Source organism: Chryseobacterium sp. GW821-FHT04C04, assembly GCF_059420365.1.
Genome location: NZ_JBWKTO010000001.1, coordinates 288,358 through 519,043, shown reverse-complemented (window position 1 = coordinate 519,043; position 230,686 = coordinate 288,358). Strand labels below are relative to the sequence as shown.

Sequence of the window (230,686 nt, the reverse complement as noted above, 5' to 3'; positions counted from 1 at the left end):
CGTTCATCATTTTTAAAGGAAATAAAAACGGCGGCGAAGTAAAAAGATCATTTGCCGAACAGATTGCTTATGATCCCAAAGCACTGGATTTTGCCACCTTACGTGCTAACGCATTGGGATTACAGAAAGTGTTTATCCTTACCTCCAACAGTACAGCATCCGCAGCAGAAATTGTTGTCAACAACCTGAAACCTTATATGCAGGTGATTCAGATCGGAGATACTACGCTGGGGAAAGATATGGCCGGATTTGTAGTGGAAGACAAGCGCAAGCCGAGAAAAATTTCCTGGCAGATTCATCCGGTCATTTATAAAGTACTTAATGCCAATGGAGCCGGAGAATACAATAATGGAATTTCACCACAAGTCATGGTCAATGAATACGCCGGGCTGCCATTATTACCTTTGGGGGATCCTAATGAAACCCTTATTTATTCAGCTCTTAACGGAGGGTATTTCAAATCTTCTGAGCAAGAAAAGATAAATGGGAATGTTAAGATTTTATACCAGAGTGATGTACCTTCAGCGGTGCTAGGAAAATAGTATTAAGGGGAAAAGCACAGGGTAAAAAGGTGAATTTGCTCATTATCCCAACTCATTTACTGTAATAATAAATAAAAAAGACAGAGAATCGTAAAAGTAAAATCTATAAAGTCTCTTTACTCTTTACTTACTCAAGAACTCAATAAAAATCATAAAATCATGCAGGGAATAGAACCAAAACTTCACATGAACCTGACCAGCCGAGTTGAATATTACCGTCTGCTGATAGAAGCTGCAGAAGACCCCGAAAGCCAGCCTTCAGATGTCATTACACAGATTTCGGAACTGGGTAATCTGTATGAAGAATATCTTCTTAATAAAAAGAACCTGGAAAACAGCATCAAAAATTACCGTGAATATCATAATGATTTAAGGAAAAAACTGACGTCAAGACTTCGTGAGCTGAGAAGAAAAGCAAGACAGAAATAGCTTCTGAAATCTGCTTTATCCGCTGATTATATTGAGAAATTCTTACCTTTATAGCATCAAGTTGAAGGATGACAGACTTATGAATTTTAATCAGACAGAACTTTCCGGTTATTTGTATACATTTTGGCAGTTTTCCTGGTCAGAGTGGATCATATTCAGTCTGATCATTAATGTTTTTCTGTATATGTTTTCTATTGGCTTATATCTTTTTATCGAAAAGACCTGCCGGAAAAGCCAGTTACAGGAGAAAAATCACCCTGTTACCAGATCCGATTTTTACCTCAGCCTGATGACTGTCATATGTAACAGTTTTGTACTGCTGCTTGGGGTTTTCTTATGGAAAAACGGATGGATTGTGATGGGACAAACTCAATCTGTGATTGGAATAATAGGGGAAGTCATTGCCCTGCTTCTTTTGATGGATCTTCTGATGTATTTCTTTCATTTTGCAGCGCATTTACCCTTTATCTACAAAATACTGCATGGAAAACATCACGAGCATGTAAGCACCAATTTTCTAAGTCTTTTTGTTTTGCATCCTTTCGAAACCATAGGATTTGGATTGATGATGCTGGCTTTGCTCATCGGTTATGATTTCTCTGTAATTTCCATTTCAATATATCTTTTGCTCAACCTCATCTGGGGAACCATTGGACATCTGAACAGAGAGTTTTTTCCAGTTTCATTTGATCGTTTTTTTGTGGGAACAACAAGGTTTCATAACCAACACCATTTGGATGAAAGTAAAAATTTTGGATTTTATACTTCTGTCTGGGATAGATTATTCGGGACGTATAAGTAACCGTGGAGTTTTACAATTTTATATAATTCAGCATCTTGCCTAGCAGATAATTAAAATTTTCCAATTCTTTAGAAGTGAATATAGAAGCGGCCTGACGGGTGATATTCTGACGGAAAGTTTCCGAATTTTCTATAACAAATCTTCCTTTATCCGTTACTGAAAGATTAAATTTCCTGTGATCTGTTTCCACCTGTTTCCGGATAATGAAATCATTACTGATCAGAAATTTCAACTGTTTTGAGACGGCAGCCTGGCTGATGTTAAACGCTGTTGATATCTCTTTTCCCGTTGCGATCTCTTTCCTCATGATAAACTCAATGATATTATAATGAGCTGCGGTAACACCGTTAATATCCCCCCGGTTCATATGAGCCAGAATAAGACATTGAAAATCAGTAAATGTGTTAAAAAACTCTTTTTCAATGGGTTTCATAATAAATATACTTAACTTAGTTAATGATTAACAAAGTTAAGTATTTTAAAAATGGAAAATATAGAAATTACGAACGCCCGTCAAAATAATCTCAAAAGTATTTCCATAAAAGTTCCTAAGTATAAGATTGTGGTTTTTACGGGAGTATCAGGATCCGGGAAATCTTCCTTGGTTTTTGAAACCATAGGAGCCGAAGCTCAGCGGCAGATCAATGAGACGCAGAACAGTTTTATCAGAAACCGTCTGCAGCATTATGGTTTACCGGATGTAGACAAAATTGAAAATCTGAATGTTCCTATCATCATCAATCAAAAAAGATTAGGAGGAAATGCCCGGTCTACGGTGGGAACAGCTGCTGATGTATCTGCTTCTTTAAGGCTGTTGTTTTCCAGAATGGGAGAGCCGTTTGTAGGGTATTCTAATGTTTTTTCATTTAATCATCCACAGGGAATGTGCCCTGAATGTGAAGGGCTTGGCTTTATTCAGACTCTGGACGTGAATGCTTTAATTGATCGTGAAAAATCTTTGCATGAAGGAGCTGTCCGGTTTCCGACTTTCCAGCCAGGCGGATGGCGTTTAACGAGATATACACTATCCGGTTATTTTGATAATGATAAAAAGCTGAAAGATTTTAGCACTAAAGAATGGGAAATTTTGTTGTATGCGCCGGAACATAAACCCAGGCATCCACACAAAGACTGGGGGAAAACTGTAAAATATGAAGGAATTGTTCCAAGGATTGAAAAAGCATTTCTGAAAAAAGATTCCAAAGAAAATATTACCAGAAAAGATGCCCTGAAGCATATTGTAATCACGAAAACCTGCCCGTTATGCGAGGGAAAACGACTGAATGAAAAGATATTATCCTGCAAGATTAAAGGAAAAAATATAGCAGACTGTATGGCACTTTCAGTAGACGAGCTGCTGGAATTTATCACTTCTTTGGATTCAAAGGCATATGAAGTGGTTCTAAAGGAAGTTTCCGCAAAACTGCAGAATATTATTACCATTGGGCTTCAGTATCTGACCTTGGACAGAAGCACCAATACACTTTCCGGAGGAGAATCTCAGCGTATAAAAATGGTACGGAGCCTGGGAAACAGCCTAATAGATCTGTTATACATTTTTGATGAACCCAGTATTGGCCTTCATCCGAAAGATCTGCAGAATATTGTAACCATTATAGGACAGATCAGGGATAAAGGAAATTCTGTTTTAATTGTAGAGCACGATCCTGATCTGATAAAAATGGGAGACTGGGTTATTGATATAGGTCCCGGTTCAGGAAGAAACGGTGGAGAGGTAGTATATGAAGGTACATTTAAAAACTTAAAGACATCATCTGGAAAAACAGGTTCTTATTTTGCTGAGAAAGCATCTGTAAAACAAAAATTCAGAAAGCCTGATGGTTATCTTGAGATTAAAAATGCCAATAAATATAATCTTAAAGATGTAACGGTAAATATTCCAACCGGGATAATGACGGTGGTAACCGGGGTAGCGGGGTCAGGGAAAAGTACGCTGATAAACCGTGTTTTACCGGATCTCTATCCTGACGTAACCATTATAGATCAATCTTTGTTTGCTGCAAGTGCCCGCTCCAATCTGCTTACTTATCTGGGAATATCGGATAAGGTACGTAATCTTTTTGCCCAGTTTAATCATGTTTCAGATAAACTGTTTAGCAGAAATAGCGATGGTGCCTGCACAAACTGTAAAGGATTGGGAATAGAAAAGATTGATCTTGCTTTTATGGATGATATAGAGCAGCCTTGTGAAGTTTGCGGAGGTTCGGGGTTTGATCCTGATGTGCTGGAATATACATACAACGGAAAAACAATTGTGCAGGTCATGAATATGACGGTTTCTGAGGCCGTTTCTTTTTTTGAAGAAGAATCTGTTCTCAAAAATTTTGATCTGCTGATACAGTTAGGCCTCGATTATCTGACGTTGGGGCAAAGACTGGATAGCTTTTCAGGGGGTGAAAGGCAACGTCTGAAGTTGACAAGAGAACTGAAAAACACCCATCAAATTATTATTCTGGATGAACCGAGCACAGGGCTGCATCCAAGTGATACCCAAAAACTCTTGAATTTTTTTAATGGCCTGGTAGATCAGAATAATACACTGATTGTCATAGAGCACAACCTTGATATTATTGCACAGGCAGACTGGATTATTGATATGGGCCCTGGTGCAGGGAAATTTGGCGGTAAAGTTTTGTTTGAAGGAACTCCACTGGAGCTGTTAGAAAATAAAATATCGTTTACAGCAGAGTTTTTAAAGAAACATGTTCAGTAAAATGAAACCATTAAGATTAAAAAAATAATGTTGACAATTTAGTTATGTTGACTAATACCTGAAAAATATTCTTGAAGGTCATTTAAATAATTTTATCACAACATTTTTATCCATTTGCATATTTTCTGCTTTGAATATGTCAGAATATTTGTAAAGACTAAGGATATATAAGCAGTCCTCGCTTCCTTACCCTCCACAATGGAAGGATATTCAAAGACTGATTGCTGGCTGTGATACGGAAAGGTCAATAGATATTCGAGATAAAGCTATTCTTATGTTACTATCTATCTATCTATCTATCTATCTATCTATCTATCTATGGCATGAGACGTAGCGAAATTATTAAACTTCAATTGGATGATATTGATTGGGAAAATGACAGAACTTATATAAGAAGATCAAAAAATAGTCCAAACCACAAATATTTCCGCTCTCACCGAATGTTGGAAGTGCCATAATTCATTACCTGCAAAAAGTAAGACCAAACAATATTCCCCAAAAAGAAGTTTTTCTAACTACTCTGGCACCTTATAAAGAGCTATCAGTTCATACGGTATACAAGATTGTTGAAAAGCGGGGGTTAAGACCAATGCAATTAGGAATTGCACATCATAGTCCTCATGCTCTACGCCACGGATGTGCTACCCATTTAATAAACACGGAGATATGTTTGAATGAAGTCCGCGATCATTTGGGGCAATTAAGCATGTATGCTGCCCGAATATATGCAAAGGTCAACCTTGTCAGCCTTCGTAAAATATCTGAATTTAATTTATCAACAGGAAAATACCAATCCTATATTCAAAAAAAGAAGACCACCAGGATATCCTGGCGGATAGCGAAACTTATTTCCTGTAACCATTTCAGATCACAAAGGAAAATAAATTAGAAAAGATGTATTTTCCGTATTTTTTTAACTAAAAAGAGTTAAAATTTAAAATTCCATTAAAAAAAATAATTTATATCAAAAAATAATTTAATTTAGAAGTAGAAATTAATACCACAAAATATTAATTACCAAATCATTGAATATGAAAATATAATCATTAGAAATCATCCAAGTTTTTTAATTTTCTAATAAATATTCATAAGTCATTTAGCTCTCCTGGATCCTGTACCGTTATTTTATATCAATCGATCAATAAAAATGTACCACTCTCTAATAGATGATTTGGGATAGAAATTGTTGACCTGTCTCTGCTCTATATGATTGATCCCAATCTTAAAAAAGCTAAAGTGATGGATTGCATTTAGATTTTTAGAGATTACTCTATTAATGAAACTTGATCATGCCATCAGCATTATTTTTGATCAATCAATAAATTTTCCTATGAAAAATTAATAAATAATACAACCATGAACACCCTATCACTACTTAATAATCATTTTAAGTATCCATTCCCAACATTAAAAACCCCTAACGCAGATCTTCTTCAGGGGATTACCGAAAATGACTGGATCGACGGAGAATATCTGTGGCTTTACGAGCAAAATCCAGACCTGCGCAAGAAGTACAAGAAAACCCAAACAGCTCATATCGCTGCTCAGTGGTTCCCTACTGCGCCGGTTGAACGTTTTAAGCCTATTTGCCGGCTGATGCTTTGGACGCTTTACAATGATGATATCTATGAAGAAAGCGAGCCGGAGGATATTGAAGCTGTTCGAAGCCAATCTATTGCCATACTGAATGGTGAAATTAATGCCGAAGAATCAACCATTCCTTTGGGAGCCATGCTATTTTCACTGAGACAGGAGCTTCTGCAATTTATCCCGGAGGAATCAATCTCCAGATTTGCTCAAATGATTAACAGATATTTTATCGGATTAGAAAAAGAAGTGCAGTATAAAAAAAATAAAAAATTCCCGACAATAACGGAATGTATTGCCCTGCGGGAAGATTCAATCTGCTTATATCCTTTTTTGCAGATGACAGAAGTGGAAACCGGTGTTATTCTCCCTAAGGAAATTCATGAACACCCTGTGATACGTCGTTTACAGGCATTAGCCTGCCATTTGGTAACCTATTTTAATGAAGTGCAGTCTGTAGTGAAGGATGAAGCTACAGGAAGCATTTATTATAATATTGTAAAAGTAATCCAAAACGAGCGGCAGCTTTCCCTGGAAGAAGCCTGCCTGGAAGATCTGCGCCTTCACAATGAAGATCTTAGGGAATTTGTGGAATTACAATCCTCACTTCCCGATTTTGGTATCTGGCAGGATGCTGTTGTCAACTGGATACACTATATGAGCATGGTTTTAAGCGGATGGAAGAATATCTCCACAAAGCTGACCCGTTATAATGCTATGGACTTTCCGGATGCAGAAGAGCTGAAAAGCAAGCTGAATCAGATATAAAAAAGACAACTAATAATTTACTATAAAATTATCTAAATAAAATGAAACCAGAAGAATATAAATCAAAAAACTACCTGCCACGCGGCTTTTACCCCTGGCCCGATCTTATCAGCCCACATGCAGAACAGATGGGGAAAGATATGGATGGATGGATTGATAATGACTATACTTTCCTTACCGAAAAGCAACGGGAAAAATACAAGAAAATGAGGTTACATATGTGTACTGCTCGGATGTGGCCTGATCTAACCTATGAACAAAGTATTCCCTGCAACAGATTCATGCTTCAGTATGTTGCACTGGATGACCAGATGGAACATTCACCCCCGGAAGAAATGGAATATCTTCGGAACCGTTGTACAGAAATTCTCAGAGGAGATCAGCCAAAGCAAGAAGAAAATGCACTCTGCCAGCATATAGCGCTGATAAGAGATGAATTCCGTGCTTTTATGCCGGACATCTGGATGGAACGTTTTATTAATTATTTCTATCAATCCTTCCGATATGGTATTGAATTGGAATATCCATACAAGACAGCTCAGCGCCCACCCTCACTTACGCTTTTCAAAACCATCCGGGAATATTCTGTTCTTATGCGTCCGTATTTAATCTTCGGCGAAATAGAATCCGGACTTGTTTTACCCGAGCATATTTTTGAGCATATTGTCGTTCAAAAAATGATATCTCATATGACTTTGACCGTGGCATGGCAAAACGACATCCACTCTCTGCCAAAAGAAATGGCGAAAGGGACAGAAGTTTTTAACCTGGTATTTGTATTGCAGCAAGAATATAATCTTTCGCTGGAAGATGCCTGTAAAGAGACACTCCGTATTCATCATGAGGAAATGCAGGCATTCATGACCTTACACAAAGAATATCGTGAATTTGGTGAATATCAGGAACATGTAGATAAATTTGTTTATTACGCCGGAATCGGACTTCAGGGAGTAAATACTTTCTATCTGGAAACTGAAAGGTATCAGCATGGCGGGACGGGTTTTGCCTGGCCGGAAATTAGCAATATATAAGAATTAAAAAAAATTAACGAGACATTATACTGCACTGCAGAGAATTACCCTCTCTAGTTATTACCATTCAAAATAATTTAACCTCTAAAGAGATTGAAATAGAAAAAGAATGTTTAAATATGAGCACAAGGCTTCTATTGTTCTGTAATATGCCAGAGAAGGAGATATACATATTCCGTATAATATTTTCGTAAAAAAATAATTTCATAAGAGCTAATAGCAATACAGGAAAATGAATTTACATTCAATATTTCTGTTTAATTTTCAGAGCTGAGAAATATAATAATGTTGAAAATATTGAATGGATGGGGTTCCATAGTGCAGATATTCTTAAGACGGAATCATTGCAAAATATCTTTTTATATTCAAAATATGATCAGATAATTTTGGAACTCTCTTAAAAGAAAGAATAGCTATTGACTTAAAATTAATCAGTTACATAGCTATTCTTGTATTTTCAATATTACTAACAATGAATGACTAAACATGAAAACTGATATTATAAAAGACAGGCTTGCAGAAGAATTAAGCATTGATTATGATACATGGCATACTATACTAAACAATACACAGCCAAAGGATTATGTTTGTAACCACTGGCTAGTAGAAATTAATCCAGCAGATATTGAGATTGATGTTCCTAATGGAATCTTTTTGGTTAATGATGGTTTTTTTTCTACAAATGGAACATTAGGGTTAGATAGCGAAGATATATTTTACAATAAAGCTTTTATTGCAAAAGGTAAATTTAAGTTAGACAATCCATACAATCTAAAAATAGAGGAAATTAAAATTGAATTTGAAACATATATTTTTTAGACTACTTTTTTTATTAAAAAAGAACCCTCATAAAACTTAATGGAGTGTCCTACAATAATGTTGACAAGATTAATAAATATAACAATACAAAATATAGAATATTCCTTTATAGATTGCATAGAGGTAACTATTCTTTAGTGCTAAAATGGATTATTTAAAACATACTTTTTTCTGATTAGCTATAAGTTGACAAAGTCTTTGAAACACTACATAATAGATTACGCAACATAATGGGAATAAAGAGTATTAAGATGAACCATGTTGTCATTGCGAACCGCAGGTGAAGCAATCCCAGAACTTTAACTCAACTTAATACTCTTACAATCTTATCAACCTTAATGGTTTAAAGATTATTTTTATTACCAGCTTTCACCGCTGACTTTATTGCTTTCTCAACAATTCTCCAATCGTAAAAGTGAAATACCCTGCCGTTACTCATTGCAACGAAAATTCCTTTAGGAAATTTCGGACCTAAATTAACATTAGTCACCTCAGAACCATCACTTTCCAGTGTAGAAACAGGGATTTCTGCAATTCTTCCTTTGGACTGATCTTGTCTTAGATAGACATTGAATGTATCATTCTGCTGATTTGAAACCAAAATATATCCTTTTCCTTGAGAAGTAGGGTAGATCGAAATTCCTTCTACGTCAGATTTAAAATCTCCTTTCCCGAAAACTGATAATTCCTCATTGCCTTTCGCAGGATCTGCGTAATATTTGTGAACTCCGAACTGCTCATCAGAATAATAGATGTAACCCATTTCATCATCTACAGCAATGCTTTCAATCTCTTTCAGGCCGCTGTATTTTCCAAATTTACGCACAACTTCTCCTGTGATGGAACCTTTTTTTTCAGAAAGTTTATATTGCCAGAGATACCCGTCACTTGGACCTGATTTTCTTCCCACAATAACAAATATATCTCCTGTTTCAGGATTTTTATACATGGAAACTCCCATTGGGCCACGTTCTGATTCTCCGTCAAATACAGAAATCTCTCCGATTTCTTTCAGCTCAGGAAGCGTATATAATTTTACTTTATTGGTTTCTCTTTCGGTTACTGCTGCGATATCTGTTTTTTTACCGTTGATGATAAAACCATATTCAATATCAACGTTATTGGGACGTTTCAATCCCAGCGCCTTATTGATGATTTTTCCGTTAAGGTCAAAGGCATACAACCCGCCATCAGTATCTTTATCTGTTCCGATGATGATACTTTTTGAAGCATCCTGAGGATTGATCCAAATGGCAGGATCATCGGTATCATGAGCGACAGTTTCCGTAATAACGGTAGGTTTTAATTTTTCTGTTACTTCTTTCTGCCCAGTACAGTTGATCACAAAAGGAAGAACTGAAAGAGCTAATATATAATGTATGTTTTTCATGCGTATTTTAAAAATCAAATTTCACCCCCATTGTAAATCTTGGTCTGTAATATTCAGCCTGGGCGGTTCTGCTTTGAATTCCCTGGTAATATCTTAACGGCTGATTGGTCAGATTATTTGCTTCTGCGAAAACTCTAAGCTGGCTTGTAATCTTGTAAGAAGCATTGGCATCAAGGAAAAACTGCTTATCGTAATAACGGTCATCAAACGCCTTGCCGCCCAGTTCGTCAATATAATGAGAAGCATAATTCATAGAAATTCTTGCTGAAAAACGTTTGTTTTCCCATGAAAGAGATCCATTGAACATATGAGGAGCCGCTCCCGGAAGACCTACATCTGTCCTTTCAACACCATCTTCATTGGTAATTCCTTTTGCTTTAGATTTGGTATAGGTATAGTTTACATAGACTCCAAGTCCCTTCCAGAAAGCTCCCGGAATAAAATCAAGCTGTCTTTGCAAAGCGACTTCAAAACCATAAATATCTACATTGTCACCGTTACGCTGCTGGGTAAATTTCCAGTTGCTTTCTCCGGCAGGAATAGGATTGGTTTGTCCTGCAAAGTCATTCGCAAAATCGTTGGCGGTATAATTTCTTTTGGAATAGGTGTAAATAAAGTCATTCAGGTTTTTATAAAAAATTCCCCCTGAAAGAATTCCCACAGACTTAAAATACTTTTCTGCCATGAAATCAAAATTATAAGCATACGTTGCCTTTAAATTTGGGTTTCCGGCGGCAACGATCTCATCCTCCGAAATAACGTTAAGATAAGGAACCAGTGAGTAGTAGTTCGGGCGGGCAATTGCCGTAGTAAAAGCTGCACGAAGCACGAGATCCTGTACCGGAACATATTTGAAGGAAATATTCGGAAGTACGTTCGTATACGTATTGGTATTATTGATTTGTCCTACCAGATCCTTTTCATTCATCACATAGTTTCCGGTATAATCAATCTGCGTGGTTTCAATACGTGCTCCGACAATCATGGATAGTTTATCATTAAAATCCTGATCCCAACGGATATATCCCGCATAGATCTGTTCCTTTGCACTGTAGTTGCTTGAAAGATATTTTTCAGGTTTCAGGGTACCCTTGAACAAATTTGGATTAAATAAATCCAGACCTCCAAGATAAGAAGGATCTACGAAGGTCCCCGGGACATAGTTTCCTGGTTGAAAGTTCTGACCATCAAGAGATACTGTTGGCACAGACAAAAGGCTTCCCATAGGGTTGATGGGTGTGAACGCATAGAAATCATTATCTCTTTCCTTTTTCTTCAAACGCATACGCAAACCAGTACGAAGACGTCCTTTCTGACCATCAATCACTGAAAATGGAAAACGAACATTCACTTTTGCTCCTAACTCTTTTTCCTGCGTAAAACTGTTGGCATCCGAAAGATCACTTAACTTATAACTGCCTAAATTATCCGCAGCAAGGAGATTGAACATCGGTTTTTCAGGATTGCTAAGGTCAGGAGAGAAATTCATCTTGCTGTTTTCAAACTCTATATAACGCTGATGAGGTTTGTCCTCACTTGCTGTTGCATAATTTACTGACCAGTCGAGATCCACTTTGGAACCTAATAAATGCTCTCCTCTTAAAGCATAATTCTGAACTTTTTGTTTTTCCAGACGCGTATTGTCATTATTGGCATCACCTCCTTTATTTTGTCTTGTGATACTTCCTTTCCAGTCTGTAATTTCTGTTTCGTCAGCATTGTAAACCGGTTTTATTTTATATCCTAATGCAAACCTGTTTTCTTTATCATTTCTGAAATTATACATTGCAGAAGCATAGATCTTGTTTTTGGAATTGAATTCATAATCCATATTAAGATCAAAACTATGTCTGATACGATGTTCATTATAATAACGAACTCCCATTTTACTTACATACACTGTTTGTGCAATATCATTAGCCTGGCTCCACACAGGTTCTATATTATCCGAACCAAAATTGTTGTTATTATAAGAAAAACTGAATACAGCACCCAATTTTTTATCTAAAAATCGGTTTCCATATACAAATCCGGCAGTATAATTTCCTTTTTCACGGATCGGGTTGTATCCACCGGCAACGGTTGCAGAAATTCTTTGTCCGTTCGGGGAAGCTCTGGTAATCAGGTTTACAGAACCTCCGATGGCATCAGCATCCATATCAGGAGTTAGCGTTTTGTTGACTTCAATGGTGGAAATCATATCCGAAGGAATCAGGTCCATCTGTACATTACGGTTATCTCCTTCGGCAGACGGAATTCTGTCACCGTTTAAGGTAACTGAATTAAGATTGGGGGCAAGTCCTCTGATGATAAGGTTTCTGGCCTCACCCTGGTCGTTCTGTATGGTAATTCCCGGAACACGTTTCAAAGCATCCCCGATATTGGCATCAGGAAAACGCCCGATCTGATCTGAAGAAATTACATTGGTAATATTGGCATTGCTTTTTTGCTTATTTAAGGCTCTTGCCTGGTTTTTTAAAGTAGATCCTGAAACGACAACTTCTGCAATAGATGTTTCTTTTTTGTCGAAAACGATATTTTGCCGGGTGTTTTTTTCAGGTTCAACAGTGATGTTGTATTCATGAACACCATAGCCGAGATAATCAATTTTCATAGTATAACTTCCTGGAGGAACATTCAGGAAAACAAAGTTTCCGTGTTCATCTGAGGTCGTATAAATATTTCCCGGACTTAGGGAGATTTTAGCTCCCGGCAGGGCTATTTTCGAGTCGTCATTAATGTTTCCGGAAAGAGAACCGGTCTGTGCATAGAAAAAAATAGAGGCACAAAATAAAACAGAGGTAAAAATTTTCTTCACTTTTCCTTTTTTAGATAAAAATCATAACGAAATTAAACATCTGTTTGGAAAAGGAGTTGAAGAGAAAATTAAGTTTTTCTTAAGAATTGTTAATATAGAAGCCCGGATTTCCGGGCTTCTATATTAAATTTTCAAAAAGTATTATTTAAACTGTGTTTGGAATTCCCGGAAAGTTTTGCCAAACTCTTCTGCGAATTCATAATTACTGAACTCATATTCTTCAAGCACTCCTGTTCGGGTAGAAAATCGAATATTTCCATAACGTACTACAGGAATTTGATAATTACTTTTAAACCTTTTGTCACGACTACCGTTTTTATTAACCTTTGCCCAAGTTTGCCCAATGATTTTGGAATCTCTGGGAACCGTTGATGTTTCTGTAAATCTGGTATGGGTTTGCTGAAAATTCAGTTCATCAATCCCTATAATTGCAAAGTTATTTTCATTGTTATACATGACAATAAATGTTGGATAAATATAAAAATCTGCTCCATTTGCATTTTTCAGATACAATGCCTGATAATCTGACTTTATATAAGGAATTGATTTCAATGCAAAATGAACTTCACGTCTGCTTACCAGCGTACCTGCAGAGGATCGAGTTGCCACTCTGTCTTGGAAATGTGAACTTGTAATATCCCATATCTTATGAGAAGTCGTAAGTTTCTTGAAAGCTTCATACAGCATTTCAAATTTTCTTTTAATCTCCTGATCGAAATCAATTTCAAGGTTAACGTAACATTTTTCGATCATCATTTTTATCTGATCTATAGCTTGTTGTTGAGCCTGGATATCTCTATCAGAATTTTTGGGAATACTTTTATTGATCAAACCATAAAGAAATAGAAAGCTCAAAAGTTTTTTTGTCCTTGTTACAAAGAGCGTTCTTGAAGTTTTTTTAAGGTCAATAATTAATTCCTTTTTTTGTTGATGGGCTAAAATAATTGATTCTTTGATTCCCTGCATATTTTGGCTTGTTACTTCATGAATGTCAGCACTGAAAATATTTTCGTCATAATATGAATGATTAATAGGATTCTCCGGATACAGTGAAGCAGGTGAAGGTTTAAGTTTTGGACCGGAATTAGACACTGATTGAGGGCTGGTTAATTGATGCCGGCCAGAAAAACCAAGAATAGTAGTATTTAATACCGTACCGGATTTACTAAAATTAATACTGGCTCCTTTTACACCTATTGTAGTAGATATTCCTCTTTTACTGAAATTAAGATGTACTCCGGGAATCACTTTGATCCTTTTTCTGTAGCTCCAGGCCATGATTATTGTTTTATGGGTTACAGGTCAAAATTAAACAGTAACACGGTCGTTTTTTTACGGTTTCCCGTAACAGCCTATGATCAACTAAAGAAATCCTATCTTTCAGAACCCAGATTTTTTTCAGTATGATTTCCTTCCACCAGCAAAGTCAGTTCATCACATCGTATAATTTTATGATCCTGTATGGTAAATTCTGCCAATACTTTATGAGAAACAAAACTTCCGTCTTTTAATACGGATCTTGCCATATGATTGGTAAAGATGATCTTCCCATTTTCAGCATGGTTGATGATCTCGATCTTCTGTTCAGCCACTTTTTCTTTCAGTTTTTTAATATGAAGAACAAATTCTTCGTAATTTAATTGCTGGTGATCAACCGATTGAATGTAGTCTTTTGAAAAATATTTTTCAATTAATAATTCGTCAAACGAAGGGTTTTCCAGAACTTCGCTGAAAACCTTTTGGATAAAATGTTTCATAATTTTTTATTTGAAACAAAATTACCTCAGGGATGGATGATCAAACGATAACAATTGTAAAGAAATCATCTGCGGTTCCGGATTCTGCTCAGTGAGACACTGGTAATTCCAAGATAGGAAGCGATATAGTGTTGTGGGAAGCGCAGCAGAAGCTCGGGTCTGTCTTTTAAAAGCTGTTCATATCTTTTCTGTGGAGAATCTTTAATAAAGGAGATCAGCCGTTGGTTGATTTCACTGAAACGTTTGTAAAAAAGTGGATGAAAAGTTTGCTGAAATTCCTGATTTTCCATAAGCTTATGAAAAACATCTACGTGCATTTCATAGAGTGTAGAAACTTCCAGCGTTTCAATGATAAATTCACTCCGGGTACCATTCAGAAAGCTGTCAAACGAAGATACAGCCTGATTTTCTGTTATAAATTCCAAAGTAAGTTCTTTGCCGTCCTGATAGAAAAACTCTCTTAAGGCTCCGCTTTTTACAAAGAACATTCTATCTGAAACTTTTCCTTCATCAAGAAGTATCGTTTTGGCAGGATAAGTAACTTCGGCTAATACATGAAGCTCCGTTTTTAAAAAAGAATGAATATCCGGAATGTTCATATCTGGTCTGGATTAATGTAAAGTACTCAATATATTTTGCATGATCATTTTAAATGAATCCTCGTGCATAATAAAGCTGAACAGCAAAGAAAAGTACGGTGAAAAACCACACGACATAAGGATGGTAACTGAAATTATTCTTCAAAATGTAGTGTAGTGCTTTGAAAAGTTTAAAGATACCGACAATACCAACAATCATAAAAACAAGAAAGACCAGAAAAAACAAATAGTCTCTTGTCCCATATTCACTCACCTTCCCGAGACGATCCAGATAAGACTCTACATTCAAAGTTTGTCCCAAAAACATAGCTGAACTGATTAATATAAAAAATGGAGTAGAGGTATACACAGTAGTATAAATGAAAGAAAACAGCAAAGTCCGGAAAGTGACTGTATTTACTTTTTCCTTTTTGTACCATAATAAAACAACACTGAATACTACTGCGGTAATATTATTCATCAGGAATATAAACAGTGCCTTTTCCATCATACTTAGTCCCTTGATCTTCGAAATAATATTATGTTCACCACCATAATCCATTAAAAGAACAGAGATTATGACAGAGGTATACACGGAAAGTTTGATGGGAGAAAGGTAATCCTGAAAGCGTTCCGTTTCTTCTTTTTCCATCTCGTGTATAGAAAGATCATAGCAGCGGCGGGGATCCTGAAACAATTTGAAAACGGTTACTGGAACCAATAATATTTCAATAATAATCTGAAGGCAGAGCTTCTCAAAGCTATCGATCAACTTTTCAAACATATACACGGGTATTAGGGAACGCCTACGCAATTTAAATAAATTTTGAATTATATATCAAAAATAAAATAGGCGAACAAAAAAAGAATGGACGGTTCAACCAGAACCATCCATTTTTTTTTGTATAAAAGGCTTTCTTACTTATTTAGGAAGTCCTCTTTTTAATGCGTTATTCGCTATTTCTACTGCTTTTCTTTCTTTCCAGTCCATATACCTTTTTTTGTATCGTCCTTTCATGAAGTTGTCGAAATTACGCTGTACAGTAAGATTCCATAGAGAATGTGCTTTTACAGCCCAGCTTTTATCCCATGCACGCAGGGAGATAGAGAAAGAGCCATCCAGATATTTCATCCAGTGCCACCAGCCGGTAGGCATGAATAAAGTATCTCCATGTTCCAGAAAGCATTCGATTCCTTCAATACCATCAAGGGCAGGGAATTTTTCAAAATCAGGATTTGAAATATCATAATCTTCCAGTGCATAAGTGGCATATGGAAGCTTATACAGACGTGATTTCCATTTGTATTCAAACAGAAGGACGTGCTTTCTTCCATTGAAGTGAGTATGGAAAATATGAGGCATGTCGATATCATAGTGAAGGAACGTTACAGAACCTTTACCTCCGAAAAACATACTTGGATATTTATCTAAAAATCCTCCCATCAGATTCTTTGGCGGAACATAATCGTTCAATAGCTTTGGAGCAAATTTTATAGGATCAAAAAAGAAGATTCTAAGATCAGTAGGCTCCCTTTGAATCAGGTCTACATACTCGCTAAAAGGCATTTTTGTCGTTGGAGTATTGATAGGTGCTGCAGGATCAGCCTTGGAACTGTCATATAAAGGAACTTCAACATCGCCTACTACTTCCTTTACGTAATCCATCGTCCACTTTTGATAAGCAGGCCAATTTCTAGCCATATTCTTGATTACCACTGGCTTACATGGCTTTAGATATTTTTCACGAAATTCTTCTTGTGAAATGTCATCTACAATATCAATCGGTTTAAGGATTATTCCCATTCGTTCAAATTATTAAGCTAAAGTATTAAATATTTATGAAAATAAAAGTAAAGAATTGAAATTATTTGGAACTAATATAAATAGAATTTGATACAAGTCTATAGACACGCTTTGACGCATTTATAGCCAAATGATTAACACTATTTTTCAGCATTAAAATACGGGCTTTTTTGATTATAAAATACGCTTTGAAGACAATATTATTATCTGTATAATTGTCATTGGTAAAAAACAATCATGAAACAGATTTCCGTCATTTTTTTTTCACTTGTATTTTCGAGTGCTTTTTCACAAAAATCAACTAAGATTTTTACGTCAGATATCGATAATTTTTGGGTGGCTTATGACAGCATTCAAAAGACAGATAATCATTCCAAAAAAATGGATCTGATTAAAAGGCTTTATACTGATAAAGGAACAGAAGGATTGAAAACATTCATGAAAGTAAGAGACTATAATGATACTGTTTTTGTAAATATCATTGACAAATACCCTACATTCTGGAACTCAATCAGACCCAATACTCTGGCGATAAAAACCAAAACCCATGAGCTGGAAACCAGTGTTGTCCGACTGAAACAGCTCTATCCTGAATTGAAAGAAGCCGAAATGTATTTTACAATTGGCGGACTCAATTCCGGGGGAACAGTAAGTGGAAACAAAGTATTGGTAGGTGCTGAAATTGCCACAGGGCTTCCGTCTACAAATGTTTCGGAATTTCAGGATGATTGGCTGAAAGGTGTTTTTGCAGAACAGTCTTTAGATAATATTGTCTCTTTAAATGTTCATGAATATATCCATACTCAACAGACGGGAAGCCGCCGAAGAGTTTTAAGCCAGTCCATAAAGGAAGGAGCTTGTGATTTTATTGCCGAATTGGTGATGAATACCACTCTGGAAAGGAAATACCTGTCTTATGGAAAGGCTCATTCAGCAGAAGTTAAAGACCTTTTTAAAAAAGAAATGTTTACCGGTAATTTTAGAAATTGGCTCTATAATGGAAGGCAAAAAGGAGAGAGTGCAGATCTGGGATATTATGTGGGGTATGAGATCTGTAAATTGTATTATCAGAATGCAAAAGATAAAAAACAAGCAGTCAAAGATATTATTGAACTGAATTACGATGATGATAAAGCTGTTGAAGATTTTCTGATCAAATCAAAATTTTTCAAAGACAAGATTGATAAACAAAAACTGATCAAAGAATATGAAAAGAACTTACCATACGTTGTAAAAATAGACCCTTCCAATGGTTCTGTACATGTAAGTGCTGACACAAAAGAAATAAGAGTTACTTTTTCAAAAGAAATGATTGCTGGAAGCTACTCTTTCAATCTTTCCGATAAGGGAAGAGACTATTACCCAATTTCCAAAATTGTGGGAATGGAAAATAATAACAAAACATTGGTAATGCTTGTCAACCTAAAACCTAATAAAGAGTATGAATTTGTACTGACCAACAAAAGTTTTATTTCTAAAGATGGCTATCCCCTGAAAGAGGAGAAATTTCTTATAAAGTTTAAAACGGACAATAAATAATTTAACCATCAATGAATCAACTTTTGTACCTGGCCTCAATAGTTTGTTTCTTACTTATATGGCAACCTTCAGGCACAACCGGAAGTTCGGTGGTGCCAACATGATATTTTTGTGTTTAATAATACAATAGATTGTAGGTTTTATCATTCTCATACGCTGAAAAATATTTATCTTTAGACTCTGTAAAATTAAATACATAAAGCATCAGAAGATCGCTGTAAAAACCCTTGAAAAGACTATTTAACCATTTTAAATTCAGATTTCATCAAAGCTTCAGACTATTAAATCTTAATCCAAGAGCAAGTGTTCCTGTTCTGATTATTCTGGGAGTTCTGATCATCATGAAATTACCTGAAAGCTATTATTATCCCTTTTTATTTTTTATACTGACACTGCTTTTTCATTACGAAAGAAAAGACATTCCTTTTCTGAAAAAAGTCTTTGTTAAAAGCTGGCGGTTGATTATTGTATTGGAAGCGGCCATTATTTACGGGATTCTGCTATGCGGAAACATCCATTATCAATTGGAGAAAACGGCATTATTATCTCTGCCCATGTTGCTTTTGTTGGCTTTTGTGGCTCCAGGATCGAAGCCATGGTTTGCCTTACAATGGAATTTTATTCCGGACGATTTGTTTGAATGGAAAAGTTTTCTGAGAAAAAATACATGGTTGGCAGCCCTGGGGCTTATCCTGATCTGGGGTTCATCTTACCATCCGATAGTTTTGATCCTGGCAGGAACTTTTGTATTGGATTATATTTCACATATTTACGAGCCCAATGAAAATAAAGAGATTCTCGAAATGTATTTCAAAAAATATACTTTAAAAGAGAAGCTCAGGAGAAATTCTCTGTTTTTCAACACTTTGCTTTTGCCCACGTACTGCTCATTTCTGATTTTCAATACGGCACACAGTTTATATGTTCTCTATTATTTTGTCTTTATGAATTTGTATGTAATGCTGATTCTGACCCGGAAATATAAACAGTATCATTATAAAGAAAAGAATAATTACTATAATATTGGAGTATTTATTGAGTATACTTTATGCTGTATGACCATTATTCCGGCCTTATTCCTATTGAAAAACAATATAAAAGAAGCTTCTCAAAATATCAAGACCTATGTTGGAGATTAAAAATATAAATGTTCATTTTAAAAATCAGAAAGTTTTGAACTATCTGAATATATCAATAGAAGAAGGATGCATATTGGGACTGCTTGGAAAAAACGGCGCAGGAAAAACCACGCTGTTTGAATCATTGTACCGAAGTGTGCCGTTTTCAGGAAATATTACCTGGAAGAATGAACGGCTGAAACGGGAAATGATTTCCTACCTGGAAACTGAAAACTATTTTTACCCTTACATCACCGGAGAAGAATATCTGGCTTATTTTACCTCAAAAAAAGAAGCTGAAATCAAAGACATTATTGAGAAATTCAACCTTCCTCTGAAAAAATATGTACAATATTATTCCAGCGGGATGAAGAAAAAGCTGGCCCTCACCGGAATGCTGATGCTTGATAAACCGATTAACATCCTGGATGAACCATTTAATGGAGTAGATTTTGAAGGCGTCCATATTCTTTATGATATTATCAGACAGCTGAAGTCAGAAAATAAAGTAGTGATTGTGAGCTCCCATATCATTGAGACCCTCTTTCATACCTGTGATAAAATTGCCCTTCTGCAAGAGGGAAAAATTGAAAAAATCTACGGAAAGGAAGAATTTAGCCAGTTGAATACATTTACATTCTAAAACAGATTGTAAAATTTAGCACTATTTAACAATCGAGATCAAACCTGTTGATTGATTTTTTTATTAAATTACCTTTTCAAACTAATAACTTATTTATTATGAAAAATTTAAAAAAAATCGCGAGAAAGAGTTTAAAATCTATCACAGGAGGTCGCCCGCCAGCGGAGAGTGAATGTATGGCGTGTAACTGTCCTACATCAACATGTTATTACAAAAATGGAAACGGCGGCGGTGGCGGTTGTGGTGAGATCAGATGTGCATAAAACTTTTATAAACAAACCTTCCGGTTAACGGAAGGTTTTATTTTTTCTGTATTAAAGCATAAGTTTTGCATATCTCTTTCTTACGATCAGTATAATAAGTGCTGACATCATACTTATAATACTGCACCCTATTATGTTCTCAACGCCATAACGGGAAATCCAAAACCCTCCGAACAAAGTCCCTGCCGTTACTGCAAAATTTCCGCAGGAAGTAAAAATACTATTGATGAATTCAGAAGAACATGCAGTAGAGGAGGTTATATTGATATTGCTGATCAGAAAACCTCCGGAATGAACCAGTCCCCAGCATCCGATAATCCATACCATAGGTGAAATGAAAGTCCCGTAATGTCCGATCAACAGATGAATCCCGGATAATAAAATCAAAAATAAGAGAGTGGTTTGAAACGGATACCGACTCATATATTTTCCTGCTATTTTATTTCCTGCAATCCCTACAATGCCAAATAAAAACAGCATCAGACTGATTTGTTTTCCATTCATCTTAGTCACATACTGCAGAAAGTCAGCCATATAGCCATACGTAGAATACATGCCTGCAATGATGAAAAATGCAAGAAAAAGACTGATCCACAAAAGCTTACTGTGAAAGATCTCAGTAGGAAATCTCTTTGATACGTTTTTTGTCGTTTGAATAGAAGGTAAATAAAACCAAACCCCTATCAAAGCGACTCCATTAATAAAAGCGGTCAAGACAAAAGAAGACTGCCAGGAAAACAGATCAGACATAAAAGTTGCCAAGGGAACTCCCAGTACGGTTGCCAGAGTAAGCCCGGAGAAAATAATACTCACCGCTTTTGACTTCTCGTTGGGATCCGAACTTGCTCCGGCAGCAGATAAAGCAATAGACCAATATACCGGATGGAAAAATGCAGGAATCATTCTGACAGCAAGTAACACATAAAAATTGGTCATACAGGCAGACAGAATATTGGTCACAACAAAAATAAATAAAGAAAAAACCAGCAGACTTTTCTTTTTGAAAGAGGATAATGCAAGCAGCATAAATGGGCCAAAAACAGCAACGATCAAGGCAAAAGCACTCAGCAGCCATCCTGCTTTTTCAATAGAGACGCGGAATGCAGATGCTATTTCGGGGAGGACACCAATGACTCCAAATTCAGTGGTCGTAATTCCGAAAACACCTAAAGCCAGTACATAAAGATTTCTGTTCATTTTCATTATTTTTTTTGCAAATTTGCAGAATAGACTATCGGAAAGCTATATACTTACCTTTTAGTTCTATACTTACCTTTTTGAAAGTGTACCTGTAAAAACGATTATTATGCCCGAGTTTTTCCATGATAAAAGACTGTATTATACCCCCATTGAATTTGCATTAAACCATATCGGAGGAACCTGGAAAATGCCTATTTTGTGGAGGTTACAGGAGAAGCCGCTTCGTTTCAGTGAGCTTAAAAAGGATATTCTTTATATCACGGACAAAATGCTGACCAGCCAGCTGCGTGAGCTGGAAGCTAAAGACATGATTCATCGTGAAGTATATCCCGTAGTTCCTCCAAAGGTAGAATACAGCCTTACAGAGAAAGGAAAAAAAGCCATTCCGGTCATTGAAACCATTATGAAATATGGCTACGATCTGATTAAAGATGAAGGAATTGTCTTTCCGCCTAAAGAATGAAAAGCACCTGTTTTTTCCATTAAATAATAGCTTTTTTCATACCTTCACATAAAATCTATTTCAATACAATGAAGCTGAAATTAGGGATCTTAGACCAGTCACCTGCAACAATGGGGGGGACTGCCGCATCTGCATTGACCAACAGTATTAATCTTGCCTTGTTGGCCGAAGAGACAGGGTTTCACAGCATCATGTATTCCGAGCATCATGGTGTAGAAGCCTATGGAAGTTCCAGTCCGGAACTTTTAGCAGCTATTATCCTGAGCAAAACACACCGGATCAAAATAGGAACAGCCGGAATTATGATGAGAAACTATTCGGCTTATAAAATTGCAGAATGGGCCAAGTTGCTATCAACTGTATATCCCGAACGTTTTATTCTCGGATTAGGAAAAGCTCCCGGTGGATTAAAAGATGCTGTCATGGCTTTGAATAATCATAAACCCGTCGTACTGTCCAATATGGAAACGAAACTGGAAGAAATCATTCAGTTCATCAGGGATGAAAAAGGAGTATATGAAGGTCTTATTGCACAGCCTACACATGTACAGCATATCCCGGAAATCATGTGGCTGGGATCAGGAATGACTTCTGCAAAAGAAGCAGCAAAACATGGGATAGGATATTCTTTTGCCGCCTTTATGAACAGTGAAAACGGAATGGAAAATACGGAGGCTTATCTCAGAGAATTCGACGGAAATCAGTACTTTCCCAAGCCTTCTTTGCAGGTTGCAGTGGCTGTATCGGTAGCAGACAGCATTGAAGAAGCTAGAAGGAATGCTTATGGGATGGCCTATCAGTTTTTACAATCCCGCCAGTTAGCCAGTCCGAATGCCGTTCTTTCTTCTGAAGCTATAGAACAAAAGATATTGGGAACTGAAGATGAAGAAGAGTTTTTTACAATTTTAGACAGAATTATAATAGAAACCCCGGAGTCTGTTGATCAGAGATTACAGGAGGTTTCAGAGAAATACAATACGGATGATCTCCTGATATTGTGCAATATGCACCGGGAGAAAGATCGTATCTACACCTATAAAAGTATCATTAAAAATAATAAATAATCCTGCAGAATATCTTAAGTTGCTGTTGTACTCAGGGTTATTTTAAGAAATAAATTAGCCTTATGAAGCAGGAAAATTCAATGTTATATATCATTACAGGCGGTCCCGGAGCGGGAAAAACGACCTTACTGGATGAATTCAATAGAAACGGGCTGACCGCTGTTCCCGAAGAAGGCAGGAAAATCATAAAAGAACAGATCCATTCCGGTGGAGAAGGACTTCCATGGCTGGATAAGGAGCTTTTTGCTCATCTGATGTTTGAAGAGGCCGTAAAAAATTACCAAAAAATAACTCAGATCACCCATCTGAAACCTGTTTTCTTTGATCGTGGGATATTGGATACACTGGGATACATGAGGCTTGAAAATATTCCCATTCCGGAATCAATGGAATCAAAAGCAAGAGAAATCGTTTATAATAGCACTGTATTCATTCTTCCCCCATGGAAAGAGATTTATGAAAATGATCCCGAAAGAAAACAAACCTTTGAAAAAGCAATACTTACCTTTGAATATATGAAAGAAATTTATCAGGAATATGATTACAGTCTCATAGAAGTCCCGAAAACTACAGCTGAAAACAGAGCACGCTTCATCCTTGATACTATTTCATATAATAATTAGATTAATTGCCTCATCATCTATCAATTATCATTCATCATTTATAACATGAAGAAACATCTTCCTTTTGAAAAAGAGCTGATTGAACTCGCTGACAAAGACCTGTCCGTTAGAGAAAAGCTGTTAAAAGCAGGAGAATTATCCGGCGGGTATCATCCTGAAATGGAAAATATTCATAAAGCCAATGCGCAACGGCTTAGGGAAATTATAACCGAAATCGGTTATCCCACCCTCTCAAAAGTAGGCAAAGAGGCAAGTGATGCAGCCTGGCTGATCATCCAGCATGCTATTGGTGAGCCGGAATTTATGAAAGAATGCTATACCATGATAGAGGATGAGAGCAGTGATATTAATCCAGCCCATAAGGCGTATCTATACGACCGGATTCAGTTTTTTCAAAGTAAGCCGCAAAGATACGGGACACAATTGACGGCTGAAGGAATGATCTATCCTGTAGAAAATAAAGAAGACTTAAATAAAGAACGCAAAAAGGTAAATCTGCCGGAATTATCTCAAGAAGAAATCAATAAAATTCCGGAAGTTCAGAACATTCCGGAAATAGAGAGTAAAGATGCTGATTATACAGCTTGGAGAAAAAAAACTGGATGGATTTAGAATCTTTTCCAGTCTTCCTAATTAATTTTTAAAACTTCACGCACTTCAATATTTCCCCCGATTTTAAAGATAGGATTTCCTTTAGCCATCTCTACTGCTTCATCAATAGATTCTGCCCGTACAATAATATACCCGCTGATGAACTCCTTGATCTCGGTATAAGGACCATCTGTTACGATATTATCCGGTTTTACTGTTTTTGCAGTTCCCGGTGCAGGTAAAAGGGTATTCCCCTTATCTACCAGTTTGTTTTGAGCAGCGATACTTCCCAGCCAGTTCATACGCTCCTGGATCTGTTCCGGGGAAGGTTTAAAATCAGAAATATCTTTCAGTCTGAAGATCAATGCAAATTCTTTCATGTTTAAATTCTTTTTATAATGACGATTAAGACTGCACGATAGGGACAGTACTTTTTTATTTTATTTTAAATCTGTCCTTCAGCTGATAGAGTACAATCCCATTCTTTAATTCTTTTAGTTGTTTAATAAAGATCTGGGATCAAACAAAACTTTCAATGAATGAATCTTTCCCTCTTTTATATGATACCATCCGGAAGCTTCTACCGTTTTTTCTCCCATATCAATAGAATACCAAAGACATGTGTCTTCTCCGGCTGTAAAAGTTTTAAGAATTTCATACTTAAACTTCATCTGCTTCATATCTGTGATATAAACAGAAGCACCTTCTCTTTTTCCCAATACTCCAATAAATTTAAAATCAGGGTCCAGACAGCTTTCTGCCATGTCAAAATTTTCCTCATTTAAATATTGGATAAACTGTTCTGCTGTATTGTTCATAAGTCTTATTTTTATTATTAAATACAAATTTAGCTGGTCACATATTATTTCATCTGTGATTGTAATCACAAAATGATTCGTAATTTTTACTATTTTAAGTTTGGAATTCTGCCTTTAGCATAAGCGATCTGCTCTTTTTCCTTTTCCTGATCCGGATTGTTTTTAAGGTACATCTGATAATAGGTCATGGCATTCTTGGGCTGTTTTAGATTGAGATCATACAAAAGCCCCAGGCGGTAATAAATAATATTGCTGGTACCAAAGGTCAACCCTCTTTTATAAGCAGTTACAGCATCATTATACTGATTTTTTGCTTCATAAATACCCGCCAGTGCTGCATAATAAAGAGTCGTATGATCCGAAATAGCTTCCTCAATGGTCTTTTGGGCATAGATTGCGGCATTGTTATAATCTTCCAGTTCCCGGTAGCTTAATGCCATATAATATAAGGTGCCTTCATTTTGCACCCCCATTTCCTCAAGTATTTTATAAAGACTGATGCACTTTTGATAATCCTTTAGATAAAAGTAAGCTTGTCCCATATCGTTCATCACATTTACATCTGCATGATTTTTCAATAGCTTTTCCCCTGTTTCAATTACCTCTGTATATTTACCAAGCCTATTAGCGATGGATAACTGAGCTTGCTGCAAAGTAAAATTTTCTGTGTCGGAAGCAATGGCTGTTTTCAATACATCATAAGCTGACTGATATTGTTTGAGTCCATTGTAAACCATGGAAAGATCATAGGACACATCAGGGTCTATAGAATTTATAACATTGGCTTTTTTAAGGTAACTTAGCTTTGTATTTGGAGTTTCTGCATAGGCTGCAAGCTGTTTATAAGCGTTAAAGTTAAGACTGTCCAGCTGAATGATCTGCTGAAGATAGGTCTTAGCATTGGAAACATTGCCCCGTCTGGAATTGATCCCGGCCAAACTGAATAGAGTAGCCATATTGTTAGGTTGAATTGTATTGATTTTCAGGTAATTTTTTTCAGCTTCAGGAAGTTTTCCTGCCATCATATTACAATAGGCTATTTGTGAAAGAACTTTCATATCCTGAGTGTCTTCCGGATATATGCTTTGCAGATATCGGGCAGCATCGGCATAACGTTGTGTTTCATAATATTCAAGAAGCTTTTCACTATCAATTTTTGAAGATTGAGCTGTGATTTTGTTAAAGCCTAATACAAATAGACACAAACAAATTCCTGTTTTCATCATGGTTATTTTTTAACTAAAATATTGGATATTTAATAAGATTCCAAATTTTATCCTTACTTATTGGGAATTTTTTAATTTTATGAATAGTTTATAATTGAAATAAAAAACTTTTCTCATTAGATTTCTTATATTCATTCTATAGAAAAAGGATCAGACAAAGTTTAATAGATATGGAAATAAAAACTGTAGAATCATTCCTGGATTATTATAAAAAGATAAGAGAAAGAACCCATCGTATTATTGAAGTGGTTCCTCCAGAGTATATTGATTTTTCCTATAAACCCGGGAAATTTACGATTGGCGACCAGATCAGACATATTGCTGCTATTGAGCGGTATATGTATGGAGAAACCATTTCCGGAAGGAAAAGTGCCTATCCGGGATGTGGAAAAGATCTGGCAGATGGCTATGAAAATAGTGTTATATTTTTCAATGAGATGCACAGACAGACATTGGAAATTATCAACGGACTATCTGATGAAGATCTTACCCGTAAATGCTTAACTCCGGCTAATAACGAAATTTCAATATGGAAGTGGCTTCGTGCCATGATAGAACATGAAATTCATCACAGAGCAGAATTGTATATCTATCTCAACCTTTTGGATGTAAAAACACCCCAGATCTATGGCTTTTCTGCGGAAGAAGTTCAGGAAATGAGTGTGAAATTATAGGACAAAAGGAATCACTGAAGGCTATTCAATCGGGTGGGGTTAATTTGTATATTAGCCTATTCAAAAAATAGTAATGACCAGACCTTTCATCATTCCTCTAGTGCTGTTACTAAACAGTGCTTATGCACAGACGCATTCAGAACTGAAACCGGGAGATACTTTAAAATATGCTCCTCAGTCTCATAAACCTTCATGGATTTCGGTACAATCCGTAGATGCGAATTTGGGGGTTGCATTGTTCATGGATGGCAAGAAATTGAAAGAACAGGATGATTCCAGAGGAATAAAAAGTGTTGAACGTTTATACTTTACCCCAGAAAAAGGAAGAAAATATGAGCTTAAAATCTGGGCTAAATCTTATGCTGAGAAAAGTAAAACGGCTAAAGTTTCCATTACTGAATCTAAAAATGTAGCTATATTACATGGGCAGTTCAGCCCTGATCAGTTTGTGGAAGATCTTAGAACATTCCGCTCTATCAGAGAAAAAGCCAACTCAGGGTTGTATGTTTACAGAACGAGAGAACAGATTGACAGCATTTATCAACAGGCTGAGATTGAAGCCCGAAACAGCAAAAATATTTTCGATTTTTATAAAGTTATTGCCAATGTTACCGGATTTGAAGGAAGTTGCCATAACTATACAGATCTGCCCAACCACGCTTCTTATTACCTCACCCAAAAACCGGAATATTTACCCATTACACTGAAGAATATGGATGGCCGTCTGCTTCAGGATTCAAAAGACGTGGCATTGCCTTTAGGTGCCGAAATCCTTTCTATTAATGGAGTTCCTGCGAAAGAAATGATTAGCCGTTTTTCAAAATATTATTTTTCTGACGGATATTCAATGCCTTACAAAGAAGTGGCGGGTTTTGAGAGAGGGATGCTGGACAAGTTTTACATAGAATTCGGTACTCACAAAAATTATGTCATCAGCTATCAATGGAATGGAAATGTAAAAGAAGTTTTATTACCGGGAATCTCATTAGAAAACTTTAAAAAGCTTCAGGATTCAAGACATTCATTAGTTTTTGACAAAAAGCTACTCTCCGAAAAATACAGTTTTACGAAAGAAGGTGAGGGAATATATCGGTTATCTTTGAGGGGATTTGATTTTGCAACCGGAAAAGAAGATCCTGCTTATAAAAAATTCAGTGTTTTCCTTGACCAGATGATGGATACCCTGGAACGTGAGAAAATAAATAACCTTATTATTGATCTTAGAGGAAATACCGGAGGTACAGGAGCTTTGTATGAAAAAGTATTCTCTTATCTTACAGAAAGACCTTTCCGTGACAGCCACTATGCTTATACTAAGTTCAATGAGGTGCCTATGGAAGAGAAACTGATCATCACTTCTCTTTTTCTTTCCAATGGAGTGCAGGATAAACATGGGCTGAATGCCTATCTGAAACAGCTTTATCCTAAAGAGGTTCAAGGAAAATATTACTGGGCAGATGATAAAAATCCTTTAATTATGCCTAATGGCAGGACATTTAAAGGGCAGCTTTATCTGCTGGTAGATCAGCGTGTGGCTTCTGCGGCTTCACATCTTGCCTCATTGATTAAATCCTACACCAATGCAGTAGTAATTGGAAAAGAAACAGTAGGTGGGTATTACGAACATAACGGGCATCTTCCATTAGTATATGAACTTCCCAATACCGGCATCCAGACGGGATTTTCTATTGTTCATGTGATTCAGGATGCACAGAATCTTCCGGATCAGAAAAGAGGACAGGGGATTATACCTCATATAAAAATTCAGCAGACCGATCAGGAGTTTCTGGATCAGACAGATGTTTATCTCAAAAAAGTCTCAGAGCTTAGAAAGCAGTAAAAATCAATCATTGAAGTATTATATATAAACCCCTCTGAAAATTCATTATTTCAGAGGGGTTTATTGTTGCTGAAATGTAGAGTAACTTTATGTTATTTCCATTTTAAGTGATAAATATGATGTTTTTATTTATTAAAAATTGTTAAATATTAATCTGATATAGAGCTATTTAATTGTTTTTTTTAATCATTTGCTTTAGAGTTATTAATAAAAAGTCGTAGAACTACTACAAATTTTCAGATTAGCTTCTGAAAATTTTTTGGATAGCAATTACCACTCTATCTTTGTAATACCACCAATCCAATTACAAAAGAAATTAATAATGATTAAAATTTGCACCTCATGACAGCAGTATCAAGAAGAATTATACAATTCAGCAGGGACATAAAGTAGACTTACTGTTCTGCTTTTCCTTTTTACGATTACTATATACCCCTGTTTGACCTCAATATACGGATTTCATAGAATGGAATTCGGATAACGAAAGTGTATCTGATTTTTTTCAGATAGATTTTGCCTTAAAAAAAATTTGACACCCAATCAATCAAAATATTACAATTATGTTTCAGGATGATCATTCACCCAAAATGCCTGTTTCCAAAGATAAAATTCCAGCTGTAAATAATCTGAAAGAAACTCTGACAGATCAGGCGGCCGGCAAGGCTGCTCAGGAAGTACAGAAAAAATCAAATGGAGCCATAAAGAAAGCTACAGAAAAAATGGTTCAGGCTCAAGCCTATACAGGAATGGTTCAAAACGGTTCACAAATGTTTATGAACCAGGTCAAACAGCCTAACCCTCCCACGCTGGTAGAAGATAAAGTATGGTCCAAACAACCGACTTCAGGGATCTATAATGCGAATACAATTCCTGGCAATCAGATGGCAGGAATCAACCGTGTCGTAAAACTTGAAATTGTGATTGACGGAAAAGTGATCAAACATTTCAAGCATTTTCAACTCAAGCAGAGTGCTGTAAAGCATCATGAATTTGATCTGATGCTGGCTCACGATATTCTGGGGAACTCAGAAAACCATAATCTGGAAGAAGCTCAGAACTTTTTAGGAAAAAGAATTACCGTAATTTTCAGATATAAAGATGTAGAAGACGGGCCCGAAAGAAACTTTGTAGGAGTGATTACCGAAGTAGGTTTCAGCCAGGAAAAAGGCAGTCTTGGAAATATTGTCCTTACGGGGTCAAGTCCTACGGTCCTGTTGGATGCAGCTCCACACATTCAAAGTTTTGGAGGAGCACAGGAAATTAGTCTGAACAGCATTGCAGATCAGGTCATCAAAGAAGGTCTGGGGCAGAATAACTTTGATTTTAGAGTAGATGCAGCACACGGAAATATTTCGTACACCTCCCAATATGAAGAAACCCATTACAATTATCTGGCAAGAATTGCAGAAGCCTATGGGGAACAGTTTTATTATGATGGTGAAGTTCTTCATTTCGGAAAACTCCCTCCTCAGGAAAAACCTGTAAAACTGACTTATGGAAGCAGTGTAAGCGATATCAAAATAAAGATGAAAGCGCAGCACGTAAACCCATCATTTTATGGATATAACAGCAGTAAAAATGAAAAATTAACCGCTGGAAATTCAAAGATTAATCATACTTCGGATATTGCAAAACGAGCCTACGAAATTTCAGAAAAAACCTTTACAACCCCTTCGTTAAGAGTGGCTCCTATAAAAGCTGTGTCTTTTATGGATGTGGAAAATTCCCAGAAAGGAACGGCAGGAAGCAAAGCTTCTGAAGTATTTGTTATTTCAGGAATTACCACAGTACCATTCCTTTATCCTGGCTGTATTGCTGATATTGAAATGCGGAAAGCCGAAAGCAGTGAAACCACCTATTTCACTAAACTTATGATTACGGATATGTATCATGAGGTAGATGCCAGAGGATATTACACCGGAACATTTGAGGCGATAGCTTCTGATACAGGATTTATTCCCCGCCCGGAGTTTCACACCCCGAAAGCAGATGCTCAGTTTGCAAAAGTAATCTCCAATACCGATCCTTTAAATCAGGGAAGAGTGAAAGTTCAATTTGATTGGCAAAATGGCTCTACCACAAGCGAATATATCCGGGTAATGACTCCCGATGGTGGTGGAAGCGAAAAAGTGAGCAAAAATAGAGGGTTCATGGCAATTCCGGAAGTGGGAGATCAGGTAGTGGTCAACTTTGCCCACCAGAATCCTGACCGTCCGTTTGTGATGGGAGGAATGTTCCATGGTGGAGTTGGCGGCGGTGGCGGAACCGGAAATAACATCAAAAGTCTAAGCAGCAAAAGTGGACATACCATGAGCTTAGACGATGCCGGAGGGATTACCGTGAGAGATAAAGATCAAAACTCTGTTTTTCTTGATGGAGCCGGAAATATAACCATAGACAGTAAAATTTCCATTACTCTGAATTGTGGAAGCAGTTCTCTTTATATGGATAAAGATGGAAATATTCAGATCAAAGGCAAAGAAATATTTGTGCAGGGAATCAATATCGGAGTGGGAGGAACATCGAGCATTGGAGTGGGGGTGGGACCTGAAGATGGTGATCCTACTTCAGGAATCGGAATCAAATCAGAGACATTGGATATCGGAACCAAAACACTTTCCATGAGAGGAGATACAGAAGCCAATCTCAGCAGCGGGGGCAAAATCAATGTAGGTGGCGGAAGTGAGACAAATATTGTAAGTGGAACTGTAAAACTGAATTAAAAGAAAATGAATCCTGTAGACCTGGAGTTGGTGAAATTAAAAAGACAATGGCAGAAAGTAGTTTCAAAGAACGAGGAAAGACCTATGCTGATTTGTATAGGAGAAAAACATGAAACCGATCTTTTTGACGGATTTATTAAATCGAGACTTTCTGAAGATGAAGAAAGTGATGATGTTTTTTTGCTCCATTATCAGGAATTTAACGGGATGAAATCCTTTGGACAAGCATTGCTGGATGAATGGACTGAGTTCTATGAAATGTTGAAGAAAAGTGAAGAAAATATTCCACAATGGGAACTCAAAGATCCGGAGGAGGATTTTAAAACAGATGCTTATAAAGCATTTTATCCTTTGCTGGAACTCAAGAAAAACTTCCCCAATATTCAGCATTCCAAAATCTATCTTTACATCGCTCCGCTGAGGATCAGTGATACTGAAGAATTGTCTTTGTGGGTAAAAGAGTGGTGTAGGATCTGTGAAACATCAGAAAATAAAGATATTAAAATGGTTTGGGCAGAGCATCACACGTACAGAACATTATCACCAATTTCTTCTGCGCACAGTTTTAGAGTAGAAGTAGATATTCATCAGTTAATGCAGAATACCGCAGCTCATACCAACCGGAAGAAAAACAGCCCGGATACAGATTTTCAGCAGCAGATTCTTATAGCGAGTAATCATTTAAGCAAAGAAAGATTCAAAGAAGCAGAATATGCGTTGAAAACAGCGGTGAAGCTGGCTAAAGAACAGAAAAATAAACAGGGGGAGATTTCTGCCTATTTTATGCTTACTCAGGCTTATACTGCAGATAAGAAAAAAGACAGAGCAGAAGATACTTACCGGATAATATTTGAAGAAGTAGAGCCCGACTCGCCTTTGGAAGTTCAGATGTATATGAATTATGGAAGTCATCTGTTAGGAAATTCCAAAAAATCCAAGGCTGAAAAAATATTTGAAAAAGCTGCAGAAACAGCACAAAAGATAGGAGAATATGCGATGGCTATTGAATGTTACAGAATCATCGGAACATTGAATGATACTGTGCTGACAAAAGATAAAATGATCAGGTATTTTGAAAAATGCCTCGATATAGCAAAATTAATGGATCCTTCGGTACGAGACCAGAGCAGCCTGCGGTTTGTAGCCTCAATGCTGATTCTCAAATACGAAGGCGATGGTGAAAAAAAAACAATACTGGACAATGAAATGAAGACTTATTTTGGTGATGACTGGAGGGTGAGTGTAGAAAAACCAAAAGCAGGGTAATCTCAAATTAAAACAATCATGGCAGATCTGAATAAAAAAACAGTAAAACCGATCAAAGTTGAAAAACCTAATATGAATCCTGACCGATCTCTGAAGGTGAATGCGGACGTTACTTCGGGAAGCTGGGACAAAACCACACAGGGCTGGAAGAATGGAATGAAAAATAATGTCGACTCCCTGAATCCGGTTTCTATGGTGAAATCTATAGCTGGAGGAGACAGCGCACAGCCTGCAAAAAGTAGTGGCGGAGGAGGTGGAGATAGTGCTGTAACAGCAGAAAAAGCCGCTCCGGAAAGTAAAATAAAGCTGATAAAAGTCAATACTCCGGCAATGCCTTCTACTGCGATTCAGCATACGAGTAAACATTTTGATATTGTGCTGGCCATTGATATCCACTGGACATTGATTCCGCCGCCACCATCATTTATGCTGATTCCTCTGCCTTTGCCACATCCTTTTATCGGGATTGTGTTTGATATTATGGATTACATAACCATCACCATTCCGATTCCTCAGTTTGCAAGGAATCTGATGCCGTCACTTCCGGAAAGCATTCCGATGGGAGGTTCCATATACGTTCACGGAAGACACAAGGCAACCACTACTACAAGTGTAATGGGGGTAGTAATTCCGTTCAGGCATATCACCTCATTGATTCCCGTGTACCTCATTCCTTTTCCGCAGGAAGCTCCCCATGAAGGAGAAGTCTATTACGGCTCACAGACCGTTCTGGCCCAAGGAAGCAAAATGAGCGGAAACCAGCCTCAGCAGGTACTTACCTGTATGGGATTCCCTTTCGGAATGACCATGCTGCCAGCGATGCCGGATAAACCAAAGAAAAATCCATTGGCTTACTTTGCCTTCTATAATAATTTTTCAAGCATGTATATCCAGATCAATACGGGTGGACCTGTATTGGTGGGAGGAGCTTTTGTTCCGCATGTCTATACACCAGGAGAAATGCTGATGCGTCTTGCAGGGATGTTTTTAATGAGAAGTCTGACTAAGAAAATAGGGAAACTGGGAGCGAATGGATTGAAAAAATTGAATAACAGTGTCCTTAAAAAAGCTCCATTCAATAAATTCAAATTTGCCAATGCCCTTTCTAAGAAATTATGCCACTGGGGATTGGAACCTGTTAATTTTGCTACAGGTGCCATGGTTTTTGAATGGGATGATTTTGAAATTCAGGGAAGCACTCCTTTAAAATGGAGAAATATGTGGCACAGTGACAGACCTTATGATTTTGGGCCTTTAGGAAACGGGGTCTTTAATAATCATGATCTGTTTATCCTTCCTGAAGAAAATAATAAGTTTGCCGGATGGATGCATCCTTATGAGAATACTGCCATGCTAATCCCTGCACCGGAAATTGGCGAAGAAATGACCTATTTCAGAGATCAGAAGATATGGCAGTACAGACCAAGCAGCAGCATTTGGGTTATTCGCAAAGGAACCGATATCTACACATATAAACGTTTTCATCATATTACAGAAGGAACCATCTACAAAGTAGTTCGTATTGAATATGGTGATGGCACAATCCGTGAATACGAATATGAAGACCGCAATATTGTCCTGAAAAGTATCAAAGATGTAAATAGTGGGTTCAGTATAGAAACGGTTATTCATCCGGAGTATAAAAAAGTAACGGAAGTATATTACTGTTATAAAAAACAGAGAAATCTGCAGGTTCGTTATGATTATGATGATCTTGGAAATCTTACCCATGTCTGGGATATTCACAAAAAGGCGATTGCCTTTGAATATGACGGGAAAAACCAGGTGGTGAAAAGAACCAACAGAAACGGAATGAGCTATCAGTGGGAATATGATGCAGAAGGAAGAGTAGTTCATACCAAAGGAGTGGATGGGTACATGGAAGGCAGGCTTTTTTATAATGATGACGAAGGTTTTACAGAAGTACTATATCCAAAACAGAACAATAAAACAGAACGCTATTATTACGATGAAAACTTTCTTGTTTACAAAAAAGTAAATGGAGAGGGTGGGGAAACATGGTATGACTTTACAGCGCACAACGAGTTGAAAATGATAGGAAGCCCGGAAGGGCGGGTTCAGGGATATACCTATGATGAAATGGGAAATATTAAGATTTTCCATAGTTTTGATGGGGAAGAGTATCATTATCAGTACAATGAATTTGGACAGGTTATTGCGCGCTTTTCACCATCCGGAAGTTCTGAAACATGGAGTTATGATGAAAATGGAAGATTGATTAGTCATACAAACGCAACAGAAGAAAGTGTCTATTATGAGTATGTCGAAGAGGAAAGACTTCCCGAAAGAAGCATAAGAGAAAATATTACAACATCTTACGAATATAACAAAAGAGGCCAGCTTATTCAGCTGACCAATGCAATGGGAACTGAGCAATATTGGAAATATGATGAGTATGGAAGATTATTGGTTTTCAGTCCGAAACCTCTAAACAGAGTCCTTTGGAACAGAGATAAAATGGGAAGGGTTGTAGAAGTGAATGAACAGGGGCAGCTGCCTTTAAAGCTTCGTTACGATGCCTATGATCTTCCGGTTTATGCTACAGATGGCCGGGCAGAATGGCTGATGAGCTATACTCCTATGGGAAGCCTCAAAAGACAGGTTCGCCGGAATGCGCTTACCAGTAAAAAAGAAGAAACCTTAGCTTTTGGATACGATGCTTACGAGAACTTAATGAGCATCACCAATGAAAAAGGAGAGATCTACTCTTTTGAAAGAAATAATAACAATGAAATCATAGGAGAAACAAGCTTTGAAGGGCAGAAAAAATTCTTTGTTCGTGATAAAGACGGATTGGTTACCCAAAGAAGAACCCCTCACGGGAAGAATATTTTTTATGAATATGATTTAGCAGGAAGAATAACGCAAACCCATTATCCGGACGGAACCTGGGAAGCCTACCAATATGACACTTCAGGATTATTAGTTAATGCAGATAATGAAAATAGCAGTGTTGCCTTCCAAAGAAATAAATTAGGACTGGTTACCAGTGAAAAACAAGGCGAACATTCCATTGAATATGAATATGACAATCAAGGGAATTTGGTGGGTTTAAAGAGCAGTTTGGGAGCCGAAATTGACTATAGCTACAATGATTTTGGACAGCTTAGAACAGTTACTGCTACCAACCGGATTATTGAAGTTCCGTGGCAGATGAGTCTTCAGGTCAGTCGGAACGGGCAGATGTATTCCCGTGAAATGACTGGCGGTGTAGAAAGTACTTTTGAATTCGATCATCTCGGAATACCAGTAAGCCAGAAAGTAATGGTGAATAAAAACAATACCAGTTTCCATAAAGATTACGATTGGGGAGCGGGAAACCGTTTGCTGCATACCCTGGATAGAGTGACTGGCGGAAGGACAAGGTTTGATTATGATGCTTTCGGAAGCTTGATGGCGGCTGAGTATTCCAGCGGAGAAGTACAGTACAAAAATCCGGATGCCACAGGATGTTTATATGAAAGTGCCAAACGTACGGACCGTATTTATAACAAAGGAGGGCAGCTGATGCGGGATAAAAACTGGTTTTATCATTATGATGATGAAGGTTATTTGCTGTTAAAAAGTAAACGACCGATCAATAATGTGAAGCCGGAGCGTACAGAAGATTCCAATAATACGCATCCTTACTATAAAACCATTGCTTCAGACTGGTTAAGTAATCCGAAAATGCCGGATGGAGCTGATTTACCTAATGTAAATGAGGAGGTTTCAACAGGAGCCCAAAACCAGGAATGGTTTTCAGGAGATTGGGCTTATTCCTGGACTGCCAGCGGAATGCTTGCTAAAGTAAAACGCCCTGATGGTAAGGAAATAAGCTTTGAATATGATGCGTTGGGAAGAAGAACTTCAAAAATTGGACTCAAGAAAATAACTCGTTATATTTGGGATGGTAATGTCCTTCTGCATGAATGGAATTACGCTACAGAGGAAGATCCTATTACGGTTGTAGATGATGAAGGAAATGTTATTGCAGGCAAAGAACCTATGGAGAATGTGGTGACCTGGGTATATGAAAGAGGAAATCATGTGCCGAGTGCCAAAATAGAAGATGGTAGAAAAGCATCCATTATTTTAGATTATATAGGGAGGCCTGTACAGGCTTATGATGAAGATGGGGGTCTAATATGGAGCGCAGAATATGATATCTTTGGAAAGTTTAGAGTCTTTAAAGGAAATCAGCATTTTATTCCATTCAGACAGCTTGGACAATATGAAGATTCAGAGCTCGCCGGCCTTTATTATAATAGGTTTAGATACTATGATTCTGAGAGTGGGAGATATATCAGCAAAGACCCTATAGGTTTTGCGAGTGGTGAGCCTAACTTCTATGGGTATGTAGATGATAGTAACAGAAAGGTGGATATTTTAGGATTAATGCCATTTGATCCCAAGCCTATTACCTCTGGTAGCGTTTTTAGAGGCGTAAAATCTGGGCAGGCTCCTTTTTTTCCTAGCTCAGGAGATATTGCACACTTTAAAAATACTGGAACAATGCCGGGACTTTCTACAAAACCTAAGTTAAATAGTCAGGCAACTAAGTTTTTTGAAAAAATTGGTGTTAAAGATATTTTAGAAATTGACACAGAGAAATTGAGTAACTTGGAAGTAATTCAGGATGGAAAGGAACACGCAAGTGTTAAACCAACTGATGATTATCTGGCAAGAAATAATATGAGCATGGCAGAAGCTTTAGACGATTGGAATGCGAAAGGAGAATCACATCCACTTAGTATAGAACTTTCCAAAGCGGCAAACTATAAATAAAATCCAATGAATTTAAAATCATTCATCAGTAATGAAATTTTACGAACAGAAAACGAGATCAATACTTTTTTACTTAAAAACGATGTAGAATCATTAATAAAAAAAGAAGTAGTTTATGGAAAAAGAAACAACTTTATCCTTCATTCGCTTGAAGGAGGTAAAAAAGAAATATTTACATTTTCTATATCATATACATTTAAAGAGGACATAGAAGACGAGAGTGGTCAAAGACCTAATGATATCACTTTAAGCATCATATTACAAATCAATGATAATAAGAATTATAAAGTTAATCAGGAGATCACTTTTGGGACTGAGCTAGATGATATTGAATTCGAAGTAATAGATATAGATGATATAGCCAATGTAAACTTTGAACAAAAATTCAATTTTGATGAACTTAGAAAAGTTTTTGAAGTAAGTATTATGAACTTTATTAAATTATTATGATAATATCTTTGGGTGGTCGTGTTCTTTACATGCATGGAGTTGTGATGTTCTGTAAAGGTTATAGAGGATGAAGGAAATGTCAACCGATTTCAGAGGAATTGGGTTTAAAAAAGTCGGTCAATCTTTATATGAAGTTATAGAAAACTTAACAGGGAGTAACTTCAAAGAATTTTTACGATTTTCAAGTCAACCTCTGGCAAGAATTTTTAAATGTTTAAAAAAAATTTAATGCCAGAATAACATTTCCTCCAATAATAATTAATATGCTCAGTATAAGAAAAATACAGAGCCGTTTTAATGGTCATCTCAAAATTTTAAAAAATTCAATGATAACATAAAATTCATATCGCTTATTCCTTTATAAAATATTTAATCCAAATCCAATTCATATATGAAGAAAATATTCTCTGAACTTAAAGGTTTTGTGGTATTCAGTCCACAGCTTTTAGCAAAATACCTGGAAGAAAATCATCTTCAGGGTAATAATATTTTAAAATATTTTGTAGAAAACGAACATGGGGATGAAATAACGAAATCAGGAATCGCTATTCCAATAATAGGTGTTGAAGAAGACTATTATGCATTCCGGGTTTCAGTGAATGACGAAAAGATTTTGAATGATGATGAGGTAGAAGTGGAGTCGCGAGGCTGGATATTTCAGACCGCTAATAATGAAGTGAAAATTGTCGGCATTGGATATTTAAAAGATATTGCTTCTATTAATGAGGGTAATAGCATAACTCTTTCCTTAGAAAACGGATGGTATTCTTTAAAAATACGGGGTGGAAATAAAAATGGTGAAAGAGTATTTGAGCTGAACATGCAGAAACAGGACATGCATCCGGCCTTTAGCGGGGATGTCAACACAGAATATTACTACGGATAAAATATGTGTTGAAAAATAATATTAAAGACAAAACATTCCCTGTTTATTATTAACAGGTTGATGTTGAGTAATTAATGTTCTTGTTTTTGAAATCCGGGAAAATGGAGTTTTCTGTAAAATTGCAGAAATTCAATTTTTTTTGAAAAAATATTTTGTCAGTAATAAAAAACTTTCTATATTTGCACCACTGAAAACAACGGTATAACCGGAGTTTAGGGAGAGATGGCAGAGTGGTCGATTGCGATAGTCTTGAAAACTATTGACTGTAACAGGTCCGGGGGTTCGAATCCCTCTCTCTCCGCAAGAAAAAACCTTAGAATAATTTATTCTAAGGTTTTTTTATTTACATGAATTGCTGAAATTTTGCTTTTCAAACAGGTCTTAATTTATTTTTTGAGTTTGAATAGATCAAAAGAATTATACTGGGGATCGTAACCTGTTAGAAGTTTGGTCTTCTGAATATCAAGTCGCTTATATGTATTAGAAACACCATATAAATTACCGGGTTTTATAGGCATCTCGGTGTTAAGCTGAATGTCTTTTGGATAACCTTCTATTGTTTGTGCACTACTTGCATAAATAATTTTTTTACAACCCGCTGCAATGGCTGCATCAATGATATTCTTTGTTCCAATGATATTAGCGTCCAGTAAATCATCAAATGTAGCATCCGGATTGGCAATACCACCCAGATGAATAACAATGTCCACATTTTCACAAGCCTTTAGGAGGTATTCCTTATCCGTAAGATTTCCCTGAAAATATTCAATGGATGCATCTTGCATCTTAGGGGGATGCAGATCAAAAACTCTAAATTCATATTGATCTGAAAAAGATTTGATAAAGTGGCTTCCAATTTTTCCAGAGCCACCAGTAATTAATACTTTGTTACGCATAAGTATTTTTATGAAATTATATAAGAAGTGTAAGCTGTTGGAATAGTTGAAATTCCACTGTCATTGCTTGGATCAGGCAAAGGTTACCAGTGGAAGAACTATAAAAGCACTAGCTATGCTCACATGCAGATGCTACATGTTTCAATTGTTTTGCCTCTTCATTTTCTGTAATATTTTTCGGAAAGGTCACAAAGCTCAGAATAAATGTTACTGTCAAAAGCAAAACACTCACCCATAAAACATACTGGACTCCGTAATAGGCACTTACTATCCCACCGAGAAATGCACCTAAGGAGATTCCAATGTTAAAAGATGAAGTCAATAAACTGTTAACAAATTCCAGTGAATGATGCGGAACAGATTGTGTGGTTCTGATATTTGAAACCAGAAATCCTCCGGTATGGATCATTCCCCATAGAGAGACGATGAGGACCATGGGTATAAAGATTTCTCCAAGGTAATAAGCTAGAATCTGTACTGTCACTAAGAGGATTAAAAACAATCTTGCAGTCACAAGTACATTGCGATTCAAAGCTAATCCCATAAGCCAATTTCCCAGAGTTCCCATGCCACCGAAAAGAAGCAGCATCATACTAATCTGGGCACCATCCATCTTTGTAATCTGTTCAAGAAAAGCAGTAAGATAGGTATAGCTGGCAAACATTGCTGCCAGCGTGGCAATGCTAGAAATAAGATTGAGCCACAAAAGAGGGCTTTTCAATACGGCTAGCTGATTCTGTGCTGATTTTGTGTGATCTGCAGGAATAGAGGGGATGAAAAGCAACAGGCCGATAAAGGCAATTAAACTTATTGCACTGCTAAGAAAAAATGATGCCTGCCAATGATGGAAGAGGTCTACGGCATAGGTTGTTAAAGGAATACCGAGCACCGTAGCTAAGCTTAATCCCAACATTACTGTAGATACTCCCTTTGCTCCTTTTTCCTTGAATGCAATAGCAATAGAAATATTCCAGAACAGAGGATGCAATATCGCCGGTAAAATTCGGGCGATCATGAGCATCGTAAAATTGGTGGAAAATGCAGAGATTAAGTTAGAAAGGACAAATATGCTCATGACCAGGCACAGCAAGAACTTACGGTTTATTTTGGTCGTAAATGAAGTGATAAAAGGGGAGGAAACAGCTACAGTGATCGCAAAGGCACTAAGCAGCCATCCTGCAGTATCGATGGATACACCGAATTGCCGGCTAATAGTAGGGAGGATACCGACTATCCCAAATTCGGTGGTAATAATGCCAAAAGCTCCCAGTGCCAGGATGTAGATTGATGTTTTCATGAATGCTTACAATTTTGATGTAGCAAATTTGAACAGAAAAATTGTAAAAAATCAGTATATTTTAATGATAAATGGGTATTTTTATCCTATGAAAAGAGAGAATATAGATCAATTGGTAAAGGTAGAATACCATCAGGCCGCAAACTGTCCCTTAAAAGACAGCCAATTCTCCTTTTTCCAGATTGTATATGTCATTTCAGGAAAAGGTTTCCTTAAAATCAATAATAATATTGCTTCTTACAATGAAGGAAGCCTGATTCTCCTGACACCTAATGACGAACATTATCTGGAAATTGTTGAAAAAACAGATCTTTTGCTCGTGAAGTTCAGTGAACGGTATGTAAAGGAATACAAGTGGAATAGTATTAATTCGATGGAGTGTTTATTGTATGGTGCTTCCTTTTTGTCTGGATGTATTTTACAAAATAAGCCGGACATCGTTTTGGTTGATTCAATCGTAACTTCGCTGCTCCATGGTCTGAATCATCCTGACCTCTACCATGAGGAACTGACTCTACACTACGTAAATGCATTGATCGTGATAGCAGCCAGAAATATTTCAAAGATGAGAGCGGAGAATGTGGCTTCCAATACTGATAAAAGAGTACTGGATATCATTAATTATATCCAGGGAAATATCCATGATCCGGAATTGTTGAAGGTCTCTGCGATATCTCAGAAATTTGGGTTTTCTGAAAGCTACCTTGGGAGTTACTTTAAAAAGCAATGTGGAGAAACCATACAGCATTTTATATTGAATTATAAAATGAGATTAATCGAGCATCGACTTCTTTTCAGCGATATGCGGGTCAATGAAATTGTTACCGAATTTGGTTTTTCAGATGAAAGCCATCTGAATAAGTTTTTTAAAAAGCAGCATAATATGAGCTTGACGGAATTTAAAAAGACAAAGGGTCTTAAATCAATGGTTTAAAATCATAGTTTATCCCTAAATATTTGTCCACTTATTGTTCTTGTTATGAAGGTAAATAAATACATTGTTACTTTTGTCTTTTCTAACACCAATTGATCCTGCAGCAAAATCATTACGGTACTTTAGCCATTTTATTGGGATCGCCTTTCCGCGGATTGGGTATAAAAATCTTCTGCAGTTTTATATTGATTATCTAATTCATTAATTGTTATAAATATAGAAACAAGAATTCCATCTTCAAACCTTAAAGATAAATGGGGGAACTATTAGCCAGTTCTATTTCAGTATTGCTAAACTATACCTAAAACGGTGCTGGTTCCGCTGCAGTGAAGTATTCCGGTAATTCTGTGATCTTGGTTTGCTGGTAATCGTAAAGTCATATTAATGATATACGTGAAAACGACACTGTAACATTCGATTTTGAATTAACGCAGTGAATGTTCGAGTAGTATAAATTCAGTAGAAAGCCTCAAAACTTTCTTGATTTACCCGAAGAATGTCAAAAGTGGAATGAGCTATTCCACTGTAGCTTCCGACCTTTACAAATAAGCCTTAGAATCCAAGATCCTAAGGCTTATTTATTTTTGAATAAGGTGATTAATACCTTTAAGTTGTTAACTTAATATCTCACAGGGTGCTATGCAAATCACCCAAGGACATCTTTTGATTCCCGGAGGTGGGCAGCATGCTTCAGAACAGCTTACTGCTCCGCCGTTAATACTCTTTAACTGGTCTCTTGAAATTTTTTTGGAATTTTTCATAGTCAAGTAATTAAATTAAAAATTTAAGGCTGATTTCCACCCCCGCATCCGTCATAAGGCATGCATTGCCATTTTCCGCTGATTAAACATAATTGACCACCTCTGCAATCAATACCACCTTTAATTGTTTTCAATTCCTGTCTTTCGATTTTTTTTAAATTTTTCATAATATTTAGGTTTAGTACGATTCGAAATTAATCAATTTTTGGCAACTAAAATGAAAATGTATTGAAAATATTTATCGTTAATTCATTTATTTGTGTGATGTTTTATTGTAATTCTTCTGAAATCAGGTAAGAATATAATCTGTACAAAGGGTGGAATACCTGTTTAAACAGAATCTATAAAGAATGGGTCTCATCCAGATAAAATCTTGTCCTGTGACAAGTGGGTTTTCATCATGACTTGGTAATTTTGATTAAAAGTTTTTAACTAACCTCAAATCTCAATAATAGTATGAAAAATGTATTCAAATTCTACAACCTGTTGAAAACAATACTGATCATTGCAATCATTATGTGTACAACATCACAGTTATATGGACAGAAAATAAAACCTTCTGAAAGTGGCTATGCACCAGTTAATGGCATTAAAGTGTATTATGAAGTGTATGGACAAGGAGCACCCATTGTATTATTGCATGGTGCCTTTATGACAATCGATATGAATTGGGGAGAATTGATTCCTGAGCTCTCAAAAAACCGGAAAGTAATCGCTATTGAACTGCAGGGACATGGGCACACTCCTTTTTCAGAAAGAAAATTATCGCATGCCACCTTAGCAAGTGATGTAGCAGGGGTAATGGATTATCTGAAGGTTGATAAAGCAGATGTCGTAGGATATAGTTTTGGTGGAGCTATTGCTTACCAGTTTGCTATACAGAATGCCAAAAGATTAAATAAACTAGTGATTATTTCAGCAACGTATAAAAGCAGTGGCTGGATACCTGAAGTAAGTAATGCTTTTAAAACAATGAAACCTGCCTTTTTTATGAATAGTCCTTTACAAACCGGATATGAGGCAGTAGCCCCTGATAAGACAAAATGGACAAAATTCTTAGAGCAGATGATCGCTGCTGCCGGACAGCCATTTGATCTGGGAGATGCTAATATTTCTAAAATTTCAGCACCTGTTTTAATGATAGCAGGGGACAATGACGGACTGGATAAAATTGAGCTTGCAAAAACCTATAAATTATTAGGCGGTGGTATTGCTGCTGATATGGGCGCTATGCCTAAATCTCAATTGGCAGTTGTTCCCGGTCAAAGTCATGTCAGCCTGATGATGCAGACCACAACGATTCTGAATTATCTGAATGGTTTTTTAAAATAGACTGATAAATAAATAGTATTATGAATACAAAATTTGAAGCGGGAATTAATATCGCCTTAAAAATTCCCAAAAATAAATATGAAAAAACAGTTGCTTTTTACAGAGATGTTTTAAAATTTGAAGTTGAGGAAAAACCGATTAATAATCCCACGATTTCCAGAACACATGAAGTGAAATTCGGGAATAACGTCCTTTGGTTAGACTGTGTGGACAACTACACCCATTCCGAAACCTGGTTACAGCTTACAGTTCCTGATATAGAAGAAGCAACACAATATTTGCAGTCAAATGGCATAGAAACCTGTGACGAAATTGAAAAACTTCCTGAAAATATGCATTGGATTACAGATCCGGCAGGTACGGTATTCAATGTACAAGAAAGGGAATAAGAATTAGATCTTCAATGGTAGGAATTTATGTATTGAATTATATTTTTTGAAACAACAAAAGTATTAGTAGAAAGCTGAAACTTATTGTGGTTCTGCAAAAATGAAAAAGATTAATGAAAATTTTATTGAGGCAAATAATGTAATTTTAATACCTTTAGTCATCCAATCATTAAAATTTTAAAATAGTCCTATGCAGACAAAACCATTCACTTTAATTCTGACAATCTTTTTTCAACTAGTAAGTATAGCCGCTTTTTCACAGAAAACAGCTGCTTTAAACTCTTTATTAGACAAAAATTCTGAATTTATTTTCCCGCAGACCACTGATAAAATTTCAAAGGCATTGAATGTAAAAACGGTGTTTTATGAAGATGCCAATGAAGAAAAGTATGCAAAATGGCCTACAAAAACAGGATTGGAACTTTATTGCAGCCTGGGAAAAGATAATATGGTGAATGAAATGTTTTTTACGATTTCAGACAATAAGTATTTGATCGTAGAAGGATTGCCTTTTGGTCTTACCATGAACAAAAGTACATTGCAGGATAGTAAAGTTAAATTGAGTAAATACAATCCGAAGACTCAGAAGCTTGATGCCGGAAGTGAATTTCCTGGCGGTTCAAAACTGATTTTTAAGAAAGGAAAACATTATGCAACTTTACTGTTCGACAGTAAAAATCTCTTAAAGTCATTAGGGCTTACCACAGAGCTTATTAATCAGGCTGTGAATTAATGAGTCTAAAAGAACTTAAATATAATAGAAAATCCGTCATAATGGCGGATTTTTTTATTGGGTGAATGAATCCTGGTTACAGAAATAGAGTCGCTGTATATTCATCTGTAAAAATCTCCCATTTATTTTTTTATTTCCTTAGTTCATTGTTTTAGGTTTGAATAAGAGGCGTGGTTCTAATAGTTTTGACCTATCAAAATAGAAACAACAGTTAATACTATAATAGATGAACAGGGAATTAATTTTTTTAAGAACATTTGCTTTTGCAGCAGTCATTGGAATTGTCTTTTTAACAGCTTCTGCATTCAAAACGGACGGACATCAGAAATTTACTGAAATAGATGTCGAAAGAATCAATATCGTTGAAAAAGACGGTACTGTAAAAATGATTATTACCAATGTCGGGAAATTTCCTAACGGAGAAGATAAGATCAATGGAAATCCTACCAATAAAACAAGAAAGAAACGATCAGGGATGCTTTTCTTCAATGAAGATGGGATTGAATGTGGTGGTTTTATCTATGACGGACAAAAAAATAAGAACGGCCACAGTTCCGGATTATCGCTCACCTATGATCAGTACGACGGGGATCAGGTGATGCAGCTGCTGACTCAGGATTACAGAAAAGGAGATAAAAGAATAGTATCCAGCGGGCTTTATTTCAATGATCGTCCATCAAAAGAATCACAAATCAAAACGGGAGAGATTATGGCAGAGCTGGATCTGCTGAAAGACCAGGAAGCGGTACAGAAAAAATATAAAGAATATGAACAACAGGGACTGATTGGAGGGGCTCCGCGAATGTTGCTTGGGAAAACTAAAGATGAAAATAATGGGCTGTTTTTATTTGACAGCAAAGGACAGCCAAGAGCCAGGTTTTGTGTGGATAAAAATAATGAAGCCAAGCTGGATTTCTTAGATGATAAAGGAAATGTTACTGCCTCGTTTCCCGAAAAGAAAAAATAATAATACAAAGAAATAGCTCTGTAAAAATATAGGGCTATTTTTGTGAAACAATGACCACTCATAAAGCTGATGAAAACTATTTTAAAACAGATTAATCAGAACAGATATTTCCTTCTGTTTATACTTTTGTTTGCCTATCTGCAATCTATTCATATCCGTATAATTATAAGAAGGACATTAGATGCATATGTCTTTACTCCGGAAGCTGCTGTTGCCACTTTTATCAGTGCCTGTATTCTTTTTTTTGTAATGGATTTTTTTATTAAGAATTGGAAAAAATCATCAACATTCAGTATTGCGGATATTCTTAAAATATTCAGTTCTTCACTTTTGACCTACCTTTTGGTTATAAAAATAATAGGCTTTATGATTTCATTGGCCTTCGGGACCATTGAGAAAAATTTCAACAAGGAAGTTGTCACCCTCTCTACTTTTTCGGACCTCATTGGTGGCTTTATATATGGGAGTTTTTTCCTGGCTTACCGTTATTATAAAAAGAATACAGCCTATCAGAAACAGCTGGCTCTTTATCATCAGGCACTGTCTGACAGTAAAATTAATCAACTGAAAGCACAGCTTAATCCTCATTTTTTGTTCAATAATCTCAATATTCTGGATCAGCTTATTGAAGAAGATAAACAAAAAGCTTCTGACTTTTTGAACGAATTTGCTGAAATATACCGCTATGTTCTGGATGTTTCTGATAAAAAAATAATTTCAGTGGAAGAAGAATTGGCTTTTGCAGAAAAATATTTTAAATTGATACAGTACAAATATGGAAATGTTTATTCTTTGAAAGTGAATCATAGTGGGGGGGCAGGGAATATTATTCCGCTTTCACTGCAGTTGCTGCTGGAAAATGCAGTTCAACATAATATTGGGACCTTTGCCAGTCCTGTTTTGATTGTAATAGATCTGAATCATAAAATAACAGTTTCTAATAACAGGCTTCCCAAGCGAAACAGTAAAAAAACTTCCGGAAGAGCATTGAATAATCTTATCGAGCAGTATGCGCTGCTAACAGATCAGCAGGTAGAGATTTTAAAAACAGAAAATGAATTTTCAGTAATCATTCCTATAATTCCATCATAACAAGTATGATAAAAGTGGTAATCATCGAAGACGAAATCCCGGCCAGAAACAAATTGAAACGTTTCATCAGTGAACTCGACGAATCGGTTGAAATTGTTGCAGAAATTGACAAAGTAGAAGAAGCCATCGCTTTTTTTAAAAATTCAAATGTTGATCTGGTCTTTTCTGATATTGAATTATTGGATGGAAATGCCTTTGAAATCTATAATCAAGTGGATATTTCCAGCCCGATTATCTTTACTACGGCCTATGATCAGTTCTTGATGAATGCCTTTGAGAGTAATGGAATAGAATATCTTTTAAAACCATTTTCACAGGATCGTTTCCAAAAAGCCTGGAACAAATTTCTCTTACTGAAAAGCGCTGTATCTGAGCAGCAGGATGTGTTCGTAAAACTTCAGCAAATGCTTAATAACAATCATCCCGGGAAAAACTATAAAAAGAGATTTACAATCAGTTCACATCAGGGAATTTATTTTATAAATACTGAAGATATTGCTTTTTTTGAAGCAGAAGAAGGAATTGTTTTTGCCGTTGACACTGCTGGAAAGAAAAACCTGCTGAATGAGTCAACGTTAAAAGAAATTGAAAAACAGCTGGATCCTTTAGCCTTTTTCAGGATCAACAGAAGTGAACTTGTTCAAAAAAAGCATATTGAAAGAATAGAACGCTACAACAAAAACACCCTCTCCATCAAAATAAAAGGATACAAAGACCGTCTTATTACCAGCCAGAGTATTACCTCTTCCTTCAGAAAGTGGATAGAAGAATAAGGGATGAAATATTTTTTAGAGTCAATAATTTTTAATTCCTAATCAAATCATATGGTCAGTCCATGATTGTTTTTCACCTCAGCCATGACAAAAGTACTGTGGGTACTTCCGATGGAATCTACAGAGCCTAACTTATTAAATACAAAATCCTGATAATGTTTCATATCTCTGACCTGTACTTTCAGAAGAAAGTCAAAATCTCCGGAAATATTATAGCACTCAGCAACTTCTTCAATTTCTAAAATTTCTTTTACAAAATCATAGCCTACAGACCTGTCGTGAATTTTTAGTTTGATCTGACAGAAAACGGTAAACCCACGGTTGAGCTTTTCAGCATCAAGAACAGCAGCATATCTTTTTACAAATCCGTCCTGTTCGAGCCTTTTTACCCTTTCAAAAACCGGCGAAGTAGAAAGGTTTACTTCTTTTGCAAGTTCTTTTACGGTCAGTTTTGCATTTTTCTGGAGCAGCCTGAGCAGCTGTACATCCTTATCATCGAGTTGTTCCACAGAATATTATTCTTTTATAGTATTAAAACAATCAAATTTACAGAATTATATGCTTTAATTTTATTTTTTAAAAGATTAATTTGCTTAATTAATTTACTTTTATTGTGCTTTTGTTCTGTATTATTAATTTTACACAAAATTAAAAACTTTTAATGATGACAATTGTTATCAATAAAAGTACAGTTCTTTAAAGATACTTCATCAAACAGGAAAGGTTTTACTTAAGGTAAATTAATAGGGAATCGTGTGAGAATCACGAGCTGTCGCGCAACTGTAAGTAATACACCAAAGGTTTCTGTCCTTGCATATCCACTGCCAAAGCGGGAAGGATGACGGAAACTGTTACAAGTCAGGAGACCTGCCTTTACTGAATTGACAATGCTTTCGCGGTCTGAAGCTTTTGGGTCATACAGATGATATATCGGATAATGCATTTTTTCGTGTGAGAAAAAATGTACCGTTCGTTATATTACTATTTTCCAAAAACTCTTTATCCAAAGCATTATGAAACATTTTAAAGGGCTTTATCATTAAGTTTAATTAAAAAGTTTAAAAAATGCAAACTCACATTCTGGGCTATCCGCGTATTGGTAGCAAAAGAGAACTCAAAAAAGCCTGCGAGCAATATTGGTCAGGTAAAATTCTTCTGGAAGAACTTCTGAATACAGGCAGGAATATCTGTAACCAAAACTGGAATATTCAGAAAGAAGCAGGTATTGATCTTATTCCGTGCAATGATTTCTCATATTATGATCAGGTGTTGGATATGAGCCTTGTAGTGGGAGCAATCCCGGCACGTTATCATGAAGTGGTGCTGAAAAAGAATAATTCTGAACAGGATCTTTATTTTGCTATGGCAAGAGGATATCAGAAAGAAGGATTGGATATCACAGCGATGGAAATGACCAAATGGTTTGACACCAATTATCACTATATCGTTCCCGAATTTTATAAAAACCAACAGTTTAAGCTGAGTTCAGATAAAATTTTCAATGAATTTGCAGGAGCAAAGCAGGCGGGAATCAACGCAAAGCCGGTTATTATCGGACTTGTTTCTTATCTTCTTTTAGGAAAAGAAAAAGAAGAAGGATTTGATAAACTGGATCTGGCCGGAAATCTTCTTCCCGTATACACAGAGATTTTAACCAAACTTCAGGAGCAGGGCGCTGAATGGATTCAGTTTGACGAACCTTTTCTGGCGTTGGATTTAACGGAAAAAGCGAAAGAAACTTATCATTTTGTTTATTCTGAGATAAGAAAACGCTTCCCGAAACTGAAATTTATTGTTGCTGCGTATTTTGACGGATTGAAAGATAATGTATTGCTTGCTGCTTCACTTCCTGTGGATGTACTGCATATTGATCTTGTAAGAAATCCTGAGCAGCTGGATGATATTCTGAGTGCTATTCCGGAAAGCTTAAGCCTTTCATTAGGAGTAGTTGATGGAAGAAATATCTGGAAAAATGACTATGAAAAGTCATTGTCCTTTATCAAAAAAGCTGTTGAAAAATTAGGACCTGAAAGGATTTTAATTGCTCCATCTTGTTCATTGCTTCATTCACCTTGCGATCTGGATTTTGAAACCCATCTTAATGCTGAGATTAAAAGCTGGCTGGCTTTCGCCAAACAGAAAGTGGAAGAAGTAGTAACGCTTAAAGAACTGGCTTCCGGAACAGAAGATGAACAGATTCTTACAATATTTGAAGACAATAAAAAAGCAATTGCAAGCAGAAGAACATCCTCTCTTATTCATAATGATAAAGTGAAACAAAGAGCCCATGCTGTAACTGAAAAAGATGCGCAAAGAATAAATACATTCAAAATCCGTAAAGAAGAACAGCAAAAAGAATTACAGCTTCCTTTATTCCCAACCACAACGATCGGATCATTCCCTCAGACAACAGAAGTAAGAAGCTGGAGAGCAAAGTTCAAGAAAGGAGAGCTGACGGCAGAACAATATGATGCTCTACTGAAAGAAGAAACCCAAAGAACGATTCGCTGGCAGGAAGAAATTGGAATTGATGTGCTGGTACACGGAGAATTTGAGCGCAATGATATGGTTGAATATTTCGGAGAACAGCTGGAAGGATTTGTATTTACTAAAAACGGATGGGTACAGAGCTACGGAAGCCGTTGTGTAAAGCCTCCTGTAATTTTTGGAGATGTTTCCCGTCCGACTCCTATGACGGTATATTGGTCTCAATATGCGCAATCTCAGACTGAAAAATGGGTGAAAGGAATGCTGACTGGTCCTGTTACGATTTTACAATGGTCATTTGTACGTGATGATCAGCCTCGTTCAGAAACGTGTAAACAAATTGCTTTGGCGATCCGTGATGAGGTGGTAGATCTTGAAAAAGCAGGAATCAGAATTATCCAGATTGATGAACCTGCCATAAGAGAAGGACTTCCATTAAGAAAAACCGACTGGCAAGACTATCTGAAATGGGCTGTGGAAGCTTTCAGGATTTCAGCAAGCGGAGTAGAAGATGCCACACAGATCCATACCCATATGTGCTATTCTGAATTCAATGATATTATTGAAAACATTGCCGATATGGATGCTGACGTGATTACCATAGAATGCTCCCGTTCTCAGATGGAACTGCTGAATGCCTTTGCAGACTTCAAATATCCAAACGAAATTGGTCCTGGTGTTTATGATATTCACTCACCAAGAGTTCCTTCAAAAGAAGAAATGATTGAGCTATTAAGAAAAGCCCAGAATGTAATTCCTGCCAATCAGCTTTGGGTAAATCCGGACTGCGGACTGAAGACCAGACATTGGGAAGAAACAGAAAAAGCTTTAATAGCAATGGTAGCAGCAGCTAAAGAAGCATCAGTGGAATATGCACTTTAAAAAACTTTCAAATAATTAGATTCAGCAATTCAGATCGTGTTATGATTTTCATAGCACGATTTGTCTTTTTTAGTCCCTAAAATATTGATGAATTCTAGTATTGGTTATTCATTTATATAGTATATTTTTGCACTTCGACATTTTTAAAATATTTTTTTTTATTTAAAAATTGTTGACAATTGATAACCAGTTAACTATAAATAAATCCATGAAAGAATCATTTCCTGAAATGAGATCGGAAACCTACAGCCCTGAATATATTGCCAGACTGAGGTGGAGCATTGTCATTCTTTTTGCAGTAATCGCTGTTATTTTGCTCATATTTTTTATTGAGGCCGTTTCAGCATCTTCTCCAGATACTTCTGCTACGACGATCTTTCTTTTTCTCTTTCTTATTACAGGAGCGTTATCAGGTTGGCTGGCTTATGAAATCACCAGAAATAAAGATAAGAAGATCAGTGGTATGCTGATCAATCATCAGGGAATTCTGTTTCTTAACAGAAATGATAAAGTTCTTTCAGAAATTAGATATCAGGATTTGGTCAAAAGCCAGGATCCTTATACAAAAGATATCTATTCTGAGGCTGCTTCCAACGGAAAATACAGCAACTTCAGAAAGAATCTGTATGTTCATGAAAAAGATGAAAACAGAAAATCCAGAAAGAAGCTTATCAATCTGGATATAGTCACCCTTAAAAACCGATATGATCTTATCGGGCATTTTCTGAAAGGCATACAAACTTTCCGTCCTGATCTGAAAATTGATACAGAGGTTTACACAGATTTTTATCTTGATAAGAAAACATTGCGTTATGCTCCTGAAAATCTTAAAAGCGATATGAAAGTGAAAATCATTACCATAGCAGTTATAATCCTGATCATTCTCGCTTTCAGGTATGTTTTTTTAGATGAAGTTTAAGTTATTTTGCCTGTAATGAGCTTGGAGAAAATCCAAACTGTTTTTTAAAGGCAAAAGAAAAGTGAGATAAATTTTCAAATCCAAGATCAAGATAGATCTCAGAAACCGATTTTCCTTTTTGGGTAAGTAGAAAATGGGCCTCCCGTAATCTTCTGAGCTGCAGCCATTGCCTTGGTGGAATCCCAAATATTTTTTGAAAATCTCTTTTAAAGGAAGATAAACTTCTCCCTGTTAAGTAAGCAAAACGCTCTACATTAACATTGAAATGAAAATTCTTGTTCATAAAAGCTTCAATGTCAATTTTATAAGGTTCCGAAAAATCAAATAAAATATCCTTAAGACCTGGATCATAGTTCAGCAGAAGCAGTAAAGCTTCTTTTTGTTTGAGACGCAGAATTTCTTCGGAAGCAGTAAGATCTTCATATGCCAATAATGAGTACATAAAAGAAGTTAATGCCTTTTGATCCGGTTTTATAAAGGCTGGAACATTGTCTTTCTTCTCTGCCTGATATCCATATTCACGGCTGAATTCATGGAGTATAGCATCGTCAAAATAGATAGAAACAGTTTTGATTTCACCATTTTTAGGCGGATATTTTGCAAATTTCAGTAAACTGTTTTTCCTCGCAGAATAAAGTTCACCTTCCTTGAACAGGGTTTTGTTAATGCCGTCATTCAATTCCATTTCTCCGGAAAGAACCAGCCCAAGACTGTGAATCTGCGCAAACTGTTCTCCTTCTCTGAATTCTGAAAAGTAGCAGGAATAGTTGATAGGAAAGGGAATGTTATTTTCACTCATGGCTCAGAGGATTATTTTTTGATCGATTCTTTTTCAAACTTACAAAACTTTTTTAGCATCATAGAATCTTCACAGCAGAATGATCCTGGGAACATTTTGCTGTGAAGGATATCATATTACGCCAGAATGGCTTTTGGTTCCAGATAGGCTTCCAACCCGAACACCCCAAACTCACGTCCGATACCGCTTTGTTTAAAACCACCAAAAGGCGCAAAAGGATCATGTGAGAATCCATTTATACAGATTCTTCCGGCGTCAATCTGTGCTGCAACATTTTCTGCATGTTCTTTATCCGCAGAGCTGATGTAAGCGGCCAGACCATAAGTGGTATCATTGGCAATCGCAATCGCTTCCTCTTCATTGGCATAAGGAATAATAGACAATACAGGTCCGAAAATCTCCTCCTGTGCAATACGCATATCATTACGGACATTAGTAAAAATGGTAGCCTTTACAAAATTTCCACTTTCAAGGCCTTCCGGTTTGCCTTCTCCTCCCGCAAGCAGAGTAGCCCCTTCTTCCTGCCCCAGGCGGATATAACTTTGTACTCTTTCAAATTGCTTGGCACTTACCATAGGCCCGACAAGAGTGTCTTCTTCATTAGGATTCCCTACTTTTACCTGTCCTGCAGCTTTTTTAGCCAGTTCATTCACTTCATCCAGTCTGTTTTGAGGAACAAGCAGACGGGTAGGGGCGATACATGCCTGCCCGTTGTTCATATAAGCTCCGAAAACAGCCATAGGAATAGCTTTATCAAGATCAGCATCTTCCAGGATGATATTAGGAGATTTTCCGCCAAGTTCTAATGTTACTCTTTTCATCGTATCTACAGCACCTTTAGCAATCGCTTTTCCTGTTAATGTAGATCCGGTGAAAGAGATTTTAGCGATGTCCGGATGCTGGGTAATTTCAGCTCCTACTATATTTCCTAATCCATTTACGATATTGAATACGCCTTCCGGTAAACCTGCTTCATGAAAACATTCCGTAATAAGCTGGGTTTGTGCTGCACTCATTTCACTTGGTTTGATTACAGTTGTACATCCTGCAGCAATAGCAGTGGCAAGCTTGCTGCAAATGAAACTGTTGCTGGCATTCCATGGCGTAATGATTCCCACTACTCCCAGAGATTCAAAACGGACTTTAGAATGTCCGACTGTTTTTTCAAAGTCATAAGATTCCAGAGTAGTAATGGTGGTTGTGAAGGCTGAAATCGCATTTTGAACGCTCATCCTGCAGAACTGCAATGTTCCTCCATATTCATTCACCATTGCAGAAACCAGTTCATGCTCCCGTTTGCTTACAGCTTCATGAAGCTTTTTAAGAATACTGATGCGTTCTTCTTTTGTTGTTTTTGAAAATGTTTTGAACGCTTTCTTCGCTGCAGCGATGGCCATTCGGGTATCTTCTTCATTTCCCAGAACTACTTCTCCGGTTTTTTGATTGGTAGTAGGATTTATAAGGTCAAATGTTTCTGTTCCGTTCGGTGTAACAAATTCACCGTTGATATACATTGTATTAATCTGTTTCATTTTGATGATTTTACTACCACAAAGTTCGTCAGAAACAGAAAATACAGGTTTGTTGTATGGTTCAAATTTTATTTGTTGTATGGTTCATTTTAGAGTATTAATTGGGTTGAAAACATAGCCTGATAATTTCGTTTTTTTAATAAAAATTTAATAACATGTTATTCTTCGATAAAATTGACTATTTTTATCATAACCAAGTAAATAACTCGTTTTGAGAACAACTCTTAAACTTATTATCGCTTAGTATCAGTCTCAGTAACCACAGGCTGATCGTTCTTTCGTTTGGGTAATTCTACCCGAACAGGTTTTCATTTCATCATATTATGTATTGCATTGCCTGTAAAGGGCAGCTGTATCTGCTGTTTCAGTTTTAACAATTACTATTGATAAAAAACTGAAATATATGGCAAACTATACCTTAAGAAATACTCTTTGGGGTAAGAGCCAGGTGCATACCGACTTTCTTGTAATGCTTGAATAGTATGGAAAAAATCCAACAAAGAATACGAAGCACAATTATAAGTAATGAGTACACACTATATATGGGAGGTACAAGCTAAAAATACTCCCTTACTCAAAAAGAAATGCAGCCATTGTAACAGCGAAAGATTTTATTGCAGCGATAAATTCAGATTAAATGCTCAAAAAAAGAATATTGATATATGGCTAATTTACAGATGTGTAAAATGCAGCAATACCTACAACCTGACTGTATTTTCAAGAATAAGAACAGAATCCATCAGTAAAGAGATATTCAACAAATTTTCAGAAAATAGTACGGAAATCGCCTGGGAATATGCTTTCTCACAGGAAATAAGAAGGAAAAATAATGTGGAAGCAGATTTGGAAAGTGTAGAATATAAAATTCTACATCAAACCCTTCCAGTAGAGGATATTATCAATATGGACAATGAAATGATTTCGTTTCAAATACAATGTCCTTTTGATTTTAACATAAGAGCTTCAACGGTTATCAGAATATGCTTAGGCCTTTCATCATCTACATTGAATCTGCTGCTTGACACAGATGCAGTTTATTGTAATGAAAAACCTTTACAAAAGAAATATAAGATTAAAAGGGGTGACATTGTTACGATCAACAGACAAAAGCTGATCAATATTTATCTTATTGAGAAAGAAATTGTGAATATTATCAATGACAAATAATTGAAATAAAGCCTCCAAATCAATGATCTGGGGGCTTTTTATTTACATCTTACTTTGATTGCTTTAAAATATTGATCTGTTTCTGCAAAGTCTGTTTTTCCGATTTTGATAGGGTAAGACGGATGGCTTCTTCAAAATGATGAATGGCTTTATCTGTATCGAGCTCAGCATACAAATATCCCAATAATCCATGATAATATTCATTGTCTGTGAGAGTAAGTTTTTCCGCTTCAGTGATTGCTGTCTTATTTCCATAGACTTTGGAAAAAGCAAAAGCTCTGTTTAAAGCAGTAATGGGAGAATATTCAAAAATAATAAGCTGATTGTACAGGTTTAAAATATGCTGCCATTTATTTTTACCAGCCGGAGAAGTATGCCAATAAGCGATACCTGCTTCCAGATGATATTTAGAAATGGAGGTATTGCTAGTCTGACAGGCTTCTATCAGGTAATAATTGCCTTTTTCAATCAAAGCTTTATCCCATAATGTTTCGTCCTGCTCATCAAAGAGAACCGTTTCACCTTTATCATTCGTTCTGGCATCGAGCCTTGAACTCTGAAAACACATCAATGCCAGTAATGCATTAGTTGTAGGGGTATTCGTAAATGGATGATCAGTAAGAATCAGGGTGAGTCTTATCGCTTCCAGACACAGATCTTTACGGATTAAAAGGTTATTTGTTCTGGAGAAATAGCCTTCATTAAACAGTAAATATAAAGCAGTCAATACCACTTCCAAACGTTGGTGAATATCCTGTTCACTTAAAGATTCTATTGTAAAATGATGGGTTCTGAGCTTTTCCCGTCCCCGTTGCAAACGTTTTTTGATGGTTTCCGTTTTGGAAAGAAAGGCATTAGCAATTTCTTCTATACTAAAACCACAGAGAATCTGAAGAGCCAGACCTATTTGGGTTTCCTGGGAATTGACAGGATTACAGATCATAAAAATCATTTCCAGCTGGCTGTCAGATATATTTTTGGTGTCAAAGTCTATTGTATAATTTTCATTTTCAAATATTTTTACCCCTTCCTGTTTGTTTTTTTCAATAATGGAAAGATGCTTGAAATAATCTTTTGCTTTATTTTTAGCCACTGTATAAAGCCATGCCGCAGGATTATCCGGGAGTCCGTTTACAGCCCAATATTCTGAAGCTTTCAGAAAGGTTTCGCTGGCAATATCTTCTGCAATTTCGATATGTTTAATATCAAAACTTTTACAAAGTACTGCAACGATTTTGCTGTATTCGGTTCTGAATAAATGTGGCGTTATTTCATTCGGATTGACCATGGTATATCAAAAAAGCTCTATCAAATGTAATTATATTTGCTTTGGATACGCAGAAGCGCAATAAAAATAGTATCTCCTTCACTTCCCAATTTTTTGATTCGTATCAGTGACGATTGATTTTCTCTAACGGGGACAACTTTGGTAAATATAATGGGTGGAATTATTTCAGAACCATAGTTGTTCTGAAAACCCCTACTGCATTTCCGGTAATACTTATGATGTCGGGTTGATTGTCTTTGACAGTTACCCGTACCTTTACTTTACCAATTCTGTTGAGGGTTTCACCCTGTTTTCCTGTGAATTCAAAAATCCCATCAGCAGCCTCCCTTATTTTGTTTTGAATAAGATAACCTCCCAAAGGTCCGTTCGCATTTCCGGTAACCGGATCTTCAGAAATGCCGATGGCTGGAGCAAACATTCTTCCATTGGTTAAAATATCTTTTTCATCCGTATCAAAAGTAAATACAAAATACCCATTACAGCCGATTTCTTTACTAAGTTTTTCCAAAGCGATAAGATCAGGAGTAAGTTGATTTAAAGTTGTACTGCTTTTAATGCCGATCATGACTTTTGAATGTCCTGTTGAAGCAATTTGTACCGGACATTTTTCATCAAGATCATCCATGGTCAACTCCAGAGCCAGCACAATTTTCTGAATGGTTGAAGCATCAAAAACAGGGCTCAGTTCAAAGTTTCCCTGTGTCATGGTGATAAGATAATCATTGCTTTTCCTGTCAATATAAATCGGCAATATTCCGATTTGGGTATTTATTGTAATGGTACAGGAACCCAGCTGGTCTTCCTGAGCTTTTGCATAGAGTGCGGCAATAGTAGCATGCCCGCAGGAAGGAACTTCTGTGGTGGGAGTGAAGTAACGAACATGATAGTCAAAATTTTCTTCCCGGGTATCAGGTTTGAAAACAAATGCGGTTTCAGAATTGTTAAGTTCCCGGGCAATCAGCTGCATTTCTTCAGACGTAAGATTTTCAGCATTTAATACCACTCCTGCGGGATTTCCTTTGAATTTTTCTTTGGTAAAAGAATCTATTTGATAGATGATTACTTCTTTCATGACGGATGATTAAGTTTACTGTAAAAATAAGGAATGAACACGGAGATTAAGCATTTTATTTAATCATCATTCAGCCATTCCAGGAAATTCTGAACCCGTACTCTGCTTACAATAATTTCGTGGGGGCATTCTGGTTCAAATTCGATATTCAGCCTACTATTTTCCACCTTTTTAATTCCTTTGATCGCTTTAATATTGGCAATGCAATTGCGGGAAACCCTGAAAAACAGATCTTCAGTGAGCTGATCTTCCAATTGGTCCAGAGTATAATTGATGATATACCTCTTATTGTCAAAAGTATGCAGCATCACTACTTTTTCTTCACTATAGAAATAGGCGATGTTTTTGGATTCCACATACAGATATCCTTCACGGGAATGTACCAAATATCTGTTTTTTACTTTTTTCATCAATGATGATTCCACCATACGAATGCCTGTTTCTTTTTGTTCTCTGTCAAAATGCAGGTCTTCCAGCTTTATAAGTGCCCGTTCCAGATCCTCTTCAGAGATAGGTTTCAGTAAATAATCTATACTATTGACTTTAAAAGCCTGGATTGCATATTCATCATAGGCCGTCGTAAAAATAATAGGAACTTCCACTTTGATGTGATTGAATATTTCGAAGCAGCTTCCGTCCGAAAGGCTAATATCCATCAGGATAAAATCAGGGTTATTTTCCTGAAGAAATTCCACAGACTCCAGCACACTTTGAGCTCTTGCCAACAATATATCATTCGGACGGAGTTTATCCATCATTCGTTTAAGTTCGGAAAAAGCCAGACGCTCATCTTCAATGATCAGGTATTTTTTCATTCTACGAAAGGTATTTTAACAATAAACTCATCCTTTTCTTCTATTATTTCAAGTTTTTTATGATAGCGGTCGTATTGTGCAATCAGAAAAGACAGACCTATTCCTTCTCCTTTGATGGCATCATTTCGCAAAGATATTTTGTTTCGGAAAGATATGCCGTTCTCATCGGCAGAAATATGAATCAGCAGTGGAGTTGCGGCTGAACTTATATTGTGCTTGAAGGCATTTTCCAACAGGAGCTGAAAGCTGAAAGCCACAATTTTCTGGTGTTGCCATTGATCCATTGTTTTGATATCAATGATAAAGCCTTTCTCAAATCTTATTTCCATTAAAAACTGGTATTGGCGAAAGAAATGCATCTCTTCCTGTAAAGTATTCAGTGGTTTTTTACTTACAGAAAGTACCTGTCTGTATACCTGCGACAGAGCTTTGGTGTATTTGTTGGCCTGTTCCTGATTTTCATATATCAGGGAAGACAGTACATTCAGAGAATTGAACAGAAAATGTGGATTTACCTGTGCCCGCAATGCATTATACTGATACATCAGCATATTGTGTTTTGCTTTTTCAGAAGCTTTAATGGCTTTGCGCTCTGCCTGAAAGTAAAATAATAAATCGAGTACCAGCAGAATGGGCAGATTGGCAGTTATATTAAGAATAAGACCTGTTTTATAAGAAAGAGACTGCTTTATTCCTAGATCAAATATCTCTGTAACAATAAAATTGAATGCAAAATACAGCAAAATACAGAGCAGAATATTACTTACAAATAATGAAGAAGCATGTCTATACATACTGGTATGCATGGGAGTAATTCCATTGATTAATTTGATCAACAGATAATCCAGAAAAGTCATTACCAGTACAATAGGGTATATAAGCACAAACTGCAGCGGAAAATTATCCCACAGGCTGATTTTAGACAGAATACTGCTCTGCATAATGGTATTGAAGAAAAAGATCTGGTATACGGTGTAGATGGAAGTGACAATGAAATAATAAAGAGCAATCACATATTTCCTGTTCTTTGTCTCCTGATCTTTGAAAATTTCAGCAAAATCCATATTCAATATTGTGTTGGTGATAAAAGGTATAATAAAGCCGTTCTGTTCATTTTTGTGATACAAGAATAAGTTATTTTCGTTTTCCTGCAAAGTTATATTTAATCCCTGCAGAAATATAAACTGAAGGATCAAAAGTAGCATTTCCCCATTTCAAAAATTGGGAAGGTTCCCGGTCTCTGTATCGGTCTGTACGTCCGAAGTTTGCTCCAAATGTGCCACTGAACGTCCAGTTGTTGATTCGATACTCAGGTTCTATGCCAAGACTTACGAAATGATGATCAAAATATTTCTTCTGTCCGTCAATTTTGGCAAGAGAAAAGAAAAATTTCGGACGGTTTACAATGCGCAAAGCCAGAGTTTCATTAAATCTGTAGCCCACAGAGAATTTGGGAGTATAACTAAACTCAGCATGGTATTCCATTCCCCGTTTTTTTTCACTATGGTATTGAAAATAAGGCATGGGAATAAGCATCGGCTTATCAAAAGCATTATTTGCGATGAGGGCAACGCCAAGTTTTATCTTAGGACGGATCTGCCATATCAATGAAGAATAGGCGTTTATTACAACCTGATCTATTTCGAGTTTTTGAAGATCGGTATGGGTAGAATATACCCCTGCTGAAACTCCTCCGACAAACATCAGTTTCTCATGTATCGGAGTCATATACAGTACTCCAAGGTCTGTAGATGCCATTTCTTTAGGCAAGGCTTCTGTGGCAGCGCCCTCATTGCTGAACGAAGTGTATGAAGCATTAAGCGTTGCTGCCCATATTTTAGGTTGTTGATAAGCAGTTGGCTTTACACTTACCGGAGCGGTTACTGTAAGGGTGGTGGTAAAAGCAGAGCTTTTTCCGTCGGTTTTTTCCCGGTTATCATCAATGTATTTTTGCTGTGGCAGATATTCAGATCTGATTTCTATCTGAGCAAAAGCTTGAACTGCCTGTGTGAAAGCAGCCATTATAATCCATTTCTTTCTCATATATTTCTTTTTTGAAAGCACAAAGAAACTTTAATATTTGTTTAGTTTATTGTTTGTCAGATTGTTAAATGATGGATTAAAGAAAAGGAAGGATAGAATGAATTATTCTGATGATGAATTTCTGTATACGATTTTTTACAATCCTGATTATGTGATAAAAAATAAACCAGAATCCTGAGATTCTGATTTATTAATTAATGAATAGAAAGTTTATTGGGAATTTTAATCCCATTTATTTTGGGTAGAAACAGCATATTTTCCGGCACCGGTAAAGAAAAAACTGAGACTTACCAGCATATAGATTACCAGAAGTTCCAGAGCCCAGCCTCCAAATTCATTAAGCTTGAAAATATTAGCCTTTTGGGCAAGAATAGTAGCGGTGAAGCAATTGGCGGCAAAGATCAATCCTGCCAGACGTGTCCGGAATCCAATAATCAATAGGATGGGAGCTATAATTTCTCCTGCAAATACCCCATAAGCAAAGAATGATGGTAAACCGTGCATCGTCATCATATCTTCAATAAACCCAATCCCGTGGATTAATTTATTGATTCCATAAACCGACATGGGAAATCCGATTGCTATTCTGGTGATAAGTAGTCCTAAATCAATGTTCTTTTTCATTTCTTATAATTATTTAAAAGTTATATTTCACAAATGCCCCGATATTTTCCAGGGTCTTTTTTCCATTATTAAACTGGTCGAAATTGGAAGCCAGTCCGTACATCATTTTATCCTGTTTTACGCCCAGTCTGATAAACTGCAGTCCTCTGGGATATCCGCTGTCATCAATATTCCCAATAGAGAGTACACTGAAATATCCCTTGAAATTTTCTGTCAGACAGGGGGTGTATTCAAATGATACAGACTGTTCCAGAGAAAATCCTTTCTGATAGGTAGCTCCTATAGAGTAGGAAAGAGAATAAGAGGAGTGAATGATTTTATATTGGAGATAAGTACTGAAAAATGCTCCCGGGTTTTTCATTCCAAATGCTGCATTGGCGCTCAGTCTTTTGGTAATATTATAGGAGAGAGTATTTCTGATGAAGAAAATATTTTCTTTGTCTTTGGTATATTCTGTATCAAATAGGGTAAGATTGTTCAATTTCAACCGTTCATTCAGCTGATAATTGACATTGTGCATATAAGTATAGGAGCGATGTCCTAAAACAAGATCCGGGGTATAGGAAAGTTTCTGTGCATTCAGACTCAGCGAAGCTGATGCAAGAGCTATTATAGCGATAATTTTTGCCTTCATATTTCACTCATTAAATTTCTGTGAGCAAAATTATTAGGGCTGGAGGGGAATAAACTTAAGAAATCTTAAGAAACGTCAGACAGGTGCTTTTTTCTCAGATAGCTCAGATATTCGACGGTTATTCCAAGATGAGAAGCGATCATGTATTGAGGAAAACGCTGTTCGATATTACGGTAAGTAGTGACAAATGTTCTGTATTTGGTGTAGGCATCAACACGTGAATGTTCAAAGGTTCTTTCCTGTAAAGTAACATAGGCAGACTGCATTTTCAGCCGCCAGAATTCGGAAATGGCCGGAACTTCTTTGTATAATAGCTCCAAATTGTTTTTACTGATCTGTACAATTGTGGTATTTTCATTAGCCTGAATAAACATCCTTGAAGGCAATTCACTCAGGTAGCTGTAAAGATCATTCACCCACCAGTTTTCAATACCCAGCTGAGTGGTGTTTTCTTTTCCCTTTTCATCAATATGATAAGCATACAGACTTCCCTTTGCAATGAAGCGCATGTGTCTGGAAACCTGTCCTTCACGAAGCAGAAAGTCTTTCTTTTTAAGTTGTATGATTTCTAATCTGGGAGCGATACAGTCAATATCTTTATCTTCTAAAGAGACTATTTCCTTAAAGTGTTCTATCAGCTGTAAAAGTATTGTATCGTTATCCATGATAAAATATTGTAGCTTACCGTAATGAATCTAAGGTATTGCCTACAGTACAAATTTACACAAATATTAAAAATTTCAGGAATAACAAAGGCTGAACCTCAGTTGAAAGAATGATTAGTATTGAAAAAAGTAATCTCATTGAAAGCTAAAATACTCAACAAGAAACTATTATTTGTAGTTTTGTGAATATCATGAAAATAGAGAATATGTCATTCATCAACGATTTAGGCAAAATTATTTTTTTCCTGTTTCTGCTGTTAAGCGCTTTTTTGATTACAGCAAAATCAGAAAGGAAATTACCCAATTATCTATTTGCAGCCTTTCTGTTGATTTCTGTGATTGATCTTTCTGGCTTCTTTCTGGCACCGTCTGATAATACAATGATTAAAGGGTTCAAATTAGGCAGTGTTCTGCTCCAGATGCCTCTCTATTTTCTGTACGTCAATGCTGCCTGTTATTATAATTTTACCCTTCGTACAAAACATCTCCTGCATGCATTACCGTTTTTGTTCTTTTTGTTGTGGTTTAGCATAACAGGAATTTCTGAGCAAAATAATCAGATATTTGATATTGTTTCTACGGTTCAGTATTACTGTTATATCGTTGCTGTATTTCTTGTACTCAGGACATTCCGGAAGCTGTATAAGGAAAATTACTCAAGCAATCATCATCTTACGTATAAATGGCTGATGCAGACCACTATTCTCTTTTTGATCGGGAATTTTTTTGTATTGCTGAGAGGTTTTATGAAGGTTGATTCTTCTGCTTTTATGTATTTATATGCATTTTCATCACTGTTTGTTTTATTTATCATCAGCTGGTTTGTATTAAATGCTTTATACCGTCCCAATCTTTTGGCTGGGATCAATAAGGATCTGACTCCTATACAAAAAATTGAAGAGCCTCAAAAAGAGGAACCGGAACAGTTGAAAAATCTCCTGAAATTTATGGAAACTGAAAAACCATATCTGGACGATAAGCTTACTTTGCAGAAACTGGCGAAACAGATCGATATTCCGGAAAAGCAATTGTCGGGATTAATCAACCAGCATACGGGTAAACATTTTTTTGACTTTATTAATGAGTTCAGAATTAATAAAGCGAAAGCGATTCTTAAAAATCAGCCTCAGCTTACCGTGCTTGAAGTTCTGTATGAAGTGGGTTTCAATTCCAAATCTTCATTTTATACAGCATTCAAAAAAGAAACAGGGGTTACTCCTACAGATTACAGAAAATCAATTGTTTAGATAGTGTCCGACTTTAAATCGCACTGATTTTTTAGATAAAAATAGTCCGATTTCCGGTAGTCGGATATTTAAATCATTGCAAAATATCAGATTTGCTTCATCATTAAAATTTAAAACAGATGAAACCACAAATCAGATTGGCATTGTTTCTTTTTATAATTCTGAACACCGGATTTTATTTCGGACAATTGACGCAGCAGGATAAAATCCGAAAAGCAGATTCCATAGTGAGCAGTTATTCTAAATCCAATACACCCGGAATGGCTGTTGGTATTATAAAAGACGGAAAAGTAATCTATAAAAAAACATACGGACTTGCAAATCTTGAAGACCGGATTCCCGTGACCGATTCTACGGCTTTTAATATTGCTTCCGTTTCCAAACAGTTTACCGCATTTGTAGCACTTTTGGCCGAAAAAGAAGGGCGATTGTCTTTTGAAGATGATATCAGAACTTACCTTCCGGAGTTGAAACATTTGCCTCATAAAATTACCATCAGGCAGCTTACTAATCATACCCACGGACTACCGGATTATACAACTATCAAAGACTTGCAAGGAATTGGAATTGAAGTGAGGGTGACTAGTGCGGATGCCGTAAAAACAGTTTTGGCTATTAAAAGTATCAACTTTAAACCTGGTGATGAATACAGATATAACAATACCGGTTTTCTGATGCTTGCAGAAATTCTCCACAGAATTTACAAAAAAGATTTTGCACAGATACTTAAAGAATATATTTTCAAGCCATTGCATATGGATCATACAATGGTATTGGAGGATGCGGTAAACATTACTCCGAATAGAGCAGAATCTTATCAGGAAAACAGTTCCGGTTTTATAAAAACACCTCTGGGGCAAATGGGAAATGGAGCTTCCAATATTTTCACTACACTAAACGATCTGTGTACATGGGCAATTAATTTCCAGAAACCATCCATTGGAAGCCGCGAGATTTATAATAAGATGCAGCAAAATACCTTTTTAAATAATGGGGAAAAAGTAGAGTATGGATTAGGCCTGCAAACCGGAAAGTATAAAGGTCTGGATATTGTTTTTCATGGTGGAGGTACGGCCAGCTACAGATCTTATATCCTGCATATTCCCGCCTATAATCTGTCTATTGTTCTTGCCGGAAATAAAAGAGCCTTTGACGGATTGCTGATTGCCTATAGAGTAGTAGATGTATTTCTTAAAGATCAGCAGATTCTTCCGCCGCCTCCCCAAAAAATAACGTATACCGCTGCCGAGCTGAAATCATTTGAAGGGACTTATGAAATCAATCCTGGAAACTATCTGGATATCACAACAGATGGCAGGAATTTGTATCCTAAAGGGAGTAAAACTTCTTTGGAGACAGTGGGAGATAACCAATTTAATATCCCTTCTATTCCGACAGGAAGCCTTACATTTCATCCGGGATCGGTAACATTCAGGATCGGTGATTTTACATTTATCTGTAAAAAAGTAATCTTAAAGCCTTTGAAAGAAGATAAAATAGATCTTACCAAGTTTGTTGGGTTTTATAGGAATGAAGAATTCAACACCATTTATCAGTTGGTTGTAGAAAATAATAAACTGATTGCCAGACATCCTTTGAATCCCGATATTCCGTTGTATTTCCTAAGCGATTCAAAGCTGTATTCTTCTCAGTCATTCTTCGGACGGCTTGATATTAAATATGACAAAAATAAAACAGTATCCGGATTCCTGTTGTCGGGAGGAAATCTCTCTAATATTGAGTTCAAAAGAATACAATAGTCTTCTCAAAAGTGTCATTCGGATGTTCTTACATGGAAAACAAGAATGACACTTTTTAGGTAGAGATAGAATTTATTTGTTCTGTCCGATATCCAGCCTTTCAAATTTGCCTTCAGCATTTTTATGAAATCTGAAAGATACAGGAAATGTTCCCCATTTTCCAGCCTGAAAGCTGCCATAAATATCTTTTCCATCGTTTTCTACACGGTCTATGCTGAGAAATTTCTCCTTACCCAGAGCGTTAGAGAAAAACGATTTAAAGTCTACATGCTGGCCGTCATCTGTCATCGTTGGGTTTTCTGTGAAGAAGCTGTACCAGCTTTTATTGCCGTTCTGCAATGCTTCGATCGCTTGTTTTACCGAAGGGTCTGTTATTTTTGATAAGTCCATTATGGGTTGTTTTTTTGAAGACTGGTATTTCTCTTTGTTCGTATTTTGTCCACAGGCTATGCAGAAGAAGCTTATTAGAAATAGGGTTATCACCTTATAGGCTCTCATCCGTTTTTAGCTTTTAAAAGGATGTTGAAGATAGACGATCAGAAGATTCAAACAAAGAAAAGGAAGCTCTATCATAGCGCCTTTCAGATCTTTGTTCAAAAGCTGGAAACAGATGATCAATAGGATACCGGCTGCCATCAGAAAGTTTCCCCAGACAAATGTTTTCGGAAATAGCATCATGACAGAAGCCAGCATAGTGAATGTTCCATTGATGATAAGTCCCGTTTTGTCAAACCCCCATTTTCCAAACATTGCTGCCATCTCGGGTTTACCTGAAATCATGGCAATTCCTTGTTTGAAGCCCATAAAGGCTGCAAATAGAATCATGGCAGAATTGATAATCTTTAGAATCATTGATGTGTTTTTTATATTATTAATACAAATATCAACGAAATTAATGAGGTATCAATGGTGAATTTTTCGGAAATTAATGTTGAATGGTGACAAAATCATAAATGCTGTTTGTTGGATTCCAAAAGAAGACCACAATCTATGGAATAAATTGTGGTCTTCTTTCACTAAGAATTATTTAACTACGACTCTGTTTTCAAATAGCCATAATGTAAAGCTGTTTCTTTTCCGAATAAGCTTGAGAAAATATTCTGAAACTCATGGATGTATCTGCATTTTATAGCGTTGCCATATATTTTCAGACCTTCCAGTATTTTTCTGGAACTCAGGTCTATATCATATTTTATAAAAGCTTCCGGTCTTTCATACCGTATGCTCTGATCCGAACTGTAAGTTCTTGAAAATCCTAACTTTTCAAGCCATTCTTCGGTTATTTTAATAGGCTTGATAGATGCTGCCGGGACTGAAATACTTTGAATGTCATTTTCAATTTTAACAAAATAAGCCTGTTCAACATTGTGAAAGATCTCAGTGATTGTATAAATTTCGTTTTTGTACTCAACTAAGTTCTTGATTTTTAAATCTGCTACATTCATAATATTTTGAGTTTTTAGGTTGATGATAAAGTCTCAAATAAATAGCAAATAGTATGCCCTGCATCATATTGTTAAGCGCTGTTTTAGTGAAGATTAGGTTAAATTTTTACTATAAAAAATTAATGATATGTTAAAATAGCACACCCATGCGGGAATAATAGCATTTTGAAAAAAAATAGATGTGGTATGTGTGTGGTACTAGTTTTTTGTTCTTTCTTTTGGAACTCCATTCGCAGTGGTCAACAGAAGTGCTGCAATCACCGATATAATAAGTACAGCTATGAAGATATTCCAGGAATAAGCATGAAGAAGATATCCTGTACCACTTCCCAGAATGCTTGAACCAAAATAATAAAACAGCCAGTAAATAGAAGTGGCTGAAGATTTTCCACGTTTGGCATATAATGCAGTCATCTGACTGGCCATCGTGTGGGCTGCAAAAAATGAAAGGGTAAAAAGGCCAAGTCCGAAAATAAGGATATAAATATTTTCTGATAATAATAATGAAGCTCCGGTAAGCATAAATAAAATAGCACCTTTCAGAATATCATTCATACCCAATCTTTTGGAAAGCCGGCCTGCAATCATAGTTCCGAAAACCCCAAAAATATACATCAGGAAGATAAAAGCAATGATAAAATGACTCAATGAAAAAGGTTTTGCCTCTAGTCTGAATGTCAGGTAATTGTATACACTCACGAAAGCTCCCATCAGCAAAGCTGCTGTGCAATATAAACGAAGCATATAAGGATTTGTCAGGAAAAACTTCATCTGCTTTACTTTAAGATGATAATCCGTTTTCTGAGGATTGAAAAATCTCGATTCCGGAAATAGTTTCCAGAATACAATACCCAGAATAAAGCTTTCTATCCCGATGAGAAGCACGGCATTTCGCCATCCGAATTCTCCTGCCATAAGAGTTGCCAGTATTCTTCCGCTCATCCCGCCAATTGTATTGCCGCTGAGATACATACTGATTGCCGCAGGTACCGCCAATGCGTTCACTTCCTCTGTAAGATAGGCAAGAGCAACTGCAGAAACACCAGAAACGACAAAGCCTTTCAATACTCCGATAGCAATTAACAGGCTTAAGCTTGGGATCCAGGTCGAAATAATGGTAAGGAGGGCAGACGAAATCAGCGAAAAGACCATCAGGCTTTTTCTGGAATAACTGTCGGCTTTAAAAGCAAAAAACAATAATCCTAAAGCCATTCCTATCGTAGATGACGACACGAGTAGGGAAGTATCACCTACAGACACCCCAAATTGTTCTGCAGCCATTGGCAGCATAGGCTGGAAAAGATAAAGCTGGGCAAAAACAGAAAGTCCTGAAAAGAAAATACAAAGTTTAATATATCGGAAACGTTGGCTTCCCTGATTGGTTTTTTCAGATGAATTCATGATTTTTTGCAATTAAAATGCAGAGGTTTGACAGAAAATTAAGTCTTGTAAATTTCCTGATTATTTTCCGAATTAAAAAATCATTATCTCAATGGTATTGATTGGTGAAACAAATCAGTGTAGGTGTAAACTGCTGATGTATTCTGAAGGAGTGATGTTTTCCATCTGCTTGAACACCCTGTTGAAGGTAGACTGGTTTGAATACCCGGCTTCCGTATAGATATACTTAAGGGTTACCTTCTCAAGATCATTTTCATTAAGCAGTCTTTTGACACACTCAATTCTGTACATATTCAAGTAGTTATTGAAATTGGGATATCCCTTTACCTGAATTGATTTTGAAATATAGTTGCTGTTGATTTCCATTTCTGTAGAAAGCTTTGAAATATTAAAATTAACATCTTTATACAGTTTTTTCCCTCATTACAAGTTCAATTTTATCGAATAGTCCTTCTGCAAAAAGTGTTTTCTACTCAGAGTCTTCTTTTCAATTTCACGGTAGATTTCAACTCTTTTTATTAAAGGCTTGTTTTTTTCTGGGGCGGGAATAGTACGAAATTCCTGCCCCGTTTTTTTAATGCATCATTTCGTACACCTTGATCAGTTCTGCAATATTGGTGACATCAAGCTTTTGAAAGATTCTTTTTTTGTAAGTGCTTACTGTAGACATCTGGATATTCAGCCTGTTGGCAATTTCCAGGTTTCCGTTTCCGTCAGCAAGGAGTTTGAAAATTTCATATTCTCTGGAAGATAACTTTTCTACAGGATTGTTTCTTTTGTTTTGAATAATAAGACCGATGAGTTCAGCAGGATAGAAATACCCTTTTTCAATTACAGTTTTCACGGCATTTTTAATTTCTTCTTCACTGCTTTGTTTGTTCAGGTAGCCTTCAGCGCCTTCTCTGATATATTGGATGGCAACATCTTTATCATACCCTGAAAATATGAGAATCTTGAGGTCATTTTGTATGTTTTTAAGCTCAGGAACCATTTTTTTATACTGTGTTCCGGGCATATCAATATCTAAAATAAGAAGATCATAACGTTGATCGCCCAGCTTTTTTTTAACCTGTTCATAGTTTTCTGCAAAATCTATTTTTAGTCTCGGATAAGCAGTTTCAAGAACCATAGAAGTCCCTGCCCTTACTACATAGTGATCGTCAGCGATTAAAATACTTTCATTCATAGAGATTAGTTTTTATTGAGCGTTATCTCCACAATAGTTCCTTTGGGCTGGTTTTTTTCGAAATTGATCTCAGCGTTGATCTTTTTTACCAGATGGATAACCATATGCAGACCAAGCCCTTTTCCTTTGAAGCTGGGAGTTTCCAGCTTAGGGTTTCTGAACAGATTCATATAAGTAGCAATCTGCTCTTCAGACATTCCTGTTCCGGTATCAGCAATGATTATTGTGGATTGTTGTTGTTTTTCTGTCATAGTAAGAGTGATTTCTCCCTCAAATGTATTTTTCACAGCATTATCAAGGATGTTGTGGATAATAGCGGTTAAAATACTTTCATTCACTTTAGAATAAACCTGATGATCAGCAAGATTGGTGATGGTAGTTCCTTTTTCCTTTGCAATTTCACAGAATAATCTGCTTTTGATCTCCAGGATTCTATTCATAGGATATTCCTTTTCTTCAAAAATATTTTCAGCCTTATAAAGCTCAGTATATTCTTTTAAGTTGAGAGTAAACTGATACAGCTGCTCTGAAGACTTATAAATACTGTCGAAATACTTCTTCTGAAGTTCCACATCATCAGACTCATGAAGTTTTTGAGAAAGCATAGCAATGAACCGGATAGGAGTGGTAATGTCGTGGCTGATGGTCTCTACCAGCTTTTTCTGATATTCTGTTTCTTTTTGCAGGTTGCTTTTTACTACTTCAAGGTGAAGAGAAGTCTCTTTCAGTTCAGAATTTTTATTATGAACAATCTGTTTTAAGGCTTTGTTTTTTATTCTTAAAAAATTGGTTGTCAACTGAACAATGATGATAATAATAATCAGGATGATGATAGAAGCTGACACCCTGAACAGTAATGTCTGATAAAAAAGAGGCTGAATTTTGAAATGGATTGACCTTTCTTCATACTTCCCATCAGGAGATACCAATATTCTTACACTCAGCGTATATTCACCCGGAGAAAGATTACTAATGGTATATTTTAATTCCTTTCCGGTTGCGATCTTTTCCCATGCGGAGTTTTCCTTTCCTGATATCCTGGCTTCGATATAAAGATTTTCCAGATTGGAAAAATAAGGAATGTCAATAAAAACGTCAGCGGTTTTATAATCATTCTTTAAATCAAGTGTTTGATGAAAATACTGAGGTTCAGAATTTCCGATTTTCACCCTTTCAATATAGATTTTTTTCCTGTCCGGATAATACGTCCGAATGCTGTCCGGATTGAAAAATACAAAACCGTCCATTGATGGGAATACAAAATCTCCGCTCTCAAGAGCATGGGCGTTGGGCTCCGAACTGCCATTGAATTCATTGGTCAGAAAACCATCTTTCTTGGTGAAGCGGTAATAGAAAACCGGAGTTTTTCTGTCTTCCGCATATTGAAGCAACTGTTTTTTGAGAACTTTAAACAATCCGTTGTTCGAAGAAATCCAATAATATCCTTTTTGATCTTCAAGGATATAATGTGCCGACTGCAGGTAATCGTTCCTGTCGTTTGGCATCTTGGTAAGTTTGCGGTTTTTGAAAAGATAGAACCCGTTTTTATTCGTAGTGATCCAGATTAGATTATCTTTTGTCCTGATGATGCTTTTTACATAGATATTTTTAAGTAAAGGGGTTATTGTATTGCTTCCCAGCAGTACTGAATACAGTCCATCACTGTTACCTGTCAGAATTTCATTTTCGCGATACTGATGAAAAATATTGACAGAACTTTTAAAATGATAGGTGAAGTCCGGTTTTGTAAACTGGTCCTTTTTGTAAAGATTAAGCTGGGTGCCGGAAGGGCCAGTACATGTGGTCCCATAAAGATTCCCGCTTTTCATAAAACTTTCAAGTCCTTTATTGATAAAAGTAGAATCCTTCTTTTTATACCCTGAATTTTTATAAAACCTGACAATGCTGTTTCTCTTTCTGATCAGAATATTTCCGGAATTGTCATACATCATAAGGTAGTTTTCATTACTGCCAAACAGGTGTTTTTTGACAATGCCGTTTTTTCCGAATTCTGTTCCGTCTTCAGCGATGATTGTGCTTTTGCTGAAAGGAAGAGAAGCGTAATATACATTATTGGAAAAATCTGCTTCTTTCTTCGAAACATAAAAATGAGAAAGATTAAGCACATTCAGTCCGTTATTGAGCGTTCCCAAATAAAGTTTGTGGAATTCTTTACCATAAAACATAGAATAGTAGGAATGATTTCCGATTTCTTCAAATTTTACAAGAAATTTCAATCGAAGGTCATTTTCGCTGCCCTCTACAATATAAATGTTATCATGATTGATAATAAAAGTCTGATTGGTGATCTGCTGCCAATAGATTTTAGTGTCCGGATGATTAAAGAGAGTAGGCTTTTCGGAAACAGAAAGATGTCCTTTATAGAGGGAATAGGTTTTTCTTCTTTTCAGATCATTGATAAAAAGAATATCATTCAATACGAAAGCATAGTTCAGGTCCTTATTGGTAAAAGGGATTACTATTTTGATTTTCTTTTTCCCTTCCTTATAGATGATGGTGTTCTTTTCTGTAAAATGATAAACCGAATTTTTAAGTTGAATAAAATACTGGACATCGTTATAAAAATTTGAGGATATGATATTATTGGCAATTCTATGCACAAGCCCGGTACCGTTGAAAAATGCCATTTTATCATTGCTGGTAAGATTAGAGAGTTTCGGAAACCTGTTTTTAATGATAATCTTATTTTCCTGAGAATTATTGAGGACCGTAATGCTGTCCTGAAGCGGGTCACCAATAAACTCTCCGAAACGCAGATTATTTACTTTGAAATTATTAAAAGTAATAAAGGAACTCCCGTCATACCGTACAAGTCCGTTTTCTGTAGAGATCCAGATAAAGCCATACTTATCTTTAACAATGGCCTTTGCACTACTTTGAGGAAGCCCATTGTCTATATTGTACCACGTGGAAGTATGGTGCTGACCATAAATGTTTAAATATACGCAAGCAAAAACAAATGCCCAAATTCTCATATATGTGCAAATCTGATCTATGTCTGCTGCTAATGCAAGAGACGGTTAATATTAGTATTTGTACAAGTCGAAGTTTTTTTAATGGGTAGGAACGATTGAAAATAAATTTTTATCATTGAAGTTTTCTGGTCTTTTGTGTTTTATTTTTTTGATCGTGTAAAAATAGTGAAATTATGGAGATAAATCAGTATGGCACGATCTGTTTTATATAAGTTTTATCCGGGTTTACCGATAGTATAGCATATGAAATTTTACATATTTCAAAAATAAGTGATAAATTTATATGGGATTTCTTTTGAAACATTTTCTATTAATCTCAATGCTGTACTATGATTGTGATTTCTTTTAGGATTTTATAAATGAAAAATATTGATGCTTCTGTATTTTTTTTAAATTTATTGATTAACGGTTTGAGTTTTATTTAATTGCTTTTTGTAGTAAAAGTTTGACAAAAATCTGAGGTTAATTCTACATGGTATCTTTGCTAAAGCTTATGAATATTCATATTTTTGCAAAAATATTCTCAGAACAATTAAAGAAACCCATCGTTTAAATAATGATTCTAAGAACACAAACGGTTTTATCTCAAAAATAAAAGAGACTGTCTCCATTTAAAGCAGTCTCTTTTTGTTTTTTTATTCTCAGAATTTACCATTTTATGCTATAAAAAACCTCCCGGAAATGATGGGAGGTTAAATTAAACTGATTGTATATTGAAGTGTAATTCAATCATTATTGATGAGTTTCGAGCCACATTAGCCTGCGTTGATCCGGTAAATGTTTTACAGTAAAGTTTTCAAAAACAGCATTGAATCCGGTTCCGTCAGGGCAGGCTGCCATTAATCCTACCATCACAGGGGTGTTGTCCTGCAAAGGTGCATTTCGCATGAGGATATAGTTCTTGTCATCAAAAGAATAAAATATTTCTACAGCATCCAGTCTTCTTACTGCTTTTATCCATACTGCAGGTGGCGTTTTTTCTAATGTAATGACACTCCAGTCACTTTTGTTGTTAGTGACAACAGTGCTGAGGTTATATTTACCGTCTACAAACTCCACTCCGGCTTTGATGTAATGCTCTTTGTCTGTTCTCAGCATAAGGCCCATCTGATCAAATCTTGCTTTATAGCTGCCGGTTATTTTTACTTTTGCTTCAAATTCACCTCCGTAAGTAGTGTAATAGAAGGGAGCATCATCCACAGTAAATCCATAATGTGAAATCCTCCAGTAATCACTCTGCGGGGTTACAAACATCGACAGGCTGTTGTTTTTGATTTCCCATTTTTCAGGTTCATTAAACCAGATCATTTTCTCCAGAGTCTGGGCAGAAAACTTTTGAATCAGGAACAAGGCACAAAAGCCTAAAATCAATTTCTTCATTCTCTTTTGGATAAGTTCTAAGGGTAAATTATTATTTTAGCAAAAGTATTATTAAACCCACATTGTGTCAATACTGATAAATAACCATTATGGAAATCCGGGAACAACTTAGTCATCAATTATTGAATAACACTTCCAAAAAATGCATGCTTGATATTGACGTCTATAAGCAGAGGGCTCATGCATATTCAGAAATGGAAGGTGCTGTATGTGTATTAAGTGATGTGCAGGCAAATAAAAGTTATATTTATAAATCTGCTGCAGCATTAGAGCTTGGGTTGAGTAGGGGTGAAAATCCCACAGAAATAGATACAATCTGGGAAGAAGAGATGCTGAAAAAGATACATCCCGATGATCAGCTGAAGAAGTATATCCATGAACTCCGTTTTTTCAAATTACTGGATGCTATGGAAATGGAACAGCGTGCAGAGTATAGTGTCGTGTCAAAGATCAGAATGAAAGATAAAAATGAGGAGTACCGATGGGTAAAACACCGAATGTTTTATGTATATTCACCCTATAACGGCAGGCTGAGGCTGGCGCTCTGCCTTTATAATATTTCCCTGACCACGTCTGCAGTCCCTGATTTTATGATTATTAATACAATAAAGGGAGAAGTTGTGGTTAAAGATAAGCTTGATTATAAAAATATTCTGAGCCCAAGGGAGCTGGAAGTTCTAAAATTTGTAGGAGAGGGATACGCCAGTAAAGAAATTGCCGACCGGCTTTCCATAAGTATCAATACGGTAAGCAGACACCGTCAGAATATCCTGGAGAAGCTGAAAGTGAAAAACTCTACCCAGGCCTTCAAAGATAGTTTCTATTAGATATTCAACTCGAATATCCGAAAAGTTCACCATCTTGTTTTGTATCTTATCATTAAATTTATACCTTGAATACCAATTAGCTAGAACAACACAAGATGAAAAGAAGCGAAGAGATTACACATCAATATTTTGCCTTTTTGGAAAAACACATTCAGGATGTTATTTCAGGGTCGGTTTCCGAATTTATGGAACTGAATAAAATTGCCAGAGAACTTGCTGTTTCTCATGCACATCTTACCGATACGATAAAAAAAGAAGCAGGACAGCATCCCTGTTTTTTTTATGACGAAAAAATTATTGAACAGGCAAAACAGATGCTTATTATTTCCGATAAATCCATAGCAGAAATTGCCCGTATTTTTACTTACGATCCATCCAACTTTTCAAAATTTTTCAAAAAAATGACCGGTCTTACTCCTGGAGAATTCAGAAAATCCAATATATTCTAAACTGACTATTTTATTTCTTTAAAATTGCTGTATCAGGCTGTTTATGGTGATTTCTGTCTCGGAATAGGGATTTAATTATACTGGAATTTCAGCATCAAAAGTGGATTTAGTGAATTATAATGTTAAAATTGCCGAAAAATAATCTTTTATAAATGAGATGGTTGTAAAGAAATAATCGTCTTTTTTTATTATTTATCTATTAATATTTCTTTATTGTTTACTTTTTTTATTAAATTTAGGTAAGAAAAAACTAATTAATTCAATAGAATAAAATGTTAAAAGATCCAGATATATACAATGAGTTTGGTTTCCAGAGAGTAAGAATAAATTATTGTGTCTTTAATAATATTTAATCTTAATTAGGGAGCTTAAGCCCTTTAAATAGTTATATATTTGTTTTTTTAAACCACAACAAACAAGATTAAGGATGAGCATCAATTTCACAACAGCAACTATTAAAGACTTTGAGAATATACCAGATAATAATATGGCTCAAAGGGCTGAAATATTTTATGAATATTTAGACTATGTAAAGTCTAATGGTCATATGAACTACAGACTGAAGAATACTTCAGGAACCAATGCAATACTGAATGTAAATATTGCAAACCAAAACAGAGAGTTTGTTAGTTTTGTATCAAGTGATTATTTGGGATTTACACAGCACCCAAAAGTAAAACAAGCTGCAATTGAAGGGATAGAGAAATATGGTACAGGTACAGGAGCGACTCCTCTTATCGGTGGCTATTTTGATTATCACAATGCTTTAGAAAAGAAAATTTCAAGTTTTTTTAAACGAACAGAAGACGAAGCCGTAGTATTTACTACCGGTTATACAGCTAATAGCGCGAGTTTACAATGCTTAATGCAGAAGGAAGATCTCGCTATTTTAGACATGGCAGTGCATGCCAGTGTACACGAAGGATGTGCTTTTACCAATAAAAAAACATTTCCGCACAATAATTTGGAATCTTTGGAACACATTTTGAAGGTATCTGAAAATCTGTACCGTACGAAACTCGTTATTGTTGATGGAGTGTATTCCCAGGATGGTGATACCTCTCATATTAATGAGATCTATAATCTTGTGAAAAAGTACAATGCCTTTCTGATGGTAGACGACGTACACGGTGTCGGCATCCTTGGAGAAACCGGAAGAGGTACTTTGGAACAAGCTGGATTATTGGATAAAGTGGATATCATCACTGGAACATTCAGTAAAACGTTTGGTAACCTTGGAGGATATGTTATAGCCGACAAAAAATTGGCAGCATTCATGAGATTCCATTCCCGCCAGCAGATCTTCTCAGCTACAGCCCCACCATCATCCGCAGGAATCGTTAAAGCCATTGATTTAATAGATGAAGAACCCATCTGGAGAGAGAAACTCTGGAACAATATCAACTATTTCAAAAAAGGACTTGATGATTTAGGATTGGATACTGGAGTTACCTGTTCCGCAATCATACCCGTAAAAATTGGAGATCCTTATGTAACAGGAGAAGCCGGAAAACTACTTATAGAAAAAGGAATCTATACCAACCCAATTCTATACCCGGCTGTACCAAGAAAAGATGCGCGTATAAGGATGAGCGTAACGGCAAGACACGAAAAAGAACATCTGGACAAAACGCTTAACGCGTTTGACGATATTAATAAAAAATTGCATATTGCAAAAAAATAATAAATTATGCCTAGAAAAGTAGTGCAGGGCCCCATTAGGGACAAAGAAAAAACAAAACAAAAACTGCTTGCTGCAGTTGGTAAAATTTTAAGAGTAAAAGGATACTCCGGATTAAAAGTAAGTAAGATTGCCGCAGTGGCCGGATTTGATAAAAAATTGATCTATGAGTACTTTGGAAGTACTGATAAGCTGATCGACGAATATATCAAATCTCAGGATTACTGGAGCCAGGTAAATCAGGACGTCAATATTGATTTTTCTGACGGAGGGCAAGAGCTTACCAAAATGGTTGTTCTGAACCAGTTTGAGAATCTGAAGAAAAATAAAGAACTTCAGAAGATTATTCTTTGGGAACTTTCAGAAAGCAAACCTATCCTTAGAAAATTAGTAGACCAACGTGAAGAAGTAGGAGAAGTGCTGTTTGGAAATATATCAGACCCTTTCTTTGGAGAAGGAGCAACAAGACACAGAGCAATTATGGCCCTAATTGTTTCGGGAGCTTACTATCTCAACCTTTATACAGCTTATAACGCAAGTAAATTTTGTGGTATAGATCTGAAAACAGAGGACGGAAGAAAAGAAATAGAAAAAGCTATTGTTGAATTGATTGGATTTGCATACGATAAGAAATAATCATTAAAAGTTTTCCGATTTGAGCAGAAATACGTTTTTGTTGATATTTGAAAACTTTTAATTTTCAAATTAAAACTATATTTCTTATTTTTGGCCAATGGAAAATTTTATAGTATCTGCAAGAAAATATCGTCCTCAGGAGTTTGATACTGTTGTGGGACAATCCCATATTACGGATACTTTAGAACATGCAATTGAAGAAAGCCAATTAGCTCAGGCATTGCTTTTTTGTGGTCCTCGTGGTGTGGGTAAAACTACTTGTGCCAGAATTCTTGCAAGAAAGATCAATGAGAAAGATGGCTCGGTTTCAGAAGACGGTTTTGCCTATAATATCTATGAGTTGGATGCTGCATCCAATAACTCTGTAGATGATATCAGGGAGCTGATAGATCAGGTAAGATTTGCACCTCAGGTTGGTAAATACAAAGTATATATCATTGATGAGGTTCATATGCTGTCTTCTGCCGCTTTCAACGCTTTCCTTAAAACGCTTGAAGAGCCGCCTGCTCATGCTATTTTCATTTTGGCAACCACGGAGAAACATAAAATTATTCCAACCATTTTATCCCGTTGTCAGATCTATGACTTCAAAAGAATTGTCATTGAAGATATCCAGAATCATCTGAGAACGATTGCCCAGAAAGAAAATATCCAGTACGAAGACGATGCATTGTACCTGATTGCTCAAAAAGCTGATGGTGCATTAAGAGATGCACTTTCTATCTTCGACAGACTCTCCACATTTTCTCAGAAAAATATTACGCTGGCTAAAGCTGCCGAAGTCTTAAATATTCTGGATTATGACCAATATCTGAATATTGTAGATCTCGCTAAGGAAAACAAAATTCCTGAAGTGCTTTCTGCGTTCAATGAGATTGTAAAAAAAGGATTTGACTCTCATATTTTCATTGCCGGACTAGGAAATCATTTCAGAGACCTGATGATGGCACAGAATACTTCTACTATTGATCTCATCGAAGTAGGAGAGAAGACAAAAACCAAATTTATAGAACAGGGACAGAAGTGGGCCGCCCAGCAGCTGATCGATGGTATTGAGATCTGCAATCATGCGGATATTAATTATAAGAACTCCAAAAACCCAAGACTTACGGTTGAAATTGCATTAATGCAGCTGGCTTCACTGACAGCTAATTTAGGCGATACTAAAAAAAAAAGTTCCTGATTCTAGCCCCGTTTCTTAGTGAGAAACAGAAGTTGAGGATGCCGGAAAAAACTCCGGAGAAAAAAGAAGCTAAAGCAGAACAAAAGTCTGCAGCTCCTGAAAAAACAGAGGAAACTTCTCTAACCAAAACAACCAAGCCATTATCAAGACCGGGAATCTCTTCCGGATTCAGCATCAATTCCTTTTTGAATAAAGAAGATAAAGTGGAAACAGCAGAAAATGTTGTTGTGAAAACTGAAAATCTTCCTCAGCATCATTTTACAGATACAGATCTGCAGATGGAATGGAAAATTATGCTCCAACATCTTCAGGTAAAAAATAACATTGTATTCAATGCTGTAAAAACCTTCAAACTGATAAAATCTGAAGAAAATAAAATCAGAGTTTTATTCCCCTCAGATTCTGCTAAAGTAGAATTCGATAAAATAAGTGGAGAATTTTTCAATCATTTTAAAAGAAAAATTCAGAACCATGCTATCGAGGTAGAATACGTCAGAGACGTTGAAAACCTGAAGATTGAAGTCGTTACCAAGAGGAAAATGTTTGAAAAATTTATAGAAAAAAATCCACTTTTGAAAGATCTTGATGATTTAATGAAGTTTGATTTGACATAATTTTTATATATTTGTAAAATATTTCTGTTGAAAATACGTTTTCAACAAGAACAAATTGCAACCAGAAACGCTAAAACAAAGACATTTCCAGAATAAAATGGAAAAATTGACTAACACATATCAGTCTTTTTTTGCACCCGCTAATTACTTTTTTAGCGGTTATTTTAGTTTTTCTGCTTCTTATTATAGAAATTTCAGAACCTATTACCGATTTTATTGGTATTGTTAACTGAATTTCTTTCCAAAAAATACAGGAGAAGTAGAGCCCTATTATTTTCCTGATTCCTTTAAACAATTTTTGAACGGCATTTTTTGAAAAGAATTATAAATTAATTTTATAATCCAAAGGGCTATTGCTGTCAACTAAAAAATTATACAAAAACAATAAAATTTAGAATATGAATTTAAATGATTTAAAAAACGAGTGGATCGATGGGCTTACACAGCCTTTAATGATTGCAGGACCATGTAGCGCAGAAAGTGAAACTCAAATGCTTGAAACGGCTAGGAGAATTAAAGAATCCAATGCGAATGTATCGGTTTTCCGCGCAGGAATCTGGAAACCCCGTACCAAACCAAATGGTTTCGAAGGAGTAGGGGTGATCGGTTTGAACTGGCTAAAAAAAGTAAAAGAAGAGTACGGTTTCAAAACAGCTACTGAAGTAGCGAATGCACACCACGTTTTTGCAGCTTTAGAAGCAGATGTGGATGTTCTTTGGATCGGAGCGCGTTCTACAGTGAACCCGTTTACTGTACAGGAAATCGCAATGGCTTTAAGAGGAACCAATAAGCCGGTATTCGTAAAAAACCCTGTTAATCCGGATCTTGCATTATGGATCGGAGCGTTGGAAAGACTTTTAGGACAGGATATTAAAAACCTGGGGGTAATTCACAGAGGATTTTCAACCTACCAGAAAACAAAATACAGAAACAATCCAAACTGGCAGATTGCCCTTGATTTCAAGAGCCAGTTTCCAAATATTCCAATGCTGATCGACCCGTCACACATCTGTGGAAACAGAACAGGTCTTGCAGATATTACGCAGGAAGCTCTTAACGTAGGATACCAGGGTGCTATTATTGAGTCGCACTGCAATCCTGATGAAGCTTGGAGTGATGCTTCACAGCAGATTACTCCGGAGGTTCTTGCAGATCTTATTGGTAATCTGAAAGTAAGAAGCACCAATCTTGCAGGTTTTGAAGGTGAGATGGGAAGACACAGAACTTTGATCTCAGATCTTGACTTCCAGTTAATTGAACTTCTTTCTCAAAGGATGAAAATTTCTGAAAAGATTGGTAAGCTTAAAAAGGAAAATGATATTGCAATCTTCCAGCCGGAACGTTGGAAAGTAATTACAGAATACGCTACACAAAAAGCAAAAGAAACCGGAATGTCTCAGGAATTTATAGAAAAAGTCTTCAAAGCGATTCACGAGGAGTCTATTGAAGTTCAGAATAATATTATGATCGATAAGAGATAAATTGCAGATAATAGGTAAGAGAGATTGAAAACTTTTACCAGATTTCCGGCAAGAAATACTGATTAGGGCTTAGACATCAGGACTTAGGAGAATTGAAACATGTGTTTTTAACCTATTTCCTGAATTCTAAGCCCTAATTCCTTATATTTGCACCAGCATTATCTATGAAAGGAAAAATCATTAAATCTACAGGCAGTTGGTACCAGGTTTTGGAATTGGAAACAAATAAAATTTTCGAGGCCAGAATCAGGGGGAAATTCAAATTAATAAAAACCAGACTTACCAATCCACTTGCTGTAGGAGATTTTGTTGAGTTTCAACTGGAACAGGATGATATCGCCTGGATCACAAAAATTGAACCCCGTTTCAATTATCTGATCAGAAAATCCGTAAACCTTTCGAAAGAAGCCCATATCATTGCTTCTAATATTGATACGGCATGCTTTATCTTCACGCTGAAACATCCTGAAACATCATTAGGTTTCCTGGATAGGTTTCTGGCATGCTGCGAAGCTTATAATATTACACCGCTTATTCTTTTTAATAAGATTGACGTTTTACATGAAGAAGAAATTGAAATCGTAAAAGACATAGAATTTGTGTACCAGGAAATAGGCTATGACACATTGGAGATTTCATCATATTCCAGATTGAATCTGGATCAGCTTCAGGAGATCCTTAAAGATAGAACTTCAGTATTCTTCGGGCATTCCGGTTGCGGAAAATCTACTTTGGTGAATGCTTTACAGCCGGGATTAAATTTAAAAACATCTGAAATTTCAGACACCCATCTGAAAGGAAAACATACTACTACTTTTGCTCAGATGCATTTCTGGGATTTTGGCGGGAATGTTATTGATACACCCGGTGTCCGTGAATTTGCCATGATCGATATTGAAAAAGAAGAAGTACAGCACTACTTTCCCGAAATTTTTAAAAAGAGAGAAGAGTGCAAATTCCACAACTGTCTTCACATCAACGAACCCAAATGTGCCGTTCTTGACGCTCTGGAAACTGGCGAAATTCAAGATACGCGCTATTCTACCTATATTAAATTGATGGACGAAGCAGAAGAAGCTTCCCAAAAATAATCAGAAACAGCATCTTATCATACTCATGCAGATTAATTCGAACAATCTGTACATATTCTAATGCCCTTATGCTAGAATAATATTTTTATAAGAATCATATTAACTTTCCTGTTGGGTTATCTGTTTTTATGGCTTATTTTTTTAATTTTTTGATGAAAAAAAATCTGTTTTGAAATAACTCTACTTTTTGGCATAGCTATTTTGGCAGATAACTCCACTTTTGTCACATTTTGAATTTTCATTACAAAGATATTTTGGAAATTTCAATTATTTTATTAATTGCCATAGAAACAATAATGTTGTTAAAAATGATTCTGTTTTGGTTGTAAAATTGTGGAATTGATAAAAAAAACGGTGTTTTTTGAGAAATAAAAAACCCAGCCGAAGCTGGGTAAAAACTAATAACCATGAAAACTCAAATTAAACATGAGAATCGCAATAGAATAAACAATTACTGTGCCAAAGTTTGGTTCACAATTTCTTAATAAAAGTTATTTTTATGTTAAAAAAAAATTAAAATAAAAATCAAAGATATTTTTTGTAATTTTGCGCCATTAAAAAAATATACATTTATGTCTAACATTACATTCACTATGATTAAGCCTGATGCAGTTGCAGACGGACATATCGGTGCTATATTGGGTAAGATTGCTGAAGGAGGTTTTAAGATCAAAGCTTTAAAATTAACTCAGCTTACAGTTGCTGATGCAAAAAAATTCTATGAAGTACACGCTGAAAGACCATTTTATGGTGAATTGGTAGAATTCATGAGTTCTGGTCCTATCGTTGCTGCTGTTTTAGAAAAAGACAATGCGGTTGAAGATTTCAGAACATTAATTGGTGCTACTAATCCTGCAGAAGCAGCAGAGGGTACAATCAGAAAAATGTTTGCAAGAAGCATCGGAGAAAATGCTGTTCACGGTTCAGATTCTGACGAGAATGCATTGATCGAAGCTCAATTCCATTTTTCAGGAAGAGAGATTTTCTAAGAAAATCATCTTACAAAATAAAAATCCGGAGAAACTTCTCCGGATTTTGTTTTTGATAAAGGTATGTTTCGATCGATATTAAAGATTGTTTTCGATAGCCCCCACATTTTCTCGGTAAAGCTCAAGAGGCTTATTCAGCAAAACAGCAATAACGGTCATCTGCTTATCAAGTCTTTCTTTGGGAATGTCAATATAAATAATTCCCGGTCTGTCACTCCAGTAAAGTTTATTGTAAATGGTATGAGGAAGCATAGTGCCTTCACCCACAATTCTTATTCTGGAAATCTCATTTTTTATTCCTTTTAGGGCAATGGGTCCCGTAGGTGTTCCTTCCACAAAAAGATAAAGAGTCTGTTTGTCTTTTGATAAAGCACTCATCCCGGAGTAATGTCCATCCGGTAATCCTTTTTCAGTTTCAAAAAAAGCTTCTGCATGTTTACCGATCCAATTGATGGTTTCGGTGTTGGATAGAGGTTTTTTTACGAGCTTCATATCAAGTCCGTCACTTGTCAACCCTGAGTTATTCAATAAGTTCATACCATTATGTAATGAATTAGCCAGATCATAAGCTGCGAATAATATATTTTTGTTTTGGAGTACTGCAGTGAGGGAAAGTTTTTCTTTCTTAAAATCTTTAAGAAATACAGGGGGAGTATCAAAAGTAAGTTCTGCCACAGTGACATCCTGATCAAATTTTACATTAGAGAAGTTCAAGGTCAGCGTTTTTTCAGCGTCGTAATCCATTTTGATAATGGCTGAAGGATCTCCTATAATTTTTGCTGAAAGAGGTTGGGCTGCCAATCCATAGATCTTTGTAAGTTTTTTGGCTTCTTCCAGGTAGAGAAATAAAGTTTTTTGTGATCTGGATAAGGCAGATTTCCCTTTATAGTTTTCAAAGGGAATTCCGCGGGTTGTTTCATAAATGGCATGTTGATTTTTAGAAGTCCAGCGGCCAAGGTTTTTCAGGATTTCAATTTGCTCTTCCGGAATCGTGCCGTCTGATTTGGGGCCGATGTCAAGCAGTAGATTTCCTCCCATGCTGATCACATCAGCCAGGGTTCTGACAATCATATTGGGTGTTTTGTACGCTTTATCATAGGGTTGATATCCCCACGAATCATTCATAGTGTAACAAAGTTCCCAGTATGGATTTTGTGGCGGAATTACAGGAACTCCCTGCTCAGGAGTATCATAATCCCCATGATGATTAAGCCTGGAATTGATAATGATGTCAGAATTATGTTTTTTAAGAAGGTTAAGGGTCTGAGTAGCTTTCCATTCCTCAGAAGTATGTTCCCAATCTCCATCGAACCAAAGAAGATCAGGAGAATATTGAGAAGACAGTTCATTAAGCTGACTTTGGTAATAGCTGATAAAATTCTGCCAGCGTTTAGGATCATTTTTTATTTCGTAACGCTTTTTTGTCCGGGTATTGATGTCATAGTACGGATGGTTCCAATCCGGCAATGAAAAATAAAGCCCGGTTTTTAATCCGGATTTTTTCAGCGCGGCAACAAAAGGACTCAGAACATCTTTTTTTGCCAAAGACTGGTGAGGAATTGTCGTTGCATTTTCTGCTTTAGAATTCCATAAAGAAACTCCATCATGATGTTTAGTCGTGATGACAGCATATTTTGCTCCAGACTCTTTAATAAGGTTCACCCATTGTTCAGGCTGGTATTTTGAAGCTGAAAAACCATTCAGCTGTTTCATATAATTCTCGTGATTGATGTAATTGTTGAAGAATGACCAGGATTCGGAGATTCCGTTGACAGAGTAGATTCCCCAGTGAATAAAAATACCCAGCTTGGCATTTTTAAACCATTCCATTTTTTTGCTGTTGTCAGCCGTTTGACCCTGTGCATCGATACTGTATGCCGACAGTGTCAATCCAAGGAAAATAGCTTTAATCAGACTGCTTTTCATAGATAGATTTATTTTAACACTAAATATAAATAAAGAATATATTACAGCATATAATAGTTTCTTATTATTTACTCATAATTGTTATGAAAACGTTTCTTTTATTATTGTATATTTCTTTCAAACTATTTTTGAAAGAAAAGGCTGTAGAACAATACGAAGAAAAGGAAAAACAAATACCAGATCTGAATAAAACGGTTTTAAAATAAGAATTTCAATACACACAACATTTATAATATTGGAACGTTTATTGTAAATTCTATCTGAAAAATAAACAATTATGAAAATTCCAACATTATTAATGGCAAGCTTACTGGCTGTAGGGGTTTCTGCACAAACTACAAAACCCGCCAATAAAGAGAAAAAGCCTGCAAAGAAGAATAAAAAAACAGCAATTACTGAAACACCAGGAAAGCCTAAACCAGGTAAATCTACAGTGATTGTAAAAAAAGACAGTGTAATTCCTCGTGGTCATGGATGCCCGGCTTGCGGAATGGGATAAAAGATGAGAAAGCCACTGTTGGGAGTATCCATGATGGCAGAAGCAGACTTTGTTTCTGCTATTTTGCCGTTGCTTCAGAATAATTCCATTGAGGTATTGGAATGGTCTTTTGATACCCTTTATCATACTCATGAACCGGACTGGCTTTGTGATCTGTTGAACTTTTATGCCGAAAATGACCGTTTGATAGGACATGGCGTTTACTATTCTCTGTTAGATGCAAGATGGACAGAAAGACAGGAGAAATGGCTTGAAAAATTAAAAGAAGAAGTTCAACAGCGGAAGTATAATCATATCACGGAACATTTTGGTTTCATGAATACTGACAACTTTCATCAGGGAGTCCCATTGCCGGTATCTTTGCATCCTAAAACCTTACAGATAGGAAAAGACCGATTGTATAGACTTCAGGATGCGGTTGATATTCCTGTCGGTATAGAAAACCTTGCCTTTTCGTTCTCTGTGGACGATGTTAAAGAACAGGGAATGTTTCTTGATAAGCTCACAGAAGACAGCAATGGTTTCTTGATTTTAGATCTTCATAATATATATTGCCAATCCTGTAATTTCGGAGTAGAAATGCAGGAAATAATCAATTTGTATCCTTTGGACAAAGTAAAGGAAATTCACCTCTCAGGAGGGAGCTGGCAGGAGAGTGTTTATGGGAAAATGCCGGTGAGGAGAGATACTCATGATGATGTTATTCCGGAAGATATTTTTCCTGTTTTACCTGCTGTATTGACACAATGTCAGAATCTGGAGTATGTTATTATTGAAAGGCTTGGGCATACCCTCAAAACAGAGGAGGAAAAAAGTAATTTTTTACATGATTTTAATAAAGTTAAAACAATTATTGAAGCCTCAGACTGGAAAAATAGAAGTGAGAATAGCTGGACTAAAAAGGAAATACAACTTACAGAAAAACCTGTTGAAGATCTGGTTTTGTATGAAGAGCAATCGAGGCTTACCAGGCTTCTTTTTGATAATGTAGGAGCAGCAGTCATCAAAGATGAGGGCTTTCATTATTTTAACACAGAAAACTGGGATTCCGAAATGATTTTGACAGCCCAGAATATCATTAAAAAATGGAATCCTTATTAAAACTCAATCCTGATAACCAAATCAAATTATATGAAAATGACAACATTAGTATTGATCATTACTGCCGTCCTCACTGCTTTGATAGGAGGACTTTTCTATGCCTATTCATGTTCAGTTGTTCTGGGGTTGGGAAAACTCTCTGATACGGAATATGTAAAGGCTATGCAAAGCATCAACCGGGAAATACTGAACCCTGTTTTCTTTATGAGCTTCATGGGAACCGCGGCTCTACTTCCTGTATCTGCCTTTTTGTTTCGGGGGCAGCAGCCTGTTTTTATTTTTCTTTTGCTGGCAGCACTGGCTTATTTGATCGGTGTTTTTGGAGTAACGGTTGCAGGGAATGTTCCTATGAATGATGTTTTGGATAAGTTTGATATTTCCAATTCTACAGCAGATGCCATCAAACAGATGCGTGAAAATTTTGAAAACAGATGGAACTTCCTGAATAATATAAGAACTGTATTTTCTGTGGTTTCCATAATTTTTGTTGTCTGTGCCTGTATCTGGAACAAAGAGGTGTGAAAAAGATAAGAGAGATTAAGTGAAAATACGGAGTTAAAAGATTCGGTATTTCTACGGATGCATATATAGGGTTTTATTCGGATATTTGTGTTGTTAGCGAGACATAATTTAACATTTTCAAAGTGTTGAAAAAAAGATTATAACCAAGACGACTTAAGTTCCAAACAAGAGAAAAGGCAGCCATTGGCTGCCTTTTGCTTATGATAAAATATAATCTGTTAGATCTTCAATAGCTCGATCATTTTTTCAGGGCTTTCCGCTGAGAAAACAGCATTTCCTGCAACAAGAACATCAGCTCCGGCTTCAAATAGTTTAGAAGCATTGTCAAGATTCACACCGCCATCTATTTCGATAAGTGCAGTAGAATTGTTGCTTAAGATAAGGTCTTTGGTTTCTGCAATCTTTTTGTAAGTATTTTCAATGAATTTCTGACCTCCAAAACCTGGATTTACACTCATTAATAATACAAGATCTACATCTGCAATAATGTCCTCAAGCATTAATACCGGCGTGGAAGGATTTAAAACAACCCCTGCTTTTACCCCTTTGCTCTGAATGTGATGGATGGTTCTGTGAAGATGCGTACAAGCTTCATAATGCACAGAAATAAGGTCTGCACCATGATTGATAAATTCGTCAACATATTTATCCGGTTCTACGATCATCAAGTGAACATCTACAAATTTTTTAGCATGCTGTTGAACGGTTTTCATCACCGGAAAACCAAATGAAATATTAGGAACAAATCTGCCGTCCATTACATCAATGTGGAACCAGTCGGCCTGAGAGTTATTCAGCATTTCAATGTCTCTTTGCAGATTCCCAAAGTCTGCAGATAAAAGGGATGGAGCAATAAGCTTCGTTTTCATTTTTACTTTTTATACTTTTTATTTAGATATAAGATGCTAGATCTCAGATTTCAGATCTTTAAAGAGCAGAAGTAAATGTATTTATTAGAGTCTGATATCTGCTGTCTCATATCTGAAATCTCAATTAATGATACTTCAGCTTCATTTCAGGTTTGATCTTAAGAACAGTTTCATAGATAAGTTTGATAACGTTTCCTACATCCTCTTTAGATACCATTTCTACCGTAGTATGCATGTAGCGCAAAGGTAAGGAAATTAACGCACTTGGTACCCCGCCGTTAGAATGGGCAAAGGCGTCCGTATCAGTTCCTGTAGCTCTGCTTGCTGCTGCTCTTTGGAAAGGGATTTTTTTTGTTTTCGCCGTATCAATGATTAATTCTCTGATAGTATGATGAACACTCGGAGCAAAAAATACGACTGGTCCTTCACCACATTTCTGATCACCTTCTTTTTTCTTTTCAATCATCGGAGTGGTGGTGTCATGGGTAACATCGGTAACGATGGCGATATTAGGCTTAATCGTGTCAGCAATCATATCTGCTCCATATAAGCCTACTTCTTCCTGTACAGAATTGGTAATATACAGTCCGAAAGGGATAGATTTTTTATTTTCTTTTAAAAGTCTGGCTACTTCAGCGATCATAAAACCACCGATTCTATTATCAAGTGCTCTGCAGACAAAGTATCTGTCGTTCATTTCAAAGAACTCATCGGGGTAAGTAATCATGCATCCTACAAAAATTCCCATTTCTTCCACTTCTTTTTTGGATGTAGCCCCACAGTCAATAAAAATGTTTTCGATTTTAGGAGTAGGTTCATTCTGATTTGTTCTTGTATGAATGGCTGGCCATCCGAATACGCCTTTTATGATTCCGTTTTCTCCGTGAATGTGGACAACCTTTGAAGGTGCAATTGTTTGATCCGAGCCTCCGTTTCTGATCACATAGATCAGTCCGTCATCTGTAATATAATTAACATACCAGGAAATCTCATCTGCATGTGCTTCAATCACTACTTTAAATTCAGCTTCAGGATTGATGATCCCATAACAGGTTCCATAATGATCTACTTCTATTTTGTCTACATAAGGTCGGATATAGTCCATCCAGACTTCCTGTCCTTTGTGTTCATAACCTGTTGGTGATGATGTGTTTAAATATTTTTGTAAAAATTTCAAAGATTTCTTTTCAAATTTCATAAAAAGGAATGATTTTTGCGTTTAATTTTTGTTCTTATAAGTGTAAAAATAATGAATTTTAGTAAGATTATCTGCCTTTTTATTTTCTTTTTTGGAGTCAGTGTTTTTGGCCAAAAGGATGGTGTAGTGGCAAAGCCACTCAATCAATATCCGGCTGAATCATTGAAAACAGATGAATTTGGAAATAAATATTATTATGATGAACAGCAAAAGGTCAAGATTTATGAAATCAATGGCGAGCCTGTAGTCGTACTAGATGAATTGATTTTGGTTAATAAACCGAGATTTAATAATCAGCTGGATAGAAATTACTATTATTTTCTGAATAAAAAGCTGTACAGAGTATATCCTTTATTTGTCACGGCACTCCAGCAGTACAGAGATATTCAGAAGGATATGAACGATATGGATAACAAGGCCAAAAGAAAGTTTGTAAGAGAAAGACAGAATATGCTTGCGGATCAGTATGAAAAGCAACTGAGAGATCTTACCACTACCGAAGGGCAGGTTTTTGCAAAACTGATGAATAGAGCTACCGGAAAAAATGTATTTGAAATTATCAAAGAGTTGAGAGGAGGATGGAGCGCTTTCTGGTGGAATGTAAAAGGAAAAATGGCTGATATTGATCTGAAAGACCGCTATGATCCCCATAAGAACAGAACAGATGAATTTGTAGAATCATTGCTTCAGTCCAATTGGAATTCTGGTTATCTGCAGCCTTATCCGGGAGCAAGTGATTTTAAAGTCAAAAAATAATATAAATTCCTGTAAGAGCACTTACAGGAATTTTTCTTTTAATTTATCGAAGACTATTTTATCTATTGGGAGAGGAAAAGGATTGTCTGGTCTGTCGATATCAATCCATTCTGTTTTTTCAATGCAGGGATCCATAATAAGGAAATCCTCTTCATTGGCAATGTCTACTATATAATATATGGTAAGAAGCTGCTCATTTTCTTTGAAACGGGAAACCAGAAAGTTTTCCTGAGTATAAAAATGTTCCAGAACATTTACCTTTACATTAAGCTCTTCATCAAACTCACGATGCAGACACTCTAATACACCTTCACCATATTCTAATCCACCACCTGGAAATTTCATTAAAGCTTCGCCGGCATATTCCTCAAATAAGGTCAGAACTTGTTTATCTTTTACCGCACATCCATACACTCTAATGTTGATCTTATCTATCATATATATATAATGTATAATATTTGTATAGCTAATGTAAGGAATTTTTATGAGTCATATAAGGGTAAAAGAGCAAAATACTAAGCAAATTTCCTTGTTAATCATTTCATCCTTTTACTATTTTACAGCTTCACGGCATTAATCATCTCTCTCTTTCCTGGAGGCCCCTGTTTTTTCTCTACTTGAAAATTCAGTTCCTGAAGAATTCTTCTTACGCTGCCTTTGGAAGAGTAGGTCGTTAATAATCCGTTAATGGCCATTTTGTCAGAAACCAGTTCAAATAATGGTTTTTCCCATAAATCAGGCTGTACTCTGGCTCCGAAACAATCAAAGTAAACAAGATTGATTTTAGGCAAATCAATGTCCTTTAGGTCAAAAAAATCACATTCTATCTTATTTAAGTTGAATCCATTAATGATTTCTACTGAATTTCCCCAATCTGCCAGATGAATTTTCTGATAAATATTTTTAAACTCAGGGTTGTCAAAAAGCTCAAAGTAAGCCAAATCCTTAACTTCAGATTCATTTATTGGATATTTTTCGAGTGAAAAATAATTAATGACATGATTTTTGTCAGTTTTTAAATATTCATTAATTGTTACTAAAACATTCAAACCTGTTCCAAAACCGAGTTCTAGAATATTAATTTCGTAATCATTTATCAAATTTAATCCATTTTTGATAAACACATGTTCTGCTTCTTGAAGTGCTCCATGATGAGAATGGTAGTTTTCATTTAATTCATTGATAAACAGTGTTTTACTACCGTCGTTTGTGGTCTTAATCTCTCTTTTCAAGCTATTTTTTTGTCAAATTTACTCTAAAATTTTTATATTTAGAAAATTATGTTAAATTTGTAGAACATCGTAAAAATTTTAAAAAATGATAATTCAAAAAACTGAAAACTCCAGAATTTCTACATTTGACCCTAACAATTTTTCATTTGGTGGTACTTTCATTGATCATATGATTATTTGTGAGTATGAAAATGGAAAATGGGGTGATGTGAAATTAGTTCCTTACGGTCCGATACCTTTTACACCTGCTATGATGGGAGTAAACTATGGACAAGCTTGTTTTGAAGGCATGAAAGCCTATAAAGACAAAGACGGGCAGGTTTTACTTTTCAGACCGGAAAAGAATTTTGAACGTATCAATAAGTCAGCAAAACGTCTTGCTATGCCAGAGGTGACTGAAGAAATGTTTTTAGACGGATTAAAAGCATTAGTAGATATCGACAGAGAGTGGATTCCACAGGGGGAAGGAATGTCACTATATATCAGACCGTTGATTTTTGCTACAGAAGAAGCTTTGAAAGCTAGAGTATCTAATAAATATATGTTTGCTATCGTTGCAACACCAGCGAAGAGCTATTACTCAGAACCGGTATCAGTGAAAATCTCTGATCACTATTCAAGAGCTGCAAACGGAGGAGTAGGTTCTGCAAAAGCTGCAGGTAACTATGCTGCTTCTTTCTATCCTACACAATTGGCTATCGAAGAAGGATATGAGCAGATTATCTGGACTGATGATGCAACTCACGAATATTTCGAAGAGAGTGGTACTATGAATGTCTTTGTAAGAATCAATGATACCATCTATACACCTCCGACTTCTGAAAAAATTCTTGATGGGGTAACAAGAGACAGTTTTATCCAATTGGCTAAGAAAAGAGGAATTGAAGTAAAAATAGAACCAATCCCAGTGAAAACAGTTATTGAAGCTTTGAAGGACGGTTCTCTTAAAGAAGTATGGGGAGTAGGTACGGCAGTGGTTACCACTCAGTTCCAGGCTTTAGGGTATCAGGGTGAGAAATTGGAACTTCCAAGATTATCTGATGATGAAAGCTATGCAGCTCTCCTTAAGAAAGACTTGGTAGACCTGCAAAATAACTTAACTGAAGATCCATTCGGATGGAGAGTTATCGTAGATCATGCTCTGGAAACAGTTTAATCTTAACTGAACAAAATAATATACAGAAACCGGGAATTTCCCGGTTTTTTTGTATGCATGCATTTATATAAATATAAAGTGGGTGAATATCCTTTAACTCTTGGACTAAATTTAACAGTCTGGTTCTATTAGTAGATAGATACGTTATTACATTCACATATTTCTTCATCAAGTTTTGTAATTGATTCGCGAAATGTGTATTTTCGCAAAAGTTTATGAGAAAATTACTCTTCATATCAGCCATAAGCCTGTTGAGCTGCAACAGAAATGCACAGACGGCCCATCCACCTGTAGGCGGTGTTTTGAGCCAAAAAGACCTGGATGTTTCTAAAAACAGGATGAAAAATCTGAATACCATAGAAAGAGGCCAGATTCAGGATTGGATCAATGGCCAGTCTGTGAAGTATTATCCTACGCAGCTTAATTACTGGGTGACGGCAGAAGGCTATGATCAGAGAGAAAGAAGAAAAGATGAATCTTTGATTTCTTACTCTTATGATTTGTACGATTTTGACCAGACTAAAATCTATGAGAAGTCTTTTGAAAGAAGAGATGCCAGATTCGGGCACTTTGATGAACTGAGAGCAGTGGAAAACGCTTTGCGCTTTATACATGATGGAGAGGAAGTAACGCTTTTGGTGCCGTCTTCTTTGGCTTACGGAACTTTCGGAGACGAAAAGAAAATAGATAACGACATTCCATTAATCATAAAATTAAAAGCCCTATAATACATGAAATTGTTTAACAAGAATATAATTCTGGCAGCGGCAAGTATTTCGCTGATGAGTTGTACCCCAATTTATAAAAAAATGAACGTAGACAAAGAAACTTACGAAGGTCTTAATGACGGGCTTTATGCCAATCTTCAAACCACAAAAGGTAATTTGATTGTGAAGTTTGAAGACAAGAAAGCACCAGTAACTGTAGCCAACTTTATCGGTCTTGCAGAAGGGAAAATCGACAACAAAGCTAAGGCTAAGGGAGTTCCTTATTATGACGGAACTATTTTCCACAGAGTGATCAAAGATTTCATGATCCAAGGGGGAGACCCTAAAGGAACTGGAGCAGGTGATCCGGGATATAAATTCGAGGACGAAAGAAACGACCTTAAGCACACAGGAAAAGGTATTCTTTCTATGGCGAATTCTGGACCCAATACAAACGGTTCTCAGTTCTTCATCACTGAAGTGGCGACTCCTTGGCTAGACGGAAGACACACGATCTTCGGAAAAGTAGTAAAAGGTAATGATGTCATTGATGTCATTGCTAACGTTGAAAAAGGAGCTCAGGATAAACCTAAAACAGATATCGTTTTAGAAAAAGTTTCTGTTTTCAGTAAAGGTGACGAATATAAGCACTACGATGCAGCTAAAACGTTCAACGAAGGAAAAGCTAAAATCGCAGAAAACAATAAGGCTTTTGCTGCTAAGGAAGAAGCTGAAAAAAAGAAAAAAGAAGAAGAATTCAAAGCTAATCAGGAAAAATTGGTTGAAAACCTAAAAGCTGGTATGCAAAAAACTGAATCAGGTCTTTATTATAAAATCACAAAAACAGCTGATGGTAAAGCTCCAAAAGTTGGTGACAATGTATCTGTACACTATGCAGGTAAATTGGTAGATGGAACTGAGTTTGATTCTTCATTCAAAAGAAATGAGCCTATCGATATTCCAATTGGAATGGGAAGAGTAATCAAAGGATGGGATGAAGGTATCCTATTATTGAAAGAAGGTGAAACTGCTACATTATTGATCCCGCCGGCAATGGCTTACGGAGAAAGAGGTGCAGGAGGAGTGATCCCGCCAAACTCTTGGTTAGTGTTCGATGTTGAGCTTGTAAAAGTAAAATAATTGAATCTTCAAAATATTCTCAAAAGCCGTCCGATAAGGACGGCTTTTTTTATTCAGCTCAAATACATTGTGTAACGATCTGCATACATGTTGCGACACATTTTAATATCTGGGAAGTTTAATGATTTTTCTGGTGAAAAGTAATCTTAAAATTGGTAACAACTATTAAATAATGAAAACTAAATCACTTCTGTTTCTGTTTGTTCTGCTGTCGTTTATGACTTTTTCTCAGACCAAAGCAAATCCTGACGATGCAACGATAAAAAAATCACTTACTTATTTTGTAAACAGTATTAAATCTAAACAGATAGATCAAGCGGTAAGTTGTATATATCCAAAATTCTTCACCATCGTTTCAAAAGAGCAGATGACACAGATTTTGAATATGACTTACAATAATCCATTCATGAAAATTGAAGTGCAGGATTTAAAGTTTGGAAATATTGAAAAACCCGAACTCATTACGGGTGAATATTTTTCTATTACCCATTATTTTTTGAAACTGAAATGTAATGTCAGTTCATTAAATGATGAGATGAAACAAAAAATGAACAGTGCTTTGACAGCCAAATATGGCGCGAATAATGTAAAATATCTAGCCAGTGAAGGTTCATATCTCATCAACGCCAATATGAAAGCCTGTGCTGTTTCAAAAGATAAAAAAAACTGGAAATTTGTTATTCTGGAAAAGGAATATAAAAAAGAACTGGTGAAAATCTTACCGAAGAAGATTCTGGATAAATTTTAAAGGGTTAAGCAGCAAGCTTGGATTTTTTTATTAAAATAATGCCGTCTTGAAAAAGACGGTTTTTTTGTTTCCTATAAATACCGTAGAAATACGGATTTCGGCAAGGGTTTAATACTTCTATCTTTATCCATCACTTATAAGAAACAAAATAGAAAATATGTTTGATCTGAATTACGACCTGATAAAAAAAGAAATTGAGTCAGAAATGTGTGAAGAACACGGTCTGCATCCGGAACTCATTAAAACAGATGAAGGCTTTGGAATAAAAGCCTGTTGTGAACCTTTCAGAGAGAAAATGGTTGAAAAATCCGGTAAAATGATTGAGGAAGAGACAAAAACGATTCTCGATAAAATGATGAAGGATCTTTTTAAAGAATAAAATTTTTACGATGTGATGATAACCTTAGTTGTTGTCGCCAGAGCTGCTCCGAATGGGGTGGCTTTTTTTGTTGTCCATTTTTAACCTTACTATCAATAAAAGTAATGAACAGTAAATTGTAAAACAAAAAAACCGTCCCCAAAAGGACGGTTTTTTCAGTAAAAATTAATTGAAAGTTATATGTTCTGTTATCTTTTCTTCATACCAGTTCCAGCCAGGGAACTAATGAATACAAGGCCAAAGCCGATATAAGCGGCAAATGCCGTCAGATATATTATTAAGCTGTTTAAGCTTGGTTTTAAGGCGTATACCAAAACAGAAAACGCAGCAAAACTCATCACCAGCAATAGGCTCCATATATTCAATTTTGCAGCATCTTCATTTCTCTTAAAAATCATTTCAAAAAAGGCTCTCATCATTACTACCATTTTAAGGGTTATACATTAATTAAAGAATAAAGGCGCACTCATCACGGTAAAAAGAATAAAATTCCTTTACTGGGCTAAGATTCACGATGACTTTGCCATTTATTTATATCGTAATACCGGGCTAAAAGTCCGGGATATTTTTGTTTTTTTGAATCAATAAAGATTCTTGGTTATTGATGATACCAGTTAGATACGGGGTGCAAAACTGCTGTGATTAACTAACGGGGGTTAGTTAATCACGAGCCCGTATCTTTTACGGCATCGTAGAAAAAAAAGGATTCATATGCTAGATATGAACTTGAATCAGTGGAAAAACTGAAAATCCACAGAAAACCTTTTTTCTCATCCTTAGTGTTTTTTTAATTTTTTCTCAATATTCTAAATGCCAATATCATGCCAAAATATTACTTTCTCGATTAACACTTTGTTTTAAGAGGTTGATAAGACTTGTGTTAGAGCGTATTTTCATCTGTTATTTCCTTAAACAAAGAAAAATTTTCTATTTTTAAGGTGTAATAATTTAAAACGAAGAAAATATTACAGTTTGATCTTATTTTCATCCCATTTAAAATATTTGTAGAAAAGTTTTAAAAATGAATCAGGAAAGTTTAAAAACTAATATTGAGTTCTGTATAGCTAATCTCTTGAATTTGGCAAAGGTTCATTGCTGGAATACAATTTCCCCTCATTTGTTTTTTATTCTATCTGATTTTAATGAATTTGAAGGATCCAATTTATCTGAGAAGATGAAATCCAGGACCAGAATAAATAATTCAAAAACACTATTGACTTTAGATTGGGCACTGGAAATTTTGCATAAAGAGTTTTATGATCTTTACGATGTCACTCTGTATATTTTTCAAGGAAATAAATATGAAACTATTGTAGAAATTCAATATTACAGGAAATCCAATTTTGATGCTGATTATTTTGCTGTAGTAAAAGATAATCCGCCAATGTTTCATTCAAAAATTGCAATGCCGGCATATGCATGGGAGGGAGGAAAGTTTGATATCAATTGGGAATCAGGTGGAGGGATGGATCATGCATGGAAAATATTTTGGTGGCGGAACTTTTTGTATAAACGTAAAATTTAAAGGAAAAAAATACAGATAGCACAAATGTTTTTGCACGAATTTTACCAATGAAACGACACACAATGATCTGTGTCAATCTTTGAAATCTGTAGTTACAAATAGGATTTTAAAATCATTATAATTTTTGGCTGAAGTCATTGGACAGTATCCATAAAGATAAACGGGCTAAAGCCCGTTCCTATTGAATTATATCTTAGTATCAATATTTAAAAAAAGAAAACCGCCTCTAAAGACGGTTTCATATGTATTACCAGTTTTTATCAATCATATAAATAATCTGTGTCAAAGTGGTAGCGCCCAATAAGAGCTCTCTACGGTTCACCTTTTCAAACGTATCTTCTTCCGTATGGTGAATATCGAAATAACGTTGAGAATCCGGCATCAATTCAGCTGCTGGAATTCCCAGGTCATGAAGCGGGTAAAGGTCTGTTCCTGAAAATCTCTCTTCGAAATTATAAACGCCATAAGGAAGGAATAGGTTTGACCAGCTTTTAATCTGATTTCTTTTCGCATCATCCATATCCAGGGCAATACCTCTTGGTGCAAAACCTCCGGCATCTGTTTCTATCGCGAAAAGATGTTTTTCATTCTTCTCTTTTACTGTTTTACCATATTGAATTCCGCCTTTTACTCCGTTTTCTTCATTCGCAAAGCAGACTACTCTGATGGTGTGATTGTTTTGTATTCCTAGTTTCTTAAAGGTTCTCAAGACCTCGATGCTTTGAACAATTCCTGCTCCGTCATCATGGGCACCTTCGCCCACATCCCACGAATCAAGGTGTCCACCCACAACGATTACGCTTTGGTCTTTCTTGCCTGTAATTTCTCCAATAACAGAATGAGAAAGTTTTTCTCCTTTCATTCCGCAGTTGGAATTAAGTTTAGCAGTTATTTTCTGGCTTTTCAACAAAGCTTCCAGTTCATCTGCTGTAGTGCTTCCAATGGCTACGGCTGGTATTTTGGTTACTTTATCTTCATAACGCATCGCTCCGGTATGGGGAACATCGTCAAAAGCTGAAGATAAAGATCGGATGATCGCAAATTTACCTCCTTTTTTGGCGGTTAAAGAAGCGGCTGTAGTCCGATATTTTGCAGCATCTCCATATCCTTTGAATGTCTCTATGAATGACTGGCTGAAAGGGTAGTTAAAGAATACAATTTTATCTTTTACTTTTTCAGCAGGCAGCTTGTCATATTCTTCCATGGATTTAACCATGATGATTTCTCCTGAAACATCTTTTCCTCCGGTTCCTTCAGAATTTCCAAGAGAAAGCATTTTAAGGCTTTTCCATTTTCCGTTGGAAGCTAGGATGTGAAGGGATTCTTTTCCTCTTACCCATACCGGGATCATCACTTCCTGAAGCCATACTTTATCAGCTCCGGCATCACGAAGTTTCTGTGCAGCCCATTGTACTGATTTTTCATAGGCTTCGGAACCGCTTAAACGGTGTCCGATATTTTTTGTAAGCTCTCTCAGCTCAGTATATCCTTTTCCATTGTTCAGAATTTCCGTAGAGATTCTTCTGAACTGAATAGAATCATCTTTGGATTGGCCAAAAACAGCCATTCCAAAAAGCAATAATGAAGTTCCTAGTATCTTTTTCATGGTTACCAATTTTTATCGATCATATAAATAAGTTGTGTCATCACCGCAGAACCGAGTAACAGTTCTCTACGGTTGACTTTTTCAAAAGTGTCTTCTGCTGTATGGTGAATATCAAAATAACGCTGTGGATCAGGAACCAGCTCAGCGGTGGGAACTCCCATTTCGTGAAGGGGAGCAATATCTGATCCTGAATATTTTCCGTCAAAGTTATAAACGCCATACGGTAAAAACAGATTGACCCAGCTTTTGATCTGGTTTCTTTGAGGTTCATCCATCTCCAGGGAAATTCCTCTGGGTGAAAAACCTCCGGCATCTGTTTCTATTGCAAAAAGATGTTTTTCGTTGTTTTCTTTGGCAATTTTGCCATATTGTTTTCCGCCTTTTGTTCCGTTTTCTTCGTTGGCAAAACAAACTGCGCGGATGGTATGGCTATTTTGTATTCCTAATTTCTTAAAAGTTCTCAGGACCTCAATACTCTGTACAATTCCTGCTCCGTCATCATGTGCCCCTTCACCTACATCCCAGGAATCCAGATGACCTCCTACGACAATTACGCTTTGGTCTTTCTTGCCTGTAATTTCACCAATCACAGAGTGGGAGAGTTTTTCTCCTTTCATCCCACAGTTGGAATTGAGTTTAGCAGTAACTTTTTGATTTTTCAATAATGCTTCCAGGTCATCAGCTGATGTGTTTCCGATCGTTATGGCCGGCACTTTGGGAATATTTTCGTCATAGCGCATGTTTCCTGTATGAGGAACGTCATCAAAAGCTGAAGAAAGTGACCGGATAATAGCAAACTTGCCTCCTTTTTTAGCCGTTAATGAAGCAGCAGTTCTTCTGTAGGGGCTTGCATCACGATAAGAAATAAAAGTTTGTACATTCCCCTGATTAAAAGGATAGTTGAAAAATACAATCTTATCCTTTACTTTTTCAGCGGGAAGCTTATCATATTCCTCCAGTGATTTTACCATAATAATATCACCTGAGACGTCTTTTCCGTTCGTACCTTCTGAATTTCCGAGAGAAAGCATTTTAATACTTTTCCATTTTCCGTTAGCGGTTTGGATATGCAGAGATTCTTTACCTCTTACCCAGACAGGGATCATCACTTCCTGAAGCCATACTTTATCAGCTCCGGCATCACGAAGTTTCTGTGCAGCCCATTGTACCGATTTTTCATAGGCTTCAGATCCGCTTAAACGGTGTCCTATATTTTTGGTAAGCTCTTTCAGCTCAGTATATCCTTTACCATTGTTCAGGATTTCAGTGGAAATCTTTTTGAACTGGATAGAATCTTTTTTAGTCTGGCCAAAAACAGCCATTCCAAAAAGCAATAATGAAGTTCCTACTATCTTTTTCATTGTTACCAGTTTTTATCAACCATAAAAATCATCTGTGTTATTGCAACTGCTCCGAGAAGAAGTTCTCTTTTATTCACTTTGTCAAAAGTATCTTGTTCGGAATGGTGATAATCAAAATATCTTTGGGTATCTACAACAAGCTCTGCTAAAGGAATATCCAATTTTTTTAAAGGAGAAATATCCTGAATGGCTTCTGTTTGGTCGAAATCATACACCCCATAAGGAAGAAAATATTCTTTCCATGGATAAACCAGCCTTCTTCTCTGAGGTGACATGTCCAAAGAAAATCCTCGTGGAGAATACCCTCCAGCATCTGTTCCTAAGGCAAATATGTGCTTTTCATCTCTCTTTTTGACATAAGCAGCGTACATCTCACGGCCTTGTCCTCCGTTTTCACTATTGGCGTACAAGACTACCCGGATGGTGTGGTTGTTTTCGTATCCAAGCGCCTTCAGTGTTCTTAAAACTTCGATACACTGCACAACTCCTGTTCCATCATCAATAGCACCTTCACCAAAATCCCAGGAATCAAGCTGAGCGCCTAAAACAATCACTTTAGAATCCTTTTTGCCCTGAATTTCAGCAATGATATTTGGATTCGTCGTGTCTCCTTTTGATTCAGCAGTCATGTTGATTTTAGCAGTAACTTTTTGTTTTTTTACTATTTTTTCCAACTCATCCGCGGATCTTACTCCAATAGATAAAGCCGGAATCTTTATTTTATCATCCGGCTCATAATAAATCATCTTGGCATGGGGAGTATCGTCATTAGCTGTTGTTAATGATCTTATAATTAATGCTTTTGCACCTGTTTTAGCAATGATAGAAGCGGAAACTAATTTTGATTTTGCCGTCTGTAAATAGGAATCACTTGTATTAATAATTTTCGGATCCATTGGAACATTTACGAAAACGATTTTATCTTTTAGCTGGCCTATCGACATTGCGTTGAGCTCTGAAGTGGAATTGATTAAAACAATTTCACCTACCAGATCTTTTCCACCTGTTCCTTCAGAGTTTCCAAAAGAAAGCATTCTGATGTTTTTCCAATCTCCGTTTCCTGCTTTTATTTGCAAAGATTCTTTTCCTCTGATCCAGACAGGGGCTTTTGCCTCTTGTCTCCAGATCATATCAATACCAATTTCCTTGAACTTTTTTTCTGCCCATTCTACTGCTTTTGCATAGCCGGGAGTTGCACTGAAACGTGATCCGACCCCTTTCGTAAGTTCTCCAAGGTTATCATAGGCTTTACCATTGGTCATAATTTCGTCCGAAATCTTTCTAAACTCATCATGATAATTGAATTTGGCAACGGTACCTTTTTTTGCCGGACTTTTTTGTGGCTTTTTTTGAGAAAATAAAAATCCACTCAAAAAGAGTGGAAGTATAATGAATAGTTTTTTCATTTTTTATTTACCTTTCTTTTTCCATTGATAAAAGTAGGAAAAAAATGGGAATTTATTAAGGTTTCATGTCGTACATTAACAGAGCTGTAATCAGTTTTGGTTCAATAAATGTACATTTCGGAGGCATGCTTAGTTTTAGATCTGAAATTTTAATCATATCATTAAAACTTACAGGATAGATTCCAAAACCAACCTTACCTTCACCGCTGTCTATCTTTTCTTTTAAAATATTGATTCCGTTGATATTGGAGGTTCCTTTTACATAAGAGATCAGCTCAGAGCTGTCCGGATCTTCAATTTTCAGGATATTTTTGAAAATATATTTGTCTAAAAGATGATGGTCCAGATTGTCCAGAGACATTTCTTTAGAACGAAGGTCATGCTTTACGTGAAGAGAGTAGAATTTCCCATCTAAATACATTGAAATATGGAATTTCTGAGAAGGATAGTAGGATGTTTCTCCTTTTTCATGGATAAGGAAATAATGCTCAAGCTCTTTTAGGAACGCCTCAGGAGAAATGCCATTCAGATCATGTAAAATCCTGTTGTAGTCATGAATTTTAATAGACTGGTTGGAAACGATAAAACTGAACACAAAGTTGTAAAGTTCTGTGCCGTTATGTCTTTTGTTTTTCTCTTTATGATACTTTGCATTCAATGCTGTAGAACCTATTCTGTGGTGTCCGTCAGCAATGTAAAATGAATCGATCTGATCAATTACTTCTTTGAATTGCTGCAGTTTCAGACGGTTGTCTATTCTCCAGATTTTATGTCTGATGCCAATAGAGTCTATGTGATTGAAGATAGGAACATTCTTTTCCTCATGATTCATCAGCAGCTCAATTTTTGAATTGGCAGGGTAGGTAAGAAGCACAGGTTCTGCCTGCAGATTTACTTTCTCAAGATAGTGAGCCAGTTTTTCCTTTTTCTGAGGAATGGTACTTTCGTGTCTTTTGATTTTTCCATTCCAGAAATCTTCAATACTAGCCAATCCGAGAAGCCCCCTGAACACTTGTTTGTTGGGGTAGATCTGCTCATAAAGATAATAGGCTGAATTGTCCTGGACCAATTTCTTCTCTTCCAGAAGTTCTTCAAATGTAGATCGGATCTTTCGCAGATTCCGGTCAATATCTTTAGATTTACTTACAACATAGGGTTTAATCATATTGATGTAAGTATTTTCAACTTGAGCTTTCTCTGCAATCTCTTCCTGGGTGAAATTATCCAGTGGATGTGTAGGGAAAGTACTCTCAAAGTCTCTATGAGGTCTAATTCCACGGAAAGGTTTAAAAACAGGCATATTTATCTTATAGTTTCTTTTTGTAGCTTAATAATTTGTTCTGCAAGTTCGATACCGATTTTCTCTTGCGCGTCTACTGTATTTCCTCCTACATGAGGAGAAAGGGACAATGCGGGGTTCATCAGTAAAGGAAGTTCCGGGCTTGGCTCATTTTCAAAAACATCCAATGCCGCTCCTGCTATTTTTCCTGACTCAATAAAATCAATCAGTGTCACTTCATTGATGACACCGCCTCTTGCAGTATTTACAATATAGACTCCGTCTTTCATTTTTTCAAACTGAGGGGTGTCTATAATATACTCATTCGTTTTCGGCGTATTGATGCTGATGAAATCTGCATCTTTAAGAAATGCGTCCATATCATTGGTGGAAGTGATTTCAAAGTCTACCGATTGTCCGTCAAAGAAGTTCAGGGTGAGAACTTTTGTTTTAAGGCTTTTCGTCAGAACAGTTACTTTCATTCCTAAAGCAATTCCTATTTTTACGACTTCCTGTCCAATACTTCCAAAGCCGATTACTCCTAATGTTTTCCCTGAAAGTTCATACGCATTACCGAATGACTTTTTCATAGCGTTGAAATGGGTATCTCCTTCCAGAGGCATTAATCTGTTAGATTCGTGAAGGAATCTTGCCAAAGAAATGAAGTGTCCGAAAACCAATTCTGCCACTGATTTTGAAGATGCTGTAGGCGTGTTGATTACTTTAATGCCCTTGCTTTTGGCATATTCAACATCAATGTTATCCATTCCGATACCGCCTCTTCCAATTATTTTAAGGCTGGGGCAGGCATCGATAAGGTCTTGCCTCACTTTCGTTGCACTTCTTACCAAAAGAACGTCCACATTATTATCGTTGATAAAATTAATAACGTGATCCTGAGCCACTCTATTGTCCAGAATTTCAATTCCGGCTTCTTTTAGAGCGTTTTCTCCTGCTTTTGAAATTCCGTCGTTTGCTAAAACTTTCATGAGTTATTTGATTTAAAGATTGAAAGATATACATATTTCAAAATTTTAAAACTAGGGTGCAAATTAATGAATTTAAATTAACTGCTCTTCAGTCTTTCAATCTTTGAATTTTTTTAATGATTAAATTATTTGATCGATTTCATTACATCCACCAAAACCTGTACACTTTCGATAGGCAAGGCGTTGTATAAACTTGCTCTGTATCCGCCTAAGCTTCTGTGTCCGTTCAGTCCGCTGATTCCTGCAGCTTTCCATGCATTGTCAAATTCTTCTTTCTTACTTTCGTCTGTGATGTTGAAAGAAACATTCATGAGTGAACGGTCTTCTTTTACGCAGAATGCTTCAAATAACGGATTGCTGTCGATTTCATCATATAAAAGCTTAGCTTTAGCTTCATTTCTTTTTTCTGCAGCAGCAATTCCTCCGTTTCTTTCAAGATACTGAAGGGTAAGCAAAGAGGCATATACAGGAAATACCGGCGGGGTATTGTACATGGATTCTTTAGCAATATGTTGAGAGTAATCCAATATAGAAAACATGTTTTCTCTTCCCGTTTTACCCAGGATTTCTTTTTTTATTACCACTAAAGTAACTCCTGCAGGTCCCATGTTTTTCTGCGCACCGGCATAGATCAGATCAAATTTAGAAAAATCCAGTTGTCTGGAAAAAATATCAGAACTCATATCACAAACCATTAGCGTGTCCACTTCAGGAAAAGATTTCATTTGAGTTCCATAAATAGTATTGTTGGAAGTACAGTGGAAATAATCGTATTCTGAACCAACCGTATAATCTTTAGGAATAAAAGAGTAGTTTTCTTCTTTTGAAGAACCTAATACATCTACTGTTCCTACTTTTTTAGCTTCTTTGATGGCTCCGGCTGCCCATGTTCCTGTATCCAGGTAAGCTGCTTTTCCACCTACTTTCATCAGGTTGTAGGGTACCATTGCAAACTGCATGCTGGCGCCTCCTCCTAAATAAAGAACTTCATAATCATCACCAAGATTCATTAATCTTTTTACAATCGCACGCGCTTCGTCCATTACCGCAACGAAATCCTTGCTTCTGTGGGAAATTTCAAGAAGAGACAATCCGATACCGTTAAAGTCCAGGATAGCCTGTGCTGACTTTTCAAATACTTCTTGTGGTAAAATACATGGCCCTGCGCTGAAGTTGTGCTTTTTGTTCATATTTTTATTTTTTGGTTGCTTCCAGAATTTAAACTCCTTTCGCTTATTTTTTTTGTTAAGTTGGATTTTTGATCAAAAAAAGCCGCCCCATACATGATGAGACGGAATTATTTTTATTCACCGTGTAAGAATGCTTTTTTATTAAGCAGTGCTTCTTCAGATTCTACGTGATCTTCATCTGGAACACAGCAGTCTACAGGGCATACCGCTGCACACTGAGGTTCTTCGTGGAATCCTTTACATTCTGTACATTTATCTGTTACAATAAAATAGACATCATCACTTACAGGCTCTTGTGGTGCTTCTGCGTCTACAGTAAGTCCCGACGGCATTGTAATGGTACCTTGAAGAGCCGTACCTTCAGAAGCTTTCCAATCTACAGCTCCTTCATATATTGCATTGTTTGGGCATTCCGGTTCGCAAGCTCCACAATTAATGCATTCATCAGTTATTTTGATAGCCATCGCTAATTTTTTTTAAATTTGCACAAAATTACAAAATATTCCCCAATTTTAAAGTAATTATGAATACCGAAAATCAAGTTTTAGGACTTATTAAATTAAGTGATTATATAAAAGCGTTTCTAGCGAAGAAACCAGAACATCATAATGAAGATGATGCTGATATTGAGTTATTATTAAAAAGATCTGAAATAGAGAATCCGTGGTTTACCATTGATAATCAGAAATATGCTTTGCAGCAATGGGCAGATCTTCTGACGGAAGAGAATATCAAAAACTGGCTTGGAAATTATTCCATCTCTAAAATTTCAAAAAGAGTAGGACTTATTCTAGCCGGAAATATTCCTTTGGTAGGATTTCATGATGTAATGTCCGTTGTTTTGAGCAATCATACACCTGTTATTAAGCTGTCTTCAAAAGATAAACGCATGATTCCGTTTTTATTAAAGAAATGGAATGAGTTTTCTGATGGAAACGTAGCTTTTGAATTTGTAGAGAAATTAGAGAATTTTGATGCAGTTATCGCTACAGGAAGTAACAATACGGCAAGATATCTGGAATATTATTTCAAGAATCATTCAAGTATTATCCGTAAGAACAGAACTTCTGTTGCTGTGCTGAAAGGTGATGAAACGGATGAAGAGCTACAATTGCTGGCAAAAGATATTTTCCAGTATTTTGGGCTGGGATGCAGAAATGTGACGAGAGTTTTTATTCCGCAGGATTTCCTTATTGACAGGTTGTTTGAAAACTTCCTGGCATTTCAGGATATCATCAATCATAATAAATATGCTAACAATTATGATTATAACAGAGCGGTTTATCTTTTAAACCAGGACAAATTCTGGGATAATAATTTTGTGATGCTGAAAGAAGATGATAAGCTGTTCAGCCCGCTTTCTGTGATCAACTTCAGCAGATATGAATCTTTGGAAGATGTGAAAGCCTTTGTTGCTGAAAATGAAGAAAATATACAGTGTATTGTGGCTAAAGAGGGATTAGGTTTGAATGCAATTCCTTTTGGAGAAGCACAGAATCCGGGACTTGATACCTATGCCGATAATGTAGATACAATGAAATTTTTAGAACTGGTCTGATTTTCGTATCTTCCATCACTTATTTCACCAGATAAAAATAAATACTATGAAAAAATTATTGCTGGGACTTGCACTTGTGGGTGGGCAGTTAGTGTTTGCGCAGAAGGTGGCAGGTGTAAAGGTTGAGAATGTCCAGAAAAAAGAACAGCCGGCTGCTATAAGTAAGGAGAAAGTCAGTTTGTATAATGATAACTTCCTTAAGTTTGTGGATGCTTTACAGGCTTCTGACCGTGTAACTATTGATGGATTGCTTTCTGAGAAAGTAAAGGAAATCGTGACGGACAATGTTCTTAAAAACGTCAAAGATGGAATTGACCCCAATAAAAAGCTTGAAATCTTAAAAGCAGGATATTATAAAACAATGGATGGTACCAATCATCCGAGTATTAAATACAAATATGCAGGAGAATCATCTTCCAAAGAAGCCATTACAGCTGTATTTGAGGATGATGGAAAAATATTGGGTGTGCTGCCTGCGAAATAGATAAAAATTTATTTTCGATTAATTAAAAAAATATTAACTATGATGACAGATGTTTTAGTCGCTCATTCTTCGGATGTGGAGAAGGCGAGTTTTTACAAGAAGACCTATTTGCATGTTGCATTATCTATTCTTGCCTTTATTGGAGTTGAAACGATATTATTGAAAACTGTTCCGGCAGAACTTATCGCGATGATGTTTGGTCAGAGATATATCTGGTTGCTGATTATCGGAGTTTTCTGGTTAGCTTCAGTTTTAGCTTCCAAATGGTCTCTTTCACAAAGTAAATCTACCCAGTATTTAGGATTAGGTTTTTATATCCTGTTGGAAGCGATTATTTTTATGCCGTTGCTTTTCATTGCAACCAATATGACAGGAGGAACGAATGTAATCTTCCAGGCTGCTACTTTAACTATTGCGATGTTTGCAGGTATTTCTGCAGTTGCATTTACTTCTAAAAGAGATTTTTCTTTTTTAAGAAATATTATTGTCATCGGTGGGTTTATTTCAATCGGACTGATTGTAGCGGGAATGATCTTTGGTTTTAACCTTGGATTATGGTTTTCAGTTGGAATGGTAATTTTAGCTTCAGCTACTATTTTATACCAGACAAGCAAACTAAAGGATTCCTATGGAACGAACCAGTATGTTGGAGCGGCGTTGCAGCTTTTTGCTTCTATTATGCTTTTATTCTGGTACATTCTGAGTATTTTGATGAGCAGAAGAAACTAATTGATAAGTTGATTTTATCTTTTAAAATAATAGTCCCGGTGATATTTTCATCGGGATTTTTTTTAATACAAATAATGCTTAAACACAAACGGCACTAATGATTTCACAAATAACACGAATTCAATAGGAATGAGCTTTAACCCGTTTATCTTTAGTATATCATCCAATGGCTTTAGCCGAAACCTATAACGATTTTAAAGCTGTTCTTGCACCCCAGGTTTCAAAAATTGACACAGAGATTGCGCATATTTTTTGATAATGAATTTCAGGTTTTTTATTTGTGAAATTTGTTGAAAACATTTGTGTTATTCATGTTTTAAACCGTAAACCCAAAAAATCCTGATGAAAATATCACCGGGATTTTAATTGGATATTCTTTAAAAATTTTCATGCAACTGCCAGCTTCATATGACCGGTTAAAGTACTTTGAAGTGAATTTTACAGTTAAAATAAAAGGGTTCTTAAAGAATAAGAAAAAAAATATATAGGAATGAGGAAAACCTCAGGCATTTTGTGTTTTTACAATCTTTTGATTAGAAATAATCGCAAGATGTTATTTGTCGATTGATCCTAAAACCTTTTGAGCAAAAGAGTTTAAAGCGTCTTTTTCGCTCATTCCGCTCTGTACATTGGAGTGAACTTCTAAAGCTCCACAAATATTCGTGATCAATTCTCCTGCAACATTTAAATCTTCTTCGCTTGTTCCTCTGAATTCGCAGAAACTTTCCAGTACTTCTAATGTTTTTTCAAGGTTTTCAGGAGTTTGATTCTGATAAAACTGTCTGATTACGGGTAATTTCATTATGCTAATTCGTTAAAAAGGTTAATTAAACTTTCTGCCTGGTTAGACTGAACCTGGTTCACCAATTCTCCGTTTTTAAAGATGGCGAAAGTAGGTAAGTTGTCTACTTTTGCTAGTTTTCTGCTTTCAGGAAGCTTTTCTGCATCTACGTATAAAAATGGGATAGAATCATTTTCAGACGCTAATTTTTTGAATTTTGGCTTCATGATTCTGCAGTTTCCGCACCATGTTGCGCCATATTGAACAACTACTTTTTCGTTGTCGCTAACTATATTTTGTAATGTATCTTCGGTTAATTCTGTGTACATGATTGTAATTTGAAAATTTGTTAATTTGAAAATGTATCAATGTTTTGTAAAGAAGAAAATGAGATAATTTTTGTTAATCCTCAAATTATCTCATTTTCAAATTAACACATTATATTAGTTCTTAGCTAAGTATTCTGCTGTAGAAGTTCTGTCAGCTTTCATTGCATCTTTTCCTTCTTCCCAGTTTGCAGGACATACTTCACCATGTTTTTGAACGTGCGTGTAAGCATCAATTAATCTTAAGAATTCTTTTACGTTTCTTCCTAGAGGCATGTCGTTTACCGCTTCGTGGAAAATTTTTCCAGTTTCGTCGATAAGGTAAGTTGCTCTGTAAGTTACGTTAGAACCTGTGAAAACTTCATTTCCATCCTCATCATATTCGAAATCCTGATCAACGATTCCCAACGTGTTTGCCAATTGTCTGTGAGTATCAGCTAAAAGTGGGTAAGTTACTCCTTCGATTCCTCCGTTATCTTTTGGTGTGTTCAACCATGCGAAGTGTACTTCGTTAGTATCACAAGATGCACCAATTACTTTAGTGTTTCTTTTTTCGAATTCACCTAAAGCCTCCTGAAAAGCGTGAAGCTCTGTAGGACATACGAAAGTGAAATCTTTAGGGTACCAGAATAAAAGAACTTTTTGCTGGTTGTTTACTGCTTCATCAAGGATGTTGATTTTAAGATCGTCACCCATCTCAGACATTGCGTCGATTGTTAAATTTGGGAATTTTTTTCCTACTAAAGACATAATTTTTTTTGTTTTATATTTAAATTTCTAATGCAAATATATAAAAGATTCATCTATCGAACAAACAAATATCGATAAATAAAATCTATAATTGTTTTAGTGTGCTGTGAAATAAAAAAGCCCTGAGAACAGGGCTTTTTGTTGATTTTAGTAACCAAATATTTCAGTTAAATTAAGTTTTTTTACCTCACCTAATTTCTTCATATCGGCCTCATTTACTTTGTCTTGAGAAGCAACAAGGCAGTAAGTGTAGTTTTTGTTTTTCATTTCCTTATCATGGAATGCATTGATGTCTGTAAAAGACAGTTTTGGTGCCTGTTCGTAGACATTCTTTCTCATATCGAAATTGTTTCCAAGCTTTTGGGATTTCAGATAAGAGAAGATAATTCCGTCCTGAGTAATTCTTTCAGAAGCAATTGATTTTTTCAATCCGCTTTTCGCTGTTTCGAATAACTGTTCAGATTTTGGAAGGGTAGTCAAAAGCTCATTCATTGCCGTTGTAGACTCATTAAATTTATCCGCCTGTGTCCCTACATAGGCCATAATCATATCTTTGTCTGTTTTCTTGCTAGGAAGAGCAAAGTAAGAATAGGTAGAGTAGGCCAGTGCTTTAGATTCTCTGATCGTCTGGAAAACGATAGATCCCATTCCGCCTCCGAAATAGTTGTTGAATAAATTTACGGTAGGAGTGATGGTAGCATTGTACTGATCAGAATTTCTTACCCAGAACACTTCTGCCTGTACCATGTCATAATGAGCGAATAATACTTTGTTTTTATCAGTCGGGATCTGAGCGAAGGTTTTAGACTTAGGAAGATCTTTCAGCGTTGCAGGAAGTTTGTGAATTGGTTTTAAAGATGCCACCACTTCGTTTCCTGATTTCGGACCGTAATACAGTACCCTATGTTTGAAATTAAACAGGTCATGAAGAACATTGATCAGATCTTCTGCTTTTAAGGCGTCAAGTTCAGCATCACTCAATACATTGTTAAACGGATTCTGTGCGCCATATTGTGCATAGCTTCTCAATCCGGCCATAATAGTGCCTTTATTCTGTTTTGCATTTGCTCTGGCTTTCTTCAATCTTGTTTTGTAAGCATCAAGAGCTGCCTGATCCGCCTGGCTGTTTTTAATCAAATCTTCAAATAAAGCGATTGTTTTATCGAAGTTTTCATTTAACCCTTCCAATGATACGTAAGTTTCTTCATTTCCTGCACTCACATTGAAGCTTGAAGCAAGTTTGTAGAATTCCTTACTGATCACTTCAGAAGATTTATCTTTAGTTCCTAAATATTGAAGGTATTCTGCTGCCAATGGAAGAACTTTGTTGTTCCATTTTCCTGAATCAAAATGATAATACATTCTGAAGAGTGCATTGTCGGTATTTTTTACAGAAAGTACATCTACGTCAGCTAATTTGTTTTTAGCAATGTCTTTATCGTAGTTTAACCATACCGGAGCGATAGGATTTTCAGGCATTTCATCAATCTTCTTAAGGAAAGGAGATTGATCTTCTCTGTTAACGGAAACCGGAGTAATGGTTGGTTTATCAACCTTTACGATGCTCTTGTCTTCTCCTTTTCTTTTATAAACTGCTACGTAATTGTTATTCTGAAGATATTTGGATACGAAATCCATGATATCTTTCTTTGTAAGTTTTGAAATTTCGTCAACATATTCCAACGATGCTTTGTGGTCAATATCCGAAGTAAATTCATCCATCAGGATGCTTGCTCTTGACGAATATTTTTCATCCTTCTGAATAATGCTTTTCTTTTCGTTGTTCACAATAGACTGAATCAGATCATCAGAAAAATCTCCTTTTCTTAACTTATCAATTTCCTGAAGAAGAAGATTTTTTACTTCATCCAGAGATTGTCCTTCAGTAGGCTTCCCTTGTAAAAGTAACACTGAATAATCTTTTAAAGCATAAGACCCGGCGTAAGCTCCCAGTAATTTTTGTTTTTTTACCAAATCAAGGTCAATTAATCCTGCCTGTCCGTTGGTAAGCATATTTCCAACAAGATTCAGCATTCTTGCATCCTTCGTTGAAGCTCCCGGAAATCTGAACCCAAGCATTACATTCTCAGGATTAGGTCCTACTACTTCTTTTATAACAGGAGCGGTAATTGCTTTTTCCTGTCCTACTTTATATTCAGGAATTGCTTTAGGTTTCATGTAAGAGAAAGCCTTGTCAATCTTTGCAATGACTTCATCCGGATTAAAATCTCCGGACATGATGATGCCCATATTGTTGGGAACATAATAGTTATTGAAATATTCTCTGATAGCATGCAGAGATGGATTTTTCAAGTGCTCAATCGTCCCGATGGTTGTTTGTTTTCCATAATTGTTGTTAGGGAAAAGGTTGGCAAACATGGTGTCGAAAACTTTATCTCCATCATCATCCAGAGATCTGTTTTTTTCTTCATATACAGCTTCAAGCTCCGTGTGGAACAATCTCAGAACCGGCTCTCTGAATCTTTCAGCCTGTACAGCAAGGAATTTGTCAAGAACATTGGAAGGTACATCTTCTGTATATACCGTTTGTTCAAATGACGTGAAAGCATTGGTTCCGTCAGCTCCCATACCCGCCATCATTTTGTCATATTCGTTAGCAATTGCATATTTGGCTGCTTCTCCGGAAACCCTGTCAATCTCTTTGTAGATCTCTTTTCTTTTGGCTTCGTCTTTCGTTTGGTTGTATTTCTCGTAAAGAGCGTCAATCTGGTCTAAAAGAGGTTTCTCTTTGGCCCAGTCTTTAGAACCAAACTGATTGGTCCCTTTGAAAAGCATGTGCTCCAGATAATGGGCAAGACCAGTGTGGTCTGCAGGGTCGGTTTTACTACCTGCTTTTGTTGCGATATAGGTTTGTATTCTCGGATCCTTATTTGTTGGACTCAAAATTACTGTTAACCCATTTTTTAAGGTGTAGTACCTTGCTGACGTTGGGTCGTTGGTTACGTATTTATACTTGTATCCATTAGAAGTCCCTTCCTTCCATTGAAAATCCTGGCCAAAAGCATACCCTGCAAAACTTGCGGCGGCAATACTTGTTGCAATAGTTAGTTTTTTTAACAGATTCATTGCTGTTGTGTTTTATTTTTGATGGTTAGTTTGTTAATTGAATGATTCCAATAAGTTTTTGATTCGTTTCATAGCTTCTCTCAAATCTTCCTCTGAAGCAGCGTAAGAGAATCTGATGCATTCCGGGCTTCCGAAAGAAAAACCTCCCACACATCCTACATGAGCATTTTCCAGAAGGAACATGGCAAAGTCGTCTGAATTTTTGATTTCAGTTCCGTTCAGCGTTTTTCCGATATAGTGCGAAATATCCGGGAAGAAATAAAATGCTGCTTTTGGAAGCAATACTTTAAACCCTGGAATTTCCTGGATCAGTTCATACACAAGATCTCTTCTCTTTTTGAAGGCATCAATCATGTATCTGTATTCGGAAGGATCTGTTTTCAATGCCGTGATGGATGCTCTCTGTGCCATAGTATTGGCCCCGCTGGTCATTTGTCCCTGTACTTTTTCACAAGCTTTTGCCAGCCATTCCGGACATGCAGAGTATCCTATTCTCCATCCTGTCATGGCAAATGCTTTTGACATTCCGTTGATTACGGCTGTCTGCTCATATACTTCAGGAAACTGGGCAATAGAGGTCGTTTTTGTTTCATAATTGATGTATTCGTAGATCTCATCAGAAATGATAGTCACCTGAGGGTATTTAGCAATAACTTTAGCAATAGACTTTAACTCGTCATAGGTATAATATCCTCCTGACGGGTTACATGGTGAACTGAAAAGGACTGCTTTGGTTTTTTCTGTAATAGCTTCTTCAAGCTGTTCTGCAGTTACTTTGAAATCTGTAACATAAGATGTAGGAAGCATCACAGAATTTCCTCCCATCATTTTTACCATTTCATCATAACTTACCCAGTAAGGGGCAGGAAGAAGAACTTCATCTCCATCATTGATAATGGATGCCAATACATTCAAAATAGCTTGTTTAGCACCATTGGAAACACAAATCTGGGTAGGTTTGTATTCCAGGTTATTATCTCTTTTTAATTTATATGCAATAGCCTCACGCAGTTCCAGAAATCCCGGAACAGGAGAGTAGTGGCTGTAGTTTTGGTTGATGGCATCGAAGGCTGCCTGTTTGATGTTGTCCGGAACGTCAAAATCCGGTTCGCCAAGAGTTAAGCTGATAACATCTATTCCGTTGGCTTTCATTTCTCTGGCTTTATTTGACATGACAAATGTCTGTGAGTATCCTAATCTTTTTACTCTATCTGAAAGTTTATCCATGAATTTTTTTGAATTTTAACAAATATATAATAAAAACGTGTTGCAGAGATAATAAAAGTGGGATTGCTTTAAAGATTTTTATCAGGTTTTTATCATTTTTTTTGGATGGGGATCATTCTGATTCTTTGATAGATATCAACAAGTTGATTTCTTTTTTAGTAAAATAATAATCAATAAAGAGATTAAACAGAAAATTGTATGGGAAATAAAAATTATTTGTGAAGCTCAGGGTTTTGTATCTTTAATCGATTTAAGAATTATCCTATGAAATATTCCGTTTTTTTATTGCTGATTTCCTGTACTGTTTTTTCTCAGGGACGTTCAAAAGATAAAGATGATGAAGTGAAGAAATATGTTTTGCAGGTCAATGAAGACTCATTAAGATCATACATCAGTACTCTGGTAAGTTTTGAGACTAGACATACTTTAAGCTCCATAGACGACCCCAAACGGGGAATAGGAGCCGCAAGAAACTGGGTTATTAAAAAATTCAATGATCATGCTAAAAATTCTGGTGGCAGAATGGAGGTATACCTTCAGCAGGAAGATCTTCAGCCGGATGGGAAAAGAATCGATAAAGTCTTTAATCTTGGGAATGCGGTTGCTTTTCTGAAAGGTACTGATCCTAATGATAAAAGAGTCTTCCTGATTGGCGGACATCTTGATTCTAGGGTAACAGATGTGATGAACAGAACTTCCGCAGCGCCTGGAGCCAATGATGACGGCAGTGGAGTAAGCGCTGTTATAGAATCCTCGCGGATATTGAGCAAATCTTCATTTCCAGCTTCCATCATTTTTGTGGCGTTTTCAGGGGAGGAGCAATCCTTGCTGGGATCGAAAGTCCTGGCCGAAAAAATAAAAAAAGAAAATTTACAGCTTGAAGCTGTCCTGAACAATGATATGATCGGAAATCCTAAAGCAGGAGAAACTGGGGAGATCAATACCCGTATACTTCGTGTATTCAGTGAAGGGCTGCCTTACAAAGATCTGGACAAAAAGGCGATGGCTATCAGGAATCTGGGTTTTGAAAATGATAGCGAATCCAGACAGTTAGCACGATATATTAAAGAGATTGCAGAACAATATGTCAAAAGACTTGAAGTGAAACTGATCTACAGGAATGACAGATTCTTGCGTGGAGGAGATCATACCAGTTTTGTCAATAATGGTTTTCCATCGGTAAGACTTACTGAATATTATGAAAACTATGATCATCAGCATCAGGACATCAGGATAGAGAACAATAAGCAATATGGTGATCTGCCGGAATTCATAGATTTTAAATATTTGAAAAAGAATGTCGCCGCTAATGTTGCCGTGCTGGCAAGTCTTGCAAAATCTACCTCAAAACCTGAGAAAGTAGAAATGGATGTTAAAGAATTGACCAATTCTACAACCCTTCATTGGGAAAACCCAAAATCGGGAACGCCAGCAGGGTATTATGTATTGGCAAGGGAAACAGACAGTCCGATATGGCAGAAAAAAATATTTACAACAGGACTTTCCATTAAAGTTCCGCTCTCAAAAGACAATTATATTTTTGCTGTACAAACAGTCAGCAAGTCCGGGAACCTTAACGTACCTGTAATTCCGGGTGTTGCAAAATAATATCCTTGTTGAAAACAGGTCTCAGGATTGGGTCAGAAAAAGTAGATTTGAATACAAGAGAAATAAAACTTATTTTTGTGGTTTATAATAATTCACATGTCTGCATCGTTACTATTAAAATATTTCCCGGATCTTACTGAAAAACAGGTAGAACAGTTTACACAATTGGAAAAACTGTATAATGAATGGAATGAAAAGATCAATGTAATTTCCAGAAAAGATATGGAATCGCTGTACGAAAAGCACATTCTGCACTCTTTGGGAATTGCAAAAGTGATGGAATTTGCACCAGGAACTAAAGTATTGGACATCGGAACCGGAGGCGGTTTCCCAGGAATTCCTCTGGCCATCTTGTTTCCTGAAACACAGTTTACCTTAATCGATTCTATCGGTAAGAAAATCAGTGTGGTACAGGCTGTATCAGAGGGAATAGGATTAACGAATGTTACGGCTATTCACGGGAGAGCAGAGAAACTGAAAGAAAAATTCCACTTTGTCGTGAGCAGAGCGGTAACCCAGATGCCTGAATTTTTAAGATGGCTGAAAGGGAAGTTTGAAAAAGAACAGTTTAACCCTAAGCATAACGGTGTTTTGTATTTGAAAGGCGGTGATCTTGCAGAAGAGCTAGCCGGACTTCGATGTGAAATCTTCGACCTTAAACACTATTTTGATGGAGAATTTTTTGATACTAAAAAAGTAGTTTATGTATCAAAAGGTAATTTTAGTTCCTGATTTTATATAATTGGGGAATAATTTTTGCTAAATATTTATTAATAATCAGAAAATTGAAGGTTATGAAAAAACTTTTAAACATTGGATTTTCGGTATTAGTGTTTGGCGGGATTCTGGTTTCGTGTAATGACGACGATTACCATACAGTTGAATCTATCGATAAGATCAAAATAGACAGTGTAAAAATCGTCAATGATACGATGGACGTTTTTGCGATTCAGAGCATAAAAACTTATTCCACTTATCCGTCTCACTGCGAAGGCTTTTACGGATACGATTATATTTACAACAATAATCTTGAAAGAACGGTTACTTCCTATAAATATATTACCAGCGGACCTTGTACGCAGGGGAATTATGTAGGGGCCAACCAGATCAATTTCAGCCCACAAAGAAAAGGAACCTATACTTTTAAATTCTGGAACGGCGGAAATAACTGGATTACGAAAACAATTGTGGTGGAATAATGAGATTGACTTTTGTATTGTGTTTGCTGGCTGCTCAGACTGTATTCGGACAGGTAATTACCTGGCAGGAAGGTAAAAAACTGACGTGGGATAATTTTAAAAGCCCGGTCAATAAGAAAAATAATCCTGATGTAGCAGCATATACCCACTGTGGCTGGGAGTATTCTGCCATAAAATCCTCTAATCCAAAATCACCGGTTACGATTACCATCAAAACAATATTTAACGAAGATAAATCCTGGAAAGATGTCAAAAGAATGGATGACTATATTCTACTGCATGAGCAGAAACATTTTGATATTGCAGAATTATTTGTGAGAAAATTCAGAAAGGTAGTCGCTGAAAAAATCAAGACATCAAGTGATTACAGCAAATATTTCAAAGCAGTTTATGATGAAATATCTGCGGGTTATAAAAACTTTCAGATGGCCTATGACAGAGATACCCGCCATGGAATAGATAAAGAAAAACAAGCAGAATATAATACTGCAATTTCTAAAGAATTAGACAACTTAAAAAGCTACCAAGCCCTTGAAATTCCTCAATAAGATCATTCACGAACTGCTGACGCAAAACACGGATCTTTCTGCGTTTAATATCATTCTGCCCGGAAAGCGCCCCATTGTATTTATCAGGCAGATTCTGGAGGAAAATAATTATTCAGGACTCCTGCCCAACTTTTTTACCATAGAGGAACTCATCAATACAATTGCTGATCAACAGGCAATTCAGGGAATTCCATTATGGCTTTTTTCATTTGATGTATACAGAAGTTTAAATCTTATTCCAAGAGATGATTTTTCGGACTTTCTGAAGTGGTTTCCTACCTTGCAGAAAGACTGGGATGATATTCTGAAATTTTCAGACAGTGATCTGGCGGTTCTGCAGTATATGTTTGATGAGGAAAGGATCAAGGAATGGGCTCAAAACCTGGGTGAGGAGGATGATGTCCCAAGGAAGAAGTTTCTTAATTTCTGGCAGAATATGAGCGTTTTTCTCCCTGTTCTAAAGGAGAGACTGCAGGAAAAAAACTGGGCTACCTCCGGAATGATTCATGAGGCAGCGAAAGCTAAGATTGTTGATTTTGCTAAAAATACCAAAGAACAGTTTGTTTTTTGCGGGTTCAATGCCTTTACTCCGGTAGAGGAAAAGCTGGTAAGAAGTCTTTTGCAGTGGAACAAAGCACAGTGCTTCTTTCAGGGAGACCGTTATTATTTTGATGATGAGAGGCAGGAAGCCGGAAAATTTCTGAGAAATCATAAAACATGGAAAGAATTTGATGATAACAGGGCTTTCCAATGGATCGAAGACGATTTTAATCAACCTAAAAAAATTAAGGTATACGAAGTTTCCGGGAATGTAACCCAGACCAAAGTGCTGCCTGAGATCTTTAAAGAGATCAATAATAAAACCTATTCCAATACCGCTGTCGTATTGCTGGATGAAAACCTTCTTCCTGCAAGTCTTGATGTGATGCATGGTGTTGATAATTTGAATATTACGATGGGATTCCCATTGAAGAACTTATCTTTTTCTAATGCTGTAAAACGTCTTTTCTATCTGCAGAAACAGCTGGAAAAAAATAAATCCTCTTACTATTACAGGGATGTTTTTCCAATCCTGGAGGAACTTCCAAAATCTATTGAAGATGAGCAGGTTATCAATGATTTTAGAATCAAAGTAGAAGAGAGGAATATTGTGTATATCTCCAAAAAGCTTTTATATGAGCTGCTCAGCGGGCTGTCTTACTTTGGGCTCCTTCAGAAAGCGGAAGGAACAAACGGGTATCTGGATATGCTTATCGACTTCTGCCAGAAGGTAAAATGGCTCGAAATAGATGATATTCAGTACGAGAATGTTTCTCACTTTGAAAATGCATTCAGAATCATCAAAAATCAGCTGACTCCCTACAATATCGAGATCAAAATGGAAACGCTGGAAATTCTGATCAACCAGCACATCAACTCTGAAAGTATAGATTTTCAGGGAGAACCGTTGAGAGGATTACAGATCATGGGACTGCTGGAAACCCGTCTCCTGAACTTTGAGAATGTCATTTTGCTTTCTGTGAACGAAGGGAAACTTCCATTGGGAAATTCTCAGAATACCTATATTCCATTTGATATCCGAAGGTTCTTTGATCTTCATACTTTCCTGGAAAACGACAGCATTTATGCCTATCACTTTTACAGATTGATTCAGGATGCACAGCATGTACATTTGCTGTACAATGCATTAAGTTCCGGGGTGAATACAGGAGAGAAAAGCCGTTTCATTACGCAGATCGAAATGGAAAGCTCACATGATATCGAACACGTGATTATTGAAAATTCTTCGGAGCCTATCGCCACCCAACCGATAGAAATTTCCAAGACACAGATTGTGCTGGACCGCCTTGAGAATTGGAAGAAAAAAGTATCTGCATCTCACCTTACAAGTTACCTCTATAATCCGATTGATTTTTATCTTTCCAAGATTTTGAATACCTCGGAAACAGATGAAATTGAAGAAGAATTGTCTGTGAAGAATTACGGAAATCTAGTCCATTATTCACTTCAAGAAGTATATGAGGTGTTAAAGGGTAAGGTTTTAAAAGAAAGCGATTTAATGAATTCAGTTAAAGCAATAGATCACTATATTGATATTGCCATTGAAAAGCTGAAACACCAGCCGGAATTTTATGAGAAAGGGATGAACTATATCCATAAAGCAATTGCTAAAAAAGTGATTGAAAATGTCCTTAATCATGATCTTGAACTGATAAAACAGGGTAATAAACTGGAGATTATTGACATCGAAAGAAAGTTTGAAAACATCGATTTTCCTCTTGATGGTAATGATAAAATTTCCTTCTTAGGATATATTGATAGAATTGATAAGCTGAACGGAACGTTGAGGATTATCGATTATAAAACAGCCAAGATCAAAAATCTCAGTGTGAAAATTGACGAGGATAATGTAGCTGAATATTTTCATAACAGCGATAGAAAACAGGCACTTCAGCTTTGTATTTATCACTATGTAGTACAACATCTTCCTGAGTTTTGGGGCTTCCCGATAGAAACAGGGATCTGGAGTTTTGCAGATGCTAAAAAAGGAATGGTTTCTCTGCAGTTCGACAAAGGAAACATTGATGATGCCATGAAATCTGTCAAAAACCTTATCCTAGAAATCCTGAATCCGGATGTTAATTTTGTGGAAACTATAAAAACGTATTAAATATTTTGTTTATGATGCTTTCAAACAAGTTGTGTTAGACAAAGAGATAATAAAAAAGGGGGTAAATCTTTTTTGGATTTAGGGTATTCAAAAAATAATTGAAAAGCTCATATTGATGTATCGAAAATTAAAACATATCCCCATCATCATTCTTTAGTAAAGGTTGTAAGAAGGAAATAAAACTTTTCGGAAAGGCTCTTATTTATTTATCTGAAAAAAAATATAGATTATTCACTAGTAGTTGAATTTTAGAGGATGATCTATGATTTTGTGTGTGTTTAGAGATAAATAATAAAATTAATTTGAGCCTTATAGAAAACCTAAAATTCTGGTAATACCAAGATATTTGCCCCATAAATACCAAGGCATATGGAAACAGCACTTTATCCTTTTTTTTACCTCACAGCCAGGGCAGCTGAGCCAGCAGAAGAATACAAAACAGATTATCAGTTGGTATTTATCATAGATGGAAAGACTACCTTAAATGCGGCAGGAGGGAGATGCAATTTTAAACAAGGTGATGTATTTCTTCTGAAAAACAAACCGTATATATCATATGTAACCGATGCTTTAACAAGAAGAGGTAAATCTGAGGCCATTAAGCTATCATTAACTCAAGATCTGCTCAAAGAATTCTTTCTATATTATAAATTGGAAATCAATTAATTACTTTTTGCTGTATTCTAATCAGAAAACTTTAGACAAGTTCTATTTTAAATGCCGTAAATGTATTTATTTGCTTGGCGGATTACCGCTGATAAAGCAGGTAACTTTTTGTGTATCTTTACTACTTATTAAAAACTTTTAAAGCACTGCCAATGAAAAAAATCCTGATATTTTTTGCTATCGCTTTCTCTCTTATTATCAAGTCTCAGCAAAAGAATGATTCTCTGAATATTGCCCTTCAGAATGTCACCAAAGACACCAAATTTGGTCTTGCACTTAGTGGAGGCGGAGCAAAGGGATTTGCCCATATTGGAATTTTAAAGATGATCGACTCATTGGGAATAAAGGTGGATTATATCACAGGAACCAGTATGGGGGGGATTCTGGGAGGCTTATATGCAATGGGATATAATGCTGACCAGCTGAAGCATACAATCTACAAAGTGGATTGGGGCAGGATTCTGAGCAATAAAATGCCTTACAATAAAGTCAATATCAGTGAGAAAGACGAATATGATAAATATATTCTGGAGTTTCCGGTAGTAAAAGGAATTCCGACTCTTCCAAGTTCTTATATTGAAGGACAGTACATGGGGGAAGTGCTTAATAATCTTACTTTTAATGCAAAACATATTAACGATTTCAGCAAATTAAGAATTCCTGTACAGCTCACGTCTTCTGATATTGTGAATGGAGGGCTTGTGATGCAGAAAGAGGGATCTTTGCCACTGGCTATCCGTGCTACATTGGCAATTCCAGCAGCTTTTGCACCGGTTTATATTGATGGGAAACTTTTGGTAGATGGAGGATTAGATCGTAATTATCCCGCGAATGAAGTCCGTGAAATGGGAGCAGACTTTGTGATCGGAGGCTATACCGGTTTCAGGCTTTTTACCAAAAAAGAGATTGAGAACCCGATGAAAATGATTTATCAGACTCATGCCATTCGTTCAGTGGAGGATTTCAAACATCAGAAAGAGCTGTCTAATATCCTGGTAGACTTTGTAGACCCATTAGGAGAGATTACCACGAAAGATTTTGCCAAATTCAGAAGGATTATTAAAATAGGGGAAGTGGAAGCCAGAAAGCATCTTCCTGAGTTTGTCGCTTTGGCAGAAGCCCAACGAAAGTTAGGCATCAGGTATGAGCACGAAATGATTGAAGAAGTAAAATTGCCTACAACGAAATTTACTTACAATGAAGAAGATGGAACTCCTATTACAGATCCGGCAGAGATTGAAGTGCTTAAAAGGCAAATGGGGCTTACAGAAGGGAAGTATTACGATGCTAAAACCATCAATGAAGCAATAGACAGAGTATTTGGAATGCGCCAGTACACAAAGGTGTATTATACGTATACCAATGAAAATGACGGACTCGTGATGAATGTTTTTGTAAAAAGAGCGAAAAAAGGAGCTTTTAAACTGGCTCTACACTATGATACGGAGCAGTCCGTAGGAATTATCATCAACTATACCTACAGGAATATCCTTTTGAACAGATCAAGATTTTTGGCAACGGTAGATATTTCAGAACGTTTCAAGGCTAAAGTTGCTTATCAGCAGTTCTTAGACAGCGGAGAACGTTTATGGCTGGATCTGGAGGCTAAAATGGTTAATCTTAAAAGTAATGACCTTAACTTCAGACTATATGATATAAATGAAGATGGCGGCGACCGTTTTCCTAACCATATGTACCGTAATATAACCGGTAAGATTGCCCTGAATTATAATATTACTCCAAATGCCTATCTGTCACTGGGAACGGAGTTCAGTACGGAAAGAATGTACAGTTTACTGGATAAAGTAGATCAGTCAAAAGTAGATAATTACAGTAAAAAACTATATAATCACAGCAATTTCAATACATTCCTTAAGTTTGAACAGAACAATCTCAATAAAAGATACTTTACAACAAGAGGGAATCATCTTCAGGTGAGTACAAGATTTTATTACGGCGACAGATATCAGCTTTACGATCTGGAAACAGTACAACCCTTTTTGTATGCAATACTTAATCCAAAAGACGCTTATTATTACGAACCTAATAACCTTATTTCTTTTACTTTGAATGAAAATTTTTATCATCCAATCACAAGAAGGCTGACCGTAAAAGCAAACGTATTTTTGGGAGCAAGTTTTGGATCAAAGAGGGAAGGTCAGGTTCCATATCTATTCCTGAATCAGAAATATAACCTGGGAGGCAGTGAATATAATTATGATTTGCTAAGCCCCGAATTCAATGGTCTTCGCCAGAAAGAGCTTCCTATGACTTCGGTTGCTAAGGCAGCAATATCCCTTCAGTACAGAATTATGAAAAAACTCTACCTTACGCCTTCTTTCAGTTATGGGAAAGTAAGTGAAGAGCTTTCACCTTTTAATAACAGTTTTGATATGTTTGGGTATGGAGTGAATCTTGGGTATGAATCTCTCATCGGGCCTATCAGTTTGAATGTTTCCAGAAACAGCCAGCTTGATTTTTCAAGGATTTATTTCAGTGTTGGATTTAAGTTTTAAGGAATAATTGATATCAATTGAAAAGCATTAAAAAAATCCTTTTATCTAAATAACTACTTTAGATAAAAGGATTACTACTAATGTTATCAATTAATTAATCTATTTTCTTGGGATTTCCGGTCTTGGCATTTTATAATAACTTCCGGACATACTTTTCAAAAATGAAACAATGGCATCCATTTCCTGTTCATTCAGATGTAAAGGCTGTATCAAATGGTCGGTAACAGGAAAATTAGGATCGGCTTTCTTTTCTTCGGGAGTAGGGTTTATCATCTGCATACCGCTATTGTAAAGGCTGACAATTCCATGCATATCATCCATTAGTCCGTTATGCATCCATGGAGCTGTATAGTCCAGATCTCTCAGAGAAGGGGTTTTAAACTTTCCTGTATCATCTGAGTTTTTAGTGATATGATACAGTCCAAGGTCTTCATACTCCCTTTTGTAATAGGTAAGTCCTATATTGTGAAAAGATTCGTCTGTCAGATATTTCCCATAATGACAGTTCATACATCTTGCCTTAGTCCGGAATAAATGCATGCCGTAGATTTCCTTATCACTCATAGCTTTGTAATCTCCTTTCATAAACTTGTCCAGTTTGCTTGGCTGGCTTCTTATTGTTCTTTGGAAAGTTGCTAACGCTCTGGCGATTTTACCAAATGTAATCTTGTCGCTCTGGTAGACTTCTTTAAAAAGCTGTCTGTATTCTTTCAATTTTGATAACTTTCCAGCGAGTTTTTCCGGTTTCATGTTCATCTCATTGTGCGCGGAAATAGGTCCTACAAGTTGTTCTTCCAGTGTTTTGGCTCTTCCGTCCCAAAAATAAGAAAGGCGGTCTGCAATATTAAAAAGAGACGGTGTATTTCTTTTTCCCTGTAAATGATCGGTTCCCAATGCGACTTCCTGACCGTCTCCCCAACCTAGCTCAGGATTGTGGCAGCTGCTGCAGGATACCTGGCTGGATGATGAGAGCTTTGGATCAAAAAACAGCTTTTTTCCCAGCATTACTTCAGGAATCTCCTGCGTGTCATAATAATTGGAATCCCATTCTATAGCCTCAAATTCCTTCCAGCTGACCCCTGCATCCACTGACGGTTTAGGCCAGTATTGTGAAGGTTTTTTATATTGTTCCACAGCTTCTCCATAATCTACCCTGTATTTTTTAAGGGTATGCTGCATACAGAATAGTGAAACACCTCCAAGAACTGCGACTAATTTAAGATCTGAAAATTTTATCATAATGTGTTTAAAAAATACTTCCTATACTGAGTGAAAATAGGGTGTTGCTAATACTTTTAAAATTGCTGTACATCATCTTACCCCCTATAAAAGCACTCTTGATAACAGTGAAACTGAAATGAAAATTAATATCAAGCTTTGCCTGCCAGAAATCTGAAGACTGAAAGGCAAAATTTTCCTGAAGCATCGTATTGATGGACGGCTTTCCGGAATTATTGAAAAGAGCATCCGTTTGATAGACATTGGTTGCAGAAAGTCCTACGATTACAGATAATACCTGTTGATGATTGAAAGTTTTCAGCCACTGATAATCTGCTCCATACATCATCTTGTTCAATTCCATTTTTGATGCCGGGCTGCTGTATTTTTCCTTTTCCTGAGCCCATCCAAAAAAAGGAGACAGAGATGAGGTGGCCTTTTCATTCCCCATTTGTACAAGTCCTTTAAAAACAAGACTATTAACCTTGTGATTATATTTTTCCACACTTCCTATCTGTATGTAGTTTCTTGAATTTTCATTCAGGAACAGGTTCTCAGTGCCTTTTCGTTCCGTACTGTTTCCTTCGGCAGAAACTCCCCAGATTATTTTTCCGGAATCAAAGAATTTTCCCGCTGAAAAGGTAAGCTGTCGTTCATCAATTTTGGAAGCGTTGAGATCTGCATATTCTGTCAATAGCTTATCAAGATTAAACTTTTTTAACCCCATATTCAGGTACCAGCTTCTGTTGTCTGCTTCAAAGATCTGTAAACCTCCTCCATAAGACCAGCCTTCATAATACGCCTGACGGAGTTTTCCGGAAAGCAGTTCATTGTAATTTCCCAGTCCGCTCATATTATAGATCATAGGATATCCCTGATTGCTCACAAAGCTCAGATAATGCTTCTGAGTATATTTTTCAGCATTCAGATAAGCTCCGATCCTGAACTTCTGAAACATCAGTTTATTAGCCCCTATGGCTAAAGAAAACTGGGCTGCCGTATTTTTAGGGCGTGGATCTACATCTCTGTAGTTTAACGTAGCCTGATAACTTCCGGTAATCCCCAGGGTGTAGGTATTCATCTTTTTGGAATATCCTCCTGAAAAGCTATAATTTTCAAACTTCATATCACCACCTACGCTGTCGGCGGCTACGTAAGGGTAGATACGCTCATAATCTGAATTTTCATTCCACACCACCTGCTTGTTTTTCCCCTGAGTATAAGAAGCATTGCCCCATACTGTTGTTGTATTATCGAGGTTCTGTAAGCTGCTTGCTTCCACACCCCAAAGATTTTTCCCTTTGCCTTTTTGCTGGATCTGATTGGGTGTTTTGCTGTTTTCAGTAAACACATTGAAAGTGGTAATACTGTATTTCCTCGCTCCCGCATGGCTGGCAGGATTGATGGTAATACTGTTTTTAATAAGCCTTTCGTAACTGTACTCTTCACGTACTTTTTCTATGATGGTGTCATTGATCTGAGCCTGGAGTTTTATACCTGAAAAGGAGATCAGCAGGATGGATATGGGAAGAAAATATTTCATTTTTTAATTAAATAAAGATGGTTTTACACCATGTTCAAAATCTGCTGTAGAGTTGTTGGTATCTTTAAGAATATTTTTACCATCTATTGTTTTTCCTGTCACTTTTCTGCGGACAGCTTTACCAAAACGATTTTTATCTCCATCAAAAGTTGTTACAGAAGTCCATCCCATATCCAAAGATGGAGAAGTTACCAGCCATTGGAATGAATCCTGCACACTTAGATTCACAGCATCTATGATCCATTCATTTGGGATTTTGACAGCAGTGCCGTCCATAGGATATACATCACCGCCGATAGTAAGGTTGTAGGTATAAGTATATGAATTTTGACCGATCAGAGCCTGATTCGTCATCCCTTGTGGCATACGTGCCAAAGCATAGGCATAATATCCCTGCGTATGAATTACCATTTTTTCAAAAACGTTCACCATTTTCGGAACCGCGGGATTGTCGATATCATCAGAATCTTCTTTGAAAATCTGGAAATTGGCATTGGAAAGATTAATAGACGAAGGATTAAAATCTTTATGATTAATCGCATCTTCTGCAATAATAACGGATTCTCCAGCTTTTACAGGATAGGTTGTTCCTGTTCCCGGAATTCTGATAATAGCACCGGCAGACAGCGTAGTTCCTATGATATTGGGGCTGTAATCCTGTTTTTCATTGGTCATAAAGCTGGATTGTATCAATAACATACCATCGGCATATAAAGTCTTGTCCGTATTATTGGTGATTTTAAAATACTGATCACCGAAATACATGGCTCCCTGTGGTGTTTTAGTTCCGGTAAAGAAAACCTCTTCCAGGATAAGATCATTGCTGCTTCCTGATTTTAATGACAGATCCAGAGTCTTGCTTATTTCGCTTCCGTTAATGACTATTCCGTTTTGTACCCCGGCAACTTTAGCCTCTGTCGGCCCGGAGTTGTCAGCATACATAATGCTTCCTTCCGCAATGATGTTATAGGTCCCTGAAGGAAGGACAACCTGCAGAGTATTGGTGTTTGTAAGCTCCTGGGTAATCGTAAATCCGGAATTAAGTTCTTTGAAATTGATCGTAAGATGTTTGTATTCTTTAACCTGCATATTGTCAGGAACTACTTTGAGTTCCAGTTTTAATGAAGTCTTTGCTTCCGAAGCATCATTGGAGTCTGAAGAACAGGCTGTAATAGCAATTGCTGCACACAATACGAGCAGTGTTCTTAATACATGTTTTAACATAACTTTATTGAATTGAAATTGTTTATAAATTGAAATTGATTTCCATTCCGAAGTAAGGATCATAAGCTCCTTTTCTGTTGATGGTAAATCCGTTGATGTTGTAAGGGGTATAATAGCTGAATAACCGGTTGGCAAACATAGAGACAACAACCGCTTTGTTTCTGAAACTTTTGGTGACTTTCAGATTGACATTCATTTCCATAGGTCTTCTGGAGCTGTTGTAGAGATCTTCATTCTGAGCAATAATCAGGCTTTCCAGAATGGTTCCTTTTACGGAATCCGGATTATAGAGAAGTACTGTACCATTCTGATCCACATAATGACTTGGGGTTCCGCTCATGGGAAGAAGTTTTCTCATAGAATACCATGAAAACTGGAATGATGAAGAAAAAACAAGATCCAGACGGGGAATATAAGTATCCATCATCAGGTTGGTGTTCAATACTTCATTCACAGAGTTGGGCTCCATTCCGTCATATAATCCCAGATAAGGATAAGGTCTTCCATCGATTAACAAATCTCTTCCTCTGTATACCGGAAGGCTGTTGCCGTATTTCGTTCGGAACCATGCTCCATTTACAGTAAATCTTGTGTTGATTACAGGGATTCTATTGGAGGAATATTGAAACTCCACCCCTTCTTTGTCTACTTTGCTGCCGTTTTTTTGAGTCGTATAAAGAAAGTTCTCATTTACTGTCTGATAGGGAAGTGTACTCACATCCGGCGGGGAGGTGATGGCATCATGATTCAGCCCTGAAGTATCATATTTTTTGTATTGATACAAGGTATATTCATTCATAGAACGGAATGCATTGCGCATATTTTCTTTAAAAACAGTAACCGATAGCTGATGTGCTCCCAGACTGAAATCTATTCTTGCTTCAAACTTTTCATTCACAGCGGGTTCTATATCCGGATTCTGTGGGTTGTAAACCAGTGTTTTATAATTGACTCTTCTATAGTTTGGATTATTATGAAAATAATTCAACTGCTGAATGTCTTTGTAAATAAGTTCCGGATACAGGAGATTAAGATCCGGGAACAAACTCTGCTTACCATATCCTAATGTTAAAGCTATGGTTGCTTTTTTTTGCATCAAATCAAAAGAAGGGAGTTCCCATTGAAAGTTGGCTCTGGGGTCTGCATACAATTTTCCGTTCATTTTGAAATGAGAAGGCAGATTCATCATCGTATTTCCTCTTAGTCCTAATGCCAGTGTAAGCTTGTGCTTACCTGCTTGTAATGAGTTGATAGACTCCAGAAACAATGCAGAAGTCATATAAGCAGGAACATCACGGTAAGCACGCGGTCTGAAAGTTGCCTTGGGATCAATGGGTCTGTAGATATCAAATAGTTGTCCTTTGCCCCAGTTTTTGCTCATTTGCCAGTCAAATCCGGCATTGAACTCATGCGTTATCGATTTATAATTGACCTGAAAGTTATTGATCATTTTGACAAACAAATCGAGAGGTTTTCCGTCCACGGTATAGTTTGAAATATAGCGGGGTTCCGGGTAGTAGCCATCGTATTCCCCTTCAGTTGCTGATAAAGGAAAGGCAGTTGCATTTTCCAGCTGGATAAATTTAGTCTGTTTTATTTTGTCAAATCTTTGGTTGATGGTTGCCTGAATTTCGGTTGATCGATAGAACGAAGGCTCATTTTTAGTATAAGTAAACAGGTTGGAAAGACTCAAAAGATGATTGTTCACTTCGTAAGAATTGAGTTCAGACAAATCGATGTCAGGGTCAGATTTTGAACCGTCCAGTGAGCCCGTATAGCTAAGGTTGCTCTGCCATCTTGCGATTCCACGATCATATTTTTTTTCTTTTATAATAGCCAGGTGAGCGGTTATTCTTTTATAGCTTTCAAGTTGGTCTCTTGGGTCGGATTTTGCATTCAGGTAGTCGATACCTGTGTTTATTTTAAGGTCTTTTTCTTTATTTTCAAAACCTTTACTCACCGCGAAAAGCTTACTGTAACCATCTGCTTTAAATCTTGCCTTCCATTTTGTATAGCCGGATTTATTGGTGATTTTTACAATTCCTGAAGTCAGATTTCCATAGATTGCAGAAGGAATTCCGCGAAGGATCTCCACACTTTCAATCTGATCTGTAGAAATACTTCGCATATCTACACCACTGGTTATATTAAGTCTTCTTTTGAGACCGTTATTCGTTTTATCTAAAAAATCATAGGTATACTGCAGATTGGAATTAGAGTTCAAAGGAGCTCCATTTACCAGGAAAGTAGTCCCCATGGAAGATGTATTATAATCGCTGCCGGGTCTGCCGGTTTCGCGAAGACTGATTTTGTTAGCCTGATTCAGAACCGGGTCTCCAGATCTTCCTCCGGGAAGAAGTTCCAAGAGATCGGAAAAGCTTGAAGGCTGTAAATGCTGCATCGCCCGCTGGCTGATTATAGAGGAGGACGTAAGCCCTTTTCCTTCCTTGGCGGTGATAACGACTTCTTCGATAGTATTGAGTTTCTCTGAAAATGAAAATACGAATGTTTCAGACTTTGTTACGGATATCTTGCCGGAATACCCCAGAATTCCGTTTTTCCAGGCTTCTATTTTATATTTTCCCGGAATAAGATGTGTTACTGCGATTCCATTGTCATTGGTAGACGCTGTATAGGTATTTTCTTCAGAAAAAATCTTTATTTCAGAGCCTTTTACTGAGGCTTGATCGTTGTTCTTTATTTCAAAGGTGATTGTAAACTGTACGTTCTGTGCCTTGATTGCTGTAATGGTTGTAAGAAAAATAAGAAAACTGAAAAATCGGAGCCTTAAAAGGGATTGGGAGTCATTATGTACCATCTGGCATTATTCTTTCGGCAAAAGTAGCAGGCTCAGTATAAGTTTGCTAATTTTATTTAGAATAATTTAAAATAAATGACAAGAATCATTTATGTGATTTTAAGATAATATTTGTTGGGAATTAAAATTTTAGGATGTAAAATGATTAATAATAATGAATTACGTAATTCTTTTTGTCTTTTATTGAGTTGTATTTCCAATTATTTTTTGTGGAGTTATTTTGATCTGTTAATTCAGGAAGAAAGATTATAACATTGAGAACATATATAAAAAAGCACTTCATTGCTGAAGTGCTAAAATTAACTTGAAATGATATTATGAAGAGGATTGAAGTTATAGTTTTACTTTTTTATAAATGACTTTTCCATTAGAAAGCGTGACTTGTACCAGATATACCCCCGGTTCTAAATTTCTGGATTCAAATAGTGGTTTGTTAACTTCCTGCTGAACAATCAAAGAACCGGAAATACTGTAAATGCTGATATTTTTAATGTCATTGCCGGCTTTTGCAATAATCTGCTGTTTTTGAGTAAAGATATCTGTATTGCTTTCGAAAGATGATGTACCGCCAATTGCTTTATTGAATTGAAGATTATAATACGGAGTTACCACTTCAAATGTGTAGTTTTTATTCTCAAGGTCCTGTAAACTGATTCCTCCGGCTTCACGGTATTGTTTCTGAGAAATGCTTTTAACCAGCATTTTACTTTCATCAAAAACATAGACAGCAGAAAGTTCGTCCTGATCAACTTTTAACTGTAGAACAGATGGCGTTGCAGATTGTACGATTTCGTTTTCAGAAACCTCTTTAGGAGTGTTTTTGATGTATGGAATTATTTTATTTTCATTATTTTCTGATACTTTCAACAGATAAACTCCATCTTTTAAAGTAGATAAGCTGCGGTCGGTTGCAGTTCTGCTTTGCGCTTTTTCTTTATTGAAATCTGTAATTTCAACCAATTCCATAGCACCAAGGTCAGGTTTTATCTGAGATGGAAGAAGAGTGTTTTTTTCATTAGCCCTCTCTGCTGACTGCTTGCCGAAAATGGATCCCGCAATCGCCCATTCATTAAGAAGTCCGCCGCTTCTCAAAGTATTGAATTTGACATTGGAAGCTAAAGTGAAAGGCAGAATTCCTCCTACATGGCCGATAGGTCCCCAGTAAAAAGAGTCCAGCTTATATTTATTCAGATCCCACCATGCATAATATCCACGCTGAACATCGATGGTTTTGGAAGTGTTTTCAGGCGGAATAGCCAGGTCTACAGTAGAATGCCCCAATGTCATAGGTGTTTTATTGTACCAATCGTAGACATCTTTTGGTTTCATGCATTGTCTGAGTTTATTATTGGGATTGGTGGTGACATCGTTTATAAAGTTTTGAGTAAATAATTTTCGCCATATCACAGGGCCCCATAAAAGGCCTCCATTATCCTGAACAACATGATAGTTATACTTATCAAGATATTCTGCAGAAATAACTTCCGAAATGTTGTTGTTATAGGTTTTATATCCTGTGTTGTTGCAGGTATGAAGAACGTTGGCAAGGAATGAGGTAAACGGATAAAAATCTTTTTCCAGGACTCCCTTATTTAGAGTAACTCCAGAGAAATCATAGGGACCGTCGCCCATATAGGCATACTTGAATTTGATATTATTGGGATTCGAAATGCTTAATCTTTTTAAAGTAGACATGGCAGCATGCGCTCCCTGGGAATATCCGGCTAAAAAGTACTCATCATAGCGTTTTACACCCAATTGCCCAAGTACTTTATTGGCAGCAGTAATAAAATCAATAGTAGCTCCTGCTTCAGTGGCATAGTCTACATAAGGATGAACCCCGTCTCCAGATCCCATTCCTACATAGTCAGGTGCCATTAAAACATAGCCATTAAGTACATAAGACAGTTCAACAACAAATCCTGCAGTTAAAGTTCCCTTGAAATTAGAAGGAACATTGTTTCTGCTGTCTGTTGTTCCATGATCTGATACAACTGTTGACAATTTGAATCCTACATTAGGATACATCAGCAGTCCGGTGGCTTTTACAAGAACATTATTTTCATTTTTGGTGTAATAAGTAATCTTGTAACCTTTTAAGCCGACATTAAAACCGTTGAGGTAATTGGCAAATTCCGGGGCATCCTGTTCCCCTAGATTATTGGCGATAAAATTAATGACTCCCTGTGGTGTTAAATCCAGTTTCTGTTCAGCGCTTACCAGATCTCCTGCCTGCTGAGCAAAGTAGAATGGAGCTGTAAGACCCATTAAAAAAGTCGTAATTTTTTTCATATTGATGGTTTTTTGTGTTCATTAAGGTAATAACTTTAATAAATAGACAAAAATATTAAAGCATCAATAATTATTCATTGAATATCAATTCTCTGTAAAGTGAGTAAACAAAAGAGTCTGGCCGAAGGCCAGACTCTTTTGTTTATATTTTTTGTCTTTCTTTAGAAAGCGTTGATTCCTGTAATATCCAGTCCGGTGATCAGCAAGTGAACGTCATGTGTTCCTTCATAAGTGATCACAGATTCCAGGTTAGCAGCATGTCTCATCATTGGGAATTCACCCATAATTCCCATACCACCAAGGATTTGTCTGGATTCTCTGGCAATTTCAATCGCCATATTTACGTTATTACGTTTAGCCATAGAGATCTGAGCCGGAGTTGCTTTGTGGGCATTTTTAAGATTTCCTAACTGAAGACATAATAACTGAGCTTTTGTAATCTCTGTTAAGAATTCAGCCAATTTTTTCTGTTGAAGCTGGTAAGAAGCGATTGGTTTTCCAAACTGTTTTCTTTCTTTAGAATACTGAACGGCAGTACAGTGGCAGTCAATTGCAGCACCGATTACTCCCCATGAAATTCCATATCTTGCAGAGTTCAGACAAGATAGAGGTCCTTTCAGTCCTGTTACTCCAGGAAGAAGGTTCTCTTTCGGAACTTTTACGTTATTGAATACCAGTTCTCCGGTTTTAGAAGCTCTTAAGCTCCATTTATTATGAGTTTCAGGAGTAGTGAATCCTTCCATTCCTCTTTCCACGATCAATCCCTGTACTTTCCCTTCCTCATTTTTTGCCCATACCACCGCGATATCGCATAGTGGAGAGTTGGTGATCCACATTTTAGCCCCATTCAAAAGATAATGGTCTCCCATATCTTTAAAATAAGTTTCCATAGAACTTGGGTCTGAACCGTGGTTAGGTTCTGTCAATCCAAAAGATCCGATCATTTCTCCGGCAGCAAGCTTAGGAAGATATTTCATTTTCTGTTCCTCAGAACCGAATTCATTGATAGGAAACATCACCAAAGAGCTCTGAACCGAAGCAGCAGAACGTACTGCGGAATCTCCTCTTTCCAATTCCTGCATAATCAGACCATAAGAAATCTGGTCTAATCCTGAACCGCCATACTCAACCGGGATATAAGGTCCTAATGCCCCGATTTTCCCCAATTCTCTCATAAGATTAGGAATATCTGTATGATTTTGAGCGGCCTGATCAATCTGCGGCATTACAAAACTCTCTACCCAGTCTCTTACAGATTGGCGGATTAGTTTGTGTTCTTCAGTAAGTAAAGCATCAATTCCATAATAATCAGGGATGCTTGTAAGAGGATAATATGACATGATTTTTTGATTTGGTTAAAAATAGCATTTTTCGTGGTGTCTGAGAAATTTTTTTGAAAACTTATCTTGCGGTTGGTTTTCAGACAGATAATGCCCTTTTTATTTGTTTATAGGATAAATTCTACATTTTAAACCTCCTCATCATTAGAGATAGGATACTGATTGGTAGAATTATGAACTTCAGTTTTAAATTTATACAGATAAGGGGCTTTATTGGCTGAACCATCATACAGTTTTTCCATTCTGTCAAGGATATTTAAGCTTAAAATTTTACGCTGAAAATTATTTCTTCTGAATTTCTGTCCCAAAATAGTTTCATAAAGAGACTGAAGATCTTTCATCGTAAATTTCTCAGGAAGCAGATTACTGGCCGCCACTTCCGTATTAATATTCATTCTAAGATATTCTAACCCGGTTTCTATGATTCTGTCATGGTCAAAAGCCATCTTGGGTAGGTTATTGACCTCAAACCATTCACAGCTTTCATTGAAAGCATCAGGAAAAGTATTTGTCAATGAAAAGTCGATAAGACTGCAATATCCTACGGTAACAAATCGTTGAAAAATCCAGTGGTCTCCAGGAACTTCTATTCCTTTATTTTTAAGAAGGATCTGGTGAACATTATTTTCTGTACGGTCTATTCTTCCAAAAGTATGAAACTGCTTCAAAAATAAACCTTTAAGATGTGTTCTCTCATACAAAACCCTTTCAGCAGCCTCCCTTAAATCTTCATCATTGAAAACAAAACCACCTGGAAGTGACCACAAATCAAGATCATGGTACTTTAAAAGAAGAACTTTCAAAATGTTATTATGAAAGCCGAATATAGTGCAGTCAACAGATATATGGGCTACAAAATCTTTTGTATCGATAAGTTCCCGAAGTGTTTCTTTACTTTTTGTGTCTTTGATTTTCATGGCAGTAAAAATAAAACTATTTTCTTTTTGAAACATTAAAAAATACAAAACTAATCCCAAAAAGAAAAATTACAGAAGATAAAATATATAAAGGATAGAAATTTAATAGTTGTTTTTCAAATAATATTGCCATAATAATAGAGCTGACAGAGCTGCCCAGAGAAGAGAAAATAACAATAAGAGAAGTAAAAAGATTGACCTTTTCTTTATCCACCTGTGCGATCATCTTCGAGTTGATGACAGGATAAAGGGGAGATAAAAATAAACCTATCACAGGAAATAAGAAAAGAATCAATTTTGAATTTACAGATTCAAAATATTGTATTCCTAGAATAATTAGCAGTAATGCAATTATGAAAGCCATACAGGAAATATAATAACTCGGTAATGAAAATCTTCGGATGATATGGGCTGTTATCGTTCTTCCTGCATATGAAAATACGGCAAGGAAAGAAGTGGCCTGAAGGGCAAAAAATGAATTGACTTTCAGGTGGTTTTTATAAAAAGACGGAAGCCATGAATTGAATCCCTGTTCTACAAAAACAATAGAAAAAACGACTCCTAGAAATAAAATTACTGTAGGGGTCGTAAATCCTGATAGTTCAGAAAAGATACTCTTATCTTCCAAAGGTTTGGATTCTGATATTTCAATCTTTGAAAGCAAAAATATAGTGATTGCAGCTAAGAAAGCGATGATTAAAAAACAAAATTTCCAATATTCAGAATAAGAACTGGATATGACCCATCCAAAAAAGGTATTGACGACAAAAATTCCGATCATAAAAGAAGCTTCCACATTATTCATCGTTTTTGCCAGTGATTTTTCATCCGAAATATTGTTTCTGATGATCCCGAAAACACAGATCTTACCAATAGCAAAACAGGCTCCGATGATGGCAAACCACAGCTTAAAAAACCAGAAAACCTCTATAAACGGAAGAAGGCAAGAGCAAAACCCGACAATCATCAAAGCAGAAATCAAAGCTTTTTTCGTTCCTGTTTTGTTAATAAAACTTACTGCAAAAAGAGAAATAAAAGCAATGGGCAAGTCTTTAAAAGATTCTAAAAGTCCCAGTTCTCCGTAAGTCACCTTTTCTTCAGACAGCTGCAAAATGATAAGTCCCATACAGTTCAGAACCATTGAAAAAATTAGAAAGGAAAGTTTTAAAGGAAGAGAAATTTTAGAAAGCTTGATGACCATTTTGGGAGACTTCTTTATTGTTTTTTTGTGAAATTTTATGAAATATTGATGCGAAGATAGGGCTTCTAACCCTGAAAAATAAAAGAAAAATTAAAATATTTGTGAATAGAATGTTAATTAATTGAAAAAAAATATATTTTTATTGTCTCAATTTGAGAATTAAACAATAACTGTATATGAATGTAAGAATATCAAGAAGTCTTGGAGTCATTGCTGTGCTGTATTTTACAGCAAATTTCAATGCGCAGACTACCGTAAAGGACACTGTCCCAAAAGAAAATAAAATAGACGAGGTCGTAATGATTGGTTATGGCAGTCAGAAAAAAAGCAATGTGACTGGAGCAATATCAAGTATTAAAGCTTCTGATATTGATAATGCTCCAACAGCAGGAAGGCCAGAACAGGTACTTCAAGGAAGGGCCGCCGGTGTTTCTGTCATATCAAATTCAGGACAGCCGGGAACTGCTGCTACTGTCCGTGTTCGTGGTATTACCAGTTTTGGAGCAGGAAGTAATGATCCTTTATGGGTGGTAGACGGAATTGTAGTGGATAATATTGGCTGGTTGAATCAGTCTGATATTGAAGGAATGGAAATTCTTAAAGATGGAGCTTCTGCAGCCATTTATGGAGTATCTGCTGCAAAAGGAGTTATTTTGATCACAACAAAGAAAGGAGCAAAAGGAAAAATGAATCTTTCCTATAATGGTTTCTTTGGTGTTGGAAATGCTTCTAAAAAGCTCGACCTGTTAAATGGATCGCAATATGCAACCATTATGAATGAAGCTTACCTTAACGATGGGTTGAAGCCTGTGTTAGGAGACCCTTCATCGTACGGAGTAGGAACAGATTGGCAAAAACAGATCTTTAACAGTGCACAGCGCCAGTCTCATGAATTTAGTATTAGTGGAGGAAATGATAAATCTACTTTTTATTCATCTTTTGGATATTACGATCAACAAGGTATTGTATTAAGAGATATCTCAAACTATAAAAGGGTGAATGCCAGATTAAATTCAACTCACAAAGTATTCGACTTTTTGACAGTAGGCCAAACTTTTGCGTATACTCATACAAGATCTCAGGGAGTTACTGATAATGGTGAATTTGGAGGACCTTTAAGTTCAGCAATTAACTTGGACCCATTAACTCCTGTGATTGTAAAAAATGGGATTAATAATGAGCCTAACTTTAGCGATTATGTTAATAACCCAAATTATGTAAGAGATCCTAATGGAAATGCATATGGAATCTCACAATATGTAAGTAAAGAGATGACCAATCCGCTGGCTTTCAGACAAACGCAGTTAGGAAGATATAAATGGTCTGATGATATTATAGCCAATGTATTTGCTGAGCTAAAGCTTAATAAACATATCACTTTTAAATCAAGCATGAACGGGAAGCTTTCTTATTGGGGAGAGCAGATCTTTACGCCAACTAATTATCTGAGTACAGCTAATAAAAATGACTTCAACAGTCTATTCAGACAAACTGATAAAAAGTTTGAGTGGAGTACTGAAAATACATTGACCTATCAAAATAAGTTTGGACTGCATAGCTTAAATGTATTACTCGGACAAGGTTACTATGAATATAATATCTCTTCAGGACAAAATACAAGATTTACCAATCTTCCGGTAAATAATTGGGAAGATGCATCTTTCAATTTTGATATCTCTCCGGAAAATAAAACAGGTAACGCCTGGGATGGGAAGCAGACCCACAAAGCTTCTTATTTTGCCAGAGTGGTTTATGATTATGATAACAGATACCTTTTTACAGGAACAATTCGTAGAGATGGATCTTCAAAATTCGGAAGCAATAATCACTGGGGAAACTTCCCGGCAATGTCTTTAGGCTGGAATGTGTCTAATGAAAGTTTCTGGCCGGAAAATAAAGTAATTACCAATTTTAAACTGAGAGGAGGATATGGTGTATTGGGTAATGATGCTATTGATGACTTCCAGTTTGCTAATTTCTTAATTGCGGGAAGTAATTATACTTTCGGAGATAATATTATCCGTGTCGGATATGCGCCAAGTACCCTGGAGAATCCCAACTTGAAATGGGAAAGAACATCACAGTTCAACATTGCAACAGATCTTAAGATTTTCAAAAATTTTGATCTAAGTGTTGATGTTTACAGAAAAAAAAGTACCGATATTTTAAGAAAAGTTGAGCTTCCCGGCTATTTAGGATTAATTAATAATCCATTTAGAAATATTGGGGATATGAACAACGACGGGGTTGAAGTAAGCTTAGGTTACAAAAAGAAATGGTCAGACTTTGGTTTTTCTGTCAACGGTAATTTTGCTTATTTGAAAAATCAAATTACAAGACTTGAAGATGACAGGCCTTATGTTAACTTTGCTTCTTTTCAAACTTTGGGAGCTGTTTCCAGATTGCAGGTAGGAGAGTCTTACGGTTCTTTCTATGGGTATAAAAACCTGGGTGTTTTTCAAAATCAGACAGAGATTGATGCCTATAGAAATGCGAATGGAGGATTAATTCAGCCTAATGCAAAGCCAGGAGATTTCAAAAGACTAGATGCAAACGGAGATGGAGTGATTGATGAGCAAGATTATATCAATCTGGGGAATTCAGTACCAAAATATACGTTTGGACTTACGATTAATATGAATTATAAGAATTTCGACCTGATGATTTTCGCTCAGGGGCAGGCTGGTAATAAAATTTTCCAGGGTCTGAGAAGACTTGATATTCAGGAAGCCAATTATCAAACAGCTATTTTGGACCGCTGGACAGGTGAAGGAACATCCAATACAATAGCTAGAGTTACAAGAAATGATGATAATCAAAACTATACCAGAATGTCTGATTATTATCTTCAGAAAGGAGATTACTTACGTCTTAAATTGGTTCAGATAGGTTATACTTTATCTAAAGATGCGGCACAATCTATTGGAGCTTCAAAAATCAGATTCTATGTGACAGGAGAAAATCTTGCAACTTTTACCAAATATACAGGGTATGATCCTGAAATTGCAGGAGCAGATACATTTGGGATAGACAGGGCTTTCTATCCACAAGCGAGAACTTTCCTTTTCGGAGCTAATGTTCAATTTTAATAATTAAAAAAATGAAAAATAAAAGATTTATCTATAGAAGTCTATCTGTTTTATTTCTAGCAGGTATTAGTTTTGGAGCGGTATCTTGTGACAGAGGAAACTTAGAAGATGTAAAAAATACAGGTACTTTCGATTCAAGCAACTATTTCAAAAATGAAGAACAGTCATTCAGCGGTTTGATAGCCACCTATGATATGTTGAGAAAATACTCCGGTGGATTTGAAAACATGGTGACATTCTTCAATGGAGCCTCTGATGATTTCTACTCAGGAGGAGGAAATTCTTCAGATGGAGCTGGTATCCAAGGATTCTCCAACTATTCAATTAATCCAATTATCATGCCTCCCAGCTATTGGAAAGACTATTATCAGGGGATTGCAAAGGCTAATCTTTTGTTAGATAGAATTCCGGGTGCCAGCATGAATGAGCAGACAAAAAAGAGATTTGTTGCAGAAGCCAAAGTACTAAGATCATTATATTATTTTGAACTCTTAAGAATGTTCAAAAATATTCCCCTTATTCTGAAACCAGTTTTGTCTACAGATGATTATTATAATATTCCACAGGAAGATCCGGCGAAAGTATATGCTCAAATAGAATCTGATATTGTTTCTGCAATACCAGACCTTATGATGGTTCCTTCTGGTGCCAGTGAAAAAGGGAGAATTACACAAGGTACAGCCCGTGCCATTTTGGGTAAAATCTATTTATATGATAAAAAGAATACTGAAGCAGCAGCACAGTTTGCTGAGGTGAATGGTACCCCTGGGGGAACCAGTCAATATGGATATAAACTTGTTGCGAATTTTGCAGATTTGTGGAAGGTAGATAATAAGTTTACTACAGAATCTGTTCTTGAAGTGATGCATACCAATGTAAGTAATGCAGATTGGCCGTTCTGGGGTTCTGGAAAGGATGAAGGGAATTCTATCAATGTAATGTTAGGAATCAAGTCTTACGGGCGTGTAGCCAATGTTCCGAATAATGATGCTCCGGATCTTTATGCAAGCTGGGGATTTAACCCAGTGACAAATGATTTATTTAATTTTATGCAGGGAGATCCTCGTTTGGATGCTACGATCTTTAACGGTAAAAAATTTAAAGACGAAGGGAAAATTACCTATTCTCCAGGATACAAAGATACAGGATATTTCCTGAACAAATACTTACCGAGAAATGCAGATAAATCTACGCTTCCAGGGCCTACAGAGCTTAATTTCCGTCAGAATTATATTGCTATAAGACTTGCAGATACCTATTTGATGGAGGCAGAAGCGCTTGGTGGTATGGGAGGAAGGGCTCAGGCATTATTAGATGCGGTGAGAGCAAGAGTAGGTTTAGCATCAGTTCCGGTTTCTTTGCAGGCCATTAAGGATGAAAGAAGAAGAGAGCTGGCAGGGGAAGGTCACAGATGGTTTGACCTGGTTCGATGGGGAGATGCACCGGCAAAACTGGGAGCCAGAGGGTTTATAGTAGGAAAAAGTGAGATTTTGCCTATTCCTTTTAATGAATTGGCTAATACTGCTTTAAACCAAAACCCAGGATACTAAAACATGAAGTTTCACAACTTATATAGTTTCTTTAGAGGTGCCGCACTACTTAGTGGTGTGGCCCTTTTTTCTTTATCGTGTACCTCAGTAGCAATGAATAAAGGAAACGAAGTGCAGTACTGGCTTACAAAAGGCGATGAAACCGTAAAATTACAGCTGCAGACTCCCGTTAAATTTGTAAATAACTCCAACAGCTTTCAGAATATTGAAATTGATGATGCTCAAAAATTTCAATATGTTGATGGTTTTGGATATACATTGACCGGAGGAAGTGTTGAGGTAATCAACCGATTGTCTCCTTCCAAAAGAAAAGCATTGCTTAACGAACTTTTTGGAAATGATAAAAATTCAATCTCCATTAGTTATTTAAGATTAAGCATAGGAGCTTCCGATCTTGATGGTGAAGTATTTTCATACGACGATCTGCCTGCAGGAGAAACCGATGCTTCTCTTTCAAAATTCAGTCTGGCAAAAGATAAAGTACTTATTGCGATGTTGAAAGAGATTTTAGCAATCAATCCGAAAATTAAAATCATTGCAGCACCCTGGTCTCCTCCTGTCTGGATGAAAGACAATGGAAAATCAAAAGGAGGAAGCCTGAAACCTGAATTCTATGGAACATATGCTCAGTATTTTGTAAAATACATCCAGGGAATGAAAAAAGAGGGCATTACGATTGATGCTGTAACTCCGCAGAATGAACCTTTGCATCCTGGAAATAATCCAAGTTTGTATATGCCATCCGAACAGCAGGGGGATTTTATTAAAAACCATCTCGGACCGGTTTTTAAAGCCAATGGAGTTACCACTAAAATTGTTGTCTACGATCACAATTGCAACAAACCTGAATATGCTATTGATATTTTAAAAGATTCCAAAGCTAATCAATATATAGACGGATCTGCTTTTCATTTGTATGAAGGAGATATCTCTGCATTAAGCACTGTGCATAATGCTTTTCCTGATAAAAACCTATACTTTACCGAACAGTGGACGGGTTCAAAAGGAACTTTTACCGAAGATCTGAACTGGCATACCAAAAATGTAATCATCGGCTCTATGAGAAACTGGAGCAAAATCGCTTTGGAATGGAACCTTGCAAACGATCCGAAATATGCCCCACATACACCAGGCGGTTGTACAGAATGTAAAGGAGCTATTACGGTTTCTGATAGTGAAAACTTTACCAGAAATGTTGCCTATTATATTATTGCCCACGCTTCAAAATTTGTTCCTGCAGGTTCTCAGCGTATTGCTTCCACGCAGACTGATAAGCTCTCAACAGCAGCTTTTATGACTCAATCTGGGAAAATAGTTTTAATTGTGCAGAATGATAATCAGGAAGATGAAAATTTTAATATTAAATTTGCCGGGAAAACTGCTGCTGTAGCAATTTCGGGACGTTCTACAGCAACCTATATTTTTTAATTCGATACAATGAAAAAAGCATATTTTTTACTGGCACTTTCCACATTAGGAATGAATGTTTACGGACAGAAGACCATTGATCAGAAGGTAGCAGAGCTGCTTTCTAAAATGACTTTGGAGGAAAAGGTTGGGCAAATGGTCCAGTACAGCGGGTTTGAATATGCTACCGGACCCCAGCAGTCTAATTCAGCAGCCGTTTTGGAAGAAATTAAAAAAGGGAAAGTAGGTTCTATGCTGAATGTAGCGGGCTCTGAGGAAACCAAAGCATTTCAGAAACTGGCCATGCAGTCAAGGCTGAAAATTCCTTTATTGTTCGGGCAGGATGTTATCCATGGATACCGTACTACATTTCCCGTGAATCTGGGACAGGCAGCAAGCTGGGATCTGGGAATGATCGAAAAGTCAGAAAGAATTGCTGCAACGGAAGCTTCGGCTTATGGTATTCACTGGACTTTCGCTCCGATGGTAGATATTGCCAGAGATCCGAGATGGGGAAGAGTAATGGAAGGTTCCGGGGAGGATACTTATCTGGGAACAAAAATAGGATTGGCGAGGATCAAAGGATTTCAGGGTAGAGGGTTAGGAAGTCTTGATGGTGTGATGGCCTGCGCAAAACACTTTGCTGCATATGGTGCAGCTGTTGGCGGGAGAGATTACAATTCTGTGGATATGAGTCTCAGACAACTGAATGAAACTTATCTTCCACCATTCAAGGCCGCTGCAGAAGCAGGAGTAGCCACTTTTATGAATTCCTTCAATGATATCAATGGAATTCCGGCGACTGCTAATCAATATATTCAGAGAAATCTTTTAAAAGGAAAATGGAATTATAAAGGTTTTGTGGTTTCAGACTGGGGAAGTATCGGGGAAATGATTCCTCATGGCTATGCCAAAGATGCCAACGAAGCCGCTGAGAAAGCAATACAGGGTGGGAGTGACATGGATATGGAAAGCCGTGTCTACATGGCGGAACTTCCAAAACTGGTGAAAGAAGGAAAAGTAGATGTAAAACTGGTAGATGATGCCACAGCGAGAATTTTAACCAAAAAATTCGAAATGGGGCTTTTCGATGATCCTTACAGATTCAGCAGTGAAAAAAGACAGAAAGAACAAACCGATAATCAGGAGAACAGAAAATTCGGAAGGGAATTTGGATCAAAAAGTATTGTCCTTCTTAAAAATCAGGGAAATATTCTACCGCTTTCAAAAACTACAAAAACAGTTGCTTTGATTGGTCCTTTTGGGAAAGAAACGGTGGCCAATCATGGTTTCTGGTCTATCGCTTTCAAAGATGATAACCAAAGAATTGTTTCGCAGTTTGACGGAATTAAAAACCAACTGGATAAAAATTCTACTTTACTATATGCAAAAGGCTGTAATGTTGATGATCAGGACAAAACTCAATTTGCAGAAGCGATAGAAACGGCCAAAAAAGCTGATGTTGTCATTATGACATTAGGAGAAGGCCATGCCATGAGTGGTGAAGCGAAAAGCAGAAGTAATATCGGTTTTACTGGGGTACAGGAAGAATTATTGAAAGAAATTGCTAAAACAGGGAAGCCAATCATTCTGATGATCAATGCCGGAAGACCTTTGATTTTCAACTGGGCAGCAGATCATATCCCTGCAATTGCATATACATGGTGGTTGGGAACTGAAGCAGGAAACTCTATTGCAGATGTTCTGTTTGGAAATGTGAATCCCGGGGGGAAACTTCCGATGAGTTTTCCAAGAACAGAAGGGCAGATTCCTGTGTACTACAATCATTATAATACAGGAAGACCGGCAAAAAATAATACAGACCGAAACTATGTTTCAGCTTATATAGATCTTGATAATGATCCGAAATATCCGTTTGGATATGGATTAAGCTATACCGATTTTAAATATTCTGATATGGATTTAAATTCGGTAAGCCTTACAGGAAACCAGACTTTGAATATCAGCGTTACCGTTTCCAACACAGGGAAATATGATGGTGAAGAAGTGGTACAGCTTTATATCAGGGATCTTTTCGGAAAAGTAGTACGACCTGTAAAGGAATTGAAAGGTTTCCAGAAAATATTCATCAAAAAAGGAGAAAGTAAAAAAGTAGAGTTTAAACTGACACCGGAAGATCTGAAGTTTTTTGATGACGATTTGAATTTTGACTGGGAAAGCGGAGAATTCGATATTATGATCGGAACTAATTCTCAAAATGTGCAGACGAAAAGAATTAATTGGACAAAGTAAAATTCAATAGGAGCGGGCTTTAGCCCGCTTAATAAAATATCAGCAAATGGCTTTAGCCAAAATCTAATAACATGAATTTGAAAGTTAAGAATATCATCAAAATAGGTGCAGCAGGGACTTCGTTTTTCTTTGCTTTAAACTGTGCTTCAAATAAACCTGATGCTCATAGAACCCTGATATGGAATGATGAGTTCAACGGTAAAGGACTTCCTGATTCATTAAAATGGAATTACGATGTTGGTGGAGGAGGCTATGGTAATGAAGAAGCTCAGTTTTATACAAAAAAAAGACTTGAGAATGCCAGAATGGAAAAAGGAAATTTGGTCATTGAAGCCAGAAAAGAAAATTGGGAAAACAATACATATACTTCTGCAAGACTTTTAACTAAAGGAAAATTCTCTTTTCAATATGGTACAATAGAAGTGAGAGCAAAGCTTCCCAAAGGTCGTGGAACATGGCCGGCCATCTGGATGATGAGCGAGAAAATGAAGAAATGGCCGGATGACGGTGAACTGGATATTATGGAACATGTGGGTTTCAATCAGGGATATATACATGCTTCAGTCCACACTAAAAAATACAACCATATCCAGGGAACGCAGAAAACGGATACTTTGATTATAAAGGATGCCAGCGAACAATTTCATGTCTATAAGGCAGACTGGACACCGGAAAAAATAGACATTTATATTGATGATCAGAAATTTTTCACCTATCAGAATAAGGAAAAGAACTATGAAGCATGGCCTTTTGACCAGCCTTATTTTATCATCTTAAACCTCGCCATAGGAGGAATGTGGGGCGGAAAAGAAGGCATCGATGATACTATTTTCCCACAGAAGTATTACATAGACTACGTAAGAGTCTATCAAAATAAATAATGAAAATGAGGACGATGCGGGTCCGGAAACAGAAAAAATCATGAGAAAACTAATTGTAAGTTGTTTTGTAGTAGGCGTTGTCATCAATGTCAATGCTCAGAATTATTGGAAAAAAAATGAAGGGAAAACAGCTAAAGTAATCCTTACCAACTCCAAAGTAAATGAGAAGATGGTAGATAAAGGTGCCGTTAAGTTTGAGCAGTTTGGACAGCCCAAAGAAACGGACGCCTGTATTTTTGTAGCTCCCAATTTTAAATATCAGAAACTGATAGGAATTGGTGGTGCTATTACAGATGCATCAGCAGAAACTTTTTATAAAATGCCAAAAAATAAGCAGAAAGAAATTCTGGATGCCTATTTTGGAAAAAATGGATTGGGATATACGGTTGTCCGCACCAATATGAATTCATGTGATTTCTCCAGTGATTCTTATACCTATGTAGAGGATAATGATACTTCGCTGAAGACTTTCAATGTTGCTCATGATGAGAAGTATAAAATTCCGATGATTAAAGAAGCTCAGAAAGCTATTGGAAATAATTTCACATTCTATTTCTCTCCTTGGAGCCCACCGGCCTGGATGAAATCAAATAAAAGCTTATACAAAGGAGGAAGATTGGAAAACGAATATTATCAGACCTGGGCAGATTATTATATCAAATTCATCAAAGAATACGAAAAAAGAGGAATTAATATCTGGGGACTGACCGTTCAGAACGAACCAATGGCTACCCAAAGCTGGGAATCATGTATCTACACGGCTGAAGAAGAAGGTGAATTCCTGAAAAAAAACCTCGGACCAACCCTTTGGAAAAACGGATATAAAGATAAAAAAGTCATGATCTGGGATCACAACAGAGACCTGATCTATCAGAGAGCAACCACTACATTAAGTGATCCTGAAACCTCAAAATACGCTCATGGAATCGGGTATCATTGGTATGAAACATGGAATAATAAAACCCAGCTTTTTGACAATTTAGCAGAAACACACAGAGCTTTTCCAGATAAATTCCTGGCCTTCACCGAAGGATGTAAAGAACAATTCAGTATGGATAAAATCTATGATGTAAGCCTGGGAGAGCTGTACAGCAAAAATATGCTGAATGATTTCAATAAAGGAAATGCTTTATGGACCGATTGGAATATTCTTTTGGATGAAACCGGAGGACCTAATCATAAAGGCAATTTCTGCTTTGCTCCCATTATTGCAGATACCAAAACAGGAGAGGTATTCTATACCTATGAATACTATTATATAGGTCATGTTTCAAAATATATAAAACCGAATGCTCAAAGAATAGGAAGTTCTTCCAACAGAGCAGCATTGACATCTTCCGCATTTATGAACGAAAACGGACAGCTGGTAACTGTTATTATGAATGATTCCGACAATGATATTGATACTAATCTTTGGATTGAAGGAAAGGCTGCCAAGTTGAATGCTCCGGCACACTCTATACAGACCGTAATTTTATAACATCATATTAATATTATTTTTGACAGATCCGGCGGCCTCAAAGAGGCCGCCGGATTTATATTATACCTTATAAATTCAATGGGTGAATCTTCCCATATGGAAATAGTTTAACTAAAACGGATGGAGTACCGTATAATGGAAACAAAAAACCCATGAAACAGATTCATGGGTTTTAATTTATTGTAAACGAAACTGTATCAGTTCGTTGTTTTTGAAGATGACTTGTTGTTATTCAACATCATATTTGCTGATTACTTTCTGAGTAACCCCTGAGCTGCTGAATCCACCATCGTGGAAAAGATTCTGCATGGTTACTTTTTTAGTAAGATCAGAGAATAGCGTTACACAATAGTCTGCACATTCAAGAGCCGTAGCGTTTCCTAGTGGAGACATATCTTCTGCATATCCAAGGAATCCTCCGAAACCTTTCACACCGCTACCTGCTGTAGTCATTGTAGGAGACTGAGAAACGGTATTTACACGTACTTTTCTTTCACCCCAATAGTTTCCGAAAGTTCTTGCAATACTTTCCAGATATGCTTTGTTATCAGACATATCATTGTAATCCGGGAATGTTCTCTGTGCAGCAATATAAGTAAGTGCCAAAATACTTCCCCATTCGTTCATACAGTCTTTTTCCCATGCTACACGCATTACTTTATGGAAAGAAACAGCTGAAATATCCCAACCTTTTTCCAACCAATCGTAGTTCATTTCTGTATAATGTTTTCCTTTTCTTACATTGATAGACATACCAATAGAATGAAGGATAAAGTCGATTTTTCCAAATTTGGCAACAGCGGCATCAAAAAGTTTTTCAAGATCTTCTACAGAAGTAGCATCAGCACCTATTACTTCAGAACCTGTTTTTTCTGCTAAATCATTGAGCTCTCCCATTCTCAAAGCAATTGGAGCATTAGATAAGATAAATTCAGCACCCTCCTCATGGCATCTCTCAGCAACTTTCCATGCGATAGATTGTTCATTAAGGGCTCCAAAAATAATTCCCTTTTTGCCTTTAAGTAAACCGTATGACATAATTTTTTAATGTTTATTATAATACAAATGTAGCAATAATTGTGGTTATGACATAATAAAAATGGAGCCTTATCAATTTAAGACTCCATTTTATTGAAAATATTTATATGACTGAAATACTAATTTGTTTTTTTATTCCATTCTGCCTTTACATCCTCTGCCGCATCTTTGGTTTTTTCCCATGCCTCATCTGCTTTATCCTTAATATCTTCCCATGCATCGGATACATTAGCTTTTACCTTATCTAACCAGTCTTCCTGATTGGCCTCCTGATCATTACTCCTCTTTTCATTGATAAAATCTTTGGCCTTGTCTGCCAATTCATTGACTTTCCATTTCGTTTTGTCTGCTGCATTCTGTATAGAATTTTCTACATTGTTTACTGCATCTTCCGCTTTGTTATACTCTGAATTGTTCATAATACTATAAATTTTAGTTTGGTATCAGTAATTAAACAATAACCATTCCTAAAATTAGATGTCTCTGTTAAATTTTTCATAATCTTATGTTATAATTTTTCAAATCAAACTTACCTTAGATAACAAAATAGAATATGATGGAAAAAATACGCTGTGGATGGTGCGAAAAAGATGATCTCTATAGAAAATACCATGATGAAGAGTGGGGAAGACCCATCTATGATGATGAAACAATATTTGAATTTCTGATTCTTGAAAGTTTTCAGGCCGGACTGAGCTGGTATACTATCTTGGCCAAAAGAGAAAATTTCAGAAAAGCTTTTGACCATTTTGATTATAAAAAAATAGCAGCCTATCCTGATAAAAAGATCGAAGATCTGATGAATAACTCCGGAATCATCAGAAACAGGCTTAAAATAATGGCTACAATTACCAATGCACAGAAATTTATGGAAATTCAGAAAGAATTCGGAAGCTTTTCCAGCTATATCTGGGGGTTTATAGGCGGAAAACCAATTGATAAAATACCCAAAACTCTAGCCGATGTTCCTGCCACTACAGAAATTTCCGACCTTATTTCTAAAGATCTCAAAAAAAGAGGGTTCAAATTTGTCGGTTCAACGGTAATTTATGCTCATATGCAAGCGACCGGAATGATGAATGACCATATAAAAAGTTGTTTTACGAGAAAGTAATACTTGTACTTTATTCATTTTTTAGTGATGTTTATTAATAATAATATAATTATAAAAACTAATCATAAAATTAGAGATATCTGTAAAAGCTTATGAATACATCATTTGATAACTACTTGATATTTAAACATTTTTCATTAAATAGTGATTAAGGTTTGTTTTAATCACTATAATGTGTTTTTAATTATGATTTTATCAATAAAATAGGTATATTGTTGAAAATTTGTATATTTGCGTCCTTAAAAAAAGCAGATAATGCATAAAAACTATAAACTACGATTCACCTTTCTTTTATTATTCTTTAATTATTTTATATATGCTCAGGTTGGGATAGGAACTCCTAGCCCGGCAGCCTCAGCCATGCTGCATATTAATGCCAGCAATAAAGGGGTACTCCTTCCAAGTATTGCTTTGGCAAGTACAACGGACAACGTTACCGTGCCTTCACCGGCAGACGGGCTCATCGTATGGAACAATGGAAATGCAGTTTTAAAAGAAATTGGGTTTTATTATTGGTTTGAATCAAAATGGAACAAGATCTTAACGAATGGCGGTGATCCCACTAAAATAGATAATGGCACAAGCTGGAACCTTACAGGGACTAACGCAGGGAATTACGGAGGAGCAAATACCACACTGGCATTAGGAACAAAAACATATGACGATCTTATCTTCAAAGTTAATGCATTAACAGCCGGCAGATTGGGCGTTGATAATTCTATAAGTCTGGGAATAGGATCCAATGCAGGGCAGAATGGTATTGCCATTGGGAGTGCTAGCGCTGCATTTATGGGAATATCCATTGGGAGTGCAACAGCAGTTTCCGGTAATGAAGCTTTAGCAGTAGGAAATAAAACTGCAGCGGTCGGATTCAGGTCTACGGCAATAGGGTTTCATGCACAGACGAGCGGTAACGAATCTGTTGCCGTTGGAAATAATTCCTCAGCAGATGGATTTCAGTCTATCGCATTAGGATATAACGCGAAAACGAATACAAATAGTGAAACTGCTTTAGGATATAATGCAGTAACAAATAGTCAAAACTCAACGGCTTTAGGCTCTGGTGCTAATGCATTGGGACAATATTCAACAGCAGTAGGATACGGGGCAACAACTTCACAGGCCAATGCCATTGTTTTGGGAGATAATAATGCAAATGTAGGTATTGGCACTGGTGCTCCGAATACTTCTGCGAAACTGGATGTAAGCGGGCAGTTCAAATTGGGAGAGAGAGGCAGTGTGCAGAAAAATCAGATCAGTTTTGAAGCATGGCCGGGAATATCCATCAATAATTTGCCTCCCGGAAAATCTACAACAATTGATATTCCGGTTCCGGCAGGATATCAGCCTGGCTCTACAAGAGCTGTTGTCGTGGTTTCTCCAGCGGGAGACTTTCCTGGAAATTCTTCATTTTCTATCTCGAATCCAAGGATGACTTCCACTTCCAGTATTACCATTAATCTCACGAATATCTCGGGAAGTGCGAGTGGTTTGTATTACGGACATTTTTATGTGATGATCAATGAGTTTTAAATAATAGGTTTTTTTATTATAATTGATATGGTGTTAAGGACTTCCGACTGGAAGTCTTTTTTATTATTGTTATCAATTTTAATTAAGCTTACGGGACTGAAGCTCCTTACGGGCATCTTGCCAGCTTTTTCTTATAATAAGATATAAAGGAAAGAAAGCTAAAGGAAGCGGGGTAATTCCATTGAACCCTTTCTTTATGGTGACATAAATACAGGCTGCTAACAGCAGCGCCAGAATAATGCAAAAAGAAATATGGGCTGCGGAACGTTTTTTTTCTTCTTTTGTAAGTTCCTCAATGGAGAGTTCAGAAAGCTTATTCGTTTCCGGCTGCTTAGTGTTTTTCATATTCAATGGTTAGTTTTTGATTGAGCTAAAATAATAAAATAATCATAGCCCGAAATACAATCCGAAACAAAATATAGAGTGTGCCTTTAATCTTCCATGTCATTAATGCATAGAAAATATACCTGACGAAGAAAAGTTTGAAGTAAAAGGAAAGAAAGTTTTGTCTTCAAAACTGGTTTTCTAAGGAATGACAATGTCAATATTTTCAACAAAATAAAATTCAATAGGAACGGACTTTAGTCCGTTTGTCAATACAATAATAAACCATTGGCTTTAGCCAAAACCTATAAAAAAACTCCGGAAATAGCTTACGGAGTTTTAATATCTAAATGTAAATAGATTTAATTACTTAATAATTCTTTCCAATACCCAGTCAATAAGGTTTTTCTCAGAAGCATGGTGGTCTGCTGAGAACTCACCGCGTCTTCTATTGGCAATAACGTTGTTTACCGTGATTGCTTTGTGGCCTAATAATTTTGAAAGAGCGTAGATCGCAGAGGTTTCCATCTCAAAATTGGTCACTCCAAGATCATTCAATGTTTCTAAAAACTTGTCATCCACTGCTTTTAGACGAAGCTGTCTTCCCTGTGGCGCATAGAATCCCGGGAATGTTGCTGTATTTCCGTGGTATTTGGCATCTTTGTAATAGTCACCCATTTCTTCTGCCCAGTCTGAGAAGTAAAGCATCGGCTTTATTTTTTCGTAAGGAAATTTCTCCAGGAAGCTTTTAGAAAACTCATTTTCAAAGTTGTAATCCTGATAGAAGTGCATCAATCCGTCCAATCCTACTACATTCTGAGTAACCAGCATATTATCAACCTGTACATCCGGGTTTACACTTCCACAAGTTCCCATACGGAAAAGTTCAAGGGCTTTGTGCTCAGTTTTAAACTCTTTGTTTTTAAGATCGATATTCACCAAAGCATCAAGCTCGTTCATGACGATATCAATGTTTTCAGTTCCGATACCGGTTGACATTACGGTAATTCTTTCTCCACGAAGCGTTCCTGTATGCGTATAGAATTCTCTTTTATTTTTTTTGATCTCTACAGTATCAAAGTATTTTGAAACTTTTGCCACTCTGTCCGGGTCACCCACAAGGATGATTTTGTCAGCAATATCTTCAGGGAGAAGATTCAGGTGGTATACACTTCCATCTTCATTCAGAACAAGTTCTGAGGCAGCAAGTTTGTTTAGCATAATATGTATATTTTTTGTTTTTTAATTAATCATAATAGCGTCTTTGTAAGGAGATGCCATAACCTCGTAGATGTCATTATATTCTTCTACAATCCTTTTCTGACCGTTCATTACCTCATATACAGTAACGACAGTTTTTTCAATATTTTTAGGATCTTTCCTTTGTGAAGTGATTTCGTAGAAATGATCATCTTTTTTAAGAATCGAAACCAATTCTTCTTTTGTGGAGTTGTTGGATGTCATCATTCCAGGAAAATCCATAAGAATATTGTTAAGGTCAGTATAAGTTTTATAAGGTTTGGTTACCCCATTGGAATATACATAAACATTAGGAATCTCTTTATCCTTCTCAAGGCGGACCAAATAATAATCAGAACCTCTTTTCTCTGCATATACAGCCATTTCCTGCTGCTTCCCGGATTGTTTTTCCGATTGCTTTTTTTTCTGTGAAAATGCAGTCAAAGAAAGGAAACTTGCTGTAACAGCAAACCATAGTTTTGTTTTCATAATACTATCTTAGTTTTTTGATGTGTTGAATTTAATGTAAAAAATCCTCTCCCAATAATCTCCCGCCATTATTTTTACCGGTATTTTGAAAAACCGTTTCCTTTAGAATAATGAATTTGATTTCGGGGTTTAAAATTAGTGAAAAATATTGTATCAGAAATATAAACATTATTTAATCTGCTATTAAAACTGAGATAACATCAGATTAATACTTTTGCCGCTAAAAATTAATGAGATCTTACCCACTGCTTGTAATTATCCTTCTGATAGGATTTGCAGTAATGTCTTTTAATCCTGTTTATAAAGGAATAGAAAGTGAAAATACATTTGTCAATAAAGGATTAACTGATTTTAAAACCAAGCTGGAACAGCTGAAATCAGATGTTGATAAGTTCTCTGAAGACCGTATTTCTCTTGAAGAATTACAGAAATCCCTGAGCAGTACAAGAAATTCATTCAAGGAAATAGAATTCTATATCGCCTACCATTATCCTGAATTTTCCAAAACCCACCTTAATGCAGCCCCTTTGTTTCATATTGAAGCTGCGGGAACATCGGCATATACACTTCCTCCCGAAGGATTGCAGGTGTTGGATGAACTTATATTTTCAGATGAAGCAAAAAATGAGAAAGAAAAGATTAAAACCATTACAGCCTTTTTATACAACAGCTATTCCGGGTTTTATTTAAGTGCTTTAAAAAACGGGTTGAGTAAAGGAAACAACAGGACATTACCCTTAAGGATAGAACTGATCAGGATATACTCACTTGGAGTGTCTGGTTTTGATACTCCCGGATCTTTGAACATTTCTGAGGAGACAAGCCATGCGCTTTCAGGGATGCAGAAATACATTAATGATGATCCTTATTTTAAAAATTATAATACTAAGAAAGCCAATCAAACTTTAACAGAAGCAATCAGCTACCTTTCAAAAAACACCGATTTTGAAACTTTTGACAGAATTGAATTCTATAAAAAATACATACAGCCATTGTATGAAGAATTAGGAAACTGGGACGGAAGACCTGATGATCTGAAAGAATTTTCCGGCTGGAATGTTGGAAATAAAAACTTTTTCAGCAGTGATTTTTTAGATCCTTATTTTTATACTTTATTGAAATCTTCAGAAGATAATCCTGACCTCCGAAACCTGGGGGAATCTATTTTCTATGACCAGAATTTGAGCGGTAACGGAAAAATGAGCTGTGCGACTTGCCACCTTCAGGAAAACGCCTTTACCGATCTTAAAGCAAAATCACAAAGCAATGTAGAAGGAAAAACAGTTTTGAGAAATTCACCTTCTTTATATAATGCTGTTTTTGCCAAGAGGTTTTTCTATGACCTCCGTGCTTTTTATCTTGAGCAGCAGGCAGAGCACGTTATTTATAATGACCAGGAATTCAACACCAGCTATGAAAGCATTATTCAGAAGCTAAAAACAAAACCTGAATATAAAAAAGCATTCCGTACCGCGTTCAAAGACGGAAAGATCAGCAAAGAGAATTTTTCAAAAGCATTAAGTTCATATGTTGCTTCATTGTATTCGTTTGACAGTGATTTTGACCGCTTTATGAGGAATGAAAAAGAGGTGTCTGATGATGTGAAAAAAGGATTCAATCTGTTTATGGGAAAAGCCAATTGTGCAACCTGTCACTTTGCGCCTCATTTTTCAGGATTGGTGCCCCCATTTTTTAATGAAAATGAATCTGAAGTACTGGGAATAACTGCCAGACCGATCAAACAGCTTCCTGTGGAACTTGATCAGGATTTAGGAAGAGGAAACAGCCCTGTGAAAAAGGAAAAATCATGGATTTACGACTATTCTTTCAAAACGGTGACGGTGAGAAATATTGCCCTTACCAAACCCTATTTTCATAATGGAGCTTTCAACACATTGGAGGAAGTTCTGGATTTTTATAATGAAGGAGGTGGAGAAGGATTAGGATTAAAAATGAAAAACCAAACGCTGGCCCCGGATAAGTTAAATCTCACAGAAACAGAAATAAAACAGATGATAGCCTTTCTGAATGCTCTTACCGATGTGAGTAAAGCGAAATAGGAGGAGTTATGTTTGAGAGTTTTAGAGTTGGAGGGTTTTAGAGTTTGGGATGCAGGAGATAATTATGTGATTGGGAGATTCAGATTGAAATGTAAAATATGATTAAATAAAAGATAAGCAGCTTGTTTAAAGTTCATCATTTTTGTATTTCCTCTAATCAGCATCTAAAAACTTTCTCCATTTTGAATCCCGAAACTTACCAGCACACAAAACATATACCGAAATCCAACAACTCGCCTCTCTAATTCTAAAACCCTCCAACCCCCGCACCTCGAACCCGCATTATTTAACGAAAAATTAATCCCCTTAACATTAGGTTTTTGATAATTTAATATTGACCGATTTATATTTAAAGTCCTATTAACAGAAGGAAAGCTTTAAAAAAATAGTTTTGCAACGTCTAATAAATCTAATAAGAAATGAAAAGAAAACTACTAGCAATAGGAACTTTGGCTGTACTTGCCAGTTCTGGTATTCAGGCGCAGACCTTTATATTCAACAAGAATGCGTCTTGGAACTACAAAGATAATAATCAGGCTCAGCCAGCCGGATGGAATGCTAAAACCTATGACATTTCAACATGGTCGGTAGGAGACGGCCCGCTAGGATATGGAGATCCGGTAACTACAACGATCAATTCCGGGCTTACTACAGCTTATTTTGCTAAAGACTTTACCGTAGATTTTTCAACGCTTTCCGATAATATGGAGCTTGGGGTAATGAGAGATGACGGTATCATAGTATACCTTAACGGTGAAGAAGTAGTTAGAGATAATATGCCTGCAGGTACGGTTACATTCAACACTTTCTCAACGACTACTATTGACGGGGCGGCAGAGAGTGTTTATAACCTTTTTTCTATCCCAAAATCAAAATTTGTAAACGGTGTCAACAGAATCTCTGTTGAATTACATAACAGAAGTGTAACCAGTTCAGATTTAAGAATTGATGCTTATCTGAAAACAACAGCCAATACAACTATTCCTGTAGCTTGTAACGGAACCCATATCAGCTGCTTTACTTCCATTGTACCTACAGCACAGACCAACAAACTGATTATCCCTGCTGAACATAAATACCAGCTTATTCTAAAAGAAGGAGATAGCTATACTGAAGGGGGGGGATTCGTAGGAGGTCAGAATGACTTTACAGGGTATGTTGCAAAAGCAGGAAGCAGTACGAACGGATATCTTTCTGTAAACCATGAAACAAACCCTGGAGGAGTTACCATGGCAGAGATCAACTATAATGCGACTTCAAAGCTTTGGCAGCTGACAAAATCAAGAGCGGTAAGCTTCTCAGATCCAAGTCTGGTACAAACCATCAGAAACTGTTCAGGTGGAGTTACCCCTTGGGGAACAATAGTGACAGCAGAAGAATCTGTTACTTCCAATGATGTGAACAATGATGGATATAAAGATTACGGATGGTTGGTAGAAATAGACCCGGCAACAGCACAGGTTATCTCTAAAAACACGAACGGGACAAAAGGTAAGCTTTGGCAGATGGGGATCATGAACCATGAAAACGTGGTGATCAATAATGCAGGAACTGTGGCTTACTATGGGGAAGATGGAGGTACTCATATGGTGTACAAATATGTAATGGATACTCCCAATGACCTATCTTCAGGAAACCTTTATGTTCTAAAATTAGATCAGGGATTATCTGCTGCAGGAGATCCGGTAGGAACTACAGCAACTTGGGTCCAGGTTCCGAATAAAGAAAAAGCCGATCAGAACAACACTAATAATAATGCTTTATCAGTAGGAGGAACAAAATTCAACGGAGTAGAAGACGTTGACATCAGCCCGTTGGATGGTAAAATCTATTTTACCGCAAAAGGATTAGACAGAGTATATCGTCTTCAGGATAACGGAACTACGGCTTCTCAGGTAGAAACATTTGTAGGAGGAGGTTCTTCTGTATATTCTTTCAATACCGCTCAGGGAACGAAATCTGAAGCTTGGGGAGATGGAAATGACAACCTTACTTTCGATGAACTTGGAAACCTTTGGGTACTTCAGGACGGAGGCAAAAACTATATCTGGGTAATTGCTCCTGATCATACACAGGCCAACCCTAAAGTAAGATTATTTGCTTCTATGCCGGCTGGTTCAGAACCTACAGGATTAACATTTACCCCTGATCACAAATTTGGTTTCTTCTCCATTCAGCACCCGGATTCAACCATCTCTACAGATATTGATGCAACAGGGAATACTATTGATTATAAAGGAAAATCAGCAACAATCGTAATTGCACTTAAAAATAACTTAGGAATTGAAGGTTCTTTAGGAACTATTGAAAATCATACTGCAGAAAATACAGTAACAGTAGCTCCAAATCCAACTTCCGGAATCGTAAAAATCAATTCACCAAAAGGATTGAAAGATATTTCTGTGACCGCTTACAGCATGGACGGAAAAATCGTTTATACGAAGAAATTCAATGGGACAAACAAAGTATTAGACCTTGATTTCACTCAACAGTTGGAAGGATCTCGTGTTTTAGTTTTAAATATTGAAGCTGAAGGAGGTTTCCAGAAAACGGTTAAACTTTTAAAGAAATAAATTATTTATAATTCTTGTCTGTCGGCAGCCTTGGTTGCTGGCAGACGTTTTATCTTTATGAAAAAACTTTTCTTACTTATTTCCATACTTTCACTTTCTCAGATCAAAGCACAGATTGATCCTGTGAAGTATCCTACTTTTACCAATGTCGAAGATGCTTTAAACAGTAAAAAAACGGTCTACAGTATGAGTTTTAGAGAGAAAGGTCTTTTTAACCTTCCTCCTCAGATCGTAAAGCTGGATTCATTATTCTTTTTGAATATCATGGCCAATAAGCTTGAAAAGATGGATCAGGAACTCTTTGCATTAAAAGAACTGGAAATTTTAAATGTGAATGAAAACAGCATTAAATATATTCCGGATGAGGTAAGTAATCTTAAGAAACTGACCACTTTTTCAATGAATCTGAATAGTCTGACAAGCATTAATCCCAATCTTGCAAAGCTTCAGAAATTAAAGGTAGTGCATTTCGATGCCAACAACCTGAATACCTTTCCCGAAGCCTTAATGGAAATTCCGACGTTGGAAGAAATTAATCTTCAGGGAAACCAGATCAGCTTTATAGCAGACAGGCTTGACCAGATTAAAAATCTGAAGTTTCTAAATCTTTCTGATAATCAGATCAATGATTTAGGGAATTTATCTTTTCCTAAAAATCTAAAATATCTTGAGCTGCAGCAGAACTCGATCACCAAACTTCCGGAAAATCTGTTCAAATCTCAGTATCTTGAATTTCTGAATGTAAGCGGAAATAATATCACGGAAATTTCACCCAAAGTAAAAGGGCTGAAAAATATTGTCAGCATGAATCTGGCCAATAATAATCTGAAAGATATTCCTGTAGAAATCAAACAGCTAAAAAACCTGAAAACTTTGATTCTTACAGGAAATCCTATAGAAAAATCTACAATTGAAAATTTAAAAACCTTACTTCCGGAGACCCAGATCTATTTCTAGATCTACCCGCCAACACGTTTGGTTTTATATCCCATTTCTTTAAGGATATTCATTATTTTATCACGGTTATCCCCCTGAATGATAATCGTTCCATCCTTCTCAGAACCGCCTATACCCAGGGTGGTTTTTATTTTCTTTGAGATTTTTTTCAATTCTTCCTCACTGCCTTCCCAACCTTCAACAACGGTTACAGGCTTACCATTTCTCCCTTTTTTCTCAAACTTGCATACCAAAGGCTCTTTCTGCTTGAATTGCTCTTCAGGCATCTCAAAATCCTGCTCATCATGATCAGGAAAAAGATTCTTCAATTGATCTCGTAAATCCATGCAGCAAAATTAAAAAGATTTACCGATTAATTGACTGAAATAACCAACGAAATTTCAATTTTTAAACCCTGTCAAGGTTTTAAACCTTGACAGGGTTCCGCGAATATAAAAACCCTGAGCAGACTACAGGTGATAACCCCATTGTGATATCAGGAAAAATCTCATATTTTTCAAAACTTAAGTGAACTTCTATGCAGCCATCATATCACTTAAAATAGCTTAAGTGTTAAAAAGCTTTTGCGTCTTTTATGATAACAAAATCAGTCATCAATAAAATTCAAGACTTCAAATTCTTCTATTCATAGGAAATTAGGTAAATTTGTATAACAAAAGTTTTACAAAATGTCAAAAAAAGCAATACTGGCAATTCTTGACGGATGGGGATTGGGAACAAACCCTAACGTTTCTGCAATAGACAAAGCAAACACACCATTCATAGACAGCTGTTACAAAAAATTTCCACATACTACACTTGAAGCAAGTGGGCTGGCTGTGGGGTTACCAGCGGGACAGATGGGAAATTCTGAAGTAGGGCACATGAACCTGGGAGCCGGGAGAGTCGTTTACCAGAACCTTGTTAAACTCAACATGGCTGTTGAAAACGGAACACTGGGCCAGGAAAAAGTGATTCAGGATGCTTTTGAATATGCCAAAAGAGAAAATAAAAAAATACACTTTATCGGATTGGTTTCCAATGGAGGAGTACACTCACATATCAATCATTTAAAAGGATTACTGACTGCAGCAAAAGACTTTGGTTTGAATGAGAACGTTTTTGTTCATGCATTTACCGATGGAAGAGACTGTGATCCGCATTCAGGATTTGGATTTATTGATGAGCTTCAGAAACATATGGATGTGACTACAGGAAAACTGGCAACAGTGGTAGGAAGATACTATGCGATGGACAGAGACAAGAGATGGGAACGTGTAAAACTGGCTTATGATGCCCTTGTAGAAGGAATAGGAGAGCCATCAACGGATGCTTTGGCAGCGATTAAGGCTTCTTATGATAATAATGTTACCGATGAGTTTTTGAAACCCATTATTTTAATAAATACGACAGCGACAGGAAATATAGTTCCGGTAGCAAAAATCATTGATAATGACGTGGTGATCTGTTTCAACTTCCGTACAGACAGAGGTAGAGAAATTACAGAAGTGCTTTCTCAGAAGGATTTCCCGGAGTACTCTATGAAAAAGCTGAATCTTTATTATGTCACGCTGACAAACTATGATAAGACATTTCAGAATGTACAGGTCGTTTTTGACGAAAATGTATTGACGGAAACAATGGGTGAAATTCTTGAAAAAAATGGAAAAACCCAGATCAGAATTGCAGAAACTGAAAAATATCCTCACGTTACTTTCTTTTTCTCAGGAGGAAGAGAAGAGGAATTTGAAGGGGAAAGAAGACTGCTGTGCCCAAGCCCAAAAGATGTTCCTACGTATGATTTAAAACCGGAAATGTCAGCTTATGATATTACCAATGCCATCGTACCAGAATTGGAACAGGGAACCGCTGATTTTGTTTGCTTAAATTTCGCCAATACAGATATGGTAGGGCATACAGGTATTTTTGAAGCTGCTGTAAAAGCTGCTGAAGTAGTAGACCAGTGCATAGAAAAAGTGGCAACAGCTGCTTATGAAAACGGATATGCTGTTTTCATTCTTGCAGACCACGGAAACTCTGATGTAATGATCAATGCAGACGGAACTCCTAATACCCAGCACTCTACAAATCTGGTTCCTTTTATCGTGATGGATAAAGAACATACCTGGAACCTAAAACCCGGAAAATTAGGAGATGTAGCCCCTACAATCCTTAATGTAATGGGGGTTAAAATACCAGATACAATGACAGGAGAAGTTTTAGTTAACTAAAATTCAATAATATTGTTAAAAAAATGCCGTTATACTTTTGTAGCGGCATTTTTTTTATGACTTATGTCAGATAAGGTATGACTTGCATACTTTATTATGCGCTAAATAATAAATAAATCATATCTTTGTAAATTAAAACTGAATAGTAAAATGTATCAAAAGCTTGTAAGGAAAGAAGTAATGGGAATATTGGAAAAGGAAGTAGGTTCTTTTCTTGATAAATTTTTAACGCCAATTGAAAAAATCTGGCAGCCTTCCGATTATTTACCAGATCCTTCAAGCGATGAATTCAAACACGATTTAGAAGAAATTCAGACTTTTGCCCGTGAAATGCCTTATGATCTTTTCGTAACACTGATTGGAGACTGTATCACAGAAGAAGCACTTCCTTCTTATGAGTCTTGGTTGATGGGAGTTGACGGAATCAATCAGGAAGGGAAATTAGGTTGGGCCAATTGGGTAAGAGCATGGACTGCAGAAGAAAACAGACACGGAGATTTATTAAACAAATACCTTTATCTGTGTGGAAGAGTAAACATGAGAGAAGTAGAGATTACGACTCAATACCTGATTAATGATGGTTTCGACTTGGGAACAAGCATGGATCCGTATAGAAATTTTGTCTACACAAGTTTCCAGGAAACAGCAACCAATATTTCTCACAGAAGAGTAGGTACGCTTGCAAAACAATCCGGAAACGGAAAACTGGCAAAAATGTGTGGGGTAATTGCTGCAGATGAAGCAAGACACGCTAAAGCATACAAACATTTCGTTGCTAAAATTCTTGAAATAGACCCTTCAGAAATGATTCTTGCCTTCGAAGATATGATGCGTAAGAAGATTGTAATGCCGGCTCACCTGATGAGACAGTCAGGGCAGAAGGCAGGAGAACTTTGGGGACACTTCTCAGATGCAGCACAAAGATGTATGGTGTATACTGGTCATGATTATATCAATATCATGAAAGACCTTTTAGATGAATGGAAAATTGAACACGTGAAAGGACTTACAGAAAAAGCAGAAAAAGCTCAGGAATATCTGATGAAGCTTCCTGCAAGACTACAGAAGATCACAGACAGAGTTTCTACTCCAGATCTTCAGTTTCAGTTCAGCTGGGTAAAGAAATAATTGATTTACATATTATTTAAATTATAAAAGTATTGAGTGCCTTTCTTTTGGGCACTCTTTTTATTTCTTATCTTTGCAAAAGCTAAAAAAAACAAAATGTTAAATAATAAAAAGATTGCTGTTGACTTTGACGGAACGATTGTAGATGACGCTTACCCGGCAATTGGAAAAGCGAAAACTTTTGCTTTCGAAACATTAAGAAGACTCCAGGCCGAAGGTTTTAGACTTATTCTTTGGACTTACAGACACGGAAAAACATTAGATGAAGCTGTAGAATTTTGCAAAAAAAACGGAATAGAATTTTATGCAGTGAATTCAAGTTTTGAAGGAGAAGTTTTTGACTCTGAGACTCAATCCAGAAAATTAGACGCAGACTGGTTCATTGACGACAGAAATTTAGGTGGATTCCCAGGTTGGGGTGAGATCTACAATATTATTCAGGAAAGAATAGAATTCCGTGTAGAAGGAAAAGAAGTTCTTGCCTATTCAAAACTTAAAAAAGAAAAGAAAAAAGGACTTTTCTGGTAAGATATAGAAGATAGAAGCTATATTGTAGATGTTAACCTTTTAACATCAAATACTTCTGATTTTTTATAATTTATGATAGAAAGTTCATAAGATGATTGGACGCAAAAATAAGCGTAATGCTGTAATCCAGCTTCTAACATCTAATATCTAACATCTATATACAATGATTCAATTAAAAACGATAGACGAATTACGTCTGATGAAGGAGAGCGCCCGTTTGGTTTCTAAAACATTGGGAATGTTGGCAAAAGAAATTAAACCAGGGATTACAACCTTATATTTGGATAAATTGGCTCATGATTTCATTAAAGATCATGGTGCTGAACCTGCATTTTTAGGATATGGAGGGTTTCCAAACTCTTTGTGTATCTCTCCAAATGAGCAGGTAGTTCATGGTTTTCCCAACAAGGAAGAAATAAAAGAAGGAGATGTCCTTTCTGTAGACTGTGGGGCTATTCTTAACGGTTTCGTAGGAGATCATGCGTATACTTTTGAAATTGGAGAAGTGAAGCCGGAGGTAAAAAAGATGCTTCAGGTTACCAAAGAATCTCTTTACAAAGGTATTGAGCAATGTGTCAGAGGAAAAAGAATAGGAGATATCTCTCATGCAATTCAGTCTCATTGTGAGAAAGAAGGGTATGGAGTAGTAAGAGAGCTTGTAGGACACGGTTTGGGAAGAAAAATGCATGAAGATCCACAGGTTCCTAACTACGGAAGACAAGGAAGCGGAAAAATAATTAAAGACGGTTTAGCAATTGCTATTGAGCCCATGATCAATCTTGGAACAGAGAAAGTGAAATTCCATAGCGATGGCTGGACGGTAACGACGTTAGATAATATGCCATCTGCTCACTTTGAACATGATGTAGCGGTGATCAATGGTAAGCCGGTATTGCTTTCAACATTTGAATATGTGTACGAAGCTTTAGGGATTGTAAGTGATGAAGAAAAGCAGTTCCAACTGGATTTTTAATGAAAAAGTTAACTAAGCTTTTACTGAATAAAATACCGCGTCCAATGCTTATTAAGATGAGCATTTGGGCAAGACCGCTTATCTATCAGTTTTTCAAAGGAGATCAGTTTTTTGACCCTATCGACGGAAGATCTTACAGGAAATTCCTTCCGTATGGATATGGAAAACAGAGAGAAAATGCTCTTTCTCCCGGAACATTAAGCTTGGAGAGACACCGCCAGATGTGGCTGTATCTTCAGAACGAAACTGATTTTTTTATTAAAAATTATAAAGTTCTGCATATTGCTCCGGAACAGGAATTTTTAAGAAAGTTCAAGAGAATGAGTAATCTGAACTACATTTCGGCAGACTTATATTCTCCGATTGTTGATGTGAAGGCTGATATTCTGGACTTACCTTTTGAGAATGAAACATTCGATATTATTTTCTGTAACCACGTTCTGGAACATATTGAAGATGATGCAAAAGCAATGAGCGAGCTGTACAGAGTGATGAAACCCGGAGGGTGGGGAATTCTTCAGGTTCCGATGAAAAATTCTTTGGAGAAGACTTACGAAGATTTTACCATCAAAGATCCTAAGGAACGCCAGAAACACTTTGGACAATATGATCATGTCCGTTGGTATGGAATGGATTATTTTGACCGTTTAAGAAAGGCAGGTTTTGAAACAGAACCGAATTTCTACTCACAGAAGTTTCCGGAAGATGAAATAAAAAAATACGGGTTAAGGCATAATGAGATCTTACCTTTAGTATACAAAAAATAAAACAAAACCCGTTTCAACTGCTGAAACGGGTTTTATATGAAGAATTACCAGTAGAAGTTTGAATGCTTATAAGAGTTAATTTAAATTTTTAGTGGATGTTTCCAGTCTTGAACTTTTGTATACTTTTGCTTCAAGGTAAAAGTACAAATAAGAAAAATAGATATTCAACCCTATAAAATAAAAAACCGCCTTCATGATAAAGACGGTTTCCATTTTTAAATATAGATAGAAGTTTATGCACTTTTAATGTGATGAAGACACAGCTTTCAAGCCTACTACAGAAGCAATAAGAGTTAGAATAAAAAATACTCTCCAAAAACTAACGGGATCCTTAAAGAAGATAATTCCCATTAAAGCCGTTCCTACAGCCCCAATTCCCGTCCATACCGCATAAGCAGTACCGATAGGCAGTGTTTGAGTCGCTTTGATCAACAGAAGCATACTGATAGTCATTGTTATCAGGAAACCGGTATACCACAGGTACATTTCAGTTCCTGATGTTTCTTTTGCCTTTCCCAGACATGATGCAAAGGCAACTTCAAATAATCCCGCGATAACTAAGATAATCCAATTCATTTTTTAAATTTTTCTACGGCAAAGTTCAGGTTTTGTCAGGAGAAAAAATTTTACAATTGTTAAAAAATGAAGTTTCGGAGTTGATTACAGAAAAGAATTTGAGAGCTGGAAGCTGAAAGTGGGAAGAAAAAACTATAGCCATATCAATAGGGGTAGACTTTAGTCCGCTCTCAATAATAAAAAACCATTCCTCTGGCTTTAGCCAAAACATAAGAATTTTTTAATCTTTCAATTCTTCAATTTTTCAATTGTAGAACTTACTTTATCTCCGCTCTGATTCTGCTCAAACTTACCTGGGTAATCCCAAGATAAGAAGCAATATAACCAAGCTGAACTCTTTTGAGTAAATCAGGCTGATAGGAGATAATGTCTTTATAGCGTTCCAAAGAAGTTTTGAACTGTCTTGAAATAATCAGTTCTTCAGATTTTATCATTTCTGCTTCCGCTAATTTTCTTCCCCAGTTGGCAATATGAATATCTTCATTAAACAGTTTTCTGAGACTTTCTGTTTCCATTCTGTACAGGTCGCAGTCTTCCAGTAATTCGATGCTTTCATAGCCGGGTTTATCCTCTACATAGCTTTTCATAGAAAGAATGCATTGCCCCTCACTTCCGAACCAGAACGTAATATCATTCTCAGCAGTGGAAGAGTAAGCACGCGCAATTCCTTTTCTGATAAAATAGAGGTACGGAATCACTTTGTCAGCTTCCATCAGGCAAAAACCTTTAGGATGAGAAACCTCTGTGATACGTTCTTTTAAACTGTTTTTTGATGCTTCAGGAAGAAGGTAAATCTTGTCCAGAATCTGGTCTATATTCATAAAGATGAATTCTAATATTCAAAAGTATCAGTTTTAGGTAATGCAATACAAAATTATAGCGTGATTTTTATAAGAAATATTGCAATAAAGTGATCAAAATTTTTCCGACTCAGGATACATATCATCAAATATTACAACGGAAAGGGTGAAAATTCCCCTCTTCTGGAGGGGTGGCGAAAATTCAAAGAATTTTTGACGGGGTGGTTTAATCTTTTATAATAAATAAAACTCCCAAAAAGTAAATAAGCCCCGGCAATCGATTTCCTGTAAATTCCTTTCAATATGCTATAGCCGGAATATAACTCTCTTTTTTCTTTTTAAATATTGAGATTAAAGGTAAAGACCAATTTTGTTTTACTAACTTTGCACTTTGTAATATTATTTTTATGCACAAAGCTGGATTTGTAAATATAGTTGGAAAGCCCAATGCGGGAAAATCGACCTTGCTAAACCAATTAATGGGAGAGAAGTTGGCGATTGTAACGCAGAAAGCACAGACAACCCGTCACAGAATTTTTGGTATTTATAATGAAGATGACCTTCAGATTGTATTTTCTGATACTCCCGGAGTATTGGACCCAAAATACGGACTGCAGGAAAAAATGATGGATTTTGTAAAGGACTCTTTACAGGATGCCGATGTTTTCCTGTTTATTGTAGATGTTACCGATAAAGCGGAACCATCAGAATTTTTAATTGATAAATTAAATAAAATCCCTGTACCAGTACTTCTTTTGTTAAATAAAGTAGACCAGACCGATCAGGCAGGTCTTGAAAAACTAGTAGAAGAATGGCACAACAGAATTCCGAAGGCTGAAATTCTGCCTATTTCGGCATTGAATGCCTTTAATACAGAGATCATTTTACCTAAAATAAAATCTTTGCTTCCTGAGAACCCTCCTTATTACGATAAAGATCAGTACACGGATAAACCCGAAAGATTCTTTGTAAACGAGGCAATTCGTGAGAAAATTCTTCTGAATTATGATAAAGAAATTCCATATTCTGTAGAAGTAGTTACAGAACAGTTCAAAGAGAAAGAAGGAATTATTTTCATCGACTCTATTATTTATGTAGAAAGAGATACTCAGAAGGGAATTATTATCGGGCACAAAGGAGAGGCTATCAAAAAAGTAGGAACAGAGGCAAGATTGGACCTGGAAAAGTTTTTCACCAAAAAAATTCACTTAAATCTATTTGTAAAAGTGAAAAAAGACTGGAGAAAGAACGACAGAGATCTTAAAAATTTCGGTTACAGATAAACTAAAACAGCCGGAATCCCGTTGTATTAAAAGATTTTTATTATCTTAGTATAAATTTTTTAGTACATGAACTATAATCATTCAAATTGGAGCTCAATACCTAAAGATATTGTTTTATTAGCGGTAAGAGTCTTTGTTGGCTTTGCAATGCTTTCTCATGGTTTCCCAAAACTTCAGATGCTATTGGCGGGCGGTAAAATTGAGTTTTTCGATTTTATGGGACTAGGACCTCAGATATCACTTATTCTTACGGTTTTTGCTGAATTTGTTTGTTCAATACTACTTATATTAGGGCTTTTTACAAGAATCTCTTTAGGGTTTCTGATCTTTACAATGATTATTGCAGCTTTTGCAGTACATGGTGCAGATCCTTTTGAAAAAAGAGAAATGGCCCTTGTCTATCTTTCCGTTTATCTTCTGTTGATGGTAATCGGTGCCGGAAAAGTTTCGGTAGATCATATGATAGAAAGAAGAAAAAGAGCTTCAGACTGGTAATCTTGCCATAAGAGCAATATAAAATAAAAGAAAGGCACTTCAGGAAATGAAGTGCCTTGTTTGTTCTTAATAATTGCAGTTAGGTAAGCACTCCCAAATCAGCTTTCCGTTTTCGTCTTTTACTCTGCAAGCCATATAGCCTGCATCACATAATGGAGCACTTCCTCCAATGATCGTTTTCAGATTGCTCTTTGATAATTTTCTTAAATTTTTCATATTGTTTTTGATTTGTAAAGTAAATGTAATAAAAAAATAAATATGACACTAAAAAGAGTCTTATTTATTTAATTTTATAAATATTGCAAAATTCACTACATTCGTAGAAAATGAATTTATATGAAGATAAAACTGACTATTTGCCTTCTGGCATTTCTCAATTTTTATGATGCACAGGAGAATATCACTTACCAGAAACCCTCTGCAGAAATCTTAAAACTGGCAGATTATCAAAGACCACCAAGTGTTTTGATGAACAGTAAAAAAGACTGGGTGGTATTTACGTATCGTCCTACATATAAAACCCTGGAAGATCTTAGCCAGCAGGAAATGAAACTGGGCGGTCTTAGGATCAATCCGGTTACCAATATTTCAAGCAGTACCACTTACTCAAATAATCTGAAGATCAGAAAGATCAATGATAAAAATGAGATTCAGGTAAAGAATCTGCCTTCCAATCCAAAAATTACCTATGTTTCGTTTTCACCGGATGAAAAGAAACTGGCTTTTACCAATACAACTGCTAAAGGAGTAGAACTCTGGGTAGTGGATATGGAAACCGCTTCTGCTAAAAAAATTACGGCTGATAATCTGAATGCCAATTTAGGAATGCCCTATGTTTGGTATAATGACTCTCAAAGCTTCCTGATCAGGGCAATTCCACAAAATAGACCCGCTCTTATAGATGCGAGCAAAGATCTTCCAACAGGTCCGATTGTTTCAACAGCAGATGGTAAAGTTTCCCAAAACAGAACGTATCAGGATCTTTTGAAAAATCCTCAGGACGAAAAAAACTTTGAGACGCTTACCGCTTCTGAAATCTATAATGTAGATTTCTCAGGAAATCTTAAGAAATTGAAAAATCAGGATATGTATGCCGGTTTAAGTTTTTCTCCTGACGGAAATTATCTGATGGCTACAGTGATCAAAAAGCCGTTTTCTTATATCGTTCCTCTAAACAGATTTCCTTCAACAACAGTGGTGTATGATACGAAAGGGAATGCTGTGAAAACGGTGAATGAAGTTCCTTTGAATGAAATCATGCCGAAAGGATTCTCATCGGTAAGAACCGGAAAAAGAGATATGGCATGGAGAAGTGATGCTCCTGCTACTCTTACGTATGCTGAAGCTTTGGATGGAGGAGATCAGTCTAAAACAGCAGAGTACAGAGACGAGGTATTTACCTGGGAGGCTCCATTTACAGCGGCTCCGAAATCTTTCTTCAAAACAAAGCAGAGATATGATGATGTCGTTTGGACAAATGATCATTATGCCATTGTTTCTGAAGGCTGGTATGACACAAGAAATACAAAATCTTACCTGATAGATACCAATAATGGAGAATCTAAAGTTTTCGATGACAGAAATTATCAGGATGTTTACAGTGATCCGGGGAACTTCAACACAACAAAAAACCAGTACGGAAAGTATGTCATCGATATGAAAGGTGGAAAAGCCTACCTGATTGGAAATGGATTTACCAAAGACGGACAACATCCTTTTATTGATGAAATGGATGTGAAATCACTGAAAAAGAAAAGACTTTACACTTCTAATATAAAAGACGGGAAGGAAGAAATCATTGATATCCTCAATGCTTCAAAGGGGGAGATTCTTACGACTCAACAGTCACCGAGCCTTTATCCTAATTACTTCAAAAAGAATATTAAATCCAATAAAGCAGAGGCTGTAACCAATTTTGCCAATCCTTTTGAAAGCATCAAAGACGTTTACAAAGAAGTGATTACGTATAAAAGAAATGATGGAGTTACCTTAACAGGAACGCTTTATCTTCCTGCTAACTACGATAGAAAAGCGAAAAAAGAGAAGCTTCCGTTATTAATTTGGGCTTATCCTACAGAATATAAAGATAAAAATACGGCAGGGCAGAACACCCAAAACCCGAATGATTTTACATTCCCATACTACGGATCTTTTGTATACTGGACAACGAAAGGATATGCAGTTCTTGATGATGCTGCTTTCCCGATTATTGGAGAAGGAAAAACAGAACCTAACGATACATTTATCCCACAATTGGTAGCAAATGCTGCAGCTGCAATTGATGCAGTAGATCATCTGGGATATATCGACAGAAAGAAAGTAGCTGTAGGTGGGCATTCTTATGGGGCATTTATGACCGCAAACCTTCTGACGCACTCTGACCTTTTTGCATGTGGAATCGCCAGAAGTGGGGCATATAACAGAACTTTAACTCCATTCGGGTTCCAGAGCGAGCAGAGAAACTATTGGGATATTCCGGAGATTTATAACAAGATGTCTCCGTTCATGAATGCAGACAAAATGAAGACCCCGCTTCTTCTGATTCACGGGGATGCTGATAATAACCCTGGAACTTTCACTTTACAAACAGAAAGATACTTCCAGGCTTTGAAAAATCTGGGTGCTCCGGTAAAAATGGTTCTTCTTCCAAAAGAAGCCCACGGATACCAGGCTAAAGAAAATATCTTACACCTTCTATGGGAACAGGATCAGTTCCTTGAAAAGTGCCTGAAGAAATAAAATATGAAAGAGACTGTTTATCACAAACAGTCTCTTTTTTTTTGATAAAAAATAGAATAAGGAAATTGAAGATATTATCTAAAAACTCCATAAAATAGAGTTGTTTAACGCAAGCTCATCTTAATAATCTTACCCTCTTAATACTCCTTAATGGTTTAAATATTAAAGAAACTTTAGGATCTCATCAATATTTTTAAGCTCCATAAAATTCGGATGTTCCAGAGTAACATCATGCTGCTCATGGCTCCAGGTGATATGATAAGGAATATGAGCCGCACATCCACCGATTTCCAATACCGGTAAAATATCTGACTTTATAGAATTTCCAAGCATCAAAAAGTTATCAGGCTGGCAGTCCAGATGTTTCAGGAGTTTCTTGTAATCATTCTCTTTCTTATCACTCATGATCTCAATATGGTGAAAATAGTCCTGTAATCCTGAATTTTTCAGTTTGCGTTCCTGATCCAGAAGATCTCCTTTTGTGGCGACAACCAGTCTGTATTTTCCCTTTAAGCTTTCAAGAGTGTCTGTAACCCCACCCAACAATTCAATGGGTTTTTGAAGAAGGTCCTGGCCAAGTTGGATCGCTTTGTTTACCAGTTCCAGGGACGCTGTATTGTTGGAAACTCTGCCGACGGTTTCAACCATACAAAGCATAAATCCTTTTACTCCGTAACCGTATAAATGAAGATTTTGCATTTCTGTTTTGAACAATTCCTGTGATACAGAGTGCTGTGGCAGATAGTCTTCAAGCAATATACAGAATTCTTTTTCTGCCTCCTGAAAATAAGGCTCATTGATCCAAAGAGTATCATCTGCATCAAAGGCTATCGTTGTAATATGATTATTCATTTTTGTTTTGTAATTTTCTGTCTTCAAAATTCAGGATAAAAAATAAATAAGCAAAGGACATTTGTCCCGAATCCATATGTTACGAACAAATCAGGCATTTTCAAGCTATTTTGAAGAACTTTATCATAAGAAGAAAGTTGGAGAAGAGATCGTCGTAAAGTCTTTTTCCCAGAATGAAAATATATTGATACAGAATCAGCTGCTGTCAAAGGTTATGTTGATCAAAGAAGGAATAGCCAAATGTTATTTTACCGAAGAAAACGGAAAGGAATATATTGTCGAATTTCTTGGAAACGGTGAAATCCTCGGAGAAGTAGAGTTGATTAAAAATATAAGCTGTTTATGCGGAGTGAAAGCTGTATCTGAAGTAACCGTATATGAAACGAATATTTCTTATTTTAAATCTTTGATTAAAAATGATCTTACCCTGAATCATTTATTACTGGATTCATTCGCAGAACGGATTATCAATACTTCCAGCAGGGCATCCTATCAACAGTTATATACGGTAGAACATACTTTAACACAATTACTGAATATGCAGTCCAAACAAGGAATTCAGATTTCTAAAGAAGACATGGCTGCTTATCTGGGAATTACTGTAAGAAGCTTGAATAGAATCTTAAAGGATTTGAAATAAAATGTTTGATAAAACACAAAGACGCAAAGAGTTTTTTTATACTGTTTTTAAGGCGCAATAAAATCGAAGATTTTCAGCAAATAAAAGTAGATTAATTTTCCTCACAGATTGAGAAGATTTTGCAGATCTTTTTATTATTACCTGCAAAATTTACATAATCAGCGAGCAGTAAAAATTAGCAATATTCAATTTTATCGAAGATAAAATCTTTGCGTCTTAAAAACATCAAAAGTTTAAATCATTGCGCCTTCGCGATTTCCAACAAAAGAAAATTTTATTTTAATCCAATATTGAGTTGAAGTCTGATTGATTTTAGGGGTATGTCTGTTTTTAATATTAAAATTGAATAAAATAATTAAATTTTAAAGGGGTGTTTTTAAAATTTGTTATTTTTGCATAAATTAAGTTGAATATTATCTTCATGGAAAAATTAAAATTCAGAAATGCTGAATTGGCTGATTTAAACAAAATTGTAGCCATCTATAATTCAACAATTGCCTCAAGGATGGTGACTGCAGATATGGAAGAAGTCTCTGTAGAAAGTAAATTAAAATGGTTTGAAGAACACAATCCTCAGACAAGACCACTTTGGGTGGTTGAAGATGACCAGGATCAAATCATTGGATGGGTAAGCTTCAGTTCATTTCATGAAAGAGCAGCATATAACGGTACAGTAGAGGTAAGTATTTATCTGGATGAAACCTGTAGAGGGAAAGGATACGGTAAAACCATTCTTCAATACTGTATTGATAATGCAGGGAAATTTGGAGTAAAAAACCTGGTCGCTCTCATTTTTCTTCATAATGAACCGAGTTTGAAACTTTTCAGAAACTTTGGTTTTGAAGATTGGGGAAGCCTTCCTAATGTAGCTGTTCTGGATGGTGTGGAAAGAAGTCTGAAGATTTTAGGAAAGAGGATAGAGTAGTAAGAACCAGAATTTAAAACAATATAACTTAAACAAGAAAATAGCTGTCTCAAATCTGAAACAGCTATTTTCTTTTTATTCCTCATAATATATAGTAATAATTTTATTTCTCCATTTTTTTATTTGCTTCAAAATTTCCTCAAGATCTTTTTGGGGATTTAGGGTAATAATACCATTGTAAACGGGATAATCATGAATATTTAAATTATAATGGTTCAAAGCTTTTTGCGGAGATTCCAGATCATTTTTTATATATTTTGCCAGAACAAAAATTAAGGAAATATCAGGATCGGAATAGTAAAGTTGTGGGTTGTCTTCTTCATTAACAAGTTTATAGTCTGTCATTACTGTTTTTAAATAATGTTCAAAAGAAAGAATTGCCAGATTATATATTGATTCATGTTCATATTTTTCATCCATAGTTCCCCACCAATCAATGCTAAGTTCACTGTCTAATAAATAAGTTAAAGCATTTTTAAGCCCATTAATGATAATCTTTAATCTTTCAAAGCCAAAATCATAAGTTAGAGCATCGTTTTGAAGGTCTTCTTTAGTTAAATCCATAGCTGACTTATGTTCTTATAATTACTAAATCATAAATAATAAAGTTAAATAAAAAACGCAGAGCTAAAAAACTCTGCGTCAATATTTACTTATATTTTTATTTATGAATTCTGCTTAATTCTTTTAGCAGACATATTCAAGAATCGTTTCACCAGGAAAACAGCTGATACTGTCAATCCTAGTCCGAGTGCGATCCACATTCCAAATGCTCCCATTTTCAGGATTACACATAAGAAATATCCTAAAGGAATGGTGATCACCCAATAAGCAATGAAAGTATAAATTGATGGGATTTTCACATCCTGCAATCCTCTCAGCATTCCTAAGGCCGTTACCTGTACTCCGTCAGAAAGCTGGAATAAAGCGGCAATAATCATTAGTTTTGAAGCCAGGGTAATCACTTCCACTTCTTCTTTTTTCGTAAAGAAAGTAGGGAGTATGTTTCTGCCCAAAATAAATACCAATCCACAGATGCACATGAAGATAAAAGCAATTTTCAGGTTGTTGATTCCTACTTTTCTCAGTTCAACAAAGTTCTGCTCACCTAGTTTTCTGCCGATCATTACGGTAGAGGCAACACTGAACCCAACACATAAGTTGAAGGTAAAGGAAGCCATACTTAAAGCGATCTGGTGAGAAGCAATATCGTGAGCAGAAATCAATCCACAGATAAATGCTGCCCCAGCAAAAGCTGTTACTTCAAAAAACATCTGTAAAGCCGTAGGCAGTCCCAGTCTTACCATTTTATCAAACATCTGTTTTGAAAAATCCTGAATTTTTAAAGAGAAATCTTTGATATAACGTCTTGTTCTTTTTTCTTTTACCAAAACAAAATAAAGGAAAACCACCATGAAAATTCTGGAAATCAAGGTTGCCAGTGCGGATCCCTGTACCCCCATTGCTGGGATTCCCCAAAGTCCTTTGATGAAAACATAGTTTAAGGCAATATTGATGATATTGGCAATAATAGTTGCCTTGGTAACGCCAATGGTATAAGATAACCCTTCAGAAACTTCACGAAGGGTCTGAAATGCCATAATTGGGATCATACTGACCACCATTATACTCAGGAAGCTTACCGTGTCTGGAATGATCTTGGCAGGCTGTCCGGAGTGGCTGAGGAGGGGCATCCCCATCAGTAAAATGACCATCAGGATAACCCCAACAGACATATTGATGATAAATCCGTGGCTAAATACAGAATTGATGGTTGCGTGATCTTCTCTTGAGTGTGCTTCCGAAACCAATGGAGGAATCGCAAATGAAAAGCCTAAGGCTAATACAAATATGGAGAAAAACACAGCATTCCCCAATGAAACGGATGCCAGTGCATCAGCACCCAGCAGTTGTCCGACAATAATATTATCGAATAAGTTTACCGAAACTTGCCCCACCTGAGTAAGCATTACAGGCAGAGCCAAAGTCAGGCATTCTTTCGTATAGTTTTTGTTTAAAAAGTTCATAATATTTTAAGATTCATATAGTTTATAAATTAAATAGGGGCAAAAAAAAATTTGCAGTGAGACACTGCAAATTTTTATAATATTGTAAATAATAGAAGCTATTATTTCCTTACAAAACTTGCAACGTCACTTTCAGAAACAGTGTTTCCACCAAGAATAATTAACCTCTCAACGACATTTCTTAATTCTCTGATATTTCCAGTCCATGAAAGCACTTTTAAAGCATCAATAGCTTTATCATCAAACTTTTTCATAGCAGTACCATGCTCATCAGCAATCATACCTGAAAAATGATCAACCAATAATTTGATATCTTCTTTTCTTTCATCCAATGGTGGAACATAGATTTCAATAACAGAAAGTCTGTGGTAAAGGTCTTCTCTGAATTTTCCTTCTTCAATTTCCTTCTGCATATTTTTATTCGTTGCTGCAATTACTCTTACATCAACTTTGATTTCTTTATCGCTTCCCACAGGAGAAACTTTGCTTTCCTGAAGAGCTCTCAATACCTTTGCCTGAGCAATAAGGCTCATATCTCCAATCTCGTCAAGGAAGATGGTACCCCCATTAGCCTGCTCAAACTTTCCTTGTTTATCTTTAATAGCACCTGTAAAAGATCCTTTTACGTGTCCAAAAAGTTCAGATTCAATAAGCTCAGACGGAATTGCAGCACAGTTTACCTCTATCATCGGGCCTCTTGCACGTTCACTTTGATTGTGGATAGCATGAGCAACCAATTCTTTTCCGGCACCATTGGGTCCTGTAATCAGAACTCTGGCGTCAGATACCGCTACCTTTTCGATCATATCCTGGATCTTTTGAAGAGCAGGAGAGTTACCGATCATCTGGTATTTTTTGTTGACTTTCTTCTTTAAGGTTTTATTTTCGGTCTGAAGATTTTTGTTTTCTTTCTTCAACGTTTCCTTAACCAATGCATTTTTCACACTCGTGATCAATCTGTTGATGTCAATTGGCTTGGAAATAAAATCGTATGCGCCCTCTTTCAAACAGGAAACAGCAGAATCAATATCTGCGTGGCCTGAGATCATGATAAAAGTAGTTTCTGGTTTTAATGCGAGACTTTGCTTCAAAAGTTCAGTTCCTGAAAGTTTAGGCATTTTGATATCAGAAATCACCAATGCGAAATCTTCTTTTTCTAGCTGTTTGTAACCTTCAAGGCCGTCTTCTGCGATAACAAATTCATAATCGGTGAGTTCATCCGAAAGAATACTATGAAGTACTCCTGAGATTGCTTTTTCGTCTTCTACTATAAGGATTTTTTGCATAGTTGCAAATTTAAATTTTTTGTTTCAATTATTAGCAAAAACCATACCTAAATATTCTATTTTGAGTAGTCTCGTCTCCCAAAAATGGCAGATCCAACCCTCACAGAATTAGCCCCGCACTCAATGGCTACCGGGAAATCATCACTCATTCCCATTGATAAGATATGTAATGTTTTCAGTTGATTTAATTCATCAAAAAGACCCTTCAGTATTAAAAACTCATTTCTTACCTGCTGCTGATCATCCGTGAATGTTGCCATTCCCATTAAGCCGGTAATTTCAATATTGGGAAATTTGCCTTCAATATATTGTTGAAACAGATCTTTAGCTTCTGAAATTTCAAGGCCAAACTTACTTTCCTCAGCCGCAATTTTCACCTGCAAAAGAACTTTAATGACTCTGTTGTGTTTTCCAGATTCTTTATTGATTTCTGCCAATAATTTTTCAGAATCCACACTTTGTATGGTATCTATAAATGAAGCAATGTACTTTACTTTATTGGTCTGCAAATGACCGATCAGGTGCCATTGGATATCATCAGGAAGAAGAGGGGACTTCTCCATCAGTTCCTGCACCTTATTTTCTCCAAAAACTTTTTGTCCCAGATCATACACTTCCTGAACGGCAGAAGCCGGATGTGTTTTCGAAACGGCAACCAGCTGAACGCCGGATGGCAGTTGATCTTTTATAGCGATGTAATTTTCTTTAATACTCATAAATGCAAATTTCCGAAAATTCCCCGAAGGTTCAAAGCTCAGGGGTTTAAAGTTTAAGGTTGTGGAGTCCGGATTTTCCAGTCAGATGTTTTAATCCATAATGCCTTGAAGCTAATCTCTTTATTAATTCAAAACCTCATTGATCTTAGGATACTGAGAAATTTTTCTGAAAACAAACCTGTTGCTTTTTTGTAATTTTTCAATGAACATATCCAGCTCGTTGATAGAATCTGCATCTCTGAGATATTGGTCGTGGGTAAGGAAAACAAGATGTCTTGACGTTTTTTCAAGGTCGTTCAAGAAAATACTGTCAACCTTCTTGATCATCGCTTCATGACTTCCTTTTAAAGTCATTTTTTGGGAAGGTCTCCATTCAAGATCCCAGCCGATCACTTTATAACCTGCTTTTTTAAGACCGTCTGCTGAGGCAGTGGAGCTTTTGATATCGGTTACATTAATATTATTGAGTCTCCAGATATTTCTTCCCGGAGTTCTTGCTATTTTATCTGAAAGCTTCAGGCTGTCTTTGGCGATATCAAAATCATGAACCACAGCGTCTGCATTTTTATAAAAATCGGTGTATTTGTTGTGGGCATGAGTGAAACTGTGATTCGCCAGTTCTATCAGTGGGTTTTGCTTCAGAAGCAGTAAGTCATCTTTCTGTTTCTTGCTTCCATAGGCGTGTTTTCCCACCAGAAAGGCAGTTGCACAAACATTTCTTTTGTCAAGGATTTTTAAAAGATTTTCGGTTCCCTGATTGGGACCATCATCGAAGGTCAGGTAGATCACTCTTTTATCCGGGTCTACATTTTCATCATCCATTTTAGGAACTATTTCTGCGGCAGGATGTTCTTGTGAATTGACGACGGGGTCATTCACCTCATTCTTGAAATTACAGCTGTTCAATAAAACTGAAGTTGCACTCACCAATGCAAACACCCCGAGAAAAGTCGCATTTTTTGACTTTCCTGCAAAAATTTTTTTCATAAAGATAATGGAATTTTAAATTGTTAAAAATCGTTAAAAATAACAGTTGAAAGTTAACAAATTATATGCCATGCTGTACACTTATTTTTCTTTTTAAGCTTATTTTAAGAACTTTATTTTAAAGCGATTTTCCCTTTAAATCCCAATTGTGAACATATGTTTTTCTTTTCTTTAAATTTTAACATTTATAAATACAAAACCAATAGCTTTTCTCTATTTATGTTGAATTAAAAATATTTTCATAGAGTGGGGAATTATTTTTATTTTAACAAAAATTAGAAAATTGGAAAAGAAGATAACCGCGTCTATTCTAAAATACTTTTTAAATACAAGGCATTTCGAATGGCAGCGGTTCCCCATGTATTATTGAAAAAAATAAAAAGGGTCTGCTTATGATTCTTAATTTTTTCAGCGAGCTCATTCATGAAATTTTCGCTGTATTCAGATTTGTAAAGGATGGGTTTTCCGTGAAGTCTGTAATAGAGTATTTGGGGATGATTGATGATGATATCTTCAGGAAGATCGCCCGGAAAACTGACGCCGGAAAAAACAATATTATGGTGTTTTAAAAGATCAAAAACTTCTTTTTGCCACCATGAGCGGTGACGGAATTCAATTACATTCAGAAAAGCATGATCCATATTATTAATAATACGTTCTGTATTTTCTGGCGTGTTTTTAAAGGAAGGTGGAAATTGGTATAGAAACCCGGATAGCTTCTCTTTCAGATTGCTTTGAATATGATTGCAGAATACTGCGATTTCTTCTTTAGAATTTTCAAGTCGGTTTTCGTGAGTGATGGATTTTGGAATTTTAATAAAGAACCTGAAGGCGTCAGGTGTTTCATCATACCACTTCAGAAGTGTTTTTGCTGTAGGTTTCCTGTAAAAGGTAGAATTGATCTCTACTGCGTTGAAGGTTTTTGAATATAAAGAAAGAAAGTCTTTACTAGGCGTGTTTTCAGGATATAAAGACCCTTTCCAGTCGTTATTATAAAATCCTGAACATCCTATGTAAAGACTTCCTTTTTTCATGCTGTTATTTTATATTCAGATCTACTGAGTTTAATCTCAACGAATTCAGAATCACAGATAGAGAGCTGACACTCATAGCCGCTGCAGCTATCATGGGTGATAAGAGAATTCCAAAGAATGGATACAATAATCCTGCCGCTACCGGAACTCCTAACACATTATAGATAAATGCGAAGAATAAATTCTCTTTAATATTTTTGAGAAGTTTTTCACTGAGTAGCTTTGCTTTTGCCACTCCCAAAATATCACCTTGTAATAAAGTGATTTCGGCACTTTCAATCGCTACATCCGTTCCTGTTCCCATCGCAATTCCGACATTGGATTGGGCAAGGGCAGGAGAGTCGTTGATCCCGTCTCCGGTCATGGCAACGATTTTACCTTGCTGCTGTAGTTTTTTTACTTCATTCAGTTTATCCTCGGGAAGACAATTGGCTTTGAAATGTTTGATTCCTAATTCATCAGCTACGGCTTTGGCGGTATGTTCGTTATCACCAGTCATCATAATTACATCGATACCTTCGTTCATCAGCTGTTTTACTGCTTTTTTAGAGCTTTCTTTGATTTTATCTGTAAAGCTTATGAAACCAAGCACCTGCTGATCCTGTGCGATATAAGAAATCGTATGGGCCTTTGACTGTACTTCTATTGCTTTTTGTTTTAAAGTCTCCGGAATCTGGATCTGATGGGTTGTCAACAAGTTTTCATTTCCTAAATAGGCGGTTTTACCATTAATGTTTCCTTTTATTCCTTTTCCGGAAATGTTTTCAAACTGATCTACTTTTTCAGCGTTTATATTTTCTTCTTTTGCTCTTTTTATGACGGCATTGGAAAGTGGATGTTCGGAATTTTGATTCAATGAAAAAGCCATTTTTAAAATCTGATTCTTATCTTCATGATCTACCGTTTCAATATGTTCTACTGATGGTTTTCCTTCTGTCAAAGTCCCTGTTTTATCAGTGATTAAAACATTTACTTTATGCATTTGCTCAAGAGCTTCTGCATTTTTGATAAGGATTCCGTTTTTAGCACCTTTGCCAATTCCTACCATTAATGACATGGGAGTGGCCAGTCCAAGGGCACACGGACATGCGACGATTAAGACGGCAACAGCATTCACAAAAGCAAATAAGCTTCTTTTTCCTTCCGGTCCGAAAAACTGCCATAGAATAAAAGTAAGCACGGCAATAAGAATGACCACAGGAACAAATACTTTTGAAACTTTATCTGTCAGCTTCTGGATAGGAGCTTTGCTTCGACTGGCTTCATTCACCATTTTAATGATCTGTGAAAGCAATGTTTCGTCACCTACTTTTTCCGCTTTCATGATGAATACCTGATTACCGTTTATCGTTCCCGAAGAAACCTTGTCATCTGCACTTTTTTCAACAGGGATAGGCTCTCCTGTGATCATACTTTCATCTACTATAGAATTTCCTTCTGTAATTTTTCCGTCTACCGGAATTTTTTCACCGGGTTTTACCTTTAATAAGTCTCCTATTTTTACCTGGGAAAGCAGAACTCTTTTTTCTTCACCGTTTACCATGAGATTGGCTTCATCGGGTGAAAGGTTCATTAATTCTTTGATGGCATTTCCTGTTTTTTTATGGGCTGCTGCTTCCATTAGCTGCCCTAAGATAACAAGGGTTAAAATCACACAAACCGCTTCAAAATACAACGGAATTTCATGATTATGTCCACGGATCTCATGCGGGATAATATCAGGGAAAATTAAAGCTGCAATACTGAAAATAAATGCTGCCGCTACACCCAAAGCGATAAGACTGAACATATTAAGATTCCATGTTTTAAAAGAAACCCATCCTCTTTTTAATAAGAACCAGCCGGAATAAAACATCACAGGAAGCGTCAGAGCAAGCTCAATAAACCCCTGGATCTGATGTGAAAAAGGGAAATTGATAAACATTCCTCCCATTGAAAGAATAAAAACAGGAATAGTAAATGCTAATGAAGCAATGAATTTTCTCTTTAATATAGTATAGGTTTCATCTTCATCATCATTGCTGCTGTCAGTCATTCTTACGAGATCCATCCCACAGATCGGGCAGTCTCCCGGTTCGTCACGGATGATTTCCGGGTGCATCGGACAGGTATATTTTGCCACTTTCTTTTCCGGATATTTGACCAAGTCCATTCCGCAGACTGGGCATCCTACATTGGAATCGTAGGTCTTGTCTCCTTCACAATACATGGGGCAATAGTATCTGCCAGCCATTTCATCAGTTACTTTTGGAGCTTCATGATGATGGCTGTGATGCTCATGATGAGAATGGGAATGGGAGTGATGGTGCTGTGAACCTGCTTTTTGTGCAAGCTCTTCAGTGATCGGCTCTAGGTCCATATGGCAAACCGGGCATTCTCCTTTTTCATTATATACCTTATCACCCTCGCAAAACATTGGGCAATACTGTTTTCCGACACTGTCTTTAAAGTTTTCAGGAAGGTTGGTTGCTGAATAGGCTGGTTTATGATTAGGATCTTTGGCGAGCTTTTCTTCAATAGGTACGAGGTACATTTTGCAGACAGGACATCTTTCACCCTGTTTGAAATATACTTTATCTCCTTCGCATTCCATCGGACAATAGTATACTGAAGACGGAGATACCCGGTCCTGAGGTTTTACGAAAGCTTTCTCAGGATTATTGGGATCTTCAAGTCTGTATTTTCCTATTTCTGCCAAAGCATCATTTAAAACTGAAAGTTTCACTCCATGATCAGAAGTAATTGTTGCGGTATTGTTTTCCAGATTTACATCGGCTTTAACACCATCAATACTATTCAGTTGATTGGATATCTTTTTCTGGCAGCCGGAACAGGTCATTCCGAGTATTTTATACTGTTGGTCCATGATTCTTAAATTTATAGTACAAATTTCCAAAATGGAATTCTAAGGCTGTTATAAATTTAAGGATAATAGTTATAAAATTAGGAGAGGGAGAAGTTGGAGGGTGGGAGAGTTTGAGTGTATTAGGGTGAGGGAGTAAAATGTTTGTGTTTTAATTACCTGTAAATTTCCCAGTACTCAAACTCTCAAGCAGATTAAAGATTGTCAAGTGCTTTGCGGTTATGCTCTTTCAATTTTTTGAACTCAGTAGGAGTAAACCCGGTTACATTCCGGAATTGGGAAGAGAGATGCTGAACGCTTTTGTAGCCAAGCTTTCCTGCAATTTCAGTAAGGTTGAATTCATTATACAGAAGCAGTTCTTTTACCTTTTCAATTTTCTGAAGGATGAAGAACTGTTCTAACGTAATATTTTCATTTTGTGAAAACGTTTTTGAAAGAGCGCTGTAATCTTTATGAAATTTTGAACTTAAAAATTCTGAAAGCAGAAAATCTTCAGAAACATCAAGCTCACTAACCTTTAGAATGATCAGATTTTTAATTTTTTCAACAAGTTGATGAGCAGAATCCATGATTCTTTCAAAACCTGTATCCAACAGTTGTTTTTCTATGATCTGCATTGTATCAGGGGGGATTTCAGAATCGGTTTCTATTTCCCCTAATAAGACAACGTTTATCTTTACATTTGCATTACGGAAAATGTTTTCCACTGCTGCAATGCATCTGTTGCAGACCATATTTTTTATGAAAATTTTCATAGGTTTCCGTTTAACCTGTCTTTTACAAATTCGATCTGGGTTTTTCCATGAGGAGCAGGATTACCTTCTGCATCGAGGTTTACCATTACAATTTTATCTACGGTAATAATGGTTTGATGGGTCATTTTGTTTCGGACATCACACCTTAAAGCAATAGAGGAGGACCCGAAATGGGTAGCTTCAATTCCTATTTCTATAATGTCTCCCTGTTTGGCAGAGCTGACAAAGTTAATTTCAGAGATAAATTTCGTTACCACTTTTGTGTTTTCCAACTGGATGATAGCATAAAGGGCTGCTTCTTCATCGATCCATTGAAGGAGTCTTCCTCCGAAAAGTGAATGGTTGGGGTTTAAATCTTCGGGTTTTACCCATTTTCTGGTATGGTAGTTCATGTCTTTTTAATTTGCAGTACAAATTTAGTGTTAAAAGCTGATCTTTTCAAAAGAATAGCATTTATTGATCTGAAAAGGATGATTCATTTTCTCAATCATTTTCTTTTGGAACACATGGCTTTTGCTTTTTCCGTAGAAGTATCATGTAGTAATGTTTGATATTTCTTGCTTTTTATGGTAAACAAAACTATTTTTTTCCTTCCTGTTATATGAATTCCAAATCTGTATTTTGGAGTTAAAAGTGAACAAAGAAAGCGTTTCTGACCTTTGAAAAGAATTTTCACTTTCCTTGTGTTTTCATGATCTGAAATATCATATTTAATAACATAACATTCAAAAATAATATCGTCTGATGAATATTGATAAGGATTTTATGAGTATCTCATATTGAAGGTTGGTAATCGTTTTCTTTTTCTTTCAGGAGATACTAGTGCTTGAGAAATTGTGCAGTTTTCTGCTGATTCAATAAAAGTATTGATGTAATTGGGAGCATGCTGTTTATATTTTTTATGATTCTATTTGAAATATTAAATAAATTTAACTAAGTCTTTGATTGGATTTATTTATTTGATAATCAGCAACTTATTATTGTTTTTAGCGACTTTTCACTGTTTCGATTCAACATAATGTGAGAAATGTGTAAAAAAAGCTTGGATTTGATTATTTTAATTGTATCTTGCATACGTTTATATTTGGAATCAATATTTGTTCATTAATTTATGTTGCTTTTCTTTTATATACCAAATTTTTATTAATTTTTTAATTTATTTTAAAATGAACATTTTTGTTTCAAACATCAATTACGCAACTAAAGAGTATGAGTTGCACGATCTATTCGCAGAATTTGGTGATGTATCATCAGCTAAAATCGTTACAGACAGAGAAACTGGTCGTTCCAGAGGATTCGGTTTTGTAGAGATGGGTGATGAAGAAGGACAGCAGGCTATTGAAGCTCTTAACCAGAAAGAATTCAACGGAAAAGCTCTAAACGTATCTGAAGCTAAGCCAAGAGAAGAAAAACCAAGAAGAAGCTTCGACAACAACAGAGGCGGAGGTTACGGCGGAGGTAACAACAATAGAGGCGGAGGCTATGGCGGTGGTAACAACAACCGTAGCGGAGGCGGAAATCGTTGGTAAAAATATGAAGCGGCTTTTAAGCCGCTTTTTTTATGGAATTTAATCTGCAGTCAATCATTTAATTAGAGTTAGGGTTGAAATATTATGATGTTTTGGCATAATTTTAGAGATTATCAATCAATCAAAAAATAATTATAATGAAAAAACATTTATTAACATTCATGATGGTGTTTGGTGGATTATTAATCAATGCACAAAACATTTATACTGGGCAGACAATTGAGCAGAATAGAAAATATTGGGCGAATAACAATCGATATTATCTGATTTTCCAGAATGATGGTAACCTGGTTTTGTATAACAGAGCAGATGCTGCAATGTGGAGTTCAAATACAAATAACAAAGGAGTTAGGGCCATTTTTCAAGATGATGGTAATTTAGTGGTGTATACACCTGGAAATGGGGTAGCCTTCAGTTCTCATACCAACGGAAGAAGAGCTGATAAATTGGCTATTCAAGATGATGGAAATCTTGTGATTTACAACGGTTCTAGTCCTCTTTGGGCTTCAAAAAGTGATTCGAACAATGGTGGAAGAGATAATGGCTATGGCCGTGGAAGTGGTAATGTAAGTACAGGACACAAATTCCGTAAGGGAGAAAAAGTGTTTTCTCCTAATGGTAATTATTATTTGACCTTTCAAAATGACGGAAATTTAGTTTTATCATATAACAATGGCAATTCAATTTGGGCATCCGGAACAGATAACAAAGGAAGCCGAGCTGAATTTCAGGGTGATGGAAATCTGGTTGTATATGATTCTTACAATAAAGCTGTATGGAGCTCTAATAGTTCGCGCAGAGGAGCTAATAAGCTTGCGGTACAGAATGATGGAAACTTAGTGATCTATGCTGATAATTCTCCAATATGGAGCTCAGGAACTAATAGATAAATAAACAGATCAAATTCAGATAAATAAAAGAGGCTATCCACAAGGTAGCCTCTTTTTATTTTATGATCTATTTTAATCTTATAAGAAGATAAGCGTTGTCGTAATAAATACTGGTAAGATTATCATCGGCATATTTCTCCCGCGTGATTTCATTAAAAATAAGTTTAATATGGTATTTCCCTAAATCAGATTCCATGGTGATATCAGGTACTTTTACCGTTCCTGTTTTATTTTTATTGTCTTGAAATAATTTGATGATTTGGGGTCCAAAATCTATTTCTTCCTTAGCGTTTAACGTTAGTTTTAATGATGATTTCTCTGTTAATTGATCTATGATTCCAAATTGATCTTCGTTCAGTTTTTGCGGATCTCTGTTGTAGCGTGGGAAGGATAGTAAATATTGATAGTTAGCAATTTCCATGATCTGTTTTTCAGAAACGAGAACAATTCTATTCACTTCGTACGGTTTGTTTTTTGAAGTGATATTTACATCTGAAAATTTGTTCTGGATATCATATTTTATACCATAAAATGCTCCCTTTTCAATATTCTCTGATAATTCAGTCTGATCTTTTTGATTCAGGAGATTGGATAAAAATTTCCCTTGCTTTCTTTCGGCTAGAAATTCAAATTTATCAGCAATTTCAGTCCGTATGGTATCGGTTACTTTCTTATTGAAATTAATTTTGTTGCCACTGATTAACTGATTTTTATTTAAAATATTCATCAGTTCTGTTTTCTGACTTCTTTTAGCCACACTAAAGGCATTGAAATAAGGAAAAATTAAAGCAAAAGCACCAAACAGAAATAAACTGACCGGAATAAACTTTATGGTAGCTTTTCTATTGAAAATAAAGTAAATAACAATACTCAACAGCCAGAGAGCAAGCATCAGTACAAAATACCTTGGTTCTGTATATCCGTATTCTAAAATTCTCGTAAAAATAGCAGTGAAAAGAAGAATAATCAAAGGAGCAATGGTATAATAAAACGCCTTTGAAAATATTCTAACCCATGATTTTGCATTTTCCTCTTTTAGTGGATGTACAAGCAGTAGCGCCAGGATGCCAACCGTACTGTAGGCTAAAATAAGGTAAGAAACCCAGCCTCTTGGAAGCTGCCAGTTGATTAATATTTTAGCAGAATAGAAATAAAGAATAGCTGCATATATAAGCAGTAGCGGGATGAGAATAAACTGAGTGAAAAATTTTAAAACAACAGGGTAAGTTCCGTCTTTTTCGAGATTATTTAAACCTTTATCATTAAATAGGAGAAAAATAAAACTGCTTCCAAAAATAGCCAGAACAAAAAATGTATCTGTATAAGCCCTGTGGTGAAAATGAAAATCAAAGAGATTATCAACAGCTACGATGGCCAACTCAACTCCACCGGTCAAAACGCCTGTAAATACAACCGTAAGAAAGAAATTGACAAAGAGATTTTTATTGTACTGCCAAAATCTAAGTTCCCTGTCTTTCTCCAGAAACGGAACGAAAGAAACCAATAAGTGGAAGAGAAGAGATGTAATGGCAATGATATAAATGTAAACTTCTGTAAAATTATTCTTTTTATCAGGTAGAATACAATAGAAGCCTAAAAGAAAAGCAATACCCGATACATGCAATAGTAATTCTTTCCCGATTCTCTGAGATAACATTTTCAATGCAAACATCAGGGAAATTCCGAGACAGGCACAAATAGTAAATCTGATATAAACAGTACCTTCATTAAAGTTACTTTCAGCAATACAAATAGCGCCAATAGAAGCTAATAAAGCCATGACTAGAATTATTGGATATCGGAAAATGACTTCATTGGCCCGGCTTACAGTCTCCTGGAATTTTGTTTTCATGATTTGGTGTTTTTGGAATTTAGGTTAATCTTTTTTCTTTTTTTTCTTTTTGTCCTTATCCTTGTCTTTTTCTTTTACTTTGGTCTTTTTCTCTTTTTTTGGACTTAAAATTTCTTCAGCAATTTCAAATTTAGGTTCTTCAATTTTGGCTGGTTTTATTTCAATTTTAAGATCAAAATGTCCTTTCATATCTTCCTGAGAGATCAATTTTTCACTTAATAGAAGTTCCAGAATTTCTTTTCCTGAATCATTGAAAAAGTTGCGTGAAAGTTCTTTCAATAGGAATTTTTTATACTCTGTCAAAGGAACAAGTACAGTGTATTTGAAGATCCTTCCTTCTTTTACTGTTGATAGATAGCCTTTTTCAACTAATATTTTCAAATAAGTGGAAACCGTGTTCTGGTGTGGTTTCGGTTCCGGATGCTGCTCCATAACATCCTTCAGATAGAAAGATTCCATTTTCCAAAACAGCTTCATAAAGTTTTCTTCAGCGGCGGTAAGATGATTTATTTTCATAGAGTATTCTAATGTTGAAATTGAATATTGCAATAAAGATAGATAAAAGATACCATAAAAGCTATTCCAGCGCCCATAAATACTTCTTTTACGGTGTGCCTTTTTAAAATAACCCGGGTAATTCCCACCAAAATAGCGATTCCCAGCCACGCAAGTCCCATTTTCCAGCCCAATGAGAAAAATAATGCCGCTACAAATATGTTGAATGCAGTATGCATCGAGCTTTTGATGTAAAGATTGCTGATCTGAAGAGCAAAAAGAAGGATTAAAATAAACAACATGATAAGATCAATAGATCCGTTTCTGATGTAATTGAAAATAAGATAAGCAATTACACAGACTGCAATAAATACATAAAGAGTTTTCCTTTGAATCCGGTTGGATACATCCATATTGGTATATCTTCCCGTCTTCACATTCCATACAAGCCAAATGACAACGGGAATAATGATCATTGATAATATGGGAAGGAAATAAAGTATAGAATCCTTGAAGGTATATTCTCTAACGCTCATGTATACAAAAAAAATGATCAGAGAGACCAATGGATTGAAAAAATCAGAGATGACTTTTGAAATCTTGTGTAGTAATGAAGACTGCTTTTCTTCCATATTTTAGTTTAAAAACCAAATATACTATTATAACCTCAAAAATCAAATGGATACAGATCAATAGAAAGGATTTGAAATTTGTTTAGGTGAATGTTTATCAATGTGTTTGTCCTAATAAAAACCTTTTTTAATTTTTATATTAAATTCATCAATAAAACTAAAGATAGAAACTCTAAGTTTATAGAATTTCCCCTGAAAAGAAGCTGCCGAAATGACCAAAAGTTATGTTAACAATAATTAAAGGAGAAAGGAGAGGATGGATAAAGAACCATGAATTTCTGATATTCCTATCCCTTTTACTATTTCAGAAAAGGCACATAGATAGGCTGGTTCCTTATATATGACAGTAGAGAAATAACAGATGGGACGGTGCTTCATGAGCACATCCAAGGCTCGAAAATTAAGAATAATCCGTTCAGCGCGCAAGTAGATTTTACAGAAAAAGCGAAAAGTTATCTATGTATAGAATAAAAACGAAGTTTTTTTCATAATTTTGCTCAACTATTTCATCATAAAAAAGCAAGAGCTAACACATGAAAGAATTTTCTAAAGAGGTATACCTGAAGTGGTATGAAGATATGACAATGTGGAGAAGGTTTGAAGACAAATGCCGTTCTCTTTACCTAAAACAAAAGATCAGAGGTTTTTTACATTTGTATAATGGTCAGGAAGCTATCCCTGCTGGATTCACACATGCGATGGATCTAACAAAGGATAGTATGATTACTGCTTACAGATGCCACATTCATCCAATGGCGATGGGAGTGGACCCTAAAAGAATCATGGCTGAACTTTGTGGTAAAGCTACAGGAACATCCGGAGGTATGGGTGGATCTATGCACATTTTCAGTAAAGAACACCGTTTTTATGGAGGACACGGTATCGTTGGAGGACAAATTCCTTTAGGAGCAGGTATTGCTTTCGCAGATAAATATTTTGACAGAAAAGCAGTGAACATCTGTTTCTTTGGAGATGGTGCGGCAAGACAAGGTTCTTTACATGAGACATTCAACATGGCTATGAACTGGAAGCTGCCTGTAGTATTCGTTGTTGAAAACAACCAATATGCAATGGGAACTTCTGTAAAAAGAACAGCCAACCACGAGGATATCTATAAATTAGGATTAGGATACGAAATGCCTTGCCTTGCTGTAGATGCAATGGATCCTGAAAAAGTAGCAGAAGCTGCTTATGAAGCTATTGAAAGAGCAAGAAGAGGAGACGGTCCTACATTCATTGAAGCAAGAACTTACCGTTACAGAGGACACTCTATGTCTGATGCTGAGCCATACAGATCTAAAGAAGAGGTAGCTATTCATAAAAATGATGACCCAATCGAGCTTGTAAAGCACAGAATTTTAGAAAACGGATGGGCTACAGAAGCAGAATTGGAAGCTGCGGATAATAAATCGAGAGACTTCGTTGACGAATGTATCGAATTTATGGAAAACTCTCCTTATCCAGAGGTTGATAAGATCTATGAATATGTATACGCTCAGGAAAATTATCCATTCCTAGACAAATTAGAAAATTAATAATTAGATAATTTGAGAATTTGAAAATGAATTAAATTTTTTAATTCTCACGTCATCACATTAACAAATTATCATATTAGAAAATTATGGCAGAAGTAATTACGATGCCCCGCCTATCCGACACTATGACGGAAGGTAAAGTGGCAAAATGGCATAAAAAAGTTGGAGATAAAGTAAAAGAAGGAGATATTTTAGCTGAAATTGAAACTGACAAAGCAGTTCAGGATTTCGAATCTGAGATAGAAGGTACCCTTTTATACGTAGGTGTAGAAGAAGGAGGTGCTGCTGCTGTAGACTCTGTTTTAGCGATTATCGGTAATGAAGGAGAAGATATTTCAGGACTGACAGGAGGAGCGGCTGCTCCAAGTGCAGGTTCTGAAGAAAAAAAATCAGAAGAACAACCTAAAGCTGAGGCTCCTGTAAATGAATCTGCTGTGGCAGAAGTTCCGGCTGGAGTAGAAGTTATTACAATGCCTAGACTTTCTGATACAATGACAGAAGGTAAGGTAGCTAAGTGGCATAAAAATGTAGGCGATACAGTAAAAGAAGGTGACCTTCTTGCTGAGATCGAAACAGATAAAGCAGTACAGGATTTCGAATCTGAATTCAATGGAGTATTATTGAAGCAAGGTGTAGAAGAAGGAGGCGCTGCTCCTGTTGATTCCGTATTAGCCATTATTGGCCCTGCAGGAACTGATATTTCTGCTGTAGGTGCTCCAAAAGCTGCTGCTCAGTCAACTGAAAAACCAGCTGAACAAAAAGCAGAAGCGAAAACAGAAGAAAAAGCTGCTCCGGCTGCTGACTCTTCATCTTCTGACAGAGTGGCAATCTCTCCACTGGCTAAGAAAATGGCTCAGGATAAAGGGGTTGACATCAACAGTGTTCAGGGATCTGGTGAAAATGGAAGAATCGTTAAAAAAGATATTGAAAACTATCAGCCAGCTGCGAAACCAGCTGCTTCAGCTCCTGCAGCAAGCGCTGCTCCTGTTGCAGTAAACTTCGTACAGGGTGAAGATACAGAGACTCAAAACTCTCAGGTGAGAAATATTATTGCAAAACGTCTTGCTGAAAGTAAATTCTCTGCACCTCACTACTATCTGATGGTTGAGATCAACATGGATAAGGCAATTGAAGCAAGAAAAGAAATCAATTCTTTACCTGATACTAAGATCTCTTTCAATGATATGATCATTAAGGCGACTGCCATTGCTTTAAGAAAACACCCTCAGGTAAATTCAAGCTGGGCAGGTGATAAGATCATCCACAGAGGAAATATCAACATTGGTGTAGCAGTAGCTATTCCTGACGGATTGGTAGTTCCTGTATTGAAAAATACAGATCAGATGACGTATACTCAGATTTCTGCATCTGTAAAAGATATGGCTTCAAGAGCAAAAAGCAAAGGTCTTAAGGCTAATGAGATGGAAGGATCTACATTCTCCATTTCTAACTTAGGAATGTTTGGAATCGAGACATTTACAAGTATCATCAATCAACCTAACTCTGCAATCCTTTCAGTAGGAGCAATTATCGAGAAACCAATCGTTAAGGATGGTCAGATCGTAGTTGGAAACACCATGAAACTTTCATTGGCATGTGACCACAGAGTAGTAGATGGAGCTACAGGTGCTCAATTCTTACAAACATTAAGAACATATTTAGAAAGTCCATTAACATTGTTACTGTAATTTTCTGAAATGAAAATAATAAAACCTCCCAAATCGGGAGGTTTTTTGTTTATTGGGAATTTGAAATGTCAATATCCGGAACAATAATTAAAATATTTCATGAATTTTTTAGGCTCGAAAAATAAGAATAAGAGCTATAAGGTTGTAAATTGTACTACTGATGTTTAATTCTTATAATCATTAAGAACAAAATTTACAAAATCCATTAAATTTGATTTACTTTCCAAATCTTGGGGAAAGTTTTATTGTGATGTCAATTTGAGAATTGAAAATTATCACCGTATTTTTTGATGGAATTTCAAAATCAAATTACTATTTTTGAATCATGATTAAAGCAAGAAATATCCATAAATCTTATGGGAATTTAGAAGTACTGAAAGGAGTTGATATTCACATCAAAATAGGCGAGGTGGTTTCTATTGTAGGAGAATCTGGAGCAGGTAAATCTACATTGCTTCAAATTTTAGGAACTTTGGATCATCCTACCCAATCCAATAAATATGATACTGAAATTGAAATAGCAGGAGAGTCATTTATTAATATGAATGATAAGCAGCTATCGAAATTTAGAAATCAGAATATCGGCTTTGTATTTCAGTTTCATCAGCTTCTTCCGGAGTTTACCGCACTGGAAAATGTTTTGCTTCCGACAAGAATTGCTGGAGCCAATGAAAAAGAAGCCCTTGAAAAGGCGTATGCTTTATTTGAAGATTTAAAAATAGAACAAAGACTGCAGCATAAACCTAATCAGCTTTCAGGTGGAGAAGCACAAAGGGTTGCGGTGGCTAGGGCTTTAATCAATTCACCAAAAATTATTTTTGCAGATGAGCCTACAGGAAACCTGGACTCTAAGAATGCGGATGATCTTCACAGATTGTTTTTCGATCTGAGAGACAAATATAACCAGACTTTTGTGATTGTAACCCATAACCCGAATCTTGCAGAAATTACAGACCGTAAGCTCGTTATGAAAGACGGGATGATCATAGAATAGGAGTATACAGACCCCAAATAATGAAACACTTTATTTTTCTTTTTTTAATTTTAATTTCCTGTTCAAAAGTTGAATCTCAACAGTTGAATTCAATGAATGTGCCTCAGGAAAGGATTTCAGAGGTTAAAAATTATATTAAAGGAAAAGAGTATAATCAGGAATTGGCTGTTTTTATCAATTTTAAAATGCCTTCCGGAAAATACAGGTATTTCATTTATAACCTGAAGAAGAATACAATTGTCCAGCAGGCTGTTGTCTCCCATGGTTCAGGTTCTGTCGTTCCACGTTCAGATGCTTTGAAATTCAGTAATACAGAAGGCTCTTATCAGTCATCTCTCGGAAAATATGCCATAGGAGAAAGTTATGTAGGAAAGTTTGGAAAAGCCTATCGTTTAAAAGGTCTGGACTCTACCAATAGCAATGCCATGCAGAGAGCAATTGTACTTCATTCTTATGGATGTATTCCTGATGTTGAATCTCAGACTCCGGCATGTTTAAGCTTAGGATGCCCGATGCTTTCTGTAAATGCTTTTAAAGAAACCGCAAAATATATTGATCAGTCGACGAAACCTGTGATTTTATATGCTTTCTATTAATCTATAAAATATTTCCATGGCTATAAAACTTCTTGCTGAAGATGACAGACCCAGAGAAAAGTTTTTGCAAAAAGGCAAGAGCTCACTTTCTGATTCTGAGTTGCTGGCTATTATTATGGGAAGTGGAAATAGAGAGGAGAATGCGGTAGAGCTGGCACGGAAAATTTTAACCTCTGTCAATAACAACTGGCATCAGCTGAGCCTGCTTTCTGTTAAGGATCTGATGAAATTCAAAGGAATTGGAGAGACAAAAGCTATTTCGATCATTTCGGCTCTAGAAATAGGAAGAAGAAAAGCCGTACAGGAAATTCCGGAAAAGACAATTATTGGGAATAGCAGTGATGCTTATATTATTCTTAGAAATCAACTTTCTGATTTGAGAACAGAAGAATTTTGGGCTATTTTTCTAAACAACAATAATAAAGTTATACATGTTTCTCAACTCACTCAGGGAGGCATCAGCCAATCTATTGTAGATGTGAGAATTCTTTACAAAGCAGCGCTGGATCATTTTTCAACAGGGATCATCATTGCGCACAACCACCCTTCCGGAAGTTTGAAACCAAGCAGGGAAGATATTAACATTACACAAAAAATAAAAGAAGCAGGACAGACGTTGAGTATCCAGCTTTTAGACCATATTATTGTCACGCAGGATTCCTATTTTAGTTTCTCTGACTCAGGATTATTATGATTAGAAGATTGAAATACCATGAAATTGATTTTGTAAAATACGCTCAATGTTTAGAAAACTCCGAACAAAGAAAATATTCTGCTACAAAAGACTTTTTAGATACTACTTCGACGATGCCATGGGAAATCCTGGTTTACAAAGACTACCAAGCAGTAATGCCTGTGCCTTTTGTAAGAAAGTATGGAGTGAAAATTGTACACAACCCGAAACTTTGTCAGCAGCTCGGTGTTTTTTCAGACAAAGATGATGTAGATCTTAATGAAGCTTTTTTAGCATTTCTGGAAAAAAACTACATGATCAGAGCGTATCCTTTTAATGATGTAAATCAGCTTCGTACTAAAATCAGAATCAAAAAGAATTTCTTATTGTATCCTGATTCTTACGAAACGGTATATGCCAAATATTCTCCCAAAAGAAAAAGAAAGCTTCGGCTGGATAAAGAAGTTGTAAAAGAATCAGAAATCCTACCCATTTCTTATGACAAAGCAAAGGCTTTTATCGAAGCCAATACAATAGGGCTTAGCAAAGACAATGACCTGTCTGAGTTTATGAGGATTTTCGAAAGTTTTTACAAGTTAGATTACCTGAAGTTCACCGCTTTTTACTATCAAAGTAGGATTGTAAACGTAATTGCTACTTATACAGACTGCAATATGGTAGCACTTTTAGGTAATTTTAATGATAAAGATTATGTGAAATTATCAGGAGCCTCGGTATTGATTGATCATCTGATTAAAGAAAATATCGAAACTCATATCTTTGATTTTGAAGGAGGAGAATTACCGAATATTGAAGAGTTTTTTAGAGGATTCCGTCCGGAATTAAGACCTTATGGCATTATTGAAAATTCAAAAAAAAATCTTTTTAAAAAATTGGGTGATCTTATCATGAAAGGAAAGTCTTTTTTATGATGAAAAGCATTGTTTAGATTGGTTCTAATTAAGTAATATTCTGTAACTTTATAAAATCCAAGTAAAAACCGTTATGTTACAACAGATTCGTCAGTATAAATTATCATATATGCTCTATAACTTCTTTAAAAAGAGTAAGTTAAAGCATAATATTCCGCTGTATAAAAAATACGGAATCGATAAGAACTATTTTTCAAGTATTTCGAGTAAAGATTTTGCGCATCTTCCTGCCAGTACAAGAACGGTAGACTATACAAAACTTACGGAAACTCCCTTTTTTAAAAAGCTATCAGAAGAAAATAAAGAAAGTACCCTTCAATATGATGATAACGGATATTTGATTCTGAGGAATTTTCTGACTCCAGAAACGGCAGATCAAATCAATAGGGAAATTGATAAGCTTATGGAAGATGGAACGCTGAAGTTTATTTACGGAGGAAAGCTGATGTTTGCCATTCATCATTCGGAAATCATTAGAAATATTGGAAGTGACAAGGAATTCTTAGACTTTTTATCTGTTTTGCTGAACGGGAAATCTAAACTTTTTCAAAGTATCAACTTCATCAATGGAAGCCAGCAGAAAACCCATTCGGACAGTATTCACATGACTACTTATCCGCTAGGAGGATTGCTTGGAGTATGGATTGCACTGGAAGATGTGGATGAAACAAATGGTGCCCTGCACTATATTCCAAAAAGCCATAAGCTGCCTTATTTCCTGAATTCAGATTATGATAACGAAGGAACTGCTTTGAAAATCGGGAAGAAAAGCTACAGAGCTTATGAAACTTTCCTTGAAGATAAAGTAAAAGAACTGGGATTAAAAAAAGAGGTTTTTAAGGCCAAAAAAGGAGATCTATTAATCTGGCATGCCAATATCCTTCACGGTGGCGAACCTCATACCGATAAAAACAGAACGAGAAAAAGTCTTGTGTATCATTTCTTTGATGAAAACAGCGTATGCTATCATGAAGTGACCCAAAGACCGGCCCTGTTTGAACTTTAAGGCAACCCCTTATCATAAAAGCTTTTTATAAGAATATGGGTTTAAAAGATAGTTTCTTTACATTTGTATTCTTATAATATCAATGTATGAAAAAAAAGGGAAATATTCTTGTTTTTATATTTTCAATCTATATATGTTTCATGTCATACTATCTCTATACCCACCAGTATTACAACACGGATATGGAAGCTTATATGGGCCTGATTTATAAAACAGAATATCCTGATATGAAAATTGAAGAGATTCATCAAAAAGTATATGATGAACTCAGGGAAAAGAACCCCAATTTTGCAGGATTAGGACCTGTAGATCCTATGGTGGAAGAAGTGGCAAAAGGGGAAAGCACGTATTACAAAATATTATCAGAAAATCCCAAAGCCTACGAAGAAGAACTACAGCTTTTTGTGGTAAAACCCTTTTATAACTTTGTCAACTGGTCATTCTTCAAACTTGGTTTTAGTGCTTCTGTCTCAAACTCTTTAATATCAAGTATTTCTTACGCACTGATTCTGATTCTGATTTTCAGCTTTTTGATAAAAATTCTGAAAAATTATACTTTTGCTTTCGTCATCACGATTTTAATTTCCCTGTTTAAACCTCTTCCGGAGTCAGCAAGACACGTTTCAGCAGATTCTTTATCATGTTTGTTGCTTCTTTTGAGCTTCTATGTATTTTTAGTAAGAAGGAATTTCTTTCTTGCAGGTATATTTGCCATGTTATGTATTTTGACAAGACCGGAATATTTTATCTTTTATTCATGTCTGTATGTCCTTATTTACCTTTACAGAAACAAACTTCAGGTTAAAACAGTTCCATTATTTATATCATATGGATATCTGTTCCTTTCTTTCTTTTTAATACAGGTTTTCAATCAGGTTTCGTGGTCTACACTCTTTATGAATCAGTTTACTCAAGTTCAGATTTATCCTGTTTCACAACCTGATCCATTTTTGTTTTCAGATTATATTCATTTTATTAAAAGCAAAATAATGCTGGAATTCAACGGTTCATATTTTCCGATCCTGTTGATTTTTATAGCGATTATTCTGGCTAATCATTTTTCTTTCCGTAGTAAAAAAATACAGGCTCAGCTATTGTTTTTCGCAATTATATATGGAACGGTGATGCTGAGATTTTTGGTTTTTCCGTCTCTGGCCAATAGGATGATGCTGGGCTTTTATCTCATCATTATCCTCGCATTGATCTATATCCAGAATTCTAAAGTGGATATCTTTAAAAACTCTTTAGAAGACGGAAAATAATTAGTAATTTTGCAGTCTAAAATTATGACGAGTCTTTCAGGATATTTACCGTATGCATTTGCATTGATTATTGCAATTCCTTTTCTGGTTTTGCTCAGACAATTTGTACATTCGTACATCACCCTTAAAAACCAGGAAATCAAATTACTCACCGTGAAATCAAATTCAGAGAATAAGGCCCATTCCTACGAAAGAATGACCCTGTTCCTGGACAGAATGAAACCGTCAAACCTTATCCAGAGATTTGACAGAGAGCTAGCCGTTCATGAGTTTATTTTCCTTACAGAAAAGACCATTAATGAAGAATTTGAATATAACTCCTCACAACAGTTATACATCACCAAAAATTCATGGAAGAATATCGTAGACTCTAAAAATGCGATTATAGAGCTTCTTCACAAAACCTATGACGGATTGAAAGGAGAGGTGCAGCTGGATGAGTTCAAAACGATTTTCATCATGAACTATATGGAGAGCAATGACTATATTGTTGAAACAATAGAAGATTTAAGAAAAGAAATTTTAATAATAACTTAAAAAATAACAGATAAATAATGATTCCAAATTTTAAAGCACATCCATGGCATGGAATTTCTGCAGGAGAAGATGCGCCAAATGTTGTAAATGTATTTGTGGAAATTGTTCCTTCAGATACTATTAAATATGAAGTAGATAAAGAAACAGGATATTTAAAGGTAGACAGGCCACAGAAATTCTCAAATATTATCCCTGCTTTATATGGTTTTGTTCCAAGAACATATTGTGATAATGAAGTCATGAAACTTGCTGTAGAAGCAGGAGCTACGGATGTGACAATGGGAGATCATGATCCTCTTGATATTTGTGTTTTAAGTTCTCACAATATTCATGCAGGAGGTTTATTGATGGAAGCTATTCCAATCGGTGGTTTCAAAATGATCGATGGTGGAGAAGCTGATGATAAAATTGTAGCCGTAATGATCAATGATCATGCTTTCGGACACTTCAGAGATATTACTGAATTACCCGAAGCAGAAGTTAGAAGATTAATGCACTACTTCCTAACGTACAAGAACTTACCGGATGAGCCTGCAAAATGCAGAATTCAGGAAGTTTACGGAGCTGAACATGCAAGAAAAGTGATTAAAGCTTCTCAAACAGACTATGCAGATAAATTCGGAGGATAAAATACTCGGATTTTAAATAAAAAAAGGATAAACAAATTTTTGTTTATCCTTTTTTGTTGGCTAAAAGAACCATTTCAATGGGAAGAAATCTTATTTCCAGGGAAACTCTTCTTAACTTTCTTATTCACTTATTAAATCTTAATGGTTTAATTCTTCAAAGAATTTCTATTCCACGAACTTCTCTGAAACCTTTATTCAGTCTCACTTTTTCACAGGTTCAGATCATCATTATTTTGTTGCCATATTTGCATTTTTTTGGATGATAAACATCATACTGTTAAAGTTTTTAATGCTTTGATGGTAATTATTTATTATATTTAATTTTCTATTACCAAAAAAATATTAAACTATGGATCTATTTATGTTAGTGCCAATTTTTGGTGTCGTAGCCTTGCTTTATACATTTCTTCAGAGCAACTGGGTAAGTAAACAGAATGCCGGAAATGAAAAAATGAAAATAATCAGCGGCCATATTGCAGACGGTGCAATGGCTTTTCTAAAAGCTGAATACAAAATCTTAACGTACTTTGTTGTAGTGGTCGCCATATTACTGGCAGTGATGGGATCGAGTAATGCGAACTCACACTGGAGTATCGGAATAGCCTTTGCTGTAGGAGCTATATTCTCCGCATTAGCAGGCTTTATCGGAATGAAAATCGCTACCAAAGCCAATGTGAGGACTGCAGAAGCAGCAAGGACCTCACTTTCAAAAGCTCTTAAAGTATCTTTTACAGGAGGTTCTGTAATGGGAATGGGGGTTGCCGGACTGGCTGTTTTAGGCTTGGGAACTCTATTCATCATCATTAAGCAAATCTTTGCTCCCGAGGCCACAGTAGATTCTTTGGAAATGGAAAAAACCATCGAAATTCTTACCGGATTTTCTCTGGGGGCTGAGTCTATAGCACTTTTTGCAAGAGTGGGTGGTGGTATATATACAAAAGCGGCAGATGTAGGTGCTGACCTTGTAGGAAAAGTGGAAGCCGGAATCCCGGAAGATGATCCCCGAAATCCAGCGACGATTGCAGATAATGTAGGTGATAATGTAGGAGATGTGGCAGGAATGGGAGCCGACCTTTTTGGATCTTATGTTGCAACGGTTTTAGCCACCATGGTCTTAGGCCGGGAAACTATTTCAGAGGATGCTTTCGGAGGTTTTGCCCCAATTCTTTTACCGATGCTGATTGCAGGAACAGGAATTATATTTTCAATGATTGGAACTTTATTTGTTAAAATTAATGATAATGAAGGTTCATCTACTTCCAGTGTACAAAATGCATTAAATCTTGGAAACTGGGGAAGTATTGTAATTACCGCCATTGCTTCTTATTTTCTGGTGACTTATATCCTTCCGGAAAAAATGGTCCTTAGAGGCCACGAGTTTACTAAAATGGGGGTATTTGGAGCCATAATGGTAGGATTGGTAGTAGGAACTCTGATGAGTATCATCACAGAATACTATACAGCTATGGGAAAAAGACCCGTTTCCAGTATTGTGAGACAGTCTTCTACAGGCCATGCAACGAATATTATCGGCGGTTTGTCTGTTGGTATGGAATCTACACTTCTTCCAATCCTTGTATTGGCAGGTGGTATTTACGGATCTTATTTATGTGCCGGACTGTACGGAGTTGCCATTGCAGCTGCCGGAATGATGGCAACTACTGCCATGCAGCTCGCTATTGATGCTTTCGGACCGATTGCAGATAATGCCGGAGGAATTGCTGAAATGAGTGAGCTTCCAAAAGAAGTACGTGAAAAAACAGATATTCTGGATGCTGTAGGAAATACAACTGCAGCTACAGGAAAAGGATTTGCAATTGCTTCAGCAGCTTTGACAGCATTAGCATTGTTTGCTGCTTTTGTAGGGATTGCAGGCATTGATGGGATTGATATTTACAGAGCAGATGTTCTTGCCGGATTATTTGTCGGTGGGATGATTCCGTTTATCTTTTCATCATTAGCCATTACAGCAGTTGGACAGGCAGCGATGGCAATGGTGGAGGAAGTAAGAAGACAATTCCGTGAAATTCCGGGAATACTGGAAGGAAAAGCACAACCAGAATATGAAAAATGTGTTGCGATCTCTACCGATGCGTCTATCAGAAAAATGATGCTTCCTGGTGCAATAGCCATTGTTTCTCCACTGTTAATGGGATTTATTTTCGGACCTGAAGTATTGGGAGGTTTCCTTGCAGGGGCTACCGTATGTGGAGTTTTGATGGGAATGTTCCAGAATAATGCAGGAGGAGCGTGGGATAATGCTAAAAAATCATTTGAAAAAGGAGTGGATATCAATGGACAGACGTATTACAAAGGATCAGAGCCTCATAAAGCATCTGTAACAGGAGATACGGTTGGAGATCCGTTTAAAGATACATCCGGACCCTCTATGAACATTCTGATCAAATTGATGTCAATCGTTTCATTGGTTATTGCGCCTACTTTGGCCGTTTTACATAAAGATAAAATTGAAGCGAACAGAAAAGCGAAAATTGAAAGTCTTACAGGGATTTCCACTGCTGCAACGGGTATTAATGGAGATACGAAAATCATTACTGCTGTTCCGGGAGAAATTAAAGGACACCTTAATGAAAGCGGAGACTTTGTGTATGAAACTGGAAATATTCAAAAAATAAAGCTGGATGGAGGAAAAACGATTGCCATTGGCGATGGTAGTCAGCTTTATCAGCTTTATAATGTGGTGAAACAAAAAGACAAATCTGCATTAGACCCTAATAAATGGTACACGATTGAAAACCTTTATTTTGAAACCGGTTCAAGTGATCTGAAAGCAGAATCCGTACTTCAGGTGAATACGCTGGCTGAAATTTTAAATGCCTATCCTGATTTAAAAATTAAATTAGGCGGATATACAGACAATAGTGGTAATGAGGATAGCAATATCAAATTATCCAATTTAAGAGCGCAAACTGCAAAATTGAAATTGCTTGAATTAGGAATTTCTGCAGATAGAGTAGAAGCTGAAGGATACGGATCCCAACATCCGGTATGTGAAGCGAATGATACAGACGAGTGTAAAGCAAAAAACAGAAGAATTGACGTAAGAGTTCTGGCTCTTTAGAATCAATGTTAAAAATAATAGAAAAGCATCGCTCTGGCGGTGCTTTTTTTATTGGTTATTCTTAAAAATAAAACTCAAGCAAATAAGATACCTGCAATGATCTGTGAAAACTGTGCAATCCTTGGGAAAACTAATGTGGGACAAATCAAAGATGTCTTTTCAAATGTTCCATTGCCTGAATAATCAGCTCATCTTTTTTTGCAAAACTAAATCTGATATAATCTGAATTCTGTCTTGAATTATAAAAAGCAGAAAGGGGGAGGCAGGAAACTTTTTTCTCAATCGTAAGCCATTTTGAAAACTCTACATCAGTCATTGTTTTGGAAACATTGCGGAAATTGACAACCTGAAAAACACTTCCTTCCGCCTGTTGTTCTACCTGCAGGGGAGTTTCCCGAATCAGATGATTAAAAATATCTCTTTTATTCTGCATTATTTCTTTATTGATAACGGGGTCAAATACATCCAGATACTTTGCGATAGCGTATTGAGCAGGAGCATTGGCACTGTAAGAAATATATTGCTGATGGCATTGGAATTTTTTAGTTAATGCTTCAGAAGCAAGCATATAGCTGACCTTCCATCCGGAAGTATGGAACATTTTGCCAAAAGAAAATATACAGAATGTCTTTTCCCTGAGCCCTGGATGAATAAAGGAACTGTAATGTTCAGTTTCATCATAGCAATAGGTATCATATATTTCTTCGGAAATCAAATAGATTTCACGTTCTTTAATCAATTCGTACAACTGGCTCCAGTCTTCTTTTTTCCATACTTTTCCCGTTGGGTTCTGGGGAGAATTGACAATGATCGCTTTGGTTTTCTCCGAAATACAGTTTTTAAATAAGTCCCAGTTGATCGTGAAATCACCTTCAAGATCATAATAGACGGGGATTCCGCCATTCATAACAACAGCAGGTCCATACGTGTAATAGGACGGTTGAATAATGATGACTTCATCATATTGATTAATAATAGATTTGAGGGAAGTATATAAAGCAAAGGTTGCACAGGGAACAATGGTGACTTCACCAGAAGTAATCGTGATTTTATGATTCCGTTTTGCATTGAAACGAATGATGCTTTCAATCAGAAGGGGATTGCCGGCAAGAGGTTCGTAATGATGGGTATCTTTTTCAGAGGCTTCTTTTAAAAAGATTTTCAGACGTTCGTCAATATCGAAGTCGGGAAGTCCCAGAGAAAGATCAAAGCTTCCGTGTCTGGCAGCCAGTTCGGACATTTCCGTGAAAAAGGAATAATGAGTAAATCCATAAATTTTATCCACCTATTTTGTATTTTAATCAAATATAATAAAAATTTAATACCATATTGGATTTAAAATTGACGTATTGTTAAATTCGTGTAGTAATATGTGTTCTCTTATCTTATTTATTTCTTCCATTCGGATTCAATAAAATTTGTTATTTTTAAGAAATTTATTCTTTATGAAAAAAATACTTATTCCGCTATTTGCCATGGCTGTAGTAACCGGTTGTGGAACGGCAAACATATCTGATGGAAATGCTTCACATCCTGTTTCTACAAAACATAATAATGCATTTAACAATGCATACAAAGTGATAAGCGCTGAAGATTTAAAAAAGAATCTCTATGTGATTGCTGCAGATGATATGGAAGGAAGAGATACGGGAAGCAAAGGACAGAAAAAAGCGGGTGAGTATATGATCAATTACTATAAAAGCCTCGGTATTTCAGGGCCTAAAGCATTAGGTTCCTATTATCAGAAAGTTCCGTCAGAATTTATGATGAAAAGAGGCGGTGGAAACCTCCCTGATTCTGAAAATATTCTAGCTTTTATCGAAGGAAGTGAAAAACCAGAAGAAATTGTGGTAATTTCAGCACATTATGATCATGTGGGAACAAAAAATGGCGTGGTATACAATGGAGCGGACGATGACGGAAGCGGAACAGTTGCCGTTATGGAAATTGCCAAAGCTTTCCAGGCAGCTAAAAAAGCAGGAAAAGGACCTAAAAGATCTATTCTGTTTTTACACGTTACTGGAGAAGAACATGGATTGTTTGGTTCAGAATATTACTCCGAGAATCCTGTTTTTCCATTAGCCAATACTGTTGTTGACCTTAATATTGACATGATAGGACGTGATGACCCTGCTAACAGAGGAAAACAATACGTCTATGTGATTGGTTCGGAAATGTTAAGTTCTCAGCTTAAAGTGATCAATGAAGCAGCAAATAAGAGAACCAATAACTTGGAACTTAATTATAAATATGATGATTTGAATGATCCTGAGCAGCTGTATTACCGTTCAGATCACTATAATTTTGCCAAACATAATATTCCTGTAGCATTCTTCTTTGATGGTATTCATGAAGATTATCATAAACCAGGTGATGATCCTGAAAAGATAGATTATCAGCTATTGCAGAAAAGAACCCAGCTTATTTTCACAACCGCATGGGATATTGCCAACAGAGAAGAAAGAATTGTTGTTGACAAGAAATAATCACCAGTTTTATTTTGGATTGGTTCTACCCCTTGAGAGCTTATCAACAAAACAATTACCATGAATATAATTATCCGGGAAGCAAAACCAGAAGATATCCCACAGATTCAGATAGTAAGAAATTCTGTGAAGGAAAATACATTGTCAGATCCAGGATTGGTTACTGATAAAGATTGTGAAGAATTTTTATTTCAAAGAGGAAAAGGATGGGTAAGTGAAGTGGAGGGTCGGGTTGTAGGTTTTTCCATTGCAGATCTTAAAGACAATAATATATGGGCATTATTTGTACATCCTGATTTTGAAAACCAGCGAATTGGCAGAAAACTTCATGATATCATGCTCGACTGGTATTTTGAACAGAATAAAGACGATGTCTGGCTTGGTACTTCGCCGGGAACAAGGGCTGAAAACTTCTACAGGAAATCTGGTTGGAAGGAAGCAGGAACCCATGGAAAAGGAGAGGTTAAGTTTGAAATGACTTATGAAAATTGGAAAAATAAAAACATCGTAAAATCGCCGCTAAAATCAATCAGACCATTTATTGGTGCACGAAATTTTGAAATCAGCAGAAACTTTTATAAAGATCTTGGGTTTGAGGAAATTGTGCTTGAGCCTAAGCTATCCCTTTTAATACGGCAGGAAATAGGCTTTTACCTTCAGGATTATTATGCAAAAGAATGGGTTGACAATACCATGATTTTTATGGAAGTTGCCGATACAGACGAATTCTGGAAGGAGCTTTTGTCTTTAGGGCTTACAGATAGGTATGAAAATGTAAGACTTACTCCTGTGAGAACGATGGATTGGGGAAAAGAGTGTTTTGTACACGATCCGTCAGGGATTTTATGGCATTTTGGTGAGTTTTTTAAGGAAGAGAAAATATGATTTACGCATTTGATACCTATTATTACGAGGATTATGCTAATACAGTGTGTATTGCATTTGAAAACTGGGCCTCTGAAAAAGAAGTAGAGACTTTTATAGAAGAAACTCCTGTGACTTCAGAATATGAAAGTGGAGCTTTTTACAAAAGAGAATTGCCCTGCATTTTGAGCCTGTTACATAAAATAGCATTAAAACCGGAAGACATTATCATTGTTGACGGATATGTTACCCTTGACAACAATGGGAAAATTGGCTTAGGTGGACATCTTTATGAAGCACTGGAAGAAAAGCATCCTATTATTGGGATTGCAAAGAACGAATTTACAACTCCGGATTCACAGCGGAGAAGTGTTTTCCGTGGAGAAAGTAAAACACCGCTTTTTGTTACAGCCAGAGGGTTTGATGTAGATGAAGTTAAGCTAAAAGTAGAACAGATGCATGGGGATTATAGAATACCCACGCTGTTGAAAAAACTGGATCAACTGAGCAGAACATAAAAAATCAAAGTCTTACTGTAGAAAGTAAGACTTTTTTAACATCATTAATATACCAATCGGTATATTTTTGCTATATTTGTATATTCCCCTGATCAATAAGAGAGGGATTTTTTTTAATAAAAATAATACCAATCGGTATATTGTAAAATAATATCTTATGAAAGAAGTATTTATAGCGGCAGCCAAAAGAACCCCTGTTGGTGGGTTTATGGGCAGCCTTTCCGGATTTACAGCAACTCAATTGGGTGCTATAGCAATACAGAATGCGTATGAAAGTATTGGGCTTGCTCCTGAGTATGTAGACAGTGTGTATATGGGAAATGTTTTAAGTGCAGGATTGGGACAGTCACCGGCGAGGCAGGCAGCTATTTTTGCAGGAATCCCTGTGGATAAAGATGCAACAACGATTAATAAAGTCTGTGCTTCCGGAATGAAAGCGGCAATCATTGGCGCTCAGCAGATTCAGCTGGGGCTGGAAAATATCGTTATGACAGGCGGAATGGAAAGTATGAGCAATGTTCCGCACTATACGAAACTCCGTCAGGGAACAAAGCTGGGAGATACCAGTCTTACGGATGGCCTGATCAAAGATGGCCTTTGGGATGTATATAATGACTTCCATATGGGAAGTGCTGCCGAATTGGGAGTGAAGAAGTATAGACTCACCAGGCAGGAACTTGATGAATATGCATTGCTTTCCTATCAGAGAGCTCAGGAAGCCGCAAAAAACGGGAAATTCAGCAATGAGTTGATCCATATATCCTTTGAAACAAAAAAGGGAACTACAATCGTGGATAAAGATGAAGATATTGATAAACTTATCCCTGAGAAAATTTCCCTGCTGAAACCCGCATTTGAAGCAGATGGAACACTGACAGCCGCTAATTCCAGTAATTTGAATGATGGAGCTTCTGCAATAGTATTAGGATCTTCAGAGGCTATAGAACATCACCATCTTAAGCCATTGGCAAAGATAATCGCTTATGCAGATGCAGCCCAGTCTCCGGAATGGTTTACGACTTCACCTTCTGTAGCCATTCAAAAGCTTCTGAAACAAACAGGTCTTAGCTTATCTGATATTGATTTTTTCGAAATTAATGAAGCCTATTCTTCAGTCATTCTGTCCAATCAGAAAATTCTTGAGTATGATTTGAACAAAGTAAATGTGTATGGCGGAGCTGTTGCATTAGGACACCCGATTGGTGCTTCAGGAGCAAGGATTATCACAACGTTGGTCAATGTCTTGCATCAGGAAAAAGGGAGATATGGTATTGCAGCCATCTGCAACGGGGGCGGGGGAGCTTCAGCAATTCTTATTGAAAATATAGGCTAAAAGATGTAAAATTCCCCTTATTTCTTATTTTAAAATATAAAATACCTTTCTTGCGAGTACAACTTCGGGGAAGGTGTTTTTTATATAACAGATTGATTATCCATGAGTAATTTGAATTATTATATATATACTAAGTAGGTATATGACGCCTATTTTTGATAAACTGACAAATATCATTGCTATGTTATTTTTATTCATTCTAAATAAATATAAATTTGTATCAAGAAATTTAAACAAGAAAAATGAAAAAAATAACTACTCTTTCTGGTATTGTACTTTGCTCACTGATGAACGCCCAATTACAGTATTGTATGCCTGTGTTTCAGTATGGAGCAGACAGCAATATGATCAGTAATGTTACGTTAGGAACGATTAATAATTCGTCACCGGTTCAGTCCGGGAATGCACAGATCTATGAAAATTTCACGTCAATATCTACCGATCTGCAGTCCGGGAATTCTTATCCGATATCGATAAAAGGTCCTTCCAGTACATTTCCGAGTGATGTAGTTGTTTTTATAGACTTTAATAAGAATGGCAATTTTGATGATGCCGGGGAAAGCTTCTATATCGGAAGGCTGGCAGCCGCTAATCCAGCCAATGCTTTTACAATCAGCAATATGATAACCGTTCCAGCCAATGCTGCCAGTGGAAGCACAAGGATGAGGGTTCTTAAAAATACAAATGTTCAGGCTTACTCCAATCCAGCAGCGGCTAACTCTATCAGTTCAGCTTGTGATTCCAGCTTAAGAGCAGGACAAACAGAAGATTATACCGTGAATATCATAGGGAATACGGTAAGTTTCCCAGCTCCTTACTGTGGAGCCGAGAATGTGAGCACCCTTACAGTAAGCGAAATAAGCAAGGTAGAATTTGCCGGAACTGTTAGAAGCAGTGCTATTGATGGCAACTCGGATGTTCTTGAAAATTTCACAGCAACAGTCTTTACGGTCAACCGTGGAACTAGCTATCCTATAACGGTTACAGGAGGCACCCATGGGCAGAATACCGTATCAGCGTATGCCTATATTGATTTTAACCATAATAATCAGTTTGATGCTGATGAAAAAATTAACCTGGGATATCTGGACAATTCCAATCCGGTTTCTAGTACGGAATCGGGAGTTACGTCAGCCAATATTACCATTCCGGCAGGTGCACAGTTGGGAGAAACCCGTTTCAGGCTGGTAAAAGCTTATGAATCCAGTTCCTGGATGGGAACTTTGGAGAACCTTCCATGCCCTTCAGGGTGGTTTATCGGGCAGGTAGAGGATTATACCCTTAAGATTCAGCCGGAAAGTCTTTCAACAATTGAGGTTTCTAAAGAGGCATCGGCTACCATTAAAATATATCCAAATCCTACAACAAATACCGTAACCATCAAGATGAAGGAAGGGTTGGAGAAATATGAAATTTATAATATGTCAGGGCAAAAAATGCAGGAAGGTAATTCCATGACAGTTTCTATGGACAATTTTGCTCCTGGAACCTATCTGATCAAGATTAAGACGAAGAATCAAAAAATCATCACAGAAAAGATTATTAAAAAATAGACACATCATATCTAAATCATATCCATATCAATTTTTGTTTTTTATCGACAGGTCCTTTACCTGTCGGTTTTTTTATTTTAAAGAACTTAATATACCTTGTGGGCTGGGCACAAGTTCAGGCGCAACGTTTCATTTACGATGTAGTGTACCAAAAAGATACTAATTCTGAAATTTTAACCAAAGAAAACTTCCATCTGGATCTTTATCCTGACAGAAGTGAATACTATCAAAAGTTTTTTTATTGCAGACTCGCTGATCAGCAATAATATTCAGTTTCCAAAGTCAATTCTCAAGGCTTTGGTTCTATTAAATTACTTGTTGCAGTTGATTAGTTTTTGCTTGAGAATTTAGAGAAAACCATCCTGAAATCCTCTATTTTGTGCTATATTTACACTTTTAAATCAAAGAATAAATACCGGAATGGCTGATAATAAATTATCCCTAAGCACTTTAGAAATCTGGCTTTGGGATTCTGCAAATATATTGAGAGGAAGTATTGACTCTTCAGATTTTAAAAATTACATTTTTGGATTATTATTCTTAAAGCGTTCCAACGATGTATTTGAAGAAGAGGTTGAAAACATTATGACTCGTGATGGTGCTTCTCGTGAGGATGCCGAAGATGAAACTTACTTTCAAATGCCAATAGAGTCTCGCTGGGAAACCATCAAAAAAGAAACAGAAAATATCGGTATTGCTTTAGATAAAGCTTTTGCAGGGATTGAGCGTGAAAACACTTCTCTGGAAGGTGTAATGACTGCTACCAAGTTTGGTGATAAAGAAAAACTATCTGACGAATTATTACAACGCCTTTTAAGACACTTTAACCAGTATTCGCTTAGGAATTCTAACCTAGAATCAAATGATTTATTAGGTGATGCTTATGAGTATTTGATTAAAATGTTTGCCGATGATGCTGGTAAAAAAGGAGGTGAATTTTATACACCTCGGGGCGTAGTACAGTTGATTGTACAACTGATAAAACCAGAACCCAAACAAAAAATTTATGATCCCACTTGTGGCTCAGGCGGTATGTTGATTGAATCTGCTCGTTATATTGCTGAACAATCCGATGGAAAAGTAGGAAACAATGTCAATGTATCATTGTTTGGACAAGAGAAAAACTTGGGTACATGGGCTATTGGTAAATTGAATATGTTGCTTCATAACTTTATGGATGCTGATATTCGTAAAGGTGATACTCTAATCACTCCACAACACAAGAACAAAAATAATGAGTTGGATTTATTTGACCGTGTGATTGCGAACCCTCCGTTCTCGATGGATGGATGGTGGACTCCAGCCGAAAACTCGATCGAAGTAAAGCTGGACAAAGACGGTAAAGAAAAAAAAGTAACTCCAAACTATGCCAAAAAGGTAACTGACCCATACGGACGTTTCCAATTTGGAATACCCCCAAGAGGTTATGCCGATTTAGCTTTTTTACAACACATGATAGCGGTTTTAAAACAAGACGGAAAAGCGGGTGTTGTATTACCACACGGTACGTTGTTTAGAAGCGGTACTGAAGGAACTATTCGTAGAGCATTACTTGAAGCTGATTTGATAGAAGGAATTGTAGGTTTGCCAAGTGCATTATTCTACAACACAGGAATACCTGCCTCAATTTGGATTATTAATAAAAATAAAACCGAAGCACGAAAAGGGAAAGTAACCATTATTGATGCCAGCAGTGATTACAAAGAAGGAAAAAACCAAAACGAATTATTAACCGAACACATCACTAAGATTGTCAAAGCTTACGATGGCGCTACCGATGTAGAAAAATACATGCGTATTGTTGATGTCTCAGAATTAGCTGAAAACGATTATAATCTGAACATTTCTCGTTTTATTGATACCTCAGAAGCAGAAGTTGAAGTGGATATTAAAGCTGTTCATCAAAAACTATCTGAATTGGAAAAACATGAATTGGAAATTGATGTGAAATTGGCTGAATTTTTAAAAGAATTGGGGGTATGATACATGGAGTTAAACTAACAGACTTTGGAGAAATACCAATTTCATGGGATATTAAACAAATCAATGAAGTAACAACATATGTTGATTATAGAGGAAAAACTCCAGCAAAAGTAAATAGTGGCATTCTATTAATTACTGCTAGAAATATAAAAATGGGAAAAATTGATTATGATGTTTCTCAAGAATATATTCCTACAGAACTGTATGAAACTGTAATGAGAAGAGGAATTCCTAAACTTGGTGATGTTCTTATAACCACAGAAGCTCCGTTAGGGAACATTGCTTCAATAGACAATGAAAACATTGCATTAGCCCAACGGGTAATAAAATACAGAGGTAAAAAGGATGTTTTAGATAATGGCTATTTGAAGTATTTTATGTTAGGATCAATTTTTCAAAATATGCTAGACAAGCAATCTTCTGGCTCTACAGTTAAAGGAATCAAAGGAAGTATTTTACATAAATTAAAGTTGATTGTCCCTCCGTTCTTAGAACAACAAAAAATAGCTGAAATATTAAGCACAGTAGATGATAAAATTGAGATTATAAACCAACAAATTATCCAAACTCAAGAACTTAAAAAAGGCTTAATGCAACGTTTATTAACCAAAGGGATTGGGCATACAGAGTTTAAGGAGTCTCCTTTGGGGATGATTCCTGAGAGTTGGGAGGTTGTGAAACAATCGGAAGTTGCTACTTTTTATAACGGTAGAGCATTTAAACTTACCGAATGGAAAAAAACAGGAACACCCGTTATTAGATTACAAAATTTAACAGGGACAGGAAAAAATTATTATTATTCTGACCTTAATTTACCCGAACATCAATATTGCTACAAAGGAGATTTACTATATATGTGGTCAGCAACTTTTGGTCCGGTTTGGTGGTTGGGTGATAAAGCAATTTTTCACTACCATATTTGGAAAATAGAGCATGACTCTAAATTCTTAGTTAAGGATTTTCATTATTATTTACTTGATAATGTTACAACCAGAATGAAAAATGAATCTCACGGCTCTACAATGCTTCATGTCACCAAAGGAGGAATGGAAAAATTACTTATTCAATTACCCTCTATTAAAGAACAACAAAAAATAGCAGAGATTTTAAGTTCAGTGGATGATAAACTAGAAGTATTGTTAGAAAAGAAAACCCACTACCAAGAACTCAAACAAGGTTTAATGCAACAGTTGTTAACAGGGAAAATTAGGGTAAAAGTTTAATCTAGAAAAGTAGCCAAGCGAGAGAAAAGAAAAAGACATTAAAAAATGCTTATTTTGAGTTCAGCGTTAAACCTTTTTTTAGATTCCAGACCTTAGCTAAAGAACAGTAAAAATATACACGATAAAATAACCATGAATAATAAACCAGAGTATATTTATAGCGAGTTGCCAGCCATAGTATTGTTGCAAGAAATGGGCTACCATTATTTCAATGGGGAGCAACATCAAGAACGCAATGATATCACCGAGGTCATTCTCAAAAAAAGATTATTAGACGCTATTAAACGTATCAATCCCTGGATAAACGACAATAATCTTAATAAAGCCTATACGCTCATTACAACAGTTACGGGAACTTCATTAATGGAGATTAACCAGAAGGTCTGGGAACTGATTAGAGGAGGAACTTATACCGTCAAACAATTTATTGATGGCGTAGAAGGTTTTCATGCAGTACATTTCATCGATTATGAAAATATAGATAACAACGACTTTTTGGTGGTTAATCAGATGAGGTACCATGGAAGGTTTAAAAACTCTGTTCCGGATTTAGTCATTTACATCAATGGCTTACCCATTGGTATCATTGAATGTAAATCTCCAATAGCTCCAACAGCTTGGGACTCTGCTTACGGAGATTTAAAATATTATCAGGAAAACTCAGAGAAGCTATTTCACTTTAACCAGATATGTGCTGGGATTTGGAAAGTTGGTGGAAAATATGGAGCGATCAATTCACCGCAACAATTTTATTCTGTTTTTAAGACCAATAAAGAGGATACTGATATTTTGGCTCTTGCCAAAACGGAACAAGATAAATTACTCATCGCCCTTTTCAAGAAAGAACGCGTGTTGGATATTATCCGTCACTTTGTTTTATTTGAATTGGACGAAGGTATTACCATAAAAAAACTACCACGATACCAACAAATAAGAGCCACCAACAAAACTATAGAACGCCTGCAAGCCGGAGAAGGTGGTGTGGTGTGGCATACGCAAGGTTCTGGTAAATCTTTAACGATGGCTTATGTCGCCCGTAAATTACAAGCCTCAGAATATGGCTTTGATAATCCTACGGTGATGATAATGACTGATAGAAAGGATTTGGATAGACAAATTACTACTACATTGCAAAATGTGGGATTTAAGAATGTAAATCAAGCTTCTTCGGTAGTGCATTTAGATAAGTTGCTTCGCAATGATTACGGAGGAATAATTACGACCACAATACAAAAATTTCAGGAAACGGATAAAGAAGCAACGGATGTAGGTGACCAAACCGAACTAGAAGAGCGAGGTAATGTGAACATTGAAAAACATATAAAAGACAAAACGCTTATCAAGATTACCAAAGAGCTGCAAAAAGGGAAGTGGGTAGAAATTGATCGTGTTGAAATAGAATTAGAAGAACTTTCAAGAAAAGAGAATCTCTATATTTTAGTAGATGAAGCACACCGTAGTCACTATGGTTTTCTAGCTTCCTTCATGAGAACGGTATTGCCCAACGCTAAGTTTATAGCCTTTACAGGAACTCCAATCTCTAAAGAAGATAAATCGACTTTAGGAGAATTCTATGGAGGAGAATATATTGATGTTTACACCATTACAGAATCTGTTGCCGACAAAGCTACTGTTGAGTTATTGTATGATGAAGGAATCTGCAAGTTGGATGTTAAAAAAGAAGCTATTGATGAAGAATTTGAAGTGAAATTTGGCAATGCATCTGAAGAAAAAAAGGATAAACTAAAACGAGAAGCTCTTAAAAAATATCAATTATCAGCAGAACGGATTGATGATATTTCCAGACATTTAATTGACCATTTCAGGGATAAGATTTTTCCAGATGGTCATAAAGCCATGTTAGTATGTAGTGGAAGAGAATCAGCTATTAAATATCAACAAACCTTACACAGACTCAAAGAAGAAGGTTATCATAGTTTTGAGTCCAAAGTAGTAGTAAGTATAAGTTCACCAAAAACGGATGCTATTACTAAAGATTACTATGAAACCTTAGAATGGAATAGAAATAATCCTGCTCATAAAAAAACAATATACGTTGTTCCACCCGAAGACATCAAAAGTGCTACGGACAATTTTAAACTGCCTTTTGGAAACGAAGAAGAAACCGAAAAATCAGGCAATAAAAAATTTGACAATACAGCGATCATGATCGTTTCAGATATGTTGCTGACAGGTTGGGATGCTCCTATTGCATCTTGTTTGTATTTGGATAAACCTTTGAAGGAGCACAACCTTCTTCAAGCTATTGCCAGAGTAAACCGTTCCAGAAAGGGAAAGAATGCAGGTTATATTATAGATTATAACGGAATCACGGCATATTTAATTCAAGCGTTAGAAATCTTTTCTGGGGATATAAGACCCGATGATATTTTGAAGAATATCAATGAAGAGTTTCCAAAGTTAGAAATGAATCATACCAAATTAGTTGATTTCTTTAAACCATTGAAGCTTGATAGAAAATACGAAAGAGAAGCCTATATTGATTTAGCACTAGGTTACATTGAACCTATCAACATACGAGACGATTTCAAATCTTTACTGAAAGACTTTAACAAATCAATCAATATCGTCTTGCCAAATACCAAAGCTTTGAAGTATCAAAGTGACTTTAAGTTATTTAATGAAATTAAAATAAGAGCTAAAAATGCATTTCCTGATGATGATGAATTGAAAATCAGCAAGGAAGAAAGTAAAATGCTACAAATGATGATTGATGAACATCTGAAATCTAACGGAGTTCATAGTTTATTATCTGAACCAATTTCTATCATTGACAAAGATAAATTTAAGGCGGAAATCATGAACGCATCACCCGCAACCAAAGAATTAAAGATGCGAAATAACTTGAAACACGTCATTAAAGTTGGATTAGATAAGAATCCTGATTTTTACAAACCATTAGCTCAAAGGCTAGATGAATTGTTGAAGCAAAAAGAAGCCCAACGAATTGATGAAGCTCAATTACTTCTAGCTTACACAACAATTCAAGATGAAATTATCAACGAACAAAAAGAAGGTGAGCAAAAAGGTTTTGTGACAGAGCGAGAGCGAGTTGTTTATAACTCGATGAAAACGCTTTTTGATGGTACTGCCGACGATGCAACCAAAACATTGTTTGATCTTATCAAAGGCGAGCTGAGTATTGTATCATGGGAGAGTAAAGGTCAGGTTCAAAAAGACATTGAAAATAAGATAATACGATTCTTGAGCACTAAGTTGGAGCGGTCAGAAGCTAAGGCTAAAGCAAAAGAACTGGTAGATATTTTAAAGAAGAATAAAGATGTATAGTGTACAATATGGTAACAAGACCATTGAGTATTCAATCATGGAGAAGGATGGTCTTAAATCGCATTATATTAGCGTGGAAAAAGACGTTGGTGTTATTCTTAAAGGCAAAGCTATTTCAATTGAGCAAGCCAATAAATTGATACTTAGAAAAGCTAAATGGATTTTAGATAAATTAGAATTGGTAAGCTCAATTAATGAAGGTGAAATTGTTACTGGTTCCAGAATTCAATATCTGGGAAGAAAGTATTATGTTGAGATCATTATTGAAAATGAAAGTGATAAAATTAAAATTGATTTTACAGAATCTAAATTCAAGATTACATTACCGAATCACTTGAATACTCAAGAAAATTTACGTCAAGCTGTTGAAAACTACTACAGGTTAAAAGCACAGGAAAAAATAGAACCTATTTTAAGAAAGAAATCCAAAACAATAGGATTACAATACAAAAATGTCAAGTTTATGAAGCTTGAAAAACGATGGGGAAGCTGTACACCGTCGAATACCATAATAATAAATTTTCATGCAGTTAAACTACCATTTTCACTAATAGAATATTTGGTAGTTCATGAGCTTGTTCATACCAAAGTAAAAAGCCATTCAAAAGAATTTTGGGCTGAATTATCTAAACATATTTTCAATTGGAAAGAATTGGATGCTAAAATGTATGAAATGAAGTTGTAAAATACAATTTTCGGAAGTAGTGACCATATCTTTTATGAACCCGACCCCAGTAAATTCATAAGATCCTGCCTGGATAATCCCTGGAATTTTTTTCCATCGGTTGTAAGTAGATTTTCAGCCAGTTGTTTTTTCTTTTTTTGAAGCGTAAGGATTTTTTCCTCCACAGTATTAGAACATATCATTCGGACAGCAATTACATTTTTGGTTTGTCCGATACGGTAACTGCGGTCAATGGCTTGATTTTCAGCAGCAGGATTCCACCATGGATCCACCAGATAAATATAATCGGCCTGGGTTAGGTTGAGACCTACGCCGCCAGCTTTTAAACTGATCAGAAATACCCGGATATTTTCATTTTTCTGAAAATTCGCTACCTTTTCTCCTCTGTCTTTAGTCTGTCCCGTCAGATATTCAAACTGAATATTGTGATGTTCCAGTTCTGCTTTTATAAGATCCAGCATGCCCACAAACTGTGAGAAAACAAGAATTTTATGATCTTTTGATTTGCCAAGGATCTGTTCCATCAGAATTTCGATTTTAACGGCATTTTCACCGGAATATCCCTCTTTCATCAGGACGGGTGAGTTACAGATCTGTCTGAGCCTTGTAAGCCCCGTAAGGACGTGCATGCTGTTTTTATTCAGATCATCATCATCATTGGCAGCGATAAACTCACGAAGTTCCTTTTCATAAGCATCGTATATCCTGCGCTGTTCCGCATTCATCTCACAATAAATAACCGTTTCTGTTTTTTCGGGAAGCTCTTTGGCCACCTGTTTCTTCGTTCTCCTGAGGATGAAGGGTTTTATCTTTTGCTGAAGCTCCATCGCCCTTTTACTGTACTCGAACTTATCAATGGGAATGGCATAAATATCTTTAAAATACTGTTTGCTTCCCAGCAGTCCCGGGCAGGCAAATGAAAGCTGACTGTAAAGGTCAAAAGTACTGTTCTCAACAGGAGTTCCTGTCAGAACAATTCTGTTTCTCGATTGAAGCAGGCGTGCTGCTTTATATCTCTCGGAATTTGGGTTTTTAATGGTCTGTGATTCATCCAGAAAAATATAATTGAAATTAAAATTTTTCAGAAATCGAATATCAGAAAGGATCATTCCATATGTCGTAAGGACTACTTCGTAATCAGGCATATGAGCCGTTGTCTTTGGGCGGTCTGCACCATAATGCAGCCCAACTTTTATAGAAGGTGCAAATCTTCTGATCTCATCCTGCCAGTTGAAAAGCAGGGAAGTGGGAACCACAATAAGATTGGTGGTATATCCCCGTTTCTCCCTTTGTGACAGAATGAAAGCAATGATCTGAATGGTCTTTCCAAGCCCCATATCATCTGCCAGACATCCCCCGAAGTTGAAACTGTCAAGAAAATTGAGCCAGTTCAGTCCGTCATGCTGATAATCCCGCAGCTCAGCATTCAGCTCTGCCGGAATATTGACTTTGGGAATCGCTTTTCCTGTTGAAAATTGAGTCGAATAAGATGTTATTTCTTCCTGAACTTCTTGACTCAGGACTTCTTTTTCAAATAGCGAAGAAACCTCGGTAAAATTGATTTTAGGAATCTTTAGAAGCTCCTCGTCAATTTCACCTGACTGGAAGTAACCCGTTATCTTTTCCATCCATTCTTCAGGGAGAATTCCCAGACTGCCATCATCCAGCTGAACAAATTTACTTTTATTGCGAATGGCCCGGTGAAGTTGTTTTAGAGAGGCTTCTTTGGGTCCAAATGCCACCTTTAGCTTAGCATTAAACCAATCCAGTCCGCTGGTAATCTGAATGTTGATCTTCGCCCGGTGAGAACTTAATTTATTGTTTTTTAATTCGTTAAAACCCAGGATGATGATCCCTTCATTTCTCCAGATCTCAAATGCTTCAAGAAACCAATTGTTATCCAGGAACTTGTCTCTGTGAAGATAGAAATACTGGTATCCATCCATCTGCTCTTCAAAATCAGGATGCTGCTGCATGATGAGGGAGGTAAAACGGGCTTCCGCAGATTCGTTTCTTTCTATTTTAAATGGGTTTCCATTCTGATCCATATCAAAAAGCTGCTTTCGGGAATAGACCGGAACTTCAACGTCTCCGTATTTCATAACGGGTGTAATCCCTATATAATTTTCCTGCTGACGAAGATAAACGACTTTTTCAATCTTATAATTTTTATCTTCAAGCTGTACTTTTGTTGCGGGTTGTATGTAGCTGTAATTAATATGAATACGTTCTTCAATAGCAGAGAGAATATTCTGCATAAATGCTTCGTATTTTGAAGAATGAACGAGTAAAATCTCATTATTAGCCTTGAAAAACCTAATGATTCTGAGCATGTCAGAATGAGCTACAAAGCTGAAAGTGTTTCGGTTATAAACAAAATACTCATTTCTGAGAACAATATTTTTAAAAGGAAGAGAAATATCATTAAACTGTAATTCTCCCGTTATTTCATAGAATGGATCTTTCTTAAATACAGATAATTGGACCTCTGAATCTAAAGTATTTAATTCAACATGAGAAAGTGACTTTGCGGAAATGGTTTCTGCAATTTCGCGGTCGTGATAAAAGACTTCCAGTCCCAGAGGATTTTGCACTATGAGCTTTAAAGCTTCCAGTTCTGCAGGATTGTAATCTTCGTTGTAATTATTCTGAAAAGAGGTAATCGCGGTGTAAAATTTGATATCTGCCGGCTTTTCGGCTTTCCATATTAATTGCATGGCATCTACAGAAGTCACAGGATTTTTTATTTTCCCGGTTTGCGTTGTCTCAGCTTCCATCAGAGAAAAAGTCAGGTGGTTATAATACCGGTGCTTGCCAATAACCAATATCTGTTTTTTGCCTGTTTCCGATACTGCCAGTTCATCCAGTTTAGATGGATGCTGAGGAAGAAGATCCCTTGTAAGCATCACATCATCTACAGGAAGCATTTCCTTGATCTTAGGAAGTATTTCAATGCTGCCATTTATATATTCCAGCTGAAAATAGAGGTCGAGATCTGGTTCATTTTCCAGACCATATCCTTTGGCTTTAGGAATAAGTGTCTTTTTGCGGAGGGTCTCATCAAAAAAAAGGCGGTAATTTTTATCCTCGATAATACAATGGATAATTTCTGCCTGATGGGAACAAAGCTGGTTTTTCGGGTTGTCACAGGTACACGAGCAGAGTAGTGAGCTGCCGATTCTGCTGATAGTGACAATGGGAAAATCCTGAAGGGAAGATTGTTTGGTAAATATTCCTGTATTATTTTCAAGAGCAACAGGGTAGATCTCACGAAAATCGCTGATTCCGATAAATGTGCTGTCTGAAGTATGTTTCAAGAGATCATATACAGAAAGTGTACTGATATTGATGTTTTCAAGAATATATTCTGCCATAAGAATTGATAAAGCAAACTTACAAAAAACAAATGAATGAAGGGTTCCTGATGCATGCTGTTATTTTAGAAAACACATCCGGCCAGCCAGTTTTTTGGACTACTTTCTTTTGTATAAACTGGATGATGCTGCCATCGTATTAATCCGATAATTTCGATTAACAAATAATACAATATGAACGAAAATAAATTAACAAACCGAACCGGAGCTCCGGTATCAGACAATCAGAATATTCAAACCGCAGGACGCCGCGGTCCGGCCTTATTACAGGACATCTGGTTTTTAGAAAAAATGGCCCATTTTGATCGTGAAGTCATTCCTGAACGCAGAATGCATGCTAAAGGATCAGGTGCTTACGGCGTTTTCAGGGTTACTCATGATATCACCCAATATACAAAAGCAAATCTCTTTTCCACGATCGGAAAGGAAACCCCTCTATTTGTCCGTTTTTCTACAGTGGCAGGTGAAAGAGGCGCTGCCGATGCGGAAAGGGATATCCGTGGTTTTGCCATAAAATTCTATACAGAAGAGGGAAACTGGGATCTTGTAGGAAATAACACGCCTGTTTTCTTTCTTCGAGATCCGTTAAAGTTCCCGGATTTGAATCATGCCGTGAAAAGAGATCCCCGAACCAATATGAGAAGTGCTGATAATAACTGGGATTTCTGGACTCTTTTGCCGGAATCACTTCATCAGGTTACCATTACCATGAGTGACCGCGGTATCCCCAGATCTTACAGGCATATGGATGGTTTTGGAAGTCATACCTTCAGTTTTATTGATGATAAAAACAACCGATCTTGGGTTAAATTTCATTTTAAAACACAGCAGGGCATTCAGAATATGAGCAACGAAGAAGCAAAAGCAATGATTGGTACTGATCGTGAAAGCCATCAGAAAGATCTGTATGAAAGCATTGAGGATGGTCATTTTCCTAAGTGGACGATGTATGTTCAGATCATGGAAGAAAAAGAAGCCAATAGCTATCATATCAATCCGTTTGATTTAACAAAAGTATGGCCTCATGGGGATTATCCTCTTATTCAAGTGGGAGAATTTGAGCTGAACAGAAATCCGTCCAATTATTTTGCAGAGGTGGAGCAGGCTGCTTTTAATCCTTCTTCTATTGTTCCGGGAATAAGTTTTTCTCCAGATAAGATGCTTCAGGGGCGCTTATTCTCTTATGGAGATACCCAGCGGTACCGATTAGGGGTTAATCATCATCAGATCCCTGTTAATGCTCCCAAATGCCCCTATCAGTCTTATCATCGTGACGGCGCTATGAGAACAGACGGAAACTTTGGCAGTACGATAGGGTATGAGCCTAATAGCTTTAATCAGTGGCAGGAACAGCATGATTTTAGCGAACCTTCTTTAATGATCAATGGTGATGCCGGACATTGGGATCATCGTGAAGATGCCGATTATTTTTCGCAGCCCGGAAACCTTTTCAGACTGATGTCTGATCAGCAAAAAGAGGTTTTATTTAAGAATACAGCTGAAGCAGTGGGGGGTGCGCAGAAGTTTATACAGATTCGTCATATCAGAAACTGTTACAGAGCTGATTCTGCGTACGGAGAAGGGGTAAGTAGAGAACTCGGATTGTCTATGCAGGAGGTTTTTGATTATGAAGGATATGAAATGAAAAAGGTGACAGCAGAGACTATTTAAAGAAACGTTTATTATATTGATTGTAGCTTAGGGAATAGACCATATATATTTCCGGAGTGAAATCCTTTAGTTTGAATAATCAGCTAAAGGATTTTTTGGTTGAATCCTTTTATTTTGAGCCCATCCGTTTTGGCTACAGCTTACTGCATTTTGGCAACTCTTATGATACTTTCAATGCTGAACTTTGTCCTGTAATTTTAAACCAAGAAAAATGAAAACAATTTTTATAACAGGTGCTTCTACAGGATTAGGAAAAGCAACTGCCCAATTATTTCAAAACAAAGGATGGAAAGTAATTGCTACTATGAGAAACCCTGAAGCAGCAGCTGATCTTACCGCTTTGGAGAACGTAACTGTTCTTCCGCTGGATGTTACCAATCCGGAACAGATACAGTCTACCGTAAAGCAGGCGCTGGAGCTTGGCGCTGTTGATGTGGTGTACAATAACGCAGGATATGGCTTAATAGGACCTTTGGAAGCGCTTTCTGACGATCAGATCGTAAAACAGCTGGACACGAATTTATTAGGGGTTATACGCGTTACACAGGCATTTATTCCTTACTTCAGAGAGCAGAAAAAAGGAATGTTTATTTCTACAACATCTATTGGAGGACTGGTTGCCTTCCCGTTAGGTTCTACTTATCATGCTACCAAATGGGCGCTTGAAGGATGGAGTGAAAGTTTAGCTTTTGAACTTAATACGTTGGGAATTGATATTAAAACCGTTTCTCCAGGAGGAATCAAGACCGATTTTGTAAGCCGTTCTCTGGATTCAGCATCCAGTCCTGCTTATGAAGACATGACCAATTCTCTGTTTTCTAAAATGGAGGGAATGATGGAAGCTGCTTCTACACCTGAACAGATTGCAGAAGTGGTGTATGAGGCTGCTACAGATGGCAAAAAGCAGCTGAGATATGTAGCCGGAGAAGATGCTAAAGCGATCTATGCACAACGTCTTGAATTAGGTGATGAGGCATTCAGAGAGCAGTTTGGGAAACAGTTTATTTAGTCAGGTTTTTGAAAGACAGTATAAAGTAAATGACATTTATACTGTCTTTTCCATCAAATAATTTATAATTTTATATCATGGAAAAGAAAGATAATATTCCTTTGAAGATTTCATCCATATCGGAACTTCATGACATGCTGCAGCTTCCCAAACCGGTTCATCCACTGGTAAGCCTTGTGGATAATACAAAGATGAGCATCAATAAAGATATGCTGAGGAGAAGTTTTATTATGAATTTTTATAAAATCTCTTATAAGTATTCTACCGTTGGGAAAATGGGTTATGGACAGGGATATTATGATTTCAATGAAGGAGGAATGATGTTCACATCACCCGGGCAGGTTCTTTCCACCGATGAGAATGCAGAATACTGCGGATATACTTTACTGGTACATCCGGATTTTATCAGAAGCTATCCATTGGCAAAGAATATCAAGAACTTCGGCTTCTTTTCTTATGATACCAATGAGGCGTTGCACTTGTCTGATCAGGAAAAAGCGACCGTAACAGGACTGCTGAATAATATTGAAAATGAACTGAATACCGCTATTGATGAAGTGAGTCAGGATGTCATTGTTTCCTACATTGATGTTCTTCTTAACTATAGCAATCGCTTTTACAAGAGACAGTTTATTACAAGAAAAGCGGTAAATAACGATTTATTGACCAAAATGGATACAGTGCTGGAAGATTATTTCAATAAACAGGAAACGTTAAATAAAGGCCTTCCTACAGTAGAATTTCTGGCTTCTACTCTCAATCTTTCTCCCCATTATCTGAGCGATATGCTCCGAAATCTGACGGGGCTGAACGCTCAACAGCATATTCATGAAAAACTGATTGAAAAGGCTAAGGAATATCTTACCACAACAGGCTTCTCGGTATCCGAAGTTGCTTATGCGCTAGGATTTGAACATCCACAGTCTTTCAATAAACTGTTTAAAAAGAAAACAGACAAAACGCCTCTGAGTTACAGACAATCATTTAATTAGATATAAAACACCCGGTTCAAATACCGGGTGTTTTTTATTTGCAGAAAATTATGATCGGTGATTTTAAGACATGGTAACGTCTGTTTTCTGATCTATTGGTTAAAATGGAACATAAAAATGACAAAAACGGACTAGATTTTAATGGGTGGGTGTGCCTAACTTTGCAAAAGGAATTTTATCACCCTGTTATAATGAACGAGAGAGAATCTTTTAATGCCAAAATGCCGACAGCCTGTTTCTTACTTTTCTTTGCCCATGGACTTGTTTTTTCTTCTTGGGCCAGCCGGATTCCTATCATCAAAAATGCACTTTCTATCAATGAGGCAGAATTGGGAACCCTGTTGCTTCTGATGCCGATAGGGCAGCTTTCGACAATGGTTTTAGCTGGAAAGCTCATCAGTATTTATGGAAGCAGCTGGGTGATTAAAAGATGCTTTCTATTATATCCTTTTTTTCTTTTATTAATTGGTTTAGCACCTTCTTATTGGACTTTAGCTATTGTTCTGTTCTTTTTTGGTGTTTCCGGAAATCTTTGCAATATAGCGATCAACACACAGGCTATTGAAATAGAATCTATTACAAAAAGAACTCTTCTTTCATCATATCATGGAGCCTGGTGCTTTGCAGGGCTTACCGGAGCTGTTATTGGTTTATTAATGATTAATCTTCATGTAGGAACCTTTTATCATTTTGCCATTATTTTTATCGCTGTTGGCACACTTTGGTTGTACAGCAAAAGAAACCTGACCAATATTATTCATAAAGCAGAGCCACAGACCCGGTCAATTTTTAAATCTGTAAACCCTACATTGTTTGGATTAGGCATTATAGGATTTCTGAGCATGGCTATTGAAGGGGCTATGTTCGATTGGAGCGGGGTGTATTTTCAAACGATAGTTAAGGCACCTGAAAACCTTGTAATATTGGGATATACAAGCTTTATTTTAATGATGACTTTAGGTCGGTTTGTAGGGAATAAAATCATTGAAAAATATGGAAAAAAGATTGTTCTGCAATGTTGTGGCTTACTGATGAGTGGAGGTCTTTTTCTAAGTGTTTTCTTTCCGGAACTATGGATTTGTATTATCGCTTTTATGATTATTGGTCTTGGAAGTTCTTTGAGTGTGCCATCTGTTTACAGTACCGTAGGGAAAGTCAGTACAGTCGCTCCAAGTATAGCCTTATCTTTTGTGTCCAGCATTTCATTTTTAGGATTTCTAATGGGGCCGCCCCTTATCGGTTACATTGCGGAAAGTTTTGATCTCAGGTATTCATACGGTCTTTTTGCCTGCTTTGGAATTTTACTGGCAATTATGGCCGGGCAGATGAAAGTATTCAGTAAGAAAAGCTAATCTCTTTTGTAGGGTAATTTTGACATCTGTTAGGCAGTTTTTGACATGTTTCAGGGTATGAAGAAAGATTAATATTGCATTTCAAAATCCCGTCTTTAAAATCTTGTTATCTTTATTCAAAATTCGTTTCTATGAAACCGGCCTCAAGAATTTTAACCGAATCTGTTATCGACAATTCTTTTTCCGTAAAACGGCTGGATGATGATGTTCCTTATTCTGGACATTTTGTAAGACTCAATTATCATCATATTGTAATAATAGAGCACGGCAGAGGTGTACTTACAGTTGATCATCATTCTTTTGAGATTGCAGGTCAGGAAATTTTTCTGCTGTCTAAAGGCCAGATCTGTAAGTTTGAAAATGATCCGGCTATTCGCGGCTATCATATTTCCTTTGGAGATTGTTTCTGGGAAAGAGTCCCTTCCAGTGCAAGTAATTGTAAAGCTGTATTATTTAATAATGCATCGGCCAATCAGAAGCTAGAACCGGAGCATGCTGAAATAGATGAATTTTTAATGTTGTTTAAAAATTTACTGACGGAATACAAAACTCCTTCTTATACCAATCAGATGGATGTGCTGGCGGCCTATTTAAAGATCATTATGATCAAACTGGCGAATGTAAAAATTGTGAAAGAGGAAACTTTCGACAGTCAAGATTACATCATTTACCGCAGATTCATGGAACTGTTAAGCAGTCAGTATCATAGCCTGCATGCAGTAAATGACTATTCAGAAATGTTGAATATTACCCCCAGAAGACTGAGCGAACTGTGTAAGCGGTGCAGTAATAAAAGCGCAAAGGAAATCATCAACGGGCAAATCATTGCAGAAGCCAAAAGATTATTGCAATTCAGTTCCCATTCTGTAAAGGAGATTGCCTATCAGCTTAATTTCGGTACATCAGAACAATTCAGCCATTTCTTTAAAAAAAATACAGAAATATCGCCTGTAACCTATCGCAGTCATTTTATTCATATCGGAGTTTAAACGCTGCGAAATTTTGACATGTCATCGGTATTTATTGATATTCCCAGAGGTCAGTAATCATAATACCTTTGAATAAAATTAGATAAAGCTATGTCAGTAAATCGTATGAAAGAAGTAGCCGGAATTATCATTCCGGACAGTAAAATTGCAACAGAAGCAACAGAACTTCTATTGGAACACGGAACAGAATTTATTTATAACCACTCCCTTCGTGTTTTCCTCTTTTCCTCACTGAACGCCAAACGTGAAAAAAAGGTTCACGACTCCGAATTGTTATACGTTGCATCCGTATTCCATGATCTGGGGCTGGTTTCCCATTACAGCAGTCCGGATCTGAGATTTGAAGTAGATGGAGCCAATGCAGCAAGGGACTTTTTAAAAGGTCATGGTATTGCTCAGGATAAATTACAATTGGTATGGGATACCATTGCACTTCACACCACTATTGGAATTGCAGAGCATAAAGAGAATGAAGTAGCCTTAATGTATTCAGGAGTGGGGCTGGACGTGATGGGAGAAGGATATGAAAATCTAAGTACAGAACATCGGGAGGAGATCATAAAAGCTTTTCCGAGAAATGATTTTAAAAAGAAAATTATTCCTACATTTTTCGGTGGTTTTGAACATAAAACAGACACTACTTTTGGAAATATAAAAGCCGATGTCTGTGCTTTCATGATCCCGAATTTTAAAAGAAAAAATTTCTGCGACTGTATTGTACATTCCCCATGGTCAGAATAAGCTGATGTTTCTGTCTGAAAAATAATGAGTATACTATCATTTTAAGCTGCTGAAAAACAATTTTTGTAACAGCCCGAAAATAAACGGGCTGTTTGTTTTTTTAAGAGAAGTCGAGGTTATATCCAGCTCTCTATAAGATGAAGCCAGACTGCCTTTTCTTCATTCAGCAGAAAGACAGCAGATGATTTTCTTTGGGTTGTTGTTTCTCCTGTAATCTGCGTTTCAATATAAGTAGCAAGTCCATGATGATCAGTATGATTCACTTCTATATTTTCGACCTGAATACTTCGTTCCGGAAATTTCCCAAATACATTCGGAAGCCAATCCGAAAGTAGAGATAGGGTCACAATATCCCCATTTCCATTGATCATTTTGAATTCCGGTGAAAACCCGGACAATAATTCTTGATAAAGATCTTCCTGATTTTCAGACTTTCCCTGGAACCATTTCTCAATATTCTTGTGAAAACCTTCTATTTCCTGAATGATTTTTTCTGTATTGCTCATATTTAAATGTATATTATTTTTTGATTGTAAACTATTTTTCAATTAATGATTTTTCTTAATCTGCTTCCTGCCCATATTCCGATGAGTTGAAAAGCACCAATCATCCCTACAGCGGCAACAAATGCTTCTGTGAACCCCAGAACTTGAATCAGATTAAAGAATAAAGTCCCAATAACAGCTCCTCCTGTGACACTTCCAATCTGAATACCGATACTTACCAATCCTGAAGCTTGTCCTGCTTTATCTCTGGAAACCAAAGAAATTGCAGTGCGCATCATCACAGGCATAATGGTACCATGCCCGAATCCGGCTATAAACAGGGTAATATGGGTGGTAAAAGATGGTTTTTGCTGAAAATAAAAAGCTGTAGCACTCATCACAAAGCCTGTCATCAACAATCCCAATCCAATGTAGATCATTTTGGGAGCTGTGAGCTTTATCCGTGAGGTAATAAGAGGAGCCAGAAAAAAGGCAAGTCCGTAAGGGACTATGGCGAGCCCTGTCTGCATTGAGTTTTGGTGGAGAAACTGCTGCAGATAGTATGGGTAGCAAATGAATAAACCTGCAGTAAAATTGTAAAAGAAAATAATCAGAAGGCTTAATGCAAAAGGTTTCTGTTGTAACAGTGCCGGATCTATAAGGACGGGACGATTTTTTTGCAGTTGTTTCTTCTCGTATTGTAAGAATATGGTTAACAGTAGGATTCCAGTAAGAAGAATCCCGAAAATCCACCAGGCCCATTCAAATTTTTGTCCGAAAATAAGAGGACAGATAAGCATCAGCAAAGCGGTGATTAATAATAAAGCGCCTATAAAATCTATACTTACCTGCTCTTTCTTATTACTATCATCCATGGTAAAATGGATGCCCAAAAGGCAGATCATCGTAATCGGTACATTCACAAGGAATACCATCTCCCATGAAAAATGCCCCCAATGCATACTTAGGAGAAGCCCGCCAAGCAATTGCCCAATCACAGAAGCAAGACCAAATACCGAACTGAAAAGACTTACAGCTTTAGGCTGCTCCTGGCTGCTGAAAAGGTCCTTTATAGAAGCCAATACCTGCGGAGCAAGCAGTGATGCGCCAACCCCCTGAAAAAGCCTGAAAATAATCAGCCATGTAACATCAGGAGAAAAAGCACAGGCAAGGGATGAAAACAAGAAAATATATAATCCTGATATGAATACCTTTTTACGCCCATACATATCACCAAGCCTTCCGCCACAAACCACAAGTGCAGCATAAGTAAGTCCATAAATGGCAATTATCATCTGCAGCTGATGATCACTGGCTCTGAATGCTTTTTTGATAGAAGGTAAAGCCATATTGACAATAAAATAATCCAGAGGGGAAAGAAATGATCCTGCAATCAGAAAATTGAGAGCCTGCCATCGTTTTGGATATGCGTTCATAATTTTTTTATACAAAAATACCCCGTTATTATTCTGTTAAAATTGTACTTTTGGAGGAAAAACCAGTGCGTAATGAAAGGAATACATCTTGAAAAGATTGATGTAAAGGAAATAAAACTGAAAGAGGAAGAGATCATGTTTAAAACAAAGACGTTTCTTTCATTCGTTTATATTGTCAAAGGAAATGGTATGTTGAGGTATGATGACCGCAATATCAATTTTACGCAGGGTAAACTGTTCATTATTCCGCAGCAGGAGGTTTATCAATTTAAAAGTGAAGCGGCTCAACTTATCAGTATCCAATGTCCGATTGAGTTTATTGATAAAATCCGTCTGGAGGCAGATCGTATTGAAAGCTGTGAGAATCTATATAAATTGCAATACATCAGTAATAATTATCACGCCCGGGCAGGCTGTGTTTTCCGGAATAAAAATGATGAACAGTTTGCAGAAATCCTTATCCTGCAGATCGCCAATGAGTTCAAAAACAAAGCGGAAGATTATCTTATTATCCGCAACTGTATGTCAATTCTGCTCAATCTTATTGCCCGCAATATCATTCAAAGTGAAACATCTGATCTTCAGGAAAACCGGAAAGCTTTTTCCATCATGAAGATCATCGCTTATATTCAACAGCATATAAAAGACCGTGAAAAAACCGGAATTCAGGTTATTGCAGATCATTTTGGAATTTCAGGGAATTATTTCGGGGAATATTTTAAACAGCAAACCGGAATTTCCTATCAGGATTATTTGTTGGATTACCGCCTGAAGCTGGTAGAAACCTATTTGAAATACAGCAGTGTTCGATTGAGTGAAATTGCCTATGAACTCCAATTCAGCGATGAAAGCCATCTGTCGAAAATTTTTAAAAAGTATAGGGGTGTGACTCCCGGTGAATACAGGAAAAATTTCAAATAGAGACTTGTTGAATTTACTTTTCCCTGATCTTATTTTAAATTCAATGTCAAAAAATACAAAGTTAACTATATAGTTGACTTTATATTTTATATATTTACAGCAAATATATTTCAGATGGATTTTGACTTTATTAAAGAATTAGGATATAAAGCTTTGGATAGCAGGCTCAAGAGAATCAGCGACCGGATGTCACACGATGTCCGGAAATTTTATAAGGAATTCGGAATTGATGTTGAGCCTAATTGGTATCTTGTTTTTATGCTGTTGCAAAAGAAGGGTGAAATTTCAATTACTGATATTGCTGAACCATTAGGGTATTCACATCCGTCTGTTGTGGCTATCGTCAAAAAAATGAACGAAAGCGGTTATCTTATCATCAAAAAAGACAAGGTAGATAAACGGAAACAGATTATTTCATTATCCCCAAAAGCCATTGAAATGCTTCCTCAGCTGGAGCTAATCTGGGACAGTTGTGAAAAAACAATTCTGAAGATATTGTCAGATGATTTGGGAATTTTCACTTACCTGGATCATATTGATCAGGAGTTGAAAAATGAATCTTTCCATCATCGTTTTAAACAAGAATATTTAAAATCAAACCCATCATGAAAACATTAATTCTCGTGACAGCATTTCTTTTTTCCAATCTTATGATTTCGGCAACGGAAACAAAAATAATGGTACGCGCAAAAGCAAAAGATGCAAAATTTATCGGAACTTCACTAGGAGGGGCCCACATTATTATCAGAAATAAGCTTAATCAAAGAATTCTGGCCGAAGGAAATACCATCGGAAGTACCGGAAATACAGATCTGATCATGAAAACTCCAAAAGTAAGAGGAAACTCTATTGCAGATGAACAGACAGGAGGTTTTATGGCTGCTGTGGATATTGATGAACCCACATTTGTGAATATAGAAGTAATTTCTCCTCTGAACAATAAACAGGCCCAGGCTGTAGTAAGCACAGAATTATGGCTGATTCCCGGAAAACATATTCTAGGGGAAGGAATTATTCTTGAGATCCCGGGATACATTATTGATATTCTGAAACCCAGAACCCATCAGTATATCCCATTGAAGAGTATTAAGGATAAACCTTTTCTCTTTCAGGCCAATATTGTCATGATGTGCGGATGTGTGATAGATAAAGGAGGAGTATGGAATTCTGATGAGATTGAAGTGAAGGGCATTCTTAAAAAAGATGGCAAATTTGTAAAGAATATAGATATGTCCTTAGTTTCAACCAATCTGTTTGAAGGAAATCATATCATCAGTTCTCCGGGAAACTATGAGCTCGTACTGTATGCTTATCATGAGAAAACAGGAAATACGGGTGTAGATAAGGTAAATTATGTAGTCTTCGAATAAGCGAAACTAAAAATATATTTGAATGAAAAGTGGCAGTCTAAAAAGTGTCATTCTGAATGAAATGAAATGTAGTGAAGAATCTCATTTGTTTGTTATTAAAAAGATTCTTCCTTCGTCAGAAATAGAAGATTCGACATAGTCAATGACAAAAGCCAAATTATTTAACTTTTGGGTAGTTTATTTTTTCATTCAGAACGGATTATAAAACCTGAAGCTCTTTAAAGACCTCAATAATCGCTTCAATAAGCCCTTTATCTATAGTTTTTTCCGAAGCCACATCTGGTAAAAGAGCTCTTAAGTCACCATGATCATCACGCTCAATAACCACTTCAATACCATCCACATCTACATAAAGCTTATATCCATAAGAGAATGTAGCAAGCTTTCCGTTGAAAAGCAGTTCTTTACCTTTATACATTACCGGTACTTCAAATTCTTCCATTGCTGTGAGTTTCTATTGATTTAAATTCCGGGTAAATGTCGGAAAATTTTAATTCATATTATCATACAAATTGTAATGATAAAGCCAAATAATACAAAATGCTAAAATTATTTATAGAGTAAAATCTGTATATTTATCCTTAGTTATGAAAGCATTTCTAAAACAGAAATGACCAATGAAATTGCAACATACCCTATGAAAAATACAATCACCCTTTTCTGGTTCAGACGTGATTTGAGGCTGGAAGACAATGTCGGTCTGTATCATGCCCTTCAATCTAAAGCTGAGGTATTGCCCATTTTTATATTTGACAGCGATATTCTCGGGAAGCTGGAAGATAAAGAAGACCGAAGAGTAGACTACATTCATCAGGCTTTGACAGGTATAAATACTGAATTAAAAAAATACCATTCCGCAGTCAATACTTATTATGGTAAGCCCATAGAGATATTCAGAAAATTATCAGAAGAATATGATATTCAAGGTGTTTTCTGTAACCGGGATTATGAACCTCAGGCTATTGAAAGGGATAAGGAAGTCTATTACTTTTTCACAGAAAAGAATATTCCTTTTAAAGCGTATAAAGACCAGGTCATTTTTGATAAAGATCAGATCGTTAAGAAAGATGGTTCTCCCTATACGGTTTACACCCCTTTTGCAAAAAAATGGCGGGAAGCATTAACTTCTGAACAATATAAGTCTGTAGAATTAAATCTTAACAATTTCTTTCCACAAAAACATGTTGATATTCTCACATTAAAGGAAATCGGGTTTACAAAAACAGAGTTTCATTTTATAAAACCTGTTCTGGATGCTTCAATTATAGATGATTATGATCAATATCGTGATTATCCCGCCTTACAGCATACTACACAGCTTGGAATTGCTTTACGCTTTGGAACGATTAGCATCAGACAATCTGTGGCTTTTGCACTGAAGCATAATGCAACATGGCTTTCTGAATTGATCTGGCGTGAATTTTTTATGCAGATTTTGTATCATTTTCCTCAGGTCGTTCATCAATCCTTCAAAAGACAGTATGACAATATCCATTGGAGGAATAATGAAAATGAATTTAAACACTGGTGTGAAGGAACTACAGGGTATCCCATTGTAGATGCCGGAATGAGGGAGCTTAATCAGACAGGATATATGCACAATCGGGTGAGAATGATTGTGGCGAGCTTCTTATGTAAGCATTTACTGATCGACTGGCGATGGGGAGAAGCCTATTTTGCTTCAAAACTGAATGACTATGATTTATCTGCCAACAATGGAAATTGGCAGTGGGCAGCAGGCAGCGGTTGTGATGCAGCCCCTTATTTCAGAGTTTTCAACCCGACTGCTCAGGTTGAAAAGTTTGATAAAGAGTTTCTTTATATTAAAAAATGGCTTCCGGAATGGAATACACCAGCCTATCCGGCTCCGATCGTAGAACATGCCTATGCCCGGGAAAGAGCTTTAGCGGAATATAAAAAAGGATTGGCATAAATAATAGGGGATCAAAAAATGCCCAATGACCATAAATGTCACCGGGCATCAACCAAATTGATAATATATGAAAAGTTATCTATCGAAGTAGTTGGGGCATCATATCGTTTTCAGATATAACTCCTGTAATTCCTGTGCTGTAAAGGCTTTGGAAGGTAAGTTCTGTACAAGCTCTCCCTGCTTCATAATCCCGATATTGGTGGCAACACTTACCGCATTGAAAATATCGTGGGTAGCCATTAAAACGGTTCTGCCTTCTTTGCCCAGCTGACGCACAATTTCTGTAAATTCTGCTGTAGCGATAGGATCCAGTCCGCTGGTAGGTTCATCAAGAAGAAGTACTTTGGCATCTTTGGCGAGGGCAATGGCAATTCCTACTTTTTGACGCATTCCTTTGGAATATCCTCCCAATGCTTTTTGATGAGCAGTTTCCTGCAAGCCAGTACGCTGAAGTAATGCAGATAATTCATCTTTCTGATAATTAAATCCTGCAATTTTGGAGAAAAAATCGAGATTTTCAATTCCTGTAAGGTGAGGATATAGAAGAACCGTTTCAGGGATAT

Annotated in this window: 207 protein-coding genes, 1 tRNA gene, 1 pseudogene and 1 riboswitch (2 of these 210 running past the window's edge); of the genes and pseudogenes, 119 read left to right on the top strand and 90 right to left on the bottom strand. The window is 36.4% G+C overall.

All coding sequences use genetic code 11. The features are described from left to right. From AC07UM_RS02395 to AC07UM_RS02385, 3 genes are all read left to right on the top strand, one after another. A protein-coding gene (locus AC07UM_RS02395) for a S41 family peptidase (RefSeq protein WP_494682655.1) crosses the window boundary here: on the top strand, positions 1-542 show its 3' end. It extends 796 nt beyond the left edge of the window; only the last 542 of its 1,338 coding nucleotides appear in the window; the start codon falls outside the window, past its left edge; its stop codon occupies positions 540-542. 159 nt (positions 543-701) lie between these two features. Further along, a complete protein-coding gene (locus AC07UM_RS02390) occupies positions 702-971 on the top strand; it encodes a hypothetical protein (protein WP_494682656.1) in 270 nt (89 codons plus the stop codon). Positions 972-1,050: 79 nt separating this feature from the next. Then, positions 1,051-1,773 carry a sterol desaturase family protein gene (locus AC07UM_RS02385; RefSeq protein WP_494682657.1) on the top strand — a complete coding sequence of 241 codons (723 nt, stop codon included), beginning with the start codon at positions 1,051-1,053 and terminating at the stop codon, positions 1,771-1,773. A gap of 10 nt (positions 1,774-1,783) precedes the next feature. Here the strand turns inward: AC07UM_RS02385 and AC07UM_RS02380 are convergent, their stop codons facing one another. Continuing rightward, the gene (locus AC07UM_RS02380) at positions 1,784-2,206 is read right to left on the bottom strand and encodes a MarR family winged helix-turn-helix transcriptional regulator (protein WP_494682658.1); all 423 of its coding nucleotides are present in this window, start codon (positions 2,204-2,206) and stop codon (positions 1,784-1,786) included. 51 nt (positions 2,207-2,257) lie between these two features. Between AC07UM_RS02380 and AC07UM_RS02375 the strand changes: the two genes are divergently transcribed. The 6 genes from AC07UM_RS02375 to AC07UM_RS02350 all read left to right on the top strand — a co-directional run bounded on the left by AC07UM_RS02375 (position 2,258) and on the right by AC07UM_RS02350 (position 8,712). Next, positions 2,258-4,507, top strand: coding sequence for an ATP-binding cassette domain-containing protein (locus tag AC07UM_RS02375; RefSeq protein WP_494682659.1), 2,250 nt, complete (start codon positions 2,258-2,260; stop codon positions 4,505-4,507). Between the two features lie 323 nt (positions 4,508-4,830). Then, positions 4,831-4,965 (top strand): hypothetical protein, encoded by a 135-nt coding sequence (locus tag AC07UM_RS02370; protein WP_494682660.1) that lies wholly within the window; start codon positions 4,831-4,833, stop codon positions 4,963-4,965. Then, the gene (locus tag AC07UM_RS02365) at positions 4,929-5,396 is read left to right on the top strand and encodes a tyrosine-type recombinase/integrase (protein WP_494683061.1); all 468 of its coding nucleotides are present in this window, start codon (positions 4,929-4,931) and stop codon (positions 5,394-5,396) included. Before AC07UM_RS02370 ends, AC07UM_RS02365 begins: the two co-directional genes overlap by 37 nt. A 467-nt stretch (positions 5,397-5,863) precedes the next feature. Continuing rightward, a complete protein-coding gene (locus tag AC07UM_RS02360; protein WP_494682661.1) occupies positions 5,864-6,862 on the top strand; it encodes a terpene synthase family protein in 999 nt (332 codons plus the stop codon). A 41-nt stretch (positions 6,863-6,903) separates the two neighbouring features. After that, positions 6,904-7,893 (top strand): terpene synthase family protein, encoded by a 990-nt coding sequence (locus AC07UM_RS02355; RefSeq protein WP_494682662.1) that lies wholly within the window; start codon positions 6,904-6,906, stop codon positions 7,891-7,893. Positions 7,894-8,379: 486 nt separating this feature from the next. After that, positions 8,380-8,712, top strand: coding sequence for a hypothetical protein (locus AC07UM_RS02350; RefSeq protein WP_494682663.1), 333 nt, complete (start codon positions 8,380-8,382; stop codon positions 8,710-8,712). Positions 8,713-9,055: 343 nt separating this feature from the next. Here AC07UM_RS02350 and AC07UM_RS02345 read toward each other — a convergent pair whose 3' ends face one another. The 7 genes from AC07UM_RS02345 to AC07UM_RS02315 form a co-directional block, all read right to left on the bottom strand. Further along, positions 9,056-10,102, bottom strand: a complete 1,047-nt coding sequence (locus tag AC07UM_RS02345) for a phytase (RefSeq protein WP_494682664.1) — start codon at positions 10,100-10,102, stop codon at positions 9,056-9,058. A 7-nt stretch (positions 10,103-10,109) separates the two neighbouring features. Continuing rightward, complete coding sequence (locus AC07UM_RS02340) at positions 10,110-12,920, bottom strand: TonB-dependent receptor (protein ID WP_494682665.1); 2,811 nt, start codon at positions 12,918-12,920, stop codon at positions 10,110-10,112. 141 nt (positions 12,921-13,061) lie between these two features. Next, positions 13,062-14,198 carry a DUF4236 domain-containing protein gene (locus AC07UM_RS02335; RefSeq protein WP_494682666.1) on the bottom strand — a complete coding sequence of 379 codons (1,137 nt, stop codon included), beginning with the start codon at positions 14,196-14,198 and terminating at the stop codon, positions 13,062-13,064. A 95-nt stretch (positions 14,199-14,293) separates the two neighbouring features. After that, entirely contained in the window at positions 14,294-14,677 is a 384-nt protein-coding gene (locus AC07UM_RS02330) for a hypothetical protein (RefSeq protein WP_494682667.1), read from the bottom strand. A 65-nt stretch (positions 14,678-14,742) separates the two neighbouring features. Further along, a complete protein-coding gene (locus AC07UM_RS02325; protein WP_494682668.1) occupies positions 14,743-15,276 on the bottom strand; it encodes a Crp/Fnr family transcriptional regulator in 534 nt (177 codons plus the stop codon). 49 nt (positions 15,277-15,325) lie between these two features. Next, positions 15,326-16,039 carry a hypothetical protein gene (locus AC07UM_RS02320; protein WP_494682669.1) on the bottom strand — a complete coding sequence of 238 codons (714 nt, stop codon included), beginning with the start codon at positions 16,037-16,039 and terminating at the stop codon, positions 15,326-15,328. Positions 16,040-16,177: 138 nt separating this feature from the next. Next, positions 16,178-17,059, bottom strand: coding sequence for a cupin-like domain-containing protein (locus tag AC07UM_RS02315; protein WP_494682670.1), 882 nt, complete (start codon positions 17,057-17,059; stop codon positions 16,178-16,180). Between the two features lie 237 nt (positions 17,060-17,296). On the opposite strand from AC07UM_RS02315, the gene AC07UM_RS02310 reads away from it, so the two are divergent. The 4 genes from AC07UM_RS02310 to AC07UM_RS02295 all read left to right on the top strand — a co-directional run bounded on the left by AC07UM_RS02310 (position 17,297) and on the right by AC07UM_RS02295 (position 20,622). Then, complete coding sequence (locus AC07UM_RS02310) at positions 17,297-18,598, top strand: Ig-like domain-containing protein (protein ID WP_494682671.1); 1,302 nt, start codon at positions 17,297-17,299, stop codon at positions 18,596-18,598. A gap of 227 nt (positions 18,599-18,825) precedes the next feature. Further along, positions 18,826-19,737: a hypothetical protein gene (locus AC07UM_RS02305; RefSeq protein WP_494682672.1), complete on the top strand. Its 912-nt coding sequence runs from the start codon at positions 18,826-18,828 to the stop codon at positions 19,735-19,737. Beyond that, positions 19,724-20,359, top strand: a complete 636-nt coding sequence (locus AC07UM_RS02300) for an ABC transporter ATP-binding protein (RefSeq protein WP_494682673.1) — start codon at positions 19,724-19,726, stop codon at positions 20,357-20,359. The genes AC07UM_RS02305 and AC07UM_RS02300 overlap by 14 nt, the downstream gene beginning before the upstream one ends. Before the next feature lie 98 nt (positions 20,360-20,457). Continuing rightward, positions 20,458-20,622, top strand: coding sequence for a bacteriocin-like protein (locus tag AC07UM_RS02295; RefSeq protein ID WP_494682674.1), 165 nt, complete (start codon positions 20,458-20,460; stop codon positions 20,620-20,622). A 51-nt stretch (positions 20,623-20,673) separates the two neighbouring features. Here the strand turns inward: AC07UM_RS02295 and AC07UM_RS02290 are convergent, their stop codons facing one another. Then, positions 20,674-21,819 (bottom strand): MFS transporter, encoded by a 1,146-nt coding sequence (locus AC07UM_RS02290; RefSeq protein ID WP_494682675.1) that lies wholly within the window; start codon positions 21,817-21,819, stop codon positions 20,674-20,676. Between the two features lie 109 nt (positions 21,820-21,928). Here AC07UM_RS02290 and AC07UM_RS02285 point away from each other — a divergent pair, with 109 nt between their 5' ends. The 4 genes from AC07UM_RS02285 to AC07UM_RS02270 all read left to right on the top strand — a co-directional run bounded on the left by AC07UM_RS02285 (position 21,929) and on the right by AC07UM_RS02270 (position 24,584). Continuing rightward, positions 21,929-22,285, top strand: coding sequence for a winged helix-turn-helix transcriptional regulator (locus tag AC07UM_RS02285; protein ID WP_494682676.1), 357 nt, complete (start codon positions 21,929-21,931; stop codon positions 22,283-22,285). 68 nt (positions 22,286-22,353) lie between these two features. Then, positions 22,354-23,349: an MsnO8 family LLM class oxidoreductase gene (locus AC07UM_RS02280; protein WP_494682677.1), complete on the top strand. Its 996-nt coding sequence runs from the start codon at positions 22,354-22,356 to the stop codon at positions 23,347-23,349. A 62-nt stretch (positions 23,350-23,411) separates the two neighbouring features. After that, on the top strand, positions 23,412-23,972 hold the full coding sequence (locus AC07UM_RS02275; RefSeq protein ID WP_494682678.1) for an AAA family ATPase: 561 nt from the start codon (positions 23,412-23,414) through the stop codon (positions 23,970-23,972). 45 nt (positions 23,973-24,017) lie between these two features. Further along, on the top strand, positions 24,018-24,584 hold the full coding sequence (locus AC07UM_RS02270) for a DUF6624 domain-containing protein (RefSeq protein ID WP_494682679.1): 567 nt from the start codon (positions 24,018-24,020) through the stop codon (positions 24,582-24,584). Between the two features lie 17 nt (positions 24,585-24,601). Here AC07UM_RS02270 and AC07UM_RS02265 read toward each other — a convergent pair whose 3' ends face one another. The 3 genes from AC07UM_RS02265 to AC07UM_RS02255 form a co-directional block, all read right to left on the bottom strand. Continuing rightward, positions 24,602-24,943: a YciI family protein gene (locus tag AC07UM_RS02265; protein ID WP_494682680.1), complete on the bottom strand. Its 342-nt coding sequence runs from the start codon at positions 24,941-24,943 to the stop codon at positions 24,602-24,604. A gap of 114 nt (positions 24,944-25,057) precedes the next feature. Then, entirely contained in the window at positions 25,058-25,381 is a 324-nt protein-coding gene (locus AC07UM_RS02260) for a nuclear transport factor 2 family protein (protein ID WP_494682681.1), read from the bottom strand. 89 nt (positions 25,382-25,470) lie between these two features. Continuing rightward, entirely contained in the window at positions 25,471-26,607 is a 1,137-nt protein-coding gene (locus tag AC07UM_RS02255; RefSeq protein WP_494682682.1) for a tetratricopeptide repeat protein, read from the bottom strand. Positions 26,608-26,777: 170 nt separating this feature from the next. Between AC07UM_RS02255 and AC07UM_RS02250 the strand changes: the two genes are divergently transcribed. The 8 genes from AC07UM_RS02250 (at position 26,778) to AC07UM_RS02215 (ending at position 39,535) form a co-directional block, all read left to right on the top strand. After that, the gene (locus tag AC07UM_RS02250; protein WP_494682683.1) at positions 26,778-27,281 is read left to right on the top strand and encodes a DinB family protein; all 504 of its coding nucleotides are present in this window, start codon (positions 26,778-26,780) and stop codon (positions 27,279-27,281) included. Positions 27,282-27,354: 73 nt separating this feature from the next. After that, positions 27,355-29,121: a S41 family peptidase gene (locus AC07UM_RS02245; RefSeq protein ID WP_494682684.1), complete on the top strand. Its 1,767-nt coding sequence runs from the start codon at positions 27,355-27,357 to the stop codon at positions 29,119-29,121. A gap of 560 nt (positions 29,122-29,681) precedes the next feature. Next, complete coding sequence (locus AC07UM_RS02240; protein WP_494682685.1) at positions 29,682-31,844, top strand: type VI secretion system Vgr family protein; 2,163 nt, start codon at positions 29,682-29,684, stop codon at positions 31,842-31,844. Positions 31,845-31,850: 6 nt separating this feature from the next. Further along, the gene (locus AC07UM_RS02235) at positions 31,851-33,110 is read left to right on the top strand and encodes a tetratricopeptide repeat protein (protein ID WP_494682686.1); all 1,260 of its coding nucleotides are present in this window, start codon (positions 31,851-31,853) and stop codon (positions 33,108-33,110) included. An 18-nt stretch (positions 33,111-33,128) separates the two neighbouring features. Beyond that, the gene (locus AC07UM_RS02230) at positions 33,129-37,898 is read left to right on the top strand and encodes an RHS repeat-associated core domain-containing protein (RefSeq protein WP_494682687.1); all 4,770 of its coding nucleotides are present in this window, start codon (positions 33,129-33,131) and stop codon (positions 37,896-37,898) included. Between the two features lie 6 nt (positions 37,899-37,904). Next, complete coding sequence (locus AC07UM_RS02225) at positions 37,905-38,348, top strand: hypothetical protein (protein WP_494682688.1); 444 nt, start codon at positions 37,905-37,907, stop codon at positions 38,346-38,348. Positions 38,349-38,739: 391 nt separating this feature from the next. Further along, positions 38,740-39,234, top strand: coding sequence for a hypothetical protein (locus tag AC07UM_RS02220; protein ID WP_494682689.1), 495 nt, complete (start codon positions 38,740-38,742; stop codon positions 39,232-39,234). A 216-nt stretch (positions 39,235-39,450) separates the two neighbouring features. Then, a tRNA-Ser gene (locus AC07UM_RS02215) sits at positions 39,451-39,535 on the top strand. An 85-nt stretch (positions 39,536-39,620) separates the two neighbouring features. On the opposite strand, the gene AC07UM_RS02210 is transcribed toward AC07UM_RS02215, so the two are convergent. Both AC07UM_RS02210 and AC07UM_RS02205 read right to left on the bottom strand, forming a co-directional pair. Continuing rightward, a complete protein-coding gene (locus AC07UM_RS02210; protein WP_494682690.1) occupies positions 39,621-40,130 on the bottom strand; it encodes an NAD-dependent epimerase/dehydratase family protein in 510 nt (169 codons plus the stop codon). 109 nt (positions 40,131-40,239) lie between these two features. After that, on the bottom strand, positions 40,240-41,427 hold the full coding sequence (locus AC07UM_RS02205) for an MFS transporter (RefSeq protein ID WP_494682691.1): 1,188 nt from the start codon (positions 41,425-41,427) through the stop codon (positions 40,240-40,242). Positions 41,428-41,515: 88 nt separating this feature from the next. On the opposite strand from AC07UM_RS02205, the gene AC07UM_RS02200 reads away from it, so the two are divergent. Further along, the gene (locus AC07UM_RS02200) at positions 41,516-42,361 is read left to right on the top strand and encodes a helix-turn-helix domain-containing protein (protein ID WP_494682692.1); all 846 of its coding nucleotides are present in this window, start codon (positions 41,516-41,518) and stop codon (positions 42,359-42,361) included. A 614-nt stretch (positions 42,362-42,975) separates the two neighbouring features. On the opposite strand, the gene AC07UM_RS02195 is transcribed toward AC07UM_RS02200, so the two are convergent. Both AC07UM_RS02195 and AC07UM_RS02190 read right to left on the bottom strand, forming a co-directional pair. Beyond that, the gene (locus AC07UM_RS02195; RefSeq protein ID WP_165835290.1) at positions 42,976-43,122 is read right to left on the bottom strand and encodes a bacteriocin-like protein; all 147 of its coding nucleotides are present in this window, start codon (positions 43,120-43,122) and stop codon (positions 42,976-42,978) included. Positions 43,123-43,145: 23 nt separating this feature from the next. Further along, positions 43,146-43,289: a bacteriocin-like protein gene (locus AC07UM_RS02190; protein ID WP_153816340.1), complete on the bottom strand. Its 144-nt coding sequence runs from the start codon at positions 43,287-43,289 to the stop codon at positions 43,146-43,148. A 289-nt stretch (positions 43,290-43,578) separates the two neighbouring features. On the opposite strand from AC07UM_RS02190, the gene AC07UM_RS02185 reads away from it, so the two are divergent. From AC07UM_RS02185 to AC07UM_RS02160, 6 genes are all read left to right on the top strand, one after another. Beyond that, entirely contained in the window at positions 43,579-44,454 is an 876-nt protein-coding gene (locus AC07UM_RS02185) for an alpha/beta fold hydrolase (RefSeq protein WP_494682693.1), read from the top strand. A gap of 20 nt (positions 44,455-44,474) precedes the next feature. Continuing rightward, complete coding sequence (locus AC07UM_RS02180) at positions 44,475-44,843, top strand: VOC family protein (protein ID WP_494682694.1); 369 nt, start codon at positions 44,475-44,477, stop codon at positions 44,841-44,843. 190 nt (positions 44,844-45,033) lie between these two features. Further along, entirely contained in the window at positions 45,034-45,576 is a 543-nt protein-coding gene (locus tag AC07UM_RS02175) for a hypothetical protein (protein ID WP_494682695.1), read from the top strand. 226 nt (positions 45,577-45,802) lie between these two features. Then, positions 45,803-46,543 carry a hypothetical protein gene (locus AC07UM_RS02170; protein ID WP_494682696.1) on the top strand — a complete coding sequence of 247 codons (741 nt, stop codon included), beginning with the start codon at positions 45,803-45,805 and terminating at the stop codon, positions 46,541-46,543. A gap of 69 nt (positions 46,544-46,612) precedes the next feature. After that, positions 46,613-47,635, top strand: a complete 1,023-nt coding sequence (locus AC07UM_RS02165) for a sensor histidine kinase (protein WP_494682697.1) — start codon at positions 46,613-46,615, stop codon at positions 47,633-47,635. 5 nt (positions 47,636-47,640) lie between these two features. Further along, positions 47,641-48,408 carry a LytR/AlgR family response regulator transcription factor gene (locus AC07UM_RS02160; RefSeq protein ID WP_494682698.1) on the top strand — a complete coding sequence of 256 codons (768 nt, stop codon included), beginning with the start codon at positions 47,641-47,643 and terminating at the stop codon, positions 48,406-48,408. 47 nt (positions 48,409-48,455) lie between these two features. Here the strand turns inward: AC07UM_RS02160 and AC07UM_RS02155 are convergent, their stop codons facing one another. After that, on the bottom strand, positions 48,456-48,917 hold the full coding sequence (locus AC07UM_RS02155; protein ID WP_089690995.1) for an Lrp/AsnC family transcriptional regulator: 462 nt from the start codon (positions 48,915-48,917) through the stop codon (positions 48,456-48,458). 195 nt (positions 48,918-49,112) lie between these two features. After that, positions 49,113-49,297: riboswitch (cobalamin riboswitch) on the top strand. A 176-nt stretch (positions 49,298-49,473) separates the two neighbouring features. Between AC07UM_RS02155 and metE the strand changes: the two genes are divergently transcribed. Beyond that, positions 49,474-51,777, top strand: coding sequence for a 5-methyltetrahydropteroyltriglutamate--homocysteine S-methyltransferase (gene metE / locus AC07UM_RS02150; RefSeq protein WP_494682699.1), 2,304 nt, complete (start codon positions 49,474-49,476; stop codon positions 51,775-51,777). A gap of 208 nt (positions 51,778-51,985) precedes the next feature. Further along, complete coding sequence (locus AC07UM_RS02145) at positions 51,986-52,696, top strand: hypothetical protein (protein ID WP_494682700.1); 711 nt, start codon at positions 51,986-51,988, stop codon at positions 52,694-52,696. A 1-nt stretch (position 52,697) separates the two neighbouring features. On the opposite strand, the gene AC07UM_RS02140 is transcribed toward AC07UM_RS02145, so the two are convergent. Together AC07UM_RS02140 and AC07UM_RS02135 are read right to left on the bottom strand one after the other, a co-directional pair. Beyond that, positions 52,698-53,495 carry a helix-turn-helix domain-containing protein gene (locus tag AC07UM_RS02140; RefSeq protein WP_494682701.1) on the bottom strand — a complete coding sequence of 266 codons (798 nt, stop codon included), beginning with the start codon at positions 53,493-53,495 and terminating at the stop codon, positions 52,698-52,700. A 116-nt stretch (positions 53,496-53,611) separates the two neighbouring features. After that, positions 53,612-55,027 (bottom strand): aldehyde dehydrogenase family protein, encoded by a 1,416-nt coding sequence (locus AC07UM_RS02135; protein ID WP_494682702.1) that lies wholly within the window; start codon positions 55,025-55,027, stop codon positions 53,612-53,614. Between the two features lie 525 nt (positions 55,028-55,552). Between AC07UM_RS02135 and AC07UM_RS02130 the strand changes: the two genes are divergently transcribed. After that, entirely contained in the window at positions 55,553-56,194 is a 642-nt protein-coding gene (locus AC07UM_RS02130) for a DUF1062 domain-containing protein (protein ID WP_494682703.1), read from the top strand. Positions 56,195-56,243: 49 nt separating this feature from the next. Here the strand turns inward: AC07UM_RS02130 and AC07UM_RS02125 are convergent, their stop codons facing one another. The 8 genes from AC07UM_RS02125 to AC07UM_RS02090 all read right to left on the bottom strand — a co-directional run bounded on the left by AC07UM_RS02125 (position 56,244) and on the right by AC07UM_RS02090 (position 63,335). Further along, positions 56,244-57,482 (bottom strand): RNA polymerase sigma factor, encoded by a 1,239-nt coding sequence (locus AC07UM_RS02125; protein WP_494682704.1) that lies wholly within the window; start codon positions 57,480-57,482, stop codon positions 56,244-56,246. 160 nt (positions 57,483-57,642) lie between these two features. Beyond that, positions 57,643-58,554 (bottom strand): PhzF family isomerase, encoded by a 912-nt coding sequence (locus tag AC07UM_RS02120; RefSeq protein WP_494682705.1) that lies wholly within the window; start codon positions 58,552-58,554, stop codon positions 57,643-57,645. A gap of 59 nt (positions 58,555-58,613) precedes the next feature. Further along, a complete protein-coding gene (locus AC07UM_RS02115) occupies positions 58,614-59,369 on the bottom strand; it encodes a LytR/AlgR family response regulator transcription factor (RefSeq protein ID WP_494682706.1) in 756 nt (251 codons plus the stop codon). Continuing rightward, the gene (locus AC07UM_RS02110) at positions 59,366-60,433 is read right to left on the bottom strand and encodes a sensor histidine kinase (protein WP_494682707.1); all 1,068 of its coding nucleotides are present in this window, start codon (positions 60,431-60,433) and stop codon (positions 59,366-59,368) included. Before AC07UM_RS02110 ends, AC07UM_RS02115 begins: the two co-directional genes overlap by 4 nt. A 70-nt stretch (positions 60,434-60,503) precedes the next feature. Then, positions 60,504-61,412 carry a DUF6268 family outer membrane beta-barrel protein gene (locus AC07UM_RS02105; RefSeq protein ID WP_494682708.1) on the bottom strand — a complete coding sequence of 303 codons (909 nt, stop codon included), beginning with the start codon at positions 61,410-61,412 and terminating at the stop codon, positions 60,504-60,506. Between the two features lie 222 nt (positions 61,413-61,634). After that, positions 61,635-62,036: a DoxX family protein gene (locus AC07UM_RS02100; RefSeq protein ID WP_494682709.1), complete on the bottom strand. Its 402-nt coding sequence runs from the start codon at positions 62,034-62,036 to the stop codon at positions 61,635-61,637. A 13-nt stretch (positions 62,037-62,049) separates the two neighbouring features. Further along, the gene (locus AC07UM_RS02095) at positions 62,050-62,670 is read right to left on the bottom strand and encodes a hypothetical protein (protein ID WP_494682710.1); all 621 of its coding nucleotides are present in this window, start codon (positions 62,668-62,670) and stop codon (positions 62,050-62,052) included. A 65-nt stretch (positions 62,671-62,735) separates the two neighbouring features. After that, a complete protein-coding gene (locus tag AC07UM_RS02090) occupies positions 62,736-63,335 on the bottom strand; it encodes a Crp/Fnr family transcriptional regulator (protein WP_494682711.1) in 600 nt (199 codons plus the stop codon). A 191-nt stretch (positions 63,336-63,526) separates the two neighbouring features. On the opposite strand from AC07UM_RS02090, the gene AC07UM_RS02085 reads away from it, so the two are divergent. Together AC07UM_RS02085 and AC07UM_RS02080 are read left to right on the top strand one after the other, a co-directional pair. Further along, positions 63,527-64,582, top strand: a complete 1,056-nt coding sequence (locus AC07UM_RS02085; RefSeq protein ID WP_494682712.1) for a helix-turn-helix domain-containing protein — start codon at positions 63,527-63,529, stop codon at positions 64,580-64,582. Positions 64,583-64,701: 119 nt separating this feature from the next. Further along, positions 64,702-66,342, top strand: coding sequence for a serine hydrolase domain-containing protein (locus AC07UM_RS02080; protein ID WP_494682713.1), 1,641 nt, complete (start codon positions 64,702-64,704; stop codon positions 66,340-66,342). 72 nt (positions 66,343-66,414) lie between these two features. Here the strand turns inward: AC07UM_RS02080 and AC07UM_RS02075 are convergent, their stop codons facing one another. The 8 genes from AC07UM_RS02075 to AC07UM_RS02040 form a co-directional block, all read right to left on the bottom strand. Continuing rightward, complete coding sequence (locus AC07UM_RS02075) at positions 66,415-66,732, bottom strand: hypothetical protein (protein ID WP_494682714.1); 318 nt, start codon at positions 66,730-66,732, stop codon at positions 66,415-66,417. Positions 66,733-66,846: 114 nt separating this feature from the next. Beyond that, positions 66,847-67,194, bottom strand: a complete 348-nt coding sequence (locus AC07UM_RS02070) for a hypothetical protein (protein ID WP_494682715.1) — start codon at positions 67,192-67,194, stop codon at positions 66,847-66,849. A 179-nt stretch (positions 67,195-67,373) separates the two neighbouring features. Then, a complete protein-coding gene (locus AC07UM_RS02065; protein WP_124531022.1) occupies positions 67,374-67,787 on the bottom strand; it encodes a hypothetical protein in 414 nt (137 codons plus the stop codon). Positions 67,788-67,985: 198 nt separating this feature from the next. Then, positions 67,986-69,188 (bottom strand): MFS transporter, encoded by a 1,203-nt coding sequence (locus tag AC07UM_RS02060; RefSeq protein WP_494682716.1) that lies wholly within the window; start codon positions 69,186-69,188, stop codon positions 67,986-67,988. Positions 69,189-69,302: 114 nt separating this feature from the next. Beyond that, on the bottom strand, positions 69,303-69,554 hold the full coding sequence (locus AC07UM_RS02055) for a helix-turn-helix domain-containing protein (protein ID WP_494682717.1): 252 nt from the start codon (positions 69,552-69,554) through the stop codon (positions 69,303-69,305). A 208-nt stretch (positions 69,555-69,762) separates the two neighbouring features. Beyond that, positions 69,763-70,374, bottom strand: coding sequence for a response regulator (locus tag AC07UM_RS02050; protein WP_494682718.1), 612 nt, complete (start codon positions 70,372-70,374; stop codon positions 69,763-69,765). A gap of 5 nt (positions 70,375-70,379) precedes the next feature. Further along, positions 70,380-73,370, bottom strand: coding sequence for a sensor histidine kinase (locus tag AC07UM_RS02045; RefSeq protein ID WP_494682719.1), 2,991 nt, complete (start codon positions 73,368-73,370; stop codon positions 70,380-70,382). A 732-nt stretch (positions 73,371-74,102) separates the two neighbouring features. Beyond that, positions 74,103-74,750 (bottom strand): DUF1349 domain-containing protein, encoded by a 648-nt coding sequence (locus AC07UM_RS02040; protein ID WP_494682720.1) that lies wholly within the window; start codon positions 74,748-74,750, stop codon positions 74,103-74,105. A gap of 89 nt (positions 74,751-74,839) precedes the next feature. On the opposite strand from AC07UM_RS02040, the gene AC07UM_RS02035 reads away from it, so the two are divergent. The 9 genes from AC07UM_RS02035 (at position 74,840) to AC07UM_RS01995 (ending at position 83,701) form a co-directional block, all read left to right on the top strand. Continuing rightward, positions 74,840-75,577 carry a response regulator transcription factor gene (locus AC07UM_RS02035; RefSeq protein ID WP_494682721.1) on the top strand — a complete coding sequence of 246 codons (738 nt, stop codon included), beginning with the start codon at positions 74,840-74,842 and terminating at the stop codon, positions 75,575-75,577. Positions 75,578-75,672: 95 nt separating this feature from the next. Next, on the top strand, positions 75,673-76,026 hold the full coding sequence (locus AC07UM_RS02030) for a helix-turn-helix domain-containing protein (RefSeq protein ID WP_494682722.1): 354 nt from the start codon (positions 75,673-75,675) through the stop codon (positions 76,024-76,026). A gap of 427 nt (positions 76,027-76,453) precedes the next feature. Next, positions 76,454-77,710: an aminotransferase class I/II-fold pyridoxal phosphate-dependent enzyme gene (locus tag AC07UM_RS02025; RefSeq protein WP_103231504.1), complete on the top strand. Its 1,257-nt coding sequence runs from the start codon at positions 76,454-76,456 to the stop codon at positions 77,708-77,710. Between the two features lie 6 nt (positions 77,711-77,716). Next, a complete protein-coding gene (locus tag AC07UM_RS02020) occupies positions 77,717-78,343 on the top strand; it encodes a TetR/AcrR family transcriptional regulator (protein ID WP_103231503.1) in 627 nt (208 codons plus the stop codon). Between the two features lie 97 nt (positions 78,344-78,440). Continuing rightward, on the top strand, positions 78,441-79,526 hold the full coding sequence (gene dnaX, locus AC07UM_RS02015) for a DNA polymerase III subunit gamma/tau (RefSeq protein ID WP_109738241.1): 1,086 nt from the start codon (positions 78,441-78,443) through the stop codon (positions 79,524-79,526). A 38-nt stretch (positions 79,527-79,564) separates the two neighbouring features. After that, positions 79,565-80,140 carry a DUF8439 domain-containing protein gene (locus AC07UM_RS02010; RefSeq protein ID WP_494682723.1) on the top strand — a complete coding sequence of 192 codons (576 nt, stop codon included), beginning with the start codon at positions 79,565-79,567 and terminating at the stop codon, positions 80,138-80,140. 398 nt (positions 80,141-80,538) lie between these two features. Beyond that, entirely contained in the window at positions 80,539-81,621 is a 1,083-nt protein-coding gene (locus AC07UM_RS02005) for a chorismate mutase (RefSeq protein WP_124531033.1), read from the top strand. A gap of 164 nt (positions 81,622-81,785) precedes the next feature. Beyond that, positions 81,786-82,712: a ribosome small subunit-dependent GTPase A gene (gene rsgA / locus AC07UM_RS02000; protein WP_494682724.1), complete on the top strand. Its 927-nt coding sequence runs from the start codon at positions 81,786-81,788 to the stop codon at positions 82,710-82,712. A gap of 572 nt (positions 82,713-83,284) precedes the next feature. Further along, entirely contained in the window at positions 83,285-83,701 is a 417-nt protein-coding gene (locus AC07UM_RS01995; RefSeq protein ID WP_034687444.1) for a nucleoside-diphosphate kinase, read from the top strand. 78 nt (positions 83,702-83,779) lie between these two features. On the opposite strand, the gene AC07UM_RS01990 is transcribed toward AC07UM_RS01995, so the two are convergent. Beyond that, positions 83,780-85,627: an alpha-L-fucosidase gene (locus AC07UM_RS01990; RefSeq protein ID WP_494682725.1), complete on the bottom strand. Its 1,848-nt coding sequence runs from the start codon at positions 85,625-85,627 to the stop codon at positions 83,780-83,782. 277 nt (positions 85,628-85,904) lie between these two features. On the opposite strand from AC07UM_RS01990, the gene chrA reads away from it, so the two are divergent. Genes chrA through chrI form a run of 3 tightly spaced genes read left to right on the top strand, consistent with a single transcriptional unit; the run spans position 85,905 to position 87,749 of the window. Continuing rightward, positions 85,905-86,126, top strand: a complete 222-nt coding sequence (gene chrA, locus AC07UM_RS01985; RefSeq protein ID WP_494682726.1) for an MNIO class RiPP chryseobasin precursor ChrA — start codon at positions 85,905-85,907, stop codon at positions 86,124-86,126. 3 nt (positions 86,127-86,129) lie between these two features. Further along, positions 86,130-87,227, top strand: coding sequence for an MNIO family chryseobactin maturase (chrH, locus tag AC07UM_RS01980; protein WP_494682727.1), 1,098 nt, complete (start codon positions 86,130-86,132; stop codon positions 87,225-87,227). Positions 87,228-87,263: 36 nt separating this feature from the next. Continuing rightward, the gene (gene chrI, locus AC07UM_RS01975) at positions 87,264-87,749 is read left to right on the top strand and encodes a chryseobasin maturation helper ChrI (protein ID WP_494682728.1); all 486 of its coding nucleotides are present in this window, start codon (positions 87,264-87,266) and stop codon (positions 87,747-87,749) included. A gap of 218 nt (positions 87,750-87,967) precedes the next feature. Here the strand turns inward: chrI and rpe are convergent, their stop codons facing one another. Together rpe and chrP are read right to left on the bottom strand one after the other, a co-directional pair. Further along, positions 87,968-88,618, bottom strand: a complete 651-nt coding sequence (gene rpe, locus AC07UM_RS01970) for a ribulose-phosphate 3-epimerase (RefSeq protein WP_103235059.1) — start codon at positions 88,616-88,618, stop codon at positions 87,968-87,970. 124 nt (positions 88,619-88,742) lie between these two features. Further along, positions 88,743-89,816, bottom strand: a complete 1,074-nt coding sequence (gene chrP, locus AC07UM_RS01965) for a chryseobasin maturation metalloprotease ChrP (RefSeq protein ID WP_494682729.1) — start codon at positions 89,814-89,816, stop codon at positions 88,743-88,745. Between the two features lie 51 nt (positions 89,817-89,867). On the opposite strand from chrP, the gene AC07UM_RS01960 reads away from it, so the two are divergent. Beyond that, complete coding sequence (locus tag AC07UM_RS01960; protein WP_494682730.1) at positions 89,868-90,572, top strand: DUF4294 domain-containing protein; 705 nt, start codon at positions 89,868-89,870, stop codon at positions 90,570-90,572. A gap of 21 nt (positions 90,573-90,593) precedes the next feature. On the opposite strand, the gene AC07UM_RS01955 is transcribed toward AC07UM_RS01960, so the two are convergent. Together AC07UM_RS01955 and mnmC2 are read right to left on the bottom strand one after the other, a co-directional pair. Beyond that, the gene (locus AC07UM_RS01955) at positions 90,594-91,010 is read right to left on the bottom strand and encodes an NUDIX hydrolase (RefSeq protein WP_124531039.1); all 417 of its coding nucleotides are present in this window, start codon (positions 91,008-91,010) and stop codon (positions 90,594-90,596) included. A 119-nt stretch (positions 91,011-91,129) separates the two neighbouring features. Beyond that, positions 91,130-91,804: a tRNA (5-methylaminomethyl-2-thiouridine)(34)-methyltransferase MnmC2 gene (gene mnmC2, locus AC07UM_RS01950; RefSeq protein WP_494682731.1), complete on the bottom strand. Its 675-nt coding sequence runs from the start codon at positions 91,802-91,804 to the stop codon at positions 91,130-91,132. Positions 91,805-91,889: 85 nt separating this feature from the next. Between mnmC2 and AC07UM_RS01945 the strand changes: the two genes are divergently transcribed. The 5 genes from AC07UM_RS01945 to AC07UM_RS01925 all read left to right on the top strand — a co-directional run bounded on the left by AC07UM_RS01945 (position 91,890) and on the right by AC07UM_RS01925 (position 95,934). Then, entirely contained in the window at positions 91,890-92,960 is a 1,071-nt protein-coding gene (locus AC07UM_RS01945; protein WP_494682732.1) for a branched-chain amino acid aminotransferase, read from the top strand. Positions 92,961-93,175: 215 nt separating this feature from the next. After that, a complete protein-coding gene (locus AC07UM_RS01940) occupies positions 93,176-93,688 on the top strand; it encodes an FKBP-type peptidyl-prolyl cis-trans isomerase (RefSeq protein ID WP_494682733.1) in 513 nt (170 codons plus the stop codon). An 81-nt stretch (positions 93,689-93,769) separates the two neighbouring features. Beyond that, positions 93,770-94,807 carry a peptidylprolyl isomerase gene (locus AC07UM_RS01935; RefSeq protein ID WP_494683062.1) on the top strand — a complete coding sequence of 346 codons (1,038 nt, stop codon included), beginning with the start codon at positions 93,770-93,772 and terminating at the stop codon, positions 94,805-94,807. A 172-nt stretch (positions 94,808-94,979) separates the two neighbouring features. After that, positions 94,980-95,555: a hypothetical protein gene (locus AC07UM_RS01930; protein ID WP_494682734.1), complete on the top strand. Its 576-nt coding sequence runs from the start codon at positions 94,980-94,982 to the stop codon at positions 95,553-95,555. Between the two features lie 157 nt (positions 95,556-95,712). Continuing rightward, positions 95,713-95,934, top strand: coding sequence for a hypothetical protein (locus AC07UM_RS01925; RefSeq protein WP_236850259.1), 222 nt, complete (start codon positions 95,713-95,715; stop codon positions 95,932-95,934). Between the two features lie 188 nt (positions 95,935-96,122). Here AC07UM_RS01925 and AC07UM_RS01920 read toward each other — a convergent pair whose 3' ends face one another. Further along, positions 96,123-96,353 carry a hypothetical protein gene (locus AC07UM_RS01920; protein WP_124531043.1) on the bottom strand — a complete coding sequence of 77 codons (231 nt, stop codon included), beginning with the start codon at positions 96,351-96,353 and terminating at the stop codon, positions 96,123-96,125. Between the two features lie 755 nt (positions 96,354-97,108). Here AC07UM_RS01920 and AC07UM_RS01915 point away from each other — a divergent pair. Beyond that, positions 97,109-97,459: a hypothetical protein gene (locus AC07UM_RS01915; protein WP_494682735.1), complete on the top strand. Its 351-nt coding sequence runs from the start codon at positions 97,109-97,111 to the stop codon at positions 97,457-97,459. Positions 97,460-97,706: 247 nt separating this feature from the next. On the opposite strand, the gene AC07UM_RS01910 is transcribed toward AC07UM_RS01915, so the two are convergent. From AC07UM_RS01910 to AC07UM_RS01880, 7 genes are all read right to left on the bottom strand, one after another. Continuing rightward, positions 97,707-99,065: a M20/M25/M40 family metallo-hydrolase gene (locus AC07UM_RS01910; RefSeq protein WP_494682736.1), complete on the bottom strand. Its 1,359-nt coding sequence runs from the start codon at positions 99,063-99,065 to the stop codon at positions 97,707-97,709. Between the two features lie 2 nt (positions 99,066-99,067). After that, a complete protein-coding gene (locus tag AC07UM_RS01905) occupies positions 99,068-100,426 on the bottom strand; it encodes a M28 family peptidase (protein WP_494682737.1) in 1,359 nt (452 codons plus the stop codon). A gap of 2 nt (positions 100,427-100,428) precedes the next feature. Next, positions 100,429-101,832 (bottom strand): M28 family peptidase, encoded by a 1,404-nt coding sequence (locus AC07UM_RS01900; protein WP_494682738.1) that lies wholly within the window; start codon positions 101,830-101,832, stop codon positions 100,429-100,431. A gap of 55 nt (positions 101,833-101,887) precedes the next feature. Then, complete coding sequence (locus tag AC07UM_RS01895; RefSeq protein WP_494682739.1) at positions 101,888-103,132, bottom strand: DUF1015 domain-containing protein; 1,245 nt, start codon at positions 103,130-103,132, stop codon at positions 101,888-101,890. 2 nt (positions 103,133-103,134) lie between these two features. Further along, entirely contained in the window at positions 103,135-104,100 is a 966-nt protein-coding gene (locus AC07UM_RS01890; protein WP_494682740.1) for a D-2-hydroxyacid dehydrogenase, read from the bottom strand. A gap of 125 nt (positions 104,101-104,225) precedes the next feature. Then, positions 104,226-105,290 carry a 3-phosphoserine/phosphohydroxythreonine transaminase gene (gene serC / locus AC07UM_RS01885; protein ID WP_103233724.1) on the bottom strand — a complete coding sequence of 355 codons (1,065 nt, stop codon included), beginning with the start codon at positions 105,288-105,290 and terminating at the stop codon, positions 104,226-104,228. A 113-nt stretch (positions 105,291-105,403) separates the two neighbouring features. After that, the gene (locus AC07UM_RS01880) at positions 105,404-105,754 is read right to left on the bottom strand and encodes a 4Fe-4S binding protein (RefSeq protein ID WP_103233725.1); all 351 of its coding nucleotides are present in this window, start codon (positions 105,752-105,754) and stop codon (positions 105,404-105,406) included. 59 nt (positions 105,755-105,813) lie between these two features. Here AC07UM_RS01880 and AC07UM_RS01875 point away from each other — a divergent pair, with 59 nt between their 5' ends. The 3 genes from AC07UM_RS01875 to AC07UM_RS01865 are packed head-to-tail and all read left to right on the top strand — an operon-like array spanning position 105,814 to position 108,061. Beyond that, complete coding sequence (locus tag AC07UM_RS01875; protein ID WP_494682741.1) at positions 105,814-106,848, top strand: acyl-CoA reductase; 1,035 nt, start codon at positions 105,814-105,816, stop codon at positions 106,846-106,848. A gap of 46 nt (positions 106,849-106,894) precedes the next feature. Next, positions 106,895-107,332 carry a peptidylprolyl isomerase gene (locus AC07UM_RS01870; RefSeq protein ID WP_494682742.1) on the top strand — a complete coding sequence of 146 codons (438 nt, stop codon included), beginning with the start codon at positions 106,895-106,897 and terminating at the stop codon, positions 107,330-107,332. A 39-nt stretch (positions 107,333-107,371) separates the two neighbouring features. Then, on the top strand, positions 107,372-108,061 hold the full coding sequence (locus AC07UM_RS01865; RefSeq protein WP_494682743.1) for a Bax inhibitor-1/YccA family protein: 690 nt from the start codon (positions 107,372-107,374) through the stop codon (positions 108,059-108,061). A 553-nt stretch (positions 108,062-108,614) separates the two neighbouring features. On the opposite strand, the gene AC07UM_RS01860 is transcribed toward AC07UM_RS01865, so the two are convergent. The 5 genes from AC07UM_RS01860 to AC07UM_RS01840 form a co-directional block, all read right to left on the bottom strand. Next, positions 108,615-108,863: a DUF6952 family protein gene (locus AC07UM_RS01860; protein WP_494682744.1), complete on the bottom strand. Its 249-nt coding sequence runs from the start codon at positions 108,861-108,863 to the stop codon at positions 108,615-108,617. Further along, positions 108,863-109,171 (bottom strand): thioredoxin family protein, encoded by a 309-nt coding sequence (locus AC07UM_RS01855; RefSeq protein WP_124531054.1) that lies wholly within the window; start codon positions 109,169-109,171, stop codon positions 108,863-108,865. Before AC07UM_RS01855 ends, AC07UM_RS01860 begins: the two co-directional genes overlap by 1 nt. A 114-nt stretch (positions 109,172-109,285) precedes the next feature. After that, positions 109,286-109,918 carry a peroxiredoxin gene (locus AC07UM_RS01850; protein WP_103235396.1) on the bottom strand — a complete coding sequence of 211 codons (633 nt, stop codon included), beginning with the start codon at positions 109,916-109,918 and terminating at the stop codon, positions 109,286-109,288. A gap of 147 nt (positions 109,919-110,065) precedes the next feature. Continuing rightward, on the bottom strand, positions 110,066-113,005 hold the full coding sequence (locus AC07UM_RS01845) for a M16 family metallopeptidase (protein WP_494682745.1): 2,940 nt from the start codon (positions 113,003-113,005) through the stop codon (positions 110,066-110,068). A 33-nt stretch (positions 113,006-113,038) separates the two neighbouring features. After that, positions 113,039-114,232, bottom strand: coding sequence for a pyridoxal phosphate-dependent aminotransferase (locus tag AC07UM_RS01840; RefSeq protein ID WP_494682746.1), 1,194 nt, complete (start codon positions 114,230-114,232; stop codon positions 113,039-113,041). 264 nt (positions 114,233-114,496) lie between these two features. Between AC07UM_RS01840 and AC07UM_RS01835 the strand changes: the two genes are divergently transcribed. From AC07UM_RS01835 to AC07UM_RS01805, 7 genes are all read left to right on the top strand, one after another. Further along, positions 114,497-115,840: a M28 family peptidase gene (locus tag AC07UM_RS01835; RefSeq protein ID WP_494682747.1), complete on the top strand. Its 1,344-nt coding sequence runs from the start codon at positions 114,497-114,499 to the stop codon at positions 115,838-115,840. A 96-nt stretch (positions 115,841-115,936) separates the two neighbouring features. Next, a complete protein-coding gene (rsmG, locus tag AC07UM_RS01830) occupies positions 115,937-116,572 on the top strand; it encodes a 16S rRNA (guanine(527)-N(7))-methyltransferase RsmG (protein WP_494682748.1) in 636 nt (211 codons plus the stop codon). A 62-nt stretch (positions 116,573-116,634) separates the two neighbouring features. Next, positions 116,635-117,039, top strand: a complete 405-nt coding sequence (locus AC07UM_RS01825; protein WP_494682749.1) for a hypothetical protein — start codon at positions 116,635-116,637, stop codon at positions 117,037-117,039. Beyond that, positions 117,039-117,587: a DUF922 domain-containing protein gene (locus AC07UM_RS01820; RefSeq protein ID WP_494682750.1), complete on the top strand. Its 549-nt coding sequence runs from the start codon at positions 117,039-117,041 to the stop codon at positions 117,585-117,587. The genes AC07UM_RS01825 and AC07UM_RS01820 overlap by 1 nt, the downstream gene beginning before the upstream one ends. Continuing rightward, the gene (locus AC07UM_RS01815; protein WP_494682751.1) at positions 117,571-120,258 is read left to right on the top strand and encodes a PD-(D/E)XK nuclease family protein; all 2,688 of its coding nucleotides are present in this window, start codon (positions 117,571-117,573) and stop codon (positions 120,256-120,258) included. Before AC07UM_RS01820 ends, AC07UM_RS01815 begins: the two co-directional genes overlap by 17 nt. Positions 120,259-120,627: 369 nt before the next feature. Then, positions 120,628-120,924 carry a hypothetical protein gene (locus AC07UM_RS01810; RefSeq protein ID WP_494682752.1) on the top strand — a complete coding sequence of 99 codons (297 nt, stop codon included), beginning with the start codon at positions 120,628-120,630 and terminating at the stop codon, positions 120,922-120,924. Positions 120,925-121,076: 152 nt separating this feature from the next. Next, the gene (locus AC07UM_RS01805; protein WP_494682753.1) at positions 121,077-123,440 is read left to right on the top strand and encodes a patatin-like phospholipase family protein; all 2,364 of its coding nucleotides are present in this window, start codon (positions 121,077-121,079) and stop codon (positions 123,438-123,440) included. Between the two features lie 99 nt (positions 123,441-123,539). Here the strand turns inward: AC07UM_RS01805 and AC07UM_RS01800 are convergent, their stop codons facing one another. From AC07UM_RS01800 to AC07UM_RS01765, 8 genes are all read right to left on the bottom strand, one after another. Beyond that, entirely contained in the window at positions 123,540-124,679 is a 1,140-nt protein-coding gene (locus tag AC07UM_RS01800; protein WP_494682754.1) for a cytochrome-c peroxidase, read from the bottom strand. Between the two features lie 7 nt (positions 124,680-124,686). Continuing rightward, positions 124,687-126,201, bottom strand: a complete 1,515-nt coding sequence (locus AC07UM_RS01795; protein WP_494682755.1) for a DUF6850 family outer membrane beta-barrel protein — start codon at positions 126,199-126,201, stop codon at positions 124,687-124,689. Between the two features lie 3 nt (positions 126,202-126,204). After that, the gene (locus AC07UM_RS01790; protein WP_494682756.1) at positions 126,205-127,425 is read right to left on the bottom strand and encodes a DUF4876 domain-containing protein; all 1,221 of its coding nucleotides are present in this window, start codon (positions 127,423-127,425) and stop codon (positions 126,205-126,207) included. 22 nt (positions 127,426-127,447) lie between these two features. Then, positions 127,448-130,243 (bottom strand): TonB-dependent receptor plug domain-containing protein, encoded by a 2,796-nt coding sequence (locus tag AC07UM_RS01785; RefSeq protein ID WP_494682757.1) that lies wholly within the window; start codon positions 130,241-130,243, stop codon positions 127,448-127,450. 333 nt (positions 130,244-130,576) lie between these two features. Continuing rightward, positions 130,577-132,535 carry a T9SS type A sorting domain-containing protein gene (locus AC07UM_RS01780; protein ID WP_494682758.1) on the bottom strand — a complete coding sequence of 653 codons (1,959 nt, stop codon included), beginning with the start codon at positions 132,533-132,535 and terminating at the stop codon, positions 130,577-130,579. A gap of 161 nt (positions 132,536-132,696) precedes the next feature. After that, the gene (locus AC07UM_RS01775; protein ID WP_103235237.1) at positions 132,697-133,875 is read right to left on the bottom strand and encodes an acyl-CoA dehydrogenase family protein; all 1,179 of its coding nucleotides are present in this window, start codon (positions 133,873-133,875) and stop codon (positions 132,697-132,699) included. 128 nt (positions 133,876-134,003) lie between these two features. Continuing rightward, positions 134,004-134,792, bottom strand: a complete 789-nt coding sequence (locus AC07UM_RS01770) for an NUDIX hydrolase (RefSeq protein ID WP_124531069.1) — start codon at positions 134,790-134,792, stop codon at positions 134,004-134,006. A gap of 16 nt (positions 134,793-134,808) precedes the next feature. After that, positions 134,809-135,993, bottom strand: a complete 1,185-nt coding sequence (locus AC07UM_RS01765) for an MFS transporter (RefSeq protein WP_494682759.1) — start codon at positions 135,991-135,993, stop codon at positions 134,809-134,811. 176 nt (positions 135,994-136,169) lie between these two features. On the opposite strand from AC07UM_RS01765, the gene AC07UM_RS01760 reads away from it, so the two are divergent. The 6 genes from AC07UM_RS01760 (at position 136,170) to AC07UM_RS01735 (ending at position 146,653) form a co-directional block, all read left to right on the top strand. After that, on the top strand, positions 136,170-139,082 hold the full coding sequence (locus AC07UM_RS01760; protein WP_494682760.1) for a SusC/RagA family TonB-linked outer membrane protein: 2,913 nt from the start codon (positions 136,170-136,172) through the stop codon (positions 139,080-139,082). Between the two features lie 11 nt (positions 139,083-139,093). Further along, a complete protein-coding gene (locus AC07UM_RS01755; RefSeq protein ID WP_494682761.1) occupies positions 139,094-140,632 on the top strand; it encodes a RagB/SusD family nutrient uptake outer membrane protein in 1,539 nt (512 codons plus the stop codon). 3 nt (positions 140,633-140,635) lie between these two features. After that, positions 140,636-142,060 carry a glycoside hydrolase family 30 protein gene (locus AC07UM_RS01750; protein ID WP_494682762.1) on the top strand — a complete coding sequence of 475 codons (1,425 nt, stop codon included), beginning with the start codon at positions 140,636-140,638 and terminating at the stop codon, positions 142,058-142,060. A gap of 9 nt (positions 142,061-142,069) precedes the next feature. Continuing rightward, positions 142,070-144,292: a glycoside hydrolase family 3 N-terminal domain-containing protein gene (locus AC07UM_RS01745; RefSeq protein WP_494682763.1), complete on the top strand. Its 2,223-nt coding sequence runs from the start codon at positions 142,070-142,072 to the stop codon at positions 144,290-144,292. A gap of 71 nt (positions 144,293-144,363) precedes the next feature. After that, the gene (locus tag AC07UM_RS01740) at positions 144,364-145,173 is read left to right on the top strand and encodes a glycoside hydrolase family 16 protein (protein WP_494682764.1); all 810 of its coding nucleotides are present in this window, start codon (positions 144,364-144,366) and stop codon (positions 145,171-145,173) included. 40 nt (positions 145,174-145,213) lie between these two features. Next, positions 145,214-146,653, top strand: a complete 1,440-nt coding sequence (locus tag AC07UM_RS01735; RefSeq protein ID WP_494682765.1) for a glycoside hydrolase family 30 protein — start codon at positions 145,214-145,216, stop codon at positions 146,651-146,653. Positions 146,654-146,881: 228 nt separating this feature from the next. Here the strand turns inward: AC07UM_RS01735 and AC07UM_RS01730 are convergent, their stop codons facing one another. Then, on the bottom strand, positions 146,882-147,691 hold the full coding sequence (locus AC07UM_RS01730; protein WP_494682766.1) for an enoyl-ACP reductase FabI: 810 nt from the start codon (positions 147,689-147,691) through the stop codon (positions 146,882-146,884). 119 nt (positions 147,692-147,810) lie between these two features. Further along, a complete protein-coding gene (locus AC07UM_RS01725) occupies positions 147,811-148,110 on the bottom strand; it encodes a hypothetical protein (RefSeq protein WP_494682767.1) in 300 nt (99 codons plus the stop codon). A 137-nt stretch (positions 148,111-148,247) separates the two neighbouring features. On the opposite strand from AC07UM_RS01725, the gene AC07UM_RS01720 reads away from it, so the two are divergent. Both AC07UM_RS01720 and AC07UM_RS01715 read left to right on the top strand, forming a co-directional pair. Beyond that, on the top strand, positions 148,248-148,805 hold the full coding sequence (locus tag AC07UM_RS01720) for a DNA-3-methyladenine glycosylase I (RefSeq protein ID WP_494683063.1): 558 nt from the start codon (positions 148,248-148,250) through the stop codon (positions 148,803-148,805). 255 nt (positions 148,806-149,060) lie between these two features. Then, entirely contained in the window at positions 149,061-150,338 is a 1,278-nt protein-coding gene (locus AC07UM_RS01715; RefSeq protein ID WP_494682768.1) for a phage tail-like protein, read from the top strand. A 78-nt stretch (positions 150,339-150,416) separates the two neighbouring features. Here AC07UM_RS01715 and AC07UM_RS01710 read toward each other — a convergent pair whose 3' ends face one another. The 3 genes from AC07UM_RS01710 to AC07UM_RS01700 form a co-directional block, all read right to left on the bottom strand. Beyond that, positions 150,417-150,683 carry a hypothetical protein gene (locus AC07UM_RS01710; protein ID WP_494682769.1) on the bottom strand — a complete coding sequence of 89 codons (267 nt, stop codon included), beginning with the start codon at positions 150,681-150,683 and terminating at the stop codon, positions 150,417-150,419. 345 nt (positions 150,684-151,028) lie between these two features. Further along, positions 151,029-151,883 (bottom strand): nucleoside phosphorylase, encoded by an 855-nt coding sequence (locus AC07UM_RS01705; protein WP_124531081.1) that lies wholly within the window; start codon positions 151,881-151,883, stop codon positions 151,029-151,031. A 21-nt stretch (positions 151,884-151,904) separates the two neighbouring features. After that, positions 151,905-152,390: a hypothetical protein gene (locus tag AC07UM_RS01700; protein ID WP_494682770.1), complete on the bottom strand. Its 486-nt coding sequence runs from the start codon at positions 152,388-152,390 to the stop codon at positions 151,905-151,907. Between the two features lie 230 nt (positions 152,391-152,620). Between AC07UM_RS01700 and AC07UM_RS01695 the strand changes: the two genes are divergently transcribed. The 3 genes from AC07UM_RS01695 (at position 152,621) to AC07UM_RS01685 (ending at position 157,980) form a co-directional block, all read left to right on the top strand. Next, entirely contained in the window at positions 152,621-154,450 is a 1,830-nt protein-coding gene (locus tag AC07UM_RS01695; protein WP_494682771.1) for a cytochrome-c peroxidase, read from the top strand. Between the two features lie 419 nt (positions 154,451-154,869). Further along, complete coding sequence (locus AC07UM_RS01690) at positions 154,870-157,023, top strand: alkaline phosphatase PhoX (protein ID WP_494682772.1); 2,154 nt, start codon at positions 154,870-154,872, stop codon at positions 157,021-157,023. Positions 157,024-157,080: 57 nt separating this feature from the next. After that, the gene (locus AC07UM_RS01685) at positions 157,081-157,980 is read left to right on the top strand and encodes a leucine-rich repeat domain-containing protein (protein ID WP_494682773.1); all 900 of its coding nucleotides are present in this window, start codon (positions 157,081-157,083) and stop codon (positions 157,978-157,980) included. 2 nt (positions 157,981-157,982) lie between these two features. Here the strand turns inward: AC07UM_RS01685 and AC07UM_RS01680 are convergent, their stop codons facing one another. Beyond that, a complete protein-coding gene (locus tag AC07UM_RS01680; protein WP_109738269.1) occupies positions 157,983-158,306 on the bottom strand; it encodes a translation initiation factor in 324 nt (107 codons plus the stop codon). A gap of 342 nt (positions 158,307-158,648) precedes the next feature. On the opposite strand from AC07UM_RS01680, the gene gpmI reads away from it, so the two are divergent. The 5 genes from gpmI to AC07UM_RS01655 all read left to right on the top strand — a co-directional run bounded on the left by gpmI (position 158,649) and on the right by AC07UM_RS01655 (position 163,586). Further along, the gene (gene gpmI / locus AC07UM_RS01675; RefSeq protein ID WP_494682774.1) at positions 158,649-160,190 is read left to right on the top strand and encodes a 2,3-bisphosphoglycerate-independent phosphoglycerate mutase; all 1,542 of its coding nucleotides are present in this window, start codon (positions 158,649-158,651) and stop codon (positions 160,188-160,190) included. Positions 160,191-160,340: 150 nt separating this feature from the next. Beyond that, positions 160,341-161,318: an acyl-ACP desaturase gene (locus AC07UM_RS01670; protein ID WP_103234039.1), complete on the top strand. Its 978-nt coding sequence runs from the start codon at positions 160,341-160,343 to the stop codon at positions 161,316-161,318. 96 nt (positions 161,319-161,414) lie between these two features. Then, entirely contained in the window at positions 161,415-161,846 is a 432-nt protein-coding gene (locus AC07UM_RS01665; RefSeq protein WP_109738270.1) for a BT0820 family HAD-type phosphatase, read from the top strand. Positions 161,847-162,009: 163 nt separating this feature from the next. Continuing rightward, positions 162,010-162,819: a type I methionyl aminopeptidase gene (map, locus tag AC07UM_RS01660; protein WP_494682775.1), complete on the top strand. Its 810-nt coding sequence runs from the start codon at positions 162,010-162,012 to the stop codon at positions 162,817-162,819. Beyond that, the gene (locus AC07UM_RS01655; RefSeq protein ID WP_103234042.1) at positions 162,819-163,586 is read left to right on the top strand and encodes a class I SAM-dependent methyltransferase; all 768 of its coding nucleotides are present in this window, start codon (positions 162,819-162,821) and stop codon (positions 163,584-163,586) included. The genes map and AC07UM_RS01655 overlap by 1 nt, the downstream gene beginning before the upstream one ends. Positions 163,587-163,829: 243 nt before the next feature. On the opposite strand, the gene AC07UM_RS01650 is transcribed toward AC07UM_RS01655, so the two are convergent. Together AC07UM_RS01650 and AC07UM_RS01645 are read right to left on the bottom strand one after the other, a co-directional pair. Further along, positions 163,830-164,162 (bottom strand): DMT family transporter, encoded by a 333-nt coding sequence (locus tag AC07UM_RS01650; protein ID WP_124531088.1) that lies wholly within the window; start codon positions 164,160-164,162, stop codon positions 163,830-163,832. A gap of 257 nt (positions 164,163-164,419) precedes the next feature. Beyond that, positions 164,420-164,983: a Crp/Fnr family transcriptional regulator gene (locus AC07UM_RS01645; protein WP_494682776.1), complete on the bottom strand. Its 564-nt coding sequence runs from the start codon at positions 164,981-164,983 to the stop codon at positions 164,420-164,422. A 386-nt stretch (positions 164,984-165,369) separates the two neighbouring features. On the opposite strand from AC07UM_RS01645, the gene era reads away from it, so the two are divergent. Further along, positions 165,370-166,245 (top strand): GTPase Era, encoded by an 876-nt coding sequence (era, locus tag AC07UM_RS01640; protein WP_103233612.1) that lies wholly within the window; start codon positions 165,370-165,372, stop codon positions 166,243-166,245. 66 nt (positions 166,246-166,311) lie between these two features. Beyond that, complete coding sequence (locus AC07UM_RS01635) at positions 166,312-166,740, top strand: DoxX family protein (protein WP_494682777.1); 429 nt, start codon at positions 166,312-166,314, stop codon at positions 166,738-166,740. Between the two features lie 66 nt (positions 166,741-166,806). Here the strand turns inward: AC07UM_RS01635 and AC07UM_RS01630 are convergent, their stop codons facing one another. Continuing rightward, positions 166,807-166,956, bottom strand: a complete 150-nt coding sequence (locus tag AC07UM_RS01630) for a bacteriocin-like protein (protein ID WP_185147134.1) — start codon at positions 166,954-166,956, stop codon at positions 166,807-166,809. A gap of 120 nt (positions 166,957-167,076) precedes the next feature. Here AC07UM_RS01630 and AC07UM_RS01625 point away from each other — a divergent pair, with 120 nt between their 5' ends. After that, positions 167,077-169,479 carry an alpha/beta hydrolase family protein gene (locus AC07UM_RS01625; protein ID WP_494682778.1) on the top strand — a complete coding sequence of 801 codons (2,403 nt, stop codon included), beginning with the start codon at positions 167,077-167,079 and terminating at the stop codon, positions 169,477-169,479. A 162-nt stretch (positions 169,480-169,641) separates the two neighbouring features. Here AC07UM_RS01625 and AC07UM_RS01620 read toward each other — a convergent pair whose 3' ends face one another. After that, positions 169,642-170,331 (bottom strand): HAD family hydrolase, encoded by a 690-nt coding sequence (locus AC07UM_RS01620; RefSeq protein WP_494682779.1) that lies wholly within the window; start codon positions 170,329-170,331, stop codon positions 169,642-169,644. A gap of 76 nt (positions 170,332-170,407) precedes the next feature. On the opposite strand from AC07UM_RS01620, the gene AC07UM_RS01615 reads away from it, so the two are divergent. Further along, positions 170,408-170,971 carry a Crp/Fnr family transcriptional regulator gene (locus AC07UM_RS01615; RefSeq protein ID WP_494682780.1) on the top strand — a complete coding sequence of 188 codons (564 nt, stop codon included), beginning with the start codon at positions 170,408-170,410 and terminating at the stop codon, positions 170,969-170,971. Between the two features lie 421 nt (positions 170,972-171,392). Further along, positions 171,393-171,896: a GNAT family N-acetyltransferase gene (locus AC07UM_RS01610; protein WP_494682781.1), complete on the top strand. Its 504-nt coding sequence runs from the start codon at positions 171,393-171,395 to the stop codon at positions 171,894-171,896. Between the two features lie 75 nt (positions 171,897-171,971). On the opposite strand, the gene AC07UM_RS01605 is transcribed toward AC07UM_RS01610, so the two are convergent. The 10 genes and pseudogenes from AC07UM_RS01605 to AC07UM_RS01560 all read right to left on the bottom strand — a co-directional run. Further along, positions 171,972-172,460, bottom strand: a complete 489-nt coding sequence (locus AC07UM_RS01605) for a hypothetical protein (RefSeq protein ID WP_494682782.1) — start codon at positions 172,458-172,460, stop codon at positions 171,972-171,974. A 101-nt stretch (positions 172,461-172,561) separates the two neighbouring features. Next, the gene (locus tag AC07UM_RS01600; RefSeq protein ID WP_494682783.1) at positions 172,562-173,923 is read right to left on the bottom strand and encodes an MATE family efflux transporter; all 1,362 of its coding nucleotides are present in this window, start codon (positions 173,921-173,923) and stop codon (positions 172,562-172,564) included. A gap of 101 nt (positions 173,924-174,024) precedes the next feature. Next, positions 174,025-175,209 carry a sigma-54-dependent transcriptional regulator gene (locus tag AC07UM_RS01595; RefSeq protein WP_124531097.1) on the bottom strand — a complete coding sequence of 395 codons (1,185 nt, stop codon included), beginning with the start codon at positions 175,207-175,209 and terminating at the stop codon, positions 174,025-174,027. 56 nt (positions 175,210-175,265) lie between these two features. Then, positions 175,266-175,925 carry a YggS family pyridoxal phosphate-dependent enzyme gene (locus AC07UM_RS01590; protein WP_494682784.1) on the bottom strand — a complete coding sequence of 220 codons (660 nt, stop codon included), beginning with the start codon at positions 175,923-175,925 and terminating at the stop codon, positions 175,266-175,268. 123 nt (positions 175,926-176,048) lie between these two features. Next, positions 176,049-176,912: a polysaccharide deacetylase family protein gene (locus tag AC07UM_RS01585; RefSeq protein WP_494682785.1), complete on the bottom strand. Its 864-nt coding sequence runs from the start codon at positions 176,910-176,912 to the stop codon at positions 176,049-176,051. Positions 176,913-177,217: 305 nt separating this feature from the next. Then, entirely contained in the window at positions 177,218-177,946 is a 729-nt protein-coding gene (locus AC07UM_RS01580) for a DUF72 domain-containing protein (RefSeq protein ID WP_494682786.1), read from the bottom strand. Positions 177,947-177,950: 4 nt separating this feature from the next. Next, the gene (locus AC07UM_RS01575) at positions 177,951-180,812 is read right to left on the bottom strand and encodes a heavy metal translocating P-type ATPase (protein WP_494682787.1); all 2,862 of its coding nucleotides are present in this window, start codon (positions 180,810-180,812) and stop codon (positions 177,951-177,953) included. A gap of 191 nt (positions 180,813-181,003) precedes the next feature. Continuing rightward, positions 181,004-181,564 (bottom strand): helix-turn-helix domain-containing protein, encoded by a 561-nt coding sequence (locus AC07UM_RS01570; RefSeq protein ID WP_494682788.1) that lies wholly within the window; start codon positions 181,562-181,564, stop codon positions 181,004-181,006. After that, a complete protein-coding gene (locus AC07UM_RS01565) occupies positions 181,561-181,956 on the bottom strand; it encodes an acyl-CoA thioesterase (RefSeq protein ID WP_103235690.1) in 396 nt (131 codons plus the stop codon). The genes AC07UM_RS01570 and AC07UM_RS01565 overlap by 4 nt, the downstream gene beginning before the upstream one ends. A gap of 95 nt (positions 181,957-182,051) precedes the next feature. Further along, positions 182,052-182,315, bottom strand: a pseudogene (locus AC07UM_RS01560) (DUF6157 family protein); the annotation flags it as partial. Positions 182,316-182,730: 415 nt separating this feature from the next. Between AC07UM_RS01560 and rbp the strand changes: the two are divergent. Further along, the gene (gene rbp / locus AC07UM_RS01555; protein WP_109738282.1) at positions 182,731-183,093 is read left to right on the top strand and encodes an RNA-binding regulator; all 363 of its coding nucleotides are present in this window, start codon (positions 182,731-182,733) and stop codon (positions 183,091-183,093) included. Positions 183,094-183,230: 137 nt separating this feature from the next. Further along, positions 183,231-183,983 (top strand): hypothetical protein, encoded by a 753-nt coding sequence (locus AC07UM_RS01550; RefSeq protein ID WP_494682789.1) that lies wholly within the window; start codon positions 183,231-183,233, stop codon positions 183,981-183,983. Positions 183,984-184,050: 67 nt separating this feature from the next. Here AC07UM_RS01550 and AC07UM_RS01545 read toward each other — a convergent pair whose 3' ends face one another. From AC07UM_RS01545 to AC07UM_RS01535, 3 genes are read right to left on the bottom strand one after another with little or no spacing between them, the layout of a single operon-like run. After that, positions 184,051-185,835, bottom strand: coding sequence for a DUF4153 domain-containing protein (locus tag AC07UM_RS01545; protein ID WP_494682790.1), 1,785 nt, complete (start codon positions 185,833-185,835; stop codon positions 184,051-184,053). Between the two features lie 24 nt (positions 185,836-185,859). Further along, positions 185,860-186,351 (bottom strand): BlaI/MecI/CopY family transcriptional regulator, encoded by a 492-nt coding sequence (locus AC07UM_RS01540; protein ID WP_103232846.1) that lies wholly within the window; start codon positions 186,349-186,351, stop codon positions 185,860-185,862. An 8-nt stretch (positions 186,352-186,359) separates the two neighbouring features. Continuing rightward, the gene (locus AC07UM_RS01535) at positions 186,360-186,962 is read right to left on the bottom strand and encodes a phosphatase PAP2 family protein (RefSeq protein WP_494682791.1); all 603 of its coding nucleotides are present in this window, start codon (positions 186,960-186,962) and stop codon (positions 186,360-186,362) included. Between the two features lie 533 nt (positions 186,963-187,495). Here AC07UM_RS01535 and pdhA point away from each other — a divergent pair. The 11 genes from pdhA to AC07UM_RS01480 all read left to right on the top strand — a co-directional run bounded on the left by pdhA (position 187,496) and on the right by AC07UM_RS01480 (position 199,896). Continuing rightward, entirely contained in the window at positions 187,496-188,497 is a 1,002-nt protein-coding gene (gene pdhA / locus AC07UM_RS01530) for a pyruvate dehydrogenase (acetyl-transferring) E1 component subunit alpha (RefSeq protein WP_494682792.1), read from the top strand. Between the two features lie 86 nt (positions 188,498-188,583). After that, on the top strand, positions 188,584-190,185 hold the full coding sequence (locus tag AC07UM_RS01525) for a dihydrolipoamide acetyltransferase family protein (protein ID WP_494682793.1): 1,602 nt from the start codon (positions 188,584-188,586) through the stop codon (positions 190,183-190,185). Between the two features lie 325 nt (positions 190,186-190,510). Next, the gene (locus AC07UM_RS01520; RefSeq protein WP_494682794.1) at positions 190,511-191,179 is read left to right on the top strand and encodes an ABC transporter ATP-binding protein; all 669 of its coding nucleotides are present in this window, start codon (positions 190,511-190,513) and stop codon (positions 191,177-191,179) included. A 92-nt stretch (positions 191,180-191,271) separates the two neighbouring features. Beyond that, positions 191,272-191,775: a murein L,D-transpeptidase catalytic domain-containing protein gene (locus tag AC07UM_RS01515; RefSeq protein WP_494685212.1), complete on the top strand. Its 504-nt coding sequence runs from the start codon at positions 191,272-191,274 to the stop codon at positions 191,773-191,775. Positions 191,776-191,791: 16 nt separating this feature from the next. Next, on the top strand, positions 191,792-192,469 hold the full coding sequence (gene radC, locus AC07UM_RS01510) for a RadC family protein (protein WP_494682796.1): 678 nt from the start codon (positions 191,792-191,794) through the stop codon (positions 192,467-192,469). Further along, the gene (locus tag AC07UM_RS01505; RefSeq protein ID WP_494682797.1) at positions 192,466-193,380 is read left to right on the top strand and encodes a hypothetical protein; all 915 of its coding nucleotides are present in this window, start codon (positions 192,466-192,468) and stop codon (positions 193,378-193,380) included. Before radC ends, AC07UM_RS01505 begins: the two co-directional genes overlap by 4 nt. A 73-nt stretch (positions 193,381-193,453) precedes the next feature. After that, positions 193,454-194,386 (top strand): phytanoyl-CoA dioxygenase family protein, encoded by a 933-nt coding sequence (locus AC07UM_RS01500; RefSeq protein ID WP_494682798.1) that lies wholly within the window; start codon positions 193,454-193,456, stop codon positions 194,384-194,386. A 140-nt stretch (positions 194,387-194,526) separates the two neighbouring features. Beyond that, positions 194,527-195,648 (top strand): hypothetical protein, encoded by a 1,122-nt coding sequence (locus AC07UM_RS01495; RefSeq protein ID WP_494685211.1) that lies wholly within the window; start codon positions 194,527-194,529, stop codon positions 195,646-195,648. A gap of 24 nt (positions 195,649-195,672) precedes the next feature. Next, a complete protein-coding gene (locus tag AC07UM_RS01490) occupies positions 195,673-196,185 on the top strand; it encodes a DUF7935 family protein (protein WP_103232836.1) in 513 nt (170 codons plus the stop codon). A 17-nt stretch (positions 196,186-196,202) separates the two neighbouring features. Then, positions 196,203-196,814: an inorganic pyrophosphatase gene (locus tag AC07UM_RS01485; protein ID WP_109738287.1), complete on the top strand. Its 612-nt coding sequence runs from the start codon at positions 196,203-196,205 to the stop codon at positions 196,812-196,814. A gap of 349 nt (positions 196,815-197,163) precedes the next feature. Next, the gene (locus tag AC07UM_RS01480) at positions 197,164-199,896 is read left to right on the top strand and encodes a sodium-translocating pyrophosphatase (RefSeq protein WP_494682800.1); all 2,733 of its coding nucleotides are present in this window, start codon (positions 197,164-197,166) and stop codon (positions 199,894-199,896) included. Positions 199,897-200,041: 145 nt separating this feature from the next. Here the strand turns inward: AC07UM_RS01480 and AC07UM_RS01475 are convergent, their stop codons facing one another. Then, positions 200,042-201,181, bottom strand: a complete 1,140-nt coding sequence (locus AC07UM_RS01475; protein WP_494682801.1) for an aminotransferase class I/II-fold pyridoxal phosphate-dependent enzyme — start codon at positions 201,179-201,181, stop codon at positions 200,042-200,044. A gap of 160 nt (positions 201,182-201,341) precedes the next feature. Between AC07UM_RS01475 and AC07UM_RS01470 the strand changes: the two genes are divergently transcribed. The 9 genes from AC07UM_RS01470 to AC07UM_RS01430 all read left to right on the top strand — a co-directional run bounded on the left by AC07UM_RS01470 (position 201,342) and on the right by AC07UM_RS01430 (position 213,850). Further along, positions 201,342-202,382, top strand: a complete 1,041-nt coding sequence (locus AC07UM_RS01470; protein WP_494682802.1) for a M28 family peptidase — start codon at positions 201,342-201,344, stop codon at positions 202,380-202,382. A 60-nt stretch (positions 202,383-202,442) separates the two neighbouring features. Next, positions 202,443-203,267 carry a GNAT family N-acetyltransferase gene (locus tag AC07UM_RS01465; protein ID WP_494682803.1) on the top strand — a complete coding sequence of 275 codons (825 nt, stop codon included), beginning with the start codon at positions 202,443-202,445 and terminating at the stop codon, positions 203,265-203,267. Continuing rightward, entirely contained in the window at positions 203,264-203,764 is a 501-nt protein-coding gene (locus AC07UM_RS01460; protein ID WP_494682804.1) for an endonuclease V, read from the top strand. Before AC07UM_RS01465 ends, AC07UM_RS01460 begins: the two co-directional genes overlap by 4 nt. Before the next feature lie 157 nt (positions 203,765-203,921). Beyond that, positions 203,922-205,097: an acetyl-CoA C-acyltransferase gene (locus AC07UM_RS01455; RefSeq protein ID WP_494682805.1), complete on the top strand. Its 1,176-nt coding sequence runs from the start codon at positions 203,922-203,924 to the stop codon at positions 205,095-205,097. 242 nt (positions 205,098-205,339) lie between these two features. Continuing rightward, positions 205,340-206,650: a T9SS type A sorting domain-containing protein gene (locus tag AC07UM_RS01450; protein ID WP_494682806.1), complete on the top strand. Its 1,311-nt coding sequence runs from the start codon at positions 205,340-205,342 to the stop codon at positions 206,648-206,650. 420 nt (positions 206,651-207,070) lie between these two features. Further along, positions 207,071-208,633 carry a type I restriction-modification system subunit M gene (locus AC07UM_RS01445; protein WP_494682807.1) on the top strand — a complete coding sequence of 521 codons (1,563 nt, stop codon included), beginning with the start codon at positions 207,071-207,073 and terminating at the stop codon, positions 208,631-208,633. Then, entirely contained in the window at positions 208,630-209,856 is a 1,227-nt protein-coding gene (locus tag AC07UM_RS01440) for a restriction endonuclease subunit S (RefSeq protein WP_494682808.1), read from the top strand. The genes AC07UM_RS01445 and AC07UM_RS01440 overlap by 4 nt, the downstream gene beginning before the upstream one ends. Before the next feature lie 132 nt (positions 209,857-209,988). Continuing rightward, entirely contained in the window at positions 209,989-213,165 is a 3,177-nt protein-coding gene (locus tag AC07UM_RS01435) for a type I restriction endonuclease subunit R (RefSeq protein WP_494682809.1), read from the top strand. A 37-nt stretch (positions 213,166-213,202) separates the two neighbouring features. Continuing rightward, complete coding sequence (locus AC07UM_RS01430; protein ID WP_494682810.1) at positions 213,203-213,850, top strand: M48 family metallopeptidase; 648 nt, start codon at positions 213,203-213,205, stop codon at positions 213,848-213,850. A gap of 32 nt (positions 213,851-213,882) precedes the next feature. Here the strand turns inward: AC07UM_RS01430 and AC07UM_RS01425 are convergent, their stop codons facing one another. Then, complete coding sequence (locus AC07UM_RS01425) at positions 213,883-217,224, bottom strand: DEAD/DEAH box helicase (protein WP_494682811.1); 3,342 nt, start codon at positions 217,222-217,224, stop codon at positions 213,883-213,885. A 174-nt stretch (positions 217,225-217,398) separates the two neighbouring features. On the opposite strand from AC07UM_RS01425, the gene AC07UM_RS01420 reads away from it, so the two are divergent. The 6 genes from AC07UM_RS01420 to AC07UM_RS01395 all read left to right on the top strand — a co-directional run bounded on the left by AC07UM_RS01420 (position 217,399) and on the right by AC07UM_RS01395 (position 223,978). Next, complete coding sequence (locus AC07UM_RS01420) at positions 217,399-218,895, top strand: catalase (RefSeq protein WP_494682812.1); 1,497 nt, start codon at positions 217,399-217,401, stop codon at positions 218,893-218,895. Positions 218,896-219,106: 211 nt separating this feature from the next. After that, entirely contained in the window at positions 219,107-219,904 is a 798-nt protein-coding gene (locus tag AC07UM_RS01415) for an SDR family oxidoreductase (RefSeq protein WP_494682813.1), read from the top strand. A 77-nt stretch (positions 219,905-219,981) separates the two neighbouring features. After that, positions 219,982-220,896: a helix-turn-helix domain-containing protein gene (locus AC07UM_RS01410; protein ID WP_494682814.1), complete on the top strand. Its 915-nt coding sequence runs from the start codon at positions 219,982-219,984 to the stop codon at positions 220,894-220,896. Positions 220,897-221,087: 191 nt separating this feature from the next. Further along, a complete protein-coding gene (locus tag AC07UM_RS01405; RefSeq protein WP_494682815.1) occupies positions 221,088-222,248 on the top strand; it encodes an MFS transporter in 1,161 nt (386 codons plus the stop codon). Between the two features lie 131 nt (positions 222,249-222,379). Further along, a complete protein-coding gene (locus tag AC07UM_RS01400; protein WP_494682816.1) occupies positions 222,380-223,237 on the top strand; it encodes an AraC family transcriptional regulator in 858 nt (285 codons plus the stop codon). Between the two features lie 90 nt (positions 223,238-223,327). After that, positions 223,328-223,978, top strand: coding sequence for an HD domain-containing protein (locus AC07UM_RS01395; protein WP_494682817.1), 651 nt, complete (start codon positions 223,328-223,330; stop codon positions 223,976-223,978). Positions 223,979-224,094: 116 nt separating this feature from the next. Here the strand turns inward: AC07UM_RS01395 and AC07UM_RS01390 are convergent, their stop codons facing one another. Then, the gene (locus tag AC07UM_RS01390; RefSeq protein WP_494682818.1) at positions 224,095-224,484 is read right to left on the bottom strand and encodes a hypothetical protein; all 390 of its coding nucleotides are present in this window, start codon (positions 224,482-224,484) and stop codon (positions 224,095-224,097) included. A 38-nt stretch (positions 224,485-224,522) separates the two neighbouring features. After that, the gene (locus tag AC07UM_RS01385; protein WP_494682819.1) at positions 224,523-225,899 is read right to left on the bottom strand and encodes an MFS transporter; all 1,377 of its coding nucleotides are present in this window, start codon (positions 225,897-225,899) and stop codon (positions 224,523-224,525) included. 72 nt (positions 225,900-225,971) lie between these two features. Between AC07UM_RS01385 and AC07UM_RS01380 the strand changes: the two genes are divergently transcribed. The 3 genes from AC07UM_RS01380 to AC07UM_RS01370 all read left to right on the top strand — a co-directional run bounded on the left by AC07UM_RS01380 (position 225,972) and on the right by AC07UM_RS01370 (position 228,190). Then, a complete protein-coding gene (locus AC07UM_RS01380; RefSeq protein ID WP_494682820.1) occupies positions 225,972-226,820 on the top strand; it encodes an AraC family transcriptional regulator in 849 nt (282 codons plus the stop codon). A 114-nt stretch (positions 226,821-226,934) separates the two neighbouring features. Then, the gene (locus tag AC07UM_RS01375) at positions 226,935-227,429 is read left to right on the top strand and encodes a MarR family winged helix-turn-helix transcriptional regulator (RefSeq protein WP_494682821.1); all 495 of its coding nucleotides are present in this window, start codon (positions 226,935-226,937) and stop codon (positions 227,427-227,429) included. Beyond that, a complete protein-coding gene (locus AC07UM_RS01370; RefSeq protein ID WP_494682822.1) occupies positions 227,426-228,190 on the top strand; it encodes a hypothetical protein in 765 nt (254 codons plus the stop codon). The genes AC07UM_RS01375 and AC07UM_RS01370 overlap by 4 nt, the downstream gene beginning before the upstream one ends. A 199-nt stretch (positions 228,191-228,389) precedes the next feature. Here AC07UM_RS01370 and AC07UM_RS01365 read toward each other — a convergent pair whose 3' ends face one another. Beyond that, positions 228,390-228,632, bottom strand: coding sequence for a hypothetical protein (locus AC07UM_RS01365; protein ID WP_494682823.1), 243 nt, complete (start codon positions 228,630-228,632; stop codon positions 228,390-228,392). Positions 228,633-228,827: 195 nt separating this feature from the next. On the opposite strand from AC07UM_RS01365, the gene AC07UM_RS01360 reads away from it, so the two are divergent. After that, on the top strand, positions 228,828-230,123 hold the full coding sequence (locus AC07UM_RS01360) for a cryptochrome/photolyase family protein (RefSeq protein WP_494682824.1): 1,296 nt from the start codon (positions 228,828-228,830) through the stop codon (positions 230,121-230,123). Positions 230,124-230,222: 99 nt separating this feature from the next. On the opposite strand, the gene AC07UM_RS01355 is transcribed toward AC07UM_RS01360, so the two are convergent. After that, positions 230,223-230,686: the 3' portion of an ABC transporter ATP-binding protein gene (locus tag AC07UM_RS01355; RefSeq protein ID WP_494682825.1), read on the bottom strand. The gene runs 232 nt beyond the window's last position; the window shows 464 of its 696 coding nt (coding positions 233-696); its start codon lies off the right edge, out of view — the gene reads right to left on this strand; the stop codon is at positions 230,223-230,225.

Coding starts and splice junctions, on each gene's coding strand:
- gpmI (WP_494682774.1), top strand. CDS start 158,649: ATGTCAAAAAAAGCAATACTGGCAATTCTTGACGGATGGGGATTGGGA.
- AC07UM_RS02330 (WP_494682667.1), bottom strand. CDS start 14,677: ATGAAACATTTTATCCAAAAGGTTTTCAGCGAAGTTCTGGAAAACCCT.
- AC07UM_RS01430 (WP_494682810.1), top strand. CDS start 213,203: ATGGAGAAGGATGGTCTTAAATCGCATTATATTAGCGTGGAAAAAGAC.
- AC07UM_RS01550 (WP_494682789.1), top strand. CDS start 183,231: ATGAAAAAACATTTATTAACATTCATGATGGTGTTTGGTGGATTATTA.
- AC07UM_RS01610 (WP_494682781.1), top strand. CDS start 171,393: ATGGAAAAATTAAAATTCAGAAATGCTGAATTGGCTGATTTAAACAAA.
- AC07UM_RS01710 (WP_494682769.1), bottom strand. CDS start 150,683: ATGAAAAACACTAAGCAGCCGGAAACGAATAAGCTTTCTGAACTCTCC.
- AC07UM_RS01585 (WP_494682785.1), bottom strand. CDS start 176,912: ATGAAAAAAATTTTTGCAGGAAAGTCAAAAAATGCGACTTTTCTCGGG.
- AC07UM_RS01895 (WP_494682739.1), bottom strand. CDS start 103,132: ATGCCTGTTTTTAAACCTTTCCGTGGAATTAGACCTCATAGAGACTTT.
- AC07UM_RS01705 (WP_124531081.1), bottom strand. CDS start 151,883: ATGCTAAACAAACTTGCTGCCTCAGAACTTGTTCTGAATGAAGATGGA.
- AC07UM_RS01370 (WP_494682822.1), top strand. CDS start 227,426: ATGAAAACATTAATTCTCGTGACAGCATTTCTTTTTTCCAATCTTATG.
- AC07UM_RS02020 (WP_103231503.1), top strand. CDS start 77,717: ATGCCTAGAAAAGTAGTGCAGGGCCCCATTAGGGACAAAGAAAAAACA.
- AC07UM_RS01805 (WP_494682753.1), top strand. CDS start 121,077: ATGAAAAAAATCCTGATATTTTTTGCTATCGCTTTCTCTCTTATTATC.
- AC07UM_RS02100 (WP_494682709.1), bottom strand. CDS start 62,036: ATGAAAAAGAACATTGATTTAGGACTACTTATCACCAGAATAGCAATC.
- AC07UM_RS01375 (WP_494682821.1), top strand. CDS start 226,935: ATGGATTTTGACTTTATTAAAGAATTAGGATATAAAGCTTTGGATAGC.
- AC07UM_RS02270 (WP_494682679.1), top strand. CDS start 24,018: ATGAAGAAACATCTTCCTTTTGAAAAAGAGCTGATTGAACTCGCTGAC.
- AC07UM_RS01760 (WP_494682760.1), top strand. CDS start 136,170: ATGAATGTAAGAATATCAAGAAGTCTTGGAGTCATTGCTGTGCTGTAT.
- AC07UM_RS01730 (WP_494682766.1), bottom strand. CDS start 147,691: ATGTCATACGGTTTACTTAAAGGCAAAAAGGGAATTATTTTTGGAGCC.
- AC07UM_RS02010 (WP_494682723.1), top strand. CDS start 79,565: ATGCCGGAAAAAACTCCGGAGAAAAAAGAAGCTAAAGCAGAACAAAAG.
- rsgA (WP_494682724.1), top strand. CDS start 81,786: ATGAAAGGAAAAATCATTAAATCTACAGGCAGTTGGTACCAGGTTTTG.
- AC07UM_RS01700 (WP_494682770.1), bottom strand. CDS start 152,390: ATGAAAACAAAACTATGGTTTGCTGTTACAGCAAGTTTCCTTTCTTTG.
- AC07UM_RS01575 (WP_494682787.1), bottom strand. CDS start 180,812: ATGGACCAACAGTATAAAATACTCGGAATGACCTGTTCCGGCTGCCAG.
- AC07UM_RS01620 (WP_494682779.1), bottom strand. CDS start 170,331: ATGAATAATCATATTACAACGATAGCCTTTGATGCAGATGATACTCTT.
- AC07UM_RS01935 (WP_494683062.1), top strand. CDS start 93,770: ATGAACGTAGACAAAGAAACTTACGAAGGTCTTAATGACGGGCTTTAT.
- AC07UM_RS02200 (WP_494682692.1), top strand. CDS start 41,516: ATGAAAAGAGAGAATATAGATCAATTGGTAAAGGTAGAATACCATCAG.
- AC07UM_RS02045 (WP_494682719.1), bottom strand. CDS start 73,370: ATGAGAATTTGGGCATTTGTTTTTGCTTGCGTATATTTAAACATTTAT.
- AC07UM_RS01695 (WP_494682771.1), top strand. CDS start 152,621: ATGAGATCTTACCCACTGCTTGTAATTATCCTTCTGATAGGATTTGCA.
- AC07UM_RS01840 (WP_494682746.1), bottom strand. CDS start 114,232: ATGGATAAACTTTCAGATAGAGTAAAAAGATTAGGATACTCACAGACA.
- AC07UM_RS02230 (WP_494682687.1), top strand. CDS start 33,129: ATGGCAGATCTGAATAAAAAAACAGTAAAACCGATCAAAGTTGAAAAA.
- AC07UM_RS01955 (WP_124531039.1), bottom strand. CDS start 91,010: ATGATAGATAAGATCAACATTAGAGTGTATGGATGTGCGGTAAAAGAT.
- AC07UM_RS01800 (WP_494682754.1), bottom strand. CDS start 124,679: ATGATAAAATTTTCAGATCTTAAATTAGTCGCAGTTCTTGGAGGTGTT.
- AC07UM_RS01570 (WP_494682788.1), bottom strand. CDS start 181,564: ATGAAAATTTTCATAAAAAATATGGTCTGCAACAGATGCATTGCAGCA.
- AC07UM_RS01670 (WP_103234039.1), top strand. CDS start 160,341: ATGTATCAAAAGCTTGTAAGGAAAGAAGTAATGGGAATATTGGAAAAG.
- AC07UM_RS01890 (WP_494682740.1), bottom strand. CDS start 104,100: ATGAAAGTTTTAGCAAACGACGGAATTTCAAAAGCAGGAGAAAACGCT.
- AC07UM_RS01435 (WP_494682809.1), top strand. CDS start 209,989: ATGAATAATAAACCAGAGTATATTTATAGCGAGTTGCCAGCCATAGTA.
- AC07UM_RS02325 (WP_494682668.1), bottom strand. CDS start 15,276: ATGAACATTCCGGATATTCATTCTTTTTTAAAAACGGAGCTTCATGTA.
- AC07UM_RS01795 (WP_494682755.1), bottom strand. CDS start 126,201: ATGAAATATTTTCTTCCCATATCCATCCTGCTGATCTCCTTTTCAGGT.
- rbp (WP_109738282.1), top strand. CDS start 182,731: ATGAACATTTTTGTTTCAAACATCAATTACGCAACTAAAGAGTATGAG.
- AC07UM_RS02160 (WP_494682698.1), top strand. CDS start 47,641: ATGATAAAAGTGGTAATCATCGAAGACGAAATCCCGGCCAGAAACAAA.
- AC07UM_RS01455 (WP_494682805.1), top strand. CDS start 203,922: ATGAAAGAAGTATTTATAGCGGCAGCCAAAAGAACCCCTGTTGGTGGG.
- AC07UM_RS02290 (WP_494682675.1), bottom strand. CDS start 21,819: ATGAACAGAAATCTTTATGTACTGGCTTTAGGTGTTTTCGGAATTACG.
- AC07UM_RS02220 (WP_494682689.1), top strand. CDS start 38,740: ATGAAGAAAATATTCTCTGAACTTAAAGGTTTTGTGGTATTCAGTCCA.
- AC07UM_RS02115 (WP_494682706.1), bottom strand. CDS start 59,369: ATGAAAAAATACCTGATCATTGAAGATGAGCGTCTGGCTTTTTCCGAA.
- AC07UM_RS02120 (WP_494682705.1), bottom strand. CDS start 58,554: ATGAAAGAAGTAATCATCTATCAAATAGATTCTTTTACCAAAGAAAAA.
- AC07UM_RS01780 (WP_494682758.1), bottom strand. CDS start 132,535: ATGAAAAAAATTACGACTTTTTTAATGGGTCTTACAGCTCCATTCTAC.
- AC07UM_RS01905 (WP_494682737.1), bottom strand. CDS start 100,426: ATGAAAAAGATAGTAGGAACTTCATTATTGCTTTTTGGAATGGCTGTT.
- rpe (WP_103235059.1), bottom strand. CDS start 88,618: ATGAAAACGAAGCTTATTGCTCCATCCCTTTTATCTGCAGACTTTGGG.
- AC07UM_RS02095 (WP_494682710.1), bottom strand. CDS start 62,670: ATGAAGGCAAAAATTATCGCTATAATAGCTCTTGCATCAGCTTCGCTG.
- AC07UM_RS02320 (WP_494682669.1), bottom strand. CDS start 16,039: ATGTTTGAAAAGTTGATCGATAGCTTTGAGAAGCTCTGCCTTCAGATT.
- AC07UM_RS01465 (WP_494682803.1), top strand. CDS start 202,443: ATGAATATAATTATCCGGGAAGCAAAACCAGAAGATATCCCACAGATT.
- AC07UM_RS01765 (WP_494682759.1), bottom strand. CDS start 135,993: ATGGTCATCAAGCTTTCTAAAATTTCTCTTCCTTTAAAACTTTCCTTT.
- AC07UM_RS01470 (WP_494682802.1), top strand. CDS start 201,342: ATGAAAAAAATACTTATTCCGCTATTTGCCATGGCTGTAGTAACCGGT.
- AC07UM_RS02285 (WP_494682676.1), top strand. CDS start 21,929: ATGCCCGAGTTTTTCCATGATAAAAGACTGTATTATACCCCCATTGAA.
- AC07UM_RS01715 (WP_494682768.1), top strand. CDS start 149,061: ATGCATAAAAACTATAAACTACGATTCACCTTTCTTTTATTATTCTTT.
- AC07UM_RS02275 (WP_494682678.1), top strand. CDS start 23,412: ATGAAGCAGGAAAATTCAATGTTATATATCATTACAGGCGGTCCCGGA.
- AC07UM_RS01580 (WP_494682786.1), bottom strand. CDS start 177,946: ATGAAAAAAGGAAGTCTTTACATAGGATGTTCAGGATTTTATAATAAC.
- AC07UM_RS02195 (WP_165835290.1), bottom strand. CDS start 43,122: ATGAAAAATTCCAAAAAAATTTCAAGAGACCAGTTAAAGAGTATTAAC.
- AC07UM_RS02035 (WP_494682721.1), top strand. CDS start 74,840: ATGGAAATCCGGGAACAACTTAGTCATCAATTATTGAATAACACTTCC.
- AC07UM_RS01865 (WP_494682743.1), top strand. CDS start 107,372: ATGATGACAGATGTTTTAGTCGCTCATTCTTCGGATGTGGAGAAGGCG.
- AC07UM_RS02055 (WP_494682717.1), bottom strand. CDS start 69,554: ATGGAAATCAACAGCAACTATATTTCAAAATCAATTCAGGTAAAGGGA.
- dnaX (WP_109738241.1), top strand. CDS start 78,441: ATGGAAAATTTTATAGTATCTGCAAGAAAATATCGTCCTCAGGAGTTT.
- serC (WP_103233724.1), bottom strand. CDS start 105,290: ATGAACAAAAAGCACAACTTCAGCGCAGGGCCATGTATTTTACCACAA.
- AC07UM_RS01625 (WP_494682778.1), top strand. CDS start 167,077: ATGAAGATAAAACTGACTATTTGCCTTCTGGCATTTCTCAATTTTTAT.
- AC07UM_RS01645 (WP_494682776.1), bottom strand. CDS start 164,983: ATGAATATAGACCAGATTCTGGACAAGATTTACCTTCTTCCTGAAGCA.
- AC07UM_RS02245 (WP_494682684.1), top strand. CDS start 27,355: ATGACCAGACCTTTCATCATTCCTCTAGTGCTGTTACTAAACAGTGCT.
- AC07UM_RS01750 (WP_494682762.1), top strand. CDS start 140,636: ATGAAGTTTCACAACTTATATAGTTTCTTTAGAGGTGCCGCACTACTT.
- AC07UM_RS01450 (WP_494682806.1), top strand. CDS start 205,340: ATGAAAAAAATAACTACTCTTTCTGGTATTGTACTTTGCTCACTGATG.
- AC07UM_RS02090 (WP_494682711.1), bottom strand. CDS start 63,335: ATGGATAACGATACAATACTTTTACAGCTGATAGAACACTTTAAGGAA.
- AC07UM_RS02075 (WP_494682714.1), bottom strand. CDS start 66,732: ATGGACTTATCAAAAATAACAGACCCTTCGGTAAAACAAGCGATCGAA.
- AC07UM_RS01870 (WP_494682742.1), top strand. CDS start 106,895: ATGAAAAAATTATTGCTGGGACTTGCACTTGTGGGTGGGCAGTTAGTG.
- AC07UM_RS01720 (WP_494683063.1), top strand. CDS start 148,248: ATGGAAAAAATACGCTGTGGATGGTGCGAAAAAGATGATCTCTATAGA.
- chrI (WP_494682728.1), top strand. CDS start 87,264: ATGACAACATTAGTATTGATCATTACTGCCGTCCTCACTGCTTTGATA.
- AC07UM_RS02350 (WP_494682663.1), top strand. CDS start 8,380: ATGAAAACTGATATTATAAAAGACAGGCTTGCAGAAGAATTAAGCATT.
- AC07UM_RS02005 (WP_124531033.1), top strand. CDS start 80,539: ATGAATTTAAATGATTTAAAAAACGAGTGGATCGATGGGCTTACACAG.
- AC07UM_RS01850 (WP_103235396.1), bottom strand. CDS start 109,918: ATGTCTTTAGTAGGAAAAAAATTCCCAAATTTAACAATCGACGCAATG.
- AC07UM_RS01410 (WP_494682814.1), top strand. CDS start 219,982: ATGGAAAAGAAAGATAATATTCCTTTGAAGATTTCATCCATATCGGAA.
- AC07UM_RS01615 (WP_494682780.1), top strand. CDS start 170,408: ATGTTACGAACAAATCAGGCATTTTCAAGCTATTTTGAAGAACTTTAT.
- AC07UM_RS02080 (WP_494682713.1), top strand. CDS start 64,702: ATGAAACCACAAATCAGATTGGCATTGTTTCTTTTTATAATTCTGAAC.
- AC07UM_RS01685 (WP_494682773.1), top strand. CDS start 157,081: ATGAAAAAACTTTTCTTACTTATTTCCATACTTTCACTTTCTCAGATC.
- AC07UM_RS01910 (WP_494682736.1), bottom strand. CDS start 99,065: ATGAAAAAGATACTAGGAACTTCATTATTGCTTTTTGGAATGGCTGTT.
- AC07UM_RS02170 (WP_494682696.1), top strand. CDS start 45,803: ATGAACAGGGAATTAATTTTTTTAAGAACATTTGCTTTTGCAGCAGTC.
- AC07UM_RS01835 (WP_494682747.1), top strand. CDS start 114,497: ATGAAATATTCCGTTTTTTTATTGCTGATTTCCTGTACTGTTTTTTCT.
- AC07UM_RS02310 (WP_494682671.1), top strand. CDS start 17,297: ATGAAACAGATTTCCGTCATTTTTTTTTCACTTGTATTTTCGAGTGCT.
- AC07UM_RS02235 (WP_494682686.1), top strand. CDS start 31,851: ATGAATCCTGTAGACCTGGAGTTGGTGAAATTAAAAAGACAATGGCAG.
- AC07UM_RS01960 (WP_494682730.1), top strand. CDS start 89,868: ATGAATTTTAGTAAGATTATCTGCCTTTTTATTTTCTTTTTTGGAGTC.
- AC07UM_RS01485 (WP_109738287.1), top strand. CDS start 196,203: ATGATTCCAAATTTTAAAGCACATCCATGGCATGGAATTTCTGCAGGA.
- AC07UM_RS01390 (WP_494682818.1), bottom strand. CDS start 224,484: ATGAGCAATACAGAAAAAATCATTCAGGAAATAGAAGGTTTTCACAAG.
- AC07UM_RS01945 (WP_494682732.1), top strand. CDS start 91,890: ATGATAATTCAAAAAACTGAAAACTCCAGAATTTCTACATTTGACCCT.
- AC07UM_RS02385 (WP_494682657.1), top strand. CDS start 1,051: ATGAATTTTAATCAGACAGAACTTTCCGGTTATTTGTATACATTTTGG.
- AC07UM_RS02360 (WP_494682661.1), top strand. CDS start 5,864: ATGAACACCCTATCACTACTTAATAATCATTTTAAGTATCCATTCCCA.
- AC07UM_RS01745 (WP_494682763.1), top strand. CDS start 142,070: ATGAAAAAAGCATATTTTTTACTGGCACTTTCCACATTAGGAATGAAT.
- AC07UM_RS02260 (WP_494682681.1), bottom strand. CDS start 25,381: ATGAACAATACAGCAGAACAGTTTATCCAATATTTAAATGAGGAAAAT.
- AC07UM_RS01790 (WP_494682756.1), bottom strand. CDS start 127,425: ATGTTAAAACATGTATTAAGAACACTGCTCGTATTGTGTGCAGCAATT.
- radC (WP_494682796.1), top strand. CDS start 191,792: ATGGCTATAAAACTTCTTGCTGAAGATGACAGACCCAGAGAAAAGTTT.
- AC07UM_RS02175 (WP_494682695.1), top strand. CDS start 45,034: ATGCAGACAAAACCATTCACTTTAATTCTGACAATCTTTTTTCAACTA.
- AC07UM_RS01775 (WP_103235237.1), bottom strand. CDS start 133,875: ATGTCATATTATCCTCTTACAAGCATCCCTGATTATTATGGAATTGAT.
- AC07UM_RS01665 (WP_109738270.1), top strand. CDS start 161,415: ATGTTAAATAATAAAAAGATTGCTGTTGACTTTGACGGAACGATTGTA.
- AC07UM_RS01480 (WP_494682800.1), top strand. CDS start 197,164: ATGGATCTATTTATGTTAGTGCCAATTTTTGGTGTCGTAGCCTTGCTT.
- AC07UM_RS01925 (WP_236850259.1), top strand. CDS start 95,713: ATGTTTGATCTGAATTACGACCTGATAAAAAAAGAAATTGAGTCAGAA.
- AC07UM_RS01630 (WP_185147134.1), bottom strand. CDS start 166,956: ATGAAAAATTTAAGAAAATTATCAAAGAGCAATCTGAAAACGATCATT.
- AC07UM_RS02085 (WP_494682712.1), top strand. CDS start 63,527: ATGAAAATAGAGAATATGTCATTCATCAACGATTTAGGCAAAATTATT.
- AC07UM_RS01650 (WP_124531088.1), bottom strand. CDS start 164,162: ATGAATTGGATTATCTTAGTTATCGCGGGATTATTTGAAGTTGCCTTT.
- AC07UM_RS01365 (WP_494682823.1), bottom strand. CDS start 228,632: ATGGAAGAATTTGAAGTACCGGTAATGTATAAAGGTAAAGAACTGCTT.
- AC07UM_RS01995 (WP_034687444.1), top strand. CDS start 83,285: ATGTCTAACATTACATTCACTATGATTAAGCCTGATGCAGTTGCAGAC.
- AC07UM_RS02225 (WP_494682688.1), top strand. CDS start 37,905: ATGAATTTAAAATCATTCATCAGTAATGAAATTTTACGAACAGAAAAC.
- AC07UM_RS01535 (WP_494682791.1), bottom strand. CDS start 186,962: ATGGAAGAAAAGCAGTCTTCATTACTACACAAGATTTCAAAAGTCATC.
- AC07UM_RS01595 (WP_124531097.1), bottom strand. CDS start 175,209: ATGCAAAAAATCCTTATAGTAGAAGACGAAAAAGCAATCTCAGGAGTA.
- AC07UM_RS02060 (WP_494682716.1), bottom strand. CDS start 69,188: ATGAATTCATCTGAAAAAACCAATCAGGGAAGCCAACGTTTCCGATAT.
- AC07UM_RS02380 (WP_494682658.1), bottom strand. CDS start 2,206: ATGAAACCCATTGAAAAAGAGTTTTTTAACACATTTACTGATTTTCAA.
- AC07UM_RS02345 (WP_494682664.1), bottom strand. CDS start 10,102: ATGAAAAACATACATTATATATTAGCTCTTTCAGTTCTTCCTTTTGTG.
- AC07UM_RS02165 (WP_494682697.1), top strand. CDS start 46,613: ATGAAAACTATTTTAAAACAGATTAATCAGAACAGATATTTCCTTCTG.
- AC07UM_RS01990 (WP_494682725.1), bottom strand. CDS start 85,627: ATGAAAAGCAGTCTGATTAAAGCTATTTTCCTTGGATTGACACTGTCG.
- AC07UM_RS01655 (WP_103234042.1), top strand. CDS start 162,819: ATGAAAAAGTTAACTAAGCTTTTACTGAATAAAATACCGCGTCCAATG.
- AC07UM_RS01920 (WP_124531043.1), bottom strand. CDS start 96,353: ATGATGAGAGCCTTTTTTGAAATGATTTTTAAGAGAAATGAAGATGCT.
- AC07UM_RS02300 (WP_494682673.1), top strand. CDS start 19,724: ATGTTGGAGATTAAAAATATAAATGTTCATTTTAAAAATCAGAAAGTT.
- rsmG (WP_494682748.1), top strand. CDS start 115,937: ATGTCTGCATCGTTACTATTAAAATATTTCCCGGATCTTACTGAAAAA.
- AC07UM_RS01915 (WP_494682735.1), top strand. CDS start 97,109: ATGAAATCCAGGACCAGAATAAATAATTCAAAAACACTATTGACTTTA.
- AC07UM_RS01460 (WP_494682804.1), top strand. CDS start 203,264: ATGATTTACGCATTTGATACCTATTATTACGAGGATTATGCTAATACA.
- AC07UM_RS01735 (WP_494682765.1), top strand. CDS start 145,214: ATGAGAAAACTAATTGTAAGTTGTTTTGTAGTAGGCGTTGTCATCAAT.
- AC07UM_RS02190 (WP_153816340.1), bottom strand. CDS start 43,289: ATGAAAAATTTAAAAAAAATCGAAAGACAGGAATTGAAAACAATTAAA.
- AC07UM_RS01680 (WP_109738269.1), bottom strand. CDS start 158,306: ATGGATTTACGAGATCAATTGAAGAATCTTTTTCCTGATCATGATGAG.
- AC07UM_RS01770 (WP_124531069.1), bottom strand. CDS start 134,792: ATGAAAATCAAAGACACAAAAAGTAAAGAAACACTTCGGGAACTTATC.
- AC07UM_RS02295 (WP_494682674.1), top strand. CDS start 20,458: ATGAAAAATTTAAAAAAAATCGCGAGAAAGAGTTTAAAATCTATCACA.
- AC07UM_RS01425 (WP_494682811.1), bottom strand. CDS start 217,224: ATGGCAGAATATATTCTTGAAAACATCAATATCAGTACACTTTCTGTA.
- AC07UM_RS02145 (WP_494682700.1), top strand. CDS start 51,986: ATGAAAGAATCATTTCCTGAAATGAGATCGGAAACCTACAGCCCTGAA.
- AC07UM_RS01420 (WP_494682812.1), top strand. CDS start 217,399: ATGAACGAAAATAAATTAACAAACCGAACCGGAGCTCCGGTATCAGAC.
- AC07UM_RS01810 (WP_494682752.1), top strand. CDS start 120,628: ATGGAAACAGCACTTTATCCTTTTTTTTACCTCACAGCCAGGGCAGCT.
- chrA (WP_494682726.1), top strand. CDS start 85,905: ATGAAAATTCCAACATTATTAATGGCAAGCTTACTGGCTGTAGGGGTT.
- AC07UM_RS02355 (WP_494682662.1), top strand. CDS start 6,904: ATGAAACCAGAAGAATATAAATCAAAAAACTACCTGCCACGCGGCTTT.
- AC07UM_RS01690 (WP_494682772.1), top strand. CDS start 154,870: ATGAAAAGAAAACTACTAGCAATAGGAACTTTGGCTGTACTTGCCAGT.
- AC07UM_RS01740 (WP_494682764.1), top strand. CDS start 144,364: ATGAATTTGAAAGTTAAGAATATCATCAAAATAGGTGCAGCAGGGACT.
- AC07UM_RS02205 (WP_494682691.1), bottom strand. CDS start 41,427: ATGAAAACATCAATCTACATCCTGGCACTGGGAGCTTTTGGCATTATT.
- AC07UM_RS01845 (WP_494682745.1), bottom strand. CDS start 113,005: ATGAATCTGTTAAAAAAACTAACTATTGCAACAAGTATTGCCGCCGCA.
- AC07UM_RS01820 (WP_494682750.1), top strand. CDS start 117,039: ATGAGATTGACTTTTGTATTGTGTTTGCTGGCTGCTCAGACTGTATTC.
- AC07UM_RS01415 (WP_494682813.1), top strand. CDS start 219,107: ATGAAAACAATTTTTATAACAGGTGCTTCTACAGGATTAGGAAAAGCA.
- AC07UM_RS01540 (WP_103232846.1), bottom strand. CDS start 186,351: ATGAAAATAAATCATCTTACCGCCGCTGAAGAAAACTTTATGAAGCTG.
- AC07UM_RS02250 (WP_494682683.1), top strand. CDS start 26,778: ATGGAAATAAAAACTGTAGAATCATTCCTGGATTATTATAAAAAGATA.
- AC07UM_RS02070 (WP_494682715.1), bottom strand. CDS start 67,194: ATGATTCTAAAGATTATCAATTCTGCCATGATTCTATTTGCAGCCTTT.
- AC07UM_RS01755 (WP_494682761.1), top strand. CDS start 139,094: ATGAAAAATAAAAGATTTATCTATAGAAGTCTATCTGTTTTATTTCTA.
- map (WP_494682775.1), top strand. CDS start 162,010: ATGATTCAATTAAAAACGATAGACGAATTACGTCTGATGAAGGAGAGC.
- AC07UM_RS02140 (WP_494682701.1), bottom strand. CDS start 53,495: ATGAGTGAAAATAACATTCCCTTTCCTATCAACTATTCCTGCTACTTT.
- AC07UM_RS01405 (WP_494682815.1), top strand. CDS start 221,088: ATGAACGAGAGAGAATCTTTTAATGCCAAAATGCCGACAGCCTGTTTC.
- AC07UM_RS01825 (WP_494682749.1), top strand. CDS start 116,635: ATGAAAAAACTTTTAAACATTGGATTTTCGGTATTAGTGTTTGGCGGG.
- AC07UM_RS01875 (WP_494682741.1), top strand. CDS start 105,814: ATGAATACCGAAAATCAAGTTTTAGGACTTATTAAATTAAGTGATTAT.
- AC07UM_RS01880 (WP_103233725.1), bottom strand. CDS start 105,754: ATGGCTATCAAAATAACTGATGAATGCATTAATTGTGGAGCTTGCGAA.
- AC07UM_RS02240 (WP_494682685.1), top strand. CDS start 29,682: ATGTTTCAGGATGATCATTCACCCAAAATGCCTGTTTCCAAAGATAAA.
- AC07UM_RS01515 (WP_494685212.1), top strand. CDS start 191,272: ATGAATGTGCCTCAGGAAAGGATTTCAGAGGTTAAAAATTATATTAAA.
- AC07UM_RS02375 (WP_494682659.1), top strand. CDS start 2,258: ATGGAAAATATAGAAATTACGAACGCCCGTCAAAATAATCTCAAAAGT.
- AC07UM_RS01385 (WP_494682819.1), bottom strand. CDS start 225,899: ATGAACGCATATCCAAAACGATGGCAGGCTCTCAATTTTCTGATTGCA.
- AC07UM_RS01380 (WP_494682820.1), top strand. CDS start 225,972: ATGAAAGGAATACATCTTGAAAAGATTGATGTAAAGGAAATAAAACTG.
- AC07UM_RS02265 (WP_494682680.1), bottom strand. CDS start 24,943: ATGAAAGAATTTGCATTGATCTTCAGACTGAAAGATATTTCTGATTTT.
- AC07UM_RS02180 (WP_494682694.1), top strand. CDS start 44,475: ATGAATACAAAATTTGAAGCGGGAATTAATATCGCCTTAAAAATTCCC.
- AC07UM_RS01400 (WP_494682816.1), top strand. CDS start 222,380: ATGAAACCGGCCTCAAGAATTTTAACCGAATCTGTTATCGACAATTCT.
- AC07UM_RS01395 (WP_494682817.1), top strand. CDS start 223,328: ATGTCAGTAAATCGTATGAAAGAAGTAGCCGGAATTATCATTCCGGAC.
- AC07UM_RS02025 (WP_103231504.1), top strand. CDS start 76,454: ATGAGCATCAATTTCACAACAGCAACTATTAAAGACTTTGAGAATATA.
- AC07UM_RS02185 (WP_494682693.1), top strand. CDS start 43,579: ATGAAAAATGTATTCAAATTCTACAACCTGTTGAAAACAATACTGATC.
- AC07UM_RS01855 (WP_124531054.1), bottom strand. CDS start 109,171: ATGTACACAGAATTAACCGAAGATACATTACAAAATATAGTTAGCGAC.
- AC07UM_RS01505 (WP_494682797.1), top strand. CDS start 192,466: ATGATTAGAAGATTGAAATACCATGAAATTGATTTTGTAAAATACGCT.
- pdhA (WP_494682792.1), top strand. CDS start 187,496: ATGAAAGAATTTTCTAAAGAGGTATACCTGAAGTGGTATGAAGATATG.
- AC07UM_RS02030 (WP_494682722.1), top strand. CDS start 75,673: ATGAAAAGAAGCGAAGAGATTACACATCAATATTTTGCCTTTTTGGAA.
- AC07UM_RS01525 (WP_494682793.1), top strand. CDS start 188,584: ATGGCAGAAGTAATTACGATGCCCCGCCTATCCGACACTATGACGGAA.
- AC07UM_RS02370 (WP_494682660.1), top strand. CDS start 4,831: ATGAGACGTAGCGAAATTATTAAACTTCAATTGGATGATATTGATTGG.
- AC07UM_RS01930 (WP_494682734.1), top strand. CDS start 94,980: ATGAAAACTAAATCACTTCTGTTTCTGTTTGTTCTGCTGTCGTTTATG.
- AC07UM_RS02210 (WP_494682690.1), bottom strand. CDS start 40,130: ATGCGTAACAAAGTATTAATTACTGGTGGCTCTGGAAAAATTGGAAGC.
- AC07UM_RS01600 (WP_494682783.1), bottom strand. CDS start 173,923: ATGAACTTTTTAAACAAAAACTATACGAAAGAATGCCTGACTTTGGCT.
- AC07UM_RS02315 (WP_494682670.1), bottom strand. CDS start 17,059: ATGGGAATAATCCTTAAACCGATTGATATTGTAGATGACATTTCACAA.
- chrH (WP_494682727.1), top strand. CDS start 86,130: ATGAGAAAGCCACTGTTGGGAGTATCCATGATGGCAGAAGCAGACTTT.
- AC07UM_RS02280 (WP_494682677.1), top strand. CDS start 22,354: ATGAAGCTGAAATTAGGGATCTTAGACCAGTCACCTGCAACAATGGGG.
- AC07UM_RS01495 (WP_494685211.1), top strand. CDS start 194,527: ATGTCATACTATCTCTATACCCACCAGTATTACAACACGGATATGGAA.
- AC07UM_RS02130 (WP_494682703.1), top strand. CDS start 55,553: ATGAGTACACACTATATATGGGAGGTACAAGCTAAAAATACTCCCTTA.
- AC07UM_RS01785 (WP_494682757.1), bottom strand. CDS start 130,243: ATGGTACATAATGACTCCCAATCCCTTTTAAGGCTCCGATTTTTCAGT.
- AC07UM_RS02135 (WP_494682702.1), bottom strand. CDS start 55,027: ATGAAACAGATTAATACAATGTATATCAACGGTGAATTTGTTACACCG.
- AC07UM_RS01635 (WP_494682777.1), top strand. CDS start 166,312: ATGAACTATAATCATTCAAATTGGAGCTCAATACCTAAAGATATTGTT.
- chrP (WP_494682729.1), bottom strand. CDS start 89,816: ATGAAATTTGAAAAGAAATCTTTGAAATTTTTACAAAAATATTTAAAC.
- AC07UM_RS02040 (WP_494682720.1), bottom strand. CDS start 74,750: ATGAAGAAATTGATTTTAGGCTTTTGTGCCTTGTTCCTGATTCAAAAG.
- AC07UM_RS01725 (WP_494682767.1), bottom strand. CDS start 148,110: ATGAACAATTCAGAGTATAACAAAGCGGAAGATGCAGTAAACAATGTA.
- AC07UM_RS02125 (WP_494682704.1), bottom strand. CDS start 57,482: ATGGTCAATCCGAATGAAATAACGCCACATTTATTCAGAACCGAATAC.
- AC07UM_RS01490 (WP_103232836.1), top strand. CDS start 195,673: ATGACGAGTCTTTCAGGATATTTACCGTATGCATTTGCATTGATTATT.
- AC07UM_RS02050 (WP_494682718.1), bottom strand. CDS start 70,374: ATGAATGAAAGTATTTTAATCGCTGACGATCACTATGTAGTAAGGGCA.
- AC07UM_RS01445 (WP_494682807.1), top strand. CDS start 207,071: ATGGCTGATAATAAATTATCCCTAAGCACTTTAGAAATCTGGCTTTGG.
- AC07UM_RS02335 (WP_494682666.1), bottom strand. CDS start 14,198: ATGGCCTGGAGCTACAGAAAAAGGATCAAAGTGATTCCCGGAGTACAT.
- metE (WP_494682699.1), top strand. CDS start 49,474: ATGCAAACTCACATTCTGGGCTATCCGCGTATTGGTAGCAAAAGAGAA.
- AC07UM_RS01545 (WP_494682790.1), bottom strand. CDS start 185,835: ATGAAAACAAAATTCCAGGAGACTGTAAGCCGGGCCAATGAAGTCATT.
- AC07UM_RS02105 (WP_494682708.1), bottom strand. CDS start 61,412: ATGAGAAAGAAATGGATTATAATGGCTGCTTTCACACAGGCAGTTCAA.
- AC07UM_RS02110 (WP_494682707.1), bottom strand. CDS start 60,433: ATGGATTTTGCTGAAATTTTCAAAGATCAGGAGACAAAGAACAGGAAA.
- AC07UM_RS01590 (WP_494682784.1), bottom strand. CDS start 175,925: ATGAGTATTAAAGAAAATTACATCGCTATAAAAGATCAACTGCCATCC.
- AC07UM_RS01940 (WP_494682733.1), top strand. CDS start 93,176: ATGAGAAAATTACTCTTCATATCAGCCATAAGCCTGTTGAGCTGCAAC.
- AC07UM_RS01500 (WP_494682798.1), top strand. CDS start 193,454: ATGTTACAACAGATTCGTCAGTATAAATTATCATATATGCTCTATAAC.
- AC07UM_RS02390 (WP_494682656.1), top strand. CDS start 702: ATGCAGGGAATAGAACCAAAACTTCACATGAACCTGACCAGCCGAGTT.
- AC07UM_RS01900 (WP_494682738.1), bottom strand. CDS start 101,832: ATGAAAAAACTATTCATTATACTTCCACTCTTTTTGAGTGGATTTTTA.
- AC07UM_RS01440 (WP_494682808.1), top strand. CDS start 208,630: ATGATACATGGAGTTAAACTAACAGACTTTGGAGAAATACCAATTTCA.
- AC07UM_RS01520 (WP_494682794.1), top strand. CDS start 190,511: ATGATTAAAGCAAGAAATATCCATAAATCTTATGGGAATTTAGAAGTA.
- AC07UM_RS02065 (WP_124531022.1), bottom strand. CDS start 67,787: ATGAATGTAGCAGATTTAAAAATCAAGAACTTAGTTGAGTACAAAAAC.
- AC07UM_RS01860 (WP_494682744.1), bottom strand. CDS start 108,863: ATGAAATTACCCGTAATCAGACAGTTTTATCAGAATCAAACTCCTGAA.
- AC07UM_RS01605 (WP_494682782.1), bottom strand. CDS start 172,460: ATGGATTTAACTAAAGAAGACCTTCAAAACGATGCTCTAACTTATGAT.
- AC07UM_RS02255 (WP_494682682.1), bottom strand. CDS start 26,607: ATGATGAAAACAGGAATTTGTTTGTGTCTATTTGTATTAGGCTTTAAC.
- AC07UM_RS01360 (WP_494682824.1), top strand. CDS start 228,828: ATGAAAAATACAATCACCCTTTTCTGGTTCAGACGTGATTTGAGGCTG.
- AC07UM_RS01565 (WP_103235690.1), bottom strand. CDS start 181,956: ATGAACTACCATACCAGAAAATGGGTAAAACCCGAAGATTTAAACCCC.
- era (WP_103233612.1), top strand. CDS start 165,370: ATGCACAAAGCTGGATTTGTAAATATAGTTGGAAAGCCCAATGCGGGA.